Annotated in this window: 204 protein-coding genes, 1 tRNA gene, 3 rRNA genes and 16 pseudogenes (2 of these 224 only partly in view); 144 read left to right on the forward strand and 80 right to left on the reverse strand. The window is 70.6% G+C overall.

Features of this window, described 5'->3' with window-relative positions; genetic code table 11:
• Nucleotides 1-1,035: the 5' portion of a hypothetical protein gene (locus tag M2266_RS19160; RefSeq protein WP_277439287.1), read on the reverse strand. The gene continues 84 nt to the left of window position 1, outside the view; only the first 1,035 of its 1,119 coding nucleotides appear in the window; the start codon lies at nt 1,033-1,035; its stop codon lies beyond the left edge, outside the window.
• 1 nt (nt 1,036) lies between these two features.
• Nucleotides 1,037-1,720 carry a hypothetical protein gene (locus tag M2266_RS19165; protein ID WP_277439288.1) on the reverse strand — a complete coding sequence of 228 codons (684 nt, stop codon included), beginning with the start codon at nt 1,718-1,720 and terminating at the stop codon, nt 1,037-1,039.
• A gap of 65 nt (nt 1,721-1,785) precedes the next feature.
• Here M2266_RS19165 and M2266_RS19170 point away from each other — a divergent pair, with 65 nt between their 5' ends.
• A complete protein-coding gene (locus M2266_RS19170) occupies nt 1,786-2,475 on the forward strand; it encodes a hypothetical protein (protein ID WP_277439289.1) in 690 nt (229 codons plus the stop codon).
• Nucleotides 2,476-2,491: 16 nt separating this feature from the next.
• Here M2266_RS19170 and M2266_RS19175 read toward each other — a convergent pair whose 3' ends face one another.
• The 7 genes from M2266_RS19175 to M2266_RS19205 form a co-directional block, all read right to left on the reverse strand.
• Nucleotides 2,492-2,869 (reverse strand): hypothetical protein, encoded by a 378-nt coding sequence (locus M2266_RS19175; RefSeq protein ID WP_277441266.1) that lies wholly within the window; start codon nt 2,867-2,869, stop codon nt 2,492-2,494.
• Nucleotides 2,866-3,174 carry a hypothetical protein gene (locus tag M2266_RS19180; RefSeq protein WP_277439290.1) on the reverse strand — a complete coding sequence of 103 codons (309 nt, stop codon included), beginning with the start codon at nt 3,172-3,174 and terminating at the stop codon, nt 2,866-2,868. Before M2266_RS19180 ends, M2266_RS19175 begins: the two co-directional genes overlap by 4 nt.
• A gap of 111 nt (nt 3,175-3,285) precedes the next feature.
• Nucleotides 3,286-3,855 (reverse strand): phage tail protein, encoded by a 570-nt coding sequence (locus tag M2266_RS19185; protein ID WP_277439291.1) that lies wholly within the window; start codon nt 3,853-3,855, stop codon nt 3,286-3,288.
• A 75-nt stretch (nt 3,856-3,930) separates the two neighbouring features.
• On the reverse strand, nt 3,931-4,332 hold the full coding sequence (locus M2266_RS19190; RefSeq protein WP_277439292.1) for a hypothetical protein: 402 nt from the start codon (nt 4,330-4,332) through the stop codon (nt 3,931-3,933).
• Nucleotides 4,333-4,633: 301 nt separating this feature from the next.
• Nucleotides 4,634-4,837, reverse strand: a complete 204-nt coding sequence (locus M2266_RS19195; protein WP_277439293.1) for a hypothetical protein — start codon at nt 4,835-4,837, stop codon at nt 4,634-4,636.
• Nucleotides 4,834-5,394: a hypothetical protein gene (locus M2266_RS19200; RefSeq protein ID WP_277439294.1), complete on the reverse strand. Its 561-nt coding sequence runs from the start codon at nt 5,392-5,394 to the stop codon at nt 4,834-4,836. The genes M2266_RS19195 and M2266_RS19200 overlap by 4 nt, the downstream gene beginning before the upstream one ends.
• A complete protein-coding gene (locus M2266_RS19205; RefSeq protein WP_346780949.1) occupies nt 5,391-5,693 on the reverse strand; it encodes a WhiB family transcriptional regulator in 303 nt (100 codons plus the stop codon). The genes M2266_RS19200 and M2266_RS19205 overlap by 4 nt, the downstream gene beginning before the upstream one ends.
• Nucleotides 5,694-6,072: 379 nt before the next feature.
• Here M2266_RS19205 and M2266_RS19210 point away from each other — a divergent pair, with 379 nt between their 5' ends.
• The 3 genes from M2266_RS19210 (at nt 6,073) to M2266_RS19220 (ending at nt 7,539) form a co-directional block, all read left to right on the forward strand.
• On the forward strand, nt 6,073-6,492 hold the full coding sequence (locus M2266_RS19210) for a helix-turn-helix transcriptional regulator (protein WP_277441268.1): 420 nt from the start codon (nt 6,073-6,075) through the stop codon (nt 6,490-6,492).
• A gap of 42 nt (nt 6,493-6,534) precedes the next feature.
• Nucleotides 6,535-6,906 carry a hypothetical protein gene (locus tag M2266_RS19215; RefSeq protein ID WP_277439295.1) on the forward strand — a complete coding sequence of 124 codons (372 nt, stop codon included), beginning with the start codon at nt 6,535-6,537 and terminating at the stop codon, nt 6,904-6,906.
• 117 nt (nt 6,907-7,023) lie between these two features.
• Nucleotides 7,024-7,539: an FBP domain-containing protein gene (locus M2266_RS19220; RefSeq protein ID WP_277439296.1), complete on the forward strand. Its 516-nt coding sequence runs from the start codon at nt 7,024-7,026 to the stop codon at nt 7,537-7,539.
• Here M2266_RS19220 and M2266_RS19225 read toward each other — a convergent pair.
• A complete protein-coding gene (locus tag M2266_RS19225; protein ID WP_277439297.1) occupies nt 7,536-7,988 on the reverse strand; it encodes an ATP-binding protein in 453 nt (150 codons plus the stop codon). The genes M2266_RS19220 and M2266_RS19225 overlap by 4 nt on opposite strands.
• Nucleotides 7,989-8,219: 231 nt before the next feature.
• On the opposite strand from M2266_RS19225, the gene M2266_RS19230 reads away from it, so the two are divergent.
• Both M2266_RS19230 and M2266_RS19235 read left to right on the forward strand, forming a co-directional pair.
• The gene (locus tag M2266_RS19230) at nt 8,220-9,101 is read left to right on the forward strand and encodes a helix-turn-helix transcriptional regulator (RefSeq protein ID WP_277439298.1); all 882 of its coding nucleotides are present in this window, start codon (nt 8,220-8,222) and stop codon (nt 9,099-9,101) included.
• A gap of 11 nt (nt 9,102-9,112) precedes the next feature.
• Nucleotides 9,113-9,310: a DUF397 domain-containing protein gene (locus M2266_RS19235; RefSeq protein WP_277439299.1), complete on the forward strand. Its 198-nt coding sequence runs from the start codon at nt 9,113-9,115 to the stop codon at nt 9,308-9,310.
• 33 nt (nt 9,311-9,343) lie between these two features.
• Here M2266_RS19235 and M2266_RS19240 read toward each other — a convergent pair whose 3' ends face one another.
• Complete coding sequence (locus M2266_RS19240; protein WP_277439300.1) at nt 9,344-9,748, reverse strand: TIGR03618 family F420-dependent PPOX class oxidoreductase; 405 nt, start codon at nt 9,746-9,748, stop codon at nt 9,344-9,346.
• 80 nt (nt 9,749-9,828) lie between these two features.
• Here M2266_RS19240 and clpB point away from each other — a divergent pair, with 80 nt between their 5' ends.
• Nucleotides 9,829-12,432, forward strand: a complete 2,604-nt coding sequence (gene clpB / locus M2266_RS19245) for an ATP-dependent chaperone ClpB (protein ID WP_277441269.1) — start codon at nt 9,829-9,831, stop codon at nt 12,430-12,432.
• Nucleotides 12,433-12,525: 93 nt separating this feature from the next.
• The gene (locus M2266_RS19250; protein WP_277439301.1) at nt 12,526-13,077 is read left to right on the forward strand and encodes a YbjN domain-containing protein; all 552 of its coding nucleotides are present in this window, start codon (nt 12,526-12,528) and stop codon (nt 13,075-13,077) included.
• A gap of 21 nt (nt 13,078-13,098) precedes the next feature.
• Here M2266_RS19250 and M2266_RS19255 read toward each other — a convergent pair whose 3' ends face one another.
• Complete coding sequence (locus M2266_RS19255; RefSeq protein ID WP_277439302.1) at nt 13,099-14,313, reverse strand: hypothetical protein; 1,215 nt, start codon at nt 14,311-14,313, stop codon at nt 13,099-13,101.
• A 280-nt stretch (nt 14,314-14,593) separates the two neighbouring features.
• Here M2266_RS19255 and M2266_RS19260 point away from each other — a divergent pair, with 280 nt between their 5' ends.
• From M2266_RS19260 to M2266_RS19340, 18 genes are all read left to right on the forward strand, one after another.
• Nucleotides 14,594-15,361, forward strand: coding sequence for a hypothetical protein (locus M2266_RS19260; protein WP_277439303.1), 768 nt, complete (start codon nt 14,594-14,596; stop codon nt 15,359-15,361).
• A 105-nt stretch (nt 15,362-15,466) separates the two neighbouring features.
• Complete coding sequence (locus M2266_RS19265) at nt 15,467-16,180, forward strand: GAF and ANTAR domain-containing protein (protein WP_277439304.1); 714 nt, start codon at nt 15,467-15,469, stop codon at nt 16,178-16,180.
• 93 nt (nt 16,181-16,273) lie between these two features.
• A complete protein-coding gene (locus M2266_RS32380; protein WP_346780909.1) occupies nt 16,274-16,729 on the forward strand; it encodes an aminotransferase class I/II-fold pyridoxal phosphate-dependent enzyme in 456 nt (151 codons plus the stop codon).
• Nucleotides 16,726-17,442, forward strand: coding sequence for an aminotransferase class I/II-fold pyridoxal phosphate-dependent enzyme (locus tag M2266_RS32385; protein WP_346780910.1), 717 nt, complete (start codon nt 16,726-16,728; stop codon nt 17,440-17,442). Before M2266_RS32380 ends, M2266_RS32385 begins: the two co-directional genes overlap by 4 nt.
• A gap of 120 nt (nt 17,443-17,562) precedes the next feature.
• A complete protein-coding gene (locus M2266_RS19275) occupies nt 17,563-17,874 on the forward strand; it encodes a hypothetical protein (protein ID WP_277439305.1) in 312 nt (103 codons plus the stop codon).
• Between the two features lie 266 nt (nt 17,875-18,140).
• Nucleotides 18,141-18,662: a DUF2617 family protein gene (locus tag M2266_RS19280; protein WP_277439306.1), complete on the forward strand. Its 522-nt coding sequence runs from the start codon at nt 18,141-18,143 to the stop codon at nt 18,660-18,662.
• A 212-nt stretch (nt 18,663-18,874) separates the two neighbouring features.
• Nucleotides 18,875-20,464 (forward strand): polyamine aminopropyltransferase, encoded by a 1,590-nt coding sequence (locus tag M2266_RS19285; RefSeq protein ID WP_277439307.1) that lies wholly within the window; start codon nt 18,875-18,877, stop codon nt 20,462-20,464.
• A gap of 195 nt (nt 20,465-20,659) precedes the next feature.
• Nucleotides 20,660-21,466 (forward strand): SRPBCC domain-containing protein, encoded by an 807-nt coding sequence (locus M2266_RS19290; protein WP_277439308.1) that lies wholly within the window; start codon nt 20,660-20,662, stop codon nt 21,464-21,466.
• Nucleotides 21,467-21,517: 51 nt separating this feature from the next.
• A complete protein-coding gene (locus M2266_RS19295) occupies nt 21,518-22,315 on the forward strand; it encodes an aldose 1-epimerase (protein ID WP_277439309.1) in 798 nt (265 codons plus the stop codon).
• Between the two features lie 60 nt (nt 22,316-22,375).
• Nucleotides 22,376-22,915, forward strand: a complete 540-nt coding sequence (pyrE, locus tag M2266_RS19300; RefSeq protein WP_138357064.1) for an orotate phosphoribosyltransferase — start codon at nt 22,376-22,378, stop codon at nt 22,913-22,915.
• Between the two features lie 215 nt (nt 22,916-23,130).
• Nucleotides 23,131-24,153, forward strand: coding sequence for a class II fructose-bisphosphate aldolase (gene fbaA / locus M2266_RS19305; RefSeq protein ID WP_277439310.1), 1,023 nt, complete (start codon nt 23,131-23,133; stop codon nt 24,151-24,153).
• Between the two features lie 119 nt (nt 24,154-24,272).
• Nucleotides 24,273-24,686: a DUF3151 domain-containing protein gene (locus M2266_RS19310; protein ID WP_277439311.1), complete on the forward strand. Its 414-nt coding sequence runs from the start codon at nt 24,273-24,275 to the stop codon at nt 24,684-24,686.
• Nucleotides 24,687-25,132: 446 nt separating this feature from the next.
• Nucleotides 25,133-25,939, forward strand: coding sequence for a DUF3152 domain-containing protein (locus tag M2266_RS19315; RefSeq protein WP_277439312.1), 807 nt, complete (start codon nt 25,133-25,135; stop codon nt 25,937-25,939).
• Nucleotides 25,940-26,020: 81 nt separating this feature from the next.
• Nucleotides 26,021-26,878 (forward strand): tryptophan 2,3-dioxygenase family protein, encoded by an 858-nt coding sequence (locus M2266_RS19320; RefSeq protein WP_277439313.1) that lies wholly within the window; start codon nt 26,021-26,023, stop codon nt 26,876-26,878.
• Complete coding sequence (gene kynU / locus M2266_RS19325) at nt 26,871-28,181, forward strand: kynureninase (RefSeq protein WP_277439314.1); 1,311 nt, start codon at nt 26,871-26,873, stop codon at nt 28,179-28,181. The genes M2266_RS19320 and kynU overlap by 8 nt, the downstream gene beginning before the upstream one ends.
• Nucleotides 28,182-28,184: 3 nt before the next feature.
• Complete coding sequence (locus M2266_RS19330) at nt 28,185-29,159, forward strand: alpha/beta hydrolase (RefSeq protein ID WP_277439315.1); 975 nt, start codon at nt 28,185-28,187, stop codon at nt 29,157-29,159.
• A gap of 121 nt (nt 29,160-29,280) precedes the next feature.
• A complete protein-coding gene (locus M2266_RS19335) occupies nt 29,281-30,699 on the forward strand; it encodes a histidine kinase (protein ID WP_277439316.1) in 1,419 nt (472 codons plus the stop codon).
• Nucleotides 30,696-31,355, forward strand: coding sequence for a response regulator transcription factor (locus tag M2266_RS19340; RefSeq protein WP_277439317.1), 660 nt, complete (start codon nt 30,696-30,698; stop codon nt 31,353-31,355). Before M2266_RS19335 ends, M2266_RS19340 begins: the two co-directional genes overlap by 4 nt.
• A 138-nt stretch (nt 31,356-31,493) precedes the next feature.
• Here M2266_RS19340 and M2266_RS19345 read toward each other — a convergent pair whose 3' ends face one another.
• Nucleotides 31,494-32,168 (reverse strand): Crp/Fnr family transcriptional regulator, encoded by a 675-nt coding sequence (locus tag M2266_RS19345; RefSeq protein WP_138357072.1) that lies wholly within the window; start codon nt 32,166-32,168, stop codon nt 31,494-31,496.
• A gap of 254 nt (nt 32,169-32,422) precedes the next feature.
• Here M2266_RS19345 and nth point away from each other — a divergent pair, with 254 nt between their 5' ends.
• From nth to M2266_RS19360, 3 genes are all read left to right on the forward strand, one after another.
• The gene (nth, locus tag M2266_RS19350; protein WP_346780911.1) at nt 32,423-33,256 is read left to right on the forward strand and encodes an endonuclease III; all 834 of its coding nucleotides are present in this window, start codon (nt 32,423-32,425) and stop codon (nt 33,254-33,256) included.
• A complete protein-coding gene (locus tag M2266_RS19355; protein WP_277439319.1) occupies nt 33,253-33,930 on the forward strand; it encodes a CoA pyrophosphatase in 678 nt (225 codons plus the stop codon). The genes nth and M2266_RS19355 overlap by 4 nt, the downstream gene beginning before the upstream one ends.
• 106 nt (nt 33,931-34,036) lie before the next feature.
• A complete protein-coding gene (locus M2266_RS19360; protein WP_277439320.1) occupies nt 34,037-35,236 on the forward strand; it encodes a MarP family serine protease in 1,200 nt (399 codons plus the stop codon).
• 185 nt (nt 35,237-35,421) lie between these two features.
• Here M2266_RS19360 and M2266_RS19365 read toward each other — a convergent pair whose 3' ends face one another.
• The 6 genes from M2266_RS19365 to M2266_RS19390 all read right to left on the reverse strand — a co-directional run bounded on the left by M2266_RS19365 (nt 35,422) and on the right by M2266_RS19390 (nt 43,161).
• Nucleotides 35,422-35,604 (reverse strand): hypothetical protein, encoded by a 183-nt coding sequence (locus M2266_RS19365; protein WP_269268931.1) that lies wholly within the window; start codon nt 35,602-35,604, stop codon nt 35,422-35,424.
• Nucleotides 35,605-35,751: 147 nt separating this feature from the next.
• Nucleotides 35,752-36,675: an alpha/beta hydrolase gene (locus M2266_RS19370; protein ID WP_277439321.1), complete on the reverse strand. Its 924-nt coding sequence runs from the start codon at nt 36,673-36,675 to the stop codon at nt 35,752-35,754.
• A gap of 13 nt (nt 36,676-36,688) precedes the next feature.
• Nucleotides 36,689-37,138 carry a phage holin family protein gene (locus tag M2266_RS19375; protein ID WP_277439322.1) on the reverse strand — a complete coding sequence of 150 codons (450 nt, stop codon included), beginning with the start codon at nt 37,136-37,138 and terminating at the stop codon, nt 36,689-36,691.
• Nucleotides 37,139-37,207: 69 nt separating this feature from the next.
• Nucleotides 37,208-38,557, reverse strand: a complete 1,350-nt coding sequence (gene nhaA, locus M2266_RS19380) for a Na+/H+ antiporter NhaA (protein ID WP_277441270.1) — start codon at nt 38,555-38,557, stop codon at nt 37,208-37,210.
• Nucleotides 38,558-38,876: 319 nt separating this feature from the next.
• The gene (acs, locus tag M2266_RS19385) at nt 38,877-40,835 is read right to left on the reverse strand and encodes an acetate--CoA ligase (RefSeq protein WP_277439323.1); all 1,959 of its coding nucleotides are present in this window, start codon (nt 40,833-40,835) and stop codon (nt 38,877-38,879) included.
• Between the two features lie 172 nt (nt 40,836-41,007).
• On the reverse strand, nt 41,008-43,161 hold the full coding sequence (locus tag M2266_RS19390) for a SulP family inorganic anion transporter (protein WP_277439324.1): 2,154 nt from the start codon (nt 43,159-43,161) through the stop codon (nt 41,008-41,010).
• 305 nt (nt 43,162-43,466) lie between these two features.
• On the opposite strand from M2266_RS19390, the pseudogene M2266_RS19395 reads away from it, so the two are divergent.
• A pseudogene (locus tag M2266_RS19395) lies at nt 43,467-44,696 on the forward strand (hypothetical protein); the annotation flags it as partial.
• Nucleotides 44,697-44,764: 68 nt separating this feature from the next.
• On the opposite strand, the gene M2266_RS19400 reads toward M2266_RS19395, so the two are convergent.
• Nucleotides 44,765-45,769, reverse strand: a complete 1,005-nt coding sequence (locus M2266_RS19400; protein WP_346780912.1) for an ATP-binding protein — start codon at nt 45,767-45,769, stop codon at nt 44,765-44,767.
• A 106-nt stretch (nt 45,770-45,875) separates the two neighbouring features.
• Between M2266_RS19400 and M2266_RS19405 the strand changes: the two genes are divergently transcribed.
• Nucleotides 45,876-46,697 carry an oxidoreductase gene (locus M2266_RS19405; protein WP_277439326.1) on the forward strand — a complete coding sequence of 274 codons (822 nt, stop codon included), beginning with the start codon at nt 45,876-45,878 and terminating at the stop codon, nt 46,695-46,697.
• Nucleotides 46,698-47,000: 303 nt separating this feature from the next.
• Here the strand turns inward: M2266_RS19405 and M2266_RS19410 are convergent, their stop codons facing one another.
• A complete protein-coding gene (locus M2266_RS19410; protein ID WP_277439327.1) occupies nt 47,001-47,834 on the reverse strand; it encodes an HAD family hydrolase in 834 nt (277 codons plus the stop codon).
• Between the two features lie 450 nt (nt 47,835-48,284).
• On the opposite strand from M2266_RS19410, the gene ssd reads away from it, so the two are divergent.
• From ssd to M2266_RS19445, 7 genes and pseudogenes are all read left to right on the forward strand, one after another.
• The gene (ssd, locus tag M2266_RS19415) at nt 48,285-49,394 is read left to right on the forward strand and encodes a septum site-determining protein Ssd (RefSeq protein ID WP_277439328.1); all 1,110 of its coding nucleotides are present in this window, start codon (nt 48,285-48,287) and stop codon (nt 49,392-49,394) included.
• Nucleotides 49,391-50,566 (forward strand): TadA family conjugal transfer-associated ATPase, encoded by a 1,176-nt coding sequence (locus M2266_RS19420; RefSeq protein WP_277439329.1) that lies wholly within the window; start codon nt 49,391-49,393, stop codon nt 50,564-50,566. Before ssd ends, M2266_RS19420 begins: the two co-directional genes overlap by 4 nt.
• Nucleotides 50,563-51,489 (forward strand): type II secretion system F family protein, encoded by a 927-nt coding sequence (locus M2266_RS19425; protein WP_277439330.1) that lies wholly within the window; start codon nt 50,563-50,565, stop codon nt 51,487-51,489. Before M2266_RS19420 ends, M2266_RS19425 begins: the two co-directional genes overlap by 4 nt.
• Complete coding sequence (locus M2266_RS19430; protein WP_277439331.1) at nt 51,486-52,280, forward strand: type II secretion system F family protein; 795 nt, start codon at nt 51,486-51,488, stop codon at nt 52,278-52,280. Before M2266_RS19425 ends, M2266_RS19430 begins: the two co-directional genes overlap by 4 nt.
• Nucleotides 52,281-52,338: 58 nt before the next feature.
• Nucleotides 52,339-52,536 (forward strand): DUF4244 domain-containing protein, encoded by a 198-nt coding sequence (locus M2266_RS19435; protein ID WP_277439332.1) that lies wholly within the window; start codon nt 52,339-52,341, stop codon nt 52,534-52,536.
• 64 nt (nt 52,537-52,600) lie between these two features.
• Complete coding sequence (locus tag M2266_RS19440; RefSeq protein ID WP_277439333.1) at nt 52,601-52,936, forward strand: TadE family type IV pilus minor pilin; 336 nt, start codon at nt 52,601-52,603, stop codon at nt 52,934-52,936.
• A pseudogene (locus M2266_RS19445) lies at nt 52,933-53,265 on the forward strand (Rv3654c family TadE-like protein); the annotation flags it as partial. The gene M2266_RS19440 and the pseudogene M2266_RS19445, both read left to right, overlap by 4 nt.
• 8 nt (nt 53,266-53,273) lie before the next feature.
• Here the strand turns inward: M2266_RS19445 and M2266_RS19450 are convergent.
• A pseudogene (locus M2266_RS19450) lies at nt 53,274-55,725 on the reverse strand (DEAD/DEAH box helicase).
• Between the two features lie 163 nt (nt 55,726-55,888).
• Here M2266_RS19450 and bldG point away from each other — a divergent pair.
• From bldG to M2266_RS19475, 5 genes and pseudogenes are all read left to right on the forward strand, one after another.
• Nucleotides 55,889-56,230: an anti-sigma factor antagonist BldG gene (bldG, locus tag M2266_RS19455; protein WP_138357092.1), complete on the forward strand. Its 342-nt coding sequence runs from the start codon at nt 55,889-55,891 to the stop codon at nt 56,228-56,230.
• An 89-nt stretch (nt 56,231-56,319) separates the two neighbouring features.
• A complete protein-coding gene (locus M2266_RS19460; RefSeq protein ID WP_277439334.1) occupies nt 56,320-56,751 on the forward strand; it encodes an ATP-binding protein in 432 nt (143 codons plus the stop codon).
• A 460-nt stretch (nt 56,752-57,211) separates the two neighbouring features.
• Nucleotides 57,212-59,608, forward strand: coding sequence for a sodium-translocating pyrophosphatase (locus M2266_RS19465; RefSeq protein ID WP_277439335.1), 2,397 nt, complete (start codon nt 57,212-57,214; stop codon nt 59,606-59,608).
• A gap of 193 nt (nt 59,609-59,801) precedes the next feature.
• A complete protein-coding gene (locus tag M2266_RS19470; RefSeq protein ID WP_277439336.1) occupies nt 59,802-60,359 on the forward strand; it encodes a small secreted protein in 558 nt (185 codons plus the stop codon).
• A 190-nt stretch (nt 60,360-60,549) separates the two neighbouring features.
• A pseudogene (locus M2266_RS19475) lies at nt 60,550-62,080 on the forward strand (methyltransferase).
• A gap of 104 nt (nt 62,081-62,184) precedes the next feature.
• On the opposite strand, the gene M2266_RS19480 reads toward M2266_RS19475, so the two are convergent.
• From M2266_RS19480 to M2266_RS19490, 3 genes are all read right to left on the reverse strand, one after another.
• Entirely contained in the window at nt 62,185-62,448 is a 264-nt protein-coding gene (locus tag M2266_RS19480; protein ID WP_277439337.1) for a TM2 domain-containing protein, read from the reverse strand.
• Between the two features lie 143 nt (nt 62,449-62,591).
• Entirely contained in the window at nt 62,592-63,002 is a 411-nt protein-coding gene (locus M2266_RS19485) for a DUF2752 domain-containing protein (protein WP_277439338.1), read from the reverse strand.
• Nucleotides 62,995-63,444, reverse strand: a complete 450-nt coding sequence (locus M2266_RS19490) for a TM2 domain-containing protein (protein WP_277439339.1) — start codon at nt 63,442-63,444, stop codon at nt 62,995-62,997. The genes M2266_RS19485 and M2266_RS19490 overlap by 8 nt, the downstream gene beginning before the upstream one ends.
• A 116-nt stretch (nt 63,445-63,560) precedes the next feature.
• On the opposite strand from M2266_RS19490, the gene M2266_RS19495 reads away from it, so the two are divergent.
• From M2266_RS19495 to M2266_RS19535, 9 genes and pseudogenes are all read left to right on the forward strand, one after another.
• Nucleotides 63,561-64,559, forward strand: a complete 999-nt coding sequence (locus M2266_RS19495; protein WP_277439340.1) for a helix-turn-helix domain-containing protein — start codon at nt 63,561-63,563, stop codon at nt 64,557-64,559.
• Between the two features lie 71 nt (nt 64,560-64,630).
• Complete coding sequence (locus M2266_RS19500; protein ID WP_277439341.1) at nt 64,631-65,677, forward strand: ABC transporter ATP-binding protein; 1,047 nt, start codon at nt 64,631-64,633, stop codon at nt 65,675-65,677.
• Nucleotides 65,677-66,459: an ABC transporter permease gene (locus M2266_RS19505; RefSeq protein ID WP_277441271.1), complete on the forward strand. Its 783-nt coding sequence runs from the start codon at nt 65,677-65,679 to the stop codon at nt 66,457-66,459. Before M2266_RS19500 ends, M2266_RS19505 begins: the two co-directional genes overlap by 1 nt.
• A gap of 10 nt (nt 66,460-66,469) precedes the next feature.
• A complete protein-coding gene (locus tag M2266_RS19510; RefSeq protein ID WP_277439342.1) occupies nt 66,470-67,267 on the forward strand; it encodes an ABC transporter permease in 798 nt (265 codons plus the stop codon).
• A 115-nt stretch (nt 67,268-67,382) separates the two neighbouring features.
• Entirely contained in the window at nt 67,383-67,577 is a 195-nt protein-coding gene (locus M2266_RS19515; RefSeq protein ID WP_277439343.1) for a hypothetical protein, read from the forward strand.
• Nucleotides 67,578-67,749: 172 nt separating this feature from the next.
• On the forward strand, nt 67,750-70,584 hold the full coding sequence (gene topA, locus M2266_RS19520) for a type I DNA topoisomerase (protein WP_277439344.1): 2,835 nt from the start codon (nt 67,750-67,752) through the stop codon (nt 70,582-70,584).
• Nucleotides 70,585-70,674: 90 nt separating this feature from the next.
• A pseudogene (tmk, locus tag M2266_RS19525) lies at nt 70,675-73,828 on the forward strand (dTMP kinase).
• Nucleotides 73,829-74,206: 378 nt separating this feature from the next.
• Nucleotides 74,207-77,503: a BTAD domain-containing putative transcriptional regulator gene (locus M2266_RS19530; protein WP_277439345.1), complete on the forward strand. Its 3,297-nt coding sequence runs from the start codon at nt 74,207-74,209 to the stop codon at nt 77,501-77,503.
• A 56-nt stretch (nt 77,504-77,559) separates the two neighbouring features.
• Nucleotides 77,560-78,291 (forward strand): DsbA family oxidoreductase, encoded by a 732-nt coding sequence (locus tag M2266_RS19535; protein ID WP_277439346.1) that lies wholly within the window; start codon nt 77,560-77,562, stop codon nt 78,289-78,291.
• A gap of 30 nt (nt 78,292-78,321) precedes the next feature.
• Here the strand turns inward: M2266_RS19535 and M2266_RS19540 are convergent, their stop codons facing one another.
• Nucleotides 78,322-80,109, reverse strand: a complete 1,788-nt coding sequence (locus M2266_RS19540; protein ID WP_277441272.1) for a sigma-70 family RNA polymerase sigma factor — start codon at nt 80,107-80,109, stop codon at nt 78,322-78,324.
• A gap of 179 nt (nt 80,110-80,288) precedes the next feature.
• The gene (locus M2266_RS19545; RefSeq protein WP_277439347.1) at nt 80,289-81,245 is read right to left on the reverse strand and encodes a helix-turn-helix domain-containing protein; all 957 of its coding nucleotides are present in this window, start codon (nt 81,243-81,245) and stop codon (nt 80,289-80,291) included.
• 293 nt (nt 81,246-81,538) lie between these two features.
• On the opposite strand from M2266_RS19545, the gene M2266_RS19550 reads away from it, so the two are divergent.
• Together M2266_RS19550 and M2266_RS19555 are read left to right on the forward strand one after the other, a co-directional pair.
• Complete coding sequence (locus M2266_RS19550; RefSeq protein ID WP_277439348.1) at nt 81,539-82,909, forward strand: NAD(P)/FAD-dependent oxidoreductase; 1,371 nt, start codon at nt 81,539-81,541, stop codon at nt 82,907-82,909.
• A 192-nt stretch (nt 82,910-83,101) separates the two neighbouring features.
• On the forward strand, nt 83,102-84,856 hold the full coding sequence (locus M2266_RS19555; protein WP_277439349.1) for a SpoIIE family protein phosphatase: 1,755 nt from the start codon (nt 83,102-83,104) through the stop codon (nt 84,854-84,856).
• 79 nt (nt 84,857-84,935) lie between these two features.
• Here M2266_RS19555 and M2266_RS19560 read toward each other — a convergent pair whose 3' ends face one another.
• Nucleotides 84,936-86,255 carry an MFS transporter gene (locus M2266_RS19560; protein ID WP_277441273.1) on the reverse strand — a complete coding sequence of 440 codons (1,320 nt, stop codon included), beginning with the start codon at nt 86,253-86,255 and terminating at the stop codon, nt 84,936-84,938.
• Nucleotides 86,256-86,369: 114 nt separating this feature from the next.
• Here M2266_RS19560 and M2266_RS19565 point away from each other — a divergent pair, with 114 nt between their 5' ends.
• From M2266_RS19565 to M2266_RS19585, 5 genes are all read left to right on the forward strand, one after another.
• Complete coding sequence (locus M2266_RS19565; protein ID WP_277439350.1) at nt 86,370-86,930, forward strand: MarR family transcriptional regulator; 561 nt, start codon at nt 86,370-86,372, stop codon at nt 86,928-86,930.
• A gap of 658 nt (nt 86,931-87,588) precedes the next feature.
• A 16S ribosomal RNA gene (locus M2266_RS19570) occupies nt 87,589-89,111 on the forward strand.
• Nucleotides 89,112-89,403: 292 nt separating this feature from the next.
• A 23S ribosomal RNA gene (locus M2266_RS19575) occupies nt 89,404-92,528 on the forward strand.
• 78 nt (nt 92,529-92,606) lie between these two features.
• Nucleotides 92,607-92,723, forward strand: a 5S ribosomal RNA gene (rrf, locus tag M2266_RS19580).
• Together the 16S, 23S and 5S rRNA genes form the textbook arrangement of a ribosomal RNA operon.
• A gap of 91 nt (nt 92,724-92,814) precedes the next feature.
• The gene (locus tag M2266_RS19585; protein ID WP_277439351.1) at nt 92,815-93,324 is read left to right on the forward strand and encodes a GNAT family N-acetyltransferase; all 510 of its coding nucleotides are present in this window, start codon (nt 92,815-92,817) and stop codon (nt 93,322-93,324) included.
• Between the two features lie 19 nt (nt 93,325-93,343).
• On the opposite strand, the gene M2266_RS19590 is transcribed toward M2266_RS19585, so the two are convergent.
• A complete protein-coding gene (locus M2266_RS19590; protein WP_277439352.1) occupies nt 93,344-94,348 on the reverse strand; it encodes a hydroxyacid dehydrogenase in 1,005 nt (334 codons plus the stop codon).
• Nucleotides 94,349-94,672: 324 nt separating this feature from the next.
• Here M2266_RS19590 and M2266_RS19595 point away from each other — a divergent pair, with 324 nt between their 5' ends.
• Complete coding sequence (locus M2266_RS19595) at nt 94,673-95,755, forward strand: LacI family DNA-binding transcriptional regulator (RefSeq protein WP_277439353.1); 1,083 nt, start codon at nt 94,673-94,675, stop codon at nt 95,753-95,755.
• Between the two features lie 70 nt (nt 95,756-95,825).
• On the opposite strand, the pseudogene M2266_RS19600 reads toward M2266_RS19595, so the two are convergent.
• The 6 genes and pseudogenes from M2266_RS19600 to M2266_RS19625 all read right to left on the reverse strand — a co-directional run bounded on the left by M2266_RS19600 (nt 95,826) and on the right by M2266_RS19625 (nt 103,012).
• Nucleotides 95,826-97,416: pseudogene (locus tag M2266_RS19600) on the reverse strand (type IV secretory system conjugative DNA transfer family protein).
• A gap of 94 nt (nt 97,417-97,510) precedes the next feature.
• Nucleotides 97,511-98,902, reverse strand: a complete 1,392-nt coding sequence (locus tag M2266_RS19605; protein ID WP_277441274.1) for an ATP-binding protein — start codon at nt 98,900-98,902, stop codon at nt 97,511-97,513.
• A gap of 19 nt (nt 98,903-98,921) precedes the next feature.
• Nucleotides 98,922-100,466 carry an SCO6880 family protein gene (locus M2266_RS19610; RefSeq protein ID WP_277439354.1) on the reverse strand — a complete coding sequence of 515 codons (1,545 nt, stop codon included), beginning with the start codon at nt 100,464-100,466 and terminating at the stop codon, nt 98,922-98,924.
• The gene (locus M2266_RS19615) at nt 100,463-101,809 is read right to left on the reverse strand and encodes a hypothetical protein (RefSeq protein WP_277439355.1); all 1,347 of its coding nucleotides are present in this window, start codon (nt 101,807-101,809) and stop codon (nt 100,463-100,465) included. Before M2266_RS19615 ends, M2266_RS19610 begins: the two co-directional genes overlap by 4 nt.
• The gene (locus tag M2266_RS19620) at nt 101,799-102,623 is read right to left on the reverse strand and encodes a hypothetical protein (protein ID WP_277439356.1); all 825 of its coding nucleotides are present in this window, start codon (nt 102,621-102,623) and stop codon (nt 101,799-101,801) included. Before M2266_RS19620 ends, M2266_RS19615 begins: the two co-directional genes overlap by 11 nt.
• Nucleotides 102,624-102,703: 80 nt before the next feature.
• A complete protein-coding gene (locus M2266_RS19625) occupies nt 102,704-103,012 on the reverse strand; it encodes a hypothetical protein (protein WP_138358463.1) in 309 nt (102 codons plus the stop codon).
• A 319-nt stretch (nt 103,013-103,331) separates the two neighbouring features.
• On the opposite strand from M2266_RS19625, the gene M2266_RS19630 reads away from it, so the two are divergent.
• Both M2266_RS19630 and M2266_RS19635 read left to right on the forward strand, forming a co-directional pair.
• Nucleotides 103,332-104,339, forward strand: coding sequence for a bifunctional lytic transglycosylase/C40 family peptidase (locus M2266_RS19630; RefSeq protein WP_277439357.1), 1,008 nt, complete (start codon nt 103,332-103,334; stop codon nt 104,337-104,339).
• Between the two features lie 185 nt (nt 104,340-104,524).
• Nucleotides 104,525-105,199 carry a phosphatase PAP2 family protein gene (locus tag M2266_RS19635; protein WP_277439358.1) on the forward strand — a complete coding sequence of 225 codons (675 nt, stop codon included), beginning with the start codon at nt 104,525-104,527 and terminating at the stop codon, nt 105,197-105,199.
• Nucleotides 105,200-105,299: 100 nt separating this feature from the next.
• Here M2266_RS19635 and M2266_RS19640 read toward each other — a convergent pair whose 3' ends face one another.
• Nucleotides 105,300-106,850, reverse strand: a complete 1,551-nt coding sequence (locus tag M2266_RS19640) for an FAD-binding oxidoreductase (protein ID WP_277439359.1) — start codon at nt 106,848-106,850, stop codon at nt 105,300-105,302.
• Nucleotides 106,851-106,977: 127 nt separating this feature from the next.
• Nucleotides 106,978-107,139 (reverse strand): hypothetical protein, encoded by a 162-nt coding sequence (locus M2266_RS19645; RefSeq protein ID WP_277441432.1) that lies wholly within the window; start codon nt 107,137-107,139, stop codon nt 106,978-106,980.
• 205 nt (nt 107,140-107,344) lie between these two features.
• Between M2266_RS19645 and M2266_RS19650 the strand changes: the two are divergent.
• Together M2266_RS19650 and M2266_RS19655 are read left to right on the forward strand one after the other, a co-directional pair.
• A pseudogene (locus tag M2266_RS19650) lies at nt 107,345-108,052 on the forward strand (hypothetical protein); the annotation flags it as partial.
• Nucleotides 108,053-108,402: 350 nt separating this feature from the next.
• Nucleotides 108,403-108,603, forward strand: a complete 201-nt coding sequence (locus M2266_RS19655) for a hypothetical protein (RefSeq protein WP_277439360.1) — start codon at nt 108,403-108,405, stop codon at nt 108,601-108,603.
• 25 nt (nt 108,604-108,628) lie between these two features.
• Here the strand turns inward: M2266_RS19655 and M2266_RS19660 are convergent, their stop codons facing one another.
• Nucleotides 108,629-109,009, reverse strand: a complete 381-nt coding sequence (locus M2266_RS19660) for a metal-sensitive transcriptional regulator (protein ID WP_277439361.1) — start codon at nt 109,007-109,009, stop codon at nt 108,629-108,631.
• Nucleotides 109,010-109,270: 261 nt separating this feature from the next.
• Between M2266_RS19660 and M2266_RS19665 the strand changes: the two are divergent.
• Both M2266_RS19665 and M2266_RS19670 read left to right on the forward strand, forming a co-directional pair.
• A pseudogene (locus M2266_RS19665) lies at nt 109,271-109,850 on the forward strand (DUF47 family protein).
• Nucleotides 109,851-109,856: 6 nt separating this feature from the next.
• Nucleotides 109,857-110,849: an inorganic phosphate transporter gene (locus tag M2266_RS19670; RefSeq protein WP_277439362.1), complete on the forward strand. Its 993-nt coding sequence runs from the start codon at nt 109,857-109,859 to the stop codon at nt 110,847-110,849.
• A 107-nt stretch (nt 110,850-110,956) separates the two neighbouring features.
• Here M2266_RS19670 and pstB read toward each other — a convergent pair whose 3' ends face one another.
• The 9 genes and pseudogenes from pstB to M2266_RS19715 form a co-directional block, all read right to left on the reverse strand.
• Nucleotides 110,957-111,733, reverse strand: coding sequence for a phosphate ABC transporter ATP-binding protein PstB (gene pstB / locus M2266_RS19675; RefSeq protein ID WP_277441275.1), 777 nt, complete (start codon nt 111,731-111,733; stop codon nt 110,957-110,959).
• Nucleotides 111,734-111,771: 38 nt separating this feature from the next.
• Nucleotides 111,772-112,845 carry a phosphate ABC transporter permease PstA gene (gene pstA / locus M2266_RS19680; protein WP_277439363.1) on the reverse strand — a complete coding sequence of 358 codons (1,074 nt, stop codon included), beginning with the start codon at nt 112,843-112,845 and terminating at the stop codon, nt 111,772-111,774.
• Entirely contained in the window at nt 112,842-113,825 is a 984-nt protein-coding gene (gene pstC / locus M2266_RS19685; RefSeq protein ID WP_277439364.1) for a phosphate ABC transporter permease subunit PstC, read from the reverse strand. Before pstC ends, pstA begins: the two co-directional genes overlap by 4 nt.
• Before the next feature lie 99 nt (nt 113,826-113,924).
• Nucleotides 113,925-115,053 (reverse strand): annotated as a pseudogene (pstS, locus tag M2266_RS19690) (phosphate ABC transporter substrate-binding protein PstS).
• Between the two features lie 314 nt (nt 115,054-115,367).
• Nucleotides 115,368-115,811 carry an NUDIX hydrolase gene (locus tag M2266_RS19695; protein ID WP_277439365.1) on the reverse strand — a complete coding sequence of 148 codons (444 nt, stop codon included), beginning with the start codon at nt 115,809-115,811 and terminating at the stop codon, nt 115,368-115,370.
• A 6-nt stretch (nt 115,812-115,817) separates the two neighbouring features.
• Nucleotides 115,818-117,045: pseudogene (locus M2266_RS19700) on the reverse strand (CHAD domain-containing protein).
• On the reverse strand, nt 116,987-119,374 hold the full coding sequence (locus tag M2266_RS19705) for an RNA degradosome polyphosphate kinase (RefSeq protein ID WP_277439366.1): 2,388 nt from the start codon (nt 119,372-119,374) through the stop codon (nt 116,987-116,989). The pseudogene M2266_RS19700 and the gene M2266_RS19705 overlap by 59 nt, the downstream one beginning before the upstream one ends.
• Before the next feature lie 170 nt (nt 119,375-119,544).
• The gene (gene mshD / locus M2266_RS19710; protein ID WP_277439367.1) at nt 119,545-120,474 is read right to left on the reverse strand and encodes a mycothiol synthase; all 930 of its coding nucleotides are present in this window, start codon (nt 120,472-120,474) and stop codon (nt 119,545-119,547) included.
• A gap of 10 nt (nt 120,475-120,484) precedes the next feature.
• Entirely contained in the window at nt 120,485-121,765 is a 1,281-nt protein-coding gene (locus tag M2266_RS19715; protein WP_277439368.1) for an MFS transporter, read from the reverse strand.
• A 243-nt stretch (nt 121,766-122,008) separates the two neighbouring features.
• On the opposite strand from M2266_RS19715, the gene M2266_RS19720 reads away from it, so the two are divergent.
• Nucleotides 122,009-123,787, forward strand: a complete 1,779-nt coding sequence (locus M2266_RS19720) for a bifunctional metallophosphatase/5'-nucleotidase (protein ID WP_277439369.1) — start codon at nt 122,009-122,011, stop codon at nt 123,785-123,787.
• Nucleotides 123,788-123,835: 48 nt separating this feature from the next.
• On the opposite strand, the gene M2266_RS19725 is transcribed toward M2266_RS19720, so the two are convergent.
• From M2266_RS19725 to M2266_RS19750, 6 genes are all read right to left on the reverse strand, one after another.
• Nucleotides 123,836-125,245, reverse strand: coding sequence for a HAMP domain-containing sensor histidine kinase (locus M2266_RS19725; protein WP_277439370.1), 1,410 nt, complete (start codon nt 125,243-125,245; stop codon nt 123,836-123,838).
• Complete coding sequence (locus M2266_RS19730; protein WP_277439371.1) at nt 125,242-125,976, reverse strand: response regulator transcription factor; 735 nt, start codon at nt 125,974-125,976, stop codon at nt 125,242-125,244. The genes M2266_RS19725 and M2266_RS19730 overlap by 4 nt, the downstream gene beginning before the upstream one ends.
• 44 nt (nt 125,977-126,020) lie before the next feature.
• Entirely contained in the window at nt 126,021-126,263 is a 243-nt protein-coding gene (locus tag M2266_RS19735; protein WP_277439372.1) for a hypothetical protein, read from the reverse strand.
• A 64-nt stretch (nt 126,264-126,327) separates the two neighbouring features.
• Nucleotides 126,328-127,452 (reverse strand): trypsin-like peptidase domain-containing protein, encoded by a 1,125-nt coding sequence (locus tag M2266_RS19740; RefSeq protein WP_277439373.1) that lies wholly within the window; start codon nt 127,450-127,452, stop codon nt 126,328-126,330.
• Nucleotides 127,453-127,564: 112 nt separating this feature from the next.
• Complete coding sequence (locus tag M2266_RS19745; RefSeq protein WP_138354047.1) at nt 127,565-128,587, reverse strand: LacI family DNA-binding transcriptional regulator; 1,023 nt, start codon at nt 128,585-128,587, stop codon at nt 127,565-127,567.
• 32 nt (nt 128,588-128,619) lie between these two features.
• Nucleotides 128,620-129,399 (reverse strand): response regulator transcription factor, encoded by a 780-nt coding sequence (locus tag M2266_RS19750; RefSeq protein ID WP_277439374.1) that lies wholly within the window; start codon nt 129,397-129,399, stop codon nt 128,620-128,622.
• A gap of 206 nt (nt 129,400-129,605) precedes the next feature.
• Between M2266_RS19750 and M2266_RS19755 the strand changes: the two genes are divergently transcribed.
• The 7 genes from M2266_RS19755 (at nt 129,606) to M2266_RS19785 (ending at nt 134,990) form a co-directional block, all read left to right on the forward strand.
• Nucleotides 129,606-130,481 (forward strand): alpha/beta hydrolase, encoded by an 876-nt coding sequence (locus M2266_RS19755; protein ID WP_277439375.1) that lies wholly within the window; start codon nt 129,606-129,608, stop codon nt 130,479-130,481.
• Between the two features lie 120 nt (nt 130,482-130,601).
• A complete protein-coding gene (locus M2266_RS19760) occupies nt 130,602-130,895 on the forward strand; it encodes a MoaD/ThiS family protein (RefSeq protein WP_277439376.1) in 294 nt (97 codons plus the stop codon).
• A 1-nt stretch (nt 130,896) separates the two neighbouring features.
• Nucleotides 130,897-132,129: a hypothetical protein gene (locus M2266_RS19765; protein WP_277439377.1), complete on the forward strand. Its 1,233-nt coding sequence runs from the start codon at nt 130,897-130,899 to the stop codon at nt 132,127-132,129.
• A gap of 136 nt (nt 132,130-132,265) precedes the next feature.
• Nucleotides 132,266-132,979, forward strand: a complete 714-nt coding sequence (locus M2266_RS19770; RefSeq protein ID WP_277439378.1) for a DUF2993 domain-containing protein — start codon at nt 132,266-132,268, stop codon at nt 132,977-132,979.
• Between the two features lie 391 nt (nt 132,980-133,370).
• Entirely contained in the window at nt 133,371-134,210 is an 840-nt protein-coding gene (locus M2266_RS19775; protein ID WP_277439379.1) for a sulfurtransferase, read from the forward strand.
• A 45-nt stretch (nt 134,211-134,255) separates the two neighbouring features.
• A complete protein-coding gene (locus tag M2266_RS19780) occupies nt 134,256-134,546 on the forward strand; it encodes a DUF1416 domain-containing protein (RefSeq protein ID WP_138354054.1) in 291 nt (96 codons plus the stop codon).
• 123 nt (nt 134,547-134,669) lie between these two features.
• Entirely contained in the window at nt 134,670-134,990 is a 321-nt protein-coding gene (locus M2266_RS19785; protein WP_277439380.1) for a DUF3099 domain-containing protein, read from the forward strand.
• Between the two features lie 50 nt (nt 134,991-135,040).
• Here M2266_RS19785 and M2266_RS19790 read toward each other — a convergent pair whose 3' ends face one another.
• Complete coding sequence (locus tag M2266_RS19790; RefSeq protein WP_277439381.1) at nt 135,041-135,403, reverse strand: DsrE family protein; 363 nt, start codon at nt 135,401-135,403, stop codon at nt 135,041-135,043.
• 183 nt (nt 135,404-135,586) lie between these two features.
• On the opposite strand from M2266_RS19790, the gene M2266_RS19795 reads away from it, so the two are divergent.
• The 7 genes from M2266_RS19795 (at nt 135,587) to M2266_RS19825 (ending at nt 141,601) form a co-directional block, all read left to right on the forward strand.
• The gene (locus tag M2266_RS19795) at nt 135,587-136,327 is read left to right on the forward strand and encodes a hypothetical protein (RefSeq protein ID WP_277439382.1); all 741 of its coding nucleotides are present in this window, start codon (nt 135,587-135,589) and stop codon (nt 136,325-136,327) included.
• Nucleotides 136,328-136,434: 107 nt separating this feature from the next.
• A complete protein-coding gene (locus tag M2266_RS19800; protein ID WP_277439383.1) occupies nt 136,435-137,232 on the forward strand; it encodes a hypothetical protein in 798 nt (265 codons plus the stop codon).
• 185 nt (nt 137,233-137,417) lie between these two features.
• Complete coding sequence (locus M2266_RS19805) at nt 137,418-138,191, forward strand: hypothetical protein (RefSeq protein ID WP_277439384.1); 774 nt, start codon at nt 137,418-137,420, stop codon at nt 138,189-138,191.
• Nucleotides 138,188-139,165: a hypothetical protein gene (locus M2266_RS19810; protein ID WP_277439385.1), complete on the forward strand. Its 978-nt coding sequence runs from the start codon at nt 138,188-138,190 to the stop codon at nt 139,163-139,165. Before M2266_RS19805 ends, M2266_RS19810 begins: the two co-directional genes overlap by 4 nt.
• A 327-nt stretch (nt 139,166-139,492) precedes the next feature.
• The gene (locus tag M2266_RS19815; RefSeq protein ID WP_277439386.1) at nt 139,493-140,056 is read left to right on the forward strand and encodes an FABP family protein; all 564 of its coding nucleotides are present in this window, start codon (nt 139,493-139,495) and stop codon (nt 140,054-140,056) included.
• Nucleotides 140,057-140,175: 119 nt separating this feature from the next.
• Complete coding sequence (locus tag M2266_RS19820) at nt 140,176-140,613, forward strand: transcriptional repressor (RefSeq protein ID WP_277439387.1); 438 nt, start codon at nt 140,176-140,178, stop codon at nt 140,611-140,613.
• 10 nt (nt 140,614-140,623) lie between these two features.
• Nucleotides 140,624-141,601 carry a glycine cleavage T C-terminal barrel domain-containing protein gene (locus tag M2266_RS19825; protein WP_277439388.1) on the forward strand — a complete coding sequence of 326 codons (978 nt, stop codon included), beginning with the start codon at nt 140,624-140,626 and terminating at the stop codon, nt 141,599-141,601.
• 23 nt (nt 141,602-141,624) lie between these two features.
• On the opposite strand, the gene dtd is transcribed toward M2266_RS19825, so the two are convergent.
• Nucleotides 141,625-142,050, reverse strand: coding sequence for a D-aminoacyl-tRNA deacylase (dtd, locus tag M2266_RS19830; protein WP_277439389.1), 426 nt, complete (start codon nt 142,048-142,050; stop codon nt 141,625-141,627).
• A 280-nt stretch (nt 142,051-142,330) separates the two neighbouring features.
• Here dtd and M2266_RS19835 point away from each other — a divergent pair, with 280 nt between their 5' ends.
• Both M2266_RS19835 and M2266_RS19840 read left to right on the forward strand, forming a co-directional pair.
• Complete coding sequence (locus M2266_RS19835; RefSeq protein ID WP_277439390.1) at nt 142,331-142,882, forward strand: ABC transporter substrate-binding protein; 552 nt, start codon at nt 142,331-142,333, stop codon at nt 142,880-142,882.
• A gap of 154 nt (nt 142,883-143,036) precedes the next feature.
• Nucleotides 143,037-144,281: a GNAT family N-acetyltransferase gene (locus M2266_RS19840; RefSeq protein ID WP_277439391.1), complete on the forward strand. Its 1,245-nt coding sequence runs from the start codon at nt 143,037-143,039 to the stop codon at nt 144,279-144,281.
• Nucleotides 144,282-144,309: 28 nt separating this feature from the next.
• Here the strand turns inward: M2266_RS19840 and M2266_RS19845 are convergent, their stop codons facing one another.
• Nucleotides 144,310-144,468: a hypothetical protein gene (locus tag M2266_RS19845; RefSeq protein ID WP_277439392.1), complete on the reverse strand. Its 159-nt coding sequence runs from the start codon at nt 144,466-144,468 to the stop codon at nt 144,310-144,312.
• 239 nt (nt 144,469-144,707) lie between these two features.
• Between M2266_RS19845 and M2266_RS19850 the strand changes: the two genes are divergently transcribed.
• The 3 genes from M2266_RS19850 to M2266_RS19860 all read left to right on the forward strand — a co-directional run bounded on the left by M2266_RS19850 (nt 144,708) and on the right by M2266_RS19860 (nt 147,551).
• Nucleotides 144,708-145,607: a GntR family transcriptional regulator gene (locus M2266_RS19850; protein WP_277439393.1), complete on the forward strand. Its 900-nt coding sequence runs from the start codon at nt 144,708-144,710 to the stop codon at nt 145,605-145,607.
• Nucleotides 145,604-146,323 carry an HAD family hydrolase gene (locus M2266_RS19855; RefSeq protein ID WP_277439394.1) on the forward strand — a complete coding sequence of 240 codons (720 nt, stop codon included), beginning with the start codon at nt 145,604-145,606 and terminating at the stop codon, nt 146,321-146,323. The genes M2266_RS19850 and M2266_RS19855 overlap by 4 nt, the downstream gene beginning before the upstream one ends.
• Nucleotides 146,324-146,432: 109 nt before the next feature.
• A complete protein-coding gene (locus tag M2266_RS19860) occupies nt 146,433-147,551 on the forward strand; it encodes a phosphotransferase (protein ID WP_277439395.1) in 1,119 nt (372 codons plus the stop codon).
• Here M2266_RS19860 and M2266_RS19865 read toward each other — a convergent pair.
• Nucleotides 147,511-147,934: pseudogene (locus tag M2266_RS19865) on the reverse strand (GNAT family N-acetyltransferase). The gene M2266_RS19860 and the pseudogene M2266_RS19865 overlap by 41 nt on opposite strands.
• A gap of 126 nt (nt 147,935-148,060) precedes the next feature.
• Here M2266_RS19865 and M2266_RS19870 point away from each other — a divergent pair.
• Nucleotides 148,061-148,975, forward strand: coding sequence for a dihydrodipicolinate synthase family protein (locus tag M2266_RS19870; RefSeq protein WP_277439396.1), 915 nt, complete (start codon nt 148,061-148,063; stop codon nt 148,973-148,975).
• Nucleotides 148,972-150,006 carry an aspartate-semialdehyde dehydrogenase gene (locus M2266_RS19875; RefSeq protein WP_277439397.1) on the forward strand — a complete coding sequence of 345 codons (1,035 nt, stop codon included), beginning with the start codon at nt 148,972-148,974 and terminating at the stop codon, nt 150,004-150,006. The genes M2266_RS19870 and M2266_RS19875 overlap by 4 nt, the downstream gene beginning before the upstream one ends.
• A gap of 54 nt (nt 150,007-150,060) precedes the next feature.
• On the opposite strand, the gene M2266_RS19880 is transcribed toward M2266_RS19875, so the two are convergent.
• Both M2266_RS19880 and soxR read right to left on the reverse strand, forming a co-directional pair.
• Nucleotides 150,061-150,615, reverse strand: coding sequence for a DinB family protein (locus tag M2266_RS19880; protein ID WP_277439398.1), 555 nt, complete (start codon nt 150,613-150,615; stop codon nt 150,061-150,063).
• 193 nt (nt 150,616-150,808) lie between these two features.
• A pseudogene (gene soxR / locus M2266_RS19885) lies at nt 150,809-151,258 on the reverse strand (redox-sensitive transcriptional activator SoxR); the annotation flags it as partial.
• Between the two features lie 181 nt (nt 151,259-151,439).
• Between soxR and M2266_RS19890 the strand changes: the two are divergent.
• The 5 genes and pseudogenes from M2266_RS19890 to M2266_RS19910 all read left to right on the forward strand — a co-directional run bounded on the left by M2266_RS19890 (nt 151,440) and on the right by M2266_RS19910 (nt 154,841).
• Complete coding sequence (locus tag M2266_RS19890) at nt 151,440-151,793, forward strand: YciI family protein (RefSeq protein ID WP_277439399.1); 354 nt, start codon at nt 151,440-151,442, stop codon at nt 151,791-151,793.
• A gap of 133 nt (nt 151,794-151,926) precedes the next feature.
• Nucleotides 151,927-153,228: an RNA polymerase sigma factor gene (locus M2266_RS19895; RefSeq protein ID WP_277439400.1), complete on the forward strand. Its 1,302-nt coding sequence runs from the start codon at nt 151,927-151,929 to the stop codon at nt 153,226-153,228.
• 56 nt (nt 153,229-153,284) lie between these two features.
• Nucleotides 153,285-153,707, forward strand: coding sequence for a helix-turn-helix transcriptional regulator (locus tag M2266_RS19900; protein ID WP_277439401.1), 423 nt, complete (start codon nt 153,285-153,287; stop codon nt 153,705-153,707).
• A 99-nt stretch (nt 153,708-153,806) separates the two neighbouring features.
• Nucleotides 153,807-154,374: pseudogene (locus tag M2266_RS19905) on the forward strand (hypothetical protein).
• Between the two features lie 137 nt (nt 154,375-154,511).
• Nucleotides 154,512-154,841, forward strand: coding sequence for a DUF2516 family protein (locus M2266_RS19910; RefSeq protein WP_277441276.1), 330 nt, complete (start codon nt 154,512-154,514; stop codon nt 154,839-154,841).
• 16 nt (nt 154,842-154,857) lie between these two features.
• Here the strand turns inward: M2266_RS19910 and M2266_RS19915 are convergent, their stop codons facing one another.
• The 3 genes from M2266_RS19915 to M2266_RS19925 form a co-directional block, all read right to left on the reverse strand.
• Nucleotides 154,858-156,141, reverse strand: coding sequence for a fused response regulator/phosphatase (locus M2266_RS19915; RefSeq protein ID WP_277439402.1), 1,284 nt, complete (start codon nt 156,139-156,141; stop codon nt 154,858-154,860).
• A 279-nt stretch (nt 156,142-156,420) separates the two neighbouring features.
• Complete coding sequence (locus M2266_RS19920; protein WP_277439403.1) at nt 156,421-157,470, reverse strand: NlpC/P60 family protein; 1,050 nt, start codon at nt 157,468-157,470, stop codon at nt 156,421-156,423.
• A 233-nt stretch (nt 157,471-157,703) separates the two neighbouring features.
• Nucleotides 157,704-158,501 (reverse strand): class I SAM-dependent methyltransferase, encoded by a 798-nt coding sequence (locus tag M2266_RS19925; RefSeq protein ID WP_277439404.1) that lies wholly within the window; start codon nt 158,499-158,501, stop codon nt 157,704-157,706.
• Nucleotides 158,502-158,656: 155 nt separating this feature from the next.
• On the opposite strand from M2266_RS19925, the gene mshA reads away from it, so the two are divergent.
• From mshA to M2266_RS19940, 3 genes are all read left to right on the forward strand, one after another.
• Entirely contained in the window at nt 158,657-160,009 is a 1,353-nt protein-coding gene (gene mshA / locus M2266_RS19930) for a D-inositol-3-phosphate glycosyltransferase (protein WP_277439405.1), read from the forward strand.
• Entirely contained in the window at nt 160,002-160,583 is a 582-nt protein-coding gene (locus tag M2266_RS19935; protein WP_277439406.1) for a YbjN domain-containing protein, read from the forward strand. Before mshA ends, M2266_RS19935 begins: the two co-directional genes overlap by 8 nt.
• Nucleotides 160,584-160,744: 161 nt before the next feature.
• Entirely contained in the window at nt 160,745-162,460 is a 1,716-nt protein-coding gene (locus M2266_RS19940) for a glycosyl hydrolase family 28-related protein (RefSeq protein WP_277439407.1), read from the forward strand.
• On the opposite strand, the gene M2266_RS19945 is transcribed toward M2266_RS19940, so the two are convergent.
• Nucleotides 162,444-163,724, reverse strand: coding sequence for an MFS transporter (locus tag M2266_RS19945; protein ID WP_277439408.1), 1,281 nt, complete (start codon nt 163,722-163,724; stop codon nt 162,444-162,446). The two genes, M2266_RS19940 and M2266_RS19945, sit on opposite strands and share 17 nt — an antisense overlap.
• A gap of 124 nt (nt 163,725-163,848) precedes the next feature.
• Between M2266_RS19945 and M2266_RS19950 the strand changes: the two genes are divergently transcribed.
• Nucleotides 163,849-164,607, forward strand: a complete 759-nt coding sequence (locus tag M2266_RS19950; protein WP_277439409.1) for a phosphoglyceromutase — start codon at nt 163,849-163,851, stop codon at nt 164,605-164,607.
• 400 nt (nt 164,608-165,007) lie between these two features.
• On the opposite strand, the gene phoU is transcribed toward M2266_RS19950, so the two are convergent.
• Nucleotides 165,008-165,688 (reverse strand): phosphate signaling complex protein PhoU, encoded by a 681-nt coding sequence (phoU, locus tag M2266_RS19955; protein ID WP_277439410.1) that lies wholly within the window; start codon nt 165,686-165,688, stop codon nt 165,008-165,010.
• A 182-nt stretch (nt 165,689-165,870) separates the two neighbouring features.
• Between phoU and M2266_RS19960 the strand changes: the two genes are divergently transcribed.
• Together M2266_RS19960 and M2266_RS19965 are read left to right on the forward strand one after the other, a co-directional pair.
• On the forward strand, nt 165,871-167,160 hold the full coding sequence (locus M2266_RS19960; RefSeq protein ID WP_277439411.1) for an ATP-binding protein: 1,290 nt from the start codon (nt 165,871-165,873) through the stop codon (nt 167,158-167,160).
• A complete protein-coding gene (locus M2266_RS19965; protein WP_277439412.1) occupies nt 167,157-167,837 on the forward strand; it encodes a response regulator transcription factor in 681 nt (226 codons plus the stop codon). Before M2266_RS19960 ends, M2266_RS19965 begins: the two co-directional genes overlap by 4 nt.
• 88 nt (nt 167,838-167,925) lie before the next feature.
• On the opposite strand, the gene M2266_RS19970 is transcribed toward M2266_RS19965, so the two are convergent.
• On the reverse strand, nt 167,926-168,558 hold the full coding sequence (locus tag M2266_RS19970; protein ID WP_277439413.1) for a DUF461 domain-containing protein: 633 nt from the start codon (nt 168,556-168,558) through the stop codon (nt 167,926-167,928).
• 542 nt (nt 168,559-169,100) lie between these two features.
• Between M2266_RS19970 and M2266_RS19975 the strand changes: the two genes are divergently transcribed.
• The 6 genes from M2266_RS19975 (at nt 169,101) to M2266_RS20000 (ending at nt 175,548) form a co-directional block, all read left to right on the forward strand.
• Nucleotides 169,101-169,583: a CarD family transcriptional regulator gene (locus tag M2266_RS19975; RefSeq protein ID WP_033174074.1), complete on the forward strand. Its 483-nt coding sequence runs from the start codon at nt 169,101-169,103 to the stop codon at nt 169,581-169,583.
• A 231-nt stretch (nt 169,584-169,814) separates the two neighbouring features.
• Complete coding sequence (gene ispD, locus M2266_RS19980; protein ID WP_277441277.1) at nt 169,815-170,528, forward strand: 2-C-methyl-D-erythritol 4-phosphate cytidylyltransferase; 714 nt, start codon at nt 169,815-169,817, stop codon at nt 170,526-170,528.
• Nucleotides 170,518-171,033, forward strand: a complete 516-nt coding sequence (ispF, locus tag M2266_RS19985; RefSeq protein ID WP_277439414.1) for a 2-C-methyl-D-erythritol 2,4-cyclodiphosphate synthase — start codon at nt 170,518-170,520, stop codon at nt 171,031-171,033. Before ispD ends, ispF begins: the two co-directional genes overlap by 11 nt.
• Before the next feature lie 201 nt (nt 171,034-171,234).
• Nucleotides 171,235-172,629: a cysteine--tRNA ligase gene (gene cysS, locus M2266_RS19990; protein ID WP_277439415.1), complete on the forward strand. Its 1,395-nt coding sequence runs from the start codon at nt 171,235-171,237 to the stop codon at nt 172,627-172,629.
• An 84-nt stretch (nt 172,630-172,713) separates the two neighbouring features.
• Nucleotides 172,714-173,670: a 23S rRNA (guanosine(2251)-2'-O)-methyltransferase RlmB gene (rlmB, locus tag M2266_RS19995; protein WP_277439416.1), complete on the forward strand. Its 957-nt coding sequence runs from the start codon at nt 172,714-172,716 to the stop codon at nt 173,668-173,670.
• Between the two features lie 327 nt (nt 173,671-173,997).
• A complete protein-coding gene (locus M2266_RS20000) occupies nt 173,998-175,548 on the forward strand; it encodes a DoxX family membrane protein (RefSeq protein ID WP_277439417.1) in 1,551 nt (516 codons plus the stop codon).
• Nucleotides 175,549-175,754: 206 nt separating this feature from the next.
• On the opposite strand, the gene M2266_RS20005 is transcribed toward M2266_RS20000, so the two are convergent.
• The 3 genes from M2266_RS20005 to ugpC form a co-directional block, all read right to left on the reverse strand.
• Nucleotides 175,755-176,480, reverse strand: a complete 726-nt coding sequence (locus tag M2266_RS20005) for a nucleotidyltransferase family protein (protein WP_277439418.1) — start codon at nt 176,478-176,480, stop codon at nt 175,755-175,757.
• A 70-nt stretch (nt 176,481-176,550) separates the two neighbouring features.
• Nucleotides 176,551-176,964, reverse strand: coding sequence for a hypothetical protein (locus M2266_RS20010; RefSeq protein ID WP_277439419.1), 414 nt, complete (start codon nt 176,962-176,964; stop codon nt 176,551-176,553).
• Nucleotides 176,965-177,175: 211 nt separating this feature from the next.
• Nucleotides 177,176-178,294: a sn-glycerol-3-phosphate ABC transporter ATP-binding protein UgpC gene (gene ugpC / locus M2266_RS20015; RefSeq protein ID WP_277439420.1), complete on the reverse strand. Its 1,119-nt coding sequence runs from the start codon at nt 178,292-178,294 to the stop codon at nt 177,176-177,178.
• Nucleotides 178,295-178,496: 202 nt separating this feature from the next.
• On the opposite strand from ugpC, the gene M2266_RS20020 reads away from it, so the two are divergent.
• The 17 genes and pseudogenes from M2266_RS20020 to M2266_RS20100 all read left to right on the forward strand — a co-directional run bounded on the left by M2266_RS20020 (nt 178,497) and on the right by M2266_RS20100 (nt 200,211).
• Nucleotides 178,497-178,570: transfer RNA gene (locus tag M2266_RS20020), tRNA-Thr, on the forward strand.
• 1,290 nt (nt 178,571-179,860) lie between these two features.
• Complete coding sequence (locus M2266_RS20025; RefSeq protein ID WP_277439421.1) at nt 179,861-180,727, forward strand: immunity 49 family protein; 867 nt, start codon at nt 179,861-179,863, stop codon at nt 180,725-180,727.
• Nucleotides 180,728-181,464: 737 nt separating this feature from the next.
• Nucleotides 181,465-181,797, forward strand: a complete 333-nt coding sequence (locus M2266_RS20030; RefSeq protein ID WP_164296119.1) for a hypothetical protein — start codon at nt 181,465-181,467, stop codon at nt 181,795-181,797.
• Between the two features lie 205 nt (nt 181,798-182,002).
• The gene (locus tag M2266_RS20035; protein WP_277439422.1) at nt 182,003-182,311 is read left to right on the forward strand and encodes a pore-forming ESAT-6 family protein; all 309 of its coding nucleotides are present in this window, start codon (nt 182,003-182,005) and stop codon (nt 182,309-182,311) included.
• Between the two features lie 82 nt (nt 182,312-182,393).
• Entirely contained in the window at nt 182,394-182,783 is a 390-nt protein-coding gene (locus tag M2266_RS20040; RefSeq protein WP_277439423.1) for a DUF6507 family protein, read from the forward strand.
• Entirely contained in the window at nt 182,780-185,173 is a 2,394-nt protein-coding gene (locus M2266_RS20045) for a hypothetical protein (RefSeq protein ID WP_277439424.1), read from the forward strand. Before M2266_RS20040 ends, M2266_RS20045 begins: the two co-directional genes overlap by 4 nt.
• 12 nt (nt 185,174-185,185) lie before the next feature.
• Complete coding sequence (locus M2266_RS20050) at nt 185,186-186,046, forward strand: immunity 49 family protein (RefSeq protein ID WP_277439425.1); 861 nt, start codon at nt 185,186-185,188, stop codon at nt 186,044-186,046.
• 40 nt (nt 186,047-186,086) lie between these two features.
• On the forward strand, nt 186,087-186,380 hold the full coding sequence (locus tag M2266_RS20055; RefSeq protein ID WP_277439426.1) for a hypothetical protein: 294 nt from the start codon (nt 186,087-186,089) through the stop codon (nt 186,378-186,380).
• Between the two features lie 13 nt (nt 186,381-186,393).
• Nucleotides 186,394-187,758, forward strand: a complete 1,365-nt coding sequence (gene eccD / locus M2266_RS20060; RefSeq protein ID WP_277439427.1) for a type VII secretion integral membrane protein EccD — start codon at nt 186,394-186,396, stop codon at nt 187,756-187,758.
• A 269-nt stretch (nt 187,759-188,027) separates the two neighbouring features.
• Nucleotides 188,028-188,951: a type VII secretion protein gene (locus M2266_RS20065; RefSeq protein ID WP_346780913.1), complete on the forward strand. Its 924-nt coding sequence runs from the start codon at nt 188,028-188,030 to the stop codon at nt 188,949-188,951.
• Complete coding sequence (eccCb, locus tag M2266_RS20070; protein ID WP_277439429.1) at nt 188,948-193,045, forward strand: type VII secretion protein EccCb; 4,098 nt, start codon at nt 188,948-188,950, stop codon at nt 193,043-193,045. The genes M2266_RS20065 and eccCb overlap by 4 nt, the downstream gene beginning before the upstream one ends.
• A complete protein-coding gene (locus M2266_RS20075) occupies nt 193,042-194,466 on the forward strand; it encodes a DUF6177 family protein (protein WP_277439430.1) in 1,425 nt (474 codons plus the stop codon). Before eccCb ends, M2266_RS20075 begins: the two co-directional genes overlap by 4 nt.
• Before the next feature lie 238 nt (nt 194,467-194,704).
• Nucleotides 194,705-194,923, forward strand: a pseudogene (locus M2266_RS20080) (integrase core domain-containing protein); the annotation flags it as partial.
• 87 nt (nt 194,924-195,010) lie between these two features.
• Nucleotides 195,011-195,736, forward strand: a complete 726-nt coding sequence (locus M2266_RS20085; RefSeq protein ID WP_277439431.1) for a hypothetical protein — start codon at nt 195,011-195,013, stop codon at nt 195,734-195,736.
• A 161-nt stretch (nt 195,737-195,897) separates the two neighbouring features.
• Nucleotides 195,898-196,680, forward strand: coding sequence for an immunity 49 family protein (locus tag M2266_RS20090; RefSeq protein ID WP_277439432.1), 783 nt, complete (start codon nt 195,898-195,900; stop codon nt 196,678-196,680).
• 481 nt (nt 196,681-197,161) lie between these two features.
• Entirely contained in the window at nt 197,162-197,962 is an 801-nt protein-coding gene (locus M2266_RS20095; protein ID WP_277439433.1) for a hypothetical protein, read from the forward strand.
• Between the two features lie 113 nt (nt 197,963-198,075).
• The gene (locus tag M2266_RS20100; RefSeq protein ID WP_277439434.1) at nt 198,076-200,211 is read left to right on the forward strand and encodes a hypothetical protein; all 2,136 of its coding nucleotides are present in this window, start codon (nt 198,076-198,078) and stop codon (nt 200,209-200,211) included.
• On the opposite strand, the gene M2266_RS20105 is transcribed toward M2266_RS20100, so the two are convergent.
• Complete coding sequence (locus M2266_RS20105) at nt 200,165-200,971, reverse strand: hypothetical protein (protein ID WP_277439435.1); 807 nt, start codon at nt 200,969-200,971, stop codon at nt 200,165-200,167. The genes M2266_RS20100 and M2266_RS20105 overlap by 47 nt on opposite strands.
• A 271-nt stretch (nt 200,972-201,242) precedes the next feature.
• Between M2266_RS20105 and M2266_RS20110 the strand changes: the two genes are divergently transcribed.
• The 5 genes from M2266_RS20110 (at nt 201,243) to M2266_RS20130 (ending at nt 205,486) form a co-directional block, all read left to right on the forward strand.
• Nucleotides 201,243-201,917 (forward strand): hypothetical protein, encoded by a 675-nt coding sequence (locus tag M2266_RS20110; RefSeq protein ID WP_277439436.1) that lies wholly within the window; start codon nt 201,243-201,245, stop codon nt 201,915-201,917.
• Between the two features lie 61 nt (nt 201,918-201,978).
• Nucleotides 201,979-202,656: a VWA domain-containing protein gene (locus M2266_RS20115; protein WP_277439437.1), complete on the forward strand. Its 678-nt coding sequence runs from the start codon at nt 201,979-201,981 to the stop codon at nt 202,654-202,656.
• Between the two features lie 271 nt (nt 202,657-202,927).
• Nucleotides 202,928-203,794 carry a protein phosphatase 2C domain-containing protein gene (locus M2266_RS20120; RefSeq protein WP_277439438.1) on the forward strand — a complete coding sequence of 289 codons (867 nt, stop codon included), beginning with the start codon at nt 202,928-202,930 and terminating at the stop codon, nt 203,792-203,794.
• Nucleotides 203,791-204,936, forward strand: coding sequence for a hypothetical protein (locus M2266_RS20125; protein ID WP_277439439.1), 1,146 nt, complete (start codon nt 203,791-203,793; stop codon nt 204,934-204,936). The genes M2266_RS20120 and M2266_RS20125 overlap by 4 nt, the downstream gene beginning before the upstream one ends.
• The gene (locus M2266_RS20130; RefSeq protein WP_277439440.1) at nt 204,881-205,486 is read left to right on the forward strand and encodes a hypothetical protein; all 606 of its coding nucleotides are present in this window, start codon (nt 204,881-204,883) and stop codon (nt 205,484-205,486) included. The genes M2266_RS20125 and M2266_RS20130 overlap by 56 nt, the downstream gene beginning before the upstream one ends.
• Here the strand turns inward: M2266_RS20130 and M2266_RS20135 are convergent.
• The 6 genes from M2266_RS20135 to M2266_RS20160 all read right to left on the reverse strand — a co-directional run bounded on the left by M2266_RS20135 (nt 205,465) and on the right by M2266_RS20160 (nt 209,610).
• Nucleotides 205,465-206,277, reverse strand: a complete 813-nt coding sequence (locus tag M2266_RS20135; protein WP_277439441.1) for a Crp/Fnr family transcriptional regulator — start codon at nt 206,275-206,277, stop codon at nt 205,465-205,467. The genes M2266_RS20130 and M2266_RS20135 overlap by 22 nt on opposite strands.
• A 2-nt stretch (nt 206,278-206,279) precedes the next feature.
• The gene (locus tag M2266_RS20140; RefSeq protein ID WP_277439442.1) at nt 206,280-206,777 is read right to left on the reverse strand and encodes a Pycsar system effector family protein; all 498 of its coding nucleotides are present in this window, start codon (nt 206,775-206,777) and stop codon (nt 206,280-206,282) included.
• A 201-nt stretch (nt 206,778-206,978) separates the two neighbouring features.
• Nucleotides 206,979-207,434, reverse strand: a complete 456-nt coding sequence (locus M2266_RS20145; protein ID WP_269271953.1) for a TerB family tellurite resistance protein — start codon at nt 207,432-207,434, stop codon at nt 206,979-206,981.
• A 91-nt stretch (nt 207,435-207,525) separates the two neighbouring features.
• The gene (locus M2266_RS20150) at nt 207,526-208,515 is read right to left on the reverse strand and encodes a zinc-binding dehydrogenase (RefSeq protein WP_277439443.1); all 990 of its coding nucleotides are present in this window, start codon (nt 208,513-208,515) and stop codon (nt 207,526-207,528) included.
• Nucleotides 208,516-208,640: 125 nt separating this feature from the next.
• Nucleotides 208,641-209,054 (reverse strand): SHOCT domain-containing protein, encoded by a 414-nt coding sequence (locus M2266_RS20155; RefSeq protein WP_277439444.1) that lies wholly within the window; start codon nt 209,052-209,054, stop codon nt 208,641-208,643.
• Nucleotides 209,055-209,121: 67 nt separating this feature from the next.
• On the reverse strand, nt 209,122-209,610 hold the full coding sequence (locus M2266_RS20160) for a hypothetical protein (protein WP_277441278.1): 489 nt from the start codon (nt 209,608-209,610) through the stop codon (nt 209,122-209,124).
• A 48-nt stretch (nt 209,611-209,658) separates the two neighbouring features.
• Here M2266_RS20160 and M2266_RS20165 point away from each other — a divergent pair.
• Nucleotides 209,659-209,757 (forward strand): annotated as a pseudogene (locus M2266_RS20165) (heme-binding protein); the annotation flags it as partial.
• Between the two features lie 84 nt (nt 209,758-209,841).
• On the opposite strand, the gene M2266_RS20170 reads toward M2266_RS20165, so the two are convergent.
• Nucleotides 209,842-210,417, reverse strand: coding sequence for a TerD family protein (locus tag M2266_RS20170; RefSeq protein WP_277439445.1), 576 nt, complete (start codon nt 210,415-210,417; stop codon nt 209,842-209,844).
• A gap of 175 nt (nt 210,418-210,592) precedes the next feature.
• Between M2266_RS20170 and arfB the strand changes: the two genes are divergently transcribed.
• The gene (arfB, locus tag M2266_RS20175) at nt 210,593-211,021 is read left to right on the forward strand and encodes an alternative ribosome rescue aminoacyl-tRNA hydrolase ArfB (protein ID WP_277439446.1); all 429 of its coding nucleotides are present in this window, start codon (nt 210,593-210,595) and stop codon (nt 211,019-211,021) included.
• 22 nt (nt 211,022-211,043) lie between these two features.
• On the opposite strand, the gene M2266_RS20180 is transcribed toward arfB, so the two are convergent.
• Nucleotides 211,044-211,547, reverse strand: a complete 504-nt coding sequence (locus M2266_RS20180; protein ID WP_277439447.1) for a flavin reductase family protein — start codon at nt 211,545-211,547, stop codon at nt 211,044-211,046.
• Nucleotides 211,548-211,876: 329 nt separating this feature from the next.
• On the opposite strand from M2266_RS20180, the gene cdgB reads away from it, so the two are divergent.
• The 3 genes from cdgB (at nt 211,877) to M2266_RS20195 (ending at nt 215,758) form a co-directional block, all read left to right on the forward strand.
• Entirely contained in the window at nt 211,877-213,508 is a 1,632-nt protein-coding gene (gene cdgB / locus M2266_RS20185; protein ID WP_277439448.1) for a diguanylate cyclase CdgB, read from the forward strand.
• A gap of 241 nt (nt 213,509-213,749) precedes the next feature.
• Nucleotides 213,750-214,952, forward strand: coding sequence for a sensor histidine kinase (locus M2266_RS20190; protein WP_277439449.1), 1,203 nt, complete (start codon nt 213,750-213,752; stop codon nt 214,950-214,952).
• Nucleotides 214,953-215,065: 113 nt separating this feature from the next.
• Nucleotides 215,066-215,758, forward strand: a complete 693-nt coding sequence (locus M2266_RS20195) for a response regulator transcription factor (RefSeq protein ID WP_277439450.1) — start codon at nt 215,066-215,068, stop codon at nt 215,756-215,758.
• Between the two features lie 45 nt (nt 215,759-215,803).
• Here M2266_RS20195 and M2266_RS20200 read toward each other — a convergent pair whose 3' ends face one another.
• Nucleotides 215,804-216,121 (reverse strand): helix-turn-helix domain-containing protein, encoded by a 318-nt coding sequence (locus M2266_RS20200; RefSeq protein WP_277439451.1) that lies wholly within the window; start codon nt 216,119-216,121, stop codon nt 215,804-215,806.
• A gap of 104 nt (nt 216,122-216,225) precedes the next feature.
• Here M2266_RS20200 and M2266_RS20205 point away from each other — a divergent pair, with 104 nt between their 5' ends.
• Nucleotides 216,226-217,206: a zinc-binding dehydrogenase gene (locus M2266_RS20205; protein ID WP_277439452.1), complete on the forward strand. Its 981-nt coding sequence runs from the start codon at nt 216,226-216,228 to the stop codon at nt 217,204-217,206.
• Between the two features lie 23 nt (nt 217,207-217,229).
• On the opposite strand, the pseudogene M2266_RS20210 reads toward M2266_RS20205, so the two are convergent.
• A pseudogene (locus tag M2266_RS20210) lies at nt 217,230-218,367 on the reverse strand (beta-eliminating lyase-related protein).
• Nucleotides 218,368-218,524: 157 nt separating this feature from the next.
• On the opposite strand from M2266_RS20210, the gene M2266_RS20215 reads away from it, so the two are divergent.
• The 10 genes from M2266_RS20215 (at nt 218,525) to M2266_RS20260 (ending at nt 226,660) form a co-directional block, all read left to right on the forward strand.
• Entirely contained in the window at nt 218,525-219,451 is a 927-nt protein-coding gene (locus M2266_RS20215; protein WP_277439453.1) for a DUF2520 domain-containing protein, read from the forward strand.
• Complete coding sequence (gene panC, locus M2266_RS20220; RefSeq protein WP_277439454.1) at nt 219,448-220,311, forward strand: pantoate--beta-alanine ligase; 864 nt, start codon at nt 219,448-219,450, stop codon at nt 220,309-220,311. Before M2266_RS20215 ends, panC begins: the two co-directional genes overlap by 4 nt.
• A complete protein-coding gene (locus M2266_RS20225; RefSeq protein ID WP_277439455.1) occupies nt 220,308-222,083 on the forward strand; it encodes an L-aspartate oxidase in 1,776 nt (591 codons plus the stop codon). The genes panC and M2266_RS20225 overlap by 4 nt, the downstream gene beginning before the upstream one ends.
• Complete coding sequence (gene nadC / locus M2266_RS20230; RefSeq protein WP_277439456.1) at nt 222,080-223,117, forward strand: carboxylating nicotinate-nucleotide diphosphorylase; 1,038 nt, start codon at nt 222,080-222,082, stop codon at nt 223,115-223,117. Before M2266_RS20225 ends, nadC begins: the two co-directional genes overlap by 4 nt.
• Nucleotides 223,118-223,125: 8 nt before the next feature.
• Complete coding sequence (locus M2266_RS20235; protein ID WP_277439457.1) at nt 223,126-223,923, forward strand: type III pantothenate kinase; 798 nt, start codon at nt 223,126-223,128, stop codon at nt 223,921-223,923.
• A gap of 378 nt (nt 223,924-224,301) precedes the next feature.
• Nucleotides 224,302-225,042 (forward strand): hypothetical protein, encoded by a 741-nt coding sequence (locus M2266_RS20240; RefSeq protein WP_277439458.1) that lies wholly within the window; start codon nt 224,302-224,304, stop codon nt 225,040-225,042.
• A 14-nt stretch (nt 225,043-225,056) separates the two neighbouring features.
• Entirely contained in the window at nt 225,057-225,236 is a 180-nt protein-coding gene (locus M2266_RS20245) for a hypothetical protein (RefSeq protein WP_277439459.1), read from the forward strand.
• Nucleotides 225,237-225,275: 39 nt separating this feature from the next.
• Nucleotides 225,276-225,671, forward strand: a complete 396-nt coding sequence (locus M2266_RS20250; RefSeq protein WP_277439460.1) for a BlaI/MecI/CopY family transcriptional regulator — start codon at nt 225,276-225,278, stop codon at nt 225,669-225,671.
• A gap of 9 nt (nt 225,672-225,680) precedes the next feature.
• Nucleotides 225,681-226,199, forward strand: a complete 519-nt coding sequence (locus M2266_RS20255) for an amino-acid N-acetyltransferase (RefSeq protein ID WP_277439461.1) — start codon at nt 225,681-225,683, stop codon at nt 226,197-226,199.
• Nucleotides 226,200-226,321: 122 nt separating this feature from the next.
• On the forward strand, nt 226,322-226,660 hold the full coding sequence (locus M2266_RS20260) for an Lsr2 family protein (protein WP_277439462.1): 339 nt from the start codon (nt 226,322-226,324) through the stop codon (nt 226,658-226,660).
• Here the strand turns inward: M2266_RS20260 and M2266_RS20265 are convergent.
• The gene (locus M2266_RS20265) at nt 226,591-227,175 is read right to left on the reverse strand and encodes an SCO3374 family protein (protein WP_277439463.1); all 585 of its coding nucleotides are present in this window, start codon (nt 227,173-227,175) and stop codon (nt 226,591-226,593) included. The two genes, M2266_RS20260 and M2266_RS20265, sit on opposite strands and share 70 nt — an antisense overlap.
• 429 nt (nt 227,176-227,604) lie before the next feature.
• Here M2266_RS20265 and M2266_RS20270 point away from each other — a divergent pair, with 429 nt between their 5' ends.
• Nucleotides 227,605-228,740, forward strand: partial view of an ATP-dependent Clp protease ATP-binding subunit gene (locus tag M2266_RS20270; protein WP_277439464.1) — the beginning only. Its footprint extends 1,396 nt past the window's final position; only the first 1,136 of its 2,532 coding nucleotides appear in the window; the start codon lies at nt 227,605-227,607; the stop codon falls past the right edge of the window.

Genomic DNA, 228,740 nt, shown 5'->3' on the forward strand with positions numbered 1-228,740 from the left:
GGCCAGCCGCTCCACGGCCTGCGCGAGCCGGTGCATCGCGGCCGCCCCGGCCGGCGATCCCTGCCCCAGCACCCGCTCCAACTTGCTGAGTGGGATGACGGCCTCGGCCTCCCCGGCCTCGCCGAGCAGCGCCAGCCGGCCGCCGGCGCGTGGCTGGACGACACCGCCGTCGGCGAGCTGCGGGATCTGGGGAATCTGGGGGATGTGCACCCCGAAGTGCTTGCCGCCGTAGTGCGGCACCCAGTCGGGAACGGTGAAGCTGATTCCGTTGAGGGCGCCGATCATGCCGTTCAGCATGTTGATCAGCGAGCGCGGCAGGAACGTGTACGCGTTCGCCAGGCCCTTGATCAGCGGCACCAGGAAGTCCTTGGCGCTCGACGCGCCGGACTTGATCCCCTTCCAGGCGAGCGCCATGCCCTTCTTGAGCAGGGCGGTGACCTTGTCCATGTTGATGAACTGCGTGATCAGCGGCGCCAGCAACGTCATGACCAGCCCGAACGGGCTCGCCGCCATGGTCAGGTTGAGCCCCTTCTGCGCGAGGCTCGCCCCCTTGAGCCCCTTCCCGAGCCCACCCATGGCCTTCCCGGTCCCGTCGGCGCCCTTACCGGCCTTGCCGACCGACTTCTCGACGGCGTCGGCCTGCGACCGCACATCCTTGAGCGCCGCGTGCGACCCGCCCGCGGCGGTCTTCAGCCGGTCCAGCGAGGCCTTGAGCTTGTCCGCCCCGCCCTTGGCCTTCCCGAGGGAGCTGTCGGTGGTGGTGAGTGTGGTTTTGAGCTGGTTGAGCCCGGAACCGCCCTGGGTGGCGGAGGTCCGCAACTTTCCGAGGGAGGTACTGAGACGGTCGCCGCCGTCCTTCATGCGGAGCAGGGCGGGATTGGCCTGCGTGGCCGCGACCTTGGCCTGGTTGGTCCCGGTGCCGGCCTGACCGGCAGCGGACCTTATGCGCTGTAGAGCGGCTGAGAGCTGCCCGGCGGCGGAACCCAGTCTGCGAAACGAAGCGGTCGAATTATTCAGTGACGTTATCAATGTCATGTCAGACGCTACCCAATGATTTGATGAGCTCGTCAACAGCGCCACGCAGCAATTTCACGTCGCCGGCGACGCCTCGTACGGTAGGGCTTGCCGTATCAATGCCCCGGACGGCATTCTTCCGTTGCTTATCGGTTCCTGCTGCGAGCCGGTTTTTTGGGTCATCCTGTGCTCGCTTGAGAGACTCGGCCGAGTTCTTCAGAGCCGTCTGCAGCTTTTCGATACTGTTTCCGTGGGTCGTGACGGTCTCGCTGATCTTATCGAATCTTTCCTCGGCTCCCAAAGAGTACTTTTCTGCGGCAGCCTTTGCCTTTGCTATCACCTTCTCTTTCTCGGAGCGCATCTTGTTTTCGAGATCTTTTACGCGATCGGTGATGAATTTGGGCCATGGCCTCGCCGCGCCGAGAACGGAGAGGCCCTTCTCGTCGACTTTTATGATACTGGGGTCGACTTTGAGAAATTGTCCAGTGAGGACGACGCCGACGAGCATGTAGCGGACGCTTTTGATCTTCTCCTTCAGGGATTCAAGCGTCGAATTGACGACCTGAAGGTCGGAGACGGTTTGCTTGTTGGACACGTCCAGGTTGACAACCCACGTGGTGAGCGTGCCCAGCGAATTTTTTATCGTGCTGATTCCTGTTTCTGCAGCTTTGAGGTCTCTATCTACTTCTGGCAGACTTCGTGTCATTTGTAACAGACTCCAATTTTGCCGATGGCTCCTGATGGTCGGCGATCGGGCGCTAGCATTTGGCCATGGATCATGTGAAGCGCGTCAGGAGAGTGATCCGGCGATCTGCGCCCGGCATGGAGGGAGCGCGTGTCATATTCATCTCCCCTGCTGGGGGTTTCTTTAACGGGAAGTATTCGACCGGATATCTCGTCAAACGTGCTGCAGCCATTTCGGAAGCGCTGACGCCGGGCGCGGGACTTGAAGTCGTATATTACGGCGGCACGGCTGCTGACATTGTACGAACCCCGGTGGTCCACCTCGAACAAGTGGATCAGTGGATTTCCGAGTGGGCGACCCTCCCAAATAGCGGGCATGTGCTGGGTCCGCGGCGCCCGTCAAGTAAAATAGAGGAAATCCTCGACCGGGGCGACTCGAGGGCGGGTAGCGACATGGTATCTGCCGTATCCTTTGTGGGAAATACATTCCCCGGCGACCGGAAGGCGCAGCTCGTGATATTTCGCATGGCTGCACTCGGCACGAAGGAAGCAATCAGGAAAATTGCCGAAGGTTCACCGACGAATACATTCTGGCAATGCTTCTCCGACGCGGACGATGCGGGCTCTGAATGGTCGGAGCGGTCCGCCCGGCGAGGGGGGTTGCTGCCGAACCTCTGGTACTACTCCGGCGAGTACTGGAGCTATCGGGCCATCACGCTGGGTTTCCGTCGGTGGGCTGCCAAGGGCCCCGTGGACAATGTGCGGTTTCCCCGTTGAGGAAGGGTGCGGTGAGTCAGCCGAAGAAGCGGGCGAGGGCGGCCGGGCTCGGGTTCTCGGGTCCGCTCTCGTCCGGTACCGCAGGCTGTGCTCCGCCGGGGCGCGGGACCGGCTTCGGGAACTCCAGCGGATCCGTGTCCTCGTCGCGGTTGACGGTGGCGAACATCCAGTTGGACTCGGCGAGATGGTCGACCGCGGCAGCCAGCAGGTAGTCCGTCACCGACCAGTCGGCGGCTTCGCCGTGGAGTTCGCGGAGGGTGGCGCTGTCGCGGGGGAGGTGCGCGACCAGCACCGAAAGGCGGCGGCTGGAGAGCCGGCCGCGGTGCCAGTCGAGGAGGTCGAGGCCGTAATGGCGGAGGAGATCCGCCTCGAGGGCCTCGGCGTGTTCGTCTATGAACTCGCCGAGGCTGAGCCTTCCCCCAGGCCGAGCCCGGTCTCCTGGCCGTACGCCTCCAGGATTGCGCCGACGTCCTGCATCGTGACCTCGTGCTGGTCGAAGCGGTCGAACTGAGCGCTGCCGAGCAGGAGCTGGAGCAGGCCGTCGATGTCGCTGTCGTCGAGGTCGCGCAGCTTGCGGGCGGTGGAGCGGTTCAGTTCGGTGGGGAGTTCGAAGGTGTCGCCGTTGAGCTCGAAGGTCCAGGCGCGGCCGAGGGCTTCGAGGCGCTGGGCGCGGGCGGCGTTGACGTTGAAACCGGCCATGGTGCTCTCCAGTCGGGAGGACGCGGAAGGTGGGGAAGGTAGGGAGGGGCGGGCGCGGGCGGCCCGGCGCCGCCTGTGCGGTGCCGGGCCACCCGTGACCTAGGAGACGGATCAGACGTAGGCCGGGTCCTTCATCAGGATCGTGGCCAGCGGCTTGACGTCGTCCAGCGCCAGCGCCGTGAAGGTGACGCCGAGCTTGACCGCGCCGGCTCGGGTCATGGAGAGTTCCTCGGTCTCGGTGACCTGGCCGCGCGGGATGTAGAAGCGGTACGTGGCCGCCGTCCCGTCGGTGAACTCGATGCCCAGGGCGCGCTCGTCCTGCTTCGGAGTGGTGGACAGGTCGTACTTGAACTGCCCGGCCGGCGTCCCGGCGACCACCGCGTCACCGCCCATGAAGAACGGGAACGTGTCCTTGTTCAGCTGGAGCAGCTGGAACTTCACGGTCAGGTCGCGGTCGGCGTAGATGAAGCGCGCCGGGCTCACCGACTGCCAGGTCTCCACCGGGTCGAGCTTGTCCTTCTTGTTGAACTTGATGCCGTCCGTGGTGGTGTAGCCGAGGTCGCGCCACTTCGTGGCGTCCCAGGCGGCGACGGTGTCGACCGGACCGGCGGTGCCGAGCGGGGCGACGAGGATCCTGCCGGTGCCCGCTACGCGGATCTCGGCGCCGTTGTTGCCTGCCATCAGAACTCCTTGGGATATGACGAAGGCCCTGCCGTCCGGCAGGGCCCGATCAGGGGGTGGTGCGGTGGGAAGCGACTACGCGGGACGTATGGAAAGCCGCACCGTGGACAGGTAGCGGTTGCCGTTCGGCCGGTTGTAGTCAGGCAGCCAGCGCGGGCCGTCCGCCTCCGCGAGGTCGGCCACGAAAGCGCCGCCGTAGGAGGTGCCGACCACTTCGAGGAGCGCGGCCCGTGCGCTCAGGGCGACGGAGTGTGCCGTCGTCTTGTCCGGGCCGTAGACCTCGAGGTCGACCAGCGGGCGGTCCAGGTGCAGGTCGTCGGCCCACGCGCCACCGGTGCGGGAGACGAGGACGGCCTTCTGGGTGCCGTCGAAGCCGGCCGGCGGCCGGTTGTCGACGACGACCCCGGCCAACTCGGCACGGTTCTTGAGGTGATCGACGACGAGCCGTTCGACGTCGGGGAACACGATGGTGCTCACATGGATACTCCGTTCCGAAGCGAAGGCCGGAGGGGCCGGCGGCGCGGCTGCGACCCAGGGGGAGAACTGGACCGCGCCGCCGGCCGGTCGCCCGGAGTCCGGGGGGCGGAGTCCGGGCAACACAAAGCGGCAGGTTCGCCACCCGGTTCCCCGGGCGCAACTCTGCCGCTGCGCCAAGTGTGATCGAGCCTCGCGGATCCCGCAACTCGCTTTTCCGGCACGCTCGTTCGTGGCGGGCATACGACTGCCCCGCCGCGGACGGGACGCGGCGGGGCAGTCGTGTTCGGGGAGGGCCGGGGGGTCAGCCGGGCTCGTTGTCCGGGCGCGTCCGGCCGGCCCTGCGCGTCCGGCGCTCGGCAGCGAAGACGTCCTCCAGCCGGAAGAGCTGTGCCCGTCCTTGCTTGCCGGCCGGCACGAGGTACCGGAGCTGGACCCACTTACGGATGGTCGCCTGGCTGACGGAGACTTCGGCCGACGCGAGGTCGGCGGTGATCAGGGACGTCATCGGACGGCCTCCACCGGGAGGTCGGTGGCGTTCCAGCCGTGCCGGAACGCCGGGGTGTCGCCGCACGGGCAGGCGTCGTCCGGGCAGCGGCACCCCGGGTTCGCGCACAGCACCGTGCCCCGCTCGGGAAACGCGCGCAGCGACACCGAGTCGCAGAACGGGCAGCGGCCGGGGATCCGCACGATCTGCTCCGGATCCCCGAGCGCCCGGGCACAGCGCCGCGCCATCCGCCGCGCCTCCTCCAGCACGTGGGCGGAGAGGACCGGGTCCTGGTCGATACGGTCGCGGAGTCCGGCGATGCGCCGGAGCCGGTCCGGTACGGAGACCGATCGTGCGGGCCGCAGTCCGAGCCGTTCGCGGACGGCCTCCTCCAGCTCACAGACGCCGTCCGCGATGTCGCGGATGGTGTCGGAGATGAAGATCCTCATCGGAGCGGTTCCGCCTCCCGACGGGGCGGAGCCGCGCGGCCCGGTACGCCGCTGCGCGCTCGGCACCAACTCTTCGATCAGAGCGGGGTATTGGCGGATCAGGGACTCCACCCAGACGTCGGCGCTCACCACGACTCCTCAAGATCGGTTATCGCGTACGCATCGGTGGTGCGGGGCTGCCGCACCTCGCGTCCGTTACGCCACAACCGGCCACCGCTCACGCCGTCGAACCAGCTGTGCGCGGGGTCGACGACGGTTTCGCACTCCTGCCGGATCGGGCACTGATTGCAGGCGCGCAACACATCGGTAGCTTCGGAGCGTCGTAGGGCGAATACGGATTGTGGTGGAAGATTCAGACAGGCGGCGGACAGCCGCCAGTCGGCAGCTTCCTCACTTATGGGAAGAACCGGGGCTGAGGTGGGGTTTATCGGCGTACGCGGTCTTGTTCACAAGTAACCCTTCCCGACGATCTCGAACGCAAGTTCGAAAATAGCGGACGTGGATGCAGGATTGCTTGTTGCGAGCCCGCGCGCAAGTGAATGACCATGGTTGCCTCCCCATTCGGCCAATGAACCGTGAGATCCGGCCACTCGGGATCGATGAAGTCCGGTGGACCGCCACAAGACCGTGCGACCTCGCACACCTAACGTGCGCGTGCGCGCGATAACCTGCCGGTGCGATCGAGGGGAGAACACCGACATGGGGTCCACTGCGCGGACCGGCGGCGTGCGCCAGGCAGACGCGCCTGCCCGCACCGAATCACGGGCTTCCGGCCTGGAAGAATTCGCCGCCTGGATAGAAGAGATCATGCGCTCGCGCGGCTACGACATCGACAGTCCGCGCGGCGGCGGCAAGTCCAAACTCGCCGATGACGCGGGAGTGCACCGGGCGGCGGTCAGCAGGCTGCTCCAGCGGCAGAGCATGCCCGACCTCGACACGATGCGCAGGCTCTCCGCGGTGCTGCGGGTGCCGCTGCGGGACGTGCTCATCCGCTCGGGGAAGCTCTCCGAGACCGATCTGCCGATATATCCCGTCCCGGGCGACGCCGGGTACGGGACGGCTGCCGCGCCGGGGGACGGGCCGGGAGACGAGTCGGGCGCCGATCAGTGGCCCAGGCTCTCCCCGGAGGAGGCTGCACGCAGAATGGGGGTGCCTGCCGCGTTGCAGGAGATGTTCGTCAAGGTAGCCCGGCAGTTCCTTCCAGTGGCTGAACCAGGGGAGACCTGAGTCGACGGTTCTCGGGGGAGAACCGGGGTGAGAGGTGGGGGAATGGGCCGGCCCGGGGACGAACCCGAGCATCCGCAGGACGAGGTGTCCCTGGCGCTGGGCCGACTGCTCGTCGAACTGGGGGAGAAGATCCAGAGCGCCGGCGTGGACGGGGTCCAAATCCTCGCCGTGGCGGAGATCGAAGCGCGTGACCTCAGCTGGTTCCGCGCCGGCTGGGACGAGCACGCCCGCAGCATCGACGGAGACCCCGGCGAACGGCCGGAGGCGGCGAAGCCGCCGGATCCGGAGCTGAAACTGCTGCGCTTTCCCGAGTCGAGCCCCCATCCGCTCCCCATCGTCGGAGCGGACGGGGCTCCCGCCCGGCAACTGATGCCGCACCGCCCCCGCCCCCGCCCACGGCGGCGGGATGAGTAGTCCGCCGATCCGGTTCAGGTCCCTGACGGATCCGGTGCGGGTCCCTGTCGGGCCGGCCGGGGCCAGGGGCGAATATCCGGACGACACGTCCGGACCCGGCTGTTAGCGTCGGTCCTCATGGAACCGCTCGTCGAACAGCAGATCCGTGCCTCCTTCGTGAACTGTTCCAAGGGAGAAGCACGTCGCCTCAACCTGCCCCGGGACTTCGCCGACCTGCCGTGGGCAGACCTCGACTTCCTGGGCTGGCGCGACCCCGGAGCCCCGGACCGCGGCTACCTGGTGGCGGTCCACGAGGGCGGGCTCACGGGGATCACCCTGCGCAGCGCGGGCGGCGCCCGTCGCAACATGCTGCGCACCAGCCTCTGCTCGGTCTGCGTCACCAGCCACGCGAGCGGCGGCGTGGACCTCCTCGTCGCCCCGAAGGCCGGCCCCGAGGGCCGCAACGGCAACACCATCGGCACGTACATCTGCGCCGACCTGGCCTGTTCGCTCTACGTGCGCGGGAAGAAGAAGTCCGCGCTGGCCCAGCGGTTCGAGGAGACCCTCACCCTGGAGGAGCAGATCGCCAGGACGGTCCGGAACCTGGACGTCTTCCTGACGAAGGTCGTGGCGGACGGCGAAGCCGCCGCCTAAAGGGTGTTGTAGGGCCAGGCGGGACTTTTCGCAACACGGCCTAGCCCTCGTCCAGTTCGAACCACACCCCCTTCCCGGGCCCCGACCCGTGCGCGCACACCCCCCACGCCGTCGCGCAGGCGTTGAGCAGCGGCAGCCCGCGCCCGCGGTTCTTCGTCGCCCGCGGGCCGGGAGCGCGGTTCCGGCATCCCCGGCGCATCATCGGTGACCAGCACCCGCAGCGCGCCGGGCATCGAGCACTCGGCGAAGAGGGTGAGCCGGTTCTGCGTGCCGGAGCGACGGCAGGCGTTGACGGCGTTGGTGACCACTTCGGATGTCAGCAGCAGCGCGATCTCCGCGAGCGACGAGGTGTCCGAGGCGGCGAGCAGCGTCCGTACGCCCTCGCGGGCGGAGCGGACCCATACGGGGTCGGGTGGGAAGACGAGCGAGAAGTCGGTTCCATTCGGCATGGGTTCGCGCTTCCGTGGGGGCGCTGTCTCGCGGTGGCATGGCCGGGGCCAGATCCGTCGAGCCCGGTGTGCTGACGCTTCCAGCGGGTGGGTGGCTTCCCATGACGCTAGGGAACGGTCTTCTGTAGTTGCAACCGTTTCCGCATATTCCCACTCGGCCGGGTGACGGGCGAACAACACTGTGGACCAAGGGATTTGATCACGGCAGACTCCGGGCCAAGGAGGTCCCACATGCCACCCAGGAGTGTTCCCAGCGAGCGTCAGCGCCGACTGGGCGCGGAACTGCGCAAGCTGCGCAACCGGGCCGGGCTGTCGGGAGACCAGGCCGGGGCCCTGCTCGACGCGGACCGCACCCGTATCAGCAACATCGAGGCGGGCCGCATCGACGTGTCCCGCAACCGCTTGTACCTGCTGCTGCGCGAGTACGGATGCCCGAGGGGGCCGCTGTTCGACGGGCTCATGGAGATGGCCCAGGAGCGCGGGAAGGGCTGGTGGGACGAGTACTGCGACGTGATGGGACGCGACGCCCTCGATCTGGCGGAGCTGGAGTCCCGGTCGACCGCCGTACGCGTGCACGAACCGCTGTTCATCCCGGGGATGCTGCAGACGGAGGACTACGCCCGTGAGGCGATCGCCGCCGTCGGCCGGGACACCGAACGGCGCGAGCGGTACGTGCAGTTCCGGATGGCCAGGCAGCAGGCGCTCACCGGCGAGCGGCCGGCCGCTTACCACGCGGTGCTCTACGAGGCGGCGCTCCGGGTCGAGGTCGGCAGCGTGCAGATCATGCGCAAGCAGCTGCTCCGGCTGATCGAGGTCGCCCGGCTCCCGAACGTCACCCTCCAGATCTTCCCGTTCGAACACGGGCCGTACTCTGCTTTCGGCCGTCCTTTCCTCCTATTTCAGGCCGCCACACCCGAGCTGAGCACGGTGTATGTCGAGCATCCGCAGAGCGCATCGTTTGTGGGGGATGGCGGCCAAGTCGACGAATACGGCAGGATGTTCGAGAGATTGGCGGAGTTGGCCCTGCCTCCTGTAGATCCGGAGGCGGCGCCGGAGTCCCACGAAGGACGGGACTCCCTCAGCTTGATCCAGCACGTGATGTACAACCTGTGAAGGGGAGCAACATGTCCCACCTCGAATGGCAGAAGTCCACGTTCAGTACCGGTGAGCAGGGCGAATGCATCGAGGTGGCGAACGGCTCCGAGAGACTCGTCCATCTCCGCGAGAGCGACGACCCGCACACGGTCGTCACCACCACCCCCCGCGCGCTCCGCGCACTCCTCCGCGCCGCGAAGGCCGGAGCCCTCGACCACCTCTCCTGACCGACGGGGCCGGGCTCCGTCGGGCCGACGGGGTCAGGCCCTGCCCATCGCGCGGGTCAGCGCGATCTCGATGACGACGCGGTCAGGGTTGAAGGCGGGCGTCCGCGTGTAGCGCTCGGCGTAGCGGCGGACGGCGTCGGCGACGCGTTCGGGATCCGTACTGATGGTCGCGATGCCCTCCAGGGTGGCCCAGCGCCCCCTGTCGACCTGGCATGCCGCCACCCGGGCCCCGCCGGGACCCGCCGCCAGGATGTTCGCGACCTTGCGGCTCGCCTTGTTGGTGATGACGCGGGCGAGACCGGCCTCGGGGTCGTAGGTCACGCCGACCGCGACGACGTGCGGGCTGCCGTCGGGCCGTGGTGTCGTGAGGGTGCACAGGTGGTACTCGCGCCAGAAGGACAGGTACGCGGATTCGGGGTTGCGTAGGTCTCGGGCCATGGGAATGGACGGTACCCTTCCGGGGTTGAGTGCCTTAGACTCAACTTGAATGAGCGATCGAACAGGAGGTTCAGGTGGCCGTGGAAGCGGAGCTGACCAACAAGAGCCGGGAAGCGCTGAACACCGCGAACGCGGACGCGGTGTCCGCGGGCAACCCGGACCTCACCCCCGCACATCTGCTGCGCGCCCTGCTGGGCGGGCCCGACAACGAGAACATCGTGGACCTGCTGGCGGCGGTCGGCGCCGACGCCCGGGAGCTGTGCGCGGACGCCGATCGCGTGGTCGCCGCGCTCCCTGTCGTCCAGGGCGCCACGGTCGCGCCCCCGCAGGCCAACCGCGAGCTGCTGGCCGTCGTCGCGGACGCGTCGCAGCGCGCGAAGGACCTCGGGGACGACTACATCTCGACCGAGCACCTGCTCATCGGCATCGCCGTCAAGGGCGGCCGCTCCAGCGAACTGCTCTCGCAGCGGGGCGTCACGGCCAAGAAGCTGCTGGACGCCTTCGAGTCCGCCCGGGGAGGACAACGCGTGACCAGCCAGGATCCCGAGGGCACCTACAAGGCGCTCGAGAAGTACGGCACCGACTTCACCGCCGCCGCCCGCGAGGGCAAGCTCGACCCGGTCATCGGCCGGGACCAGGAGATCCGCCGGGTGGTCCAGGTGCTGTCCCGCCGCACCAAGAACAACCCGGTGCTGATCGGCGAGCCGGGCGTGGGCAAGACCGCCGTCGTCGAGGGCCTCGCCCAGCGCATCGTCAAGGGCGACGTGCCCGAGTCGCTGCGCAACAAGCGGCTGGTCTCGCTCGACCTCGGCGCGATGGTCGCGGGCGCCAAGTACCGCGGCGAGTTCGAGGAACGGCTCAAGGCGGTGCTCTCCGAGATCAAGGAGAGCGACGGCCGGGTCATCACCTTCATCGACGAGCTGCACACGGTCGTCGGCGCGGGCGCCGGCGGCGACTCGGCCATGGACGCGGGCAACATGCTCAAGCCGATGCTGGCCCGCGGTGAGCTGCGGATGGTCGGCGCCACCACGCTCGACGAGTACCGCGAGCGCATCGAGAAGGACCCCGCGCTGGAGCGCCGCTTCCAGCAGGTGCTGGTGGCCGAGCCGTCTGTCGAGGACACCATCGCGATCCTGCGCGGCCTCAAGGGCCGGTACGAGGCGCACCACAAGGTGCAGATCGCGGACTCGGCGCTGGTGGCCGCCGCCACCCTGTCCAACCGGTACATCACCTCCCGGTTCCTGCCGGACAAGGCCATCGACCTGGTCGACGAGGCCGCGTCCCGGCTCCGGATGGAGATCGACTCCTCGCCCGTGGCCATCGACGAGCTGCAGCGCTCCGTCGACCGGCTGCGCATGGAGGAGATGGCGCTCAAGAACGAGACCGACCCCGCCTCCGTCCAGCGGCTGGAGAAGCTGCGCAAGGACCTCGCCGACAAGGAGGAGGAGCTGCGCGGCCTGACCGCTCGCTGGGAGAAGGAGAAGGAGGGCCTCAACCGCGTCGGCGCCATCAAGGAGAGCCTGGACGAGGTGAACACCGACATCGAGCGCGCCCAGCGGGACGGTGACTTCGAGGCCGCGTCCAAGCTGCTCTACGGCGAGAAGCCGCGGCTGGAGGCCGAGCTGGCCGAGGCCACCGAGGCCGAGGCGGCCGCCGCCAAGGACACCATGGTCAAGGACGAGGTCGGCCCCGACGACATCGCCGACGTCGTCGGCGCCTGGACCGGCATCCCGGCCGGCCGGCTGCTGGAGGGCGAGACCCAGAAGCTGCTGCGGATGGAGGACGAGCTGGGCCGCCGGCTCATCGGCCAGACCGAGGCCGTCCGCTCCGTCTCCGACGCCGTGCGCCGCTCGCGCTCCGGCATCGCCGACCCCGACCGGCCCACCGGATCGTTCCTCTTCCTCGGCCCCACCGGCGTCGGCAAGACCGAGCTGGCCAAGGCGCTCGCCGACTTCCTCTTCGACGACGAGCGCGCCATGGTCCGCATCGACATGAGCGAGTACGGCGAGAAGCACTCCGTCGCCCGCCTCGTCGGCGCCCCACCCGGCTACGTCGGCTACGAGGAGGGCGGCCAGCTCACCGAGGCCGTCCGGCGGCGCCCGTACAGCGTGGTGCTGCTGGACGAGGTCGAGAAGGCGCACCACGACGTCTTCGACGTGCTGCTGCAGGTGCTCGACGACGGACGGCTCACGGACGGCCAGGGCCGTACCGTCGACTTCCGCAACGCGATCCTGATCCTGACGTCGAACCTCGGCAGCCAGTACCTGGTCGATCCGGTGCTGGGGGACGCCGAGAAGAAGGAGAGCGTCCTGGAGACCGTACGGATGTCCTTCAAGCCGGAGTTCCTGAACCGGCTCGACGACATCGTGGTCTTCAGCGCGCTGTCCAAGGGCGAGCTGCGGCACATCGCCCGGCTGCAGACCGACCGGCTCGCCGAGCGCCTGCGCGAGCGCCGGCTGGTCCTGGACGTCACCGACACGGCCCTGGACTGGCTCGCCGAGGAGGGCAACGACCCCGCCTACGGCGCGCGGCCGCTGCGCCGCCTCGTGCAGACCGCGATCGGCGACCCGCTGGCCCGCGCGATCCTTTCGGGCGAGGTCGCCGACGGCGACACCGTCCGGGTCGACCGGGTGGGCGAGGGCCTGATCGTGGGCCCGGCGCCGTCCCTGTCCAAGGCGGTCTGACTCCGCAACCCCCGGCGTGGATCCGCCGGGGGTTGCCAGACCCCTCGGCGCATGGGGGAGGATGGAAGGAATCCGTACGAAGGGAACTCCACGGTGAGCATCGATCCGTCCTCGATTCCGAATTTCGGGGGCCAGCCGGACCCCGAGCAGAACGGCCCCGCTGCCGGCGCGGTCATCCCCGACCAGGACCTGGTCAAGCAGCTGCTCGAACAGATGGAGCTGAAGTTCGTCGTCGACGACGAGGGTGACCTCGCGGCGCCGTGGGAGGAATTCCGCGCGTACTTCATGTTCCGTGGCGAGGAGGACCAGCAGATCTTCGCGGTCCGGACCTTCTACGACCGGCCGTACACCGTCGATGACAAGCCGCAGCTGCACGAGGTCATCGACGACTGGAACCGCCGCACCCTGTGGCCGAAGGTCTACACGCACACGCACGACGACGGCTCCGTCCGCCTCATCGGCGAGGCGCAGATGCTGATCGGCCTGGGCGTCAACCTGGAGCACTTCGTCTCCAGCACGGTCAGCTGGGTACGCGCCTCGATCGAGTTCGACAAGTGGGTCGTGGAGACCCTCGGACTGGAGAAGGACGTGGACGCCGACGGCGGCCCCAAGGGCGACGAAGGCACCGACGGCGACAACGCCTGACGCCTCGGTCCCCCGCGGGGATCAGACCGGCGCGGAGACGACCGTCAGCAGGTACGTCCCGTAGAAGAACGAGAGCCCGGCCAGCGCGGCCACCGCTACGGCGGCGGTGCGCGGCCGGGCTTTCGCCAGTGCCAGGGCGGCCGGGATCAGCAGCGGGAAGGCCGGCAGCAGGAAGCGCGGCTTGGATCCGAAGAAGTGCGAGCCGCCCAACGCGATGATCACGAGTACGACCGAGTAGACCGCCAGCGGCAGCGGGACACGGTCCAGCAGCGTCAGGGCGAGCAGCAGCAGCGCGGCCGCGATGATCGCGACGACCACGTAGCTCATGAGCCGGTCGCTGCCGAGGATCAGGTGCCTGGTGTACTCCAGGGAGCTGCGGCCGAAGTCGAACCGCGAGCCCCAGCGGCCCTGCACGTCGAAGTACCCGAGCGGTCGGCCCGTCTGCAGCCCCACCCAGCCGACGTATCCGCACCAGCCCAGCGGCGCGACCAGCGCGGCCGCCCAGGCCGCGCGGTCCTGCGGCAGCCCGGCCCGGCGGCGAGCCCAGGCGTCGGCGGCGACGGTGACGGCGACGGCCGCGGCCACCGCGATGCCGTTCGGGCGGGCCAGCCCGGCGAGCAGCGCCGGCACACCCGAGAGGAGCCACCGCCGGGTGAGCAGCGCGTAGAGCGCCCAGGCGGCGCAGGCGGTCAGCAGCGATTCGGTGTACGCCATCGTCAGCACGACGGAGTGCGGCAGCAGCCCCCACAGCAGCACCAGGGCGATCCCGGCCCGGCGGCCGTGCAGGTGCTCGCCGATCGCGTAGATCCCCCACACGGCCAGGGCGGCGGCGCTCCAGGCGATGAGCAGCGCCGTGTTGATCCGGCCGAAGGGCAGGACGGCGTCGCCGGCCCTGATCAGCGCCGGGTAGAGCGGGAAGAACGCCAGGTCGCTGTAGCTCATGCCCGGTGTGCCGGTGGACGGGAAGAACGTTCCGTAGCCCCATTCGGCGATCCGCTCGTACCAGCGCGCGTCCCAGCTCTGCCCGAAGAGGCTGCGCGGGTGCAGCCCGACCCGCAGCGCCCACGCCGTCACCAGCACGCCGCCGACCAGCCGGCCGGCGGCGAAGAGGATCAGCGCGGGGGCGGCCCGGCGCAGGGAGCCGTGCCGGGCGGGCGCGCGACCGGGCACCGGGTCGCGCTCGGCGTGCGACCCGGTGGTTCGGGGGCTGGACGGGACCGGCTCGGCCGTGTGCACCGTACCGCTCCTTTCGGCCCGGTCGGGGCGCCGTCGGGTCCGCCCGGCTCCGCTCGGAGCGGCGGGTATGACGGTACGACTATGCGTGCTTATGTGCCGATCATCCTGCTCGCAACGTGCTGCCGGGCGTACGCGGAGTAGCAATCACCCGCTCGGCGGAGACCCTTGCCCGGCCCGGGGGGCGGGAGCATCCTGGAATCGAACGGTGTCGCAAGAGGGCTTCGGCAGAACACCGTTGGGCGCGGACACCGCAGCGTCAGCCTGTCAGGGGAAGCGCGAGATGGTGGATACCAAGGTCACTGAACTGATCCGGGTCCTGGTCCTGAGTGGCGGTCAGGGACCACCGCGGGACTGGGCCAGGGTCTGCGCGCAGGTGCTCGACGTGGACGGCATCGCGATCTCGGTGGCCTCGGAGGGCACGGAGCTGCTGTGGTTCAGCGACGCGGAGAGCGCACGGCTGGACGATCTGCAGTTCACGCTCGGCGAAGGACCCAGCGTGGAGGCGGCAAGGGACGGCTCGCTGAACCTGGAGTCCAATCTGGAGCGTGCGTTCGGGGAGCGCTGGCCCGCCTTCGTCCCCGCCGCGGTCGACTCGGGGGTGCTGGCGGTCTTCGCCTTCCCGCTGCGGCTCGGGGCGATCTGCTTCGGCGCGATGACCGGCCACCGGCACCGGCCGGGGCCGCTGGGCGAGCAGGCCGTCGCGGACGCGCTGACCATCGCCGACGCGATGGCCGTCTACCTGCTGGCGCTGGGGCCGCGCGAGACGGGCCCCGCCGTCCTCGCCACCGGGACGGGGACCGGGCACCCGGCCGGCAGGGAGAGCGCCGGCGACAACGGGACCCGTGGTTTCGGAACCGGGTTTCTGACCGGGTTCGGGGGACCTGCACCGCGCGGAGGTGCACCAGGCGGCCGGGATCAGCAGCGTCCGGCTGGACGTGCCGCTGCCGGAGGCACTGGTGCGGTTACGCGCCTACGCGTACGCCGAGGGGCGGCCCATCCTCGACGTGGCCCGCGACATCATCAGCAACCGTCTGTACCTGCCCCGTGATCCGGAGGCGCCGTGACGGACGGGGACCGGACCAGGACCGACCGGGGCGAGGCCGTGCAGCGCGCGACCCCGGGACCACATGCGGCGGCAGGGAGGAAGGCGGGCATGGACCGGGAACAACGACTGGCCGACGTCTTCGTCGAGCTGGCGGACACGCTGATCGACGACTTCGACATCATCGACTTCCTCCATCAGCTGTCCATTCGGTGCGTGGAGCTGCTGGAGGTGTCGGCCGCCGCGATCATGCTCGCGCTGCCCGGCGCCAACCTCCAGCCGGCCGCCACCTCCGACAACCGGGCCGAGGTCTCCGACCTGCTGGCGCTGAACCAGCGCGAGGGCCCGGCGCTGGACTGCTACCGCACCGGGGCGCCGGTCGGGCCGTTCGACGTCGCCCGCTCCACGCCGCAGTGGCCGGCCTTCGCGGGCCAGGCGCGCCGGGCCGGGTTCGGCGTGGTCTGCGCGCTGCCGATGCGGCTGCGCCGCGAGGTGATCGGCTCGCTGCTCCTGCTGCGCACCGGCGCGGCGCCGCTGAGCGGCGCCGACGTCCGGCTGGCACAGGCGCTGGCGGACGCCGCCACGATCGGCATCCTGCACCAGCAGACGCTGCGCCGGCACGCGGCGCTCACCACCCAGCTGCACACCGCCCTGCACAGCAGGATCGCGATCGAACAGGCCAAGGGCGTGCTGGCCGCCCGCTGGGGCACCACGGTGGACGAGGCGTTCCACGCGATGCGCCGCCACGCCCGCGCCAAGCGCCGGCTGCTCAGCGATGTCGCGCACGACATCGTCATCGGCGGGTTCCAGCCCGAACGCGTCTAGTAGTCCCCCTGCGGACCGTCCACCGCCGCCTATCGTGAGCCTTCTGTCGCGGGCTCGCATGGGCTCGCGTGGGCTCAGGGAAGTGGGGAACGCATGGGTGAGTGGAGTCCGGCCGCGCGGGCGCGGGGCGTCGGAACGTCGATCTTCACCGAGATGACGGAGCTGGCCAGGAGGACCGGGGCCGTCAACCTGGGACAGGGAGTGCCGGAGCTGGACAGCCCCTCGACGCTGCTCAAGGACGTGGCGGAGGCCGTGCTCGCGGGCAGCAACCAGTACCCGCCCGCCACCGGCTTCCCGGCGCTGCGCACCGCCGTCGCCGAACACCAGTTGCGGCGCTACGGGCTCGACTACCGGCCGGACGGCGAGGTGCTGGTCACCACCGGTGCCACCGAGGCCATCGCGGCGGCGCTGCTCGCGCTCTGCGACCCCGGTGACGAGATCCTGGCCTTCGATCCCTGCTACGACGCCTATCCCGCCGCTGCCCGGCTCAGCGGCGCCACCCTGGTCGGCGCGTCCCGCTGGAGGCCGACGGCGACGGCTTCGTCATGAACGCCGACGCGCTGCGCGCCGCCGTGACGCCCAGGACCCGGGTCCTGGTGCTCAACACCCCGCACAATCCGGTGGGCAAGGTGTTCACGGCCGCGGAGCTGGACGAGATCGCGGACGTCTGCCGGGAGCACTCGCTCACCGTGGTGACCGACGAGGTGTACGAGCACCTCGTCTACGACGGGACCCCGCACCGGACGATCGCGGCGCTGCCCGGCATGCGGGAGCGGACGCTGGTCATCTCCTCGGCGGGCAAGACCTTCAACGTCACCGGCTGGAAGGTCGGCTGGATCTGCGGTCCGGCCCCGCTCGTCGCCGCGGTCGGATCCGTCAAGCAGTTCCTCACCTACGCCTCCGGCACTCCGTACCAGGAGGCGCTGGCCCGGATGCTCGGCTCCGTCGAGGAGTGGGCGGCGGAGCTGCGCGACACCCTGCGCGCCAACCGCGACCTGCTGAGCGACGGCCTGAAGCAGGCCGGGTTGCGCCCGTACCGCGCGGAGGCCGGGTACTTCCTCCAGGCGGACGTACGGCCCTGGGGTTATGCGGACGGGGTGGCGTTCTGCCGGGAACTGCCGGACCGGGCGGGCGTCGTCGCGATTCCGACGTCGGCTTTCTACCAGGGGCAGGACGCTCCTTCGTGGCTTGTTCGATTTTCCTTCTGCAAGCGCGAGGAATCGGTGCGCGCCGCGGTGGATCAACTGGTCCGGGCGCGCTGAGTTCACGGTAATAGGGTCCGAACCTCTGGACTTCCTCAACTCTGCTTTCGGGGGGATTCGGCTGGGGCATCACCGTCGCACGAAGAAGTTCACAGCTCACGAAGACGGGGGGCGGGGAAGATGAGTGCATTCCTCGTTGGTCTCACACTGGTCGTCATCATCGCCGTGGCGCTGGGCGTGAGCGCCCGGCAGCAATCGGTGAACCGGCGCAAGGCCCGGGGGCGCGGCCGGAGTCGGGTGAACGCGGCGGCCGGCGGCAGCACCAGCTGGTGGGCGTCCGGGGACTCGGGCGACGGCGGCCACCACGGCGGGGGCGGTCACCACGGCGGAGGTGGTCACGACGGCGGGGGCGGCCACCACTCCTGCGGCGGCGGGCATTCCTGCGGCGGGGGCTCGTCCTGCGGGGGTGGCGGGGGCTGCGGAAGCAGCTGATCGGAATTGCGTGTGGCCCCTGGCCATTCGCATATGCGCCCGGCGGAACCGTCACCCGTCGGGCGCTGTTGTGGTGAACACCTGAACCGTTACGCGCTCTTGGGGATGTAAAGCGCCCGTAGTTGGGTAAAACGCTGGGGGCACCCCGCGTTTCATGATTCCGTATCTACCGGACCCCACGTGGGCACGAGCCGACGTATGTTCCCGCCAGAACCCCGCTGGTGCGAGTCGGCCCACCATCCACTGCGTGCTTGCGGAGCCGACCCATGCTCACCACTCTCCATACCGCTTACACCGATACCCGTGCCGGAGACCTGGCCTGGTGTTTGGGCAAGGAAGCGCTACCCGCGCTCGCCCTGCTCGACCTCCGGCTCAGCGGCGCGGACCAGCCCCCGGTACAGGTGCAGATGCGTCTGCTCGGCGCCTCCCACCAGGTACTCATCGACTCCGAGGACGGCGGTTGTTCGGAAACCGTCGCCTGCATCCCGGGAAGTCAGACTCCACTCCCTTTCGGTGTCGCCAAACGGATCGGCACCTGGGACTACGAATTCGCCGCACGGGTCGAGACGTTGTCGCGTGGCTCCTTCGCGGGCCGGGCTCAGGAACTGCTCGCACTCGTCGCGGACCATCCGCACGGCCTCGCGGGAACGTTTCCCGGAGATCCGCACGCTTTCACCGCGATGCTCGTCCAGTGCGGCGAGGGCAGCGTCCGGTGGCGCACCTGGCACGCGTATCCGCAGGAAGGGCGGTTGGTGGCGACAAGGTCGCGCATCAGTGCCCTTCCGTAGCCGGGCGGCGGGGGCGCGGGGAGCGGGGCGGCGAGCGGCCGGCGCGCGCCAGTCCGCGTCCCACGGAACGGAGTGCGCTTCGGCGGTCACGCTCGGAGCGCGCCGTTACGAGCCCTGGTGGTACGCGAGGCGCCCCCACGAGGCATCAAGTGCCGTGAAATGCACCCCTGTGGGTGACAATTGCGACCGCAACCCTGACATAGCGTTCATTCATGATCGACCAGACAAGTCGCCAGTCCGCCGTGCGGCTCCCCGTACCGGTCGGCCCGGCCCGTGCGCTGGTCCTCGCCGCCGTCTTCGTCTGCGCCGCCTGCGGGCTCGTCTACGAACTCGAACTCGTCGCCCTGGCCTCGTATCTCGTCGGTGACTCCGTCACCCAGGCCTCCGTCATCCTGTCGGTGATGGTCTTCGCCATGGGCGTCGGCTCCGTGCTCGCGAAGCACATACGGTGCGTCGCGGCCGTCGGCTTCGCGGCGGTGGAGGCGGCTCTCGCGCTGGTGGGCGGCCTCTCGGTGATGGCGCTGTACGCGTGCTTCGCATGGTTCGGGATGGCGCGTCCGGCGGTGATCGTCTGCGCGTTCGTCATCGGTGTGCTGATCGGCGCCGAGATCCCGCTGCTCATGACGCTCATCCAGCGGATCCGTCGGCAGGATGCCGGCGGCGCCGTCGCCGACCTGTTCGCCGCGGACTACGTCGGCGCGCTGTTCGGCGGACTCGCCTTCCCTTTCCTGCTGTTGCCGACGTTCGGGCAGCTCACCGGCGCGCTGGTCACCGGCGCGGTGAACGCGGTCGGGGGCGCCGCGATGGTGCTGTGGCTGTTCCGCGGCGACCTGACCCCGCGCGCCCGCAACCAGCTGCTCGTCGCCAACCTCGGCGTGCTGGCGGTGCTCGGCGCCGCCGCTCTGGCGGCAGGACCGTTCGAACAGGCCGCGCGGCGCGCGGTGTACGGCGGTGACGTGCGCGTCGCCGAGCAGACCGACGTGCAGGAGATCGTCCTCACCGGCGGCTCGGGCGCCCCCGTCCAGCTCTTCTTCGACGGGCGCCTACGGGTCTGCGGAGCCGACGAGTACCGCTACCACGAGGCGCTGGTGCACCCGGCGATGGCCGGCCGGCACTCCCGCGTCCTCATCCTCGGCGGCGGCGACGGCCTCGCGCTGCGCGAGGTGCTCCGGTACCCGGACGTCACGTCGGTGACCGTCGTCGACCTGGACGGCGAGCTGGTCCGGCTCGCCCGCACCGACACCGACCTCGTCGCGCTCAACCGGCACGCCTACGCGGACCCGCGGGTCCGCACCGTCACCGCCGACGCCTTCGACTGGCTGCGGGCCGACCGCCCGGGGCCGTACGACGTGATCCTCGCCGATCTGCCCGACCCGGGGATCTCGCGCAGCGCGAAGCTCTACTCCGAGGAGTTCTACGGTCTGGCCGGCCGCGCGCTGGCCCGGGACGGGCGGCTCGCCGTCCACGCGGGCTCCCCGAGCGCGTCCCCGCACGCCTACTGGACGATCGACGCGACGGTGCGGGCCACGGGGCTGCGCACCGTGCCGTACCTGACCGGCGGCCGGGACTGCGGGCCCCCGTCGGGACCCGACCGCTGGTCCGGCCGGGCCGACGCCGGCCCCACCGACTGGGGCTTCGTGCTGGCCTCGCGCGCGGGCCCCGAGCTGCGCCTCTCGTCGGACGCGCCACCGCTGCGTTCGCTGTCGCCGGCGATCCTGTGGTCACTGGGGGAGGCGGCCAGGGTCTCCCGCGAGGACGGGCTCCCGCCCTCCACGCTGATGCGACCGCGGGTGGGCGGATGACCGGCGTGACCGCCTCGCGTCCGGCCGCGTCGGCGGTTCTGCCTCCGGGGCACGGGAGATCTGCCTCCGGGGCCCGGAAGGTTCCGCTTCCGTGCCCGGAACCGCGGTGCGGTCCGGGACCCGGCGCGGCCCGGTGACCATGCCGGGAGGTGCGACACGGTGCCCAGTGCGGCCGAGGGTCGGTAGGCTCCCCGCATGGAGCATGAGGTGTTCGTTCCGGTCCTGGCGGAAACCATTCGGCAGGCACTCGCCGACCCGGCGCGCGTCGTGGCGAGCCTGCCCGGCTGGCAGGCCGACCCCGGCGGCGACGTTCTCACCGGCCGGCTGCGGGTGCGCGTCGGCGGTTCGACGATCACTTACCGCGGCTCGCTCCGCGTCACCGAGCGCGAGGGCGGCTTCTCCGTCGAGGGCGAGGGCGTCGAGGCCCGTGGCACCGGCACCGTGAAGTTCACTCTCGGCGTGCTCGTCGAGGAGGCCGACCAGGCCGTTCCCGGCACGATGTTCTCCTTCAACGGCAGCACGACGGCCGAGGGGCGGCTCGCCACGTTCGATGACGGCGCCCGTGAGTCCGCGGCCCGCCGGCTCCTCGACCGCTTCACCGCGGAACTGACGGCCGGACTCCCGGCACTGCCCGAGGAACCCGATGTCGTCGACGGCCTCGACGGCGCCGACGAGGGCGGGGAGTCGGAGGCGGCCGAGGAGATCGCGCTGGTCGAGGTGGAGCTGACCGACGAGGACGTGGAGGTCGACGTGGAGGTCCCGGAGACCGCCGCGGAGCTCGACGACCTCGAACCTCCGGCCGAGGCGGCGCACGCCCGCCGCACCATGATCGGCCGCAGCGCGGAGGAGGTCGACCACGCACCGCCGCGCGGCCGTTACGCCCCCGCGCCCTCCGCCGCGACCACCTCCACCACCGCGACCCTGCGCTGGGCGGCGCCCGCCGCCGCGGTTCTGGTGGCCTCCGCCGTCGTCGTGGGCCGGGTCCTGCGGCGCCGCCGGTAGCGGGCGGGGGCGGGGCGCCCGCGATCGCGGGGCAGGCCCTACGCTCACAGGGTGACGACTGGGAAGAAACTGACGGCGGGCGACGCCGAACTGACCGTGGTGCCGCAGGACGGCTGCCGGATCGCCTCGCTGACGGTCGGCGGGACCGAACTGCTGCGCCAGGGCGACCGGTACGGCGCGTTCATCATGGTGCCGTGGTGCGGCAGGACCGAGAACGGCCGGTTCCGCAACGGCGGAGTCGTCCACCAACTGCCGGTGGACGCGGCCCCGCACGCGATCCACGGCACCGGTCGCCACACCGCGTGGCGCGAGGCGCGGGGCGGTACGGACGTGGCGGCGTCCTACTACTTCGACCTGGCGGACCCCTGGCCGTACCGCGGCCGCGTCACGCAGACGCTCGAACTGGGTGAGAACGAGCTGCGGATGACCCTGTCGGTGGAGGCGTCCGACGACTCCTTCCCGGCCCAGGCCGGCTGGCACCCCTGGTTCCTGCGCAACCTCGGACAGGGCGGCCGCGACGTCGAGGTGGAGTTCAGCCCCGCGTGGCAGGAGGAGCGCGGTGACGACCACCTGCCGACGGGCAAGCGCGTCGAGCCGAAGCCCGCGCCGTGGGACGACTGCTTCGGCATGCCGGACGGCGTGGACGTGGCGCTGACCTGGCCGGGAGAGCTGCGGGTGCGGGTGACCAGTCCGACCGAGTGGGTCGTGGTCTACGACGAGCAGCCCGAGGCCGTGTGCGTCGAACCGCAGTCCGGGCCGCCGAACGGTCTCAACACGCTGCCGCGCCTCGTCACCCCGATCGATCCGCTGGAGATCACGACGGTCTGGTCCTGGGAGCGGCTGGGCTGACCGGTCGGTCGACCGGCTCGGATTCCGCCCGAGCCCGTGGCGGCGGCTAATCTCGACGCCATGAGTGACGTGCGCGAAGCCCTGCTGCAGCAGATCAAGGACAAGGCCGTGGTCCACGGCAAGGTGACCCTCTCCTCCGGGCTGGAGGCCGACTTCTACGTCGACCTCCGCCGGATCACCCTGGACGGCGAGGCGGCGCCGCTGACCGGCCAGGTGATGCTCGACCTGACCAAGGACCTCGACTTCGACGCCGTCGGCGGCCTGACGCTCGGCGCCGACCCCGTGGCGGGCTCGATGCTGCACGCGGCGGCCGCGCGCGGCCGCCGACTCGACGCCTTCGTCGTCCGCAAGGCGACCAAGGCGCACGGTATGCAGCGCCGGATCGAGGGCACCGAGGTCAAGGGCCGCCGCGTCCTGGTCGTCGAGGACACCTCGACCACCGGCGGCTCCCCGCTGACCGCCGTCGAAGCGGTGCGCGAGGCCGGCGGCGAGGTCGTCGCCGTCGCCGTCATCGTGGAGCGCGGCGCCGCGCCGGCGATCGAGGCGGCGGGACTGCCGTATCTGGCCGCCTACTCGCTGGCCGATCTCGACCTCGGCTGAGCTCCGCAGCTCCCGGTGGCTCCCAGCCGCTCCCGGCCAGACGGGCTTGACCTGCGGTTTTTCCGGCCCCCTGGAGGTTCCACGTGGAACCTCCAGGGGGTCTTCGCATGCGAGGTGCGCACCGAGGTGGTGTTCGAGCGGGTCTCTGGGAGGATGGTGCCGACAACGGCGTCGGACCGCAGTTTCAGGACCCGCACATCACGAGGAGCGGACAAATGCCCATCGCAACCCCCGAGGTCTACAACGAGATGCTCGACCGGGCGAAGGCAGGCAAGTTCGCCTACCCGGCCATCAACGTGACCTCGTCGCAGACGCTGCATGCCGCGCTGCGCGGGCTGGCCGAGGCGGAGAGCGACGGCATCATCCAGATCTCCACCGGTGGCGCGGAGTTCCTGGGCGGCCAGTACAGCAAGGACATGGTCACCGGCGCGGTCGCGCTGGCGGAGTTCGCACACATCGTCGCCGAGAAGTACCCGGTCACGGTCGCGCTGCACACCGACCACTGCCCGAAGGACAAGCTGGACGCGTATGTCCGCCCGCTGCTGAAGATCTCGCGGGACCGCGTCGCCGCGGGCCGCCTGCCGCTCTTCCAGTCGCACATGTGGGACGGCTCGGCGGAGAACCTCAACGACAACCTCGCCATCGCGCAGGAGCTGCTCGCCGAGGCCGTCAAGGCCAACATCATCCTCGAGGTGGAGATCACCCCGACCGGTGGCGAGGAGGACGGTGTCTCGCACGAGATCAACGACTCCCTCTACACCACCCCGGACGACGCGTTCCGCACCGTCGAGGCCCTCGGCCTGGGTGAGAAGGGCCGCTACCTGCTGGCCGCGTCCTTCGGAAACGTGCACGGCGTCTACAAGCCGGGCAACGTCGTCCTTCGCCCGGAGATCCTCAAGGAGCTCCAGGTGGCGGTCGCCGAGAAGCACGGCAAGGCCAACGCCTTCGACTTCGTCTTCCACGGCGGTTCCGGCTCGACGATCGAGGAGATCAACGAGGCCTTGGAGAACGGCGTCGTCAAGATGAACATCGACACCGACCTGCAGTACGCCTTCACCCGCCCGGTCGCCGACCACATGCTCCGCAACTACGACGGTGTCCTGAAGGTCGACGGCGAGGTCGGCAACAAGAAGGTCTACGACCCCCGCGTCTGGGGCAAGTCCGCCGAGGCCGGTATGGCCGCGCGCGTCGTCGTGGCCGCCGAGAACCTGCGGTCCGCGGGCAACAAGATCAAGTAACCGGTGGTGAGCAGCGGCGCTTCGCAGTGAGCCGCCGCGCCGCTCCGTAGAGGCCCCCCGAGCCCGCCGTTCCGGCCCGGGGGGCCTCTTGCCGTCCGGGACAGGGCAGACTGGAAACCATGGCCATTCACAAAGACCTCCTCGGGGGCCCGCCCCCGACCCATCTGCCCGACGACCCGGAGCCGCGCGAGCTGCTCGCCTCCGGCACCGCCCCTTCAGAGGTGGCCGCCAAGTACCCCGCGTCCTCTCTGGTCTGGGCCCGGCTCGCCGACGACGCCTTCGAAGGGGGCCGGGTCGTCGAGTCCTACGCCTACGCCCGCACGGGTTACCACCGGGGCCTGGACGCGCTGCGCCGGGCCGGCTGGAAGGGCCACGGCCCGGTGCCGTTCGAGCACGAGCCGAACCGCGGTTTCCTGCGCGCGCTGCACGCCCTCGCCCGCGCCGCGCAGGCGATCGGCGAGCAGGAGGAGTACGAGCGCTGCTCGTCCTTCCTCCGCGACAGCTCGCCCACCGCGGCCGACACACTCAGCTGATCCGCCGAGTTGATCCGCCGAGTTGATCCGCCGAGTTGATCCGCCGAGCTGATCCGTTGAGTTGAGCCGCTGAGTCGAGCCGCTCAGCCGGCAGAACGCGCGCGGCGACTCGCGACGGGTCTCACGACGGAACTCGCCCGCGTCACCGACGTGTTGGGCAGATCCCGCCTCTACCGCCGGTCGTCGATTGCCCCCGAAACAGCGCAGAGACAGACAAAAATTCATGCGGTTTGGCGTTGGACCGAACCCATGTGTGATTGTGAGCGTCATTGTCTGTGAGCACCGTGGGAGCAGTCGGCGGCCGGGAGGCAGCCACTCCGGTGGCGCCTTCAGGGGGAGCTTTGACCCATCACCCACCGGTGGCCGGCGGTGACCGACAGCGCGGTCCCAGTCCACGGGGACGTCGGAGCGAGGCCGCGCGGCGGCGGCGCCGTGCCCAGCGGCGCGTGCGGCTGCTGCTGACCTTCACCGCACTGGCCGTGCTGGTCGGCGGTGCCGCCGCGTGGTGGAGCGGCGGTTCCCACGACGCGGTGGACGCTTCCGCCACGGCCTCGCCGCCCGGCTCGTCCTCCCCGGCGCCCGCCGTGTCCGAGGACGTGTCGCCGAGCACGGGGTCCAAGACCCCCACGACACCCGCGTCGCCCAGCTCGACGAAGGGCACGGACAAGCAGGCCTCCGTGCCGAAGTCGGGGCCCGGAACCTTCAAGGCGGGCAAGGGCAAGGGCAGCGGCTCCACGGTCGGCAAGGGCACCATCCTCACCTACCGGGTCCAGGTGGAGGACGGCATCCAGATCTCCGCCGACCAGGCGGTGGACGAGGTGGCGAAGATCCTCGCGGACCCCCGCAGCTGGACCCGCGACGGCAAGCACGGCTTCCGCCAGGTGTCGTCCGGCACCGCGGACCTCGTCATCCGGATAGCGACCCCGGACACCGCGGACTCGCTCTGCCTGGCGGCCATCCACATGGACACCGGGAACGAGCTGAACTGCGAGGTCCCCGGCGGCGTCGTGGTGAACCTGCGGCGGTGGATCCTGGGCTCGCCGACGTTCACCGGCCCCATATCCGACTACCGTGCCCTGATCATCAACCATGAGGTCGGCCACAGCCTCGGCCACGGCCATGAGGGCTGCCCCGGTCCCGGCAAGCTCGCGCCCGCGATGATGCAGCAGATCAAGGGCCTCAACGGCTGCAAACCGAACGCCTGGCCGTACGACCGTCAGGGGCACTACATCAGCGGCCCGTCCGTCACCTGAGCCCTTGCCGAATCACCGCCCTCGACAGATGATCTCGGCGTGGCCCGGCGACCCCGGGCCGAGATCCTGAAGGGAACGGATATGTCCGAAACACCAGCCGAGGGTCCGGAGACCCCGAACCTCGACTTCCAGGGCACCACCCCTTACGAGGACTACGTTCAGGCGGATGTCCTCACCCATCTTCAGCACACCCTCTCCGACGATCCCGGCGAGATGGTCTTCCTGGTCGCCACCCAGGTCATGGAGCTGTGGTTCACCGTCCTCGTTCACGAGTGGCACACCGCGGGGCAGGCGCTCCGCGAGGACGACATCCCGACGGCCATGGCGGCCCTCAAGCGCAGCACCTACGAGCTCGAGTCGCTCAACGCCTCCTGGAAGCCGCTCGCGCACCTCACCCCCGGTCAGTTCAACTCCTACCGCAGCGCTCTGGGGGAGGGCTCCGGATTCCAGTCGGCGATGTACCGGCGGCTGGAGTTCCTGCTCGGCGACAAGTCGGCGTCCATGCTCGTCCCGCACCGCGGCTCGCCGCGGGTGTACGCCGAGCTGGAGAAGGCCCTGCACGAGCCGAGCCTCTACGACGAGGTGCTCGGCCTGCTGCAGCGGCGCGGCCACGACATCCCCGCCAAGCTCCTCGAACGCGACCTCTCGCTGCGCTACGAGCCCGACCCGGCCGTCGAGCGGGCCTGGCAGCGGATCTACTCCGCCTCCGGGACCACTGGCGAATCCGCTGCCGGTGACGCCGACCTGCTGCGGCTGGGCGAGGCGCTGACCGAGGTCGCCGAGCTGGTCTGGCGCTGGCGCAACGACCACCTGGTGGCGACCCGGCGCGCGATGGGCGCCAAGACGGGCACCGGCGGCTCCGCGGGCGTGGCGTGGCTGGAGAAACGTGCCGCCAAGAACGTCTTCCCCGAGCTTTGGACGGCGCGCAGCCATGTCTGACGACGCGCTGCGGGAGAGGGCCGAGCTGCGGGAGAGGGCCGGGCGGCTCGACGCCGCCGACGGGCTCGCGAAGATCCGGGACCGGTTCACCCTCGACGAGACCGTCTACCTGGACGGCAACTCCCTGGGCGCCCTCCCGACCACGGTCGCGCCGCGGCTGCGCGACGTGATCGAGCGCGAATGGGGCAGTCTGCGCATCCGCTCCTGGGACGAGAGCGGCTGGTGGACGGCGCCCGAGCGGATCGGGGACCGCATAGGCGCGCTGATAGGCGCGGCTCCCGGCCAGGTCGTCGCCGGCGACTCCACCAGCGTCAACGTCTTCAAAGCGGTCGTGGCCGCGGTCCGGATGGCGGGGGAGGACCGCACCGAGATCCTCGTGGACGCCGCGACCTTCCCGACCGACGGCTACCTCGCCGAGTCGGCGGCGAGGATGACCGGCCGTACCGTCCGGGCCGTCGAAGCCGGGGCCATGGCGGACGCCATGGGCGACCGCACCGCCGTCGTCCTCGTCAACCACGTCGACTACCGGACCGGGCGGCTGCACGACCTGCCCGGTACGACGGCCGCCGCCCACGCGGCGGGCGCCCTGGTCGTCTGGGACCTGTGCCACAGCGCGGGCGCGCTGCCGGTCGACCTCGACGCGCACGGGGTGGACCTCGCCGTCGGCTGCTCGTACAAGTACCTCAACGGCGGCCCCGGCGCGCCCGCGTATCTGTACGTACGGCGCGATCTGCAGCCGCGCTTCGACTCGCCGCTGCCGGGCTGGAACTCGCACGCCGACCCCTTCGGCATGAGCTCCGACTACAGCCCCGCGGAAGGCTCCGTCCGCGGCCGCGTCGGCACCCCGGACATCCTGTCGCTGCTCGCCCTCGACGCTGCGCTCGACGTCTGGGACGGTGTCGCCATCGCGGACGTACGGGCCAAGAGCCTGGAGCTGACGGACTTCTTCCTCGCATGCGTCGAGCGGTACGTGCCGTCCGGCCGGGTCTCGTCCGTCACGCCCGCCGCGCACGAACAGCGCGGCAGCCAGGTCGCGCTGCGCTGCGACGACGCGGGCGAGGTCATGCGCCGGTTGACCGCCCGCGGCGTCGTGGGCGACTACCGGCGCCCCGACGTCCTGCGCTTCGGCTTCACCCCGCTCTACACGCGGTTCGCCGACGCGGAGCAGGCCGCCCGGGTCCTCGCCGACGTGCTCCGCGAGGTTGACGAGGAAGCCGGAGCGAAGCCCGGCGCGGAGACCGGGGGAGCCGACGGCGAAGCCGGCGCACCGTCCGGCCACGAAACCGGTGAAGGGAACCGATAACCGATGCCCGCCTCCACGCCCGAGCACGCCACCCCCCGCGCGCCGTCCCCGGCCGGCCTCCGCCGGGCGGAGGCCGCCGCTCAGCGTGCGGAGGCGGAGGAGGCGTCGGCCTTCGCGCACCCGGCCGTCCCCCCGGACGCGACCGCGGCCTACGGCGAACTTCCCGACCAGATCGCCGACTTCTACCGGCCGCGGTCGGCACCCGGGATTCCGGTGCGGCCCGCGCCGCTCGTCATCGTCCTGCACGGCGGTGCCTGGCGCGCCCGCTACGACCGCGAGCACATCTCGCCGTTCGCCGCCCACCTCGCCGGCCGCGGCTTCGCCGTGGCGTCGGTGGAGTACCGGCGCGGCGGCGAGGAACCGCCGGCCGGCGGCGACGGCAGCGCCCACCCACGCGAGGACACCCCTCCCGCGGGCCGCTGGCCGGACACCCTCGACGACGTCGCCGCCGCCGTGGACGCCCTGCCCGCGCTCGCGGTGCGGACGCTGGGCGCGGACACCGTGGACCCCCGGCGCGTCGTCCTCACCGGGCACAGCGCGGGCGGCCACCTGGCGCTGTGGGCCGCCGCCCGCAACGTCCTTCCATCCGATTCCCCCTGGCATCGCCCCTCGCCTCCCCCGTTGCGCGGAGTCGTCGCCCTCGCGCCGGTCGCGGACTTCGCGTCCGCGATCCGGCTGCGGGTGTGCTCCGACGCCGTCGTGCAGTTCCTCGGCGGACCCGAGCACGTCACGGCGCGGCTGCCCCACGCCGATCCCGCCGTGCTGCTGCCCACCGGTATCGCTACAACCATCGTGCAGGGCACCACTGACAACGTGGTTCCGCCGCAGGTCGCGAGGGCTTTCGCGGACGCCGCGGCACTGGCGGGCGAGGAGGTCGTCGAGGCGGTGTTGGACGGCGTCGGACACTTCCCGCTGATCGACCCGGCCGCCGCCGCGTGCGCCGTCGTCGTCGAGGAGATCGCGCAACTCGCCTGGTAGCCGGCGGTGCCGGGGCCGCCTCGGCGGCCCTCCGGCGGACCCGTGTAGTCCTTGAGACGGACGCCCGGAGATCGGCTGCGGTGTGGACGACGCGCCCGCGGCGGCTGCCTAGTGTGTGAACGTGACCGACACCGACCAGACCACGCTGCGGACCGAGCTCCGTATAGCCCGGAGCGCGCTGAAGGGGCTGCGTGACGACCTGGTCACCGACGCCTTCGCCTTCCGGCCGATGCCGCCGCGCTCCATCGGCGGCCCGATCGTGCGCCGACTCCCCGAGCGGCTCCGCGAGTCCGCGCGCTGGCTGCCGCACGCCCGCCTGGCGGCCTTCGCCTGCTTCCTCATGCTGGTGGGCTACCTGCACGAGAGCGACGGGGGCGGGGCGGCACTGGCCACCGCCCTCCTCACCGGGATTCCGCTCGTGACCGTGCTCTTCCGGCCGATCGGCGGCTGGTGGCTGTCGTTCGGCGCCGCCTTCCTCTCCGGTGCAGCGGCCGGTGAGTTCTCGCAGTGGCCGTGGTCGGCCACCGGATTCGTCTCCCACCTGGTGGTGATGGCGGTCGTCGCGAAGCGCACCCGGCCGCGGGTGGCCGCGGAGATGTGGCTGCTGACGGTGCTCCTGGGCGCCGTGTTCGCGTTCACGACACCCGAGCGGGCCTCGGACTCCTTCGCCATGGCGCTCGCGTCGTTCTTCGTGCTGCTCGTCGTGGTGCTGGCCAAGGGCTGGCGCGAGACGCAGGCGAAGGTCGACGAGCAGGTGGCGGTCACCGAGGTCGAGCGCTCGCGCCGGACCGTCCTGGAGGAGCGCACGACGATCGCCCGCGAGCTGCACGACGTCGTCGCGCACCACATGTCCGTCATCGCGATCCAGGCGGAGGCGGCGCCCTACCGCGTCGACGACCCGCCGGCCGAACTGACCCGCAGCTTCGCGATCATCCGGGAGAACGCGGTGGCCGCCCTCACGGAGCTGCGCCGCGTCCTGGGCGTCGTACGGGCCGACGATCCCGACGCCTTCGCCGACAGCGCCCCCGAGGCGCCGCAGCCCACCCTCGCCAACCTCGACTCGCTCCTGGCGAACGTCAGGGACACGGGCGCGGACGTCGACAAGGTGGTGACGGGCGCCGTCCGGACGCTGCCGCAGGGCGTGGAGCTCTCCGCGTACCGGATCGTCCAGGAGGGGCTCAGCAACGCGCTGCGGCACGCTCCGGGCGCCGCCACCCGCGTCGAGATCGGCTATGTCCTCGGCGGCCTCGGCCTGCGGGTCGTCAACGGCCCGGCCACCGGGGAGGTCCGGCCGTCCCACGGAGCGGGCCATGGGGTGCTGGGCATGCGGGAAAGGGTGTCGATGCTGGGCGGCGAGATGACGGCGGAGCCCACCGCCGAAGGCGGCTACGAGGTGACGGTCTTCATCCCGGTGGCCGCGGACCCGAAACCGGAACCGGCGAACCGGAAGCCGGAACCGCCCGAACCCCAGCCGGGACCGAAACAGGAGCCGCAGCGGAAGCCGTGGCCGCTGGTCAAGTCCACCGGGGAACCCGCATGACGATCCGGGTGCTGATCGTCGACGACCAGATGATGGTCCGGGAAGGCTTCTCCGTCCTGCTCAACGCGCAGCCCGACATCGAGGTCGTGGGCGAGGCGGTGGACGGCAGGGAGGCCATCGCCCAGGTGGCCGCGCTCCGCCCCGACGTCGTCCTGATGGACATCCGGATGCCCGAGGTCAACGGCCTGGAGGCGACCCGCGAGATCGTCGCCGCCGACGCGGACGCCAAGGTCCTCGTCCTGACCACCTTCGATCTGGACGAGTACGTCTACCAGGCGCTGCGCGCCGGAGCCAGTGGCTTCCTGCTCAAGGACGCCTCGGCGCGGCAGCTGGGGGACGCCGTACGGATCGTGGCCGCCGGCGAGGCGCTGCTCGCCCCGGCCGTCACCAAGCGGTTGATCGCCGAGTTCTCCCGGCTCGGTACGCCCAGGCCGCCGGCCCAGGACCGCGTCGGCGATCTCACCGACCGCGAGACGGAGGTCCTCGTCCTGGTCGCCCAGGGCCGGTCGAACGCCGAGATCGCCTCGCACCTCGTCGTCGCCGAGTCCACGGTCAAGACCCACGTCAGCCGGGTCCTGGTCAAGCTCGGACTCCGGGACCGCACTCAGGCGGCTGTCTTCGCCTACGAGGCCCGTCTGGTGACCCCGGGGGGCTGACAGGCGGAATGGGCGCCTCCGCGGGCCATGGGCCCGGCAGAGGGCGCTCCAGGCGCCCTCAGGACGTACCGAAGGCCCCGCCCCCCGTGAGGGGCGGGGCCTTCGGTATGCGGTGGGACGGCGGAGGGACCGGGTCCGTCAGCGGCTGCGCTTGGCGAGCCGCTCGACGTCGAGCAGGATCACCGCACGCGCCTCCAGACGGAGCCAGCCGCGGCCGGCGAAGTCGGCGAGCGCCTTGTTGACGGTCTCGCGCGAGGCGCCGACGAGCTGGGCCAGCTCCTCCTGCGTGAGGTCGTGCACCACGTGGATGCCCTCTTCGGACTGCACGCCGAAGCGGCGCGACAGGTCGAGGAGCGCCTTCGCGACACGGCCGGGCACGTCCGAGAAGACCAGGTCGGACATGACGTCGTTGGTGCGCCGCAGCCGACGCGCGACAGCGCGCAGCAGCGCGGTCGCGACCTCGGGCCGGGCGTTCAGCCAGGGCTGCAGGTCGCCGTGGCCCAGGGCGAGGAGCTTGAGCTCCGTCAGCGCCGTGGCCGTGGCGGTCCGGGGGCCGGGATCGAAGAGCGACAGCTCGCCGATCAGCTCGCCGGGGCCGATGACGGCGAGCATGTTCTCGCGGCCGTCGGGGGAGGTGCGGTGCAGCTTCACCTTGCCCTCGGTGACGACGTAGAGCCGGTCCCCGGGGTCTCCCTCGTGGAACAGCGCGTCGCCACGCGCGAGCGTGACCTCGGTCATCGAGGCGCGCAGTTCAGCGGCCTGCTCATCATCGAGCGCCGCAAAAAGCGCCGCGCGCCGCAGAACGTCGTCCACGAGCTCTCTCCTTGTCGACATCGCCGGATGATCCCCCGTGATGCCCGCTGGCAAAACAGTGCGATCAATCACAAGTCTGTCTTATGTATCGCCGAGCACGTGCCCCGGGGGTCCGATTGGGGGTCGGTTCCTGGTGGCCACGGCCGGATGTCGGTGCCGAGGCTTAGGCTGGCCGGGTGTCTGATACGCCGAGTTCGCAGAATAAACGGCAGGGTGTGACGGCCAAGCGAGTGACCCGAACCCCTGATTCCGCTGTGAGCGAACAAGCTTCGCTCAAGCCCGCCAAAAAGCCGGAATCGAGAATCGCACTGGTCCGCCGGGCGCGGCGGATCAACCGCGAGCTCGCCGAGCTCTACCCCTACGCCCACCCCGAACTCGACTTCGAGAACCCGTTCCAGCTGCTCGTCGCGACGGTCCTGTCCGCCCAGACCACCGACCTGCGGGTGAACCAGACGACCCCCGCGCTCTTCGTCGCCTATCCGACGCCCGAGGACATGGCGGCGGCCGAGCCGGAGCGGCTGGAGGAGCTGATCCGGCCCACCGGGTTCTTCCGCGCCAAGGCGAAGTCGCTGCTGGGACTGTCGGCGGCGCTGCGCGACCGGTACGACGGCGAGGTGCCGGGCCGGCTGCAGGACCTGGTCACGCTGCCGGGAGTGGGCCGCAAGACGGCGAACGTCGTCCTGGGGAACGCGTTCGGGGTCCCCGGCATCACCGTCGACACCCACTTCGGCCGGCTGTCGCGCCGCTTCGGCTGGACCGCGTCCGAGGACCCGGAGAAGGTCGAGCAGGAGGTCGGCGAGCTCTTCCCGAAGAGCGAGTGGACGATGCTGTCGCACCGGGTGGTCTTCCACGGCCGCCGTACCTGCCACTCCCGCAGACCCGCCTGCGGCGCCTGCCCGATCGCCCCGCTCTGCCCGTCGTACGGCGAGGGTGAGACGGATCCGGAGAAGGCGAAGAAGCTGCTGAAGTACGAGCTGGGCGGTGCCCCCGGGCAGCGTCTGCGGCCGCCGGCCGACTACCCGGGCGAACCGGCGCCGCCCCTGGGCGCCCCGGCCGCCGCCACCGACACGACGCAGGGGAGCGCATGACGACGACGCGGGGCGGCGAGGCGGCCGTGTCGATCCAAGGGCTGCCCCAGTGGCTGCAGCCGGTGGCCCGTGCCGCGGGAGACGTGCTCCCCGAGCAGCTCAGCCGGTTTCTGCCGCCCCCGTCCGGCCGGGGCCGGCAGTCGGCCGTGCTGATCCTCTTCGGCGAGGGCGAGCACGGTCGCGACCTGCTGCTGATGGAGCGGGCGAGCTCGCTGAGGTCGCACGCGGGCCAGCCGTCGTTCCCCGGCGGCGCCCTCGACCCCGAGGACGGCGATCCCGAGGGCGACGGCCCGCTGCGCGCGGCCCTGCGCGAGGCGGAGGAGGAGACCGGTCTCGACCCGTCCGGGGTGCAGATCTTCGGTGTGCTGCCGCGGTTGTACATCCCGGTCAGTGAATTCGTCGTCACGCCGGTGCTCGGCTGGTGGCGCACTCCCAGCCCGGTCGGCGCCGTCGACCAGGCCGAGACCGCCCGGGTCTTCCGGGTCCCCGTCGCTGATCTCGCCGACCCCGCGAACCGGGCGACGATGACGCATCCCAGCGGCTTCCGCGGCCCGGCGTTCCTGGTCGAGGGCGCGGTGGTCTGGGGGTTCACAGCCGGTCTGATCGACAGGATTCTGCACTTCGCGGGCTGGGAGGAGCCCTGGGACCGGGGCAGGACGGTGCCGCTCGCATAGAACGGCATGAGACCGTGTGCTCGTGCTGTGTCTTCCCGGGGGGCAGCCCCGGGAGTCCCGGCCGTTGCCCCGGTCGAGCTGGACCGTCCTCGCGAGGTCAACCTAGATGAACGTGCTGGACTTGTTGCTGTTGCTCGCCGCCGTGTGGTTCGCCGTGGTCGGGTACCGCCAGGGATTCGTCGTCGGCGTCATGTCGGTGATCGGTTTCCTGGGCGGCGGTCTGGCAGCCGTCTACCTGCTCCCCATGATCTGGGACAAGGTCACCGACGACTCCTCGCCCGGGTCCGTGGCCGTGGTGATCGCCGTCGTCGTGGTGATCGTCTGCGCCTCGGTCGGCCAGGCGTGCACCACCCATCTGGGCAACAAACTGCGCACCCGCATCACGTGGTCCCCGGCCCGCGCGCTGGACGCGGGCGGCGGCGTGCTCGTCAACGTCGCCGCGATGCTCCTCGTCGCCTGGCTGATCGGCTCCGCGCTCGCCACCACGGCCCTGCCGACGATAGGGCGCGAGGTGCGCTCCTCGAAGGTGCTGCTCGGCGTCTCCCGCGTCATCCCGCAGCAGGCGGACAACTGGTTCACCGACTTCAGCTCCACGCTCGCGCAGAACGGCCTCCCGCAGGTCTTCAGCCCCTTCGGCAGCGAACCGATCACCTCGGTGCCCGAGCCGGACCCCAGGCTCGCGAGCAGCGCGGTCGTCAACCAGGCCCGCCGGAGCATCGTGAAGGTCGTCGGCACCGCGCCCAGCTGCGGCAAGGTGCTGGAGGGCACCGGCTTCGTCTTCGCCAAGGACCGGGTGATGACCAACGCCCACGTCGTCGGCGGGGTCAGCGAGCCCACCGTGCAGATCGGCGGCGAGGGCCGGCTCTACGATGCCCGCGTCGTCCTCTACGACTGGCAGCGCGACATCGCCGTCCTGGAGGTGCCCGCGCTCGACGCGCCCGCGCTGAACTTCACGACGGGCGACGCGCACAGCCGCGACGACGCGATCGTGGCGGGCTTCCCGGAGAACGGCGGCTTCGACGTCCGGGCCGCCCGGGTGCGCGGGCGCATCCAGGCGAACGGTCCGGACATCTACCACCGGGGCACCGTGCACCGCGACGTGTACTCGCTGTTCACGAAGGTGCGCCAGGGCAACTCCGGTGGGCCGCTGCTCACCCCGGACGGCAGGGTGGCAGGCGTCATCTTCGCCAAGTCCCTCGACGACGCGGACACCGGCTACGCGCTGACCGCGGACGAGATCCGTGACGACATCACCGCCGGCCGCACGGCCGACCGCCAGGTCGACAGCCAGGGCTGCGCCCTCTAGTGCTCTGGCCGGAAAGGTTCACCGGTTCGCGACGCCCGGCACGGCACTTCTCCCCCAGCTACCGCTGGGGGTGCCCCCAGTTGTCGGAGTCGTCCGAGTACGCCCGGTACGAGGACGACCCTCCGCCTTGCGACGCACCGCACCTGACGCCGCGCGCTGATCCACCAGGGATTACGGGACAGCCCTTAGTCGCTGCGGGGATGCCGCAGGCGCGCGCCCACCCAGCGGGCGCGCCGCTGCAGAATGCGCGGGATACCGATCTGGTGCTCCCCCTCGGGGAGTACGGCCGCAGGCGTCGCGCGGTTGACAGCTGCGACGAAGGTGCGGCGGTTGCGTTCTACATCACGGTAGTCGTGCGTCCAACCCATACGGAGCTACGTGCCCGCGCCTCAAGGTCGGTAATCGTGCGGCGCTCTGCCAATTGGCCTATGCGTCCGGCATTTGGCTGATCGTCAGACAGTCGTACCGGAGTGTCCATCGCGCTGACGGACCGTCCGACCACCGGGCGACCCCTGCTACCGGTCCGGCTCGGGGTCCTTCAGCCAGTTGATCAGCTCGGTCGAGAACGCGACGGGGTCCTCCTCGTGCGGGAAGTGCCCCAGTCCGTCGAAGAGCCGCCAGCGGTACGGCGCCTCCACGTACTCACCGCTGCCCGCCGCGCTGTGGATGCGCACGGCGGAGTCCAGCGAGCCGTGCAGGTGCAGCGTCGGGACCCGCACCGGACGCTTCATGCGCCGGTTGAACTGGATGCCGTCGGGGCGGGCCATCGAGCGGACCATCCAGCGGTACGGCTCCACGGCGCAGTGCGCCGTGGAGGGGATCTGCATCGCCCGCCGGTAGACGTCGACCGTCTCCTCGTCCGGTAGCAGCGGCCCCGACCAGTCCCGGATCAGCCGTCCGACCATCGCGGACTCGTCCGCGACCAGCTGCCGCTCCGGCAGCCACGGCCGCTGGAAACCCCAGATATAGGAGCCGGCCGCGCTCTGCTTCATGTCGGTGAGCATCGCCGTGCGCCAGCGCCGGGGGTGCGGCATCGAGCAGACCGCCAGCCGGCGCACCAGCTTCGGCCGCATCACCGCCGCGGTCCAGGCCAGGTAGCCGCCGATGTCGTGGCCGACCAGGGCGGCGTCCGGCTCACCGAGCGAGCGGATCACCCCGGTCACGTCCAGCGCGAGGTTGGCGGGGTCGTAGCCGCGCGGCGTGCGGTCACTGCCGCCGACCCCGCGCAGGTCCATCGCGACCGCGCGGAACCCCGCGTCGGCGAGCGCCGTCAGCTGGTGCCGCCAACTCCACCAGAACTGCGGGAAGCCGTGCAGCAGCAGCACCAGCGGGCCGTCGCCGGCCTCGGCGATGTGGAATCGCGCGCCGTTCGCGGCGACATCCCGGTGCGTCCAGGGCCCCTCGAGCCGTGCGACCGAGGAATGAGCAGCGACCGTCATGGAGCTGAGCGTGTCACACCTTGAGGTCCTCCGTGCCACCGGACTCCAGGGGGCGCGGATGCGGCTTGACGCTCTGGAGTACGGCTGCCGTCTGCTTGGCCGAGGCGATGCTGCGCTCCGGCTTCTTGACCTTCTTGAACTTCGCGCGCGCGAACACCCCGAGGATGAGGGCGATCACCACGTACGCGCCGCCGACGATCAGGAACGACCACGCCAGGCCCAGCCCGAGGGCGTGGATGCCGTACGCCGCCGCCATGCTGAACATCGGCAGCGCGAAGAACGCCAGGACCGCGGCCCCCGCGATCGCGCCGCTCCCAAGGCCGACCTTCTTGACGTCCTCCCGCAGCTCTGCCTTGGCGAGGGCGATCTCGTCGTGCACCAGGGCGGACATCTCCGCCGTGGCGGAGGCGAACAGCTGCCCGAGACTGCGGCTCGCGCCCTCGGTCTGCTCCACTGCGCTCATCGCATCCTCCGTCGGTATCCGTCATGCCCGGCTACCTGGTGGTAGGGACTGTTACCCACAGATCATGCCTCAGTCCCCGTCGCCCGCGCCTTCGACCCGGGCCAGTTCGGCGAGCCTGCGGTGTTCGACGGCCCTCCGCTCCAGGATCTCCGCCATCCGCAGGTGGTATTCCGGCTTGTCCTGCTCGTAGATGTCCGGGATGCCGTCCCCGTCCTCGTCGCGCTCCTCCTCGTCGCACATCGCCCGGTACTTGTTGTTGCGGAGCCGGAGCAGGACGCCCGCGATGACGGCCGCGATCAGGGAGCCGATCAGGACGGCGGCCTTGACCTCGTCGGCCAGCGCGGGGTCCTCGTCGAAGGCGAGTTCGCCGATCAGCAGCGACACGGTGAAGCCGATCCCGGCCAGCGAGGCGACGGCGAGCACGTCCGGCCATCTGAGGTCCGGATTGAGCTCCGCACGGGTGAACCGGGCCGCGAGCCAGGTGCCCCCGAACACACCGACGGTCTTGCCCGCGACCAGGCCGAGGACGACGCCGAGCGTCTCGGGCTGCGAGAAGACGTCGGCGAAAGCGCTGCCCGAGACGGCGACGCCCGCCGAGAACAGCGCGAACAGCGGTACCGCCAGGCCGGCGGAGACGGGGCGTACGAGGTGCTCGACGTGCTCGCCGGGGGAGTGCGTTTCGCCGTCCCGGCGGGAGCAGCGCAGCATCAGCCCCATGGCGACGCCCGCGATCGTGGCGTGCACGCCGCTGTTGTACATCAGCCCCCAGATGGCCAGGGCCAGCGGCAGATAGATGTACCAACCGCGCACTTCCGCGCGGAGCAGCAGCCAGAACAGCAGCAGTCCGAGCGCCGCGCAGCCGAGGGCCACGAAGTTGATCGACGAGGTGAAGAAGACCGCGATGATCAGGATCGCGAAGAGGTCGTCGACGACGGCGAGCGTCAGCAGGAAGGCGCGCAGCGCGGACGGCAGCGACGTGCCGATGACCGCGAGGACGGCCAGCGCGAACGCGATGTCGGTGGCGGTCGGGACCGCCCAGCCGTCCAGCGCGCCGCCGCCGACGGTGTTGACCACCAGGTAGACGAGGGCGGGCACGGCCATGCCGCACAGGGCGGCGATGACCGGGAGCGCCGCCGCGGACGGCGTCCGCAGCTCGCCGGCGACCAGCTCGCGCTTGAGCTCGATCCCGGCGACGAAGAAGAAGACGGCGAGCAGGCCGTCGGCCGCCCAGTGCTGCACCGACAGGTCCAGCCCGAGGGAGGACGGGCCGAAGTGGAACTCCCTGACCGTCTCGTAGGTCTCGTGCGCGGGGGTGTTGGCCCAGATCAGCGCGGCGACCGCGGCCAAGAGCAACAGGAGGCCGCCGACGGTCTCGGTGCGCAGTGCGTCGGCGACGAAGGTCCGCTCGGGGAGGGACAGCCGTCCGAGGAAGGACCGCCCGGTCGCGGGTCGCTCGGATACGGGCCGCCCGGTCGCGGGGCGCTCGGGTGCGGGTCGCTCGGTCACGAGTGGAAGGCCTCCGGTCGGTTGGTCGTCCACTGGACGTGACTGACTCCGTTGCCGACCAGACTTCCCGGCGCACCTTTTGTACTGTCGCGTCACTGTCGTGTCACTGACGCGGGGACCAGCCTATCGGCTCGTGCGCCGGGGCATCCGGTGTTCTACACATTAAGGGCAAAAGGGGCTCCCGGCATGACGCCGGAAGCCCCTCTTCGAGCCATCGGTGGCTCCCGCTCGGTCAGTCCTCGCTGCTCGCGCCCGGCAGGTTGGTCTGGATCAGGTCCATCACCGAGGAGTCGGTGAGGGTGGTGACGTCGCCGAGTTCCCTGTTCTCCGCGACGTCGCGGAGGAGTCGGCGCATGATCTTGCCGGAGCGGGTTTTGGGGAGTTCGCTGACGATGAGGATGCGCTTGGGCTTGGCGATGGGGCCGAGGGTTTTGCCGACGTGGTCGCGCAGCTCGGCGACGAGGGTGTCGGAGTCGGTGGCGGTGCCGCGCAGGATGACGAACGCAACGATGGCCTGGCCGGTGGTGGCGTCGGCGGCGCCGACGACGGCGGACTCGGCGACCTTGGGGTGCGAGACGAGTGCGGACTCGACCTCGGTGGTGGAGATGTTGTGGCCGGAGACCAGCATGACGTCGTCGACTCGGCCCAGCAGCCAGATGTCGCCGTCGTCGTCCTTCTTGGCGCCGTCACCGGCGAAGTAGCGGCCGGGGAAGCGGGACCAGTAGGTGTCGATGTAGCGCTGGTCGTCGCCCCAGATGGTGCGCAGCATCGAGGGCCAGGGCTCGGTGAGTACCAGGTAGCCGCCGGAGCCGTCGGGGACCTCGTTGGCCTCGTCGTCCACGACGGTGGCGGCGATGCCGGGCAGGGCGCGCTGGGCGGAGCCGGGTTTGGTGGTGGTGGCGCCGGGCAATGGGCTGATCATCATCGCGCCGGTCTCGGTCTGCCACCAGGTGTCCACGATCGGGCAGCGGTTCGCGCCGATGTGCTCGCGGTACCACATCCACGCTTCGGGGTTGATCGGCTCACCCACACTGCCCAGCACCCGCAGCGAGGACAGGTCGAACTTGGCGGGGATGTCGTCGCCCCACTTCATGAACGTGCGGATCGCGGTCGGCGCGGTGTAGAGGATCGTGACGCCGTACTTTTGGATGATCTCCCAGAAGCGGCCCTGATGGGGGGTGTCGGGGGTGCCTTCGTAGATGACCTGGGTGGCGCCGTTGGCGAGCGGCCCGTAGACGATGTAGGAGTGGCCGGTGACCCAGCCGATGTCGGCGGTGCACCAGTAGACGTCCGACTCGGGCTTGAGGTCGAACACCGCGTGGTGGGTGTAGGCGGTCTGGGTGAGGTAGCCGCCCGAGGTGTGCAGGATGCCCTTGGGCTTGCCCGTGGTGCCGCTGGTGTAGAGGATGAACAGCGGGTGCTCGGCGTCGAAGGCCTGCGGGGTGTGCTCGGGCGACTGACGGGTGACGATGTCGTGCCACCACACGTCACGACCTTCGGTGAACGCCGTCTCCTGGCCGGTGCGGCGCACCACCAGCACGTGCTCGACGGTCGGGCACTTGGCGACGGCTTCGTCGATGGCGGGCTTGAGCGCGGAGGGCTTGCCGCGCCGGTAACCGCCGTCGGACGTGATGACGAGCTTGGCGTCGGCGTCCTGGATACGGGAGGCGACCGCGTCGGCGGAGAACCCGCCGAAGACCACGGAGTGCGCGGCGCCGACCCGGGCGCAGGCCAGCATCGCGATCACGGCTTCGGGAATCATCGGCAGGTACACCGCGACCCGGTCACCGGCCGCCACTCCCAGCTCCAGCAGCGCGTTCGCGGCCCGGCTGACCTCGTCCTTGAGCTCCGCGTAGGTCAGGCTGCGGCTGTCACCGGGCTCGCCCTCGAAGTGAATCGCGACCCGGTCGCCGCGGCCGGCTTCGACGTGCCGGTCGACGCAGTTGTACGCCACGTTCAGCTTGCCGTCGGCGAACCACTTCGCGAACGGCGGGTTCGACCAGTCCAGCGTCTGGGTCGGCTCGACCTCCCAGCTCAGCCGGCGCGCCTGCTCGGCCCAGAAGGCCGGGCGGTCGGACTCGGCCCGCGCGTACGCCTCTGCGGTGACGTTGGCGGACGCGGCCAGCTCGGCCGGCGGAGCGAAGCGCCGCTCCTCCTTCAACAGATTGGCCAGGCTCTCGTTGCTGCTCACGCCAACTCCTTGTCAGACTGTCCCAGATGTCCCGGCCATAGCTCATCAGGCCGCGGGCGCGATGACAAGAGTCGCAGGATAATTGGTTTAGACCTGTAGCGTGAGCGGCCCGGATGGAGGCCGTGCGGCGTGGCGTCCTCACGCTGCCGTGCCGCACAGCCCCCGGCCCGTGTCAGACCGCGTCCAGCACCTCCGGGTGCACCGCCGAGAACGCTCCCGTGGCGTGGTCCAGGACGTACGCCTGGGCCTCGGCGACATGGAAGTACATGCCCTGGAGCTGTAGTTTCCCCTCCGCGTAGCGGCGAGCCACGCACGGGTGGTCCAGCAGGTGCTCCAGCTGCTGCACCACGTTGGCCAGGCTCAGCCGCTCCAGGTCGTCGGTCGGCGCCCGGTCCGTCAGTCCGGGGCCCCCGCGCGCCAGCCGCTCCAGGCTCGGCCGCCCGTGCCGCAGCCAGCGGGCCAGCGGGGTCTGGGCGCCGGGCGGGTGGTCGCTGCCGAGCAGCGCCTGCATGGCGCCGCAGCCGGAGTGCCCGCAGACCGTGATACTGCCGACCTGCAGTACGTCCACCGCGTACTCGACGGCCGCGGCCACCGAGTCGCAGGAACCGTCGGAACCGGGCGGCGGCATCAGATTCCCGATGTTGCGCACGGTGAAGAGGTCACCGGGCCCGCTTGAGGTGATCATGCTGGTCACCAGCCGGGAGTCCGCGCAGGTCAGGAAGAGCTGGGTGGGCCGCTGGCCCTCCCTCGCCAACCGCGCCAGCTCGTCGCGCACCAGGGGCGCGGTGTGGCGCTGGAAGTTGCTGACGCCCCCGATCAGCTGGCTGCCCGCGGGCGCCGTTACGGTGGCGGGGCTCGGCCGGGTGCAGTGGTGGTTGCGCCACGGCGTCCAGGGCCGGCAGGCGTGCGCGCTCCCCGGCTCGCTGACCGTCCGTCCGGTGCGGTCGGCGAGAACGGCGCTGCCGCCGCGGGCACGGTGCCGGGCGCACCACGACTGCAGGGCCTCGTACGCCGCATGGTCCATGAACGAACCGTCCAGTTCCACGACGGCGTGCGCCCCGTCCGGCACCTGGGCGAAGGCCCGGGTGAGCCGGGGCACCGCGAGGAACGTCAACTGGCCGTGGGCGCGAACCCGGTAGCCGTCCGCTTCCTCGAGGACGGTGATGCGGGTGCGGGTGAGGCGGCGCAGCGAGGTGAAGGCCGCTACCGCGATGCCGGCCACCACGCCCTCCAGAACGCCGAGGAGCACGACCCCGCCGATGGTGGCCACGTACACCGGGAACTCCCGGTGCCGCCGCACGTGTTTGATGTGGGCGAAACTCACCATTTTCACGCCGACGAGCAGCACCAGGACGGCGAGGGCGGCGAGCGGGATCAGGTCCAGCACGCCGGCCAGCAGGCCGGCGCACAGCACCACCCACACTCCGTGCAGGACGGTGGACCAGCGCGTCACGGCGCCGGCTCGGATGTTCGCCGAGCTGCGCATCGCCCCGCCGGCCACCGGCAGGCCGCCGAGCAGCCCGGAGACCACGTTCGACGCGCCCTGGCCGAGCAGCTCGCGGTCGAGACGCGCGGGTCTGGCCCGCCGGTCCGGGTTCTCGGACTGCATCTTGTCGAGCGCGACCGCGGACAACAGCGATTCCATGCTCGCGACGAGGGTGACGGTGACGACCGCGGCGAGCAGGCCTGGCCACGGCCCCTCCGGGAGCCGGGGCGGCCCCGGAGTGCCCCATGAGGGCAGATCCACACGCGGCACGGTCAGCGCGAGACCCGCGGCCGTGGCGGCGGCGACCGCCGCCAGCGCCGCCGGGACCGCACGCAGCGCGCGCAGGGCTCTGTTCGTGGAGTTCCTGCCGGGCAGCCGGGGCCAGCCGACGAGGACGACGGCGGTGAGTGCGCCGATCCCCAGCGTGGCCGGGCTGGTGGCCGCCAACTGCCGTGGCAGCGCGCCGAGGTTGGCCAGGGCGGACCCCTGAGCGGTGCCGCCGAGGATGACGTGCAACTGCCCGACGGCGATGGACACCCCGATCCCGGCGAGCATGCCGTGCACGATGGCAGGGCTGACCACGAGCGCCGCCCGTGCCACTCGCAGGGCACCGAGGGCGGCCTGCGCGAGGCCGGCGAGCACGGTGATGGCGCAGGTGGTGCGCCACCCGTAGCGCTGGACGAGTTCGGCGATGACGACCACGAGGCTGGTGGCAGCCCCGCTGACCTGCAACGGGGCCCCGCCGAGCAGCCCGGCGACGATACCGCCGACGGCTGCGGCGACGAGGCCGGACTGGAGGGGCGCACCGGTGGTGAGGGCGATGCCGAGCGACAGCGGCACGGCGATCAGAAAGACAGTGATCGAGGGCGGACAGATCGGACCTGTGAGGCGTCTGCATGGTTCCCGTCTCCTTCAGGGCGGCGGGACGTGGTAACCGTACGTAACTGTATGGCTACGCTCAAGGGTCGGTAAAAGGAGAGTAATGCGGATATACGGATCGGTGAAGTCCGTAGATCCACTAGGGCGGAGATTTGCTCCTATCGAGTGAATCGAGAAGGTATTTGGCCGGTCGTGCTGACCAAATCGCGCGAACATGTCAGTTTTTGCTATCAAATCCCTGCTCGCCCCGTTGGATCGAGGTTCGTATGCATTTCCTGCGGAAGACCGCGGCCCTGGCCGCCGTAACCGCGCTGGTATTCGGCGCGGTGGCTTGTTCCGGCGGTTCGAGCGGGTCGGGAGGAACGGGGCAGAGCAGTCGGCAGCACGACGGTCCCGCCGCCGCCGTGCAGAGACCGCCGGCACGGGTGATGAAGCTGATCGGCGACGGCTCCACCGCCGAGACCGGGGCGCAACCCGGCCAGCCGAGGTTCCAGCGGCTCGCGCCGGGCGAGAAGCCGCCGCAGTTCGTCGTCTTCTCCTGGGACGGCGCGGGAGAGGACAGCCAGAAGCTGTTCTCGCACTTCCGCGAGGTCGGCAAGGCGAACAAGGCGGCCATGACGTACTTCCTCAGCGGCGTCTACCTGCTGCCCGGGGACCGCAAGGAGGTCTACGACCCGCCGCGGCACCCGCGCGGCGCCTCCGACATCGGCTTCACCGACCGCAAGGAGATGACCGACACGCTGGAGCAGATCCGGCTGGCGTGGCAGGACGGCAGCGAGATCGGCACCCACTTCAACGGCCACTTCTGCGGGCCGAACGGCGGGGTCGGCACCTGGTCGTCCGAGGAGTGGAAGAGCGAGATCGAACAGGCCGAGGGCTTCGTCAAGAACTGGCGGACGAACAGCGGCCTCACCCAATTGGCGCCGCTGCCGTTCGACTACAGCAAGGAGCTGGTCGGCGGCCGCGCCCCCTGCCTGGAGGGCCAGCGGAACCTGATCCCGGCCGCCAAGGAGATGGGCTTCCGCTACGACGCCAGCTCGGTGGGCGGGCGGCAGGTCTGGCCGTCGCAGATCGACGGCGTCTGGGACTTCCCGCTGCAGGAGGTCCCGGTCCCCGGCCGCGCCTTCGAGACGCTGTCCATGGACTACAACTTCCTCGCCAACCAGTCCGGCACCACCAAGGGCGACCCGTCGATGCGCGAGTACTGGGGCCACCAGATGGAGAGCGGCCTGGCCGCCGCCTTCAACCGCGCCTACTCGGGCAACCGGGCGCCGATGTTCGTCGGCAACCACTTCGAGTCCTGGAACGGCGGCGTCTACATGAAGGCCGTCGAGTCCACGATCAGGTCGGTGTGCCGCAAGGACGGCGTGCGGTGCGTGTCGTTCAAGCAGATGGCGGACTGGATGGACGCGCAGGATCCGGCGGTGCTGGCGAAGCTGCGCAAGCTGGACGTCGGGCAGGCGCCGAAGGAAGGCTGGCCGGCCTTCCTCGCGGCACCCGCGGTCTCCGGGGGCCTCGGCGCCCGGACGGTCGGCGCCGGCTGCGAACGGCCCCGGGTCGAACGTCAGCTAGCCGACAGTGCGACGGCCGCGTCCATCGACCCGGCCTCACCGAGCACGAAGCCGGGGTCGACCTGGGATGCCAGGTCGGCGCCCGTCTTCGCGTTGCCCCAGCTCTCCGCGTTCTTCAGATGGAAGTGCACCATCTGGCGGGTGTAGCGGTCCCAGTCGCGCGCCTCGTACGAGGCGTCGGCCGTCTCGTGCATGGTCCGCAGCGCGTGGCGGTTGGCCTCCTCCAGCAACTCGAAGCTCGGCGGACGGCCCTTCTCCATCGCGCGCACCCATTCCGAGTGGCCGACGGTGGCCAGCAGGTCGTCCCCGGTCTCGTCGCGCAGGAACGCCAGGTCGTCGGCGCCCTGCACCTTGTTGCCGATGACGCGCAGCGCGACGCCGAAGTCCCGGGCGTACTCCTTGTACTGCCGGTAGACGGCGACGCCCTTACGGGTCGGCTCGGCGACCAGGAACGTCATGTCGAACCGGGTGAACATCCCGGAGGCGAACGAGTCGCTGCCCGCCGTCATGTCCACCACGACGTACTCGTCGCGGCCGTCGGTCAGGTGGTTCAGGCACAGCTCCACCGCTCCCACCTTGGAGTGGTAGCAGGCGACACCCAGGTCGGACTCGTTGAAGGGGCCGGTCGCCATCAACCGCACCCGCGCTCCGGCGTCCAGGGGGACGGTGCGGGCGCACGCGGCGTAGATCGGGTTCTCCTCCACCACCCGCAGCAGCCGCGAGCCGCTGCCCGGCGGAGTCGTCTTGATCATGGTCTCGGCTGAGGCGATCCGCGGGTTGGCACCCCGCAGGTACTCCTTGATCTCCGGCAGGTGGGCGCCCATCGCGGGGAACGCGGCGGCCTCCTCCTCGTCCAGGCCGAGGGCCGGTCCGAGGTGCTGGTTGATGTCCGCGTCGACGGCGACGACGGGCACACGGACGTCCGCGAGGTGGCGGATGAACAGGGAGGACAGCGTGGTCTTGCCGCTGCCGCCCTTTCCAACGAAAGCGATCTTCATGTTCGCCAAGAGTAGTCGAACATTTACGTGCAGTGACGATTTGGAGTGGGGAAGGCCACTCGATCGGGGTCTCTTGGCGCGTTCTGCTGTGCGTAGGGTCGTACTCATGGGTACGAACGCTGATCCGCTCGCCATCCTCGGTTCCCTGCCCGGCGTGTCCGACGCGGTGGACTCCGTACGGCAGTCCGTGGACAAGGTCTACGGCCACCGGGTGATGCGCCGCCGGTCCGAAGAGGTGACGTCCGAGGCGGCGCTGCGCGGAGCGCGCGGTTCCGCCGCACTGGCCGGTGCGGACTGGCCGCTGGAGGAGATGCGGCGGCGGAGCGACTTCTCCGCCGACCCCGAGGCGCGCACGGTGGGCGCGGCCCTGCGACTGACCGCCGAGGCCGGACAGCTGCTCAGCGTCTGGCGCCGGTCGCCGGTGCAGGCGCTGGCCCGGCTGCACCTGGTGGCGGCAGGCGGCGCCGCGCCGGACGACACGGTGGGCAGGCCGCGGCTGGCCGGCGAACCGGCCGAAGAGCCGCTGGTGGAACTTCCGCTTCCGGGCTCGGAAGAGGTGGCCGCCCGGCTCGACGGCCTGGCCGGACTGCTGCGCGCGGGGAGCGAGGCGCCCGCGCTGGTCGTCGGCGCGGTGGTGCACGGCGAGCTGCTGTCGCTGCGGCCCTTCGGCTCGTTCAACGGGCCGGTCGCGCGGGCGGCGGAGCGGATCGTGCTGATCGGCAGTGGACTCGACCCCAAGTCGATCTGTCCCGCCGAGGTGGGCCACGCCGAACTCGGGCGAGCCGACTACCTCAAGGCGTTGGAGGGCTACGCGTCCGGTACGCCCGAGGGTATGGCCGCGTGGATCGGGCACTGCGGGAAGGCGCTGGAACTCGGCGTGCGCGAGAGCGTCGCGGTGTGCGAGGCGCTGCAGCGCGGAGCGGCTTGACCCCTTGCGGAAAGGGTTGCGGCGGCACCCTGGGGGTGCCGCCGCCGGCATGTCCGTCGCGTTACCATGCGTGCTCGATTTTTTGCCGATCAGGTCAGGACTTTGCCCGTCACCTGGTACGGCTGGCCCGGTTAGCGGGTCGGCTGCGCGTGGGTGCCCGACTTCCATGCTTGGGTCCGTGGGGCCGAATACTCTGCGGTCTTCCTCTCGGAAATCCGTGGTCTCGCGGGCCTCTGAGTCCTTTCTACCGCTGCCACGGCTGAAGTGGAAGCCCTGAGCGCAGTTCTTTACTTTTGCGTCCAATCAGGACAAAAGTGACGGACGGCGTCGGCGGGCCGCGTACCAGACCAGTCCGGCGGTGGCCGCGGCCGCTCCGACCGCCGCCGCGGCGAGGACCGGACGGGGTGGCATCGACAGCGACGGGATCCGCTGGTTGAGCCGGACCGGCCGGTTGAAGGTGAGGATCGGCCACTCCTTGCCGGTCGCCTCCTTGCGCAGTCCGCGGTCCGGGTTCACCGCGTACGGGTGGCCGACGACCTCCAGCATGGGGATGTCGGTCACCGAGTCGCTGTACGCGTACGACCGTTCCAGGTCGTATCCCTCGGCCTCGGCGAGTTTCAGAATGGCCTCGGCCTTGGCCGGCCCGTAGACGTAGTGCTCGATCACTCCCGTGTAGCAGCCCTCCTCGGCGACCATCTGGGTGGCGATCACATGGTCGGCGCCGAGCATCCGGCCGATGGGTTCGACGACCTCGGCTCCCGAAGCGCTCACGATGACCACGTCGCGGCCGGCGGCGTGGTGCTCCTCGATGAGGGAGGCGGCCTCGTCGTAGATGATCGGGTCGATGAGGTCGTGCAGGGTCTCGGCCACGATTTCCCTGACCTGCTGCACGTTCCAGCCGCGGCACAGCTCGGAGAGGTACTTGCGCATCCCCTCCATCTGGTCGTGGTCGGCGCCGCCCACGAGGTACACGAACTGGGCGTAGGCGGTGCGCAGCACGGCCCGTCGATTGATCAGGCCGCCCTGGTAGAAGGATCTGCTGAAGGCGAGGGTGCTCGACTTGGCGATCACGGTCTTGTCGAGGTCGAAGAATGCTGCGGTGCGCGGGGACAGGTGGTTTTCCACGAGCACGAGCATAAGCAACCACCATTCGGCGTAAGCTGAGGCGCGTGGGTTTGCCTGAGAAGGCTGTCGGGTACACCATGGAAGTCACGGATCGTTCGCGACCGTGCTAACCCGGTCTGGCTCCTCCCCCCCCGAGTCGGACTGTGGGGACGACCCCCGCTCTCCCCCCCGGCGGGGGTCGTCGCATGTCCGCATGTCTTTTCGGACCGACGTCCCGGTAGCTCCTCTTCCTTTTATGCGGTAGCTCTCACTCCCCTTGCGCTGCCTGTATCCGGTATGACGTGTCACGTTCCGTAATCGTTGCGCTTTGGTGGCGAACTCACCCGTTCGGGTGACGGAGTTATCCACAATCGCCGAGTTATCCACCGGAACCGACCAAGATCATCCGATTCTCCGAAACGGCCGGACTCTGTTCGCAGGCGATGCACACCGTGCACGCGGAACGAACGAGGGGACAGGGCCGTGACTGAATCCATCACACCCGACCGGAGCCCGGCGGCCGCAGAGGATCCGGGCGGACCGCTGATCGTCACTCAGGACGAGGCACTGCTCGACGACCTGCTGCGGCTGTGCGCGGCCGCGGGCGCCGAGCCCGAAGTGGCCTTCGGGGCCCCGCCGCGTGCCGGCAGCTGGGAATCCGCACCGCTGGTGCTCGTCGGCTCCGACGACACCTCCCGGCTGCGCGGCGCCGTCCGGCGCAAAGGCGTGCTGCTCGTCGGCCGGGATCTGGACGACCAGGACGTATGGCGCAGAGCCGTCGACATCGGGGCCGACCACGTCCTTTTCCTTCCGGACGCCGAGTCGTGGCTGGTCGACCGGATCGCCGACGTGGCCGAGGGAGTCACCGAGCCGGCCCTGACCATCGGCGTGGTGGGCGGCCGCGGCGGCGCCGGAGCCAGCACGCTGGCGTGCGCCCTCGCGGTGACCGCGGCCCGCGACGGCCGCCGCGCGATGCTCATCGACGGCGACCCCCTCGGAGGGGGCCTCGACATCCTGCTCGGCGCCGAACGCGCCGGCGGACTGCGCTGGCCCGACCTCGCCGACTCCCGGGGGCGCGTCAACAGCGGAGCGCTGGAGGAGTCGCTACCGCGGCTGAACGCGCTGAGTGTCCTCAGCTGGGACCGCAGCGACTCCGTGGTCATCCCGCCACAGGCCATGAGGTCGGTGCTGGGCGCCGCCCGGCGCCGCGGCGGAGTCGTCGTCGTGGACCTGCCCCGGCGGATCGACGAGGCCGTCGCCGAGTCGTTGGCCCAGATCGACGTCGGGCTCCTGGTCGTCCCGGCCGAGTTGCGGGCGGTGGCCGCGGCCACCCGGGTCGCCTCGGCGGTCAGCATGGTCCTCAAGGACCTGCGAGTGGTCGCCCGTGGACCCTTCGCCTCAGGACTCGGCGACGAGGAGATCGCCCGGCTCATCGGCTTGCGATTGGCGGGCGAACTGCCGTCGGAACCAGGCCTGGTGGAGGCGCGGGACGGCTGCCGCCCGCCGGGCGCGAGCGGGCGCGGGCCGCTGGCCCGCTTCTGCTCCGCCTTCCTGGCCCAGGCCCTGCCCAGCGGCGGGAGCGTGCCGGTATGAGCGCGGACCGCGCGGAACCGAGGGCGGCGCTCCTGGACGCCGTCCGACTCCGCCTCGCGGAGTACAGCGGGGACCCCACGCCCAGCAGGGTCGCGGCAGCGCTGCGCGCCGAAGGACGGCTGCTGGGTGACACCGAAGTGCTCGGCGTCGTCACCGCGCTGCGCTCCGAGATGGTCGGCGCGGGACCGCTGGAGCCGCTGCTCGCGGATCCCGACGTCACCGACGTGCTCGTCAACGGGCCGGAGGAGGTGTGGGTCGACCGCGGACGCGGCCTGGAGCGCAGCGATGTCGGCTTCGCCGATGCCGCCGCCGTCCGCAGGCTCGCCCAGCGGCTCGCGACCACCGCCGGCCGGCGGCTGGACGACGCCCGGCCCTGGGTCGACGCCCGGCTACCGGATGGCACCCGGCTGCACGCCGTGCTGCCGCCCGTCGTCGTCGGCTCGCCGTGCCTGTCGCTGCGTGTGGTGCGGGCCCGTGCCTTTGCCCTGGACGAGCTCATCGCCGCCGGCACCATGGACGCCGAGACCGCCGGGCTGCTCCGGGCCGTCCTCGACGCCAGGCTCTCCTTCATGATCAGCGGTGGCACCGGCACCGGGAAGACCACCCTGCTCAGCTGCCTGCTGGGCCTGGTGGAACCGGATCTGCGCATCGTGCTCGCGGAGGACTCCGCGGAACTGCGGCCCGACCACCCGCACGTCGTCCGTCTGGAGACCCGCCCGGCCAATCAGGAGGGCGCCGGTCTGGTGGAGCTGCGGGACCTGGTGCGCCAGGCCCTGCGGATGCGCCCGGACCGACTGGTGGTCGGCGAGGTCCGCGGTCCGGAGGTCACCGAGCTGCTCGCCGCTCTCAACACGGGTCACGAGGGAGGTGCTTGCACGGTGCACGCCAACGCTGCCTGCGACGTGCCGGCCCGGCTGGAGGCGCTCGGCTCGACCGCCGGACTCGACCGGGCCGCCCTGCACAGCCAGTTGGCGGCGGCGCTGTCCGTCGTCGTCCATCTGGCCAGGGACCGCTCGGGACTGCGCCGGGTCGCCGAGATCCATGTGCTGGAACGCGGCCCCGACGGGTTGGTGGTGACCGTCCCGGCCGTGGTGTGCGGCCCGCACGGCGCCGGGGAACGGGGCCCGGGTTGGGACCGGCTGGCGGCCCTGTGCGAGCGGGGCGCGTCATGAGGGCCGGGGTGGTGCCGGTGGCCCTGTGGGCGGCCGTGCTCTGCGCCGGGGCCGCCGGGTGGCTGATGTACGGCAGGGACGCCGTCCTGCGCCGGGCCCGGCTCCTGCTGGCCGGCGGTCATCGGCCGGGCACCGCGTGGACGTGGGGGCCCGGGATGTGGCAGGGGCCGACGGCCCGCGGGCAGGCGCTGCTCACGTCGTTGCGCGAGCGGCTCGGGTGGCGGCTCGGACGAGAACTCCTCTGCCTGCCGGGCGGACTGGTGCTCGCTCTGCCGGCGCACTCGGTGCTGCCCGCGCTGGCAGGAGCGGCCGCTGTCCCGCTGGTCGGCCGCCAGTTGCGGGAGCGGGCGCGGCGCGCGGCGGTGGAGCGCCGCGTGACAGCCGTCGGCACCCTCTGCGGGACGGTCGCCGGTGATCTGCGGGCCGGAAGGCCGCCGCACACCGCGCTGGCGGGCGCGATCGAGGACGACGGCTGGCCGGACGCCCCCGAACTGGTCGACGCGGCGCGGCTGCTGCTGGCCGCCGCCCGGTTCGGCGGGGACGTGCCGGAGGCACTGCGGGCCGCGGCGCGCCAGGAGGGGGCCGAGGGGCTGGCGGCTGTCGCCGCCTGCTGGCAGGTCGCCGTCGACGGCGGTGCGGGGTTGGCCGCGGGCCTGGACCGGATCGCGGGCGCTCTGCGCGCCGAACGCGATCAGCGGGACGATCTGCGCGCCCAACTGGCCGGTCCCCGCTCGACCGCGCTGATGCTGGCCCTGCTCCCGGTGTTCGGCGTGGTGCTGGGCGCGGGCCTCGGGGCGGATCCGGTGGGGACGTTGCTGGGCACCTCGACGGGGCTGGCCTGCCTGCTGGCGGGCGGCTTGCTGGAGTGGGCGGGGCTCGCCTGGACCGGACGCATCGTGCGATCCGCCGAGGAGTCCTGGTGAACGGCGACGGTGTCCACAGCCTGGGGACAGCCGTCTCGGTCACCGCCGCCGTCCTGTGTGTCGTGGTGACGGTGATCGAGACCCGGCGGGAGCGCGCCGCGCTCGGCAGACTCCGGTTGCTGTTCGGGGTGCGGGTCGCCAAGAGCCCCGGAGCCGCCTGGTGGACGCGAGGGCCCGCGCTGCGCACCTGGGGTCCGGTGGCGGCGGTGGCGCTCGGCGCGGCCGTGTTCGTCGGAGGTGTCCCCGGGTGTGTGACCGGTCTGCTCGCGGCGTACGGGATACGGCACTGGCAGCGTCGGTCACGGGCGGCCGGCGGTCACCGCCGCGACCGGGACGCCACGCGTCAACTGCCGCTCTGCGCAGACCTGATGGCCGCCTGCCTGGCGGCGGGCGCCCGGCCGGGCGACGCGGCACAAGCGGTCGGCCGCTCACTGGGCGGGCCACTGGGCGACGGACTCATACGCGTCGCGGCCGAGATCCGCCTGGGCGGCGACCCCGAGCGGTGCTGGGAACGGTTCGGCCGGCTGCCCGCGGCGAAGGGGCTCGCCCGCTGCCTGGCACGCGCCTCGCACAGCGGCGTGGCGCCGGTCGACGAGGTGGCACGCCTGGCCGCCGACTACCGCGCGGCACGCGGCCGTTCGGCGCTCGCCAGGGCCCGGCGCGCGGGAGTGCTGGCCACGGCCCCGCTCGGCCTGTGTTTTCTGCCGGCCTTCCTGCTCGTCGGAGTGATTCCGGTGGTGCTGGGGCTGGCGGAGGGGATCCTCGCCGGCGGCTCCGGTCAGGGCCCGTGAGAGCGCGGCACACGAACGTCGGTCAACGCATATCGATGCAGGTGCAAGGGGGAACATCATGATGGTCCGGATGCTTCGCGCGACGGCCGGACGGCTTCGGTCGACCGCGGACGCGGGAATGACCACGGCGGAATACGCCGTCGGCACGCTGGCGGCCTGCGGGTTCGCCGCCGTGCTCTACAAGATCGTGACCAGCGGCGCGGTGAAGTCGGCGCTCAGCGGCCTGATCGAGAGGGCGCTCGATGTGTCCTTCTGAGGGGTCGCCCGCAGGATCGTCCGAGCGGCCTTCGCAACCGCCCTCCCGGGCACCGTCAAGGAGAGTGCGGCGGGGCGAGCGGGGGTTCGTCACCGCCGAGGCCGCCGTAGCCCTACCGGTCATGGTGCTCTTCACCACGGCGCTGCTGGGTGGGTTGATGGCCGCGGCGAAACAGATCCAGTGCGTGGATGCCGCGCGGGCGGGCGCACGGGCCGCGGCCCGGTCCGAGCCGGAGGCCGCCGCCCTGGCGGCGGCCCGATCCGCCGCCCCGCGGGGGGCCGCGGTGTCGCTGGCCCGCGACGGGGAGCTGATCCGGGTGCGGGTCACCGCCCGGGCACCCGTGCTGGAGGTTTTGCTGCACGCCGAAGCGGCGGCGCTCGCCGAGGACACGGTCCGGTGAGCGGCCGGGGACGGCGCGGGGACCGGGGCTCGGCGACGGTCTGGGCCGCGCTGCTGATAGGGGTGCTGTGCCTGGCGTTCGGCGCGGTCCTGGCCATGGGCCAGGCGGTTCTCGCCCGCCACCGGGCGGGCGGCGCGGCGGACCTGGCGGCCCTGGCCGCGGCCGACCACGCGATGGACGGCTCGGACGCAGCCTGCGCACGGGCGGCCCGGACGGCGGCGGCCCAGGGCGCCCGGCTCGTCCGGTGCGCGGTCACGGGCGGGACGGCCGACGTCACCGCCGCCGTCGGCCGGGCCCGGGTCCGCTCCCGCGCGGGTCCGGCCTCCCCGGCCGACGCTCACCCTTCGGTCGGGGCCGGGCCTGCTTCCGGATCCGTTGGCGTCGGCTCCGGGGCGACACGCCCGGCGGCGATCCGTTCGGCATCCGATTCCGGGACCGTTTCGCGGGCCAGCAGGCAGTCCAGGAGGCGGACGGCGGCGCGTTTGTCCAGGGGCTCGTTGCCGTTGCCGCATTTGGGGGACTGGACGCAGGAGGGGCAGCCGAACGCGCACTCGCAGGAGGCGATGGCCTCCCGCGTGGCGGTGAGCCAGCCGCGGGCCGTGTGGAAGGCGCGTTCGGCGAAGCCCGCCCCGCCCGGGTGCCCGTCGTAGACGAAGACGGTGGGCAGGCCGGTGTCGGCGTGCAGAGGGATCGAGACGCCGCCGATGTCCCACCGGTCGCAGGTGGCGAAGAGCGGGAGGAGGCCGATGGAGGCGTGTTCCGCGGCGTGCAGGGCGCCGGGGAGTTCCTCGGGGTGGATCCGGGCGGCCTCCAACTGGTCCTCGGTGACCGTCCACCACACCGCGCGGGTGCGCAGTGAGCGCGGTGGGAGGTCGAGTTTGGTCTCGCCGAGCACCTCCCCGGTGATCAGCCGGCGACGCAGGAAGGACACGACCTGATGGGTGACCTCGACCGATCCGAAGTGGACGCGGGCAGCGCCCCAGGACTCCTCCAGGTCGGTGGAGAGGACGGAGACGGAGGTGTTCTCCCGGGCGATCGTCGAGTAGTCGGGGTCGGCCTCCCCGACCAGCGCCACGGCGTCGTCGAGGTCAAGGCGCTCGACCAGGTACGTCCGACCCTGGTGGAGGTGGACCGCGCCGTCGTGGACCGAGGCGTGGGCGGAGGCGTCGTCGACGGTGCCGAGCAGCCGCCCGGTGGCGGACTCGACGATCTGGACGGCCTTGCCGCCGGCGCCCCGGATGTCGGTGAGGTCCGCGGCGCGCTCCCGGCGGGTCCAGAAGTAGCCGCCGGCCCGGCGCCGCAGCAGGCCGCGGCGTTCGAGCTGGGGGAGCAGGGCGCCGGCCTCGGGTCCGAAGAGCGTCAGATCGTCGTCGGTGAGCGGGAGTTCGGCGGCGGCCGCGCACAGATGGGGGGCGAGGACGTAGGGGTTGTCGGGGTCCAGCACCGTGGACTCCACCGGGCGCTGGAAGATCGCTTCGGGGTGGTGGACGAGATAGGTGTCGAGCGGGTCGTCACGGCCCACGAGGATGGCGAGCGCGCCCTGTCCCGCGCGCCCGGCGCGGCCCGCCTGCTGCCACATGGAGGCGCGGGTTCCGGGATAGCCGGCGAGCAGGACGGCGTCGAGCCCGGAGACGTCGACGCCCAGTTCCAGGGCGGAGGTGGAGGCCAGACCGAGGAGCCGGCCCGAGTGCAGGTCGCGTTCGAGGGCGCGGCGCTCCTCGGCGAGGTAACCGCCGCGGTAGGCGGCGACCCCGCGCGGGCAGCGACGGGTCGACGGCCGCCAGCTTCTCCTGCGCGATCAGCGCGATCAGCTCCGCGGCACGGCGGGACCGGACGAAGGCGACGGTGCGGGTGCCCTGGACGACGAGGTCGGTGAGGAGGTCGGCGCACTCGGCGGTGGCGGTGCGGCGGACGGGCGCGCCGTGCTCGCCGCTCAGCTCGGTCATCGGCGGTTCCCAGAGGGCGAAGGCCAGTTCACCGCGGGGGGAGGCGTCGTCGGTGACCTCGACGACCTGGACACCGGTGAGACGGCCGGCGGCCGCCGCGGGGTCGGCGGCGGTGGCCGAGGCGAGCACGAAGACCGGATCGGCTCCGTAGTGGGCGCACAGCCGGCGCAGGCGCCGCAGCACCTGGGCGACGTGCGAGCCGAAGACACCCCGGTAGGTGTGGCACTCGTCGATGACGACGTACCGCAGCCGGCGCAGGTAGGAGGCCCAGCGGGCGTGGGCGGGGAGGATGCCGCGGTGCAGCATGTCGGGGTTGGTCAGGACGTACGTGGCGTACTGCCGGACCCACTCGCGTTCCTCGAACGGAGTATCGCCGTCGTAGAGCGCGGGACGGATCGCGGAACCGAGCGGCCGGGCGAGCGCGGCGACCGCTCGCCGCTGATCCGCTGCGAGGGCCTTGGTGGGCGCCAGATAGAGCGCGGTGGCTCCGCGGCCGTTCGGAGCCTCCGAGCCGTCCAGGAGGGCGCTGAGGACCGGGGCGAGGTAGGCGAGGGACTTGCCGGAGGCGGTTCCGGTGGCGACGACCACCGACTGGCCGCGCATCGCGTGGCCGGCGGTGAGCGCCTGGTGCTCCCAGGGGCGCTCGATACCGGCCGTCCGGATGGCGTTCAGCACCTCCGGACGGATCTGATCAGGCCAATCGGCATGGCGACCCGCCCGCGGGGGCAAGTGCTCCGTATGGGTGATGCGTGCGGCTCGGCCTGCCCCCGTGGCGAGCCGCTCGAGAACGGTGCGGGGGGACGGGCGGCCGTGCGCCGACTGCGGAAGTTGATCCTTAGCCATCGGCACTCAGTGTGTCACCGGCATGACGGACAATCGCAGGAAGGCGTCGTGCCGGTCGGCTGTGAAGTGATTGAATGCCATCGCGGCTGCCGATCCGTACCCTCCCTTTCGACGGGGAGGTTCCCGGGGGCGACGCCGCTCGATGCAAGGTGCTGGAGGATCCGTGGACCTGTCCCTGTCGACTCGAACCGTTGGCGACCGTACGGTCGTCGAGGTCGGCGGCGAGATTGATGTGTACACCGCGCCCAAGCTGCGTGAGCAGCTGGTAGAGCTGGTGAACGACGGCAGTTATCACCTGGTTGTGGACATGGAGGGAGTCGACTTCCTCGACTCCACCGGTCTGGGTGTGCTGGTCGGCGGTCTCAAGCGGGTGCGTGCTCACGAAGGCTCGCTGCGTCTGGTGTGCAACCAGGAGCGCATTCTTAAGATTTTTCGGATTACCGGCCTGACCAAGGTGTTCCCGATCCACACCTCGGTCGACGAGGCTGTCGCGGCGAACGACTGACTCATCCCGATCGTCGCAGGACGGGGGTACCGGGCGGTTTCGTCGCCCGGTCCCCTGTGATGCCCACCCATAGGAGCGAGGGGGAGGCCATGCCCACCGTAGAACTGCTCTTCAGCGCTCAGCCCGAGCACGTGCGCACCGCACGGCTCGTAGCGGCTGCGGTAGCGCGCCGGGCGGGGGTGGACGAGGCAGTCCTTGACGAGGTGCGGCTTGCCGTGGGCGAGGCGTGCAGCCGAGCTGTCGGTCTGCACCTGAGCAACGGCGTGGACCGGCCCGTGCGGGTCCTGCTGACCGAGGAGGAGAAGAAGTTCTCCATCGAGGTCGGCGACGAGGCACCGGGTGCGCCGGCGGGCTCCGTCCCGTCGGCCCGGGCCTCGGGTACCGACGACTCCGACGAGGAGTCAGAGATGGGCCTGGCCGTCATCAGCGGCCTGGTTGACGACGTCGAGGTCACCGTGGGCGAGCACGGCGGAATCATCCGCATGAGCTGGCCGACGGCACCCGTCGTCGTACTTCCCTAAGGGCTGTCCCGCCGAACCCGCACCATGCCCGCGGCGCCCGCCCCCGCCGCACCCGCGCACCCGCACCGCGCGTGACACCCGAACGGCCCAACCTCGACGGGTGAACGGGTGAAACACGCGGCCCGCGCCGCGGTGCCCGGCGGGCTGCCCTGACGCCGTTACCCGACGCCGCTGCCCTGACTCCGCTCTCGCGTGATGTCGCGCGGCCTCCGTGCCCCTGCGCGTGCCCGCACGCCCCTGCGCACCGCCTTCGCCGCGCCCGATTCTTCACCGCATTCGGTGGTTTACGCGCCCGCGGGGAATTCCGGCTTCCCCGACACAGGCGAATTCTGATCCCGCGCACTGTTTTGATCTAGTCCCGCTCCCTACAATCCGTGCATCTTTGCTCAGCTCGCTGAGCGTCGCGGCTGTGGGAGTCGCAGGAGCCGCGCGCCCATGCGCCAAACGTCAAGGAGGACGAATGGCGGGGCCACTTACCCCTCACACGCACGACATCGCTCAGGCACTGGCCGCCGGGCCGGTACTGACCGACGGCAACCGGAATCTCGTACTGATCATCGTGGTCGTCGCACTGGCGGCACTGGCGCTCGCCGGAGTGCTGGTACGTCAAGTGCTCTCGGCGGACGAGGGCACCGACAGCATGAAGCGCATCGCCGCTGCCGTGCAGGAAGGCGCGAACGCCTATCTCGCACGGCAGTTCCGCACTTTGGGGATCTTCGCCGTAGTGGCGTTCTTCCTGCTCATGCTGTTGCCCTCGGACAACACTTCGCAGCGAATCGGCCGTTCGGTGTTCTTCCTCGTGGGCGCCGTATTCTCGGCGGTCACCGGTTATGTCGGCATGTGGCTGGCGGTGCGCGCGAATGTGCGCGTGGCCGCGGCCGCCCGGTCGGCCACGCCCGCGGCCGGAGAGCCGAAAGCGGATCTGACCGATGTCTCGCACCGCGCGATGAAGATCGCTTTCCGCACCGGTGGTGTGGTCGGCATGTTCACGGTGGGCCTCGGCCTGCTGGGAGCCTCGGTCGTCGTGCTCGTCTACAAGGCCGACGCGCCCAAGGTGCTGGAGGGCTTCGGCTTCGGCGCGGCCCTGCTCGCGATGTTCATGCGTGTCGGCGGCGGCATCTTCACCAAGGCCGCCGACGTGGGCGCCGACCTGGTCGGCAAGGTCGAGAAGGGCATCCCCGAGGACGACCCGCGCAACGCCGCGACCATCGCGGACAACGTGGGCGACAACGTCGGTGACTGCGCCGGAATGGCCGCCGACCTCTTCGAGTCCTACGCCGTCACCCTGGTGGCCGCACTCATCCTGGGCAAAGTGACGTTCGGCGACGCCGGGCTGGCCTTCCCGCTGCTCATCCCCGCGATCGGCGTGCTCACCGCGATGGTCGGCATCTTCGCGGTCGCGCCGCGCCGCTCCGACCGCAGCGGGATGACCGCCATCAACCGCGGTTTCTTCATCTCCGCCGTCATCTCCATGGTGCTGGTCGCCGTGGCGGTCTACCTCTATCTGCCGGCCACCTACGCTGAGCTGAAGGGCGTCCCGGCCGACATCGCCGGCCATTCGGGTGACCCGCGCGTCCTCGCGCTCGTCGCGGTCGCCATCGGCATCGTGCTCGCCGCGCTCATCCAGCAGCTCACCGGCTACTTCACCGAGACCAGCCGGCGTCCCGTCCAGGACATCGGCAAGTCCTCGCTGACCGGCGCGGCCACTGTGGTCCTCGCCGGGATCGCCATCGGCCTGGAGTCGGCGGTCTACTCGGCGGTGCTGATCGGGCTGTCGGTCTACGGGGCGTTCCTGCTCGGCGGCACCTCGGTGTGGCTCGCGCTGTTCGCGGTCGCCCTGGCGGGCACCGGCCTGCTCACCACCGTCGGCGTGATCGTGGCCATGGACACCTTCGGCCCGGTCTCCGACAACGCCCAGGGCATCGCCGAGATGTCCGGGGACGTGCACGGCGAGGGCGCCCAGGTGCTCACCGACCTGGACGCGGTCGGCAACACCACCAAGGCCATCACCAAGGGCATCGCCATCGCCACGGCGGTGCTCGCCGCCACCGCGCTCTTCGGCGCGTTCAAGGAGGCGATCGACACCGCCGTCACGGGCGCCCATATCTCCGAGTCGGACATGCGGTGGCTCAGCCTCGACATCTCGCAGCCGAACAACCTGTTCGGACTGCTGCTCGGCGCGGCCGTCGTGTTCCTCTTCTCCGGCCTCGCCATCAACGCCGTCTCGCGCTCGGCGGGCTCGGTCGTCTACGAGGTGCGGCGGCAGTTCCGCGAGCACCCCGGGATCATGGACGGCACGGAGCTGCCGGAGTACGGCAAGGTCGTCGACATCTGCACCAAGGACGCGCTGCGCGAGCTGACCACCCCCGGTCTGCTCGCCGTGCTCGCGCCCATCGCGGTCGGCTTCTCCCTCGGCGTCGGATCGCTCGCCTCGTACCTGGCCGGCGCGATCGGCACCGGCACCCTGATGGCGGTGTTCCTGGCCAACTCCGGCGGCGCCTGGGACAACGCCAAGAAGCTGGTCGAAGACGGCAACCACGGCGGCAAGGGCAGCGAGGCCCACGCCGCGACCGTCATCGGTGACACGGTCGGCGACCCGTTCAAGGACACCGCGGGCCCGGCGATCAACCCGCTGCTCAAGGTCATGAACCTGGTGGCACTGCTGATCGCCCCCGCGGTGGTGAAGTTCTCGTACGGCGACGACGCGAACCTCGGGGTCCGCATCGCGGTCGCGGTGATCGCGATTGTGATCATCGTCGGCGCGGTCTACAACTCCAAGCGGCGCGGCATCGCGATGGGGGACGGCAACAACGCCTCGACGCCGGAACGCTCGGCCGATCCGGCATCGGTCTCCTGACCGACGCCTCGTCAGAACGGCGGCGGGCGGCACCTTTCGGGTGCCGCCCGCCGCCGTGCGCGAGAGCGCCGATACCGCCCGTTCCTTGGTGCAAATGGCTTGATCAGCGGACGAATCTCCCTTCGGACTCGTGGTCGACACCCGTATGGCGTGTAAGTTCCGGGGCCGTAGAGCCATGGAAGGGACACAACCGGTGAAGAAGAAGCTCGTGGGCGCGCTGTCCGGCGCCGCTCTGCTCCTGGCCTTGACGGGATGCGGCAGCGACGACTCGAACGACAAGCTGGACGCCTGGGCGAAGACCGTCTGCGACCAGGCCTCGGCACAGACCAAGCAGATCAACGACGCCAACACGGCCATCACGAAGGTCGACAAGAACGGCAAGCCGGCGGACGTGAAGGCGGCGGACTCGGAGGCCTTCCAACAGATCTCCGAGGCGTACAAGTCGCTCGCGGACATCGTGAGCAAGGCCGGGGCGCCGCCGATCGACAACGGGGCGGCGCAGCAGAAGGACACCGTCGCCGACCTGGCCAAGGCGTCCGCCGCCTACGCCGCGGTGAAAACCAAGGTCGACGGCCTCGACACGGCCGATCAGGGCAAGTTCGCCGACGGTCTCACCGCCGCCTCGGAGCAGGCGGACACGGCGAACAAGACCGCCGAGTCGGCGCTCAACACCCTGCGCAAGGGCGAGGTCGGCAAGGCGATGGCCAACCAGACCGGCTGCAAGACCCCGGCCGCACCATCCGCGTCCTGAAGTCCGTCCTGAAGCGTCCGGGACCTGAAGCGTCCGGGACCTGAAGCGTCCGGGACCTGAACCGGCCGCGGACCGGGGTACGCCTCCGGCGGCCCCCGGTCCGCGGCCGGCCCACCCGATCCGACGATCCGACACGGCCCGGCGCCCTTCCGGGGGCGCCGGGCCGCGCTCGTTCCGCGACAATGGAGGCGTGAGTACCCCGCCCCTCTCCAGCGCCCCGCCCCTCCCCGCCCCGGACCACGCGGAACAGCTGCGTGACGCCCTGCGGGCCGCCGCCTTCACGGCCGACGGCTGTCTCGATCTGCTCGGCGCCACCGCGTACGCGGCCCTGTCCAGGGCCGAGACCGTGCCCGCGCTGCGCGCCACGCGCGGCGGCAGCCCGCTGGAGTCGCTGGTGCGGCTCTTCCTGCTGCAGCGGCCGGTGCCCCACGAGCGGCTGCGCGCCGCCCTGCCCGTCGACGAGTGCCTCGCCGACGGCTGGCTGGTCAGGGACGGCGACGAGCTGCGCGCCACCGTCGACGTACGGCCGTACGCGGGCGACGGCGGCGAGGACTGGTGGATCGTGTCGGACCTCGGCTGCGCCGTCGGCGGCGCCGGCGGCATCGGCACGGCGCCCGGCGTGGACCGGGCGGAGCTGGTGCTGGGCGTCGGAGGGGCCTCCACGACGCTCGCGGGGCTCACCGTCCGCGACCCCGCCGGCTCCGCGCTCGACCTGGGCACCGGCTCCGGCGTCCAGGCGCTGCACGCCTCCCGGCACGCCACCCGCGTCACCGCGACCGACGTGAACGCGCGTGCCCTGCACTTCACGCGCCTCACCCTCGCGCTCTCCGGCGTGCCGGAGGCCGATCTGCGGCAGGGCAGCCTCTTCGACCCGGTCGGCGAGGACCGCTACGACCTGATCGTGTCCAACCCGCCGTTCGTCATCTCCCCGGCGGGCCGCTTCACGTACCGCGACGGCGGCATGCGGGGCGACGATCTCTGCCGCACCCTCGTCCAACAGTCCGCCGCGCACCTCAACGACGGTGGCTACTGCCAGCTCCTCGCCAACTGGCAGCACACCGACGGCGAGGACTGGCGGGAGCGGCTGGCCGGCTGGGTGCCGCGCGGCTGCGACGCCTGGATCGTGCAGCGCGAGGTCCAGGACGTGACCCAGTACGCCGAGTTGTGGCTGCGTGACGGCGGCGACCACCGCGACGACCCCGAGCGGTACGCCGCCCGCTACGACGCCTGGCTCGACGAGTTCGAGCAGCGCAAGGTCAAGGGCATCGGCTTCGGCTGGATCACCCTGCGCAAGTCGGGATCCGACCGGCCGGCGATCACCGCCGAGGGAATGGCCGCACCCGGTGGAGCAGCCGCTGGGGGCGCACATCAAGGACTGGTTCGGCCGCCAGGACTTCCTGCGCACGCACGACGACGCCGCTCTGCTGGAGGCGCGCTTCCGGCTCGCCGACGAGGTGGTGCAGGAGCAGGTGGGCCTGCCGGGCGCCGAGGACCCGGAGCACGTGGTGCTGCGCGCCAACCGCGGGATGCGGCGCGCCACCAAGGTCGACACGGTCGGCGCGGGCTTCGCGGGCGTGTGTGACGGGACGCTGCCGGCCGGCCGGATCCTCGACGCCATCGCGCAGTTGCTGGGGGAGGACCCGGTGATACTGCGCGACCGCACGCCGGACGCGATCCGGCTCCTCGTCGAGCAGGCCTTCCTCGACCCGGTACGGGACTGAGCCGTCCGGATGCGCCGACGCCCGGGCGCACCGACGTCCCGACGCACGGCGGCCCGCTCCCGTGCGGAGAACGGGAGCGGGCCGAGGCAGGGCGTTGAGCGGGATCAGCCCTGCAGGACACGACCGTTGGAGTCGGTCCGGTCCTTGCTGGTGAAGAAGATGATGGCGTCGATGAACGACCAGATGCCGCAGCCGCCGAGGGTGAAGAGCTGGCCGAGGGCCATGCCCGTGTGACCCGTGTAGAAACGTCCGATGCCGAGGGAGCCGAGGAAGAGCTGCAGCAGGCCCGCGGTGATCTTGGACTTGTCCGACAGCGGACGGCCCTGGGGGTCGTAACCGAACGGTGCGTCGGGCGTGGGCGTGGCCATGGATGGCTCCTTGCTTAGGGGACGAGACACCTGGGACGTGCTTAGGTGCTCCGCCCCCCGATGCGTGGCCTGATCCTGGCAGCAACGCCTACCAAGAGTCACATCATTCGGCCGGACTTCATGAAAACGTGATCAGATGCGCGCTAATTGATATTGCGCAGGACACCCCAGAGCAACGCCGCGCCGATGAGGACCGCCTGGTACCGGCCCGGGACAACCGGCCGGTACACCCGGCCGCGCAGGCCCTCCGCCAGCCAACGGCCGTAGAGGAAAAGGCCCATGGGCGCGAAGAGGAACAGGGCGGCGTTGTCGTGGAACGCGCCGGGCAAATCACCGTGCATCAGGTCATAGACCATGCGCGTCGCGCCGCATCCGGGACAGAGCAGCCCCGTCGCCCAGTTGAACGGGCAGCGCGGCAAGAGGTGCCCCGGCTCGTGCGGGTTGGTGGTCCACAGGTAACCGGCGCCCGCGAGGAGCGCGAGCGGGACCGCGGCCGGGTGCGAGACGAGACGTCGCACCCGGCCGGCGGGCGGTCGCAGGCGGGTTTCAGCCACGCAGAACGCGACCCTGGGCGTCGGTGTTGTTGTTGCCGGTCAGCAGGATGATGCCGTCGATCAGCGACCAGATGCCGCAGCCGCCGAGGGTGAAGAGCTGGCCGAGCGCCATGCCGATGTGGCCGGTGTAGAACCGGCCCACGCCGAAGCCGCCCAGGAACAGCGAGAGCAGCCCCGCCGTCACCTTCGACTTGTCGGAGTACGGGCGGCCGTAGGGGTCGTAGCCGTAGGGCGCGGCCGGGTCGCCGGTGTACGCGCCGGGCTGCGCGTAACCGGGCTGCATGCCCGGCTGCTGCGGGTAGCCGTAGCCGGGCTGGCCGCCGGCCGGCTGGCCGTACGGGTTCTGCGGGGGCTGCTGCGGCTGGCCGTACTGCGGGTAGCCGTATGCCGCGCCCGGCTGCTGCGGGTCCTGCGGCTGGCCGTACGGGTTCTGGTCGGACATGGCGGGTGGCTCCCCCTGCTGAGTAACGTCGGGCGTCGGACACATCGGTTGCGGTCGACGCCGCACATCTTTCCAGCTCGCCCGAGTGCTCGTCCCGCCCGGGGCAGAATGCGGGGGTGATCCGCATAGAACTCGACGAGGCGTCGCTCGGACGCACGCGCATCGCCATGAGTCCGCTGTGGGACGCGTTCTGCAGCCTGCACCTGGCGAAGCCGGACCGGCAACCCTCCTGGCCGTACCGGAAATGGGTCGGCCGGGCCCGGCACGTACTGGCGGCCGACCACCGGACGTGGCCGCTGCGCGCCCTGCTGGAGGGCCCGCTGAACTTCCCCGACTTCATGCTGCCGCGGCCGCTCGGCACCACCGCGATCGAGGCCGAGCTGGACGTCCTGCGGGCCACCGCACCGGAGACGGTGAAGCAGCAGATCGCCGAGCACTTCCCCGACGGGCCGCCCGAGCTGTACCGCCCGTACCGTGACGATCCGAGGCGCGCCTGCGGCGAACTCGCCGACGCCTACGCCGCCTACTGGCAGGCCGTCCTCGAACCGCACTGGCCGGTCATGCGCCGGCTGGTCGAGGACGAGGTCCTCATCCGGGCCCGGACGTTCGCCACCGAAGGCGTCGACGCGCTCTTCGCCGGCCTGGAGGCCCGCGCCCGGTGGAACCCGCCGATCCTGGAGCTGACCAAGCACATCGAGGCCGACTACCGGGCGGGGGAGCGCAGCCTGCTGCTGGTGCCGCTGGTCTTCGCCGAGGGCTGCCGGCTGTACTCCACCGACGACCCGGGCGTCATGGCCGTCTCCTTCCAGGCCCGCGGCGCCGGTGCGCTGCGCGACGAGCCGGAGGAACGTGCCGATGACCGGCTCGGCATGCTGCTCGGGCGCGGCCGGGCCACCGTGCTGCGGGAGCTGGCCGCGCCGCTCACCACGGCCGGCCTCGCCGACCGGCTGGCGTTGGCGCCCTCGACGGTCTCGGAGCACCTGTCCGTGCTCGCCGAGGCCGACGTCGTCAGCCGGCACCGGGTCGGCCGCAACGTCTACTACCAGCTCACGGACACCGGCCGGGCGCTGCTCGCGCTGCTCAGCGGGGAGAACGTGCTGAGAGCCGTCGTGTGAGCGCGGGGGCGACGATTCGGGGGCCACCGAATCAGTCGCCGGCGGCCACCGCGCTTCGTAGCGTCGCCCGCATGCTGGCAATCGACGCGCACGAACTGCGGCGCACCTACCGTTCCCGCACCGGATGGCTGCGCCCGCGCACCACCGAGACCGAGGCCGTCCGCGGTGTCACCTTCCAGGTGCGGCGCGGCGAGCTGTTCGGGCTGCTCGGCCCCAACGGCGCGGGCAAGACCACCACCATCAAGATGCTCAACACGCTGCTGCTGCCCACCGGCGGCGCGGCCCGTGTCCTGGGCCACGACGTCGCCACCGACCCCGTCGCGGTGCGCCGCCGGATCGGCTACGTCTTCGGCGGCGACCGGGGCCTGTACGAGCGGCTCTCCGCATACGACAACCTCCGCTACTTCGCCGAGCTGTACGGCGTCGAACCCCGTGAGCAGAAGCGCCGGATCGCCGAACTCCTCGACCTCACCGGCCTCACCGACCGGAAGCGCGAACGCGTCGAGGGTTACTCGCGCGGCATGCGCCAGCGGCTGCACATCGCGCGCGGACTGCTGCACCGGCCCGAGGTGCTGTTCCTCGATGAGCCGTCGATCGGTGTCGACCCGGTCGCCGCCCGCGAGCTGCGCCGCACCGTCGCGGACCTGCGGGCCGGCGGCACGACCGTGCTGCTCACCACCCATTACATGGCGGAGGCGGACGAGTTGTGCGACCGCATCGCCGTCATCGCCGGCGGTGAGATCCGCGCGCTCGACACCCCGGACCGGCTGAAGGCGCGCGTCCAGGAGCGCGCGGTCACCGAGATCGAGGCGTACGGGGCGGCCGAGACGCATCTGGCGGCGATCCGGGCGCTGCCGGGCGTACGCGGCGTCGCGGTCGAGGACCGCGGCCACGTCCAGGTGCTGACCGTCCAGGCGGAGCGGGACGCCGATCTGCACGGGCCCGTGCTCGGGGCCCTCGACGGTGTCCGCCTCGGCCGGATCAGCGACCGCGAACCCACCCTGGAGGACGCCTATGTGGCGATCGTGGAAGCTGCTCAAGACGTTGCCGGTGCTGCCGGTGTCGCCGGTGTCGCCGGTGCTGCCGGTGTTGCCGGTGTTTCCCAGGTGGTCGCGTGATGCGCGCGACGCGCAGGGCGCTGCGCCTCATCGCGGTCGGCGTCCGCACGCACGTCTCCTACATGTCGCGCTCCCCGCTGGAGATCACCTTCGCCGTCATCGTCCCGATCGTCTACGCGACGCTGGCCGTCTACCTCTTCCGGGCCGCGGACCACCCCGACCGGCTGCTGGAAGCGTCCGTCGGCGCCGGCCTGATGGGGATCTGGTCGTCGGTGCTGTTCGGCTCGGGAGGGGCGGTGCAGAACCAGCGCTGGCTCGGCACGCTGGAGACCCTGGTGGCCGCGCCCGCGCCGCTCGGCCTGATCCTCCTGCCGATCACGCTGGCCACCGCCGTCGTCGGCACGTACGCGATGGGCGCGACCCTGCTGTGGGGCACCCTGCTCTACGGGGTGCCGCTGACCTTCGCGCACCCGCTGCTCTTCCTCGTCGCGGTCCCGGTGTGCGTGCTGTCGCTGGGCATGATGGGGATGCTGCTGGCCTCGACGTTCGTGCTGCTGCGCAACGCGAACGCGCTGGCCAACCCGCTCGACCACCCCGTCTGGATGCTCTCCGGGATGCTCGTGCCGATCACCGTCCTGCCCACCTGGACCCGTCCGCTGTCCTGGGCACTGCCCACCACCTGGGGCGCACGCGCCGTGCACGCCGCGACCGCCGGGGGCGAGGTCGTCACGCCGATGCTCACCGGACTCGGCGTCGGCGCGCTCTGGCTGCTGACGGCCCTGCTCACTCTCACCCGCGTCGAACGCCGCGCCCGCGCGGCGGCCACCCTCGCCCTCACGTAAGGAGCCGACCATGCGTCACCTCACCCGCACCGCACGCCTCGTCGTGGTCGGCGGCACCCTCTCCTACCGGGCGCTGTTCAACTGGACCTCGCCCGCGATGTTCATCGGCACCCTGCTCGCCGGGCCGCTGTTCCAGCTGGTCTTCTTCACCTTCCTGGGCCGTCAGCTCGCCGTCGCCGACGACCGCTTCTACATCCTCGGCAACGCGGTGCTGGCCTCGTCCACCGCCTGCGTCTACGGCGGCACCATGGCCGTCGCGAACGAACGCCGCTACGGCACGCTCGGCGCGGTGCTGCTCAGCCCGCGCAGCAGGACCGCCCTGTGGACCGGCCGTGCGCTGCCCTACGTCGTCAACGGTCTGTTCGTCACGGCCTTCACCCTCGTGGCGGGAACGCTGCTGCTGGGGCTGCGGATCCCGGCCGCCGCCCTGCCCGGGCTCGCCGCTGCGATCGCGGCCGCCGCCCTGTCGTGCTCGGCCTTCGGGATCACCCTGGGCGCGCTCGGGCTGCGCTTCCGGGACGTCTTCCTCGTGTCGAACGTCGCGAGCGCCGTCCTGCTCCTGCTCACCGGCGCGAACGTGCCGCGCGGGACGCTGCCCGCCTGGATGCGGACCGCCGGCGACCTGCTGCCGCTGACCCACGCGACCGGGGCCGCCCGCACGCTCGCCGCCGGAGGCGCCTGGCGGTCGGCGCTGCCCGGTGTCGGGGCGGAGCTGGTGGTGGCCGCCGGGTACACGGTGCTGGCCGTCGTCCTGCTGCGGATCTTCGAGCGCGGCAGTCGCAAACGAGCCACGCTGGATGTGATGTAGCGCTCGGTTGACGGTCTCCATTCACCCGGGGTTCGCCCGGACGCCGTACGGGGGTGCGAGTCTCCGGCACGAGCCGCGACAGGCCGTGGGGCAGGTCACGTAGAAGGGGACGGTCATGGAGAGCACACCCGCGCTGTTCGCCGGAACGGTCTTCGCCCTGTTCGGGGTGGCGCTCCTGGTCTGGGCGGGAGCGCGCACGGCGGGACGGGCGCCGGTGACCCAGGGCGACAGCCCGGCGGGGGCCGTTCTGACCGTTCTTTTCGGAGCGGTCTCGCTGCTCACCGGCGTCTGGTGTCTCGTACAGGTATAAGCGCATGTCACGCGGCCTGGAAACGGACAGAGCGGTCGGGCCGTGCGGCAGGGATGACGGTTGTCGGGTTACCGTTCGAGTGGCGTTGCGGACTTTTCGCGTTTGACATGGGACCGGGATGTACGGTCACACTCCGCAGCGAACCCCCTTCGACCCGGAGAGAAGAGCGAAGTTGTCCCCGACCCGCGAGACCGCAAAGAGCGGCCGCCGACTCGTCATCGTCGAGTCGCCTGCCAAGGCGAAGACGATCAAGAGCTACCTCGGCCCGGGCTACGTGGTCGAGGCCAGCGTCGGGCACATCCGCGACCTCCCCAACGGGGCCGCCGAAGTGCCGGCGGAGTTCAAGGGCCAGCCGTGGGCGCGCCTCGGCGTCAACGTCGACAGCGACTTCGAGCCGATCTACGTCGTCAACGCCGATAAGAAGGCGCAGGTCAAGAAGCTCAAGGACCTGCTCAAGGAGTCCGACGAACTCTTCCTCGCCACCGATGAGGACCGCGAGGGCGAGGCCATCGCCTGGCACCTGCAGGAAGTCCTCAAGCCCAAGGTCCCGGTCCGCCGGATGGTCTTCCACGAGATCACCAAGGAAGCCATCCAGGCCGCGGTCGCGAACCCGCGCGAGCTGAACAAGCCGCTCGTCGACGCCCAGGAGACCCGCCGCATCCTCGACCGCCTCTACGGCTACGAGGTCTCGCCGGTCCTGTGGAAGAAGGTCATGCCGCGCCTGTCGGCCGGCCGTGTCCAGTCCGTCGCCACCCGGCTCGTCGTCGAGCGCGAACGCGAGCGCATCGCGTTCCGCACCGCCGAGTACTGGGACCTCAGCGGCACCTTCGCCACCGGCCGCACGGGTGACGCCTCCGACCCGTCGACCGTCTCGGCCCGTCTGACCAGCGTCGACGGCCGCCGTATCGCTCAGGGCCGCGACTTCGACGCGTCGACCGGGCGACTCAAGGACAACGCGACCGTCCTCCACCTGGACGAGGCGAACGCCCGCGCGCTGGCCGCCTCGCTCGCGGACAGCGCCTTCGCCGTCCGCAGCGTCGAGTCCAAGCCGTACCGCCGTTCGCCGTACGCCCCCTTCCGCACCACGACTCTGCAGCAGGAGTCCTCGCGCAAGCTGGGCTTCGGCGCCAAGGTGACGATGCAGGTGGCGCAGAAGCTGTACGAGAACGGCTTCATCACCTATATGCGTACGGACTCCACGACGCTGTCGGAGACCGCGATCAAGGCCGCCCGCGCGCAGGTCACCCAGCTCTACGGAGCCGAGTACCTCCCGGAGAAGCCGCGTGTCTACACCGGCAAGGTGAAGAACGCGCAGGAGGCGCACGAGGCGATCCGCCCCTCCGGCGACCGCTTCCGCACCCCCGCGGAGACCGGCCTGACCGGCGACCAGTTCCGGCTCTACGAGCTGATCTGGATGCGTACGGTCGCGTCCCAGATGAAGGACGCGGTCGGCAACTCTGTCACCGTCAAGATCGGTGGCACGTCGAGCGACGGCCGCGCGGCGGAGTTCTCCGCCTCCGGCAAGATCATCACGTTCCACGGCTTCATGAAGGCCTACGTCGAGGGCGCGGACGACCCGAACGCCGAGCTCGACGACCGTGAGCGGCGGCTGCCGCAGGTCAGCGAGGGCGACGGGCTGACCGCCGAAGAGCTCACCGTCGACGGCCACGCCACCAAGCCGCCGGCCCGCTACACCGAGGCCTCGCTGATCAAGGAGCTCGAAGAGCGCGAGATCGGCCGCCCGTCGACGTACGCGTCGATCATCGGCACGATCCTGGACCGCGGCTACGTCTTCAAGAAGGGCACGGCCCTCGTGCCGTCCTTCCTCTCCTTCGCCGTGGTCAACCTGCTGGAGAAGCACTTCGGCAGGCTCGTCGACTACGACTTCACCGCCTCCATGGAGGAGGACCTCGACCGCATCGCCCGCGGTGAGGCCCAGGCCGTGCCGTGGCTGCGGCACTTCTACTTCGGCGGCGACGACACCGCGGCCAAGGCCTCGGCGGCCGACGCCGGCAACGGCGACGGCGACCACCTCGGCGGCCTCAAGGAGCTCGTCGAGGACCTCGGCGCCATCGACGCCCGGGAGATCTCCTCCTTCCCCATCGGTGAGGGCATCGTGCTGCGGGTCGGCCGCTACGGCCCGTACATCGAGCGGGGCGAGAAGGGCGAGGAGAACCACCAGCGCGCCGACGTCCACGAGGAGCTGCCGCCGGACGAGCTGTCCGTCGCGTACGCCGAGGAGCTGTTCGCCAAGCCGAGCGGCGACTTCGAGCTGGGTACCGACCCCGAGACGGGGCGCCCGATCATCGCCCGCGACGGCCGCTACGGCCCGTACGTCACCGAGGTCCTGCCGGAGGACACCCCGAAGACCGGCAAGAACGCGATCAAGCCGCGTACCGCGTCGCTCTTCAAGTCCATGCAGCTCGACACGGTGACGCTCGCCGACGCGCTCAAGCTGATGTCGCTGCCGCGCGTCGTCGGCACGGACGCCGAGGGCGTCGAGATCACCGCGCAGAACGGCCGCTACGGCCCGTACCTGAAGAAGGGCACCGACTCGCGCTCCCTGGAGACCGAGGACCAGCTCTTCGACATCACCCTCGACGAGGCGCTGGCGATCTACGCGCAGCCCAAGCAGCGCGGCCGCGCCGCCGCCAAGCCGCCGCTCAAGGAGCTGGGCACCGACCCGGTCAGCGAGCGCCCGGTCGTCGTCAAGGACGGCCGCTTCGGCCCGTACGTCACCGACGGCGAGACGAACGCGACCCTGCGGACCGACGACGACGTCGAGACCATCACGCCGGAGCGCGGCTACGAGCTGCTCGCCGAGAAGCGTGCCAAGGGCCCGGCGAAGAAGAAGACCGCGAAGAAGGCTCCGGCGAAGAAGGCCCCCGCCAAGAAGGCCGCGGCGAAGAAGACCACCACCACGGCCGCCAAGAAGACCGCGACGAAGAAGACCACGGCCAAGAAGGCACCGGCGAAGAAGACCACGGCGGCGCAGACCACCGAATAACCCCGCCGTCTTTCGGACGCCTCCATGACCCTCCGCCCATTTGTTCGGGCGGGGGGTCATGGATTTCCGTGCTCCGGATAGGCTGTCCGAATGACGCGAATCGAGCGGCCAAGGGACGTGACCGACGCTTTCGCCGGAGACCTCGCGGCGGACTCGCGCGAGCGGGCGGTCGGTGCCCTGCTGAAGATCCCGCAGTTGCGGAAGCTGTGGAGTGCCCAGCTCACGGGCGGCATCGCCGACCGGCTCGGCATGCTGGTACTGATCTGGCTCACGGTGCAGGCCGCCGTGCTCGACGGGTCGTTCGGCGGCGGCTACCGGGGCGCGTCCTTCGCGGTCGCCGCGGTGCTCGGCGTCCGGTTGGTGTCCACCCTGCTCTTCGGCGCCGTGCTGCTCGGCCCGCTGTCGGCGCTCACCGCGACCGCCGGCGCCCTGGACCGCCGCTGGACCATGATCGGCGCGGACGGGGTACGGCTGGCGCTGTTCATCGTCGCTCCCCTGTGGATCACCTGGGTCCCGTCCTCCGCCGTCGTCTGGCTGCTCGTCACCGCCTTCGTGGTCGGGATCGCCGAACGCCTGTGGACGGTCGCCAAGGACGGCGCGGCCCCCGGGCTGCTCCCGGTCCCGACCCCCGGCGACACGGCCGTGCGGCCCGCCCCCGACCACCTGGCGACGTTGCACCGCCTCGACCTGCGCACCGGCTTCGTCGCCCTGCCGATCGCCGCGGCCGCGCTCCTCGTCGTGACCCTGCTGAACAGCCTGCTCGCCCTCGGCGTGGACTGGTTCGACCTCCACCAGGTCGCGCTCTCCTCCTACGTCGCCGCCGGGCTGTTCTCCGCGTCCATCGCCGTCCTGTACTTCCTGGAACTGCCCGACAGCACGACCGTCCGCCCGCACTCCCCGCTCGAAGGCCTCCGGCTCCCCAAGGGACCGGACGGCTCGGAGCGCGGCCGCACGGGGGCCCTCCCGCTCCTCGTCCTGGCCACCGCGGGCGTGGCCGGCTCGATCGCCGCCGCCGTCGCGCTGGCGGTGCTGCACGCACTCGACCTCGGCTTCGGCCCGGTCGGCTTCGGGCTCCTCGTGCTGGCACTGACCGCGGGCACGGTCCTGGGCATCCGGGTCGGACCGCGCATCCTGCCGGCCCTGTCGCGCCGCCGGCTGCTGGCCATCGCCATCGCCGTCACCGGCCTCGCGCTGCTGCTCACCGGCCTGGTCCCCGACCAGACCACCGTCCTGCTGCTGGCAGGCCTCGCCGGCACGGCCGCCGGCGTCACCGCCAACACCGGTCACCTGCTCATCGAGCAGGAGGCCGAGGAGCAGCGCCGCGCGCGCACCACCGACCACCTGCACGCCGTCGTCCGCGTCGCGGTGGCCGTCGCCGCCATCGGCGCCCCGGTGCTCGCCGGACTCATCGGCCCGCACCGCCTCGCCAACGGCCACTTCACCTTCCAGCACGGCGGCGCCGCCTACACGCTCATGCTGATCGGCGCCCTTCTGCTGCCGGTCGCCGCGCTCGTGCTGGGCAAGACCGACGACCGCCAGGGCGTGCCGCTCCGCCGCGACCTGCGCGAGGCGCTGCGCGGCGGCGAGCCCGCCGCGGCGCCCCACCCCACCGGCTTCTTCATCGCCATAGAGGGCGGTGACGGCGCCGGGAAGTCCACCCAGGTCGAGGCGCTCTCCGAGTGGATCCGCGCGAAGGGCCACGAGGTCGTCGTCACCCGCGAACCGGGCGCGACCGCCGTCGGCAAGCGCCTGCGCTCGATCCTGCTGGACGTATCGTCCGCCGGGCTGTCCCACCGGGCCGAGGCGCTGCTGTACGCCGCCGACCGCGCGGAGCACGTCGACTCCGTCGTCCGTCCCGCCCTGGAACGCGGCGCCGTCGTGGTCTCCGACCGCTACATCGACTCGTCCGTCGCTTACCAGGGCGCGGGCCGCGACCTGGCACCCACGGAGATCGCCCGCATCTCGCGCTGGGCCACCGCGGGACTCGTCCCGAACCTGACGGTGCTCCTGGATGTCTCGCCCGAGGCCGCCCGCGAGCGCTTCACCGAGGCTCCCGACCGGCTCGAGTCCGAGCCGGCCGAATTCCACCAGCGGGTCCGTGCCGGTTTCCTGACCCTCGCCGCGGCCGACCCGTCCCGCTACCTCGTCATCGACGCGTCCCAGGAGCCCGAGGCGGTCACCACCGTCGTACGGCACCGCCTCGACCAGGCACTGCCGCTCTCCCAGCAGGAGATCGAGGCCCGCGAGGAGGCCCGCCGGCAGGCCGAGGAGGCCGCCCGCATCCGCGCCGAGGAAGAGGCTGCCCGGCTCGCCGAGGAAGCCCGCCTCGAAGCGGAACGCCAGGCGCAGCTCGCCCGCCTCCGCGAGGAGGAGGCCGAGCGGCAGCGTCTCGCCGAGGAGGCCGCCCGCCAGGAAGCCGCCGAGCAGGAGGCCGAGGCGGCCCGCCTGCGCGCCGAGGAAGCGGCTCGCCTCGCCGAGGAGGAACGGCTCCGGCTCGCCGCCGAAGCGGCCGCCCGTGCCGCGGAGCAGGACCGGCTGCGCCGCCAGGCCGAGGAGGAGTCCCGGCTCCGCGCCGAGGCCGAGGCCCGCCGCCTGGAGAAGCAGCGCAAGGCCGAGGACGCCCTGCGCCGTGCCGAAGAGGCCCGAGCGGCCGCAGCCGCGGCGGCTGCGGCGGCTGCCGCAGCCGGCAACACGACGCAGACCCTGCAGACGCCGAAGCCGGCCCCCCAAGGCCCCGGACGCCGAAACCACCGTCCTCCCGACGGTCCCCAAGCCTCCGGCCTCGGCCGCGGAGGAGACGGCGGTCCTGCCGCCGGTCCGGCCTGCGGCCGCGAAGAAGCCGGCAGCCCCGGCCGATGAGACGGCGGTCCTGCCCGCGGTCCCGGCCTCGGCCGCGGACGAGACAGCCGTCCTGCCGCCGGTCCGGCCTGCGGCCGCGAAGAAGCCGGCAGCCCCGGCCGATGAGACGGCGGTCCTGCCGCCGGTTCGCCCCGAGCCCACCGCCCGGGACAGCAGCCCGACCGACCGCGTCCCGCCGTCCTTCTTCCGCCCGGAGACCCCGGACAACGAGCGCACCCGCGAACTCCCCGCCATCAACCCCGACGCGGCCCCGCCGTCCCGCCGCCCCCGCTCCGACTGGGCCGAGGAAACCCCCCTGGACGACCTCCCCACCCTGGCGGACGAACTCCTGGGCTCCCACAACGACGAGGACGAGGGTCCGAAGGGCCCGAAGCGGCGCCGGTAGGGGGCCCGGCGGGCGGGAGCGGCGCGCGACGCTGGGCGGGGGCCCGACACTTCAAGGAGCCCGCGCCTGCGGGCGCGCTGCCCGTGCCGGCACGGGTCCGGGCACGGCCCGGCGCGCCTTGCCCCGCCCGCCCTCGCCGCCTACCGGCGGGTGCGAGCCCCCCGCGGTGCCGGGCGCGAACACGTCAGCCTTCAGGAGAGCACCTGCGCGGGACGTCCAGGACCGCGAGGTGGGGATGGCGCTCACGGGATGCCGCTCACGGGATGCCGCTCACCCCCGCCGCCCCGGAGGGCCCGGGCGCCGGAGCCCCCACCGGCCGGTAGTTGGAACGAATCCGGGTTCCGACAGGCCACGGCATCCGCGTGGCGACCCGGCAGAATGGACCCCGTGCGGTACCTGATCCTCGGCACCACCGAAGCGCGCGATTCCGCCGGCGTCCCCGTCCCCCTCGGCGGCAGCCGGCTCCGAGCGCTGCTCGCCGCTCTGGCGCTGCACGCCGACCGCCCCGTCTCCGCCGAGGCGCTCATCGCGGAGGTCTGGGGTCCGGACGCCGACCTCCCGCACGACGCGAGCGGCGCGCTGCAAGCGCTCGTCTCCCGCCTGCGGCGCGCCCTGGGCAAGGACGTCGTCACCTCCGGTCCGGGCGGCTACCGCCTCCTCACCGGTCCCGGCGACGTGGACCTCCACGTCTTCGAGCGGCTCGCCGCGGACGGGGCCGCCGTCCTCGACGCGGGCGACCCGGAAGCAGCCGCGGGCATCCTGCGCGAAGCGCTCGCGCTCTGGCGCGGCCCGGCGTACGCGGATCTGCCGGACCGGACGTCGGCGGCGGCCCGCCCCGAGGCGCTGCGGCTCACCGCGCTGCACCGCAGGATCGACGCGGACCTGGCGTGCGGCCGCGCGGCCGAGTCGCTCCCCCAGCTGCGGGAGCTGGTCGCGGACCACCCGCTGGACGAGCCGTTCCACGTGCAGCTGATCCGCGCGCTGCGCGCCGCGCACCGCTCCGCGGACGCGCTCATGGCGTACGAACAGGCCCGCAGAACGCTCGCGGACCGGCTGGGTGCGGACCCGGGCCCGGAACTGCGCGCGCTCCACGCCCAACTGCTCAGCGCGCAGGACCCGCCCGAGCCGAAGAGCACGCGCGCGCCGCAGGGCAACCTCCGCCCCAGACTCACCAGCTTCGTCGGCCGCGAGGCCGAACTCCGCGAGATCCGCGCCGATGTGGCGCGGTCGCGCCTGGTGACGCTCACCGGACCCGGCGGCTCGGGCAAGACCCGGCTCTCCGAGGAGGCGGGCGCGGCGCTGGCCGGTTCCGGCTACCCGGACGGGGTCTGGATCGCGGAACTGGCTCCGCTCGAGCACCCCGAAGCGGTCCCGCAGGCGGTCCTGAGCGCCCTCGGCCGCCGGGACACGACGATCTTCGGCGTGGCCCGCGAGGGCATCAAGGGTTCGGGTGGCGGCACGGGCGCCGACGCAGGCGATCCGACCGCGCGCCTGCTGGAGCACTGCGCCCACCGCCGGCTGCTGCTCGTGCTGGACAACTGCGAGCATGTGATCGGCGCCGCCGCCGAGTTGGCGGCCGAGCTGCTCGGCGCCTGCCCCGGCGTCACGGTGCTGGCGACGAGCAGGGAGCCGCTGGGAGTACCGGGCGAGACGGTGCGCCCGGTGGAGCCGCTGTCGCCGACGACCGCGCACCGGCTGTTCGCCGAGCGCGCCGCGGCCGTCCGCCCGGGGTTCGACACGGAGCAGGACGTGGCGGCCGTCGACGAGATCTGCCGCCGGCTGGACGGTCTGCCGCTGGCGATCGAACTTGCCGCGGCGCGGCTGCGCATGCTGTCCCCGCGCCAGATCGCCGATCGCCTGGACAACCGGTTCCGCCTGCTCACCAGCGGCAGCCGCACGCTCCTGCCCCGTCAACAGACGCTGCGGGCGGTCGTCGACTGGAGCTGGGACCTGCTGTCGGAGAAGGAGCACGCGGCGCTGCGCAGCCTGAGCGTCTTCGCGGGCGGCTGGACGCTGGCCGCCGCGGAGGCGGTGGTCGGCGGGGACGACGTCATCGAGCTGATCGGTCAGCTGGTCGACAAGTCCCTGGTGGTCGCGACACAGCCGGGCAAGCGCCAGGAGAACGGCGCGGAGAGCCGGGACATCCGCCCCGAGGACGGCGTCCGCTACCGCTTCCTGGAGACGATCCACGAGTACGCGGCGGAACGCGCCCGGGAGCGTCCGCGTGAGCTGGCGGAGGCCGCCCGCCGCCACACCGGCTACTTCCGGCGGTTCGTGGGCACCGCCGATCCGCAGTTGCGGACCGCCCGCCAACTGGTGTGGCTGCGCCGGGTGGAGGCCGAGCTGGACAACATCCGCGCGGCGCTGCAGCGGGCGATCACGGCGGGCGACGAGGCGGACGCGCTGCCCCTGGCCGTGGACATGGGCTGGTTCTGGTGGTTGCGCAACTACCGGGAGGAGGGCGCGGGCTGGCTGACGCGGGTCACCGGGATGAGTGAACCGGGCGAACGGGACGGCCCGTACTTCTGGGCGCGGATGGACGCCCGGCTGCTGCTGTTCTTCGTGAGTACGGACCACGCTTCGGAGGAGTTCCTGAGCGCCCCTCCGGTGCAGGAAGCGGCCGCTCTGGTCGCCGCGACGTACCAGGACGCGAAGCAGGCCTCGGCCCGCTTCCCGGGCCTGCTGTGGCCGATCGCGAGCTACGTCGGCGGCGGGCACACGGCGATCCGCGAGTGCACGGACGTGGTGGTCCGCAACTGCCGTGCGCACGGCGACGACTGGGCCCTCGCGGCCGCGCTGATGTTCCGTACGCACGTCACCATCGACCTGCCGGGCGGACTGGCCCGCGCGACCGACGACTGGAACGAGCTGACGGATCTCAGCGGCCGCGTCGGTGACCGCTGGATGCTCGCGCAGGTGCACGGCGCGCGCGCCGAGATGGAGGTCATGCGGGGCGAGTACGCGGCGGCCCGCGCGGACTTCGAGGCGGCCCTCCGGCTGGGCGAGGAGCTGGGCGCCATCGCCGAGGGGCCGTTCCTCGTCGGAAGGATGGCCGAGCTGGCCATCCGTTCGGGTGATGACGCGGAGGCCGAGAAACTCTGCCGCCGGGCCGAGGAGGGGGCGGAGCGGTTCGGGGTGATGGACGCCAGGAACTACGTCCGTGCGCTGTCCGCCTATCTGTCGCTGCGCCGCGGTGATGTGCGGCGGGCCCGTGAGCTGTGCGTGCTGGCCCGCGACCAGGCGAGCCAGGGCACTCCGCCGCCGGTATTCGGGGTGGTCCTGGCCGGTCTGTTCGCCCGCATCGCGGCCGCGGAGGGCGATCTGCGGGACGCGCTGGCCCGTACCGCGGGCGCTGTGCGGCTGGGGGTCGAATCGGGCTGCACGGAATCGATGGTCGCGGGCCTGCTGGAGTACGGGGCCGAGCTACTCGTCGTGCTGGGCGAGCCACGGGCCGCCGCGCGGCTGCAGGGGGCGTCGTCGGCGCTGCGCGGGCCGCTGCTGCCGCGCACGGTGCCCGAGACGGTGAGCTTCCGCGAGGCGGAGGCGGGCGCCCGTGCCGCGCTGGGGGAGGCCGGGTACGAGGCCGCGCGCGCGGACGGCGAGACGCTGGACCTGAGGGCCGCGGCGGACTCGCTCGAGGCCTCCGTACTGGTGCCCACCCCTGCCGGGGAATAGCTCCGAACTTCTGACGGTTGCCGAATATTGATCATTCAAGCAATTTGGGAGCGTCCGTGAAGGTCGAGATCTACAGCGACATCGCCTGCCCGTGGTGCCACGTCGGCAAGGCGCGCTTCGAGCGCGCCCTCGCCGCCTTCCCGGGGGCCGGGTCCGTCGAGGTGGTCTACCGGCCGTTCCAGCTCGACCCGTCCGCCCCCGAGACCCCGCAGCCGCACCGCGCGGTGCTGGCGGCCAAGTACGGGCCCCAGGCCCTCGCCATGGACGAGAAGATCACCCGGCTCGGCGCGGCGGAAGGCCTGACCTTCGACTTCGACACCGTCGTCGAGAACAACTCACTGCTCGCCCACCGCCTGCTGCGCTTCGTCCTCGACACCTACGGCCACGCCGCGCAGGCGCGCCTCAAGGGCCGGCTCCTGGACGCCCACTTCGGCGAGGGTCTGGACATCGGCGACCGCGAGCGCCTCGCCGACGCCGCCGTCGCGGTCGGCCTGGACCGGGAGCCCGTCGCCGCGTTCCTGGCGGGCGACGACCTGGTCGACGAGGTGACCGGAGAGATCGATGAGGCCCGGCGGCTCGGCATCACGGCCGTCCCGACCTTCGTCTTCGAGGGCAAGTGGATGGTCCAGGGCGGCCAGGAGACGTCCACGTTCCTCCGCGCCCTGGAACAGGTCGCGAAGGAGACCGAAACGGTGCTCGAGGCGGACGCGGACGGCGGCGCGTGCGCCGACGGGGCCTGCGAGGTCCCGTCGAACGACCAGGTCCCGTCGGACGACCACGCGCACTGAGCCGTAGCGGGATACGACAGGGTCGGCCGCTTACCGGCAGCTGATTCTGGACCGCGCCCAGTCCGCCATGTTCACGAACGGGAAGCGGTCGGCGGACTCGACGACCAGCCGGATCGTCTGCTGCCCGGCGATGTCGACGCTCACCGGCACCGCCGGGTCGCCCCCGCGCACCACCTCCGACCGCCACAGCCGCCCGCTGTCCCCGTAGACGGAGAAGCGGACCGCGCCGAGCCCCAGCGCCAGGTCGTCCACACCGGCCAGCGCGTCGTACGTGGTGCAGCCGCGGTTGAGGTCGATGAGCACGGACGACGGGGACCCCACGGTGATGCCGTGCTCGTACCGCTCACCCCCGACGCTCAGGCCCCAGCGGTCCCAGACCCAGCTGCTGCGCCCGAGCCGGACGGTCGGTTTGGTGTCGTCACCGCCCCCGCTCCACCCCAGCTGGTTGACCTGGAAGACCGTGGGAGCGGGGGGCGGGGAAGGCGTGGGTGTCGGCTCGGCCGGCGGGGTGGGGGTGACGGTGGGAGTGGGCTCCGGAGCGGGTGTCGGCGTGGGGGAGGGGGTCACTTCCGGCTGCGGTCGCGTGATGTCGACGGCGGGTTCGGGAGTCGGCTTCGGCGCCGGCGGCACCGCGGTGGCCCGCGGCGGTTCCGGGCTCGGCTTCGGCTTCGGCTTCGGGCGCGGAGCCGGCGACACCGCCGGCGTGCTGACGGGCGCCACCACCGCCGGCCTGGCCTGCGGCTTCTGCTGGGGCGCGCCATGGCCGGTGTTCAGCGCGGCGAACGCGATACCGGCGGCCGCGACCACCACGACCGCCGCGATACCGGCCTTCACGGGCGCGCCGAGCCCCTCGGCCGCGGCGCCTCCGGCGGCACCCGTGCCCGCACCGCCACTGGACGCGGCTCCCGAGGCGGCCGCCGCGGCGCCTCCGGCGGCACTCGCCACTCCGACGCCCGCGGCGATGCCGGCCACCTTGGCCGCGTACGCGGCGGCGAACCAGCCGATGACCGCGACCGGCAGCAGGCCCTTGAGCGCCGAGTTGACGTCGGCCAGCTCCAGCGCCGCCGCCCGGCACCGTTCGCACTCCTTGAGGTGCTTGCTCAACTCCCGGTCAGCCCGCATCCGCAGACCGCCGCGCGCATGCGCGCCGAGCCGGTCGGCGTACCGTGCGCAACTGCTCCCGGTGGTCAGCGCTGTGCTGACGTGCGCCTGCAGATAGGCCTGCCGCAGGCCTTCACGGGCCCGGTGCGCCAGTACCGCCGTCGCGTTGGCCGTCAGGCCGAGCAGCGGCGCGATCTCGCTCGGCGACTCCTCCTCGACGGCGGTGTGCCACAGCACCGTCTGCCACCGTTCGGGCAGCGTACGGAAGGCCTGGATGGCCAGTGACTGCTCGGCCCCGCGCATGGCGCGGACGTCAGCGCCCAGGTCCAGCGAGTCCTCGCTCGCGGACGAGCCCGCCGCCGTCACCGCGAACACCGCGAAGTCTTCGACGAGTTGCTCGCGCCGGGCCGTGCTGCCCCAGGACGCGGCGACGCGCCGGACCGTCGTCAACAGGTAGGCGCGCACCGCCGAGTCCGGACCGCTGCCGCCGCGCACCGCCTGGAGCGTGCGCGCGAAGACCTCGCCGGTCAGGTCCTCCGCGGTGTGCGCGTCCCGGCAGCAGCTGCGGGCGTACCTGCGTACCGCGTCGGCGTGCCGGCGGTACAGCTCCTCGTAGGCGCTGTCATCACCGCCGCGTACCCGGGCGACCAGTTCGGCGTCCGAAAGCGGTACTTGGGACTCCGGTTCACGTTGCTCGGGAACCCGGCGCGATGGCAGTCCGCCGTCCGCTTCCGCACTCGCAGAAGCGCTCGACTCGCCGTTTGCCTCGTCCACCGCGCCAGGGTGTCACACCTGGTGCATCCCGCAATATGCCGCGTGACGGAACCACTCGTCCGGGGAACCTTCGCTCACCGGTCCCACCGGTCCTCCCCCTCTGATCGACCGTCCCGCCCGGCCTACTCGACCGGGGCGGTGCTCCAACTGAGCGCGGACGGAGCCGAAACGGCCTCCGCGGCCGCGGCCGCCGGCCGCGAGCGCAGACCGTCCAGCAGTATGTCCAGCAGCCGTGCCGAGGCCGCCGCCTGCTGTGCCGGGTCGGGCAGCGAGGGCGCCGGGGTGGCTATCACCAGCAGCACGTCGGCCACCGAGACATCACCCCGCAGTTCGCCCGCCGCACGCGCCCGGTCGACGAGCTGGCCGACGACGTCCAGCAGCGCGGGGATCCCGGCGTCGTCCGGAACCGCGGCACCCTCGGGAGCCGCGGCATCGCGCACCGGAGCCGGGTCGGCCGACGCGTCGGCCGCCGGCACCACTGCCGGACCGGCCGCCGGCACCGCCGGACCCGTGACGCCGGTCGACAGCTCGCCCGGCTCCGCCGCCACGCTCAGCGGCGCCCGCTGCTGCGGAACCCGCGCCGCCTCCTCCGACGGCCCGGCGTGCGCGGGCAGTCCGGAGAGCGCGGAAACGGTCCCCTCGACGGCGAAGCCCGTGCCACCGGATCCGCCGGACGAGCCGGTCCTGACCCGCAGCACCTGCGGCGGCAGCAGCCGCCCGGCGCCCGAGGCCACCGACGTGCGCAGGAAGCGCGCGAGCGCCGACCACGCCTCGTTCTCCTGCCCCAGAGCGGTCTTCGCCTGCTCGGTCAGCCGGGAGGTCTCCTCCTCGGCGATCCGCCGCACCAGTACGTCCTTGCTCGGGAACCGCCGGTACACGGTGCCGACGCCGACGCGCGCACGGCGTGCCACGTCCTCCATCGGCGCCCCGTAGCCCAGCTCCCCGAACACCTCACGCGCGGCCCTCAGCACATGTTCCAGATTGCGCTGGGCGTCCACCCGCAGCGGGGTCGCGCGGCTGCTGCCGCCGTTACCCTCCGCGCCTGCCGCTACCGTCCATTGAGAGTCCTGAATGTGCATATGTGTATCCCCCGGTTATGACGTCTCCCCCCGGAGACTCCCCACCCGTAATGATCATCGGCGCACGACGAACGCACCCCGATGGACTACGAACATAGTTGAGCCCAGGTCAAGAAAGAAGGGGGTCCGTTCCGCCCGGCGCGTCCCCGATCGGAGTAGCGGGCCCGGGTGTTCTTCTTTCACCGGCTTTGCCCGGTCAACGACACATCCCTGACCTGCCGGATCCGCGTAAAAGTGAATCACTGCGGTTCGCCCTGTGGACAAACGTCCGTCATCCATTGCGTCATGGAGCAATGACGGAGTCGGCAGCCCAGTCAAGAGCCAGCACCAGCCCGCGCATTCTCGTGATCGGCGGAGGATACGTCGGTATGTACACCGCCCTGCGCCTGCAGCGGAAGCTGCGGCACGGCGAGGCGGAAGTGATCGTCGTCGACCCGCAGCCCTATATGACCTACCAGCCCTTCCTCCCCGAGGCGGCCGCCGGGTCGATCTCGCCCCGGCACGTCGTGGTCCCGCTGCGCCGGGTGCTGAGCGGGTGCCGGCTGGTGGTGGGCGAGGCGACGCACATCGACCACGCGAAGCGCGTCGCGACCGTGGCGACCCTGGCCACCGAGGAGGAGGGCGGCGCGGCGATCGAGATCGCGTACGACCACCTCGTCCTGGCCCCGGGCTCGGTCTCGCGCACGCTGCCCATCCCGGGCCTCGCCGAGTTCGCCATCGGCTTCAAGACCGTCGAGGAGGCCATCGGCCTGCGCAACCACGTCCTGGAGCAGCTCGACATCGCCTCCTCGACCCGTGATGTCGAGGTGCGGGACGCCGCGCTCACCTTCGTCTTCGTCGGCGGCGGCTACGCGGGCGTCGAGGCGCTCGCCGAGCTGGAGGACATGGCCCGCTACGCGTCGCGGTACTACCACAACGTGCGTCCGGAGGACATGAAATGGGTGCTGGTCGAGGCCACTGAGAAGATCCTCCCCGAGGTCGGTGAGGAGATGGGCAAGTACGCCATCCGGGAACTGCGCGCCCGCAACATCGACCTGCGGCTCGGCACCCGGCTGGACTCGTGCGAGAAGCGGGTGGCGGTCCTGTCCGACGGCACGCGCCTGCCCACCCGCACCGTCGTCTGGACCGCGGGCGTCAAGCCGCACCCGATCCTGGCCGCCACCGATCTGCCGCTGAACGGGCGCGGCCGGCTCAAGGGCACCGCGACGCTCATGATCGACGGGGTCGAGAACGCCTGGGCGGCGGGCGACGCCGCGGCCATTCCGGACCTGACGGCGGACGAACCGGGCAAGGAGTGCGCCCCCAACGCCCAGCACGCCGTCCGGCAGACCAAGGTGCTCGCCGAGAACATCCTCGCTTCGCTGCGCGGAGAGCCGCTGAAGGAGTACCGCCACAAGTACGTCGGATCGGTGGCCTCCCTGGGCCTGCACAAGGGCGTCGCCCACGTCTACGGGCGCAAGCTCAAGGGGTATCCCGCCTGGTTCATGCACCGGGCGTACCACCTCAGCCGGGTGCCCACTTTCAACCGCAAGGCGCGGGTGCTCGCCGAGTGGACACTGTCCGGTCTGTTCAAGAGGGAAATCGTTTCGCTGGGCTCCCTGGAGCACCCGCGCGCCGAGTTCGAACTGGCCGCGGGAGGGCCGCCCAAACCGGACGCGCCCTGAGCCACGCGATTCCGTCCGGGCCTCGGGTCGGCCACACTGGGCGTGTGACCATGTGTGCGCCAGCACCTGCAAAGAGTGACAAATACGAGGAATCGGACGTTTGCTGAATTCTCCCGGGGAGCGACCCCCCGTACCCCCGCGCAGAGCCAGGCGGTCCGGGCTGCCCCACGCGACGCCACGAGGTGGAGCCCGGTGAACCTCACCCGCTGGAGCGCCCGGCTGCCCGGCACGCAGCGCCGCACCGCGGCCGCCCGCCCGCCCGACGCCGTGACCGGCGCGCCGACGGCAGGCGGAGGCGTGCCCGCGGCCCGCGCCGAGCACCCGGAAGCCCCGGCGTACGCCGTCGACGCGCTCTCCGTCCACGACGTCCTCAGCCAGGTCCCGGCGCTGATCGCCATCACCTACGGCGCCGCGCACCGCATCGCGTACGTCAACGAGGCGTACGCGGACGTCTTCGGCCCGCGCAGCACGGGTGAGCCCGCCAGGGAAGGACTCCCCGAGCTCGACGAGCTCGGACTGCTCCCGCTCATGGACCAGGTGCACCGCAGCGGCACGCCCCGCACCGTCAAGGCGCGCAAGGTCACCCTCCCCGACCGGGACCGCTACTTCACCTTCACCTGCACGCCGGTACGCACCGGCGCGCACCACGACGGCGCACCGGCCGCCCAGGGCCCCGCAGGGGCGGCGGCCGGGCGCGGCGGCCCCGGCACCTCGCACGGCTCGCACCACGGCCCGCAGGACGCCACCCAGGCCGAGCGCGGCGTCCTCGTCTTCGCCGCCGACGTCACGGACCAGGTGCAGGCGGCCGAGCGCCTCCGGGAGAGTGAACGCCGGCTGCACGCCACCGCCGTCACCCTCCAGCGCAGCCTGCTCCCGCAGGAGCTGGAACAGCCCGACGACCTGCGGGTCGCCGCCACGTACCAGCCGGGCGGCACGGACGCCGCCGTCGGCGGCGACTGGTACGACGTGATCACCCTCGGCGCCGGCCGCACCGCCCTCGTCATCGGCGACGTGATGGGCCGCGGCGTGCGTGCGGCCGCCGTGATGGGTCAGCTCCGTACCGCGGTCCGCGCGTACGCCCGGCTCGACCTCCCGCCGCACGAGGTCATCCAGCTGCTCGACGGCCTGGCCTCCGAGATCGATGCCACCCAGATCGCCACCTGCGTCTACGCGGTCCACGACCCCAGCGAGGGCCGGCTCTCGTACGCCACCGCGGGCCATCTGCCGATCCTCGTCCGCGACCCCGACGGCCGGGTGCACCGCACCGACGAGCCGAACGGGCCGCCCCTGGGCACCGGAGGCTGGGTGCACAGCTCCGGATCCATCCCGCTCGGCCCCGGCTCCATGGCGGTGCTCTACACCGACGGCCTGGTCGAGCGGCGCGGCGAGGACATCGACGTCGGCATCGACTCCCTGATGAACGCCTTCGCCGGCGCGACCGGCACCCCGCAGGTCATCTGCGACCGGCTGCTGCGCGCCCTGGGCGTGACCTCGGAGCACGACGACGACGTCGCCGTCCTCGTCCTGCAGTACCCGGACCACACCGGCGCCGACGCCGAACTCTTCCGCAACGCCTCGCTCGACCTCCTCGGCGGCATCGAGGCGGCGCCGCGCGCCCGCGCGTTCGCCACCGGCGTCCTGTCCAGCTGGCGGTTCCCCGCCGAGCTGCGCGACCTCGGCGTCCTCGCGGCCAGTGAGCTGGTCGCCAACTCGCTGCAGCACGGCACCCCGCCGATGAGGCTCCGGCTGCGCCGTACCGACCGCCGGCTGATCATCGAGGTCACCGACGGCGACGACCACCTGCCGCGCCGCCGCCGCGCGGAGCCCGCCGACGAGGCGGGCCGCGGCATCTCGATCATCGCCACGATCGCCTCCAGCTGGGGCTCCCGCCGGACGCCCGGCGGCGGCAAGGCCGTCTGGTGCGAGTTCGCCCTCCCGCGCATCTGAGACCCGACTCCGGAACGACGGCTGCCCCGGCCGGGTGGCCGGGGCAGCGCGTACGGTTCATCGGTCTTCCGGAGGCTGGTCAGCCCCCGACGGCGGCTTCCACCGGGAGGTTGCCCACGAGCGGGCGCTCGACCGTCAGCGGCTCGCGCGGCTCGCGCGGTGCCGGCACGACGGCGTGCGGATTGTCCTGGGCGGGGGTCAGCCCGCGGCCCATCCGGAGCGCCAGGAACGTGATGCCGAGTGAGAACGCGATCAGCATGCCGATGTAGGCGCTCCACATCCCGGCGCCGGCCATCACGCCGCCCGCGGCGGGCCCGATCGCGAGTGCGAGCTGCTTCACGAGTGCGAACGCCGAGTTGTACTGCCCGATCATCCGCGCCGGCGCCAGGTCGGCGACGAGCGGGGCGACGGTCGGCGACAGCATCGCCTCACCGAGCCCGAACAGCGCGTACGTGGAGATCAGCGTCACCGTCGCGACCGCCTGGCTCCCGTGGATGAGACCGGAGACACCGGCCGCGACCCAGGCGACCGACCAGATCAGCCCGACCGCGGCGATCACCCGGCTGCGCCGCCGCCGCTCGACCGTCTTCAGGACCAGGAACTGCGCCGCCACGATGACGGCCGTGTTCGCCGCGAGGGCGATGCCGAGCGTCGAGGGTTGGACATGGGTGACCTCGGTCGCGAACGCCGCGAGGCCCGACTCGAACTGTCCGTAGCAGGCGAAGAACATCACGCCGCCGAGCACGCAGAGCTGGACCATGGAACGGTCCTTGAGCAGCGACCGCCACCCGCCCGGGGCCTTGTCCGACGGCGCGCACTCGATCCGCGACGTCCGGGGCAGCCGCACGGTGCAGACCACCGCGCCGAGCACCAGGAACATCACGGCCTCGATTGAGAAGAGCAGCGTGAAGCTGCCCGGCCGGGAGGTGTCGACCATCAGGCCGCCGATGAGACCGCCGATGCCCAGTCCGAGGTTGGCCAGGAAGAACTGCGTCGCGAAGGCCCGCGAGCGGGTCCTCGTGGTGGAGCACCACACGATGAGCGTCGCGAGCGACGGCGAGATGATCGCGACGCCCGCGCCCATGACGGCCGACGCCGCGACCACGGTGACCGCGGTCGAGGCGAGCCCGAACCCCATCGCGCCGACGGCGGCGAGCACCGCACCGGTCATGGCCACGGGCAGCGGACCCCGCTGGTCGATGGCCCGGCCGGTGAACGGCAGCACGCAGAGCGCGGCCACGGCATAGGCGGCCAGCACCACCCCGGCCGTCGTCGCACCGAGGTCCCGTACCTGCGCCACATAAATGAACAGATACGGGACCGTGAAGCCGTTGCCGAACGCGCTCAGCGCGTTGCCCAGCTGGATCCGGCGCAGAGCCGCGCCCATCTCGGTGGTCACACTCACCTACCTAGGTTGTCGTTGAGTCCTGAAGACTTCAGAGTTAAAGTTAGAAGCTAAAGAGTACACAGAGAAGGGCTTTAGCGCCAAGCGGTTACGTGCCATACTCGGCGCATGCCAGCAGCAGACGGCCCCGCGAGTCCCCCGCAAGAGCTGGACCTCGACGAACAGATCGCGGCGTACCAGCGCGAGTTCCCCGAGGTGGACCCCCAGGTCGAGAAGGTGGTCACGGCCCTGGGCCGGCTCAACCGCCGGATGAACGTCGGCTACGGCCGACACCTCTCGGCGCTCGGCATCAGCAACGCCGAGTGGGAGGTCCTCAAAGCGCTCGTGGTGGTCGGCAAGCCCTACCGCCTCGGCCCCGGCGACCTGGCCAAGCGGCTCGGCCTCACCCCGGCCGCCATGACCCACCGCATCGACCGCATGGTCACGGAGGGCCTGGTCACCCGGGACCGCGACGAGACGAACCGGGTACGGGTCATCGTCGAGCTGACGGACGACGGCCGCGGCAAGTGGCTGGAGACCATGCGCATGGCCGCCGCCTTCGAGGCCGACCTGCTCCAGGACCTCTCCACGGACGAGCGAGCCCTGCTGGGCGAAGTGCTCCAGCGCCTGCTGCGCCGCGTGGAGGTCGCACAGCCGGACGCCGGCGGGCGGCTCGAAGACCTCGACTGAGGGGCCGCGCCGGTGCCGATGGCGGGGGTTGACACCCGCTGGACCGGTGCGTAGTGTTCTCCGAGTTGCCCGCCGGTGAACGCCGACGCGAGTCGGTCCCGAGGCAGCCACTCCGATCACCACAACCACTCGAACGAACGACGTGTTGTCGTTTTGTTTTCGTGCGCGTTTTCGGAATGGGAACGGAAAGCGGCCGATTTGGATCGGAAGCCGGAGTTCCGCTAAAGTTTCACTCGTCGGAAGGGCCTAACGGCCCGGATGGCAAGCCCCGCTGACTGGGGGTCAGGCCCGAAAGGTTCTGATAGAGTCGGAATCGCCGGAAAGCGCGAAAGCGAACAAGGCGAAACCCGCTGACTGGGAATCGGACACGAAAGCGTCTGATAGAGTCGGAAACACGAAGGGAAGCCCGGAGGGCGCCGGAGACGGCACCAAAGGAAGCGTCCGTTCCTTGAGAACTCAACAGCGTGCCAAAAGTCAACGCCAGACTTAAAACACCCCGGGCGGAACCCATACGGGTTTCGTTTGGTGGTTCCTTTGAAAAAGTCCTTCCGCCCTCCGGTCCTTCGGGACGGGAACTGGCGGGAGGCAATTACACAGCGAGGACGCTGTGCACCACGGGCCTTATTCCGGCCGGTGGTGCCGCTCTTGCGTGGAGACATTCACGGAGAGTTTGATCCTGGCTCAGGACGAACGCTGGCGGCGTGCTTAACACATGCAAGTCGAACGATGAAGCCTTCGGGTGGATTAGTGGCGAACGGGTGAGTAACACGTGGGCAATCTGCCCTTCACTCTGGGACAAGCCCTGGAAACGGGGTCTAATACCGGATAACACTTACCTCCTCCTGGGGGTGGGTTAAAAGCTCCGGCGGTGAAGGATGAGCCCGCGGCCTATCAGCTTGTTGGTGGGGTAATGGCCTACCAAGGCGACGACGGGTAGCCGGCCTGAGAGGGCGACCGGCCACACTGGGACTGAGACACGGCCCAGACTCCTACGGGAGGCAGCAGTGGGGAATATTGCACAATGGGCGAAAGCCTGATGCAGCGACGCCGCGTGAGGGATGACGGCCTTCGGGTTGTAAACCTCTTTCAGCAGGGAAGAAGCGCAAGTGACGGTACCTGCAGAAGAAGCACCGGCTAACTACGTGCCAGCAGCCGCGGTAATACGTAGGGTGCGAGCGTTGTCCGGAATTATTGGGCGTAAAGAGCTCGTAGGCGGTCTGTCACGTCGGATGTGAAAGCCCGGGGCTTAACCCCGGGTCTGCATTCGATACGGGCAGACTAGAGTGTGGTAGGGGAGATCGGAATTCCTGGTGTAGCGGTGAAATGCGCAGATATCAGGAGGAACACCGGTGGCGAAGGCGGATCTCTGGGCCATTACTGACGCTGAGGAGCGAAAGCGTGGGGAGCGAACAGGATTAGATACCCTGGTAGTCCACGCCGTAAACGTTGGGAACTAGGTGTTGGCGACATTCCACGTCGTCGGTGCCGCAGCTAACGCATTAAGTTCCCCGCCTGGGGAGTACGGCCGCAAGGCTAAAACTCAAAGGAATTGACGGGGGCCCGCACAAGCAGCGGAGCATGTGGCTTAATTCGACGCAACGCGAAGAACCTTACCAAGGCTTGACATACACCGGAAAGCCGTAGAGATACGGCCCCCCTTGTGGTCGGTGTACAGGTGGTGCATGGCTGTCGTCAGCTCGTGTCGTGAGATGTTGGGTTAAGTCCCGCAACGAGCGCAACCCCTGTTCTGTGTTGCCAGCATGCCCTTCGGGGTGATGGGGACTCACAGGAGACCGCCGGGGTCAACTCGGAGGAAGGTGGGGACGACGTCAAGTCATCATGCCCCTTATGTCTTGGGCTGCACACGTGCTACAATGGTCGGTACAATGAGCTGCGATACCGCAAGGTGGAGCGAATCTCAAAAAGCCGGCCTCAGTTCGGATTGGGGTCTGCAACTCGACCCCATGAAGTCGGAGTTGCTAGTAATCGCAGATCAGCATTGCTGCGGTGAATACGTTCCCGGGCCTTGTACACACCGCCCGTCACGTCACGAAAGTCGGTAACACCCGAAGCCGATGGCCCAACCCGCAAGGGAGGGAGTCGTCGAAGGTGGGACTGGCGATTGGGACGAAGTCGTAACAAGGTAGCCGTACCGGAAGGTGCGGCTGGATCACCTCCTTTCTAAGGAGCATTCTGGCTGCGATAGCAGTCCAGGGCCATTACGCCGGCATACGTTCGGCGGTGGTTGCTCATGGGTGGAACGTTGACTATTCGGCACACTGGGAATCCGGAAGCAAGTACTGCTTCGGCGTGGAAAGCGTCTGGATTGCTGGTGGGTCGGGCACGCTGTTGGGTCCTGAGGGAACGAAAGTCCCCTCTCGACGCCGGCCTCATGAACCTTTGGACTTGTTCCGGAGTGGAGTGGGGGAGGGTTCGTTGCTTGAGAACTACATAGTGGACGCGAGCATCTGTAAGGCAAGTTTTTAAGGGCGCACGGTGGATGCCTTGGCACCAGGAACCGATGAAGGACGCGAGAGGCCGCGATAGGCCCCGGGGAGCTGTCAACTGAGCTGTGATCCGGGGGTGTCCGAATGGGGAAACCCGGCAGTCGTCATGGGCTGTCACCCATACCTGAACACATAGGGTATGTGGAGGGAACGCGGGGAAGTGAAACATCTCAGTACCCGCAGGAAGAGAAAACAACCGTGATTCCGGGAGTAGTGGCGAGCGAAACCGGATGAGGCCAAACCGTATGCGTGTGATACCCGGCAGGGGTTGCGCATGCGGGGTTGTGGGATCGTACTTCAGCAGTCTGCCGACTGTTGGGCGAGTCAGAAACCGTATGGATAGGCGAAGGACATGCGAAAGGTCCGGCGTAGAGGGTAAGACCCCCGTAGCTGAAATCTGTACGGCTTGCTTGTACGACACCCAAGTAGCACGGGGCCCGAGAAATCCCGTGTGAATCTGGCGGGACCACCCGCTAAGCCTAAATATTCCCTGGTGACCGATAGCGGATAGTACCGTGAGGGAATGGTGAAAAGTACCGCGGGAGCGGAGTGAAATAGTACCTGAAACCGTGTGCCTACAAGCCGTGGGAGCGTCGGATCACATGCTTGCATGTGATCTCGTGACTGCGTGCCTTTTGAAGAATGAGCCTGCGAGTTTGCGGTGTGTGGCGAGGTTAACCCGTGTGGGGTAGCCGTAGCGAAAGCGAGTCCGAATAGGGCGGTTGAGTCGCGCGCCCAAGACCCGAAGCGGAGTGATCTAGCCATGGGCAGGTTGAAGCGGAGGTAAGACTTCGTGGAGGACCGAACCCACCAGGGTTGAAAACCTGGGGGATGACCTGTGGTTAGGGGTGAAAGGCCAATCAAACTCCGTGATAGCTGGTTCTCCCCGAAATGCATTTAGGTGCAGCGTCGCGTGTTTCTTGCCGGAGGTAGAGCACTGGATAGGCGATGGGCCCTACCGGGTTACTGACCTTAGCCAAACTCCGAATGCCGGTAAGTGAGAGCGCGGCAGTGAGACTGTGGGGGATAAGCTCCATGGTCGAGAGGGAAACAGCCCAGAGCATCGACTAAGGCCCCTAAGCGTACGCTAAGTGGGAAAGGATGTGGAGTCGCAGAGACAACCAGGAGGTTGGCTTAGAAGCAGCCATCCTTGAAAGAGTGCGTAATAGCTCACTGGTCAAGTGATTCCGCGCCGACAATGTAGCGGGGCTCAAGCGTACCGCCGAAGTCGTGTCATTCCCGTGTGAAGCCCTAACGGGTGCGGGGATGGGTAGGGGAGCGTCGTGTGCCGGGTGAAGCGGCGGCGGAAGCCAGTCGTGGACGGTACACGAGTGAGAATGCAGGCATGAGTAGCGATACACACGTGGGAAACGTGTGCGCCGATTGACTAAGGGTTCCTGGGTCAAGCTGATCTGCCCAGGGTAAGTCGGGACCTAAGGCGAGGCCGACAGGCGTAGTCGATGGACAACCGGTTGATATTCCGGTACCCGCTTTGAAACGCCCAGTATCGAACCCTCTGATGCTAAGGCCGTGAAGCCGTCCTGGAGCCTTCGGGCAAAGGGGAGTGGTGGAGCCGCCGGTCCAAGGTGGTAGTAGGTAAGCGATGGGGTGACGCAGGAAGGTAGTCCAGCCCGGGCGGTGGTTGTCCCGGGGTAAGGGTGTAGGGCGTGTGATAGGCAAATCCGTCACACATGAAGTCTGAGACCTGATGCCGAGCCGATTGTGGTGAAGTGGATGATCCTATGCTGTCGAGAAAAGCCTCTAGCGAGTTTCATGGCGGCCCGTACCCTAAACCGACTCAGGTGGTCAGGTAGAGAATACCGAGGCGTTCGGGTGAACTATGGTTAAGGAACTCGGCAAAATGCCCCCGTAACTTCGGGAGAAGGGGGGCCACAACTGGTGAGGGAACTTGCTTCCTGAGCTGGGGGTGGCCGCAGAGACCAGCGAGAAGCGACTGTTTACTAAAAACACAGGTCCGTGCGAAGCCGTAAGGCGATGTATACGGACTGACGCCTGCCCGGTGCTGGAACGTTAAGGGGACCGGTTAGTCACATTTCGGTGTGGCGAAGCTGAGAACTTAAGCGCCAGTAAACGGCGGTGGTAACTATAACCATCCTAAGGTAGCGAAATTCCTTGTCGGGTAAGTTCCGACCTGCACGAATGGCGTAACGACTTCTCGACTGTCTCAACCATAGGCCCGGTGAAATTGCACTACGAGTAAAGATGCTCGTTTCGCGCAGCAGGACGGAAAGACCCCGGGACCTTTACTATAGCTTGATATTGGTGTTCGGTTCGGCTTGTGTAGGATAGGTGGGAGACTGTGAAGTCATGGCGCCAGCCATGGTGGAGTCGTCGTTGAAATACCACTCTGGTCGTGCTGGATGTCTAACCTCGGTCCGTGATCCGGATCAGGGACAGTGTCTGGTGGGTAGTTTAACTGGGGCGGTTGCCTCCTAAAGAGTAACGGAGGCGCCCAAAGGTTCCCTCAGCCTGGTTGGCAATCAGGTGTTGAGTGTAAGTGCACAAGGGAGCTTGACTGTGAGACTGACGGGTCGAGCAGGGACGAAAGTCGGGACTAGTGATCCGGCGGTGGCTTGTGGAAGCGCCGTCGCTCAACGGATAAAAGGTACCCCGGGGATAACAGGCTGATCTTCCCCAAGAGTCCATATCGACGGGATGGTTTGGCACCTCGATGTCGGCTCGTCGCATCCTGGGGCTGGAGTCGGTCCCAAGGGTTGGGCTGTTCGCCCATTAAAGCGGTACGCGAGCTGGGTTTAGAACGTCGTGAGACAGTTCGGTCCCTATCCGCTGCGCGCGTAGGAATATTGAGAAGGGCTGTCCCTAGTACGAGAGGACCGGGACGGACGAACCTCTGGTGTGCCAGTTGTCCTGCCAAGGGCATGGCTGGTTGGCTACGTTCGGAAAGGATAACCGCTGAAAGCATCTAAGCGGGAAGCCTGCTTCGAGATGAGTATTCCCACCCCCTTTGAGGGGTTAAGGCTCCCAGTAGACGACTGGGTTGATAGGCCAGATGTGGAAGCCCGGTAACGGGTGGAGCTGACTGGTACTAATAGGCCGAGGGCTTGTCTAACTATTTTTGCTTCGCGTCCACTGTGTAGTTCTGAAGTAACGAACCGTGATGATACCCGGTTGGTTAACTTCATAGTGTTTCGGTGGTCATAGCGTTAGGGAAACGCCCGGTTACATTCCGAACCCGGAAGCTAAGCCTTTCAGCGCCGATGGTACTGCAGGGGGGACCCTGTGGGAGAGTAGGACGCCGCCGAACAATCATTAAGCCTCAGGCCTGGGATCTCTGATCCCGGGCCTGAGGTTTTTTTACGTTGCGATGCTGCCCGCACGGCTGACACGATCGCCCTATGGAATACGAGATACGAGCCACCGAGCCGCACGAGTGGGAGCGGCGCAAGCAGTTGAGGCTGACGGCGCTCCTGGACCCGGCGAGCAGCGTGGCCTTCGACAACACCTACGAGACGGAAGCGGCGTTCCCCGAGGAGACGTGGCAGCGCAGAGGAACCACCCCCGGCTTCGTGGCCGTCAACGCGGCCGGCGAGTGGGTGGGATCCGTCACCGTGCTGGTCGAGGTGGGCGCCGCGTTCCCCGTTCCGCAGACGCACATCGTCGGCGTCTACATGGCGCCGGAGGGGCGCGGAAACGGGCTCTCCGCCCGGATGCTGCAGGCTGCGATCGACTGGTCCTGGGAGCTGCCGGAAAAGATCGGCCGGGTTCGGCTGTGGGTGCACGAGGACAATGCGCGGGCGCAGGCCTTCTATACGCGACTGGGGTTCACCAGGACCGGCGAAACGATGACGTTCCCGCTCGACGAGTCGCAGACCGAGTATGAGATGGAGCTCCCGCGGTCCGTCTGACCCCCCAGGCCATGGCACCTCAAGCGATCCGCTCCAGGTCGGCCGCGCTGACCTCACCCAGCAGGCGCTCGCCCCGCGTCCAGCGCCGCACCTCGTCCACCGCATAGGCGCCGAGCCGTCGGACCTCACGGCCTTGGCAGCCGGCGATGTGTGGGGTGACCAGGACGTTCGGGAGGTGGAACAGCGGGTGCCCGTGAGGGAGCGGCTCGGGCTCCGACACGTCGAGGTAGGCGTCGAGGCGGCCGGTGGAGCACTCCCGGAGCAGGGCGTCCGTGTCGATGAGCCGGCCCCGGGCGGTGTTGATGAGCGCGGCGCCGTCGCGGAGTAGGGCCAGCCGTCGGGTGTCGAGCAGATGGTGCGTCTCGGGCAGGTCAGGGGCGTGCACGGTGACGACGTCGGAGGACCGACACAGCTCGTCCAACTCCACGAGCTGTACGCCGAGTTCGGCGGCCGTCGCCGGGGAGACGTAGGGGTCGGCGAGCAGAACGCGGTAGCCGGCGCTCGCGGACGTGAGGCGGCCGATGACCCCCCGCCCGATGCGCGATGCCCCGATGACGCCGATGGTCGCACCGTCGCCCCCCTGCCGCTCGCCGAAGCCGGGCAGTTCGCCACGGGTGTACTGGGCGGCCGTGCTGAGAGTGCGGCGGACGGCCAGCACGATGGTGGCCAGGGTGAAGTCGATGACGGGGCCCGCGTTGGCGTCCGCCGCGGACGAGACGGAGATCCCGCGCTGCCACACGGCCGGGTGCACATGGTGCTTGACGGAGCCGGCGGCGTGGATGACGGCGCCCAACCGGGGCGCGGTGGCAAGGATGTCCGGGCCGATGAGGGGACAGCCCCAGCCGGTGATGAGCAGGTCCGCGTCGTGGAGGGCCGTACGGGCGGCCGGTGCGTCGAAGCCACTGGTGAGGGCGTTGGGATGGAGTCGTACACAGCTCTCGAGCCGGGCCCGCAGGTCCGCGGGGAGCACCGCGTCGACCACGTCCGCGCGCATGGCCAGGACTGCGGTCGGTCGGTCCGTCATGAGAACTCCACGATGTAAGCGGTTACCAAACGTTGAGCGGAGGCTAGGGTCACCCGGCTTCCGGGTCAAGAACAACACCGGCTCAAGTGCCGTACGCCACGGGCAACCGGTTCATTTCCTTCAACCTCGACAGGACCGCGCCTGAGCCGAGCTCTGGGGGCGGGAGGACGCTTTGGGGTGCGCGGGCTGCCGGGCGTGGCACGGCTACGCTGAGCGGCAGCGCGGGGCGAGGTGTGCGGGGCGCCGGTCGGCCGGTCGGGCGCCCGCAGTCGGTACCGGCGGCCGGCCCGGAAGCGCACGGAATCGGACGGCGGGCATGCGGGCATGACGGAAGTAGCAGCACGGGGCGGCGGGCAGCGCCGGGTGACCATTCGCGACGTCGCCGGGCGGGCGGGCGTGTCGGTCGCGACCGTCTCGCGGGTCCTTGCCGGGAACTACCCGACCTCCCCCGCGGCGCGCGCGAAGGTGCTGCGCGCCGTGAAGGACCTGGACTACGTCATCGACGCGCGGGCGCGCGCGCTGGCGGGCACCGGCCCGAAGACCGTCGCGGTCATCGTGCAGGCCGTCGACAGCCCGTTCTACGCCGAGGTCGCGCAGGGCGTCGAGCAGGAGGCCGCGGCCCGCGGTCGGCTGTGCCTGGTCTGCAGCCACGGCGGGGACGTCGCACGGGAGCTGGCTCTCGTGCAGATGATGCGCGAGCAGCGGGCCGAGGTGGTGGTGCTGGTCGGCGGCGCCGTCGAGGACGAGCCGTACCGGGCCCGGCTGAACGAGTACGCGCACGCGCTCTCCGCCGCCGGGTCGCGGCTGGTGCTCTGCGGCCGTCCGGCTCCGACGCCCGACATGCCGGTGCTCGTCGTCGAGTACGACAACGAGGCGGGTGCGTACGCGGTCACCAGCCACCTGCTGTCGGCCGGGCACCGGCGGATCCTGTTCCTCGGCCGGATCCCCGGCCACAGCACCTTCGAGCCGCGCCTCTCCGGGTACCGCCGCGCGCTCGCGGACCACGGTCTGGACCCGGAGCCGGCGCAGGTCTCCGGAGCGGGTCTCGGCCGGGACAACGCCTACGCGGCGGTGCGGTCCATGATCGCGGCGTCCGGCGGCAGGCCCGCGTTCACGGCGGTCTTCGCGGGCGACGACCTGGTCGCGGCGGGCGCGATGTCCGCGCTGCGCGACGCCGGGCTGCGGACACCCGAGGACGTCTCCGTCGTCGGGTACAACAACGAGCACTTCGCGCAGGACCTCAACCCGCCCCTGACGACCGTGCACATCCCCTCGTACGAGCTGGGGCGGGAGGCGGTCAGGATCGCGCTGTCGGAGGACGTGTCGGGCGGGCCCGCACAGCGCCGCCATCTGCTGGGTACGCACATCGTGGTGCGCGATTCGGTGAGCCGGGCGCCGCGGGACTGATCGCCCGTACGACCCAGCGACCCAGCGACCCAACGACCCAGCGACCCAACGACTTGACGGCCGCAACGCTTCAGCCGAGCTGAACCGCGTCCGGGATTTCGTCGGAGACCGAGCCGAGCGGGTCGCCCAACGTGAGGCGTACGTCCGCCTGTTGCCACAGCGCGGTCCGCCAGCGGTCCCTGGCCTGCTCCGGCGAACGGAACACCGCGAGCACCGGGAGCCCTTCGGCCTGCCCGGTGGCCAGCAACTCGGGCAGCTCGGGGAGCGGAGCCAGCGCCGCGATGTCGTCGAGCACCAGCGTGATTGGTGGGTCGAGCCGACCGGCAGATGACCTCGCAGCCATGGACCGGCCGTGCTCGACCACGCTCGATACGAGTGCGGTCAGCAGTGGCATCGCACCCGGGCGGGCTCGGGGATCCTCGATCGCCTCACCCACCACGTAAAGCGTTCCCCTCTCCGAGACGAACGACTCCCAATCCGGTGCTCCGGCTCGACCGGGATTGCAGGCGTCCCTGATATGGATCGAGTTGAGACACTCCAGCCCCCGGTGTATCAACGCTTGCGCGGCGTCGCGGCGTTCGGGGTGGGCGTGCAGCACCGACTCCAGCTCGCCGCTCCAGCCGGGCGCGGCGGTCCGCGCCGTGCGCAGGATCCGTACCGCCTCGCCGCCGGCGGCGCCGCCGGCCGCCCAGCGGTGCACCTGACGGAACGGCAGGCCTTCGACGGCCGCCGCGTGCAACCAGCAGCGCAGCAGGGTCTCCGCCGCCGCGAACGTCAGGGAGTCCAGGCTGCTCGTCGGCCGCAGCGGTGCGAGGAGCGCGGCGGCGCGGGTCGCCGCCTTCGGCGCGTCCTCACAGCCGGTGTGCGGGGCCCAGCGCAGCCGCCCCGGGAGATCGATCAGGTGGGCGGGGTCGTAGACGGAGACCGGGGCCGAACTTGCCGCGTTCGCCGACCGTCCTGCGGTACGTCTCGGCGTCGGCGGTCGTGACGATCACCGCGCCGGCGGCGTTCAGGATCGCGGGCTCCACGGCGCGCTTGGCCTTGTCACCGCGCGGCGCGGCGAACAGGACGTACGTACGACTCAGTTCACCGCCGGCCAGCGGGTCGGCGAGTGCGGGTGGTGCGGGCGGCGCGATGGCCGGCACTTGGTGCGCCGTCGGCACGCCCGGTGGTTCCGGCGCGAGCTGGGGGGCCGGCGCGGGGACGGACGCGACCGGCTGCGCCTCGTACGCCGTCGGTACGGGTAGTGCGGGCGCCGGCGCCGGTGGGGACAGGGGTGCCGGCGCGGGTGCCGACGGCCCTGGCCGGGGGACGGCGCCGACGTCGTCCTGAGCATGAGCGTCGTGGGCTTCGTGGGCTTCCTGGGCTTCCTGGGCGGCGCGGCGGTTGGCGCGCACCACTCGGTAGCGGGTGAGGACGCCGATGAGAAAGACCGTCAGGACGAAGAGGACCATCAACTGGCCGATGAAGATGCCCCAGAAGAGCCCGGAGCCCGGGAGTTCGAGCGGCGGGGACTCGGGCCAGGCGCCGGGGATGTCGTGCGGGTCGCCCATCAGGTGGCGCATGGCCAGCGGGGTGCGGGTGAAGTGCACCGCGGCCGGCCAGCTGCCGTGGGCGAAGAGCCCCGCGATGCCGGTGGCCGTCCAGACCATGATGGTCATGCCCAGCAGGAAGCCCAGGATCCCGAGGATCAGTCCGTCGGGGACACCGCCCTCCGTCCGCCGCTCCGTGGTCCCGCGTCGCTCCGCCGCCACCTCAGGCCACCGCGTCGTCGGCCAACTGCTTTGCGAGGGCGATCTCCGCGTCGGCCACCGCCTCCGCCTCGACCGCGGCCGCGTGCTCGACGGACGACTGCGTCATCGCGCTGTCCGTGAAGACCAGGGGGCGCTCGGCCTCGGTGATCAGGTGTTTGACGACCTGGACGTTGCCGTTGACGTCCCAGACCGCGATACCCGGGGTGAGCGTCGGGATGATCTCGACCGCCCACCGGGGCAGCCCGAGGACCAGGCCCGTCGCGCGTGCCTCGTCGGCCTTCTGGGCGTAGATCGTGCGCGTGGAGGCCATTTTCAGGATCGCGGCGGCCTCTTTGGCCGCGGCGCCGTCCACGACGTCCGACAGGTGGTGGACGACCGCGACGAAGGACAGGCCGAGGCGGCGGCCGAACTTCAGCAGCCGCTGGAAGAGCTGGGCCACGAACGGGCTGTTGATGATGTGCCAGGCCTCTTCGACGAGGAAGACGCGCTTGACCCGGTCGGGCCGGATCCAGGTGTGCTCCAGCCACACGCCGACGATGGCCATCAGGATGGGCATGGCGATCGAGTTGCGGTCGATGTGGGAGAGGTCGAAGACGATCAGTGGCGCGTCCAGGTCGATGCCGTTGGTCGTCGGGCCGTCGAACATGCCGCGCAGGTCGCCGTCGACCAGCCGGTCCAGCACGAGGGCCACGTCCAGGCCCCATGCCCGGACGTCGTCGACATCGACGTTCATCGCCTCGGCGGAGTCCGGCATGGGATGTCGGAGCCGCTCGACGATGTCGGTGAGGATCGGCTGCCGGTCGGTGGTGGTCTCCGTGACGTACGCGTGGGCGACCTTGAGGGCGAAGCCGGACCGCTCGTCCAGGCCGCGCCCCATCGCGACCTCGATGATCGTGCGGAGCAGCGCGAGCTGCCCGGTCGCGGCGATCGCCGGGTCGAGCGGGTTGAGCTTGATGCCGCCGTTGAGCGCGGCCATCGGGTCCAGCCGGATGGGGGTTATTCCGAGCGCCTTGGCGATCAGGTTCCACTCGCCGACGCCGTCCTCGCCCTGAGCGTCGAGGACGACGACCTGGCGGTCGCGGAAGCGCAGCTGACGCAGCACGTACGTCTTCTCCAGCGCGGACTTGCCGTTGCCGGACTCGCCGAGCACCAGCCAGTGCGGGGCGGGCAGCTGCTGGCCGTAGAGCTGGAAGGGGTCGTAGATGTAGCCCTTGCCGGAGTACACCTCGCGGCCGATGATCACGCCGGAGTCGCCGAGTCCGGGGGCGGCGGTGGGCAGGTATACGGCCTGCGCCTGCCCGGTGGAGGTGCGGACGGGCAGCCGCGTCGACTCCACCTTCCCGAACAGGAAGCCGGTGAACGCGTCGGTGAGCGCGGCGAGGGGGTCCAGCATGGGCATGGTGGGCCTCCTGTTAGCGGCGGATACCGGTCGCGAACGGCAGCGTGTTCACGAACGCACGGTGGTGCTCACGGTCGCACCACTCCAACTTCAGATACGACTTACCCGCGGACGCGCGGATCGTACGCTTGTCCCGGGCAAGTGCTTCCGGCGATCGGGAGCTTACGGTGATGTAACCGACGAGATTCACTCCGGCGGCGCCGCTGGCGAGGTCTTCACCCCGCTGGTCGACGCGGCCGTGGTGGGCGACGTCGCGGGGGTCGATCACCCGGTTCATCTTGGCGGCGCGGCTGGCGTCCGCGTCGTCGTTCGTCTTCTCGGTCAGCATCCGCTCGATGGCGACGTCGGTCGGCTCCAGGTCCATGCAGACCGCGACCGTGCGGATCACGTCCGGGGTGTGGACGAGCAGCGGGGCGAGGAAGTTGACGCCGACCGGCGTCATCGGCCATTCCTTCACCCAGGCGGTGGAGTGGTGCCAGGGTGCGCGGGTGGCCGACTCACGGGTTTTGGCCTGGAGGTACGTCGGCTCGGTCGCGTCCAGCTCGGCGGGCCAGGCGTTGCGCCGGGTCATCGCCTGGATGTGGTCGATGGGGTGGTCCGGGTCGTACATGGAGTGGACGAGGGACGACAGCCGGGCCTGGCCGAGCGGCTGGCGGACCCGGATGTCCGCCTCGGCGAGCCGGGCGCAGATGTCGGTCAGCTCGCGGGCCATGACGGCGGCCAGGCCGGCGTCCTTGTCGATCTCGGAGCGGCGGGTGACGGTGGCACGGGCCAGCGCGTGGCCCTCGGCGGCCAGCTCGCGGGTGAAGTGCATACAGGCGACGAGATAGGCGCGGTGCTGCTCCGAGGAGGTCGACACCATCGACTGCAGCTGTTCGTAGGAGTCCACGAGCCACGCCTCGGCCCGCGGGTCGCCGCGCAGCGAGACGTCCTTCGCGTGCGCGTCCGGGTCGGCGGGCAGCGTGCGGGCGAGCATCTGGAGGCGGGTGACGTACCCGTCGCCGTTGGCCACGTGCTTGAGCAGCGTGCCGAACCGCTCCACCAGGGCTTCCTGGTCCTCGCTGTCCCGCAGCCCGACGCCGGGGCCCTCGATCTCGATCGCGGCGGTCACGGTCCTGCGGTCGATGTGCAGCAGCACGGCGATCTCGTCGGGGCCGAAGGGGGCCGACAGCCAGTTGATCCGGCCGATGCCGGGCGGCGGCCCGATCTCGACCTCACGGCCGTCGAGCCCGATACCGGCCTCGGAGGCCGCGGACCGGTACGCGGGGGTGCGGCGCAGCGTACGGCGGTAGGTGCGGTTGATCTCGAACCAGCGGTAGAACGTCCGCCGCCGGTACGGCATGTAGACGGCGGCGAACGCCAGCAGCGGCCACCCGATGAGCGTCAGGATGCGCAACGGAAGTATCGGGACCAGCAGGCCGCACATCATGCCCAGGAACGCGCCGACGACGATCAGCGCGATCTCCCCGGTCTCCCGGTTCTTGCCGACGATCGCGTTCGGACGGGCCTTGCCGATCAGATACGTGCGGCGCGGCTGGGTGAAGGGCTGGGACGTCACCGGCTATCACCTCCGTGCTTGTTTCCGTTGCCGTTGCTGTTGTTCCCGCGATTCGCCGTGGTGCGGGGCGCGGGCGCCGCCGGAACTCCGTTCGAACCGCCGCCACCGCCTCCGCCGCCGGTCCGGCCGGGGTTGCCGTTGCGGCTGCCGTGCGCCGCCACGCCGCCGGACACCGGGTTGGACGGCTGCGCACCCCCGCTGGTTGCCTGTTCCTGCGGTCCGCCGCGCGCGCTGTGCGTCTTGATGCCCTGCTTCACCAGCGCGGCGGGCGAGGAGATCACGGCCGCGGCCTGGGCGCCGCCGGCTTCCTTGCGGTTGTTCTTCAGGCTCACGACGTCGTCGCCGAAGCCCGGGACGAAGCGGTAGATCATGAAGCTGGCGAAGATGGCCAGCAGGATGATCGCCAGTCCCGAGACGACGGCGGAGAACGAGTTCGGCCCGTCGGACGCGCTCAGCGCCCCCGCCAGGCCCAGCACGATCACGATCACCGGTTTGACGAGGATGACGGCGATCATGATGCCCGCCCAGCGGCGGACGTGGCCCCACATGTTCTTGTCGACCAGCCCGGAGTACACAGCGGTCCCGAGCAGCGCGCCGACGTAGAGCAGCGCCGCCCTGATCACCAGCTCCAGCCACAGCACGCCGGCGGCCAGCACCGACACCATGGACACGACGATCAGCATGATCGGGCCGCCGCCGATGTCCTGGCCCTTGGCGAGGGCCGCGGAGAAGTTACCGAAGAACGTGTTGGTGTTCGAGGACGTGCCGGCCGCGATCACGTCCGTCACGGCGTCCGTCGCCGACACCACCGTGTACAGCACCAGCGGCGTGAACGCCGAGGCCAGCACCGTCAACCACAGGAACCCGACGGCCTCCGTCAACGCTTCCGTCAGCGGCACGCCGCGCACGGCCCGCTTGGCGACGGCCAGCAGCCACAGGACGAGCGTCAGGATCGTGGAGGCGGCGAAGACGACGGCGTACTGGCGCAGGAAGGTGGTGTTGGTGAAGTCCACCTGCGTGGTGGACGTGATCGCCTTGGAGAGCTTGGTGATCACCCAGGAGGCGGCGTCGGCACAGCCCTTCGCGAGGGCGCTCAGGGGGTCGAGGGTGTCGGGGAGGGGGTTGGAGGGCCCTCCACCGCCGCCTTTGCCTTTCTCGCAGTACTCCTTGGCAGGTCCCGAGATGAGCGCACAGGGATCACTGCTGGTTGAGGGAGTCGGCGTCGGGGTGGGAGTCGGCGTGGGCGCCGCGGCGGCACGGGTCGCGAGGAGAACGGCGGCAGTCTGGACACCCGCAACGACTCCTGCGACGGACAGGGCACGTAGACGTCGGCTACCGCGCATACGTGAACCCTCCGAAACCCTTGACCGCGTCCGCGATCTCGCCGGCACCGGAGACGGGATTGTCGCCGCTGACCGGGGTCGGACCCTTCTTCTGTCCTGTGTCCAGGACCTTCCAGTCGGAACCGTTCCACTTCAGCGTGAAGGTGACGGTGAACCAGTTGTTGGTCACCGGCTTGGTCGAGGCGTTGCCCGCCAGGCCGAACATCCCGGCGCACCAGACGGAGACCCCGGCCGTTTCACCGTCGAACTTGTCGATCTTCGCTCCGGCCGGGAGGGTGCGGTTGACGAAGGTCAGGCCGGCCGGCGCGGCACCGTCCACGGTCAGCCCGATGCCGGCCAGGAAGGCCTTCGAATAGTTGGCGTCGAAGCCCGCCTGCATCTTGGCGACCGTGCTCGTGTCCGCGATCGCGTTGATGATCGCGTGGCGGCGGTCCGTGTTGAACATCCCGTCACCCCCCAGCGCCACCGCGAAGTTCGCCGCCGCCGACTGCGCCCCCTGCTCCGTCTTCGCGTAGCCCGACGGGATGCCCGCGTTGTCGCCTGTGGCCGGCTTTTCGCCGGTGGGGGCGGTGGGGTTCGCGTTCGTGCCCTTGGCGCCGCCGGCCGTGGCACCGTTGGAGGCGGTGTTGTCATTGCCGCGGTTGGCGAGGACGATCACGGCGACGAGGAGGACGACGACGCCGAGGACCGTCACCAGGGCCCGGCTCGGCTTGGTGCGGCGTGGCGCGGCGCCGTACCCGCCGTGCCCTTCGGGCATGCGGGTGCGTGTCGGTGGGCCGTCCTGGCCGGTATCGCTGCTGGGGTGAGTGGGCATCAGCACGCAGCCTCGGGTGGGGGAGGGGGCCTGGGACGGGCTCCCGGGGACATGGGACAGGCTGGCTCTGGGCTGGGCGACTACACGGCCATGCCGTAGACGATGGTGAACAGCGTGCCGAGGGATCCGATGATGAACACGCCGGTGAGGCCGGCGATGATCAGACCCTTGCCCTGTTCGGCGCTGAAGGTGTCGCGGAGGGCTGTCGCGCCGATCCGCTGTTTGGCCGCGCCCCAGATCGCGATGGCGAGGCAGAGCAGGATCGCTACCGCCATGACCACTTCGATCATCACGCGTGCTTCGTTCCCCAGGGACCCGAAGGGCCCCCAGTTGGGGGCGATGCCACCGATGATGGTGTTGATGTCGCCCTTTGTGGCTGCCAGGAACATATGGAACTCACCACCCCGCTCGATCAGTTGGAGCCCTCGCCGGGGCGCAAGGGTCCAGGGTCTATCTTGGCCGATGTGTCAACCGGATCTTGTCGACTCGGCGACTTTTTCGACGATCCCCCGTGTGATCCGGACCGCAGCGTCCAGAATGTTGCACGGACCGGTGTTCGATGGGACGTAGACGACTACTCTGTGTATCACGAGCATCACCGTAGGGCAACGATTGGAACGAAGGCGCGAACCAATGCTGCGGAAAGACTGGCTCACCGTCACCATCGGTGCCCTGCAGCCCTGGAATCACTCCTGAGAGGCTCGTCTGATGGCGAAGAAGGTCTGGCTCACCGTCACACTCGGCTTCGGGCTGTGCCTTTCGTTCATGGCGCTGCTGGTGATCGGTACGTTTTCGGCCGCCGCCGGGCTGGCCGGCGGGAGCGGCGGGTCGGTCACGCTCGCCAAGGGCACGGTGCCGGCGATGTACCAGTCGATCGTCCAGAAGTGGGGCAACCTCTGCCCGGAGATCAACCCGGCGCTGCTGGCCGCACAGCTGTACCAGGAGAGCGGCTGGGATCCGCGGGCGCAGAGCGCGGCCGCCGCGCAGGGCATCGCGCAGTTCATCCCGGGCACCTGGGCGTCGCACGGGGTGGACGGGAACGGCGACGGGAAGCGGGACGTGTGGGACCCGCAGGACGCGATCCCGTCGGCCGCCTCGTACGACTGCGAGTTGGCCGGGTACGTGAAGGACGTGCCGGGGGACCGGAGCGACAACATGCTCGCGGCGTACAACGCGGGCGCCTACGCGGTGATCCACGCGGGCGGGATCCCGCCGTACCGCGAGACGCAGAACTACGTGAAGACGATCAGGACGCTGGAGAAGAGCTTCGCCGCGCCGGTGGGCCGCGTGGCGCCCTCGCAGCAGGCCGCGGCGGCGATCTACTACGCGCAGGGCAAGCTCGGCACGCCGTACCTGTGGGGTGGCAACGGGACGGCAGACCAGGGCGGCAGGTTCGACTGCTCGGGGCTGACGAAGGCGGCCTACGAATCGGTGGGCATCGAGCTGCCGCGGGTGGCCAACGACCAGTGGAACGCGGGGCCGCACCCGAAGCGGGACGAACTGCTCCCGGGCGATCTGGTCTTCTTCGCCACCGACCTCAACGATCCCCGGTCCATCCACCACGTCGGTCTGTACGTCGGGGGTGGGTACATGATCAACGCCCCGTACACCGGGGCGGTCATCCGCTTCGACAAGATCGACACACCGGATCTCATCGGTGGGACCCGGGTGACGAAGGACGGTGCGCAGGCGCTGCCGACCACCGGTTCCGCGTGAGGCTATGGCCTGGGGATGAGCTTCTGATCTCTCTTGGGTAACTTCCTGGTGATCATCCGGTAGAGACCGGAACGCTACGTACCGTGTCCGCCGTTGCACAGGGACAATGGCGCGTAGAAACGGCGTTCATGGCCTGGAGGCCAGCAGCGGGGCCGGAGTATGGATCAGGTAAGGGGCACCACCACATGGCAGAGCACGCGACCGACGGCTCCAACCCCGACCTGGGCCTGCTGCGCGACATCAACGGCCTCGCCAAGGACTCGCCGCACTGGGTCGACCGCGCCGTGGAGTTCGTCGGCGAGTACGGACTGATCGTGCTCATGTTGCTGCTGGCCGGCTGGTGCTGGTGGCGTGTCGCGCGCCGCAGCGACCAGGCGCCAGCCGCCGTCGCGGGGGTGCTGTGGTCCGGCCTGGCGGCCGGCATCGCCCTCCTGCTGAACATCCCGGTGCGCGGCCTCGTGGAGCGCCCCAGACCCTTCGTGGACCACGAGGGGCTGGACGTCCTCGTCAAGGGCAAGACCGACTTCTCGTTCGTGAGCGATCACGCGACGCTCACGATGGCCATGGCCGTCGGGCTGTTCATGGTCAGCCGCAAGGTGGGGATCGTCGCCATACTGATCGCGCTCGCCGAGGGCTTCTGCCGCGTCTTCATGGGTGTGCACTACCCGACCGACGTGATCGGCGGCTTCGCCCTCGGTACGGCCACGGCGCTGCTGCTCGCCCCGCTCGCGATGGCGCTGCTGACGCCCGTCACGGCGGCGATGGGCCGCTCCAGGATGCGCGGCCTCGTCCGGTCCCCCGCGCGGCGCGGTGAGGCCTACCCGCTGCCCACGGCGTACGACAAGGACCTCGCGGCCTGAGCCCCGGAGAGCGGCAAAGGCCCTGCGGCCTGAGCCCCGGAGAGCGGCCAAGGCCCCGCGGCCTGGGCCCCGGTTCGACCAGCAGAATCCCGCTGTGGACCTACAGGGCCTGCGGGAAGTCGAAGAGCCTGTCCGGGTCGTACTTCTTCTTCAACTCCGTCAGACGGGCGGCGGCGGGGCCGTAGTAGGCCTGGCGCCAGTCCTTCAGCGCCGGGTCGGCGTAGTTCTGGTAGGCCGAGCCGGAGGCGTAGCGGCGCATCGCCGTGTGCAGCGTGTCCAGCCAGCTCGTCCGGCTGAGGCCGTCGGAGGCTATGTACTGCGCCAGGAAACGTGAACGGCGGTGCACGAACGCCGTCGCGCCGGGGTCGACCCGGTTGACGGCGCCGCCCAGGGCGGTCAGCGCCACGCTGCCGTCGCCCCCGCCCGGGAGTGAGCCCAGCCGTTCGACCTGTCCGAGCAGGGCCTGGACGCCCGCGGGCGACAGCGAGTGGTCGTAGAAGTCGGAGCGGGCGGTGTACGTCTCGCGCCGCAGTTTGCCCTTGGGCGGCAGATGGCACTCCGCGACGGCCAGGCCCGAGCAGCCGGCGTACGAGAACATCGCGTCCAGGTACGGGTGCGGTTGCGTCGCGAAGGAGGGCGAGCCGCCTCCCACGCTCCCGGCGAGCCGGTCGAAGGCATTGGCGAGGTCGGTCTGCGAGCCGGTCGACAAGGTGGCCAGGGAGACCTTGGGCGAGCCGCCCGCCGGCCCTTCCAGATGCAGCGCCGACCAGATGTGGTCCGGCTGGTCGGGTCCCCACTCCTGCCAGGCGCGGACGACGGCCGCCGCCCGGCTCCACGGCCAGCCGGCGTATCCGGTCACGACGGAGGGCGCGGGGTGGGTGGCGAAGCGCAGCTCGGTGACGACGCCGAAGTTGCCGCAACCGGCGCCGCGCAGCGCCCAGAAGAGGTCGGGGTTGGTGGTCGCGTCGCAGTCGAGCTGCTTGCCGTCGGCCGTGATGACGGTGGCGCCGGTGAGGCTGTCGCAGGTCAGTCCGTACGAGCGGCTGAGTACGCCGTGGCCGCCGCCGAGGGTGAGGCCGGAGACGCCGACCGTGGGGCAGGAGCCGGCGGGAACGGTTCTGCCGTGCTCACCGAGCCGGGAGTACACGTCGATGAGCTTCGCGCCGGCGCCGATCGTGGCGGCCGTGCCGCTGGTGGATATCGCGTTGAGCCGGGACACGTCCAGGACGAGATGGTCCTGGCCGCCGCTGGACCAGCCTCCGTACGAATGGCCGCCGCTCCTGATCGACAGCTTGACCGACCGGGAACGCCGCGCGAAGTCCAGGCACTCGCGGATGTCGTCCGGGCCCGAGGCGTAGGCGACGGCGGCGGGGCGCAGTCCGTCGAAGCGGGTGTTGTAGAGGCGGCGGGACGTGTCGTACGCGCTGTCGTCCGGGCGGATCAGCGCGCCGCCCAGGCCCTTGGCCAGGGCCGGCCAGTCCGGCGGTGCACTGGGCGTCGGCGAACTGCTCGTACCCGTCGGGGCGGTGGGGGCCGGGGGGCGGGTGGTGCTCGTCGGCTTCGCATCGCTGCCGTCCGCCGCACTGCAGGCGGCCAGCCACGTCGACGCGGCGACGCCGGTCCCGGCGCGCAGCGCATCTCGTCGGTTCACGGCCGCGGCCTCCTGCCCGGGGCCCGCCGGTCGGCGGGCGACTGCCCACCCTCCTACCCGGCGCCGGTCGAACGCAAGGGGCCGCCGGTGCCGGACGGCCATGAGTGACGTACGAGGGGGAGGTGTCTCAGCTGCCCGTATGGGCCTCGGCGTCCCGGCGGGCGCGGTCGCGGGCGCGGCGGGCGGGGCCCTTCCAGCCGCAGGAGCAGTGGGCGGCGGCGAAGGAGCCCTTGTCGGTGACCATGGTGCGGTGGGTTCCGGACGGGGCGGCGTCGGACTGGATGAGCACACGACCACGGTACGGGACACGGGCGGGCCGTGGAGGGCCTGCTTCCGTGCGCTCGCGGCTGGTTGCCGCTCCGCACACGCTCCGCGCGCACTCCGGCGCGACCGGCGGATTGACCCCGCGTTCGGTCGTGCCGCCGTTACGGGGGCGGGCGGCCCGTCGTTAGACGGACGAGGCCGGTGGCGGGATACCCAGGGGGTAGCGGGCGATGGTGATGCGACGCAGGCGCTTGGTGACGGCCGTCGCCGCGGCGGGGTTGGTGTGCGGGGTGACGGTGCTGGCGGGCTGTGCCGGGGCCGGTGCGGCCGCCGACGGGGCGGGGGCGGATCCCGGCGACGTGGTGCGCCGGTCGGCCGACGCCCTGATCAGGGCGGGGAGTTCGAAGGTCGGCACGTCGATGGAGATGGCGAGCGGCGGAACCCGCGTGGTGATCACCGGGACCGGCGGGTTCGACTACGGCAAGGGCAGCGGCGAGCTGCGGGTCTCCCTCCCCAAGGACGCGGCCGGGTCCGAGGAGCACCGTCCGGTCACCGAGCTGATGACGCCGGGGGCGCTCTACATGAAGGACCGCGGCGCCGGCGTGCCCGCCGACAAGTGGGTGCGGGTGGACACCACGCGGCTGTCCGACGGCAACCTCGTGACCGGCGGCGCGACCGATCCGCTGGCGGCGGCCGAACTCCTGCGCGGGGCGCAGACGGTGGAGTTGGTCGGCGAGGAGGAGTTCCACGGGGTGGAGGTGCGGCACTTCCGGGGTGTGACGGACATCGCCCGCGCGGCCCGGGCCCGCGGGGCCTCGCCCGCCACGCGGCAGCCGCTCGCGGCGGCGGCCAGGGGCTTCTCCGTGACGCGGGTGCCGTTCGACGTGTATCTCGACGCGGAGGGGCGGCCGCGCAAGGTCAGCCAGCGCTTCACGTTCAGCGGTACGGCGGGCGGCGGCCCGAATGGTTCGCGCAGCGGTTCGAGCGGCGCTCCGAGTGCTCCGCATGCTTCCGGCGGCGCGTCCGCCGCACCCGGCGACGTGACAGTGACGTCCACCACGGTGTTCGACGGGTTTTGGTACGCCGGTGACCGTTGTCCTGCCCAGATCGGCCGATATCTATAACGGGAAGATCGTTACTGCACCGCCGCAATGACGGCGGGTGAAATGGTCCTTCCGTGCCATGCGCGGAGGGTGTGCGGGTGCCTACTCTGACCAATGGCCGATGAAACCGGCCACTGCTCGAGGACGAGGAGGTGGTGCACGTGGCTTTGTCTCGCGAAACGCACATGTCTACGCATAACGGGCCGAGTCAGGACTTCGTGGCCCTCGCGGAGATCGAGCTGTGCGGTGAGCTGATGATCGCGGCCTCCGCCGCCGGCGAGGAGCGGTTGAGCTTCGCCCGGATCGACGAGGTGCTCGAAGTGGACCGGGCGACGGAGCTCCCGTCGGTGCGCATTCCCGCACAGGCATCCCGCCGCCCCAACTGAACCACCGGCCCGGCCGTCGGCCCGGTCAAGTACGCAGCAGCCGGGCTATGGCCGCGGTCGCCTCGGCGACCTTGTCGTCGATCCCGGGCCCGCCCTCGGCGGCCGCCGCGGCGACGCAGTGCCGCAGGTGCTCCTCCAGCAGTTGCAGGGCGAAGGACTGCAGGCCCTTCGTGCTGGCCGAGACCTGCGTGAGGACGTCGATGCAGTAGATGTCCTCCTCCACCATGCGCTGCAGCCCGCGGATCTGGCCCTCGATCCGGCGCAGGCGCTTGAGGTGGGCGTCCTTGTGATTGCTGTAGCCGTGCGGGCCAGGCGGGCTGTGCGGTGCCGTGGCGTCCGGCCCGGTTTCCGCGGCCCCGTCGGCCCGGTCGATCCCGTCGGCCTGGTCGGTCTCGGTGGTCGTCATCCCATTCTCCCTGCCCGAAAATACCCCTGGTGGGTATATCTTACCGATCGGCGCCATATGTGGGCACCTCGCGGTGCTCACCCGCGGGTACCGACCCCGGTCGGGGGCAGTCTGTCCGATGGGCGACACTGGGTGACGCCCATTAGCCGTGGCCGGATGATGCGCCTAGCATCAACGAGACCTGACGAGACCGAATCCGATGCACCCCGAGGACCTCACGTGCGCTTTCGTCTGACCCCCAGGGAGACGAGCTTCTATGACATGTTCGCCGCATCCGCGGACAACATCGTCACAGGTTCGAAGCTCCTCATGGAACTGCTCGGGGCCGATTCGGCCACGCGTATCGAGATCGCCGAACGGATGCGGGCGGCGGAGCACGCAGGGGACGACGCGACGCACGCGATCTTCCACCAGCTGAACTCCTCCTTCATCACGCCCTTCGACCGTGAGGACATCTACAACCTCGCGTCGTGTCTCGACGACATCATGGATTACATGGAAGAGGCCGTCGACCTGGTCGTTCTCTACCAGGTGGACGAATTGCCGAAGGGTGTCGAGCAGCAGATCGAGGTGCTGGCGCGGGCAGCGGTGCTGACCGCCGAGGCGATGCCGAACCTGCGGACGATGTCCAACCTCACCGAGTACTGGATCGAGATCAACCGGCTGGAGAACCAGGGCGGATCAGGTCCACCGCAAGCTGCTCGCACACCTGTTCAACGGCAAGTACGACGCCATGGACGTGCTCAAACTGAAGCAGATCGTGGACGTACTGGAAGAGGCCGCGGACGCGTTCGAGCATGTCGCGAACACCGTGGAGACCATTGCGGTCAAGGAGTCCTGACCTTCTGTGGACACCTTTGCACTGATCGTGACCATTGGCGTCGCGCTCGGATTCACGTATACGAACGGGTTTCACGACTCGGCGAACGCCATCGCCACGTCGGTCTCCACGCGCGCGCTGACGCCCAAGGCGGCGCTCGCCATGGCCGCGGTCATGAACCTCGCCGGCGCCTTCCTGGGCAGCGGTGTGGCCAAGACGGTCAGCAAGGGGCTCATCGAGACGCCGCACGGACGGGCCGGGATGGGCATCCTGTTCGCGGCCCTGGTGGGCGCGATCGTATGGAACCTGGTGACGTGGTACTTCGGGCTACCGTCGAGTTCCAGCCACGCGCTGTTCGGTGGAATGGTCGGGGCGGCCCTCGCGGGCGGGACCACCGTCTACTGGTCGGGCGTCCTCGACAAGGTCGTCATCCCGATGTTCCTGTCGCCGATGGTCGGCCTGGTGGTCGGTTATCTGGTGATGCTCGCCATCTTGTGGATGTTCCGCAAATCCAACCCGCACAAGGCCAAGCGCGGCTTCCGGATCGCGCAGACGGTCTCGGCGGCGGCGATGGCGCTGGGCCACGGTCTGCAGGACGCGCAGAAGACGATGGGCATCGTCGTGATGGCGCTGACCATCGCCGACGTGAACGACGGCGACTCGATCCCGATCTGGGTGAAGTTCGCGTGCGCGGCCATGCTGTCGCTCGGCACCTACGCCGGTGGTTGGCGGATCATGCGGACGCTGGGGCGCCGCATCATCGAGCTGGACCCGCCGCAGGGCTTCGCCGCCGAGACGACCGCCGCCTCGATCCTCTACACGACCTCGTACGTCTTCCAGGCCCCGGTCTCGACGACGCACGTGATCACCTCGGCGATCATGGGTGTCGGCGCGACCAAGCGGGTCAAGGCCGTGCGCTGGGGTGTTGCCAAGAACATCGTGGCCGGTTGGTTCATCACGATGCCGGCGGCCGCGATCGTCGCCGCGGTCAGCTACTGGATCGTCGCGCTGGTCTTCTGACCTGACGTGTGCGCAACGGAAAATGGGCCCGCCCCCCTCACGGGGGCGGGCCCTTCGCCTTGCGGTGGCACCGCCATGCAGCACCGCAAAGCGGGTCGTGTACCGGCCTAGCCGAAGCGGCCGGAGATGTAGTCCTCGGTGGCCTGGACCGACGGGTTGGAGAAGATCCGCTCGGTGTCGTCCAGCTCGATGAGCTTGCCGGGCTGGCCGATGGCCGAGAGGTTGAAGAACGCGGTGCGGTCCGAGACGCGCGCCGCCTGCTGCATGTTGTGCGTCACGATCACGATCGTGAAGCGCGCCTTCAGCTCCCCGATCAGGTCCTCGATCGCGAGGGTGGAGATCGGGTCGAGCGCCGAGCAGGGCTCGTCCATCAGCAGGACCTGCGGCTCGACCGCGATGGCGCGGGCGATGCAGAGCCGCTGCTGCTGACCGCCGGACAGGCCGGAGCCGGGCTTGTTCAGCCGGTCCTTGACCTCGTTCCAGAGGTTGGCGCCCTTGAGGGACTTCTCGACGACGTTCTCCAGCTCGTTCTTGCGTCGCATGCCGTTGAGCCGGAGGCCGGCCGCCACGTTGTCGAAGATCGACATGGTGGGGAACGGGTTCGGGCGCTGGAAGACCATGCCGACGGTGCGGCGGACCGACACCGGGTCGACGCCCGAGCCGTACAGGTTCTCGTCGTCCAGCAGGACCTTGCCCTCGACACGGCCGCCGGGGGTGACCTCGTGCATCCGGTTCAAGGTGCGCAGGAAGGTGGACTTGCCGCAGCCGGACGGGCCGATGAAGGCCGTCACGGAGCGGGGCTCGACGGTCATCGAGATGTCGTCGATCGCCTTGTGGTTGCTGTAGTAAGCGGAGAGGCCGCTCACGTCGATGCGCTTGGCCATGGTGGGGCTCACAATCAGAGGTCGCTGGGTTGGTCGCGTCAGCGACCGGTCTTGGGGGCCTTCCAGCGGGCGATGCCGCGAGCCACCATGTTCAGGATCATGACGAAGGCGATCAGCACCAGGGCCGCGGCCCAGGCCCGGTCGTACGACGCGTCGTTGCCGTTCTGGAACTGCTCGAAGACGTAGTACGACAGGGAGGACTGGCCACCCTCGAAGGGGTTGTTGTTGATGACCTGGCTGCCGAAGACCAGCAGCATGATCGGCGCGGTCTCGCCGGTGATGCGGGCGATGGCCAGCATGATGCCGGTCGTGATGCCGCCGATGGCCGTGGGCAGGACCACCTTGAGGATGGTGCGCCACTTCGGGACGCCCAGCGCGAGGGACGCCTCGCGCAGCTCGTTCGGGACGAGCTTGAGCATCTCCTCGGTCGAGCGGACCACGACCGGCAGCATCAGGATCGTCAGGGCCAGCGAGCCGGCGAAGCCGGACGGGCCGTTGCCCAGCATCAGGACCCAGACCGTCAGGATGAACAGGCCGGCGACGATCGACGGGATGCCGGTCATGACGTCCACGAAGAACGTGACGGCCTTGGCGAGCTTGCCCTTGCCGTACTCGACAAGGTAGATCGCCGTCAGCAGACCGAGCGGCGCGGCGATCACCGTCGCGATGCCGACCTGCTCGAGGGTGCCGATGATCGCGTGGTAGATGCCGCCGCCGGGCTGGATCGTGATGACCCCGCCCATCGAGTGGCCGAGGAAGTCGCCGCTCAGGACCTTGAGGCCCTTGGAGACCGTCGTCGCGATCAGCGAGTACAGCGGCACGATGGCCACGATGAAGCAGGCCCAGACCAGACTGGTGACGACCCGGTCCTTGGCCTGCCGGCGGCCCTCGACGGCCGTGGTCACCACGTAGGTGCCGGCCACGAAGAGCAGCAGCGAGATCAGGCCCCACTGGACCCGGCTCTCCAGCCCGGCCGCCAGGCCGATGCCGATGCCGAGCACGATCGCGGCGGCGGCGATGCCGGCCGGCGCCCAGCGGGGCATCCGGCGCTGCGCCAGGCGCGGGGTCGCCGGCGCCGTGGCGGCCGGCTTGTCGGTGATGGCTTGGCTCATGCGTTGGCCCCCGAGTACTCCTTGCGGCGGGCGATGATCAGGCGGGCCGCGCCGTTCACCAGCAGCGTGATGACGAACAGGACGAGGCCGGAGGCGATCAGCGCGTCACGTCCGAACGGTGACGCCTCGCCGAACTTGGCGGCGATGTTCTGCGCGAAGGTCCCGCCGACCGGGTCGAGGAGCTTGGCGGACAGCACCGGGGAGGCCGACAGGACCGTGGCCACGGCCATCGTCTCGCCCAGCGCGCGACCGAGGCCGAGCATCGAGGCGCTGATGATTCCGGAGCGGGCGAACGGCAGCACCGACATCCGGATGACTTCCCAGCGGGTCGCGCCGAGCGCGAGCGCCGCTTCCTCGTGCATCTTCGGCACCTGCCGGAAGACTTCACGGCTGACGTTGGTGATGATCGGCAGGATCATGATCGCCAGGAGGATACCGACGGTGAAGAGCGAACGGGCCGCGCCCTCCGGGTCGGTCTTGTCGAAGATCCCGGTCCAGCCGAGGTACGTGTCGAGCCAGAGGTTCAGGCCCTTCATGTGCGGCACGAGGTAGATCGCGCCCCACAGGCCGTAGATGATGCTCGGGATCGCGGCGAGCAGGTCGACGACGTAGGCGAGCGGGGTGGCCAGCCGGCGCGGCGCGTAGTGCGAGATGAAGAGCGCGATGCCGACCGCGACCGGGACGGCGAGGGCCATCGCGATCACGGAGCTGACGACCGTGCCGTAGATCAGGACGCCGATGCCGAAGACCGGCGGGGTCGCGTTGGCGTCCCATTCGAAGCTGGTGAAGAAGTTCGCGTGGTCCTGGGAGATGGCGTGCGACGCGCGGATCGTGAGGAAGACCGCGATCGAGGCCATGACGACCAGGAGGAGGATGCCGGAGCCGCGGGAGAGGCCGCTGAACACGCGGTCCCCGATGCGGGTGACGGAACCCTGGGAGACGGGGGGAGGCAGTGCGCTGTCTGTCGGTGTTATGTCCATGAGGTTCTCCGGTCTGGGTGGGGGATGGCTCCCCCGGCGGCGGTGCACCGGAATGTGCGGCCGGTCCCGTCCCGGGCGGGACGGGACCGGCCGCGCGTATTAGGAGAGGGTCGCGATCTGGGCGCGGACCTTGGTGGCGATCTCCGTCGGCAGCGGCGCGTAGCCGATGGCGGAGAGGCCCTTCTGGCCGTCCTCGCTCGCGATGTAGGTGAGGAAGGACTTCGTCAGCTCGAGCGTCTCGGCCTTGTTGCCCTTGTCGCAGGCGATCTCGTACGTGACGAGGGCCAGCGGGTAGGCGCCCTCGGCCTTCGTGTCGTAGGCCAGCTTCAGCGCCAGGTCGGTGCCGGTGCCGGTGACCTTGGGCCTCGGCGATGGCCTTGGAGGCGTTCTCCGAGGAGGCGGCGACGGGGGCGGAGGCGCCGGTGGCGAGCTTCACCGTCTGCAGGTTGTTCGCGGTGGCGAACGACAGCTCGAAGTAGCCGATGGTGCCCTCGGCCTGCTTCACGTTGGAGGCGATGTCGGCGGAGCCGGGGGCCGACTGGCCGCCCTTGCCCTTCCAGGCCTTCGCGTGCTCGTAGGGCCACTCGGCCTTGGCCGTCGCGTTGAAGTACTTGGTCAGGTTGTCCGTGGTGCCCGAGTCGGTCGAGCGGTGGAACGCCTGGATGTTGGTGCTGGGGAGCTTGGCGGTCGGGTTGAGCTTCTTGATCGCCTCGTCGTCCCACTTGGTGATCGTCGAGTTGAAGATCTTCGCGAGGGTCGGCGCGTCCAGGACCAGGTTGTCGATGCCCGGCAGGTGGTAGCCGATCGCGATCGGGCCGCCGACCATCGGCAGGTCGATGCCCTGGCCGCCCTTGCAGATGGTCTTCGAGGCGGTGACCTCTTCGGGCTTCAGCGGCGAGTCGGAGCCCGCGATGCTGACGCCGCCCTGGTTGAAGGCGGTGACGCCCTCACCCGAGGAGGAGCTCTTGTAGTTGATGTTCGTGCCGGAGCACGCCTGCATGTAGTTCTTGACCCAGACGTCCATCGCGTTCTTCTGCGCGCTGGAGCCGGAGGCGAGCAGCTGCCCCGACTTCGCGCACGCGATGGAGCTCTTCGCGGCGTCCGTCGTCTTGGCACCGTCGGTCGAGGCGTTGTCGTCGGAACCACAGGCGGTCAGGACCAACGCGCTGGAAACCGCGACCGCGCCGACGGTCAGGGCGCGCAGTCCGCTGTTACGGAAAAGCTTCACCTTCTGTGTTCCTTCCAGGAGCCCGCCGGTGGACGGCGAAGCAGAGGTATGGAGGTCTGCATCCACCCGGCACAGCGTGGTGCTCACCGGTAAGGCCGAAATTAGGCATACGAAGTGAATCGACCGACGGGAGAGGATGAACGCAAGGTGAACCTCGTCTATCAGTGCGGGGCGGGCTGTCGCGAGCGCCGCTCCGTGGGGCGCGAGGGGGCCGTGGGGCGGGGATTCCGAGCGCGCCGGAGCGCGGCCCGGCGGGTCGGAGCGCGGGCCAGGCGGGTCGGAGTACGGGCCAGGCGGGACTTTCGCAATACCCGTTAGCGGCGGTGGGCGGCACCGGGGTGCACGGCGCGTAGCAGGGCGTCCACGAGCGGGCGGTCGTGCTCGTACGTGAGCCGGTCGCGGGCCGCCGCCGGCGGGAGCCAGATGAGCCGGTCGACCTCGTCGTTGACGGCGAAGGTGCCGCTGACGGCCTCGGCGGTCCAGTAGCGGACCTCCTTGGGGCGTCCTTCGACGACGTAGCGGGCGGTCGGCAGCGGCGTGCCGAGCACGCACTCCATGCCGGTCTCCTCCCGGACCTCCCGCAGCGCGGCGGCCGCCCAGTCCTCACCGCGCTTGAGCTTGCCCTTCGGGTGCGACCAGTCGTCGTACCTGGGTCGGCGGATCAGCGCGATCTCCAGGCCGTCGCCCTGGGGCGAACGGCGCCAGAGGACCGCGCCCGCGGCCAGGACGGGGGATCGCTCCCCCGGGGGACTCGGCATCGTGGATCACCTCGAACCGGGGACGGTGGCGGGAGTGGCGGTGGCGGCGGTCGGCAGGGTCGTGCGCTGCCAGAGGCGGGCGAAGGCGAAACGGGCCGCCTCGACCTCCTGGCGCTGGTCGGCGTGGAGCACGCCCAGCGCGTACGCGGTCGCCGGGGCGATCCGCGGGGTGCGGGCGGCGGTGGCCACGGCGTTGGCGGACTCGGCGGCCTCGCGGTGCCTTTCCAGTAGCCGGGCCGCGTCCTTGAGCCGGTCGCGCAGCCCCTCGCCGCCGGTGGCCGCGGTGTCCTCGGAGCCGTCCGTGCCCTCGAAGTACGGTTCGTCCGGCGGGCAGACCTCAGCGGCGTAGCGGCTCAGCCGCAGCAGGGTGCGGGCCCGGTGCCACGGTGTGTCCTGCAGGTCGCTGGTCAGCTCGGGGCCGAGTGCGGCGCGCACGGCGTCGGCGTTGTACGGGTGCCCGGCGCGCGCCAGCGGCAGCGCGGCCGCCGCCTCGGCGAGCCGGCGGTGCGCCGCCTCCGCGAGCGGGGGCAGCCGTACGGCGGCGGGGGCGTCGGCCGCCGCGGCCAGCGGCACGTCGGAGGCCAGTACGGCGACGGCGTCGGCCACCGCGTGGAACCGCGACGAGCCCAGCGCCTGCAGCGCGGCGGAGTGCGCCCGGGTGCGCGCCAGCGTCAGCTGCCGCTCCAGCAGCGCGCCCGCGCGGGGCCGCCCCGACGGCCAGCGGTCCCTGCGTGCCCGCGGTGGTCTCCGCGACCGGGACGGCGTCGTCCGGGTCCCCGCCGTCCGGCACCGGCCGGTCGGGGTGCGAAGCCAGCCGGTGCAGGGCGGAGAGCAGCCGGGCGAGCCGGGCGGCGTGCTGGTGCTCGTGGGCCAGGGCCGAGGAGAGCCAGCCGAGCTCGGTACGCAGCGGGTCGGCCCAGCCGGGGTCGGTGAGCGTGCCGTACGTGTGCAGGGTCGCCGCGATCCGGCGGGCGGACCGGCGCAGCAGCAGGCCTGCGGCGGCGCCCTCGTCGTCGGCCTGGGTGCTCTGGCCGAGGGCCCGCAGGAAGGTGGACGCCTGCTCGTGCAGGTAGCCGGAGACCACCTCCCCGGCGCTCAGCGCGCCGAGGGGGGCCGCCCCTGCCGGCTGCTCGTCGAGGACGACGGCCGGTGGGCCGGCCTGGGCGTACGCGGTGTCACGGTGTCGCTGGGCCACGCCGGCGCCTCCGGGCGTCGATGAGCATCTCCTGGACATTGCGCAGTTGCTGCCCGTCCGGGCCGCTGCTGTGCCGGGTCCAGTCCCCGTCCGCCGCGAGGTGCCAGGACGCGGTGTCGTCCGACATCCCGGTCTCCAACAGGCGGTTGAGGGTGGCGCGGTGGGCGGGGTCGGCGACCCTGACCAGCGCCTCGATGCGGCGGTCGAGGTTTCGGTGCATCATGTCGGCGCTGCCGAACCAGACTTCCGGTTCGCCACCGTTGCCGAAGGCGAACACCCTGGAGTGTTCGAGGAACCGCCCCAGGATGCTGCGGACCCGGATGTTCTCCGAGAGTCCGACGACCCCCGGCCGGACCGCGCAGATGCCGCGGACCCAGATGTCGACGGGTACGCCGGCCTGGGAGGCGCGGTAGAGGGCGTCGATGATCCCTTCGTCGACGATGGAGTTGAGCTTCATCCGGACGTACGCGGGGCGCCCGGCCCGGTGGTGGGCTATCTCCTCCAGGATCCTGGAGACCAGGCCGTCGCGGAGGTTGCGGGGCGCGACCAGCAGCCGGTTGTAGACGGCACGGCGCGAGTAGCCCGACAGCCGGTTGAACAGGTGCGAGAGGTCGGCGCCGACCTGCGGATCGGCGGTGAGCAGCCCCAGGTCCTCGTAGAGCCGGGCGGTCTTGGGGTGGTAGTTGCCCGTGCCGACATGGCTGTAGCGGCGCAGCGTGTCGCCCTCTTGGCGCACCACGAGCGACAGCTTGCAGTGCGTCTTCAGCCCCACCAGGCCGTAGACGACGTGGCAGCCGGCCTCCTCCAGCTTGCGGGCCCACTTGATGTTGGCCTGCTCGTCGAAGCGGGCCTTGATCTCGACGAGGACGAGGACCTGCTTGCCCGCCTCGGCGGCGTCGATGAGCGCGTCCACGATGGGGGAGTCGCCGGAGGTGCGGTAGAGCGTCTGCTTGATCGCCAGCACGTCCGGGTCGGCCGCCGCCTGGTCCAGGAACCTCTGGACGGAGGTCGAGAAGGAGTCGTACGGGTGGTGCAGCAGCACGTCGCGTTCGCGCAGCGCCGCGAAGATGTCGGGTGCGGAGGCCGATTCGACCTCGGCCAGGTCGCGGTGGGTGCCGGCGACGTACTTGGAGAACTTGAGCTCCGGCCGGTCGAGGCCCGCTATCGCGAACAGCCCGGTCAGGTCGAGCGGGCCGGGCAGCGGGTAGACCTCGGTGTGCTTCATCTTCAGCTCGTGCACGAGCAGGTCGAGCACCCGGGGGGCAATCGATTCTTCTACCTCGAGGCGCACCGGCGGCCCGAAGCGGCGCCGCATCAGCTCCCGTTCCAGCGCCTGGAGCAGGTTCTCGGTGTCGTCCTCCTCCACCTCCAGGTCCTCGTTGCGGGTGACCCGGAACATGTGGTGGTCCAGGACCTCCATGCCGGGGAAGAGCTCCTCCAGGTGCGCGGCGATGACGTCCTCCAGCGGGACGTAGCGCTGCGGGCTCGCCTCGAGGAAGCGGGAGAGGATCGGCGGCACCTTCACCCGGGCGAAGTGCTCGTGCCCGGAGACCGGGTTGCGCACGACGACGGCCAGGTTCAGGGACAGGCCGGAGATGTACGGGAACGGGTGCGCCGGGTCGACGGCCAGCGGGGTCAGCACGGGGAAGATCTGCTGCCGGAAGAGGGTGAACAGGCGCGCCTGCTCCTTCTCCGTGAGCTCCGCCCAGCGGATGACGTGGATGCCCTCGTCGGCCAGCTGCGGCGCGATGTCGTTCTGGAAGCAGGCCGCGTGCCGGGCCATGAGCTCCCGGGACCGGGTGAGGATCAGGTCCAGCACGTCGCGGGGCTGCAGGCCGGAGGCCGACCGGGTGGCGACACCGGTGGCCATGCGGCGCTTGAGACCGGCGACGCGGACCATGAAGAACTCGTCGAGGTTGCTGGCGAAGATGGCGAGGAAGTTAGCCCGTTCGAGGAGCGGCGTGGCCGGATCCTCGGCGAGTTCCAGCACGCGCTCGTTGAACGCGAGCCAGCTGCGCTCCCGGTCCAGGAACCGGCCCTGGGGGAGGTCGTCGCCGGCACCGCCCTCGGAGATGGAGCCGAGGACGGCCTCGACGTCGGAGACAAGCTGGGGGCGGAACGGTGTGGGGACCTTGGCCGCCCCATTCGGCTGACCGGGGACACCGGGTTGATTCATCGAGGCCATGGAGTACGAGCCCTCCTCCGGTTCCGGCACGTCGAACACGTCATACGGCCTGCCGGGTGCCCTCGGGGAGCGCCCTGGAGCCGTCCGTTCATTGTCCCGTGCCGAACGGGAAAGCGGCGGGTCGGGCGGTGGGGGGTGTGCTGACCTGGGGGGAGGGTCGGGAGAGCTGGCAGCGGGCTGCATTCCGTGATGTTCGCAAGCCTGTCTGAATCAGCGGTAACGAGAACATGACGGGCCGGAATGCGGGGGGCGACCCCGTGGTGCACAAAGTTGCATTACCGGCTCGGAACGATTCCGGTCCGGTGTCGGGCGGGCCGCCCGCCCTGTGGTGCGGTAGCTCGGGTTCCCGGTGTTCAGCTCTCCGTGCGGTACATCAGGTCGGTCTCGTGGGTCGTGAAGCCCAGCCGCTCGTAGACCGTGACGGCCGGGACGTTGTCCGCGTCCACGTAGAGCATCGCGGTGGGCAGCTCCTCGGCGTCGGCGAGGTGGCGCAGGCCGATCGCCGTGAGCGCCTTGCCCAGGCCGCTGCCCTGCTCGTCCGGGTGGACGCCGACGACGTACACCTCGCCGAGCCGCTCCTCCCGGTGCACCTTCGTCCAGTGGAAGCCGACGACGTCGCCCCCTCGGACGGCGAGGAAGAAGCCCGCCGGGTCGAACCACGGCTCGGCCTTGCGGTCGTCCAGGTCACGCTGGGTCAGCGAGCCCTGCTCGGGGTGGTGGGCGAACGCGGCGGCGTTCACCGCCAGCCAGGCGGCGTCGTCCTGCCCTGGGACGAAGGTCCGTACGGTGACGCCCGCGGGGACCACCGGCTCCGGCAGCGCGGGGCCGCCGTCGAGCGGCCGGCGCAGCTGTCGCAGCTCGCGGAAGAGGCTCAGGCCGAGCTGGACGGCCAGGTGGCGGGCTGCCGGGTGGCCGCCGTGCGCCCACACCCGCAGCCGCTTGCCGCTGGCGTCGAGCAGCGCGCGGCCGAGCGCCTCGCCGTGGCCGTGCGCGCGGCGGGGGGAGCTGATGAGGAACTCGGCGGCGGGCGGCTCGACCGGGTCGGTGTCCTCCAGCTGCCCGTAGCCGACGATCTCGTCCCCGACGTACAGCAGCAGGTGCCGCACGCCGGGGCGCGCGCCGCCGCGCAGGTTGAGGCGGCCCTGCTCGGAGACCGCCCACTGCCCGTCGCTCGCCGCCGCCTCGCCGAGCAGCGACAGGACGTCCCGCGCGGTGTCGGGCGCGAGCGCGTCCACGGTCTCGATGCGGCGGGTGGGCGGAGTGGGCTGCGCGGCGTCGGTCATGAACCCGAGCCTACGACCCGGCGATCGGTGATTCCGCCTCGATGGACCCCGTGAACCCCGCCGACTTCCGGGAGTCGGCGGGGCGCCGGTCCGGCGCGCCCGCCACCGGGTCGCGGGCGGGAACGAGGACGGCCGCGGCGCAGGCGGCCACCCCCGCCACGGCGAAGCCGGGCCAGTAGCCGGCGCCGGTGATCAGGGCGCCCATGACCGGCGGGACGAGAGCGGCCGTCAGGTTCTGGCCGGTGTTGTGGATGCCCAGCGCGCGACCGGACCAGGCGGGCCCGGCGCCCTCGGCGGTGGCGGTGAAGGACAGGCCGTTGGTGCTGGCCGTGATGCCGATGGCCAGGACCAGGGCGACGTCGGTGAGGGGGGACGGGAAGGCGGCCGTCAGCGCGGTCGCCCCGATGACCGCGGCGGTGATCAGGGCGAGCTGCCGCATCGGCCGCATCCGGCTGCCGACCCGGTCCGACCAGCGGCCCACGACGATCCGCGAGACCGCGCCCAGCCCCTGGCCCACCGCCACCAGCTGCCCGGCCGCGACCGGCGACCAGCCGCGCGCGTCGACCAGCAGCACCAGCGCGAAGGCGCCCGCCGTGAACTGCGGGACGACCAGCAGCGCGCCGGAACCGTGGACGCGCCACAGCACCTTCGAACCGCGGTACGGGTTGGCGGTGCGGACCGCCGTGCCCTTGACGGCTCGGGCCGGGTCGGCGGCGAACCCGGCGATCAGTACCGCGATCACCCCGCAGAGCACGGCGAGGAAGCCGATCGCGCCCCGCACCCCGTACGCGGCGGCGATCGGCGGCATGGTCAGCGCCGCCAGGGCCATGCCCAGCGGGGTGGAGGTCTGCCGGATGCCCATGGCCAGCCCGCGCTCCCGGACGGAGAACCAGCCCATCACCAGCCGGCCGCTCGCCGAGTAGACGGAGGCGGAGGCCGCCCCCGCCAGGACGAGGACCAGGCCGAACGCGGCCATGGAGTGGATCGTCGCGGCCATCCCGAGCAGTACGGCCGCCAGCCCCAGCCCCGAGGCGATGACCACGCGCTCGCCCCAGCGGTCGGCGGCCGCGCCCCAGGCGATCAGGGCCAGTACCAGCCCGGCCGTCGGGCAGGCGGCCAGCAGGCCGACCTGGGTGAGGGTGAGGTGCTCGGCGGAGCGCAACTCGTCGGCGAGGGACGGGATCGCGTAGACGAACGCGCAGGCCGAGGTCTGCGCGGCGGTTCCCAAGGCGAGCATCAGCCAGCGCAGGGGCGTCCGGGGCTGTGGGGGAGGGGAGTCGGGCGTCTGCATCGCTGGGTGCGCCTCCTCGGTCGGTGGTGCGCACAACTATGCCGCTGTTCTGCATGGTGAGACAGAGTGTTTCGAATCGTGGGACAGCGGATGGAGGATGTTTCGGGTGGACGCCGGAGTTCGGCGAGTCGATATCAGGTTTTAACCCTCGAACGCCTGTCGCGCTACGCGCGTTGACCCTAGGCTCCCCCCACATCGGCCACACCTGGACGGCTCTCCACCTTGAGGACGCAGAGGGAATTCATGTCTCTGGCACGTAGATTGACCGCCGCGGCCGCCGGGCTCGCGGCCATCGGCGCGCTCGCCGCCGCCGCTCCCGCGCACGCCGGCCACGGTCACGGCGGTGGCCACGCCAGCCGCACCGTGGACCTCCAGCTGCTCGCCCTGAACGACTTCCACGGGAACCTGGAGCCGCCCGCCGGTTCGTCCGGCCGCGTCACCGAACTCCAGGCCGACGGCACCACGAAGACCGTCGACGCGGGCGGCGTCGAGTACCTGGCGTCGAGCCTGCGCACCGCGCGCGCCGGCCACGACCGCTCGCTCACCGTCGCCGCGGGCGACCTCGTCGGAGCGAGCCCGCTGATATCCGGGCTCTTCCACGACGAGCCGAGCGTCGAGGCGATGAACAAGCTCGGCCTGGACGTCACCAGCGTCGGCAACCACGAGTTCGACGAGGGCAAGGCCGAACTGCTGCGCCTGCAGAACGGCGGGTGCCACCCGACCGACGGCTGTTACGAGAAGGGCCGGAAGTTCAAGGGCGCCGACTACTCGATCCTCTCGGCGAACGTCGTCAACGAGAAGACCGGCAAGCCGCTGCTCGCGCCCTACTCGATCCAGAACGTCAAGGGCGTGCGCGTCGGGTTCATCGGCGTCACGCTCAAGGGCACCCCGAACATCGTCTCCGCGGACGGCGTCAAGGGCCTCACGTTCCTCGACGAGGCCGAGACGATCAACAAGTACACCAAGGAACTGAAGCGCAAGGGCGTCAACGCAGTCGTCGCGCTCATCCACGAGGGCGGCCTCCCCGCCTCGCCCGCGTACAACTACAACTGCGACGCGGGCGGCGCCGGTTCCGGGCTGTCCGGGCCCATCGTCGACATCGCCAAGAAGACCTCGGCCGACGTGGACGCCCTCGTCACGGGCCACACCCACAACGCGTACGTCTGCACGATCCCGGACCCGGCCGGCAACCCGCGCCTGGTGACGAGCGCCTCCTCGTTCGGCCGGCTCTTCACCGAGCTGGACATGAAGTACGACCGGCGGACCCAGGACATCGTCCGCACGTCGGTCAAGGGCTCCAACCACGTCGTGAACCGCGTCCAGCCGAAGGCCGCCGACCTCACCCAGCTCGTCGACCACTGGCGCACGCTGGCCGCACCGGTCGCGAACCGCACCGTCGGCTACATCAGCGCGGACATCAAGGCGAACGACGCCGACGGCAACGAGTCGCCGCTCGGCGACGTCATCGCCGACGCGCAGCTCGCCTACGGCAAGACCCTCGACCCCAAGACGGCCATCGCCCTGATGAACCCCGGCGGCATCCGCACCGACCTCGTCTACGCGCCTTCCGGCAGCGAGGGCGCGGGCGTCGTCACCTACGGGGAGGGCTTCGCGGTCCAGCCGTTCAGCAACACGGTGAACCTCGCCGACCTCACCGGCGCGCAGGTCATCACCGCGCTGCAGCAGCAGGTCAGCGGCTCCAACCAGGCCTCGCCCAAGATCCTTCAGGTCTCGTCGGGGCTGACGTACACGCTCGACCTGACGAAGACCGGCGCCGACCGCGTGGTCGCGGGGACCGTCAAGCTGGGCGGGGTCGCGATCGACCCGGCCGCGACGTACCGCGTCGCGATGAACTCGTTCCTGGCGGGTGGCGGGGACGGGTTCGCCGCGCTCGGCTCGGGGGTCAACCGGGTCGTGGGCGGCGACGACCTGGCAGCTCTGAACGCCTACCTGACGGCGAACTCGTCGGCTGCCACCCCGCTGGCACCTCCGGCGGCTGACCGGATCACGGTCGTGAAGTAACCCCAGCCGGTCGCTGGGACGGGGGTCGGGGCTGCGGCCCCGACCCCCTTACGTTTCTGCCCGCGCCGCCACCGCGGGCGGCGCGGTGGGGGCGCCCGGGAGGCGGACGGTGGCCACGGTGCCCCCGCCGCCGGCCGGGCGCAGGCTCACCTCGCCGCCCGACTGCTGCACGGTGCGGGCCACGATCGACAGCCCCAGGCCGCTGCCGGGCAGGCTGCGGGCGGACGGTGAGCGCCAGAAGCGCTCGAAGACGTGCGGGAGTTCGTCCTCGGGGATGCCGGGGCCGTGGTCGCGGACCATCAGCACACCGTGCTCCAGACGTACTTCGACCGATCCCGCGGGCGGGCTGAACTTCACCGCGTTGTCCAGCAGGTTCACCACCGCGCGCTCCAGCGCGGCCGGCTCCGCCCGCACGTACCAGGGCGCCAGGTCGGCCCTGATCGTCAGATCGGGCCCGCGCAGCCTGGCCCGTTCGAGCGCGGCCTCCGCGACCTCGTGCAGGGCCACCACCTGCAGCGTCGGCGCCGCATCGGGGCGGGACAGCTCCTGCAGATCGCCGATCAGCGCCGCCAGCTCCGTCATCTGCGCCTTGACGCTCGCCAGCAGCGCCTTGCGGTCCGCCGGCGGAATCGGCCGCCCGGCGGCTTCGCTGCGCTCCAGCAGTTCGATGTTCGTGCGGAGGGATGTCAGCGGCGTGCGCAGCTCGTGCCCCGCATCCGCGATCAACTGCTGCTGCCGGTCCCGCGACGACGCCAGCGCGGCTGTCATCGCGTTGAAGGACTCGGAGAGCCGCGCGATCTCGTCCTCCCCCTCGACGGGGATCCGGACGCTGAGGTCCTCGGTCCGTGCGACGTGTTCCACGGTCTCGGTGAGCCGGTCGACCGGCTTCAGCCCGGCGCGGGCGATCAGCAGCCCGGCGCCGCCGGCGCCGACGACGCCGATCCCGGCGACCGCGAGGAGCACCCAGGCGAGGGTGGAGAGGGGGTCGTCGATCGTGCTCAACGGCTGGGCGATGGAGACGGCGATGCCGGTCGTCGTGCCAGGAGGGCCTTCGAGCGAGCGGGTGACGACCCGCATATCGGTCTGGCTGCTGTCAGCGGTCGTGGTGTTGTGCACCGCGTACCGCTGGGTGCCCTTCATCACCGCGAGGTCGCTCTCGTGCACGGTGAGCTTGGCCTTGCCGGGATACGTGCAGGTCTGCCCGTCGCCGTACACGATCTGGGTCGTGTACGGCGTGGGCTGCACGACACCCTCCGAGGGCGACGGCGACGTGCAGTCGCGGGCCAGCCGCCGCAAGTCGTTGATGTCCACCTTGGCCGAACGCAAGGTGGTGTCGAGCTGGTTCGTGAGCTGCTGTTTCGTGATCAGCCAGCACGACAGTGCGACCGCCGCCACCGCCACCGCCACCGCCGCGGCGGTGAGGATCGCCAGCCGCGAACGGAGTGGCAACCGTTTCATGACGTGCCACCGTCCGGCGCCCGCAGCGCGTAGCCGACGCCTCGGACGGTGTGGACCAGGCGGGGGAGACCGCCGATCTCGGTCTTGCGGCGGAGGTACATGACGTAGACGTCGAGGGAGTTGGAGGAGGGCTCGAAGTCGAAGCCCCAGACGGACTTGAGGATCTGCTCGCGGGTCAGGACCTGGCGCGGGTGGGCGAGGAACATCTCCAGGAGGGTGTATTCGGTGCGGGTGAGTTCGACGGGGTGGCCGGCGCGGGTGACCTCGCGGGTGGAGGTGTCCATGCGGAGGTCGGCGAAGGTGAGGGCGTGGTCCTCGTCGACGGCGGCCGACGCGGCGGCGTAGGAGCTGCGGCGCAGCAGGGCGCGCAGCCGGGCGAGGAGTTCGTCGAGTTCGAAGGGCTTGACGAGGTAGTCGTCGGCGCCCGCGTCGAGGCCGGTGACGCGGTCGCCGACGGTGTCGCGGGCGGTGAGCATCAGGATGGGCACGGTCACACCCGTGGCGCGCAGCCGGCGGGCGGTGGTGAGGCCGTCCATGCGGGGCATCAGGACGTCGAGGATGATCGCGTCCGGTCGGTAGCCGTCGACCTGGTCGAGGGCGGCCATGCCGTCGGCGGCGATGGCGGTGTCGTAGCCCTCGAAGGCGAGGCTGCGCTGCAGGGCTTCGCGTACGGCGGGCTCGTCGTCGACGATCAGAATGCGGTGGGTCTCGCCGTTCTCGCCGGGGCTCATGGGGGTCGCGACCTCGTTGCGGTGAAGGGGGGTGGTGACGGTTATCAGCCTCGCACGGTGGCGGGGCGGTGGCGTGCGGAGGCACGTCGGGCGGGGGCCGGGGTGGCGACCTCGGCGGCCCTGGGCGGCTGCGGGGCCGGGGCCATCGGCATCCCGAGCGGCAGGTCGAGGTCGGCGGGGCCGGTACGGACCGCGGGGTGGGCCGCGGGGTCACCGGCTCCCCAGGAGACGGCGGCGGCGAGGGCGTGCCGGGCGCGGTTGACGTGGACGGTGATGTTGCTGGTCATGGGTTGTGCCTCCCCTGAATCGGAACTCGGGCGCGGCCACGGGCCAGATGGGGCGGACCGCAGGTCAGCTCGTGCCGCCGTCGCGCAGTGAGCTGAGATCTGCCGTGACGGTGTTGATCGGGATGGAGAAGCCGAGGCCGACGCTGCCGGCGCTGCTGCCCGACGAGCCGGACGAAGCGGCCGAGTACATGGCGGAGTTGATGCCGATGATCTCGCCGTTCATGTTGATCAGCGCGCCGCCGGAGTTGCCGGGGTTCAGGGACGCGTCGGTCTGGATGGCCTGGTAGGTGGTCGTGGAGTTGCCGGTGTCGCCGTTGTACCGGTTGCCGCCGAACTCGAACGGCCACTGGCCGGAGCCGCCGTTGCCGCCCTGGCTCTGGCCCTGGCTCTCGTCGGTGGAGACGGTGACGTCGCGGTTGAGCGCGGAGACGATGCCGCTGGTGACGGTGCCGGTCAGGCCCTCGGGCGAGCCGATGGCCACGACCTGGTCGCCGACGGCGATGCCGTCGGAGTTGCCGAGTTTGGCGGCGGTGAGGCCGCCGGCGTTGTCGACCTTGATGAGCGCGAGGTCCTTCTTGGCGTCGGTGCCGACGACCTTCGCGGTGGCCGTCTTGCCGTTGCTGTAGGTGACCTTGATGCTGTTCGCGCCGGCGATGACGTGGTTGTTGGTGATGATCTCGCCGTCGCTGGTGATGATCACGCCTGCACCGGTCGACTGGCCGGCGTTGGAGGTGGCGCCGATCTCGACGATGCTCGGGCTGACGGCGGCGGCGACACCGGCCACGCCGGTCTTGCTGGAGCTGGCGTTGACGGCGGCCGCCGCGGTGCTGACGGAGGAGTGCGAGGTGGTGTTGCCGACGAGCGCCACCGTTCCGCCGCCGACGACGCCGGAGGCGATCGCCACCGCGGCGAACAGGGCGATCGGCTTGCGGACCTTGCGCCGCGAGGAGGGGACGGGGGAGGGGCCGGACGAGGGCTGTGCGCCGGGCGGCGGCGGGGGGTAGGTCCCGCCGTAACCGCCGCCCGCCTCGGCTGCCGGGGGTGCCTGGTGGGCCGCGTACGATCCGCTGGGCCACACGGTGACCCCGGAGGGGGTCGTCACGGGCTGCTCCGGCTCGTACGCCGGCGGGGGCGGGTAAGCCGCGTTCGGGTCGTAGTCGCTGTTGCCGCGGTGCGTGTGATCGGTCATGTCACTGACTTTGCGGCGGCAAGATGAGAGCTTGCTGAGCGCCCGCTGAGAAGCCCGGCAGAAGTAGGTATGACCGATATAAAGGGCAGGGGCCCCGGCCTTGAGCGGGGACCTACTGGCAGCCGCAGGAGGCCCGGACGACCAGCCGGGACGGGAACTGCCGCAGTCGGTCCCGGCGGGTGCCGTTGACGCGCAGCGAGTCGTCCAGGACGAGGTCCACGGCGGCGCGGGCCATCGCCTCGCGGTCCGAGGCGACCGTGGTGAGGGGCGGGTCGGTGAGGGCCGCTTCCTTCACGTCGTCGAAGCCGGCGACGGCCAGTCCGCCCGGCACGTCGATGCGCAGCTCGCGCGCCGCGCGCAGTACGCCGATCGCCTGGTCGTCGGTGGCGCAGAAGATGGCGGGCGGCCTGTCCGGACCCGCGAGCAGCCCGAGGGCGACCTGATAGGCGTCGTAGCGGTTGTAAGGGGCTTGGAAGAGCCGCCCCTCGATGGAGCGGCCCGACTCGCGCATCGCCCGCCGCCAGCCTTCGACGTGATCGGTGACGGGGTCGCCGAGGACCGGGGTCTTCTCGGTGCCGCCCAGGCACGCCACGTACTCGTGGCCGTGCTCCAGCAGGTGGCGGGTGGCGAGTTGCGCTCCGCCGATGTCGTCCGTGACGACCGCGTACTCGTCGATCGCCTCCGGCCGCTCGTGCAGCAGGACGATCCGGGCGTCCCACGCCTCTATCTCGGCGGCGGCATTGGCGCTCGGGCCCTGGCTGATCAGGATCAGCCCGGAGACCCGCATGCCGAGGAAGGCACGGAGGTAGTGGATCTCGCGGTCGTCCAGGTAGTCGGAGTTGCCGACCAGGACCATTTTTCCGCGGTCGGAGGCCGCCTGCTCGACCGCGTGCGCCATCTCGCCGAAGAACGGCTGACGAGCGTCCGGGACGATCAGGCCTATGAGGTCCGTACGGCGGCTGGCCATCGCCTGGGCCACACGGTCCGGGCGATAACCGAGCTGCGCGATGGCCGCCTGCACCCGCTCGCGGGTGGCCGGGGCGACCGGCCGGGGTCCGTTGTTGATGACATAGCTGACGACGGCGGTGGACGTACCCGCCAGCCTGGCCACATCGTCACGCGTCACCTTTGCCACGGGCCGCAGTCTACGCGGGTCCACCCCGTCCGTTACGCGGATCTGTCGGCGCTCGCACGCGCTCGGGCCTGAGCCTGGGCCTCGGCTTGCGCCTTTGCCTGGGCCTGCGCCTTCGCGGCTTCCTCGGCGGCCCGCTCCACCTTTTCCGGGGTGACGAAGCGGTAGCCGACGTTCCGGACCGTACCGATCAGGGACTCGTGCTCGGGGCCGAGCTTCGCGCGCAGCCGCCGGACGTGGACGTCGACCGTCCGGGTGCCGCCGAAGTAGTCGTAACCCCAGACCTCCTGCAGCAGCTGCGCGCGGGTGAAGACCCGGCCCGGGTGCTGCGCGAGGTACTTGATCAGCTCGAACTCCTTGAAGGTCAGGTCCAGGACCCGGCCCTTGAGTTTCGCGCTGTACGTCGCCTCGTCGACCGACAGGTCGCCGTTGCGGATCTCCATCGGGCTGTCGTCGGCGCCGATCTGCTGGCGGCCCATCGCGAGCCGCAGCCGCGCCTCGACCTCGGCGGGACCCGCCGTGTCGAGCAGGACGTCGTCGATGCCCCAGTCGGCGGTGACGGCGGCGAGGCCGCCCTCGGTGACGACCAGGACCAGCGGACAGCCGGGCCCCGTGGAGCGGAGCAGTTGGCACAGCGAGCGGACCTGGGGCAGGTCGCGGCGGCCGTCGATCAGGATGACGTCGGCGCCCGGGGTGTCCACCAGGGCGGGCCCCTCGGCCGGCGCCACGCGGACGCTGTGGAGCAGCAGCCCGAGCGCGGGAAGTACTTCGGTGGACGGCTGGAGGGCGTTCGTCAGGAGCAGGAGAGAACTCACCGGCTGCTCCTGACGGTCGTCCGGTACTGCTGCACGCTTTGCTTGCCCATTTGCGAACCCTCCTCGGTCCCTGCGAGGACGTACCTGGTGAAGCGGTGTCTCAAAAAGCGGCGTCTCAATAGGTGGTCAAAAAAGCTGGTCCAGAAAGCACGAAAGGACCCGGGGGCGACGCTGCCCGGATCCTCTTCCCCAGGAGAATAGCCCACATGGAGAGCGTCAGTGAGTCCCTGAACGGGCCTTTGTGTGTTTCATCGATCACTTCGGGTGCTCGGCGTGCGGTTCTGTTGACGGAGGACGGCGTACGAATCGAGGCCGAACACCGGCCGTCGGACGGCGGAACTTCCGGCACGGGGGATGGGCCGTACGGAGGCTGCGCGATCGTCGTCGCGCATGGCTTCACCGGGGCCCTGGAGCGGCCGGCGATCCGCCGGGCGGCCGAGGTGTTCGCCGAGTTCGCGGGCGTGATCACCTTCTCCTTCCGGGGCCACGGCGGCTCCGGCGGCCGGTCCACCGTCGGTGACCTGGAGGTTCTCGACCTCGACGCGGCCGTGGGGTGGGCGCGGCGCCTGGGGTACCGGCGGGTGGTCACGGTCGGGTTCTCGATGGGCGGCTCGGTCGTGCTCCGGCACGCGGCGCGGCCCGCGCAGGCGCCCGAGGGGCGCATGGGAGCACCGACCGGCGGATACCGGCTGGGCGGCGCCCCCGACGCGGTCGTCGCGGTGAGCGCGCCGGCGCGCTGGTACTACCGGGGGACGGCGCCGATGCGGCGGCTGCACTGGGTGGTCACCCGGCCGACCGGCCGGCTCGTCTCACGCCTCGGACTCGGCACCCGGATCCACCCGCACGAGTGGAACCCCGTTCCGCTCTCCCCGATCGAGTCCGCGGCGCTGATCGCCCCGACGCCGCTGCTGATCGTGCACGGCGACCGCGACGCGTACTTCCCGCTCGATCACCCCCACTCGCTGGCGGGCGCGGCCGGCGACGCGGCCGAGCTGTGGATCGAGCCCGGGTTCGGCCACGCGGAGAACGCGGCCGACGACGCTCTGCTGCGCCGGGTCGGGGCCTGGCTCGGCACGGTCTGACCGGACCCGCGCCGGGGCTCACGACCTGCCTTCCGGGCGGGTGTCATCATGGACGGCGGCTGTACCTCACAGGAGCCGCAGGGCTCCGTGAGACCGCGAAGACAACGACAAGGAACCGCTATGGCGGCAAGCGACATCCCGGTGAGGCCCGCCCCAGGCGCCGGCACGATCCGCTACTGGGCCGCGGCCAAGGCAGCGGCCGGCACGGCCGAGGAGCCCTACCGCGCCGCCACGCTGGCGGAGGCGCTCGCCGCCGCGCGCGAACGGCACGCGCGGCAGCCGGAGTTCGCCCGCGTGCTGCTGAGGTGCTCGTTCCTGGTCGACGGCGACCCCGTCGGGACCCGCGACCACGCGGGTGTGGCGCTGGCCGACGGCAGCACCGTCGAGGTCCTTCCGCCGTTTGCGGGTGGGTGACATGAGCTCCTCCGACTGGGACCAGAACCCGAACCCGAACCAGAATCAGCACCAGCACCCGAACCAGAACTACAACCCGGACGCGTACGACCCGTACGCGGGCGGGCAGCCGCAGGCGTACCCCGGGCCGATGCCGCCCGCGGAGCCGTGGCCGAACCACCAGCAGGGGCAGCAGTACGGGCAGCAGTACGGGGGCGGCTATGCCGCATCCGGATACGACGCTCCCGCGCAGCAGCCGTACGACGACCGGAACGGCGCCCAGCAGCCCCAGCAGCCCCAGTACGACCAGTACGGGCAGTACCCGTCGTACGACCCGGCGCCGCCCGAGGGGGACCACACCGCCGTGCTGCCCGCCATCGACGACTTCCCCTCCCAGCCCGCGCAGGCCGCCCAGCTCGCCCGGTCCGCCCAGGAACCGGCGCCGGAGCCGCCCACCGGCGGCAGGCGTGCCGCCCGCGGCCGGGCCGCGGTGCCGGCCGCCGGGCAGCGCACGGGTTCGCCGATCATCGCGCCCGGCATGCAGCCGGCCGCGCTGACCGCCGTCCTCGCCCTCCTGATCGCGGGCGCGGCCCTCGTCGGCCGTCCCGGGCTCGCGCTCGTGGTAGCGGTTCTGCAGGCCGTCACCGCCGCCGGCTGGTTCCGGCTGAACGGCATGTGGCCGGCCCGGCAGGGCATCGTGCTGGCCTTCCTCGCGGGCGTCACGGCGGACACCGCGCTGCTCCTGACCGACGGCGACGACGTTCCGGCCGTGGTCGTCGGGACGTTGGGGACGTGGCTGCTGCTGGTCCTCGTGCTGCAGATGCGCCACCGCGGGACGACCGACGAACGGCTGTCCTCGCTGACGGCCACCTCGGCGTCGACGCTGATGACCGTCCTGGCCACCGGCTTCCTCGCGGTCGCCTGGACACCCGGCGGCAGCGATCCCGTGGTGGTCGGCGCGGTGGCGGTCGCCGTCGCGACGCTCGCCCGTGCCCTGCCGCTGCCCGGCGCCGCCTCCGTCGTGGTGGCCCTGCTCGCCGCCGCGGGCAGCGGCATCGCCACCGGCCGGCTGACCGACCTCGGCACCCAGGGCGCGCTGCTGGGCCTGGCCGCCGGCGCCTGCGCCGTCATCGGCCTGCGCGTCGCCAGTTACGACTTCCCGTCTCGCTTCGTCCACTTCACCGCGGGCGTCGCGCTCCCCCTGACGGCCGCGGCGCCGGTCGTGTACGCACTGGGCCGGGTCCTCACGGGCTGAGGCGACGCCCCCGGAATCCGGGCCCCGGGTCCGGGCGGGCCGCTGTCACAACCTCTCGACAAACGACAGCGGTCCCCCCGGGCACCGGGGGAAGGCGGTTAGGGTCGATCGATCACGCCTGAACCGGGGGAGAGCAATGCGAGCCGCACGGATACTCCTGATCGTCCTGGTCGTGCTCGGCGGGCTGTTCGTCGCGGCCGACCGCATCGCCGTGTCGGTGGCCGAGGACAAGGCCGCCGAGCGCGCGCAGACGACGCAGGGGCTGAGCTCGAAGCCCGACATCTCCATCAAGGGCTTCCCGTTCCTGACGCAGGTCGCCTCGGACAAGCTGGACGATGTCAAGATCACCGCGCACGACATCCAGGCGGGCACCGGCGGCGAGCGGCTGCGGATCGACAGCTTCACCGCGGACCTGCGCGGCGTGAACCTCTCCGACAACTACCAGCGGGCGGTCGCCGACACGGCGGACGGCTCGGCGTTCATCACCTACGCGGACCTGACGGCCGCCGCGCCCCCGGGCGTGACGGTGGCGTACGGGGGCGCGGGTAAGGACGGCAAGGGCAAGGTCAAAGTGACCGGCAGCGTCACGGACGTGCCGTTGCTCGGGACGGTCAAGAAGAGCGTCACCAGCGTGGTCAGCGTCGAGAAGGGCAACACGGTGCGGTTGCACGCCGACATGATCCCGGGTGTCGACTCCATCCCCGGTCTCGACAAGCTGATCCGCAACAAGATCGACTTCACCCGGAGCCTGGCGGGACTGCCCGCCGGCATCACGGTCCAGTCGGTCGTCACGACCCCGAGCGGCATCTCGGTGGCGGCTTCCGGAACGAACGTCGTGCTCGCGGGCTGAGTTCTCGCGGGCTGAGACGGTGGCGTCCGCACCTCAGTCAGGAACATCGCCTGGAAGCCCGTCGGGCCCGCCGCACCAGGGCGGACCCCCTCTCCGTCCCAATATCCGGACAATCTTGTCTCGGTATATGACACGCTGGTGACACCCCCGGGGAGGTTTCCCTACGATCGGGGTCATGAAGCGACAGGCGGATCTCACGAAGCGGCGGGCAGTCGACCTGTGCCGCGTCGCCGCCAGTCTCTGTCGCATGCCATAGGGGCGGCAGCCTTCTACGTACCGGACCAGGCCCGACGGCCGTCCGTGTACGCCTGCCTCCCCGGCGTTCCTCGCACATTCTGCGCAATGCCGCGCCCCGTCTTGGCGCATCCGTACTGCCCCGGAGGAGAACAAAATGAGCCGCAGTGACGTCCTTGTGGACGCCGATTGGGTCCAGAACCACATCGACGACCCCAAGGTGGTGATCGTCGAGGTGGACGAGGACACCTCGGCCTACGAGAAGAACCACATCCGTAACGCCGTGCGCATCGACTGGAAGTCCGACCTGCAGGACCCGGTCCGCCGCGACTTCGTCGACCAGGCCGGCTTCGAGGCCCTGCTCTCGGCCAAGGGCATCGGCAACGACGACACCGTGGTTCTCTACGGCGGCAACAACAACTGGTTCGCCTCGTACGCGTACTGGTACTTCAAGCTCTACGGCCACGACAGCGTCAAGCTGCTCGACGGCGGTCGCAAGAAGTGGGAGCTCGACTCCCGCGACCTGGTCGCCGAGGTCCCCCAGCGGGCCACGACCACGTACAAGGCCAAGGAGCAGGACACCTCGATCCGCGCGTACCGTGACGACGCCGTCGCCGCGATCAACACCCTGAACCTGGTCGACGTCCGCTCGCCCGACGAGTTCTCGGGCAAGCTGCTCGCCCCGGCCCACCTCCCGCAGGAGCAGTCGCAGCGCCCGGGCCACATCCCGAGCGCCCGCAACATCCCGTGGTCGAAGAACGCCAACGACGACGGCACCTTCAAGTCCGACGAAGAGCTCACCAAGCTCTACCAGGACGAGAACGTCGACCTGGCGAAGGACACCATCGCGTACTGCCGCATCGGTGAGCGCTCCGCGCTCACCTGGTTCGTGCTGCACGAGCTGCTCGACCAGCCGAACGTCAAGAACTACGACGGCTCGTGGACCGAGTACGGCTCCCTCGTCGGCGTCCCGATCGAGCTCGGCGCCAACGCCTGAGTCCGGTTTCAGACCCGTTCAAGACCACCCCTCAAAGGATCAGACATGTGTGGAGCAAAGGCCGGCGGCCCGGACTTGGCAGGAGTTGACGTGGCGAGCGAGACGATCATTCAGGGTTCTGTGACCCGCGACGGCGAGCCCATCAGCGGCTACGTCCGTCTGCTCGACGGCGGCGGCGAGTTCACCGCGGAGGTCCCGACCTCGGCGACCGGACAGTTCCGTTTCTTCGCCGCCCCCGGTACCTGGACGCTGCGCGCCCTCGTCCCGGGCGCCACGGTGGACCGTACGGTCGTGGCCCAGCAGGGCGCGGCGGCCGACGTGGCCATCGCCGTCTGAATCCCGTCCTGACCGGTCGCCGTCGGGCCGTCTCCCGACGGTGACCGGACAGGGGAAGGGCCGCACCTGGAGGTGCGGCCCTTCGCGCTGTCCGGATGCGGGGTCCGGACGTACGGTGGATCTATGTACGCGCGCCGGCGTCGCCACTGGTACTTCGCCATGATGGGCAGCTGCATCCTGCTGTTCGTGCTGGCCTGGGCCGTGGTGCGGCTGTGGTCGGTGCCGGCGGCCGTGGCGATGTGCGTGGTCGCGATGGTGATCCCGCCGTTCGCCGCCATCGTGGGGAACCGTCGCGAGCCCGGCGACTTCTGGGACGACCCGGCCGACAGCTGGCTGGAGGACGAGCCCGCGGACGACTCCTGGATCCGTGACGAGGAGGCGGCGAGAGCGCGGGCGGCCGGGAAACGGCCGGACGCCGGGGGCTCCGACGGCCCCGCTCAGTAGGCGGGGGCAGCTCAGTAGACGGCACGGCCCCGCTCAGTAGACGGGGCAGCTCAGTAGACGAGCGCCTGGACGCCGTCGGCCATGGCCTCCTGCACGAAGACCTGGGCACCCGCGATGCGCACGCCCTCGAGGAGGTCCTTCTCCCCGATGTTCCGGCGGGCCGCGCACTGTGTGCACAGCGTGATGCCGCCGCCGGCGAGGATCCCGTCGATCAGATCCGGCAGCGGTGCGGCGTGCGGGAGTTCGAACTCCGCGGCGCGGCCGGGAAGCGCGAACCACGCGGACTCGCCGGTGAGCCACAGCGAGACCTCCACGCCGCTGGCCACCGCGACCGCCGCCACCGTGAACGCCTGCGAGCAGCGCTCGGGCGCGTCCGCGCCCGCTGTCACCTTGATCACGAGCTTCTTCGCCATGCGGCCAGGCTAGCGCTCCTCCGGTAAGCCACGTGTGTCACACCAGTCCCGCCTGTGTCTTACGTCACGGCAAAAGGATTGCGGGAACGACGTGTCGGCTGGACATAATGCGGTTCCACTCACAATGCGACACGCGTGCGAGTGCTGTGTTGTGTGTTGAGTTCGTGCCCGGGGGGGCTTCCTGTGGAACCTGTACGCCGTCGAGCCGCCGTCATCGCGGCATCGGCCGGAATCGGCATGCTCGCGCTGGTCGGTGTGACCGCCGGACTCGTGGTCGCGCTCGGCTCCTCGTCCGGCCATGCCGACGAGGCCGCTCCGACGTCCTCCGCATCGACCGCCCCGACGGCGAACTCGTCCGCCGGTGCCGCGACGAGCACCCCGAGCGCCGCTCCGTCGGCAGCTGCCACGTCCACCGTCAAGGGCCAGGTCAGCCAGGGCAGGCACGCCGGCGACCTGCGCTTCTTCCTGTTGGCTCCGCCGAAGGACGCCGAGGTCTACGGCGACGAGGCAGGCAGCCCGCTCACCGCCGCCGACCTCGCGAGCACCGCGTCCGACGAAGCCGCAGTGAAGCGCGCCCTGAACGACTACGGCTTCAAGTCCGGCGCCTACCGCACGTATCTCACCGCGGGCGGCGGCGCCGAGGTCACCGTCAAGCTCAGCCGGTTCGCGGATGCCGCTTCGGCCGCCGGGTACTACAACGCCCATTACTACGAGGGCGACAAGCTCACGTTGACCGGCGGCTACCCCGCTCGCGCCTACCACCTCAAGTCCGGCTCCGCGGAGAGCACGGACTCCCTGCTGGCCATCTCGTACCAGGGCGACGTGCACATCACCATCACGGTGACCGGCGGCACGAAAGCGGATCCGAAGCTGCTCCAGAGCTTGCTGGACGCGCAGTACCAGCGTCTCAAGAGCGGCCGCTGAGCCGGTCTTCTCCCGTCCTTCTCACTCCTTCCGGCATCACCCCTGTGGAGACCACCATGTCCGAAGACACCCCTGCGACGGCACCTGAGCCACCGCCAGAACCCCTGGTGGAGCCGGAGCCAGAGCCGGAGCCAGAGCCGGAGCCAGAGCCGGAGCCGGAGCCGGAGCCGGAGCCGGAACGCAAGCCGCGCCGTCGTGGCCGCACCACGCTGCTGATCGCCGCAGCGGCCGTCCTCGGCGTCCTCGCGGGCGCCGCCACCGGCTACAAGATCCAGCAAGACCGTCCGGAAACCCCGCTGCCGCCCTTCGCCCAGCCCCAACTGGTCCAGCCGACGGGCGCCGCGGCCCCCACCGCCCCGCCGGCGGCCGCCGACGACCACCTCGTGACGGTGGACGGCGACCTGCGCAAGCTGCTGCTGGAGCAGCCGAAGGGCGCGGAGGATTCGGACATCGAGGAGGGCGAGGACGGCTGGATGTCGCTCGCCGAGTACGCGGCCACCTTCAAAGAGCCGGCCCGCATGTTCCGGGATATGGGCGGGAACGACTTCCGGCGTGCCGCGGTCGCCTCTTGGAGCGAGGAAAACCACACCCGGACCCGCCTCCGGCTGCTGCAGTTCCGCGACCAGACGCTGTCGTACGCCGACGTCATGCTCGAGGACCAGAAGGAGTACATGGCGGACGAGGAATACGCGGGCAACGGCGGGACGGCGATCCCGGGCGACGCGGACGGCCGCGTCTGGGTCTACTCCAAGCACGGGACCAAGGAGGGCTACGAGCCCCTCTACAAGGCCCGCGGCGTCGCCCGGCGCGGTGACATCTTCATGGAGATCTGGATGTACTCCTCGTCTCCGATCAGCACGGCCACCATCCTGGATGTTTCCAAGCGGCAGTTGGAGCGACTGTGAGCGACGAGGAGAACCCCGTGGCTCCCGCGACGGAGCCGGAAGCGGCACCAGCCACGGAGCCCGAGGTGGCACCTGCCGCGGAGCCGGAAGTGGCACCTGCCACGGAGCCCGAGGTGGCATCTGCCACGGAGCCGGAAGTGGCTCCCGCGACGGAGCCCGCAGCGGCACTAGCCACGGAGCCCGAGGTGGCACTTGGACCCGAGCCGGAAGCAGCGCCCGCGCCCACGTCGCGCCGTGGTCTCGCGCTCGGCATCGCGGCCGCGCTGGTCGCGGTAGCGGCCGGCGGCGGTATCGGCTACGCCGTACTGCACCAGGACGACTCGGCGGACCGGAAGGCTGCCGACGCGCCGTGGAAGGCCCCGGCACCGGCCAAGACCGGCGAGTTCGGTGTCACGTCCGGTGGCAGCCACTACGGGCGCCTCGGCAAGTTGCTGCTCCCGATGCCCCAGGCCTACGAACCCGGCCCTGACGTCCGTGAGTTCGGCAACGACGTCGAGCTGGACGACAAGCAGGCGGCGTCGATGATGAAGGGCAGCGTCGCCCAACTGCCCAAGAAGCAGCGCAAGGCGGTCGAGAAGGCCATCGACGACCTGCATCTGCAGGGTGCGGGCATGCGCACGTACCGGTCGGGCGACGGTACCTACGTCGTCCAGATCCACATCGTGCAGATGAAGAACAAGCAGGCCGCGGCCGAGCGGACCCAGTACTTCGATGAGTTCACCAAGGCTCTGGGGGTCTTCCGCAACGGCCCGAAGATCGCGGGCCACGACAAGGCGCGCTGTGTGCTGCCGCCCACCGAACCCGGCGAGAAGCTCGATGAGATGACCTGCCAGGCCACCGAAGGCGACCTGCTGGTGACGATGGACGTGACCGGCTCCGTGCCGCTGCACAAAACCGAGGCGGCGGACCTGCTCAGGCAGCAGCTCGACCGCATCCAGGACCCGGGGGTGGCGGCATGACCGACCAGTCGATCGCGCCGCAGAACGTGGAGCCGCAGAACGTGGAGCCGCAGAACGTGGAGCCGCAGGACGTGGAGCCCGAGCCGCAAACCGAGCCGGCGCCCACGCCCGAGCCGGCGCCCACGCCCGAGCCGGCCGCCGAAGCCCTGCCGCCGGTACCGCCTCTCCCGGAAGGCCCTCCTCCGTCGGGCCCCCGGGCCGCCCCCGTGCTGCCGGTCGAACCGAAGAAGCCGCGTCGCGTGCTCCGTGCCGTCCTGCGGTGGACATCAGCGGTGCTGGTGTTCGGAGCGCTCGGTGGCGGCGTCGCGTACGGGGTCACCCAGCCCGAGCGGACGAAGATCCCCGGGCTGGAGACGCCGGACGACGGCCGCTGGACGTATCAGCCGCTCGCCCTGCCCAAGCTGCCCGCGGGCAAGCCCGCCGCACTGGACACCGCGCTCAACCCCGGCGGCCGTCACTACGCCGATGTGCGGTCGCTCCTGCTGCCGGTTCCCGAGGGTGCCAAGCCGGATCCGGCCTTCCCGGGGGAGAAGGGCTGGCTGCCCACCGACCGGTATCTGAAGATCTTCGGCACGAGCGGCGCGGAGCCGCAGGGCCGGTATCTGGTCAAGGAGGGGCTGCGCCACATCGCGGCCCGCGCCTGGACCATGCCGGACGGAACGCGCGCCGAGATCTACCTGCTGCAGTTCTCGACCCGGACCTATGTCGAGCGCTACCGCAACGAACTGAGCTACACCCGGCTGGACGGCGCACCCACGGTCGACGAGGAACTGAACCTGGACAACGGCGGAGCCCAGACCGGCGCCGTCGTGTACAAGTACGTGGAGTCGGGGCCCAGCGAAGCGGCCCAGCTGCGGTACGCGTACATCGAATCGGGCGACACCATCGGCCTCGTCGTGCTGTCCCACGCCGGCACGATGCCGGCCGTCCCGTTCCGGCAGACGATCGCGCTGCAGGCCCAGCTCCTCGGCTGAGCCGACGGCGCGGGCCCCCCGCCGGCTCTCGCCGCCCCCGGCCCCCAGCGGGGGCCATCCGGGCCCATCCGGGCCGGTCCGAGTTCGCCACGGCCACGGGGACGCACCTCACAGCGCCGTCCCCGTGGCCGCCGACTAGACTCGTCCCCGGTCCATAACCGCATGCCTGCCCGAGGAGCACACTCGTGCGTATTGAGTACATCTTCGACGCCTTGCTCGTCCTGGTCTGCCTCGGCGTCGCCGCGTTCTCCGTCTTCGCGGTGGCGAAGCTGTACCAGGGCCAGCGCTGACCTCGGCCGCACGGACAACGGAACAGGGCACCACACCATGATCGAGATCCCGTCCGACCTCCACCCCGACCTCGTCCCGCTCGTCTTCCTCCTCGGCAGGTGGGAGGGCGCGGGCGTGTACGACTTCCCCGGCTCCGAGAAGTGCAATTTCGGGCAGGAGGTGACGTTCAGCCACGACGGCCGCGCCTTCCTGGAGTACACCTCGCACACCTGGGTGCTGGACGCCGAGGGCAAGAAGCTGCGCCCGCTGGAGAGCGAGAGCGGATTCTGGCGGATCGACAAGGACCGCAAGGTCGATGTCACCGTCACCCGTGACGAGGGCGTCATCGAGATCTGGACCGGCGAGCTGGCCGACCAGAAGCCGCAGATCGACATCGTCACGGACGCTGTCGCGCGGCTGCCCGAGTCGCCGGAGTACTCCGGCGGCAAGCGGCTCTACGGCTACGTCAACAGCGACCTGATGTGGGTCGGCGAGAAGGCCACCCCCGCCGTGACGCTGCGCCCGTACATGTCCGCGCACCTGAAGAAGGTCGTGGACCCGCGGGAGTGGGCGAAGGACCTCAAGGACCTCCCCGACGACGGGATCGCGTTCTTCAAGTAAGCCGCCCGGGCTTCACGTAGGGCGCCCCGGTTTCAAGCGCGGCGCCCAGGCGGGGAGCCCGGACGTCGCGGGCCCGCGGGCAAGCGGTGTCCGGGGGCCGCGGCTCTACACTGGGGGCTGTGGTGACCACCGACTGGAAGAGCGATCTGCGGCAGCGCGGCTACCGGCTGACCCCGCAGCGGCAGCTTGTCCTGGAAGCCGTGGACGCTCTGGAGCACGCGACTCCGGACGAACTGCTCACCGAGGTGCGCAGGACCGCGTCCGGCATCAACATCTCCACCGTCTACCGGACGCTGGAGCTGCTGGAGGAGCTGGGCCTGGTCAGTCACGCCCACCTCGGGCACGGGGCCCCGACGTACCACCTCGCGGACCGGCACCACCACATGCACCTGGTGTGCCGGGACTGCGACTCCGTCATCGAGGCCGACGTGACGCTCGCCGCGCCGCTCACCCAGGGGCTGCGCGAGGCCTTCGGCTTCGAGACGGACATGAAGCACTTCGCGATCTTCGGCCGCTGCGCCGCGTGCACAGCGAAGGCTTCCGCCGCCGAGTCGTAGGCTTATCGCCATGACCGTCACGTCGAAGAGCCCCTTGCTGTCGCTTCCCGGTGCCGTCCCCGCGGAGGGGCCGGACGAAGGTGTCGCTGGACACTACGGCGACCTGTTCCGCGAACAGCGGGCACTGGCCGACGGGACGGGCTTCGTGGACCTCTCGCACCGCGGCGTCCTCACCGTCAGCGGCGAGGATCGGCTCGCCTGGCTGCACCTGCTGCTCACCCAGCACGTCGAGCAGCTGCCCGCCCACCAGGCCACCGAGGCGCTGGTTCTCACGGCGCACGGCCACATCGAGCACGCGCTCTACCTCGTGGACGACGGTACGACGACCTGGATCCACGTGGAGCCCGGTACGCAGGGCGCGCTGCTCGCGTACCTGGAGAGCATGAAGTTCTTCTACAAGGTCGAGGCGGTCGACGCCTCGGAGCAGTACGCGATCGTGTACCTGCCCGCAGGCGCCATCACGCCCGTCCCGGAGGGCTGGGCCGTCCGGGAGACCGCGCACGGCCGGGACGTCTTCGTGCCACGTGCCGAGCTGGAGTCCTTCGCGGCCGGCGCGGGACGGCCGATCGGGTCGCTGTCGCTGGAGGCGCTGCGGATCGAGGCGCACCGGCCGCGGCTGGGCCTGGAGACCGACCACCGCACCATTCCGCACGAGCTGGGCTGGCTGGAAACCGCCGTCCACCTGCAGAAGGGCTGCTACCGGGGCCAGGAGACGGTCGCCCGCGTGCACAACCTGGGCAAGCCCCCGCGGCGCCTGGTCTTCCTGCACCTGGACGGCAGCGAGGTGAAGCTCCCGCCGCACGGCTCACCGGTCCGCATCGCCTCCGAGGGCGCGGAGAGCCGGCAGGTCGGCTTCGTGACGTCCTCGGCGCGGCACTGGGAGCTGGGCCCGATCGCGCTGGCCCTCGTCAAGCGCAACACGGCGGTCGACGCGACGCTGCTGGCCGACACGACGGTCGCGTCGCAGGAGATCGTCGTCGCTCCTTGACGTCTCTCCGAACCGGTGCCGGATCAGATGTCGATGACCAGGGTGAACGGGCCGTCGTTCGTCAGTGCGACTTTCATGTCCGCGCCGAACCGGCCCGTTTCCACGTCCGCCCCCAGCTCGCGCAGCCGCTTCACGACCTCGTCGACGAGCGGCTCGGCGATCTCGCCGGGCGCGGCGGCGTTCCACGTGGGGCGCCGCCCCTTACGGGCGTCACCGTAAAGCGTGAACTGGCTGATGACGAGCAGCGGGCCGCCGATGTCCGAGCAGGACTTCTCGTCCGGCAGGATGCGCAGGCTCCACAGTTTGCGGGCGAGCTGCGCCGCCTTCTCCGGGGTGTCCTCGTGCGTCACCCCCACCAGAACGCACAATCCCGGGCCGGTGATCGACCCGACCGTCTCCCCGTCGACCACGACACTCGCTTCACTGACCCGTTGGGCAACCGCTCGCATACGGCCATTGTCGCGTGCATGTGCCAACACCACTCGCACGGGTGAGGAGGCGCACGCGACCGCAGGTCGTACGCCCGGTTGGGCGCCAAGCACGCCCGCCGTCGGGGCCGTTCGGGTGCAGAGTCGCTGCGGGGTGTCGGCAGGCAGTGGGACCATCGGAACCTGGGCGGCTTTCGGCCGCGACGAGGGGACGACAGGCATGACCACACCCGGCACTGGAGAGACATCCGGTACCACCGCACCGATCGCACCGACCGCCCCCATCGAGAAAGGCCATCACATGCTGAAGGCCGACGCGCTGGGGCCGCGGCCCCCGGGCCCGCGCAGCCCGCTCGCCGCGGACACCCCGGAGCCCGAGATGGGGGCGCTGGGCCTCGGCACGCTGCGCACCCTGCGACGTGACGCGCAGCAGGAGGAGGCGGACCTGTCGTATCTGCGCCGGCTGCTGCAGGGACGGATCGACATCCTGCGGGCGGAGCTCGGGCGCCGCACGGCGCCGGACGCCCCGCTGCTGGACCGGCTGCCGGAGATCCTGACCGACGCGCCATCGCGGCACCGCTCGTCCGCCCGGCACGTGACGCTGGGCACGCCGCTCACCGAGCGGGTGCGGCGGCTCGCCGAGGAGATGCTCTCCGAGGTCGAGCTGTCGGACCTCGACGCGCGCACCGACCAGGACCTGCACGAGGGGATGGGGCGCCTCGTCCGCCACGAGCAGCAGGTCTCCCGGCGCCGGCAGGCCCTCCAACGGACGGTCGACGGGTGCAGCGCGGAGATCACCCGCCGATACCGTGACGGAGAAGCCAGCGTGGACGACCTGCTCGCCGAGAGCTGAGCGCGGCGGGAGCGCCGGTGGGGCCCACCGGCCTCTCGGCCTCCCGGCCCTCCGATCTCGCCGCCGCGTCCCAGCCGTGCCGCCGCCTCCCAACCCGGCCGCCACCGCAGGAAATCCGGGTGCGTCCCGTCCCGCGGCCGCCTACGTTCGGAGGATGAGCCTCGACCTCCACACCCTCGACGAGTCCGACCTGCCGGAATGGCTCCGCGCGCTGAACAACGGGTTCCTGGCGCCGCCGGCGGTCTCCCCGGAGGAACTCGCGGCCCGCAAGCCGGGATTGGACCTGGACCGCACCCAGGGCGTGTTCGACGAGGGCCGCTGCGTGGCCACCTTCCGCAGCGCGCCGCGTGAGCTCACCGTGCCGGGCGGCGATCGGCTCGCCGCCTCCGCCGTCACCAACGTCACCGTCACCGCGACGCACCGCCGGCGCGGGCTGGCGACCCGCATGATGTCCCACGACCTGGCGGCGGCCAAGGAGCGCGGCGAGGCGGTGGCGATCCTCATCGCCGCCGAGTACCCGATCTACGGCCGCTACGGCTTCGGCCCCGCGACGTGGACCAACGAATGGGACGTCGACATCCCCCGGGCCGGTCTCGACCGCCGCTGGTCGGGTCCCGCCGAGGGCAGGATCGACCTGCTGACACCCGCGGAGATTCGCAAGATCGGCCCCGAACTCCACGAGCGCTTCCGGCGCCTTACGCCTGGCGCGATCGACCGCCCCGACCGCTGGTGGGACTTGGACACCGGGCAGCTGTCCTTCCCGTCCCGGCCCTGGAAGGAACCCTTCTACGCGGCCTACCGGAGCGACTCGGGCCAGGTCGACGGTCTGGCCTCGTACTTCGTCACGGAACACCGGTGGGCGAACAAGTTCCCGAAGATGACGTTGCGGACGAGCGGTCTGATCGCGGCCTCCCCGGCCGCGGAACGCGCGCTGTGGCGCTACCTTTTCTCCATCGACTGGGTCACCGAGCTGAAGTCCGGCTTCCGTGCCCCCGACGACGTCATGCCGCTGCTGCTCGGCGACCCGCGTGCCGCGAGGGTCGAGACGAACGCCGACTTCATGTGGCTCCGGATCCTCGACACCCCCCGCGCTCTGGCGGCCCGCACCTACACCGGCGCCGGTTCCCTCGTCCTGGACCTGCGCGACGCCGCCGGCCTGGCCGGCGGCCGCTTCCGCCTGGAGACGGACCCGGACGGCCGGGCCTCCTGCACCCCGACCGGGGACGCCCCGGACCTCTCCCTCGACATCGCGGACCTGGGAACGCTGTACCTCGGCGACGAGTCCGTCCAGCGCCTCGCCGTCCTGGGCCGCGTCACCGAGCACCGCCCCGGCGCCGTACCCCGCGCGGACACCCTCTTCCGCACCCCGCGCCGCCCCTGGAACCCGGACAGCTTCTGACGCCCGGGCTCCCCACTCCTGCCCGCCCCTACTGCGCCATCAGGATGGCGATCCCGGTGAGGGCGAGGCAGGTGTAGGTGGTGCCGCGGTCCTTACGGTCCAAGGCGATCAGTCCGAAGACGACCGCCCAGGCTGCGCCGTACCTCCACTGGACGAACTGCTCGAAAAGGAATCCGAGAACAGGCATGGCAGGTCCCTCCTTCGTGGCGCTGGGTGGTGACAGAAGGTGGGTGGTTGCGGTATGTCCCGTACGCCGTTGGACGGTTGATGACGCTTACCCCCGGTGCGTCAACTTCGATAACCCCTGGGTAAATCCTCGAAGTCGACTGAGCTGCTTCTCCTTCAAGGGTCTTCCCGGTTGAATGAGGTGAACAACCTAAGTCAGTCAACTTCCCTGGGTTGATTGAGAGTTGTAGCCTGGAACGTATGAGTCCGGGTAGCTCGGAGCAGAACGGCGCGGGGCCACCGTTTCGGCGCATCGCGCGGGAACTGCGTGCGGAGATGGACAGTGGCGTGCTGGCCGCGGGTGATCAGATCCCAACCCAAAAGGCTCTGAGCAGGCGCTTCAAGGTGTCCAGGGCCACAGTCCAGCGGGCACTGGACGAGCTTCGCAAAGACGCCTACATCGACTCGCAGCGCGGCCGGGGGTCGTACGTCCTACGCCCCTCGGCGGCGCCCGCGCACGCGGCGCCCTCGCATGCGGGTCCTGGGCCGGCGGGCGTCGAGCTGGCCGAGCATCTCGAAGCCGCGTTCCGCGTGCCCACGGTGACGCTGGACTCCTTCTCGCTCACCGCGGAGACGCTGAACTCGGCGATGCAGGGCCCGCTCCGGCTCATCCAGGCGGGAGAGCTCGAAGCCCCGGAGTCCGTGAAAGTGCGGCTGCTCCTGCCGTCTCCCGACGCGATGTTGGCCGTGCCGCGGCTGGCCGACGACCCGGAGGACCCGCGGCCGAGAGAAAGGCTGCGGCAGTTGGCGCAGAGCCACGCGCTCGGCCTGCAGAGCTCCGTCGGCCGACTGGCGGACCTGGGCCTCGGGACGGAGGTGTCCGTCGAGATCAAATCCGTGGCGGTCACACCAGTGAACAAGCTCTACCTGCTCAACGAGACGGAATCCCTGTTCGGCTACTACAAGGTTGTCCGGCGCACGGTGTCTTACCGCGGGGAGGACATGGACATCTACGACTTCCTGGGTCTCGGGGCCACACTCTTCCACCACTCCGCGAAGGCCGGCCCCGACCCGTACGGCGCCGAATTCGTGCGGCGCTCGCGGGATTGGTTCGAATCCGTCTGGTCAACCATCGCCGAGCCGTTGACACTTTTCGAGTGACCTCCCCACCGCCCTCCGCCACCTGTCGACGGACCCGTCGTGAACTCGTCGCCGCCGCGGAATGCGTGCTCTTCGACTTCGACGGTCCGCTGGCCGGCCTGTTCGGCCACTATCGGGCGCACGAAGTGGCTCGGGTACTGCGTCGCCGGCTCGACGAGTGGGGACTGACGCCCGCCTTAAAGGATCCGGACAACCCCCTCCAGGTGCTGCGGGACACCTCGAAGGCCTATCGGGGGACGGTGTGGAGCCACCAGGTGGCTGAACTGCAGCGCCTCCTCACCGCTGAGGAGGTGCGTGCGGCGGACTCGGCCGTGCCCACCGAGCACGCCTCTGAGTTGGTCTTCTGGCTCGTCGCCCGTGGGAGCAAGGTCGCTGTTACGACGAACAACTCCGTGGAGGCGGCGAACGTATACCTGGCCCGGATGGGGCTGAGCCCGTTCTTCGGCGCGCATGTCCATGGCAGGCCGGCCGATCCCGAGCTGTTGAAGCCCGATCCGTTCTGCCTGCGGGAGGCCTTGCGGACCACGGGGGCGCGGGCCGAGAACTGCCTGATGATCGGGGACTCCGGCGACGACTGCACCGCGGCTCGAGCGGCTGGTGTCACCTTCCTTGGCTACGCGAGGAACGAGGCGAAGCGGCTGGAGCTGGAGATCGCCGGCGCCGAACATATTACTGACGCACTCGTGCACCTCTTCGAAGAAGACCAACAAATGTAACCGTTCGGGTCTGCTCGATGAGGGGGCTTGCGTAATAGTCTCGACGCCACGCATGGGCTGTGGGGCACGGAGTGTGCGTCAGTAGTTCGAACTCACAGTCGGAGAATCCGTGGCCACGACGACAGCGACGAGGGTCGCGTCCCTGGAAGGAGTCAAGCGGGTCGAGGGCCCCTTCCCGGGCTACCACAACGTGACCTACGCGGTCAGGCTCGACGCCGGCTCCACGCTCGGCCTGAAATTCCGCCGGATGAAACTGCGGGAACCACGCCCTGGTGTCTTCTGGTTCGACCTGCGGGTGTTCCGTTCCGAGGACCAGCTGCTCCCGGCCCTTCAGGGCCGGATTCCGCGCATTCCGCTCGTCACGAAGATCGACGGGCATGCGTCCGCGATCTCGTTCATCGAAGGACGCACCCTGAGCAGTCTGCGGGGCGCGGGCGGCAGCAGGACGGTCAGCGCCGCCTTCCTCGACCAGATCGAGGAGCTCTTCCAACACCTCGCGGCCTTCGACGTCGTGGAACTGCCGCCACCGCAGCAACGGCAGCGTGTGTGCACCTGTGTGCTGAGCCGAGGCGACGGAAGCTCCACGGCGTTCCTCCGGGAGTTGGTGCACTTCACCCGGAAGCACGTCTACGCCCCGCACCGCAAGAACTTCTCCCGGCTGCTGAACGACCTTGACGTGCCGGTAGGCGTGCTGAGCACGTTCGAGCGGGGACTGCCGCAGCTGACTCCGCGCCCCAACCGGCTGCTCCACGGCGACCTGCACCGGCAGAACTTCATCGTCGATGACGACGGCGCACTGTGGACCATCGACTGGGAGCTGGCGCTCGTCGGCGATCCGCTTTACGACCTGGCGACCCATCTGCACCTCATGCGCTATCCACTGCCGCAGGAGCGCGAGGTCATCGAGCGCTGGAAGCGGGCGGTGGGCGAGGCGGCGGCCAAGGGGGCGGATGCGGACCTGCCGCACTACGTGGCCTACAAACGCATGCAATCCGTCTTCACGGATGTCATCCGTGGGGCGACAGGTCTGAACGCCGTACTCGACTACGCGCAACTGCGGCAGGTCGCCGCCTCTGTCTGGCGCACCCTTCGTGCCGCTCAGGAGCCACTGGGACTGGAGAAGGTGGTCTCCCGGGTGGTCGTGGAGGCCGCCTTCGAGGACTGGCACCGGCGCCACGCCGCTCCCGTCACTGCAGGCCGAGGGCCATCCACTTGGCCGGGTCGGTGAGGGGTTCGAAGCCCAGTTTGGCGTAGACGCCGTGGGCGTCCGCGGTGGCGAGGAGGATGCGGCGCAGGCCCTGCGGGGGCGAGGTGGTCGCGTACGGCGGTCACCAGGGCTATGCCGAGGCCCTTGCCGCGGGTGGCCGGGTCGACGTAGACGTCGCAGAGCCAGGCGAAGGTGGTGTGGTCGGTGACGACGCGGGCGTAGGCCAGTTGCTCGCCGGAAGCGGTGTCGTAGAGGCCGAAGTTGAGTGAGTTGGCGATCGCGCTGTCCTGCTTCTCGCGGGTCCTGCCCAGCGCCCAGTAGGCGTCGGTGGAGAGCCAGTGGTGGACGCGGGTGGCGTCCAGCCGGGCGGGGTCCGTCGAGATCTCATAGGTGTCGTCGTTCATGGCGCGAGGCTGTCAGGGGTGGGGCGGCGGCGTCGACCCGATATCGCGTTGTCATAGCGTTGCTTACCTGTCCGCGAAGAACAATTAACTGGACCTTGACTGTCGTGGTGCGGCACGCTCGTCGGCATGGATCTGGACCGGCCGCTCGGCGGCATTCACGTGCCTTTGATCACGCCCTTCGACAGCGACGGGACGGTGGCCGTCGCCGCGCTGGAGACTCTCGCGCACGACGTCCTCGACGCGGGCGCGACCGGACTCGTCGCCCTCGGGACCACCGCTGAGGCCGCCACCCTCGACGTACGGGAGCGGGCCGCCGTCACCGAGATCGTCGGCCGGGCCTGCCGGGAGCGCGGGGCATGGCTGACAGTGGGCGCCGGGTCGAACGACACCCGGCGGTCGGGGGAGGAGCTGAGCGCGCTCGCGGGTACCGGGGCGGCCGCGGCGCTCGTCCCCGTGCCGTATTTCACGCGGCCCTCCGAGGCCGGGGTGGTCGCGCACTTCGAGGCGCTGGCCGCGGACAGTCCGCTGCCGCTGATCATCTACAACATCCCGTATCGCACGGGGCAGACCCTCGGCATCGACGCGCTGCTGCGGCTGGCCGCCGTCCCGGGCGTGGTCGGGGTGAAGCACGCGGTCGGCGGGGTCGACCAGGACACGGTGGCGCTGCTCGGCGCCGATCCGCCCGGCTTCGCCGTCCTCGCGGGCGATGACGTCTTCGCCCCGGCGCTGCTCGCCCTCGGCGCGGCAGGTGCCGTGCTCGCCTCCGCGCATCTGGCGACCGAGCGCTGGGTGGAGTTCTCCAGAACCGGCGACCGGGCGCTGGGGCACCGGCTGGCGGCCCTCGCGGCGGCGCTGTTCGCCGAGCCGAACCCCACCGTCGTCAAGGCCGTGCTGCACGCCCACGGCCGCATCCCGGGACCCGGCGTACGGTTGCCGCTGCTGCCCGCCGCCGGCCCATCGCTTGAGACGGCCCTCCGGGCATGGGACGCGGCAGGGGATACTCGGGACCATTCGCACGCATTGATCGGAGAGGCGTCATGAGGATCGGAATCGTCGGAGCGACCGGCCAGGTGGGCGGAGTCATGCGCAAGGTGCTCGCCGAGCGCGCCTTCCCCGTGAAGGAGCTGAGGTTGTTCGCCTCGGCCCGTTCGGCCGGCAGCACACTGCCATGGCAGGACGGCGAGATCGTCATCGAGGATGCCGCCACGGCCGACTACTCCGGGCTGGACATCGTCCTGTTCTCGGCGGGCGGCGCCGCCTCCAGGGCGCTCGCGCCCAAGGTCGCCGCGGCGGGTGCGGTCGTCATCGACAACTCCTCCGCCTGGCGGCTGGACCCCGAGGTCCCGCTGGTGGTGTCCGAGGTCAACCCGCACGCCATTGCGGACCGCCCCAAGGGCATCATCGCCAACCCGAACTGCACGACGATGGCCGTCATGCCCGTCCTGCGCCCGCTGCACGACGAGGCAGGTCTGACCGCGCTGATCGCCACCACGTACCAGGCCGTCTCCGGCTCCGGCGTGGCCGGTGTCGCCGAGCTCGACGGCCAGATCGGCAAGATCGCCGACAAGGCCGCCGCGCTCGCCTTCGGCGGCGAGAACGTCGAACTGCCGGAGCCGGGCGTCTACGCCCGCCCGATCGCGTTCAACGTGCTGCCGCTGGCCGGCTCGATCGTCGACGACGGCAGCTTCGAGACCGACGAGGAGCAGAAGCTCCGCAACGAGAGCCGCAAGATCCTGGAGATCCCGGAGCTGAAGGTCTCGGGCACCTGCGTGCGCGTGCCGGTCTTCACCGGGCACTCGCTGCAGGTCAACGTGCGCTTCGAGCGTCCGATCAGCGTCGAGCGCGCCTACGAGCTGCTGGCCGCCGCCCCCGGCGTCGAGCGCTCCGAGATCCCCACCCCGCTGCAGGCGGCCGGTCAGGACCCGACCTTCGTCGGCCGGATCCGCCGGGACGAGACCGTGGACAACGGTCTCGCCCTCTTCTGTTCCAGCGACAACCTGCGCAAGGGCGCGGCCCTCAACGCCGTCCAGGTCGCGGAGCTGGTCGCGGCGGAACTGACCGCCGCACGCTGAACGCGGCCGCGTACGCGCCGGGGCCGGGCCCCGGCGCGTACGTGCTGATCGCCGTCAGAAGGCCTTGCCGGTCTCCTCGGCGATCAGCACGTACGACGTCTTCCCGTCCAGCGACTCGCGGATGATGTCCGCGTGTCCGGCGTGCCGGGCCGCCTCCTCGATGAGGTGCAGCAGTACCCAGCGGGCGTCGACCCGCATGCCGGCCGGGAACCACGGCGCCTCCGGCAGCGGCACGCTCCCCTCCAGGTCCGGCAGGCCGCGGATCGTCTCCTCGGTCGCCCGCGCCACGGCCGCGTACTCCTCCAGCACCCCGGCCACGGTCTCGTCGCCGGTCAGCTGGAAGTCCTGGTGCCAGTTCGACTCGTCGCGCTCGCGGGCGCCCGGCCGCCCCATCAGCGTGGTCTGGACCCAGTTGTCCTCACAGCTCGCCGCGTGCTTGATCAACCCGCCCAGCGACAGCTCGCTCGCGCTCGGCCGGGACGCCGCCTGCTCGTCGGTCAGCCCCAGGACGGCCCGGCGCAGGGCGCCGCGCTGTGCCTCCAGGAAGGCCAGCAGGGCATCCCGCTCGCTCCGCTCGCCGGTCTTCCCCGTGTGCACCAGTGTCGGCATGACGACCACCTCTCGTTCGGTCTCGATGCCTCGACTCTAGGAACCCATGCGGTCAGTTTCGGTCCGCAACGTCCGCGGTCTCCGCGGCCTCTGCGGCGTCCACAGCGTCCACAGCGTCCACAGCGTCTGCAACGTACGCGCAGTCCGCAACGTCCACAGCGCACGTGCCGTCCGCAACCGGGGGGCTGGAGCCCAGCAGCCGGCGCGGCCCCGGCCCCTGCTCGCCGAGGGCGTCGTGCGGATTGGCCAGGTGGCACGAGGCGATGGACAGGCAGCCGCAGCCGATGCAGTCGGTGAGGCGGTCCCGCAACTGCTCCAGTTGGGCGATACGGCTGTTCAGATCGTCCCGCCAGCACTCCGAGACCATCGCCCAGTCCGCCCGGTTCGGCGTACGCCCCTCCGGCAGCAGCCCGAGGACCTCGCGGATCCGCGCCAGCGGAATGCCGACCCGCTGTGAGATCCGGATGAAGGCGACCCTGCGCAGTGTGTCGCGGCTGTAGCGGCGCTGGTTCCCGGAGGTGCGCCGGCTGCGGATGAGCCCCTCGCGCTCGTAGAAGCGCAGCGCGGACGGCGGGACGCCGCTGCGGTCGGACAGTTCGCCGACGGTGGCTTCCTTGGCGTTCCAGGGGAGTTGGGCGGTCATGGCAGCCACAGTAGTGGCCGACCTGGTGGCCGACCTGAACCATCGTTCACGTACGGGATCCGGGGCCACTCGGGTACCGGAGAAAAAACTTTCGCGGACGTGTCGATCCCGGCGGCTCCCGTTCGACGCATCAGTAGAGCAGGGTTCGGATGGCAGAGAAGTACGAGAAGGAGCGATCGCGATGCGCTACATGATGATGCTGCGGGTCCAGGAGAACACCGACCTCGTCCCCGGTGAGCAGCTGATGGAGGACATGGGCAAGCTCATCGAGGAGATGACGAAGGCCGGCGTGCTCCTCGACACCGGCGGCCTGCGGCCGACCGCGGAAGGCACCCGCATCAGGCTCTCCGGCGGCAAGCTGAGCGTGACCGACGGGCCCTTCACCGAGGCGAAGGAAGTCATCGGCGGCTACGCGATGATCGAGGTGAAGAGCAAGGAGGAGGCGCTGGAATGGGCCTCGCGCTTCCTGCGGATCCACGGTGACGGCTGGGAGATCGAGTCGGAGATCCGGCAGATCGAGGGGATGAACGACTGAGCGGGGCACGAACGATTGCCCGGGGCGGGAATGTCTGACCGGGAGCGGGTACGACCGACCGCCCCGGGCGGCGCCCATCGCCCCTGACCGCGGGTTTGCCGTCGCGCGGACGGGGATGCTCTGATGGGTCGCCATGACGGTACCCAGCGGCCGCCCCGAGGCCCACCGCGCGATCGAGGCGGTGTGGCGGATCGAGTCGGCGCGGCTCATCGCCGGGCTCGTACGGCTCGTGCGCGACGTCGGCCTCGCCGAGGAGCTGGCGCAGGACGCCCTCGTCGCGGCGCTCGAGCAGTGGCCCGGGTCGGGCGTCCCGGAGAATCCGGGCGCCTGGCTCATGGCCACCGCGAAGCACCGCGCGATCGACCTCCTGCGCCGCAAGGAGCGTCTCGCCCGCAAGATCGACGTGCTCGGGCACGAGCTGGAGAACGCGGGGCACGGCCCGCCGGCCGATGCCGAGGCCGTCCTCGACGGTGACATCGAGGACGATCTGCTGCGGCTGGTCTTCATCGCCTGCCACCCGGTGCTCTCCACCGAGGCACGCGTCGCGCTCACGCTCCGGCTGCTGGGCGGTCTGAAGACCGAGGAGATCGCGCGCGCGTTCCTCGTCCCGGAGTCGACGGTCGCCCAGCGGATCGTGCGGGCCAAGAAGGCGCTCGCCGACGCCGGCGTCCCCTTCGAGGTGCCGGCCGGGCCCGAGCTGGCCGACCGGCTCTCGTCCGTCCTCGAGGTCATCTACCTGGTGTTCAACGAGGGGTACGCGGCGACCGCCGGCGATGACCTGATGCGCCCCGCGCTCTGCGCGGAGGCGCTGCGGCTGGGCCGCGTCCTGGCCGCGCTCATGCCGAAGGAGCCCGAGGCGCACGGCCTCGTCGCGCTGATGGAGATCCAGTCGTCACGTTCGGCGGCCAGGACGGGCCCGGCGGGCGAGCCGGTCCTGCTGCTCGACCAGGACCGCTCGCGCTGGGACCTGCTGCTCATCCGCCGCGGGTTCGCCGCGCTGGAGCGCGCGGCCGCGCTCGGCGGCCGGCCCGGCCCTTACGTGCTGCAGGGCGCGATCGCCGCGGGCCACGCCCGGGCCCGCACCGCGGAGGAGACCGACTGGCGGACGATCGCCGGGCTCTACGAACAGCTCGCCGCGCGCGCTCCGTCGCCCGTCGTGGAGCTGAACCGCGCGGTCGCGCTGGCCATGGCGTACGGGCCGGCCACCGGACTCGAGCTCGTCGACACGCTGACGTCCGAGCCGTCCCTGGCCGGCTACCACCTGCTGCCGACCGTCCGCGGCGATCTCCTCGCCCGGCTCGGCCGGTACGAAGAGGCCGGTCAGGAGTTCACCCGTGCCGCCTCCCTCACCCGCAACGCCCGCGAGCGCACCCTGTTGGAGCGGCGCGTCGCGGAGTGTGAACGGATCAGTGACGGCTCTCACACGCCCGATTGAGCCTTTTGCAAGCGATGTGCTTGCAATAGCTAGCATCGATGGTGCAGCATCGGGACATGGCTTCACTGAACGTCGGCAACGTCGGCGAGTACCTGCGGGAGCAGCGGCGCAACGCGCAGTTGTCGCTGCGGCAGCTCGCGGACGCCGCCGGGGTCTCGAACCCCTACCTCAGCCAGATCGAGCGCGGGCTGCGCAAGCCCAGCGCCGAGATCCTGCAGCAGCTCGCGAAGGCGCTGCGGATCTCCGCGGAAACCCTGTACGTCCAGGCCGGAATGCTCGAGGAGCGCGACCGGGACGAGCTGGAGGTGCACGCGGCGATCCTGGCCGATCCGACGATCAATGAGCGGCAGAAGCAGGTGCTGATCCAGATCTACGAGTCGTTCCGCAAGGAGAACGCCGTGGTGGAGGAGCCTGTACCCGTGGACCCGACGCCGGCGGACCCGGTGCGGCCGAAGACCGTTCGACCGGCGCGTTCGTAGCGCGCCCAGCACACCGTGCGCAGACCGCGCACGCAGGAATCGCACGCACTCACCGTATGCACGACCACGCGTCAACAACCCCCGTCCGGGAGGACCCTCATGGCGATCACCGATGACATCGTGAAGACGCTCAAGGACCCGACTCCGCTCTACGCGGTGGCCGGTACCGCCGACCTCGCCGCCGAGAAGCTGCAGCAGGTGCCCGCGCTGATCGAGCGGATCCGCGCCGAGGCCCCCGAGCGCTTCGAGAAGATCCGCAACACCGATCCGAAGGTGCTCCAGGACCGCGTCGCGGCGCAGGCCAAGGACGCCCAGACGAAGGTGACCGAGGCCCTCGGCTCCGTCGAACTGGACCTGAAGAAGATCGGCGAGTCCGTCCAGGACTTCGCGCTCCAGGGCGTCGGCCGGGCCGCCGAGGCCGCCGTGAAGGTCCAGGAGACCTACGGCACGCTGGCCGAGCGCGGCAAGGGCGCCGTCGGCGACCTGGCGCGGCGAGGTGGCCGACGAGATCGAGGAGATCGCCGTGGCGGTCGAGCCCGACCCGCGCCCGGCCGCCGCCGAGTCCACCTCCACCCCCACGGCGGACGCCTCGGTCTCCGCGCCGGCGAAGAAGCCCGTCGCGAAGAAGGCCCCCGCCAAGAAGCCGGCGGCCAAGCCGGCCGAGTAGTACGCGCCGCGCAACGGACGGGCCGGGCACGCGGGGCGTGCCCGGCCCGTTGTGCATGCGGTACCGATACGGTGGCGGCGACGGTTTCCCGGGCATCGGGCCGGCTCGGGCATACGGACGAAAAGGCGGTGGGCGACGTGTTGGTCACGGGGTTCTTCGGGGTGGTGGCCCTGGTGTCATGGGGGCTGTTCCTCTTCGCGCTCTTCGCGTTCATCGATGCCGCGGTGCGCCGCGAGGACGCCTACCGCGCGGCCGACAAGAAGACGAAGCTGTTCTGGCTGATCGTCCTCGGGCTGGCCGCGCTGGTGATGAAATTCTTCTCGATCTTCGACTTCCTGCCGGCCTTCGGCCTGGTCGCCGTGATCGTCTACATGGTCGACGTCCGTCCGGCCCTGAAGCAGATCTCCGGCGGCGGACGCCGCGGTGGCAGCAGCAGCGACGGCCCCTACGGACCGTTCCGCCGCTGAGCTCTGTCAGGGATCCTCAGCCGTCGGACCGCTGGAGCTGGGCCGGCAGGCCCGTGATCCGGGCCGGGGCGACGCGGTCGAGCAGCACGACGGCGACATCGTCCGTCAGCTCCCCGCCGTTCAGCTCGCGTGCCTCGGTGACGGCCGCGTCCAGCAGGTCCTCACCGCGCAGCCCGCCGGCCAGCTGGCGGGTGATCATTCGGACCATCCCGTCCTGGCCGAGCCGCTGCGTACCCTCGCCTATCCGGCCCTCGATCAGCCCGTCGGTGTAGAGCATCAGGCTCCAGGACGTGCCCAGTTCGACGTCGATCCGGCTCCACGCGGTCTGCTCCAGCAGTCCGAGCGCGGGGCCGCCCGCCTCGTACGGCAGGAGCCGCGGCACGCCGTCGGCGCCGGTCAGCAGCGGGGCCGGGTGCCCGGCCAGATACAGATCGGCGCTCACGCCGTTCGGCGCGATGTCCACCGTGCAGAGCGTCGCGAAGGTCTCGTCGTCGGCGCGCTCGTTCTCCAGGACCTTCTGCAGGGTGCTCAGCAGCAGGTCGCCACTGAGCCCGGCGAAGGTCAACGCCCGCCAGGCGATCCGCAGTTGCACACCGAGCGCGGCCGCGTCCGGGCCGTGCCCGCAGACGTCGCCGATCATCGCGTGCACCGTGCCGTCGGTCGTGCGCACGGTGTCGTAGAAGTCGCCGCCGAGCAGCGCGCGGCTGCGCCCCGGCCGGTACATCGCCGCGAACCGCAGATCCGCTCCCTCGAGCAGGGGGTTGGGCAGCAGTCCGCGTTCCAGCCGGGAGTTCTCCTGGGCGAGCAGCCGGGTCTCGGTGAGCTGGCGCTGCGCGAGGTCGGCGCGCTTGCGCTCCACGGCATAGCGGATCGCCCGGGTCAGGTGCGAGCCGTCGACCTCGTCGCGGGTGAGGTGATCCTGCGCGCCGATCCGTACCGCCTCACCGGCCTCGCCCGCGTCACCCCCGCCCTCGCCGGTCAAGACGAGGACGGCCGTGGTGGGTGCGATCAGCAGCAGCCGGCGCAGACTCTCCAGCCCGTCGCCGTCGAGCACCAGCAGGACGCAGTGCACGTCGTCGGTGAGCAGCCGCTCGGCCTCGGTGAGGTTGCGCGCCCGGCGGATGCGTACCCGGGTCCCGGCGCCGTCGAGCAGCTCGGGCGCGGTGAAGGTGCCCGCCGGGTCGTCGCCGATGACCAGCAGGGTCAGCGCGGACGCCGACGGATCCTGGCGCTGCCGGGGCAGCGGCAGGACGGCGCAGCCGTCCGCCTCACCGGCGTGCGGTACCCCTGTTGCGGTCATCGGACGGTTCCTTCCCTCCCCCCGAGGGTCATTGACAGGCGACCCTAGCGGCAGCGCGCGGTGTGGCGGGAGGCCACGACGTAAACCGCCTGTGTCATATGCGGCGGTCAGAGGGGGATTTCAGCTCCGATACGGCGATCCGGACATGACATACATCACCCGGCTTTCGCGGTTGACGCGCACTCTGTGCAACGCCCGGCAGGACGCCCTGTGCGATAAACGGCCACCCGGGGCCACCCGGGGGCTCGCGGGTGCGCTGCCGGCCGGGGGCCGCGCCGGTCACCCGGGACGGACCACGCCCAGGATCCGCATGGAGCCCGCCCCGGCCATGGTGACGTTCCTGCCGGGCCGTGGCGCGTGCACGATCGCGCCGTCCCCTACGTACAACCCCACGTGGCCGGCGTCGTCGAAGTAGATGACCAGGTCGCCGGGGCGCATCCGGTCGACCGGCACGTGCGGCAGCAGCCGCCACTGCTCCTGCGACGTCCGCGGGATGGTCCGGCCCGCCGCCGCCCACGCCTGCTGCGTCAGCCCGGAACAGTCGTACGCGGACGGTCCGCCCGCGCCCCACACGTAGGGCTTGCCGATCTGCGCCGCCGCGAACGCCACCGCCCGCCGGCCCTGCGCGCTCGCGTCGCCCGCCGCCCGGGGCAGTTGCGCCAGCTTCTTCGCCTCGTCGCTCCGGGTCCACGCCAGCTGCGCCTGGTACGCGGTCTCGTCCTCCAGCCGCTGCAACCGCAGTCGCTCCTGTTCCCGCAGCGAGGCGAGCAGCGCCTTCGCCTCGGCGAGCCGTGACTCGACCTGCGCCCTGGCGTCCGCGGACTTCTTCCGGGTCGCGACCAGCGCCTCCCACGCGGCGGTGGCCGCGTGCGCGTAGCCGTCCAACGCGGTCCGGGTGGAGGTGAGGTCCCGGATCGTGGCGTTCGCGGCGCGCGCCCCGCGCTGTGCCAGACTCGCGTCCGCCAAAAACGTGTCGGGGTCGGCGGAGAGCGCGAGCCGCACCTCGTCCGTCATCCCGCCGCCGCGGTACTGCGCCCGCGCCATCGCCCCGACCTGGTCCTTCAGCGTGGCCAGGCGCGTCTGGGCGGCGTCCAGCGAGATGGCGAGCGCGACCAGGTTCTTCTGCTGCGCGAGCACCTTCTCCTCGGCCGCGTTGAACGACTCGGTGGCCGCTTCCGCCTGGTGGTAGAGGGAGGCCACCTCGGCCTGCACCTGGGCGAGTGTCTTCGGCGGCTCGGCGTGCGCGGCCCCGGGCACCGCCAGCGTCGCTGCCGCGTAGAGCAGGGCCGTGCACACGACGGTCACGCCGCGCGATGGTTTCGCCGCCATCGTCACCACCTCGTATCTGACGGATCGTCACATGAGGGGGGATGGTGCCACGAGGTGCCGCAATGTGACAGGGGCAGCGGGGAATTGGCGTCCGGGGCGCGGGTGGGGTCGGTCGGTCCAGGGTCCCTCGGTCGGAGGTCCGTCGGTTTGGGGGGCCGTCGGTTTGGGGGGTCCCACGGTCGGGGGTCGGTCCGTCGGGAGTCCGTCCGTCGGGAAGTCTGCCGGACCTGGGCTCAGGAACCGCGCGGGGCCAGCGCCTCCCAGCGCACCGTGACCTCGCCCTGCCGCCAGCGGTCCGCGCGGTCCGTCACCGGCCAGCCGCCCTCCGCCAGGAGGCGCACGCTGCGGATCCACCGCTGCCGCGCGCCGAGCGACGCGAACGGCGCCGCCGTCGCCCACGCCCGGTCGAACTCCGTCAGGAACGCGTGCACCGGCTCACCGGGGACGTTCCGGTGGATCAGCGCCTTCGGCAGCCGCTCCGCCAGATCGGACGGCCGGTCCAGCGACCCCAGCCGCGTCGCGAACGTCACCGTGCGCGGGCCCTCGGGCCCGATCGCCACCCACACGTGCCGGCGGCCGATCTCGTCGCAGGTCCCCTCCACGAGCAGCCCGCCGGGCGCCAGCCGGGCCCGCAGCCGGTCCCAGACGGCCGGCACGTCGCCCTCGTCGTACTGCCGCAGCACGTTCGCCGCCCGGATCAGGACCGGCCGCCGGCCGGTTCCCCCCGGTAGCGCCACCTCGAACCCGCCGTGGGCGAACGTCAGCCCGTCCCGCCGGTACGGTTCCGCCGCCGCGACCCGCGCCGGGTCGATCTCCAGCCCGACCACCACGGCGTCCGGCCGGACCGTACGCAGCCGCCCCAGCAGCTCGACCGCCGTCCATGGCGCCGCCCCGTACCCCAGGTCCACTGCCACCGGGTCCGCCGCCCGCCGCAGCTCGGGCCCGAGCACGGACGCGATCCACCGGTCCATCCGGCGCAGCCGGTTCGGATTCGTGGTGCCACGGGTGATGGTCCCGACGGGTCTCGCCATGGTTCGACTTTAGGCGCCGGCTCTCGGGGGGCGGCCGCGGGCCAAGAGCCAACCGCCTCCCACCCCCGGCAAAAAGTTCGGTAAAACGGAAATGGGAATGGACGGTTCCGGCGTTCCACGGTTGAACGGATCCGTCCGGCCGAATGGAGAGCGGCGTGACCCAGCACATGGCACGGCTCGGTGCCCTGCGCGGCTACGCGCAATCGCGCCGACTGCGCCGGCCCGTCCACGGCCGCGGCGGCCCGCGCCGAGTGGCGATGCTGAGCGTGCACACCTCGCCCCTCGACCAGCCCGGCACCGGCGACGCCGGGGGCATGAACGTCTACATCGTGGAGCTGGCGAAGCGTCTCGCCGAGATCAACGTAGAGGTCGAGATCTTCACCCGCGCCACGACCGGCGCCCTGCCGCCCTCCGTCGAGCTCGCCCCGGGGGTCCTCGTCCGGCACATCGACGCGGGCCCCTACGAGGGGCTGGCCAAGGAGGAGCTGCCGGCCCAGCTCTGCGCCTTCACACACGGCGTGATGCGGGCCGAGGCGGGCCACCGCCCCGGCCACTACGACCTCGTCCATTCGCACTACTGGCTCTCCGGCCACGTCGGCTGGCTCGCGGCCGAGCGCTGGGGCGTCCCCCTGGTGCACGCCATGCACACCATGGCGAAGGTCAAGAACGCCGCGCTCGCCCAGGGCGACACGCCCGAGCCGGCCGCCCGCGTCATCGGCGAGACCCAGATCGTGGAGGCCGCCGACCGGCTGATCGCGAACACCGACGAGGAGGCGGACGAGCTCGCCCGCCACTACGGCGCGCAGCCCGCCAAGGTGGCCGTCGTCCACCCCGGCGTGAACCTGGACCGTTTCTCTCCTGCCGACGGCCGCGCCGCCGCCCGGGCCCGCCTCGGTCTGCCGCAGGGCGCCCTGATCCCGCTCTTCGCGGGCCGCATCCAGCCGCTCAAGGCCCCCGATGTGCTGCTCCGCGCCGTCGCGATCCTGCTGGACGAGGATCCCTCGCTGCGCGAACGGCTGGTCGTCCCGATCGTCGGCGGCCCCAGCGGCAGCGGCCTCAGCAAGCCGGAGCGGCTGCACAAGCTGGCCGCGCGGCTCGGCGTGGGCGACGTCGTACGGTTCCAGCCGCCGGTCGACCAGCAGCGGCTCGCGGACTGGTACCGGGCCGCGACGGTGCTGGTGATGCCCTCGTACAGCGAATCCTTCGGCCTGGTCGCGATCGAGGCGCAGGCCTGCGGCACGCCGGTGGTCGCCGCGGCCGTCGGCGGGCTGTCGGTGGCGGTCAGGGACGGCGAGACCGGCTTTCTGGTCCCCGGCCACGACCCGGTCGACTACGCGCGGGCGCTGCGCCGCTTCGTCGACCAGCCGCACCTCGGTGAGCAACTGGGGGAGGCCGCCGCGCGGCACGCCCAGGAGTTCGGCTGGGGGAGGGCGGCGGCGTCGACGGCCGACGTCTACTCCGCAGCGATGCAGGAACACCGCCGTCACCTACGATCGGTTCATGGCTGAGCACGGACAGACAGCAGGAGCGGGACAGGCCGGGCGGAGCGCGAGCGGCACGGCGCCCCACCCCGGCGAGCAGATCGCCCGCGACACGGTCGAGCAAGCGCTCGAGGAAGCCGGGCTGGAGTGGGAGAGCCCGCAGCCCGGCACGTACGTCGCCAAGATCCCCGGCACCCGCAAGCTCTCCACCACCTGCTCGCTGATCGTCGGCCGGCACACGCTCTCCCTCAACGCCTTCGTCGTCCGGCACCCCGACGAGAACCAGGAAGCGGTCTACCGCTGGCTGCTGGAGCGCAACCTCCGGCTGTACGGGGTGGGTTACGCGATCGACCGGCTCGGCGACGTCTACCTGACGGGCCGGATCCCGCTCGCCGCCGTGACCGCGGACGAGGTGGACCGGCTGCTCGGCGCGGTCCTGGAGAACGCGGACGGCTCCTTCAACACGCTCCTCGAACTCGGCTTCGCGGCCTCGATCCGCAAGGAGTACGCCTGGCGCGTCTCGCGCGGTGAGTCGACCCGAAACCTGGACGCGTTCACACATCTGACCGGAGCCGACAAGCCCGAATTGTCGGACGGCTGACCGCACATCCCTCGGTGGCTCGGGTCTCCGGGCAGCTCATTAACTCGTGACGGCTGCCGGCAGACTGATGCCGTCTGACCCCTTCCCGCCGCCCGCCGGGCCATGGCACCCTCATGCCGTCGCACATCTGAATAGTGTTCAGATACGTGAAAGGCGGGGTCATGACGATCAGTCGCAGGAGACTGCTCACGGGAGCCATCCAGGTCACCACGGCGGCGGTGGCCGCCACCGCGCTCGGCGGCCGCACCGCCTTCGCGGCAACGGCAACGGCAGCGGCAACGCCCACCGCGGAAACGGGGTCCACGGGCGTGCCGTCCCCCCTCTGGGCGGAGTTCAGGGCCACGCCCTACACCCACCCGCAGATCCCGAACGTCGCCCGTGCGGGCTACAACGGCGGCGAGCGGACGTTCCCCCGCCGCCCCGTACGCGCCAACGTGCTGCACTACGGCGCGAAGCCGGACGGCTCCGCCGACGCCGCGCCCGCCATCAACCGGGCCATCGCCGAGGTCGGCAGGCGCGGGGGCGGCACGGTCCTGCTGCCGCGCGGCACCTACCGGATCGACGACGTCATCCAGCTCGGCTACAGCGACGTCACCCTGCGCGGTGAGGGCAGTGGCGCCACGAAACTCTTCGCCACGCGCTCGCTCACCGAGATCATCGGCGCCTACGGCAGCCGGTACGGCGGCACCAAGTCGTCCTGGTCCTGGGCCGGCGGCCTGGTCTGGGTCTGCCCGCGCGAGCGCTACCGCACCCTGACCGACGCGATCAAGGCCAAGGCCTGGCCGTTCGAAGGCTGGACCGGCAACAAGCGCGACGAGTGGCAGACCCTCGCCACCATCACGGCCGTCGCGCAGCAGGGCGACTTCACCGTCACCGTCGACACCGCCTCCCACCTGCGCCGCGGCGACCGCGTCCTGCTCCAGCTCGCGGACGACGCCCAGCACAGCCTCCTCGACCACATGGCGGGCGACGTCGACGGCGCCGCGACCTACGACTGGTCCGACAAGACCAAGGTCCTGTCGTACGTCCCCTACGAATGGCCGGCCCGCGTCACCGGCATCCGCGGCCACCGCGTCACCCTCGACCGGCCGCTGCCGCTCGACACGCGCCTGGGCTGGGCCCCGAAGCTGACGTCGCTCGTCGACCCCGTGGTGAACTCCGGGGTCGAGGGCCTCACCATCGAGATGGTGGAGACCCCGCAGGCCCAGCACCTGCTCGACACCGGCTACAACGGCCTGGTCCTGCAGTGCGCCTGGGACTGCTGGGTGGACGACGTGCGCGCCGTCAACGTCGACAACGGGTTCCTGCTGGTCGCCGCCAAGGGCTCCACGCTGCGCCGCACCCGCGTGTCGGGACGCGGCAGCCACCACCCGTACTGCTGCCGCGAGGGCTCGCACGACAACCTGATCGAGGACTTCGCCATCGACCAGCGCACCGTGATCCCCGCCCCGGCCGGCACCCAGCTGCACGGCATCAACGTCGAGGGGCTGTCCAGCCACAACGTCTGGTCGCGCGGTCGGATGGACATGGGGACGTTCGACACCCACCGCGGACTGCCGTTCGCCAACGTCCGCACCGAGATCACCGTCTTCAACGACGGCTCGCACGGCGGGGACGCCAGCGCCGGACCGCTCTACGGCGCCCGCTTCACCCACTGGAACGTCACCGTCGCCAACGGCAGGGCGGGGTGTATCAAGATCGACGACGTGGCTCCGTACAGCGCCACGGCCGGCATCTCCGAGGTCACCGCGTTCGGCCAGATCGACGTACCGGACTTCACCGGCCCGCTCCACTCCCGACTGGAGTCCTACGGCACCCCGGCGATCACCCCGCCGAACCTCTACGAGGCCCAGCGCCGCCTCAACGGCTGCTCCTGACGGCAGCGGGGGATGCCGGTGCCGGCCCGGAAGCCGGCATCGGCACCTCTTCCCGCGCGACCGCCTCCAGCGCCTCGACCGTGTCCGACTCCACGGCCTTCACCGGACCCCGCGTCCGCAGCAGCGCCCAGTACCCGGCCGCCGTGACCGTGCCGACGACCGCGCAGGCGCCCCACGCCGCCTCGCCGCCCCAGCGGTCGAGCGCGAAGCCGCCCGCGAGGGGGCCGACGAAGGAGGCGGCCGACCAGGAGAGCGAGAACATGCCCTGGTAACGGCCGCGGGCCCGCGCCGGCGCCAGGTCGGAGACGATCGCCATCGAGGCGGGCGCGTGCACGATCTCGCCGAGCGTCCACACCGTGACGGTGAGCGCGTAGAAGCCGACCGTGCCGGCGAACGCGGTCAGACCGAAGCCCCAGCCCATCAGCAGGGCGCCGGCGGCGAGCAGCGAGGCCGGGCTGCGGCCGGTCATCATCCGCGTGACGGGGATCTGGAGCAGCACCACCAGCAACCCGTTGAGGCCGATGACCAGGCCGTACTGGCTCGCCGTGAACCCGGAGCGGCCCATGTCGACCGACAGGGTCGTGGCGCCCTGCTGGCCCACGGTCCCGAGCAGGAAGGTCAGTCCGACCAGCGCCATGAACCGCTGGTCGCGCAGCACCTGGCCGAGCCCGGCGGGCTCCTCGTCCACTTCCGGCACGGTGTCGGCGTCCGGCAGGGTCTCCTTGACCTTGAGGAAGACGACGATCGCGCAGAGCAGCGTCATCAGCGCGTCGCCGAGGAAGAGCCAGACGTACCCCTGGGCGGCGATGAGTCCGGCGACGCCCGCCGAGACGCCGAAGCCGATGTTGATCGCCCAGTAGTTGAGGGCGAAGGCCCGCACCCGGTCCTTGGGCGGCACGAGGTCGGCCAGCATCGCCTGGAGGGCCGGCCGGGAGGCGTTGCTGGTGACGCCGACGAGCCCGGCGACCACCGCGATCGCCACCGGGTGGGTGACGAAGCCGAGCAGGGCGGTGACCGCGGCCGTGCCGAGCTGGGCGACGAGCATGGTGGCGCGCCGCCCGACGCGGTCCGCGAGGACGCCGCCCACGACGGACGCGATCGAGCCGCCGAGCCCGTAAAGCGAGGCGACGAGGCCGGCGTACGACGCGGAGAAGCCGCGGTCGACGGTCAGGTAGAGCGCGAGGAAGGTGACGACGAAGCCGCCGAGCCGGTTGACCAGAGTGCTGGTCCACAGCCACCAGAACTGGCGCGGGAGTCCGGACATGGTCTCGTGCACAGCTCGTCTGACGTCCGGCACTCAGGCCCCCCGTGTAATGACTGAATACGACCTGCGTAGCTTACTGTGGACACATGGGCGGGCGCTACGGGATTTCGATTAGGCTCGGGCCATGGCTGCTGCGTACAAGCTGATCCTCCTCCGCCACGGCGAGAGCGAATGGAACGCGAAGAACCTGTTCACCGGCTGGGTGGACGTCAATCTGAACGAGAAGGGCGAGAAGGAGGCGGTGCGGGGCGGCGAGCTCCTCAAGGACGCCGGCCTGCTCCCCGACGTCGTGCACACCTCGCTGCAGAAGCGTGCGATCCGCACCGCGCAGCTCTCGCTCGAAGCCGCGGACCGGCACTGGATCCCGGTGCACCGCTCCTGGCGGCTGAACGAGCGGCACTACGGTGCGCTCCAGGGCAAGGACAAGGCGCAGACCCTCGCGGAGTTCGGCGAGGAGCAGTTCATGCTCTGGCGCCGCTCCTACGACACCCCGCCGCCGCCCCTCGAGGACGGCACGGAGTTCTCGCAGAGCGACGACCCGCGCTACGCCTCGATCCCGAGCGAGATCCGTCCCCGCACCGAGTGCCTCAAGGACGTCGTCGAGCGCATGCTGCCGTACTGGTACGACGGCATCGTCCCGGACCTGCTGGCCGGCCGCACGGTCCTGGTCGCCGCGCACGGCAACAGCCTGCGGGGCCTGGTCAAGCACCTCGACGGCATCTCCGACGCCGACATCTCCGGTCTGAACATCCCGACCGGCATCCCGCTCTCCTACGAGCTCGACGCCGACTTCCGCCCCCTGACCCCGGGCGGCACCTACCTCGACCCGGACGCCGCGAAGGCCGCCATCGAGGCCGTCAAGAATCAGGGCAAGAAGAAGTAGTCCGCAGGTCAGCGGCGTGACGAAGGGCCCCACCCGGGTGCGGGTGGGGCCCTTCCCGTTCGGTCAGGAGGTGCAGCCGCCGCATTGGCAGGCGCCGCCGGACTGGCATCCGCACCCGCAGCTCGATCCGCAGCCACACGCTCCGAGCACTGGCAGCCCTACGCGGGCGAGCTGCGGGGGTCGGTCGAGTGACGGCTGTTCCCTGGTGGTCGACGGGGTGGGGGAATCCTGCATGAGTACCCTCCTCGGCTGGGCCACCGCACGCAGTCGAAGCCGCCACGTGCGGGCGCATCGCCACCCATTGAACGCACCCGGGGCCGGGCGCATCAACGGCGCGCGGAGGCACGGCACGGCGCGAGGACCGGTCCTCGCCACGCCCGCCCGCGCCCCGCGGCAGCCGTCAGACCCCGTCCACCTGCGTCGGGGCCGGCGTCAGCTCGTCGGCGTGCTCGCCCGTGACCAGGTAGACGACGCGCTTGGCGACCGATACCGCGTGGTCGGCGAACCGCTCGTAGTAGCGGCCGCACAGGGTCACGTCGACCGCCGTTTCGATGCCGTGCTTCCAGCGGTCGTCCAGCAGGTGCTGGAAGAGCGTGCGGTGCAGCTCGTCCATGCGGTCGTCGTCCGCCTCGAGCTGCAGCGCGTCGTCGACGTCCTTGGTGACGATGACCTCGGCGGCCTTCGCCATCAGGCGCTGGGCGAGCTGGCCCATCTCCAGGATGGTGCTGTGCAGGTCGCGCGGTACGGCCGACTCGGGGAAGCGCAGCCGGGCCACCTTCGCGATGTGCCGGGCGAGGTCGCCCGACCGCTCGATGTCCGCGCTCATCCGCAGGCTGGTGACGACGATCCGCAGGTCGGTGGCGACCGGCTGCTGTCGGGCCAGCAGGGTGATCGCCCGTGCTTCGAGGTCGCGCTGGAGGGCGTCGACCTTCTCATCGGCCGCGATCACGCTCTCGGCGATGTTCAGGTCCGCGTCCAGCAGCGCGGTGGTGGCCCGTCCGATGGCGGATCCGACGAGCCGGGCCATCTCGACCAGCCCTTCACCGATCGAGTCGAGCTCCTCGTGGTATGCGTCCCGCATCGCTGTCCTTCCGTCCAAACAGAGGCGTCTCCTCCACGCTCCCACGCTGATGGTCGTACGCGTACCGCTCGAGCATCCCGAGTGAATCAGCGCCTACGTGAAGGTGAACTCTTGGCAACGGGCGTTCGAGAGGTAGCTCTCAAGGCTGTGGAGCACCCCTCGGAGCCGCCTAACCTGGGGGTATGGACGTGAACGCGGCAGTCGCCGCAGCCAGTGCGATAGCCGGTCTGTGTACCGGTGTGATCGCTGTGCTCGCGTTCCGCTGGAGTGAGCGGGAGCAAGCCCGCCCCACCCGCACGGCCCTGCGACCCGACGGCACCGGCGTACTGCCGCCCGGAGTGGACACCGTCCTCTCCGTACTGCGTTCGTCGGCGGTCGTCCTCGACGAGGGCGACACGGTGGTCAAGGCGAGTTCGGCGGCGTACGCCCTCGGACTCGTCCGCGGCGGCCGCCTGGCCGTCGACCAGATGCTGCAGATGGCCCGTGAGACCCGGCGGGACGGCGAGATACGCCAGGTCGAACTGGATCTGCCGAAGAGAGGCGCCGGTCGCGGCGAGGGCCTGGCGGTCTCCGCCAGAGTCGCCCCGCTCGGCTCCCGGCTGGTCCTCCTCCTCGTGGAGGACCTGACCGAGGCCCGCAAGATCGAGGCCGTACGCCGTGACTTCGTCGCGAACGTCAGCCATGAGCTCAAGACCCCCGTCGGCGCTCTGTCACTGCTCTCCGAAGCCGTGATGGACGCCTCCGACGACCCCGAGGCCGTCATCCGCTTCGCGGGGCGGATGCAGATCGAGGCGACCCGCCTCACCAGCCTCGTCCAGGAGATCATCGATCTCTCCCGGGTCCAGAACGACGACCCGCTGGACGACGCGGAACCGGTCGACGTCGACGATCTCGTCGCCGAGGCCATCGACCGCTGCCGCCACCAGGCGAACGCCAAACAGATCACCATGGCCACCGGCTCCGCCCCCGACCTGCACATCTGGGGCAACCGCGGCCAGCTCGCGGCAGCTCTCGGCAACCTCGTCGAGAACGCCGTCAACTACAGCCCGGCCCGCACCCGCGTGGGGATAGCCGGCCGCCGGATCGCCTCACCGGGCGGCGACCTCATCGAGATCTCGGTGACCGACGCCGGTATCGGCATCTCCGAGAAGGACCGGGACCGGATCTTCGAACGGTTCTACCGCGTCGACCCGGCGCGCTCCCGCGCCACCGGCGGCACGGGTCTCGGCCTGTCCATCGTCAAGCACGTGGCCGCCTCGCACGGCGGGGAGGTCACCGTGTGGAGCGCCGAGGGACAGGGCTCCACCTTCACCCTGCGGCTGCCCGAAGCCGGCATGGCGCGCGAACACGCGCTCCTCGGCACCGACGCGGAGGACCACGAGTCCGCCGCCGGCGGCCGCGGGACCGCCGGAGACCAGCAGTTCTACGAGAACTATTCCGATCACATTCCTGCCCCGGAGGTCCTTCCGTGACCCGTGTACTCGTCGTAGAGGACGAAGAGTCCTTCAGCGACGCGCTGTCGTACATGCTCCGCAAGGAGGGCTTCGAGGTCGCCATCGCCGCGACCGGGCCCGACGCGCTGGACGAGTTCGAACGCAACGGCGCCGACCTGGTACTGCTCGACCTCATGCTGCCGGGCCTGCCCGGCACCGAGGTCTGCCGCCAGCTCAGGCTCAAGTCCAATGTCCCGGTCATCATGGTGACCGCCAAGGACAGCGAGATCGACAAGGTCGTCGGCCTGGAAATAGGCGCGGACGACTACGTGACGAAGCCCTTCTCCTCCCGTGAGCTGGTGGCCCGCATCCGGGCCGTCCTGCGCCGCCGCGGCGAGCCGGAGGAGCTCTCCCCCGCCGCCCTGGAGGCGGGGCCGGTACGAATGGACGTCGACCGCCACGTGGTCACCGTCTCCGGCGCGAAGGTCGACCTCCCGCTCAAGGAGTTCGACCTGCTGGAGATGCTGCTGCGCAACGCCGGCCGCGTGCTGACCCGTATGCAGCTCATCGACCGGGTGTGGGGCGCCGACTACGTGGGCGACACCAAGACGCTGGACGTCCACGTCAAGCGGCTGCGCGCCAAGATCGAGCCCGACCCGGGCGCGCCGCGCTACCTCGTCACCGTGCGCGGCCTGGGCTACAAGTTCGAGCCGTAGCCGAGCCGGGGGCGCCTGCCTCCCTGAACAGCACGACGGGCCCGGCAGCACGCGCTGCCGGGCCCGTCGTCGTGCGCGAGGCGCGCGCTCAGCTCTTCTTGGGGGAGGGGGTGCCGGCCCCGGGGGTCGTTCCGGTGCCGGTCGGCGAGGGCGCTCCGCCGTCCTGCGGGGTGCCGGTGGCCTTCGGCGTGGTCTTGGCGGAGGGAGCGGCGGCCGGCGCGGGGGTGGCGCCGAACTTCTCGTAGTAGCCCGCGGCGGGCAGCACGTTCGCGTTGATGGCGACCTCGCCCGTCGCGCTGAACGTCAGCGCGACGCGCTGGAAGTCGCCGTCCTTGATCGCCTCGGTGCTGGTCGGGAGCGTCGCGGAGGCATTGCCCGCGCCGCCCAGCAGCACCGAGCCGTGGGACGGGACGGTGACGGTCTTGGCGCCCGCGGGGCCGGCCAGGGCCGCCGTCAGGGTGTCGCCGACCTTCAGCGACTGCAGCGTCTGGTCGGCGTTCCCGTTGTTGAAGATGCGGGCCGAGACCGACGCGGGGCCGGAACCGGCCTGCTGCGTCAGGATCACGGCGTTCTGCACCTGGATGTCGCCGACGGTGGTCGCGGCATTGTCGGGGCGCACCTCGTGCGTCTGCGCGTTGTTGCCGGCGCCGCAGGCGGCGAGCGGGGCAATCGAGAGCGCGAGGGCGGCGGCGAGGGCACCGCGTCGAAGGCTGCTGCTCACGGCGGCGGGGTCTCCTAGACAGTTAGGGAAGATCTTCCAGCGGCCTTACATTACTCAGCCTTCGTGCGACCTCCGCACCGGGCCGCCCCTCGGCGGGGCGGTGCCGTCCGAGTCTCACCCGACCGGGTGGCCGGGATTGCATTCCGGCATTCCGCCACGGGATTCCGGGCGGAGCGTGCAAGATCCATTTATCGTGCACCGATCGCGTCCGTTCCGCGACTTCTCCACGCCTTCTCCGTGACGCGGAAAAATTGGATCATCGCGGGAACGAGGTCCGAACGGAGTAGCGAAGATCCACTCTTCGGAGATGACAAATAGGGACGTAATCCCCCTTCCGTCGACGCGTCGTTGGGTGTAACGGGGGCGTTTCACCCCCGACGCATACCGGCTCCGACCTGCGAATACCCCTGCCAGGCAGGCCCCTCCAGCACGATCCGGTAGGGGTTGTCAAGCCCCGAGATATGCCCTGACCTGCGAAAACGCCATTCAGAAGAGGCCGTTCACGTGTTACCCTGGATAGCCACGGAAGGGGTACCTGTCACATGACGTTCAAGGTTGGCGACACCGTGGTCTATCCCCATCACGGGGCCGCGCTGATCGAGGCTATCGAAATTCGCCAGATCAAAGGCGTGGACAAGACCTACTTGGTGCTCAAGGTCGCCCAGGGCGACTTGACGGTACGCGTACCCGCGGACAATGCGGAGTTCGTCGGCGTGCGCGACGTGGTCGGTCAGGAGGGGCTGGACCGGGTCTTCGAGGTGCTTCGCGCGCCGTACACCGAAGAGCCGACCAACTGGTCCCGCCGCTACAAGGCAAATCTGGAGAAGCTCGCCTCCGGCGATGTCATCAAGGTCGCAGAGGTGGTCCGCGACCTGTGGCGTCGTGAGCGTGAGCGCGGGCTGTCCGCCGGCGAGAAGCGCATGCTCGCCAAGGCGCGGCAGATCCTGGTCAGCGAGCTCGCGCTCGCTGAGAACACCAACGAGGACAAGGCCGAGGCTCTGCTGGACGAGGTCCTCGCGTCCTGACGCGAGTTCTGCCGCGGTACCCGGTTCCGGCCGGGTGCTGCGGCATGCTTGCGTCCTGACGCGGTTCGACCGTTCTTCGGACTGCGTTCTTCAGTTCTGGCTCTGCGGTTCTGCTCGTTCCGCGGTTCTGCCCCGACGTCTCGGCGTGTACGACCCCGCGGGCTTCTCACGGAAGGGGCCCGCAGCGTCGCACGTTGAGCCAGTACCCACCTCGGCCAAGGACACAAACCTCTGAGTACCGCAGCTGTCATCCCCGCCGCCGGACGAGGCCTCCGGCTCGGCCCCGGCGCCCCCAAGGCGCTGCGCTCCCTCGGCGGCGTCCCGATGCTGGTGCACGCCGTGCGCGCCATGACCCGTTCCCCCGCGGTCTCGCTGGTCGTCGTGGTCGCGCCGTCCGACGGAGTGGCCGAGGTCCGGGCCCTGCTCGGTGGTCACGGACTGCCCGAGGACAAGGACCTGCGGATCGTCGCCGGCGGCGAGACCCGCCAGGAATCGGTCCGGCTCGGTCTGGCCGCGCTCCCCGAGGACGTCGACATCGTCCTGGTCCATGACGCCGCGCGCCCGCTGGTGCCCGTCGAGATCGTCGACGCGGTCGTCGCCGCCGTACGGGACGGGGCTCCGGCCGTCGTCCCCGGACTGCCGCTGGCCGACACCGTCAAGCAGATCGACCCCGCCACCAACGCCGTCACCGGCACGCCCGAGCGCGCCCTGCTGCGTGCCGTGCAGACCCCGCAGGGCTTCCGGCGGGACGTGCTGGCCACGGCGCACGCGACGGTGCCGGGCGACGGCGAGGGCGCCACCGACGACGCGGGCATGGTCGAGCGGACCGGCGTCCAGGTCGTGGTCGTACCCGGCCACGAAGAGGCCTTCAAGGTGACCAGGCCGCTGGACCTGGTGCTCGCCGAGGCCGTACTCGCCCGCAGGAGGGCCACCGATGACCTCTGACAGCCCTGGCCCGGTCCTGCCGCTCGTCGGCATCGGAACGGACGTGCACGCCTTCGAGGCCGGCCGCGAGCTGTGGTGTGCCGGCCTGCACTGGCCGGACGCCGGTGACGGCCTGGCCGGCGACTCGGACGCCGACGTCGCCGCGCACGCCGCCTGCGACGCCCTCTTCTCCGCGGCGGGAGTCGGCGACCTCGGCGCGCACTTCGGCACCGGCCGGCCCGAGTGGGCCGGAGCGTCCGGTGTCACGCTGCTCGCCGAAGCCGCCCGTATCGTCCGCGAGGCCGGCTTCGACATCGGCAACGTGGCGATCCAGGTGATCGGCGTCCGTCCGAAGATCGGCAAGCGCCGCGAGGAGGCCCAGAAGGCCCTCTCCGAGGCGGTCGGCGCCCGCGTCTCCGTCTCCGGCACGACCACCGACGGCCTCGGCCTCACCGGCCGTGGCGAGGGTTTGGCGGCCGTCGCGACGGCACTGGTGGTCCCGACGAGCCGGGGTCCGGCCGCCTGAAGCGGCCTCCAGTGGCCGGTGTCGGTCCCGATCCGGTCCCGTGTCGGTCCCGATCCGGTGGTCGGATGCGGGGTCCGACCAGGGCTTGAGCGGGTTACCCCGCAGGCAGGAGCCACGCCCGGAAGATCGTCCGGCCCGCTCCCCCCGGCAACCCGTGCGGAGCGCACCTGGCACGGCGTTTCGCCCACTACCCTTGTTGGCGTGACTATTCGCCTGTACGACACCAGCGCTCGGCAGATCCGTGATTTCAACCCGCTCACGCCGGGCTGTGTCTCGATCTACCTCTGTGGTGCCACCGTGCAGGCCGCCCCGCACATCGGCCACATCCGGTCGGGACTGAACTTCGACATCATGCAGCGGTGGTTCGCCTACCGCGGCTACGACGTCACCTTCATCCGGAACGTCACCGACATCGACGACAAGATCATCGCGAAGTCGGCCGAGCAGGACCGCCCGTGGTGGGCGATCGGGTACGAGAACGAGCGGGCCTTCAACAGCGGCTACGACGTGCTGGGCTGCCTGCCGCCCACCTACGAGCCGCGGGCGACCGGCCACATCCCCGAGATGGTCGAGATGATGCGCGAGCTCATCGACCGGGGCCACGCCTACGTCGCCGACGGCAACGTCTACTTCGACGTGCGCTCGTTCCCCGAGTACCTGTCGCTGTCCAACCAGGAGCTCGACAACCTGCGCCAGCCCAGCGGCGAGGGCGAGACCGGCAAGCGCGACCACCGCGACTTCGCCATGTGGAAGTCGGTCAAGCCGGGCGAGCCGTCCTGGGAGACCCCGTGGGGCCGCGGCCGTCCCGGCTGGCACCTGGAGTGCTCGGCGATGGCCCACAAGTACCTGGGCACCGCCTTCGACATCCACGGCGGCGGTATCGACCTGATCTTCCCGCACCACGAGAACGAGATCGCCCAGGCCAAGGCGTTCGGCGACGACTTCGCCGCCTACTGGGTGCACAACGCCTGGGTCACCATGAGCGGCGAGAAGATGAGCAAGTCGCTCGACAACTCGGTGCTCGTCTCCGACATGGTCCAGCGCTGGCGCCCGATCGTGCTGCGCTACTACCTCGGCACCCCGCACTACCGCTCGATGATCGAGTACAGCGAGGACGCGCTGCGCGAGGCGGAGTCCGCGTTCGCGCGCATCGAGGGCTTCGCGCAGCGGGTCGTCGAGAAGTGCGGTCCGGTCGCGCCGGCCGCCGAGGTGCCGATCTCCTTCGCCGAGGCGATGGATGACGACCTGGGCGTCCCGCAGGCGCTGGCCATCGTCCACACCTCCGTCCGGCAGGGCAATTCGGCCCTCACGGCGGACGACAAGGAAACCGCGGTCGCGCGTCTGGCCGAGGTCCGTGCGATGCTCGGTGTACTGGGACTGGACCCGCTCGACGAGCAGTGGGCCGGCGGCGGGCACGGTGACGACCTGCACGGTGTCGTGGACTCACTCGTCCGGCTGGTGCTGGAACAGCGGCAGGCGGCCCGGGAGCGTAAGGACTACGCGACCGCCGACGCCATCCGCGACCAGCTCCAGCAGTCGGGGCTGGACATCGAGGACACCGCGTCCGGACCCCGGTGGTCGCTCGGCTCGCGCTGAGCGCGTCACCGTGCGGCCCCGCCTGATCAGCCCAGCCCCCTATACGTCAGTACATTTTCAGCAGCGAAGAAGTGAGAGTGCCCCATGGCCGGGAACAGCCAGCGCAGGAACCGCCGTACCTCCAACAAGAAGGGCATGAAGGTCGGCACCGGCGGTCACCGGCGTAAGGCTCTGGAGGGCAAGGGCCCGACCCCGCCCGCCGCGGACCGCAAGGGCCACAAGAAGAACCGCGTCGCGAAGGCCGTTGCCAAGCGGACCGTGTCGTCGCAGTCGCGCCGCCCGTCGGGCCGTGGCGCGAAGTCCACGGCCGAGCTGGTCGTGGGCCGCAACTCGGTGGTCGAGGCGCTGCGCGCCGAGATCCCGGCGACCGCCGTCTACGTCCAGCAGTACATCGACACCGACGACCGCGTGCGCGAGGCCATCAAGCTCGCGACCGACCGCGGCGTCCCGCTGATGGAGGCCGCGCGCCCCGAGCTGGACCGGATGACGAACGGTCTGAACCACCAGGGCATGGTCCTGCAGATTCCGGCGTACGAGTACGCGCACCCGGAGGACCTGCTGGAGACCGCGGCCAACAGCCACGAGGCCCCGCTGATCATGGCGCTGGACGGCATCACCGACTCGCGGAACCTCGGTGCGATCGTCCGCTCCATGGCCGCGTTCGCCGGGCACGGCGTCGTCGTCCCCGAGCGCCGCGCGGCGGGCATGACCGCCGGTGCGTGGAAGACCTCCTCGGGTGCCGCCGCCCGCGTCCAGGTCGCCCGCGCCACCAACCTGACCCGGACGCTGGAGGCCTACCAGAAGGCCGGTCTGATCGTCGTCGGCCTGGCGGCCGACGGCGATGTGGACCTGCACGAGCTGGAGGCGCTGGCCGGCCCCGTCGTGATCGTCGCGGGTTCCGAGGGCAAGGGCCTGTCCCGCCTCGTCGGCGAGACCTGCGACTACCTGGTGCGCATCCCGATGCCGGGTGGCTCGGAGTCCCTCAACGCGGGCGTCGCCGCCGGCATCGTCCTGTACGAGGCGGCCCGCCGTCGCGCGTGAACCCTGACGCGCGACGCGTGACGCGCGACGCGCGCTGTGGGACACGTGACGCGCGCTGTGTGACGTTGACGTACGACGTTGACGCGTGATGACCCCCGTGGACCCGGACCGATCACCTCGTTCCGGGTCCACGATCTTTGCCGGGACAAATCCGCATCCTCCCCGGCCAGGGCCCCAATCCTGTTGATCTTGACGGGTCTCGGACATCCAACGTGGCGTCGGCAGTGTCCTAACCGTCCGTCACTCGGTTAGTGGAGTGTGGACACCAGAACACCCCGCACTCCTACGGGGGGTGGGACGCCCGGGTTCGACGAGCCTGCCCTGAGCATGCTCAAGGTTCCGAGCGACCCGGCCCAGGTCATCGTCAACCACGCGAGTTTCCGCGTCCGGCTCGGCGCGACCTCGGCCCGTGCCCTGAGCCTCGACGAGACCGCGCGGATCCCCGTCATTCCCAGCTCCGTCAAGCGACGGGCCGCACCGGTGGTGTGGTCCGGCAGGACCGAGCCCGGCGACCCGGCCGCCGGCCGGCTCCTGCAGGCGGTCCGCCACGCCGGCGCGGAGTCCGGCTCCGGACGCTCCGGCCCCGACACACCCGCCGGCTCGACGCAGCTGCTGCCGCGGATCGACGCGGCCGCGAGGACGACGCCCGGCGTCGTCGGCCCGCGCATGCCGGAACCCGAGCTGCTGCGCGGCGTCCGGCCGGCGCGCGGCGCCTTCGACGACAACGGTTACGACGGCTTTGACGACGAGTTCGGCGCCGGCCGCGGCAAGGGCCCGACGGCCGGATCCGACGAGCAGGCCGGGATCCGGCGCGGCCGCAATACCGAACCGGTCCGGCACGCCTGGTACCCCGGGCACCGGATGAACCTCGGCGTCGTCCTGCTCCCGCTGCGCGTCTTCCTCGGCCTCATCTCGGTCTACGCCGGCATGAGCAAGCTCTGCGACCCCGTGTACTTCGACGGCGGCGAGCGCGGCTCAATGGTCAAGTGGCTGACGTCGCTGCACCCTTGGGCCGCCGCGGCGCCGTTGCGCGACCTCGCGCTCACGCACCCCGTGGGCGCCGGGCTGACCATCGCCTTCCTGCAGGTGATCGTCGGCGTGCTCACGATCTGCGGGCTGTGGCAGCGGGTCGCCGCGTCCGTCGCCGCCGCCCTCTCCGTGGCGTTGCTGGTGACGGTGACCTGGCGCACGGTCCCGGTCTACGACGCGCCGGACTTCATCTACCTCGCCGCCTGGAGCCCGCTGGTCATCGCGGGCGCCCCCGTCTACTCCGTGGACGGCCGCCTCGCGGGCGAGGCATGGCGCCGGCTCGGGCCGCGCGCCGATCTGTGGGACCTGCGCAAGCGGGTGCTGCGCCGTGGCGTGGTGCTGGCCACGGTCTTCGTCGGCCTGACGCTGGTGTGCGGCTCGGTGCTGGGTGCCGCGGTGCGGTCGTCCAGCACGCACACGGACGCGCCGGCCCCGGAGCGCGTCCCCGTCAACAACCTGCCGGGCACCCCGCTGCCCGAGGTGTCGGGGACGGCCACGCCCGGCAAGCCCAAGCCGACCCCGAAGCCGTCGAAGTCCGCCGGTGCCAAGAAGAAGCCGTCGAAGTCGCCATCGGCGTCGCCGACCGGCACTCGCAGGAGCGGCGGCACGGGCAGCGGCAGCACGGGCAGCGGGAGCAGCAGCAGTGGCAAGCCGCGCGAGTCCTCATCGCGGCCGACGCAGTCCAGCACCCCGCACCAGACCCACCGTCCGACCACTGCGCCGACGACCAGCAGGGGCACCGTGCACGACCCGATCGGCGGCCTCCTGGGCAGCGGATCACCCGCCGGGTTGCTGCTCGGCCGGTCGGGGCCGTCCGGTGACGCCGGAGGCACCGGCGGAGCGGCCTGACGGGCTCGGCTCCCCGTACGACGTGGCGGTGGCCCGCACCCTTCGGGGGTGCGGGCCACCGCCACGTTCGCGGTCGGAGGGCGTGACGGGGCCTGTAGGGGCCGCGGAGGGCTGGAGGCGTCCTGGGTCCGGCGACGTACGTACGGAAGGCGCAGGACCCCGCCCAGGGATCCCGCAGACGTTCCGTCGGCTCCCGGCTCAGCGGCTCAACGCTGGAGAGCGGCCAGCTCCTTGGCGGCCTCGGTGAGGTCCTTCGCCGTGTCAATGGCCCGCCAGTACGCGCCGTGCGGGATCGGGAAGCCGGCGAGGCGGCGTTCGCGCGCGAGCCGGGGGAACGTGGTGCGCTCGTGGTCGCCCAGGGCCGGCAGCAGCCCGGCGAACTCCGGGTCGAAGACGTACACGCCCGCGTTGATCAGGAAGGGGGAGGGCGGGGACTCGATGAAGTCGAGGATCTGCCCGAACTCGTTGGTCTCCACGGCGCCCCACGGGATCCGGGGGCGGGCCAGCGCCAGCGTGGCGACCGCGGCGCGCTCGTGGTGGAACGCGGCCATCTCGCGCAGCGAGAAGCGGGTCCAGATGTCGCCGTTGGTGGCGTACCAGGGCTCGTCGGGGCGCGGGAGCGACGCGGCGGCGTACTTGAGCCCGCCGCCGCGGCCCAGCGGTTCCTTCTCGACGACGGTGGTGACGTTCAGCGGCAACCGGGCCGCGTCCAGCCACTCCTGGAGCACTTCGGCGAGGTGGCCGCACGAGACGACGGCGTCGGTGACGCCCTCGGCGGCCAGCCAGTCGAGCTGGTGGCCGATGATCGGTGTCCCGGTGCCCGGGATCTCGACCATCGGCTTGGGACGGTCGTCGGTGTAGGGCCGCAGTCGCGACCCCTGCCCTCCGGCGAGGAGGACGGCCTGGGTCACGGTGGGAGCGCCGTTCGTCATGCCCGGCACCCTACGGGACCCCGTTGTCGTGGTGACGGCGTCCCCGGGCGACGGGGGACGCCCCTCATGGTCAGTAGACGGACGCGACGCCGGTCGCGAACGAGGTGTCGCACACCGGACGCGAGAAGGACTGGGCGCGGACCGGACCGTACTTGGCGACGGCGGCGCGGCCGAGCGACCGGGCGATCGACGTGCAGTACTGCGCCAGCGACGGCCTGGTGGCCATCTCCGCCTGCAGGTCGGTCAGTACGACGCCCGCGGACTTGTGCTGGAGTTCGTCCAGCAGGCGGGTGCGCAGCATCTCCTGCGGCTCCTTCGAGGACGGAACGACCTCGGGTTTGTTGTGCGAGGCCGTGAGCACCTGGGCCTCGGAGGCGGAGGTCGCCCACGGGACGCGGGTGACGGCGAGGGTCCCGGACAGCACGAGGACGACCGGGAGTACGAGCGCGAATGTCTTGCCGATGCGGCGAGCTACCTGGTTCACGCTCGCGATCGTAGCGATGGGTGATGGAAGGGAGACATTCCGTCACCCTGCCGGGTGAGGGGAATCGCTGATACGGGTGCGGCCGGTTGACGAACAGGGTCGAAAGGACCGATCTGTACGGGTATTTGTCGACACCGCGACGCACAACGCGGAACGGCCGCCCACAGGTTGCGTGGACGGCCGTTCCGAACTGCTTATATGCCCGCTGGAATCAGTCGCTGAGGCGCGAGCCGGTGGAGGTCGAGAACACGTGGGCCTCGCCACCGCGCGGCACGACGTGCAGCACGGAGCCCTTGTCCGGGATCTCGCGGCCGCCGACCCGGATGACCAGGTCCTTGTGCTCGCCGTTGACCTCGGCGCTGCCGTAGACGAAGCCGTCCGCGCCCAGCTCCTCGACGACGTTGACCGTGACGGCCAGACCGGCCGGCTGGTCCTTCGACAGCGACTTGGCCTCGCCGTCCACGATGTCGAAGTGCTCCGGACGGACGCCGACGGTGACCGTGCGGTCGCCCTTGTCGGCGGCGGCCGCGATCGCGTCGCGCTCGACGGCGACGATCGAGTTGCCGAACTTCACGCCACCGTCCGTGATCGGGACCTCGACGAGGTTCATGGCCGGCGAGCCGATGAAGCCCGCGACGAACAGGTTCGCCGGGCGGTCGTACATGTTGCGGGGGGTGTCGACCTGCTGCAGCAACCCGTCCTTGAGGACGGCCACGCGGTCGCCCATCGTCATGGCCTCGACCTGGTCGTGGGTGACGTAGACCGTCGTGACGCCCAGCCGGCGCTGCAGGCTGGCGATCTGCGTACGGGTCTGCACACGGAGCTTGGCGTCGAGGTTCGACAGCGGCTCGTCCATGAGGAACACCTGCGGCTCGCGCACGATCGCGCGGCCCATCGCCACACGCTGGCGCTGGCCACCGGAGAGCGCCTTCGGCTTGCGCGCCAGGTAGTCGGTGAGGTCCAGGATCTTCGCGGCTTCCTCGACGCGCTTGCGGATCTCCGCCTTGTTCACGCCGGCGATCTTGAGCGCGAAGCCCATGTTGTCCGCGACGGTCATGTGCGGGTACAGCGCGTAGTTCTGGAACACCATCGCGATGTCCCGGTCCTTCGGCGGCAGGTGCGTGACGTCGCGCTCACCGATGCGGATCGCTCCGCCGTTGACGTCCTCGAGACCCGCGAGCATGCGCAGGGAGGTCGACTTCCCACAGCCGGACGGACCGACCAGAACCAGGAACTCGCCGTCCCCGACCTCGATCTCGAGGCCGTCCACCGCGGGCTTCTCCGAGCCCGGGTAGATGCGAGTCGCCTTGTCGAACGTGACAGTAGCCATAGCTGATGCGCCCTTCACCGGCAGGAACGTGCCGGACGATCCGAGTAAAGGAAAGATTGGTCTAGTCCGCAGAACGCGAACTGACCGTGACGCTACCCGCCGCCTGCCCCTTTGTCAGTAGCCCCAGGTCCCCGACTTTTCCGCTACCCCCGGCACCCCCGGCCTTGAGTACACTTCTCCTGGCCCCACCCACCGGGACCAGGCCCCCTTAGCTCAGCTGGCCAGAGCACCGCTCTTGTAAAGCGAAGGTCGTCGGTTCGAATCCGACAGGGGGCTCACCGCTTCACCTCGGATGAGCTGCAGGTTTGGCCTTCTGGGAGCTTCGCCAACGGCCTCGGACGACCCGTCCGGGGCCGCTTGCGTGAGCGATGCGTGAGCGGACGGCCCAACCTGCTCCTGGACTGAGTCGAACGGGGGAGCACCGTTCGGCCCGTTCGCCCTGCTCGCGCGGGGTACGAGGAGCGCGGCGCGCTCGGCGATGGCGCGGTCGAATTCCGGCAGCAGGCTGGTGTCTGTTGGCTACCGGCTCCCCGACCTGGACGACGCACTCACGCCCTCGCCCGCGGGCTCCCCGAGAACACCGTCCGGCTCATCGACCACGAGGGCAAGACGGTCTACCTCGACGCCGTCAAGGGCACGCTCTTCAACGAGTCCGGCAACGTCATACAACGCGCGGAGGACGTCAAGGTCGAGCCCTCCGCAGCTGAACGGGCCGCCCGGCAGAAACCCACTGCCGCACCGGGAGCCCGCGCTTGTCGGCGCGCATACCGGGGACAGCTCCATCGGAGCCAGGGGCGGGCACCTGCCGCCCGGCCGGGCTACGTATGACCCCGACCACGGAGCCAGGGCTGTCCACGGTGGGTCGGAAGACGGACGTGTTCCTCATCCGGCGACCGTTCATCCCGCGTCCGGGTCGGAAGCCGCGCATGCGCCGGTGCCTGCTGGATCGACGGCTGCTCATAGCGAACACCCCAGCGGCACCGGGGGGCCGGACCATGGCCATCATTCGAATGGATCGGGCGGCGAAGAGCCTGGCGACGGCCACGGCGCCGAGGAGACCTCACCCGACGACGAGGTGCTCCCCCTGCCGACAACGGGGAACCTGACCTTTCACGCCCAGCGCTGCTGCCGGGTCGGACGGATCTCACGCTCGATCAACTGCGCAAGCTGCGAGGACATGTCAATCGGTACACCGCGTCAGAGCGCTACACCCGGCAGCTCTACGGAGGTGCTCCTGAGCGCCACTACCCTGTTGCGCCGAACGACCACGTCGATGGATCCTGCCGACGTAGTCCACAAGGAGTTCAGCCAACTTCCGATCGAGATCATCCGGATGCTGGCCAGTGCTGAGCTGACGCTGCGACTGACCCGCCGAGTCTCCGAATAGTGACGGATCACGGCAGTCCGGGATGGTTCGCATCCAACACGAGCTGCGGACCATCCCGGCGACCGAGCCCCAGCGCTACGCCGACGCCGGTAACTGGCTGACGGAGCGAGCCCATAGCGTCGAAGGCGTACTTGGCCGTGGCCGCACCGAATGGGACATCTCGTCATGAGGAAGAATCAATGGCACCGAAAATTTCCCGCCCCGCGTACGACCCGGGCGAGAATTCCGCGCAGCGGCTGCAAAGGAGCTATGCGCGTGCGCTGAAGGAAATCGCGTGGCTCGAAGAGTCGCCGGAGATGTTCGGCCTGACATTCAGCAAGACCCTCAATACGGCCTTTGTCCACTGCCTCCACGATCCGACCGCGAACACGATCGGATCGTGGGAGGCCTGGGTCGCGGCCATGCAGACCGGATCTGCCCTGTTCGCGTCGGCGGGCGCGCCGGAGGGGACGACGGTCGAGTGCATGATCGCGCACAAGGTGCGGGCGATCCCGGCCTCCGGGACGCGGCACTTCGTACATGCCGCCACGTGGCTTGAGGCGTTCTGGCTCGCTGTCATCTGCCGTGATCAAGTCCGCATGTCCCAGCTCTGCAACGTCCCGATCGAGCAACTGCGGTCCTCGGGAGCGCAATTCGAGGAGTACATCTACCACTGGGTGGATGCCCTCCAGACATACTGGCTGGAACGCCCGGGCCTCGGCGAGAAGCTGGTGACGGCCTTCGACGGGACCTCCCCGGACACGCTCCAGTCCGTCGACCGCGAGCTGATGCTCAAGATCCTTTATCCGCCGCTTAACCTCTTCCACCGCTTCATCAGCCAGGATCCGGAGAAGTTCAACGACGCCCTCGTAGAAGCGATCGAACTGCACAAGGAGTACTGGACAGCCGACGAGGAACGCAGCGACGACCTCAGCGGTGCCGTCGCCCTTGCCCCGCTGGCCATCGCCTGCCTCGCCTACGACGCCGGACGTCCCATTGACGTCGAATCCGAGTATCTCCCCGCGAACCTCCTCGACCGCAGTTGGCTGGGCGAGTTCGAGACCTGAGCGCCCCAGGCCCCGCATCCGCCGCCTTGTCCGGCGGCCACCATGTCCACCTCACCAGGAGCACCGTGTCCTTCGCGCCCTCTCCTCCTCCCGCCGCGAGCCCGGCACAGCGGCCTTCGAAGTTCGGGCCGCCGGAGGGTCAACACCCCATCGACCCCGTTCTTGGGTATCCCCCCTATACGGGCACGCGCACTGGGTATCCGGCCTACCCCGGCGCCGGGTTCCAGCCAGGGGCGCTCGCGTCGGCGGATGTGGGGGCTCGCCACCACGCTGACCGCCACGGCCGGAGGGCTGGCCGTACTCGGCGCATGGACACTGGCTGACGCACATGCCTGGCCGGGTGGGCTACGGGTCGTCGGCCGGGATCGATGAACGCGAGGGCGAAGGCGCGCATGGTCTGGGCGGAGGCCGCCTCGCTGGCTGTCGCGATGCGACAGGGGGAGAGCGGGAACCACGCCGAAGCTCCGGAGGCCGCCTTCCCAGACCCCGCCGGCGAGGGCTTGGCCGGCTGGAAGACCGTGCTGTACGCCCTTCGAGAGCCGCATCTCCGCAGTGTTTGCGTCCTCAACGGCACCAGCCACCAAGCTAATTGGACAGGCCGATCCGGCTGATAGTGGTGTTGTGGTTGCCGTGGGTTGTCGATATACATGTACAGCGCATGATGGGATAGATGTGACTTAAGTGCACAGCGTGGTGGTTGAAGCGCTGGTGTACGCCGGATTGTTCGGGGTGGGTGCATGAAGTTCGACATGGGGTCTACGACGCTGTCGGGTCTCGGGAAGAGCACCGAGGGTTCCAGTACTGATCTGGGAACGCTGATCAAGCAGTTGATCGCGGCTGCGGATCCGCTGGAGGGGAAGTTCAACGGGGCAGGGAAGGCCGCGTTCGACTCCTTCAAGGTGCGCGCGGACGAGATCACAAATGCTCTGAACGGATCGCTGCAGTCGATCCTGGGTGGTCAGGCGGGCATGGATCTGGCGTTCGGAACCGGGGACCAGGAGCAGGAGGACAACGCCCAGAAGGGCATGTCCGGAGCCAACTTCGACGCTGCCCGGTTCTCCGGCCGCTAAGGGCTGTCCCGTAATCCCTGGCGGGCGCCCGACGACAGCTACGGCACCTCGCCGCGTTGTCGGAACGCCCGAATACATCCAGTATGCGGGCGCCCCTCCGCCGTGCGATGCACCGCATCTGACGCCGCACGCTGATCCACCAGGGATTACGGGACAGCCCCTAGACACGGTCGGGACAAACGGACAGAGGAACGGGGAATTTGCCATGGGGAATCAGGACCGGAACAGCTACGACACCGGGGCCTCGTCAGAGGTGCAGGGTGGGTTGCAAGGGATCATCGGCCAGCTGGAGCGCGTACTCCACGACCGGGATGCCGCAGTGAAGAGCGCGATGGCTGACTTCACCGCTGATGGTGTGTCGGATGAGTACCACGGCAAGGAAATCCGCTGGAACCGTGCCGCGAACGAGGTGCGCGACATCATCCGTCTCGTACGCACCACGTTGGAGCAGAACGACAGCACGGCGCAGTCGACGCTGACCAAGGCCAAGTCGGCTGTTGACAACATCGGCTGACGCCGAGCCCCGGCAGGACCGCGGGCTCTTGTCGAGGCGTTGACGATCGCGCCGGTACGGGGATCAAGAAGCGGGGGCTTTGGTGACGAGTTGGGATATCAGTACGTCCGGTGTGCAGGGCGTGCTGAACAAGGCGAAGACGGCGGCCGAAGGGCTGGCGAAGGCCGGCACGGAACTGGGGACGATCCTGCCGAGTGCCGCGAAGGCGGCGGGCACCATTTCGGGCCCCGTCTGCGGTGAAGCGCCGTCCGGACCGGTCGCGGCAGCTCTGGGAGAATTCCTGCAGGCACGGGAGCAGGACGTGATCTACGTGGCGGTACGGACCGCCAACTCGCTGAACGGGGCCGTCCTGGCGACCAATGCCTACAACCAGGGCAATCTCCAGATGGCCTCGGACGCACAGCATGCCGCGATCGCCGAGCCCACGCCCGAAATGCTCAACCCCGACAGAGCGCAGGGTGGTCACTCGTGAGTGACGACCTAATCAACCCAGCAGGTATACCCCAGTTCACCGGGAACCTGGAGAACCTGGAGACCGACGCGGCGGCCCTGGTCACCCAGGCGGGCCACTTCCGGTCCTCCGGCGCGTCGGTCAACTCCGAGTTCCAGGGGCTCTCCGCCTTCTACAAGGCGCCGGAGGCCGAGCAGCTGTTCGCCACGACGATCCCGGTCGCGACCAAGGCCGATGCCTTCGCGCGGGACCTGGAGAAGGTCGCCTCCGCCCTGCGCGACTACGGCGGCGAGGTCCGGCCCATCGTGGCGCGCCTGGAGAGCCTCACGCACTCAGCCTGGTCCTTCGTGCAGAGCATCGAGGACGACGGCGACTGGCGCGAGGACAAGAAGAAGGTCCAGCACAACAACGACCTGTGGCACGACGTCAACGCCACCCTGGACGCGTTCTGGGCGGCGGAACGGTCCTGCTACGGCAAGATCACCGGGCTGGTAGGTGGTGCCCCGCTCATCCCCGACGACGGTACCCACAAGCAGAACATGTACGGCTACAAGGCGGACGACCTCGACCACGCCGAGGAGACGGCCTGGGGATCGACCACCGACCGGGAGTACAGCGGTCTCGCGTGGTTGGGGCACCAGGTCAAGAGCTACGTCTGGGACGGCTTCGTCGTCGACGGCGTGTGGGGCACGGTCATGGGCCTCGGCACCCTCTTCGGCAAGGACGGCTGGGACGCGGCGGGCAAGGCGTGGACCGGTCTGGCGAAACTCGCCACCGGCCTGTCCATCATGATCACCCCCGTCGTCGGCACCATCTACATGGCCCTGCCCGACGACAAGTTGCCCGGCATCCTGCGCGACTCCCGTACCGCGGTGAAGCAGACCGGCAAGGCACTGATCGCCTACGACGAGTGGGGCAAGAACCCCGCCCGCGCGGCGGGCGCCGTCACCTTCAACGTCATCACCGCGATCTTCACCGACGGAGCGGGCAGCGCGGCCAAATCGGGGGCGGTCGCCAAAACCATCTCCGTGCTCGGGAAGACCGGCAGAGCGCTCGACCCGGTGACCTACGTCATCAAGGGCGGCAAGTTCGCCGTGGTCAAGGTCGGCGACATGCTGTCCGGCCTGAAGAACCTGCGGACCGGCGTCCTGCTCGACACCGCCGCCGGCGGCTACCGACTGCCCGACCTGGACGACGCCCTCGCACCCCCGCCTGTGGGTCTCCCCGAGAGCACCGTCCGGCTCATCGACCGCGAGGGCAGGACGGTCTACCTCGACCCCGCAGAGGGCACGCTATTCAACGAGTCCGGCAAGGTCATCCAACACGCCGACGACATCAGGCGCGAGCCCTCGGCGGCCGAGCTCGCCGAAGTTGAGCGCAACGAAGCCGAGCCCAACCCGTTGCCGCGGCGCGAGCCGGTTCTGGTGGGAGCACATGCGGGGGACGGTCCCGGCGGGGGCGGGGGCGGCGGGCATGGCACGGACTCAGGCGCCCCCCGATCTGAACAGCAGGGCGGCAACGGCTCGGACGGTACCGGGAACAACGGCCGTAGATCTGAAACCCCGGAAGAGTTTCAGGAGAGAGTCCGTCAACAGGTCTACCGTGCCAACAACGAACCGGGCTACTACGACAGGTACTACCGCTCCGGGACCGATGGCACACGTGTCAGTACCACGCTTAAGGATGAGAGCGGGTATCCGCCGCCACAACTGGTGAAGAAACCTGGCACAGATGAATTGATAGCGAAGTCGGACGAGCCTGATCCACTTCCCGAGAAATACCTGGGAGGGTCGAAGAATGAGATCCTTCCACCAGCCAAGAAGGATCTGAGAGAGCTTCGGGCTAAAGCACTGGAACGCCATAACGCAATCCAAGCGGATACATTGGCAAAGGAACGGCTCAAGGCGGCTAAAGCGATTCCGGACAACGCCCCCGGCATCAAGGCGGCGGAGGCCGCGCAATCCGTTACGGCGCGGAATATGACCAACGCCGCCCGGGAATACGGGGAGATGGTGGCGGAACGCCACGTCATCCCCGATCGGTATTCGAACGCAACAAGGGAACCGCTCGAGGGTCCCCGTAATGGAAACGATCAGTTTGACCAGGTCTGGCGCAGGGAGGACGGCGGCTATGTAGTGATAGAAGCGAAGAGCAGCGTGGATACGCCGCTGGGCTCGCGTAAGTTGCCGGATGGTACCCGGGTTTCGCAGGGTACCAGGGAATATTTTGACGACATTATTCGGAAGATGCACGCTCGAGGGAGGGCGGATCCTGGTGGCCCCGAGGCTACTCTTGCGAAAGCGCTCGAGGACGCCTTGGAGGATGGGAAGTTGGAGTACATACTGGTCAAGGGAAATCCCAACACCGGGACGTACACCGGCTACTCCGCGCAGGAGTTCGACATCGGGTGATGGGAGAACAATGTGACGACCAAGGTGGCTCGGCACGGCAGTCCGGGGCCTGACGACGAGGCATACGCGCGTGTGCTGGGCGAGGGCGTGGCCGACTCGGTGCGCAGGCTCGAACGGTCGCCGCGATCGTTCAACAGTGCGCTGGGAAAGTCTCTCCTGCACGTGCAGGCGCGCTGCGCGGTCAACCCGGACGGATCCGGAATTGACACGTGGGAAGCTGTGGTCACGGCGATGCAGGTGGGGTCCGCGCTCTTCGCTTCGGCCAGCGTGGCCGAGGGCACTGTCGAGTGCCGTATCGACCATGAAGTGCGGACCATTCCGGCGACCGGGCCGCAACCCAGTGCCATCGCGGGAAACTGGCTCACGGCCTTCTGGCTCGCTATCGTCTGCCGCGACCAGGAGCGTATGACGAAACTGTGCGAGGTGCCGCTTGATCTGCTGCGTGCCTCGGGTGCGGAGTACGACGAGTACGTATACCACTGGGTGGACGCTCTTCAGGCGTACTGGCTGGAGCGTCCGGGACTGATCGACAAGTTGGTCGCAGCAATCGAGGCCTCCTACCCCAACGTGGCTCGTATCGCTGACGAGGACCTGCTGCAGAAGATCCTTTATCAGCCCATCAATATGTTCCAGCAGTTCATACAGAAGGATCATGCGGGCTTCAACGAAGCACTCGTCGAGGCCCTGAACATGCACAAGGCTTACTGGACGGAGAGCGAGGAGCGCGCCGAAAGTATCGAGGGCGTTCTTGCTCTCGGGCCGCTCGCCATCGCCTGCATTGCTTATGACGCGGGATTCCCGATCGAGGTCGAGTCCGAATATATCCCCGGTGAGCTGCTCAATCGCGCCTGGCTTGGCGAGTTTCCCACGTGACGGAGACAGCGCGCGGCAGTGGAACGGATAGTGGGTAGCTGTGGCAGCGCAGGAGTACGACAGTCAGTTGCTGGAGTCGGTGTCGGTGCGGCGGCGGCGGCTTCGGGATGCTCTGTTGTTCGGGGGGCAGCGGCAGCGGCGGTCGGTTGATGAGCGGCTGGGGAAGGCGGCGGCCGGGATCGTGATCGTGGCGGTGCTCTGCGCGGGGTGTGTGGGCTGGTCCTTCGTCTCCCACCGGCTGCTGGACAAGCGCCCCAACGGGTCGTCCGTGCAGCCGTCTTCGCCGCCTTCGGCGCCTGCTGTGACGTCCCCCGTGCCTCCGTCGGCCCGATGATAGGTTCGAACGCGTGATATCTCCGGTGGCACTGAGCCGTACGGCACTGAGCCGGGTCACTCTGGTCGGCGAACGGCGACGGGTCGATCTCGTGCTGCCGTCCAGGGAGCCGATCGGTCTGCTGCTGAACGAGGTTCTGCGGCTGCTGGACGACAAGGCGGCCGATCGGCCGATGCTGCGTCATCTCGTGACGGCGGACGGCTGCGCGCTGGCGCATGACAGCACGTTGGAGTCGGCCGGGGTGCCGGACGGTGCGGTGTTGCGGCTGGTGCGGGTGGAGGATGCTCCGTCGGCGCCCGTGGTGCACGACGTCACCGACGAGGCCGCCGACGATCTGGACGTCCGGGCGTGGCGATGGGCTCCTCCGGCGCGCCGGGCGGTCGCCGGAGCGAGCACGGTGGTGTGGGCGCTGGCGGCCGGAATTCTGGCGCGGCAGGAACTGTCGCTCACTGCCGTCGGGAGCGCCTTGCTGGTCGTCGCCGCCCTGGTGGCGGTCGCCGGGGCCCTGCTCTGGCGCGTGGCCAAGCGCGGGCTCGCCACCACGCTGACCGCCACGGCCGGAGCGCTGGGGACACTCGGCGCGTGGACGCTGGCCGACGCGCATGCCTGGTCGGGCGAAGTGCGTTTGGGCGCGGTGGCGGTGGCGGTCGTGGTGGCCCTGGTGCTGCTCGGTGCTTTCTCGCCCCTCGGACGAAGCGGGATGGTCGGCGCGGGCGCCGTGGCCGGCTGCGCGGTCTGCTGGCAGCTCGCCGTCCAGTCGCAGGCAGGCTCCGGCGGCGTGGTGGGGCAGGCCCGCGCCGGGGGACTGCTGGCGATCGTCTCGGTGGTGGCGCTGGGGGTGCTGCCGCGCCTCGCGTTGATGGCCTCGGGCCTGTCGGGCCTCGACGACCGCCGCTCTGCGGGGACTTCGGTGAGCCGGTATCAGGTGACGACCGCGTTGGCGGTCACCCACCGCGGGCTCGCTCTCGCCACCGGCGTCGTGGCGGTGTCCGGTGCCGCGGCCGGGATTCTGGTGCTGCGGACGCCTACGGTGTGGACCGTGCCGCTCGCGGCGGTCGTCGCCGTGGTGCTGGCCCTGAGGGCGCGGGCGTATCCGCTGATCGTCGAGGTGGTGGCGCTGCTGGCGGCCGCCGCGGTGGTGGCCGCACGGCTGGCCTGGGTGTGGCTGGACCTGTCCGGCACGGCCGGGCCGCTGGCCCTGGTGGCGTCGCTGGCCCTGATCCCCCTGGCAGTGCTGGCGATTCAGCCCGCCGAGCACGTTCGGGTGCGGTTGCGGCGCTTCGGGGACACCCTGGAGTCCGTCGGGGTGATTGCGTTGTTCCCGCTGGTGGTGGGGATGTTCGGCGTGTACGGGCACCTGCTCGGCACTTTCGCGTGAGGGTGCAGGCACGGGACATGTCTCAGGGTGACTGGCAGCATGACGTGTTGCGGGAGTTGCGGCAGTCTTCACCAGAAGCACCGAGGGACCCGACCGACCCGATCAGACCGGCGGACCCGCCCGCCCCGCCCGCCCCCGCCACGACACCGGCGGCGACGCTCGGCGCTCAACCGGTTCCCCCATCGAGTGACGCCCCGCTCCCGACGAGTCCGGTCCCCCCGAACCCGCCACCCCCCGTGGTCCGCCCGGCCCGGACCTCGCGGCTGCCCATGGTCACGCCCGAGTCCGTCCCCACCGTCGATCCCCGGCTGGCCCTCGCCATGGGGACCCCGCTCCGTGGGGACTCGATGGCCCGGCGCACGGGACGCTCCCTGCGCAAGCTCACCGCGTCGGCCGCGCGGGAGGTGGCCGAGGAATCACGGGTTGCCCGGGAGCTGCAACAGCCTGTGACGACGGGACGGGTCATCGCTGTGACCTCGATCCGTGGCGGCGCGGGAAAGACCACGGCAGCCGCCTTGCTGGCCCGGACGTTCAACCACTACCGGCACGATCCGGTGCTCGCGCTGGAGGCCGACGCCGTGCTCGGCACCCTGCCGGTACGCCTGGGGGCGCAGTCGGTGCGGTGGTCCTGCGCGGAACTGGCGCACCTGCTCACGCCGTCGATGCAGCTGACCGACATCACGGGCTATCTGGTGCCGCTGACGGACGGTGGATGGCTGCTCCCCGCGAGCCAGGGAGGAGTAGGAGCACCGCTGGATGTACGGACGTACCGGACGGTTTCGCTCGCGCTCCGGCGGTACTTCGCGGTGACGGTGGTGGACTGCGAGACCCTGCCGGGCGAGGTGGCACGTACCGCGATGGACACCGCCCACGCCCGCGTCGTGGTCGCCCCGATGACCGCGGAGGGCGTCAACGGAACGCGTGTCGTACTCGACTGGCTGGCCCGGCTGCCGGACTCGGCGCTCGCCACCACCGTGGTCGCCCTGACCGCGAACTCGCCCGATCCCGTGCTCGACCTGAAGGCCGCCGCCGCGCATCTGCGCGAGACAGGAGTCACCGTGGTGTCGCTTCCCTACGACCGGCATCTGGCCGGTGGGGGACCCATCCGGACCGCTCTGCTCGGTGACGCCACCCGGCGGGCCGCCACCCTCCTGGCGGCTGAGGCCATGGAACGGGCGGTACGAGCGCGATGACCGTGTCGCTGATCCACCGGCCGGCGCGCTCCACCCGGCCGCTCGATCCCGTGACCCCCCGGACGATCGAGCCGCCGCCGAATCTGCCCGAGGGCAAGACCGGTACGGCCGCCACTGCTCTGCTGCCGATGGCCGGCGTGATGAGTTCGGTCGTGATGATGACCGTCATCCGCAACAGTCAGTTCGCCGGTCTGGGCGCCATCGTGCTGGTCGTCGCCCTGGTGGGCGCGGTCGCGCTCTTCATGTCGCAACGGGGCAAGGCGCAGCGGACCCGTCGCACACAGCGTGAACGGTATCTGGAGTATCTGGAGGAGCTGCGCGACCAGCTCGGCAGGGCGGAACGGGAACAGCGCCGGTCGGCCAGAGTGCTCAGTCCGCCGCCGCCGGCGCTGTACGACCTGGTGAACGACCCGGCCCGGCTGTGGGAACGACGTCGCACGGACGCGGACTTCCTCCGGATCCGCCTGGGCACCGGAGACGTACCGGTGCAGGAGTTGGCCATCGGGGAGAACTCCGCCGGGAGCGTTCTGACTCCGCCCGATCCGTTCATGCTCAACGAAGCACGGGCCCTGGTCACGCGGTTCGGGACGGCGGCGGACTTCCCGCTGACGCTGCCGCTGGACCGCGCGGGGAACGTCAGTGTCGTCGGGGACCGCGAAGGTGTCCTGCAGGTTGCGCGGGCCCTGCTGATCGCCGCCGCGGTCGCGCACGCCCCCGACGATGTGGCCTTCGCGTTCGGGATACCCGGCGAGCGGCTGGCGGAGTGGGAGTGGGTCAAGTGGCTGCCCCACGTGCTGGACGCGCAGGAGCTCGACGGGCCGGTCGCCGCTCGGCGGATCGCGCCGAGCCTGCCGCAGCTGGCCCGGCTGCTCGGTTCCGACCTGCGGCAGCGGGCATCCTTCGCGGCGGAGGTGCGCCGCGGCCTGTCCGACAGGAACGCGCTGCAGCTCGCCGGCCGGCTCCTGGTGCTCAGTGACGAGCACGGCGCGACCGCCGCCGAACTGCCGCGCCCGGACACCGCTGTACCGCTGGCGGACATGGGTGTGACCGTGCTGCACCTGCTTTCGGACCAGGTGCACGAGCCGGACGAGGTGACCGTCCGGATCACCGTCGACGGTGATCAGATACTGATCGAGGATCTGCGCGCGCAGTACGTCCGGGCCGTGCACGGCACGTCGGACGCCGTGAGCACCCCCGGATGCGAGGGGATCGCGCGGCTGCTGGCACCCTTGCGGTTGTCGGCCGAGTCGTTGGCGGAGGGGACCCCGGTCTCCGGCGCGGTGGACTTCGCCGACCTGCTGGGTGTCACCGATCCGGCGGATCTCGACCTCGGGGCACTGTGGCCACCACGCGGAGAGCGGGCGTTCCTGCGCGTGCCGATCGGGGTGGACGACCGCCACCAGCCGGTGCTGCTCGACCTGAAGGAGTCCTCCGAGCTCGGCATGGGACCGCACGGGCTGTGTGTGGGTGCCACCGGATCCGGCAAGAGCGAACTGCTGCGAACGCTCGTGCTCGCCCTGGTCGTCTCCCATCCGCCGGAGGATCTGGCGATGGTGCTGGTCGACTACAAGGGCGGTGCGACGTTCGCCCCGTTCGCGGATCTGCCGCACGTCGCCGGTGTGATCACGAACCTGGAGAACCAGGCCGGTCTCGTCGAGCGGGTGCACACCAGCCTCGCGGGCGAGGTCAAGCGCCGTCAGCAGGTCCTCAAGGAAGCAGGGAACGTCGCCGACATCGGCCACTACGCCGCGCTGCGCACCAAGCGTCCGGACCTTGAACCGCTCCCTCATCTGTTCGTCGTCATCGACGAGTTCGGGGAACTCCTCACCGCGAAACCCGACTTCATCGACCTGTTTCTCTCCATAGGACGCATCGGCCGCTCCATCGGCGTGCACTTGCTGCTGTCCAGCCAGCGCATCGAGGCCGGCAGGCTCAAGGGGCTGGAGACTTATCTGTCCTACCGGCTGGGCCTGCGCACCTTCTCCGCCGACGAGTCGCGCACCGTACTGGACACGACGGACGCCTTCCACCTGCCGCCCCTGCCGGGCTTCGGCTTCCTGAAGGTCGACACCTCGACGTACGAGCGTTTCAAGGCCGGATTCGTCTCCGGTGCCTTCCGCGGGGCGGCTCCGGACCAGTCGGCCGACGAAACGCCGATGGTCTGGCCCTATCCCGCCTTCAATGCCCTTTCCGTGGCAGCGGATACCGGCGCGGACGCGGTGAACGGGGCCGAGCCCACGATGCGGGAGCGGGAGACCGGCCCAACCGTCATGTCGGTGATCGTCGACCAACTCCGCGGCGCTGCACGGCCCGTACGCCGGGTATGGCTTCCCCCACTGCCCGACCTGCTCACTCTCGACGGCGCCGCAGGACCCGTCCAGGTCTCCGAACGCGGACTCCACCTCGCTCAGCGCCCCGGCCCGATGCAGGTTCCGCTCGGTCTGCTCGACGACCCCGCCCGGCAGTGGCAGGGGCCATGGACCCTCGACCTCACGGTCGCGGGTGGGCACACGGCGGTCATCGGCGGGCCCCAGTCCGGGAAGACGACGCTGCTGCGCACCCTCGCGCTGTCACTGGCCATGACCCACACCCCGTACGAGGTCGCCCTCTACGGACTCGATCTGGCCGGCGGCGGCCTGGGCACGCTGGCGGGACTGCCGCACGTCGGCGGTATCGCCGGGCGGGCCGATCATGAGCGTGCCGCGCGGACCGTCGCCGAGGTCCGTGCCATGCTCGCCGCCCGCGAGGAACTCTTCCGTGAGCAAGGCATCGACTCCATCGACGAGCTCCGGAACCTGCGCGGCCGAGGCCGGTTGCCGGAGCTCGGATCGACCGACATCGTGCTGATCGTCGACGGGTTCGGCGCCTTGCGCGACGAGTTCGCCGCCCTCGACGACGCCGTCGCCGACCTGCTCAAACGAGGCAGCGGCTACGGCATCCACGTGATCGCGGGCATGCTGCGCTGGAACGATGTGCGGATCGCCACCCAGTCGATGTTCGGCACCCAGCTTGAACTGCGGCTCAACGACCCGAGCGACTCCTCGATCGATCGCAAGCTCTCCGAGACCCTCGGTACCGACGCTCCGGGGCGGGTCCTCACCCAGGGCAAGCTCTTCGCACAGGCCGCGCTGCCCCGCATCGACGGCGTTCCCGGCACCGATCTGGGGGCGGCGCTGGAGGACGCGGTCCGGAGCGTCCGTGCCAACTGGCACGGTGAAACCGCCCCGCCCGTACGGGTGCTGCCGGCCCGCCTGCCCGCCGCGGACCTTCCGCCCCTGGCCGCCGAGCCGGCGAGAGTTTCCATCGGCGTCGGCCAAGAGGGTCTCGAACCTGTCCTGCTGGATCTGTTCGCGCACGACCAGCACCTGCTGGTCCTGGGGGACACCGAGTGCGGCAAGACCAACCTGCTGAAGCTCCTCGCCCAGCAGCTCATCGCCCGGTACGGAGACGAGGAACTGGTCTTCGCGGTCTTCGATCCACGCCGCGGCCTGCGCGGCGTCATCCCCGAGCCGTACCGGGGCGGCTACGCCCACAACGCGAGGGTCAGCGCCGGCCTCGCCGCCGGAATCGCCACCGAGCTGGAGAAACGCCTGCCTGCGGAGGGCGTCGACCACGACGCGCTGCCGGATGGCGCCGCCTTCACCGGCCCGCGCATCGTCATCCTCGTCGACGACTACGACATCCTGACCACCGCGGGCCAGCAGCCGCTGGCCCCGTTCCTGCCGTATGTGTCCTCCGCCCAGGACATCGGGCTGCATTTCGTCGTCGCCCGCCGCGTCGCCGGGTCCTCGCGGGCGCTGTACGAGCCGTTCCTGACCACCCTGCGCGAAAGCGGGACGGCGGCGCTCGTCATGACGGGGGACCGTACCGAAGGGCAGCTCTTCCCCGGTCTGTACGCCTCCCAGCAGCCACCCGGACGAGGGACTCTGGTCCGCCGGGGCCGGCCCCACCAGCTGATCCAGACGGCCATCGCGCCCAGTGCCCCCGCGCCCGAACCGGCCACCGAGTCCGTGCCCGCCCAGAGCACTGACTCCGTGCACACGGCGCACACACCGACCGCGGCCACGGCGGAGAATCCGGGGAACAGCACATGACCAAGGACGTCATCGCCCTCACCCCGAAAATGCCTGATGTAGGGGCACTTCTGGCCGGTTTGTACGCGGGCGGACCGGAACTGCGGGTGGACTCCGCCAACGACGGCGCTGTCATCCAGTTGCGAGGGCGGGACGGGCGTCCCCTGGTATCCGTGGAAGCGCCTCTCCTCGTCCAGGTACCGGGCGAAGCCGAGCGTCTCCTCGGCCGCGAGACGGCACTCCCACAGATCCCGTTCTGGTGGACGGAGGCACGCGCCTCCACGGCTGTTCCCGAGGCCAAACGGCTCGCCGGCGCGGTCGCGGGCAGGCTCGCGCTCCTGCTCGGCGGCGTGACCTGGCCGCCGGCGGCCGGCACCGTCGGAGTCGTCGGCCTCGCCGATTCACCGGCAACCGACATAGACGTGCATCCGGCGCCCATCGACGCGCAACCCGCCGTGGACGTTCTCACCGACACGACCGCGGTGATCCTGGCCGACCGGCCGGTGGTCGCCCTGACGGCCTGGCTCTCCGACATCCTGCGGACGACCGCGGAAAGCGGACACGCACTGCAGATCGTCACCCCGCCGCACGTACGTCTCAGCCTGCCGCTGCGCGCCGCCCTCACCGGTGTTCCCAACCGCTGGGTGGTCCAGGATCCCGACTGCGGCTACTACGACGGCCTCTCCGGCGCCGTACTGCACTGGACGAACGGCACCTTCACCGCGGCACGCGCCGACACCGGCGAGACACCGGTGGCCGAAGCCTTCACCGCCGCTGCTGCCGGCCCTGTGGAATCACGCCAGCTCGTCGTGGCCTTCCGTACCGTGCACCGGCCGCACGAGAGACTCGTACTCGGCCGGTCCCTGGAAACCGCCTGGCGAACACTCACCGGCGGGCCTCCCGCCGGCTGGGGTACGGCCGAACCGATCAACCTCCCCTGGTCGAAGCGGCAGTTGACGGACTTGGCCCGTGACCGTGCGCCCCAGCCCACCCAGCTGTTCGTCGTCGGTGACCCCGACCGCCCCGCCCTCGCGAGTCAGCGCGTCACCCGCACCGCGAACGGCATCCAGGAAGACATCACGCTCACCCTCGGCTATGGCCCGGACGAAGCTCCGCCGCTCGACGCGATAGAACCCCTCGCGGCGACCCTCGTCGCCGAGCACGGACTCGGCTCCATGCTCGCCTCCCTCCGCCGCGCCCGGACCGACCTCTCCGTCCCCCCGCACTTCGAGGCCCCGCCCGTCCCGATCTCCTTCACCCTGGGAGCCACCGATGTACGCGACATCGGCCTCACCCACGCCCGCCGCCCGCCCCTGGACCTGTGCCCCGTCCAACTCGGCCCCTCCGCCGCCCCCGCGCTCCATTACCCGCTGGGCGACGGCACCGACGCCCAGGCCTGGGACACACTCCAACGGCTCACACAGCACCTCGGAAGGGCATAGGGGGAACCAGCCCCGCCTGTGTTCCGCACGCCATTTGCGTGAGCGATGCGTGAGCGGACGGCCCAACCGGTTCCTGGACTGAGTCGGACGGGGGACTCAACCGCCTGGCCTGGCTGGACCGACCCACCGGCACCGCCATCCGCCGCCCCGGATCGAACGCGTCCTTACCGACAACGCCTGGGCCTACCGCAAAGGCCTGGCCTGGAAAAGGGTCCTGGCCGACCTCGGCGCGAGCGGCAAGCTCACCCGCGCCTACCGCCCGCAGAGCAACGGCAAGGTCGAACGCTTCAACAGCCCTCTCCTCGAGGAATGGGCCTACCTCCGCCCCTACACCAGCACCGCCGAACGGACCGAAGCACTGGCAGACTTCCTCCACACCTACAACCACCACCGCTGCCACACCGCACTCGACGGCAAACCACCCATCAGCCGGGTCAACAACGCTACGGGTCAATACACCCAGGCCATCGCCGGCCCGGTCTCCGATCGTGCGGCCACCCCGAACTTCGGTTCACACAGCGGGCGTTCGCCCTACTCTGGCGGCATGGCGAACCGTGAAGGCGTCCGCCTCGATCTCGACGGCATTCTGCGTCAGTTGGAGGCCAATGGCTTCGATGGTGTCCGGGTGGAGTTCGCTCCGGACGACGGTGGCGCCGCAGCGGTTCTCGATGTGGTGCGTCAGGGCATGTGGGCGGCCAATGAGGCGGCCAATGAGGCTGCGCCGGACTCCATCTGGGCGTCCGCGCCGAAGCCCCAGCGAAAGCCTGAGCTAAATAGTCAACGATTCAAGAAGGGCGACTCGATGGCGCGGAAGGGCGATATCATGAATGCGGGTCCGAGTCCTGGGCAGTGGGGTGAGGCGAGCCGTCTCAACGCTCTCGAAATCGCCAACATGCTCGGGGTCTCCCTCGAAGCTTATAACAGCGATCCCATCGCTTTGGTCCCGGCGCTGCAGAACTATGTATCCCGGCTTCCCCTCGATCAGTTCGAGACGTCGGACTGGGTGACGCTGCACAGTGACTTGACGGCTTGTCTCGCTGATATTCTCACCCGCCGGCACGATGTAACTTGGCAGGCGGTGGGGACTCCGGGTGGACCCGGCGGTATTCGATACGTTGTCGAGGCTCAAGGCCTCGACGGAAATATCTATCGAATGGATCCTGCCGACGTAGTCCACAAGGAGTTCAGCCAACTTCCGATCGAGATCATCCGGATGCTGGCCGGCGCTGAACTGACGCTGCGACTGACCCGCCGGGTCCCCGAAGGGTGACAGGCGAACCCCCCGAATGGTTCCGCCCGTAGTGGTGTCACGCTGGAATTTATCGAGACCTGGTTGGACGGCGGCAAGTGGTCACGCGCATTCCCCGCCACGGCTTCCGCACGGACAATGCGGCCGAAGCCATGGCACCCATCATCAAAGGAACCCATCAAGTGCTCGCCGAGCTCGAGACGTCGGAGGACTACCGCCACGACGCCCTGAGCGGCACGCTGATCACGGCCAAGTGGTACTGCGCGACGGATCCCGCTGTGCAGAAGTTCCAGACCTGGGAGGCCTGGGTCACGGCCATGCAGGTCGGTTCCGCGCTGTTCGCGTCGGGCACGGCGGCCGAGGGCCCTGTGCCGTGTCGTATCGGGATCGACGGCGAGGTGAAGAACTTGCCCGCGACCGGACCGCAGGACTATCTGCACGCGGGAAACTGGCTCACGGCCTTCTATCTGGCGGCCATCTGCCGGGAGAACGACCGGTCCGACCAGCTGGCCCGGGTGCCCATCTCCATTCTCCGTGAGTCCGGCGCGGAGTTCGACGAGTACATCTACGCGTGGGTGGAAACGCTGCAGAACGCCTGGTTCGGTCGGCGGGAAACCTGGGACACGCTGGTCACCGCGGTCAACGGCACCAACCCTGAGGCCCCGCACATCGCCGACGCGGAGCTGATGCTGAAGATCCTGTACCCACCGCTGGAGATTTTTCATCGCTACCAGCGCCAGGAGTCCGAGCAGTTCAACGCGGCGCTGACTGATGCTCTCACCTGGCACAAGGAGTACTGGACGGCGAACGAGGCACGCTCCCTGAGTGGCGAGGGACTGGTCGCCCTCGCCCCACTCGCCATCGCGTGTATGGCCCGCGACGCTGACATCCCCGTCGAGGTCGAGTCCGAGTACCTGCCGAAGGCGCTCCTGGAGTTCACCTGGGCAGGGGAGATCGACACCTGAGCCCCGACCAGTCGCCACCCCGAGTCGGCGAGGTTCCGACGTGAACGCGCAACGAGTACGGCCAGAAAGTGTTGGCAGGTAGCTGTGGGAGCGCAGGGCTACGACAGTCAGTTGCCGGAGTCGGAGTCGGAGTCGGGGTCGGAGTCGGTGTCGGTGCGGCGCCGGCGGCTTCGGGATGCCCTGTTGTTCGGGGGGCAGCGGCAACGGCGGTCGGTTGATGGGCGGCTGGGGAAAGCGGCAGCCCATGCCTCGCGGCACTGACCACCCGGAACAGCACCGCGCGGCACGATCAGTCACTCACGAGCACGATCCCAGCGGCGCTTTGAGGTGCGTAGCGGCCGCCGTGCGATCTGACACGTTGCTTCAGCCACCACCCAGAACCCGGGCTGAGCCGTTGTGCGCCATATGGCGTAGACGGACGCGGAGCCGTGCCGTAGGACATGAGAAACCGGGAAGCGACCGGTTCTGTGAGAGGGGCTCGATGACATCCGAAGCGCTGCACTACTGGATCCTGGTCCTGGACTTGGAGAGTTTCAGCACGAGGTCCGACCCCATCCAGCGGTCCATGCGCGACGCTATGTACAAGGTGGTGGAGAGCGCTTTCGCGCAGGCGGGCATCGACCGTGCGGTGGTCGTTGCCGAGGATCGCGGGGATGGCATTCTGATGTTGGTGCCGCCCACGATCTCGCCGGTACGGTTGGCGGGGCCGTTGGTGCGGGCGTTGGATGACGGGCTGCGAGAGATGGCTCAGGTCTTCAGCTCGGCACACTCCCTGCGTATGCGACTCGCCCTCCACCAGGGGCTGGCCGCGAAGGACCGGCACGGGTGGTCCGGCGACGCGGTGAACATGGCGTGCCGCCTGGTGGACGCGCAGCCGCTGCGGGACGTGCTGGATGCCGCGGAATCCGCTCATCTGGCGTTCATCGTCTCGGGGCAGGTCTACGACGGCGTGGTCCGCCATGCCCATCGGGGAATCGACCCCGCCGCGTATCTCCCGCTGCAGTTCACCACCAAGCACGGTGAGGTGGTGGAGGGCTGGATCACTGTGCCGGGGTTCAGCGCGCCTCCGGGACTGCCGCCGCGGCCGCAGGCTGCGGCAGAGCCGAAGTCGGCTCCGCTGTCGCCTTCCGCGGCCGCCGGCGGCATCGAGCCGGATGCGGGAGATGGCGCCCGCGCTCGAGACGGCGCGGTCGGCGGGAGCGCCATTCAGGTTGGTGTCGTTCACGGCGACGTCGTCGGCCGCGACAAGGTCGTTCACCAGCAAGGACCGGTCCGCTGGTGAACCAGCCCATACCGCCGGGGGGCGCGGGGGGAGGAGCTGCCGGTTCGGGAGCGGTTGGGGGAGCTTCCGAACCGGCACCGGCCACGGCCCCGCCTGCGGGCGGGGCCGATGGCGTGCCTGGAGGGGGTAGCCCGGAAGCGGCGTCGGACTCCGGCCACGGCCCCGACCCCGCGGGGCACGGCGACGACCGGATCGGCACGGGTGGCGATGACGCCGCCACCGGCCGCTTCGGAGCCGGATCCCAGCGCCACGGCCACCTGCGCAACGCCTTCGCCAACGTGGACGGCGACGCTGTCGGCCGCGACAAGTACGTCTTCCTGCTCGGTGGGGCGCGTGAACGGCTACGGCCGTTGTCGCCGGTGCTGCGCGAACGAATTCAGAACGCGTACGAGGAGGCACCGGAGTACGACGAGGCGCGCGTGGCGCTGGCCAAGCAGAGCATCGCCGTCCTGCGCGGAGCCGACGGCCTCGGCAAGGCCGCCACCGCCGTGCGGCTCCTACTGCCCTGCCGCGGGCCGGTCTACCACCTCGACAGCGGCGTGGACTTCGCGTCACTGGCCGACCGGCTGGACACCTCCGCATCCGACGGTTCCGGCATGGGCATCGAATCCGGCGCCGGCTTCCTGCTGGACCGGCCGGCGGACGCGGCGAATCTGCGCGGCGAGATATTCGACCGGTTGCAGACGGCCCTGCTGGGCGCGAACGCCGTCATGGTCGTCACTGTCGCCGATACCGACGTGGCGGACAGCGAGCTGCTGACCGGAGTGGTGGACCTGACCCGGCCACCGGTGCTCCGCGGCATCGTCAGACGCTATCTCCGCTGGCGGTTCGGCGTGCGGGAGGCGGAGCGGATGCTCGCCGACGCCGATGTCGAGGCATTGCTCGCCGAGCACCTGGACGCCAACGCGACCTGCGGCAGCGCTGCGGACCTCGCCACCGCGCTGCATGACGAGTACCAGTCCGGCGAGCCTGACCTGGGCCGGGTCCGTGACCGGATGGCTCGGAAGGGCGTCGAGACCTTCGCGATCTGGGCCGACGGCCTGACGGAGCCCTTCATCCGCTGCTTCTCGCTGGCGCTGGCCGTACTCAACGGCCTGCCGCAGGAGGACATCACCGACGCCGCGCGCATGCTGGAACGCCGGCTGGACGCGGTTCGCGTTCCGGCCGGGTCGCAGGATCCTGCGGTCCGCTACAAGCCATTGCCCGCACACGACCCGCTGGCTCTGCCGATGCGGAAGTTACTGGCCCGGCTGCGTGCCCGTCGGGTGGACGCGCCCGGTACCGGACGCTGCTTGGAGTACCAGGATCCGGACTACCCGCGGCAGGTGCTCGCGCATGCCTGGTCGGAATACCCGATCCAGGAGCTGCTGCTGGAGTGGCTGGGCGAGTTGGTCACGGACCGTTCCGACGAGGTGCGGGTGTACGCGGCGGTGGCTCTCGGCGGACTGCTGCCGACGGCGTTTGCGTACCTGAGCCGGCGCGTGTTGGCCGGTTGGGCGTTCCATCAGGACGAGCGGTTCCGTGAGGCGGTCGCCTGCGCGCTGTCGATCGGAGTCGGCGATGCGGAACTACGCCCCCAGATCGACATGTTGGTCGCCGAATGGTTCGCCGACCGGAACCGTCCGCTCGGCCAGGCCACGGCCGCACGGGTGTACGGCCTGCTGCCGGCCTCCGGTGACGCGGGGCAGAACATCATGCGGTTGGCCCGGCTGTCGGCCGTGGACAGCATCAAGGTCGCGGTGGCCATCGGCAACGGCTACACCGACCTGCTGGCGGACGACTACACACTGGCACCTCTGGTACTGGGTGCGCTGCGGACCGGCCTGCTGCCGCCGCAGACCCGGCCCACTTGCCTCTTGGCTTTCCTGATCATGGCGACCGGTCTCGCCATCGACGGCACCCAACCGGAATTCGACGGCTACGACGGATGGCCCGCGCTGCTCTTCCTGAGCGAACTCCGGCCCGAGGTGCGCGATCCGTTGGTGCTGCTGTGGCGTGAGGCGCTGGGTCAGCCCTTCTCCCACCGGCAGGCACAACTGACGCTGCGGAACTGGGCGGCGCTCGCCGAGACGGACTCCCGACTGCGGGACACCTTTCTGGACATGGTGGGTGCCCTGGTGCACGACGATGCCCGCTCGGGCCGCATCATCCGCCGGTACGCCGCTGAATGGACGGATCGTGACGAACTCGCCCCGCTGCCGCTCACCGCGTGGGCCGTGAACAGAGTGCTCGACCGAGAGAAGGTATGACATGGCTGCGACGTTGCCTCTGATCACCAGCGTGGACTCGTTGCCGAGCGATCAGCACAAGGACTGGTGGGACCGGCACCGTAACGTGGCGATCGTTCATATCGCCCCCGACGGCAAGCTCACCGTCGGCACGAGAGCCACCCCGAATTTCTGGGCCAAGGTGCTCGGCAGGAGCGGTACCCGGCTGGCGGTCGACCTCGGCGACCATCGACGGCAGGCGGCGGTGCGCAGCACCCCGCTGCCGTGCAGCGACCAGGCGCACCGTTTCGAGGCCACGCTGGATGTGGGCTTCCGGGTCGAGGACCCGGAGCAGGTGGTGCGCCGCAGTATTCCCGACGCGTTGCCCATTGTGTACGGACACGTCGTCCACCTTCTGCGCACCACCGCGCGCCGCTTCGCGATCGATGAAGCCGACCGGGCGGAGGACGAGGTGAACAGGGCGTTCCAGCAGCCGGTCCGGCTTCCTGAGGGTCTGACGATCTACTTGTGCCGGGTGCACATCGAGCCGGACGACGACGCGAGGCAGTACGTCAAGGCGCTGACCCGGGCGCGCCGGGACGGGACTCTGGGGCAGCGGCAACACGAGAAGCGGGTGGCGGAGGTCACGTCGGACGAGGCCGTCGAGAACCTCAGGCTCACCGGAGAACTGGATCGCGAGAAGCGCCGTGGTGCTGCCCTGGCCGGGATGAGCTGGGACGTCGAGGGGCTCATCCGGCAGCATCTGGTCAAGCATCCCGAGGACACCGAGCGTGCGCTGCAACTGCGCCTCGAATGGGAGAGCACTCAGGCCATGCGCTGGGAGCTGGGCACTCAGCGCAGCGACGAGATGTTCAAGTTCATGGTCGAGAAGGATTTCTTCCGTGCTCCGGACCTGATGTCGTCCTACGGCGGTCCGGCGGTGGGCGCGCTCCCGATGTACGGCCCGCAGGTCGGGGGGCCGCCATCGCCCGCCGTGGGGCCGGCCCCCACCGCCCCGGTGATGTGGGGCGGCGCGGCCGCGGTCGCCGGCCCGGCATCACGGGCGCCGGCCGATGCGGCCCCCGGCCGGCGCCGGGGCGACGATGCCGGTCTACGTGGTGCTCGATGCCTCGCAGTCGGCCGCGACGTTCACCGCGGGTTTCAACGACGCGCTGCGTTCGCTGCATACCGCACTGACCCAGAGCCCCGACGTGGCGGCAGGCCTGCGGCTGTCCGTGATCGGCTTCGCCGAACGCCCGGACATGAGGATGCCCTTGACGCGGGTCGACTGGGGCACGGATGTGCCCCATCTGTCGGCCGGCGGCGGTCTGCACCTTGCCGCGGCCTTCGACGGGCTGCTCGACCTGCTGCCCGGAGATGTCGACCGGCTCAAGCACGGCGGTGGCCGGGTCCACCGTCCCGTGGTGTTCCTGGTGACCACCGCCCCGCCACAGGACAACGTGAAATGGCCCGCGGCCCGGGAGAGCCTCGCGGCACACCGTTACGCCCCCACCATCGTCGCCTGCGGTCTGGGCGCAGCAGAGTCCCGCGGTGTGCTGCGGATCGCCTCCAGTCCTGAACTGGCCTTCATCGCGGACCCCGCGGTTCCGGCGGCGGACCAGACGGCCCTGTTCTCCGCTTTGCTGCAGAACACCTTGTTGCATCTGGGCCGTGGCGTGCTCGCCGGGCGCCCGGACCTGATCGCCGAGTGTCCGAAGGGGTTGCTGCCCGCCGCGACGGTGGGGTGAACCATGACAGATCCCGCAATCGCACAGTCCAACAGCCACCCACGGAAGAAGGAACACCGCAGTGTCCGATAACCGCGGCTCTCTATTGCCGGTCTACGTACTAGCCGACGAGTCCGGGTCGATGACCAAACACCTCGGCGAGCTGAATCAGGGGCTTCAGTCGCTGCACAGCGCCCTGCTGGGCGAACCGATGGCGGCGGCGAAAGTGCGCTTCTCGGTCCTGGGCTTCTCCGACGACGTCGTGACGCGGGTGGAACTCGCCGATCTGCGCCGGGAGGCCCAGCTGCCCGAGCTGGTTACGCGGGGCACCACCAGTTACGAAGCGGTGTTCACCGCGCTGCTGAACCGGCTGCCGCATGACATCAACCGGTTGAAGTCCGAGGGGTACAAAGTTCACCGCCCAGCGGTGTTCTTCCTCAGCGATGGCATGCCCAATTCCGGCGAGGACTGGAAGACCCCGCACCGGCGACTGACCGATCGGGGCGTGACGCCCGCGGCGCCGAACGTCATTGCCTGTGGAATCGGCCACGCCGCCCCGGCGACGATGCTGGAGGTCGCAACGAAGCAGGAGTTCGCCCTGGTGGCAGTGGCAGGCGCCGATCTCGGAACGGCCATTTCCTCCTTCTTCCTAGCCCTCACCCAGAGCATGGTGGAGTCCGGCCGCAGCTTGGCGAACGGCAACGCCGAGTTGATCGTCACGAAGCCCGAGGGTTTCATCATGGCCATTGACGAGGTCTGACGTGGACAGGTTGCATTCCGCCGGTCGGTCGGGCGAGGACGCCGGGATCGACGACTACGTACGATCGGACGGGTGGCGCGGGGACTTCGACCAGCCTCCTGCGCCGCTATTTCATCCGCCGCCCGAACCTACATCCGGCGCCCATCCCGGCGTCGCGCACCCGGCCGCGGCACCGCCCTCCGCCAGGCCGCCGGCCGCAGCCTTTCCCGCCCCGCCGCCCGCGCCCGCTCGGCCCGAACCGTACTCACCTGCGGACTGGGAGGCGATCACCGTGGGGGAGCCGGGGTACCGCTTCGAACCCAGGCCGCCCACGGCGCCGTCGTACCGCCCGGACACCGTCTATGACGGGTGGTCCACGGACCTGGTGTCGGTGCGCCTGGCGTCCGTGCGCGGGTACGCCCACCGTTACGCGGGCAGGCCACGCGAGGACGATGTGGTGGTCTCCGTGCACGAGCCCACCCAGAGTGTGGTGTTCGCCGTCGCCGACGGCGTGTCGTCGGCCGAGCAGTCCTCGATCGGCTCAGCGCTGGCGTGCCGGGGGGCCGTCAGCAACCTGCTGCAGCAACTGGACTCAGGGACCCCCACCGTGGACTGGCCCCAAGTGGTGCGGTCGGCCGCCTGGCAACTCGTCGCGCGGGCGGCAGCCGGACGGGAGCCCGAAGGGGCCTACAGCGAAGAGGCCGAGCGCAAGTACGCGACGACCCTGGTGGCCGGTGTCGTACGGATCGGCGAATCCGGAGTACCGGAGGTCAGCCTCGTCCAGGTTGGTGACTCCGGCGCATGGTTGCTCGACGGGGGCGGAGGCGGCTATCGGCGTCTCCTGACGACGAAGGACTCGAACGGAGCCGAGGTGCTGTCATCGGTGGTGACGCCGCTGCCCCGTGTTCCTTCGCCCCTCCCGGTCCAGCGGACGGTACTCGGTCCCGCATCCGTGCTCCTCGTCGGCACCGACGGTTTCGGGGACGCGCTGGGCGACGGCACGGGTGCCGTCGGGGAACTATTCCACCGGTATCTGCGCACTCCGCTACCCGCTCGCGGGCTCGCCCACCTGCTGGACTTCTCCCGGGAGACCTTCGACGACGACCGCACGCTGCTCGCCATCTGGCCGAGGCACCTGCTGCGGGAGGCCCGGAGGTGACCGGGCGTGCTCCGCACGTCGACCTGGACTCGCTCGTCAAGGAGCGGCACCTCGGCAAGGGCGGCCAGGGAGAGGTATGGGCTATCAAAGAAAGGAAGATCAACAAAGAGTGGCCGATCGCCTACAAGGAGTACTCGGATTTCTCGCTGCGCGAAGCCGACTTCGCGGCGCTGGAGGCGATGGTCGAGTTCATTCCGTCGCTCGACGCGGCCGTGGGCCGCTGGCTGGCGGAGCGTAGTGCGTGGCCTGTAGCGATCGTCGATCACGCGGGACGGTCCCGCGGATTCCTGATGCGTCAGGTGCCGGACGACTTCACGACCGAGTTGGCCACCGCTCCGGGGCGGCAGCGGATCGCCGATTTCCAGTTCCTGCTGAACGATCAGCAGTACATCGAGCGGATCGGGATCACGATCAGCGACCGGCAGCGCCTACTGCTGCTCAAGGACCTGGCGGATCTGCTCGCTCGACTGCACAAGCTCGACGTTGCTGTTGGGGACCTGTCGGCCAAGAATCTCCTCTTCACCCTGGCCCCGCGTCCGGCTTGCTTCTTCATCGACTGCGATGCCATGCGACTGCGGGGGCGCAGTGTGCTGGATCAGGCGGAGACCCCGGGCTGGAAGGTCCCGGACGGGGAACCGCTGGCGACCGCGGAAGGCGACCGATACAAGTTCACCTTGCTGGCGATCCGGCTCTTCCTCGGCGAGCAGGAGGGCACCGGGACTGCTCAACTGGCCCAGGTGTCGAACGAACTGGCTGTACTGGCCGGCTCGGGCCTCTCGGCGGACCCCAAGGACCGGCCCAGCATGCAGGACTGGGGTGGGGCACTGGAACGGGCGATCGCTGACCCGCAACGGGATCGGCCGCCCCGCAGAATTTCGGCGCCCCCCGCCGACCGCCCCCGCGCAGGCATCGCCGACCGCGCCGGGGGGACCGCCCTTCTCGCCCGCTCCGCCGCACGCGTCGCCTCCACCGCGAGTGCAGTACATGCCGCAGACCGCGGGCCCTGCCAGGACCGGTCAGTGGCCGATGCCACAGCAGCCCGGGGGTTCGATATCGCCGGCGAGGGGAGCCGCCATCGCGGCGGCGGTGCTCGCGACCCTGCTCTTCATCGGCTTCGGCACCCATCTCGTCGGCTCCGGTGACGGTTCGGCGCCCACCGGCAGCGAGGCGGCTTCCACCGACACAGGCGGATTGGGCGGCGACGGGCAGACCCCGGCGGACGGCACCGGCACCGGCTCGGCGGCCCGTGACCAAGCCGCCGCGGTGGACGCGTTGCTGCAGGAGAATGCAGGCACGCGCAGCGGAGTCGGAGCCGCGGTCGCGTCCGTGCAGCACTGCGACACGCTGTCCAACGACGCCGACGTCTTCTCGCACGCGGCCACTGCTCGCCGGGATCTGCTGGCCCGGCTGGACCATCTGAACGTCGACGGTCTGTCCGGCGGTGACCAGGCACTCACCGATCTGCGGACCGCCTGGTCGGCATCCGCGGAGGCCGACGACGCTTATCGTCAATGGGCCGAGAGCCTGAACTCGGGGGATTGCTCGCCGGACAACACGGGGAACGCGCCAGAATTCCAGGACGCTGCCGAGGCGAGCGGCCGGGCCACCGAGGCGAAGAAGAAGTTCGTCGGGGAGTGGAATGACATCGCGGACCGGTACGGGCTGACCCGTTACTCATGGGACAACGTGTGAGGCGACTGCTCGGCGCTGCTGCGCCTCGGTGCATGGCGCTCCCCGCGCGGCGCGATCCAGCCCGGCACCGCACCAGGGTCCTCGGCTCGGTGGCGCAGCGCGTGCAGCCCGGCCAACTCCAGCGCTTGGCGCCCGGTGGTGAGCAGCTTCTCTCGGCGCCACTCCTCCAGGATCCGGCTGATCGTTCGGCGCGAGCTGACCACCAGGCCGGCCAGGTCGTCCTGCGACAACGGCAGGTCGATCCGCACCGAGCCGTCGGTGGTACGCCTGCCGTAGCGCTCCCCGAGGTCCAGAACCAGGGCGGCCAACCGCGCTTCGACCGGCACCGAGCCGATCGCGGCCCGGTGCCGGTCGGCCTCGCGTAATCGGCGTGACAGCACCTGCTGCACCGCCGCCGCCATCGTGGGCTGCGACCAGAGGAGAGCCGTGAAGCGACTGGCGGGGACGACCAGTGCCTCCGTGTCCATCAGGGCGTAGATCGATGCCGAGCGAGGCTGCCGGTCCAGGCCTGCCTGCTCGCCGAGCAGGTCACCGCCGTTACGCAGCGCCAGCACGACCTGATAGCCCGTCCCTGACTCGGCGTATACCTTCACACAGCCGGTGCGCAGGACAAGGACGTGATCGGAGAACTCGTCCTGTCTCAGCAGGTGCGATCTTGCGGAGTACTTGTGTACGTGGCCTGCGGACGTGAGGCGGTCCCGGGCGGTCCCATCGAGGAGGGACCAGAACGTCTCCCCCTCGGGCCGCCGTTCGTTCAGCGACGCGTGCTCATGGTCATGGTCATGATTCATGGTCAACCGGCCACCACGGCCAGAGTGAGCAGGACCAGACCGGTCACCGCGAGGATCAGCGACTGCCGTACCCGGCAGTGCTTGACCCAGGCGATGTCGCTCATGGCCACGAGCTGGCCGGTCAGCGCCGGCAACGGATCCGCCGTGGTGAGCCGTTCGGCCAGGTCCTGCGGCGCCCAGAGACGCAAATGGCCGTAGAACAGGTAGTCATCCAGTCCTGGAGTGCCGTTCTGCCGTGTCCCCGTCCGCGGTAACACCACGGCGACGGCAGCGAAAGCGGCAAGTACCAACATCCCCGCACCGACCCACAGGGCACCCTGCGCCCACGCCGCGGAGATCCCGCCGAATCCGTGACTGGTACCTGCCGAGGCGCCGACCCCCGCGAGTAAGGCCGATTCAATGGTCAGAGCGAATGACGCCTTTGCGTCGATCCGACCGGTCCAGTCGGCAAGTGAGGCGTGTAATCGCCATGCCGTCGCTACTGCGTCGTCGTGCGCCATCGCAGACCTCTTCCCCCACCGCGCCGCGAACGGACAGGTCACATCGTAGTCGTGGCAGCAGTACCAGATATGAGGAATGCACGGTTCAGGCGCAGGGGCCTGCCTGGAGGGTCGCAGGCCGAGGCCACCGCCGAGGGAAATTTCGGCGGCGGCCTGATGGTCCGAACGACTGGCTGGAAGCCGGTCTGAACTTCTGGGGGTTTAGAGGTCGAACTCCTTGGGGTCGATGCCCACCGCGAAGCAGGCCTCGCGCACGACGCCCTGCTCGGTCTTGTCGAAGTCGCCGTCGGCGCCGCCGATGACGATGCCGATCTGGATGACGGCGCGGGCCTCGGTCGGCTTCTTCTGGACCTTGCCGATCTCCTGCAGGATTCCGACCTTGCCGAAGTCGAAGTCGGCGGTCAGCTTGCCCAGGTAGTCGTTGAACCGGCGCTGCAGGTCCTCGGCCGGGAAGTTCTGCAGGACGTCGTTGCCCGCGATCAGCGACGCCACGCGCTGACGCTCGGACGGGTCGATCTGACCGTCGGCGGCGGCGACCAGTGCGCACATCGCCATGCTCGCGTCGCGGAACGCCCCGCTCTTGAGGTCGTTCTTCTTGGCGGTGAGCTGGGTCTGCATGGTCTGCGCGGACTCCTTGAAGCGGTTCCACAGGGCCATGGTGGTGTCTCCTCGACGCGTTGTGACGTGGATCTCGTGGATCTCATCGATCTCGTCCAGGGAACTCCCCGGGGGGCCCATCCAGTTCCCGCTACGGCACCAGGATGACCTTGCCCATCGTGGCGCGCGACTCCAGCGCCCGGTGTGCGGCGGCGGCCTCCGCCAGCGGAAACCGCTGCACAGCCGGTACCAGGCGGCCCGCCGCGGCCTCCGCGAGGGCCGCCTCCTCCAGGGCGCGCAGGCCCTCGGGGCCGCCGATCGCCTTCATCATCGCCGGGCCGACGACGGTCTGCGACGTGATCCCGCGCGTGGCCAGTTCCTCCTCGCCGAGTGCCAGTGGACCGCCGCCGGACCAGCCGTAGACGAGGTGCTTGCCGCCCTTGCCGAGCAGGTCGACGGCGGCGCGGCCGTACGGGCCGCTGACGGCGTCGAAGACGACGGTCGCGGACCGGCCGCCGAGGGCGGTGCGTACCTGGTCGGTCCAGTCGTCGGCGTTGTAGTCGACGGCCACGTCCGCGCCCAGGTCGCGCACCCGCTCGACCTTGGCGGGGCCGCCCGCCGCTCCGACGACGGTCGCGCCGACGTTCCCGGCGTGCTGGACGAGCAGCGTGCCGATGCCGCCGGCCGCGGCGGTGACGATCACCACGTCCTGGTCGGTCAGGTCGGCGAACCGCAGGATGCCGAGGGTGGTGCGGCCGGTGCCGATCATGGCGATGGCCTGGGCGAAGTCCAGGTTCTCCGGCAATTCGTGCAGTTTTCCCGCGTCGGTGACGGCGGTTTCGGCGTAACCGCCGGGCACCATGCCCAAGTGGGCGGCGACGCGGCGGCCGAGCCAGCGCGGGTCGGTGCCCTCGCCGAGGGCGTCGACGGTGCCGGCGACCTCGCGGCCCGGGATCGTCGGCAGTTCCGGCAGCGGGTACGGGCTCTTCGGGTCGCCCTGGCGGAAGACCGTGTCGATCATGTGGACCCCGGCCGCGCCGACGGCGATCCGCACCTGCCCGGACCCCGGCACCGGGGTCCCGGCCTGTTCGTACGTCAGGTTCTCCGCGGGGCCGAAGGCGTGCAGACGGACGGCGCGCATGGCGTTTCTCCGGATCTCTCTGGCGGTGTGGCGCCTGGTGGCGTCGCACCGCTCATCCTTCGACGTGAACCTAGGTTCAGGTCAAGGCAGGAGACCCGGAGAAGGGGACGCCCACGGAGCTCGCGTCACGACCTGGCCAGGATCTTCTCCTTGGCCCGGGTGTACTCCGCCTCGGTGAGATCGCCGCGGCTCTTCATCTCGGACAATTTGTGGAGCTGGTCCACGCTGTTGTCCGAGGCGTTCGTGCCGGTCTCCGGCCCCGCCGCTTCGCGCACGTACTGCTTGAAGGCGTTCTGCTGCGCCTCCGCCTGCCTGGCCTCACGTTGGCTCATGCCGGTGCCGCGCACGATGACGTAGGCCAGCACGCCCACGAACGGCAGCAGGATGACCAGGATCATCCAACCGGCCTTGGCCCATCCGCTGAGGTCGTGGTCGCGGAACAGGTCACCGATGATCCGGAACAGCAGGAAGAACCAGAGCACCCAGCAGAAGATCAGGAGCATCGTCCAGAACAGGTCGAGCATCGGGTAGTTGTCCATGACTGCAGGAGAACCCCTGGGCAGAGCCGACGCATCCGGAGTTGCTCCGAACGGGTGACACGATCGGTCACACGCGCGGGTAGCGGGCCCGCAGGTCCCACACGGCCGGGTTCTCACCGAGGCCGTCGTGCATGTCCGTCAGGTCCGCGATCAGGTCGTGCAGGAAGTCGCGCGCCTCGCGGCGGAACGTCGTGTGGTGCAGGGACAGCGGCGGCTCGTCCTCGGCCCAGTCGGCGACGACGTCCACGTAGCCGAAACGCCGCGCGAAGCGGAGCCGGTCCGAGGACTCGGTGAAGTCGAACTCGGCGTACTGCGTGCGCGAGGCACGGCTGCCGCGCGGGTCCTCGTCCAACCGCTCGACGATGTCGCACATCGCCCACGCGAAGTCGAGCACCGGCACCCATCCCCAGGCTGTGGACAGTTCGCGCTCGTCCTTCGCGAGGTACACGTCGCCGCAGAACAGGTCGTGGCGCAGGGAGTGGACGGTCGCGGTGCGGTAGTCCGTCTGCGGGGGGTCGGGGAAGCGGCGAGAGAGGGCGTAGCCGAGGTCGATCACACGGTCGATCGTCCCACGGGGCACGAGCGCTCCCCGCATCGTCGGGTCATCGTCACCCTGCGCGGCGACGGTGCCGGTCCGCAGTCCTCCGAGTCAGCCGAGCGCAAGGCGTACACCGCGGTCTCCTGGAACGCCCCCGCCTCGGAAAGTGACGTCGGGGGCCCGAAGCGGCAGGGCGGACGTCGACGGCCCCCGGATCGGGAGCGATCCGGGGGCCGTCGGGAGGCGGTGTCAGAGGTTGACGCCGAAGTCCGTGGCGATACCCACGAGGCCGGAGGCGTAGCCCTGGCCCACCGCGCGGAACTTCCACTCCGCGCCGTTGCGGTACAGCTCGCCGAAGACCATCGCGGTCTCGGTGGCCGAGTCCTCGCTCAGGTCGTAACGGGCGATCTCCGCCTCGCCGGCCTGGTTGACGATGCGGATGTACGCGTTGCGGACCTGGCCGAAGTTCTGGCTGCGGGTCTCGGCGTCGTAGATCGAGACCGGGAAGACGATCTTGTCGATGTCGGCCGGGAGCGCCGCCAGGTTGACCTTGATCTGCTCGTCGTCGCCCTCGCCCTCACCGGTCTTGTTGTCGCCGGTGTGGACGATCGACTGGTCCGGCGTCGCCTTGTTGTTGAAGAAGACGAAGTGGCCGTCCGAGTAGACCTTGCCGGTGGCGTTCACGGCGATGGCGCTCGCGTCGAGGTCGAAGTCGGTACCGGTAGTGGTACGGACGTCCCAGCCGAGGCCGACCGTGACAGCCGTCAGGCCCGGCGCCTCTTTGGTCAGCGAGACGTTGCCGCCCTTGGACAGGCTTACAGCCATTGGGAGTCCCCTCCATGGAGATGGGTTGTTGCCGACGAAGCTACCGTCACCCGTCACAACGCCGTCAGAGGACGGTCTGGTTCCCTTCGAAGGATTCCGGATCGGCCGCGGCGGCTCGAACAGCAGGGGGAAAACCCTGTGACGGGAGCCGCCGGAACGCGGGATCATAGGACGCATGTCCGGTCCCCTTGTCATTCGCGGCTCCGTCTCCGTCCCGGAGGCCGAGCTCCTGTGGCGTTTCTCCAGGTCCTCGGGGCCGGGCGGGCAGCACGTGAACACCAGCGACAGCCAGGTCGAGCTGCGCTTCGACCTCGCCGGCACGGAGTGCCTGCCGGAGGTCTGGAAGGACCGGGCGCTGGAGCGCCTCGCGGGCAAGCTCGTCTCCGGGGTCCTGACGGTCAAGGCCTCCGAGCACCGCTCGCAGTGGCGCAACCGCGAGACGGCGCTCGCCCGGCTGGCGTCGGTGCTGGCGACGGCCACCGCCCCGCCGCCCAAACCGCGCCGGCCGACGAAGATCCCGCGCGGTATCAACGAGCGGCGGCTGCGGCACAAGAAGCAGCGCGGCGAGACCAAGCGCGGCCGCGACGGGCGGACCTGGGACTGATCCCGGCGGTTCGAGGGGCGGGCTATTCGAGCTGCCGGTAGCGGCCCTTGAAGTAGACGAGGGGTGAGCCGTCGGCGCTCGGCGTCTTCGCGGCGAGCACCCGTCCGATGACGAGGGTGTGGTCCCCGGCCGTGACCCGCTGTTCCGTCTCGCACTCCAGCACCGAGAGCGCCCCGCCGAGTATCGGGGCACCGGACCTGGGGCCCCGGTAGTAGGACACGTCCTCGAAGAGCAGCCGGTCGCTGATCCGTCCGCGCATCGCGAAGCGCCCCGCGATGTGCCGCTGGCTCTCGCTGAGCACGGACGCCGCCCACAGCGGCTGCCGCTCCAGCAGATCGTCCATTCGCGAGTCCGCGCGGACGCTCACCAGTACCATCGGCGGTTCGAGCGAGACGGACAGGAACGCGGTGGCCGTCATGCCGACGTCCTCGCCCCTGGGCCCGTCCTCCGGGTCGTGGGCGGTGACGAGGACGACGCCGGCCGCGAGGCGGGCCATCGCGGCACGGAAGTCGTCGGGGTGGGCCATGATCCCAGGATGGGGGACAGCGGATGTCTGAAGCACATCAAGGACGGTACGTCCCTGCCTCGGCCCGGCGCATCGGGCCACAGGACCAGACCTCTGCGGGCGGGACCTAGGCGGGGTCCTAGGCGGGTCCTAGGCCGGTACTGGTCGAAGCCTCGGCCCAAAGCCATACGCTCCGTGGTCAAGCCGGGACAAACTCCTGTGACTTGAGTCACAAGGGGCAGGAATTGTTGACCCTGTGTACCGGCCGAACTGCTCGCTGTGATTCAGTTGCCGTGGCAATCGGACGACAAGAAATCCCAGGAGTTGCTGTCGAGGGCTCGGAGAGAGGCATGGACACCGAGTCGGAGCCGTATGTCCGTCTCGCGACCCTGCGTCAGCTGCACCAGGTCGTAGCAGACCTCAATACGGCACGAAGTCTCGCCGACACTCTGCAGGCCGTGGCCGACGGGGTGGTCAACGGGCTGGGCTATGAACTCTGCGCCGTGAACCTGGTGCGACCCGACGGCGACCTGGTCGTCGCCGCCTTCGCCGGAAGTGTCGCCGCCGAGTCCCTGCTCGCCGGCCGCGTCGGATCGCGCGCCTCATGGGAGCGCCGGCTGAACATGGGTGAGCGCTGGGGGATGCTGCGGTTCATACCGCACACCGAGGGCTGGGTCCTGGTCGACGACGACGTTCCGCAGTGGCACACCGACGGGCCGCCGCCCCGCTTCCCCGACGAGTGGCACCCCAACGACCGGCTCTACGCCCCCATGTACGCGTCCGCGAACATCGGCGGCGAGCTGATCGGCGTCATCTCCGTCGACAAGCCCACCAACGGTCGGCACCCGGGCCCGTGGGGGTGCGAGGCGCTGCAGATGTACGCCTTCCAGGCCGCCATCGCCATCAGCAACGCCCGGCTGCGGGCCAACATGCAGCGGGCGCTGGTCCGGCTGGAGCGCGACCAGCAGGCGCTGCGCGCCAGCGAGGAGAGCTTCCGGCAGGCGTTCGAGTACGCGCCCAGCGGTATGGCCATCGCCGAGATGGGCGGCGACCAGCACGGCAAGCTGCTGCGTGCCAACGACGCGCTGTGCCGGCTGCTGGGCCGCCCCGCCTCCGTGATGCGCCGCTACTCCTTCTCCGACCTCGTCCACCCCGAGGACGTCGGCCTGTTGCTGCGGACCTCCGCCGAGGGCGGCCGGGCCGAACTGCGCCTGGCTCGCCGCGACGGCAGCTACGTGTGGGTCTCGCTGCGCAATTCCGTCGTCGCGGACACGGCGGACGGACCGCGCTTCCTGCTGACCCACGTCGAGGACATCGAGGAGCGCAAGGGCCGCGAGATGCAACTCGCCCACCGCGCCAGCCACGACTCGCTCACCGGGCTGCCGAACAGCGCGGAACTGCGCGCCAGGCTCTCCAGTCGCCTCTGTCAACGCCCCGACGACGCGGTGTCCGACGCCGCACCCGACGAGTTCGCGTTCAGCTACGGCTTCGGCCCCGACGACATGGCCAGCCCGATGGGGGCGGTCGGCGGGTACGACCTGCACACCCACACCATCGCGCCGGACGAGAGCGTCGACTCCGGCAGCAAGGGCCTGGCCGTGCTCTTCTGCGACCTGGACGGCTTCAAGTCGATCAACGACCGGTTCGGCCACCACACGGGGGACGCCGTCCTCATCGAGGTCGCCCGCCGGCTGGCCAGTGTGGTCCGCGACGGCGACACCGTGGCCCGTCTCGGCGGCGACGAGTTCGTCGTCCTCGCCGACGGCCTGGGCCCCGCCGACGCGCAGGACCTATCCGTGCGGCTGCGCAACGCGATCATCCCGCCCATCCGGGTCGACGGGCGGGCGGTGCGCGTCGGCGCCAGCTTCGGTATCGGCTGGGCGGGCTGCGGCATGACGGCCGACGAGATCCTGCACTCCGCGGATCAGCGGATGTACATCGAGAAGCGCTCGCGCACGCGCAACCACCGCCGCGCGGGCTGACCCACTGATCCGCTGACCCACTGACCCACTGACCCACTGACCCACTGACCCCCTGATCCGCTGACCGCTGACCGGACCCCCAGTGCCCACTGAGGGGCGATACCGGGGCGGAACGGGACCAAAGCCGGGACGGAACGGGATCAATGCCGGGTTCACGGCGGTTCCCTCCACCTTGCGGAGTACGCGAGATCGATCTGGCGGTTGACCCCGGACAGCCGTTCCCCTGCATACGCTGGGTAATGTGCAGCGCCTCTACTCCTTCCTCCGCAGACACCCCACCGGGGTCGACAGCTTCTGGGCTCTCGTCCTGCTCGGGTTCAGCGCGCTGTGGGTGATGGAGGACAGCCAGCCGTCGCCGTTCTCGCGGATGGCCGCGATCCCGATCTGCTTCGGACTGAGCGCCGTCGTCGCGCTGCGCCGCCGCTCGCCGGAGAAGACGCTGCTGCTGGTCATCGCCCTCGGCATCGCCCAGATCCTGCTGGACGTCCGGGTCAATCCCGGCGACTTCGCCATGCTGGTCGCGGTCTACACCGTCGCCGCCAACGGCAGCCGCTGGGCTTCGCGGCTCGCGCTCATCGGCGGTCTGAGCGCCTCGCCGATCTCCAGCCTGCGCTGGCCGGACGACAACCCGTATTCCAGCATCTGGGTCGGCATAGCCCAAGTGATCTTCGTGTCCGTCCCGTTCGCGCTCGCCTGGGTCATCGGCGACAGCCTCCGCACCCGCCGTGCCTACTACCTCCAGCTGGAGGAGCGCGCCGCCCGGCTGCAGCGGGAGCGCGAGGCGCAGTCCAAGGCCGCGGTCGCCGCCGAGCGGGCCCGTATCGCCCGTGAACTGCACGACGTGGTGGCGCACAACGTGTCGGTGATGGTGGTGCAGGCGGATGGCGCCGCCTATGTGCTGGACGCTTCGCCGGAGCAGGCCAAGCAGGCGCTGGCGACGATCTCCAGCACCGGCCGCCAGGCGCTCGCCGAGATGCGCCGGCTGCTCGGGCTGCTGCGGGCGGGCGATGACAGCGGCGGCGAGTACGTGCCGCAGCCCGGGGTCGACCAACTGTCCGAACTCGTCGAGCAGGTGCGGGGCGCCGGCCTGCCCGTGCGCTTCGAGGTGACGGGGGAGGCCCGTCCGCTCTCCAGCGGCGTGGAACTGACCGCGTACCGCATCGTCCAGGAGGCGCTGACGAACACCCGCAAGCACGGCGGCATCGACGCGACCGCCACCGTCCAGCTCGCCTTCGCGGACGCCGAACTGGACCTGCTCATCGAGGACGACGGGCGGGGCGCGCAGCACGAGTTGTACGAGGACGGCGGGCGGGACGGCCTCGGGCAGGGCCTGATCGGGATGCGTGAGCGCATCGGCATGATCGGCGGCACGCTGGAGGCCGGGCCGCGGCCCGGCGGCGGCTTCCGGATCAGCGCCGTGCTGCCCCTCAAGACAGGCCGTTGACGCCCCGGCCCGCGCGAATCCGCCGACGTCCGGAACGCCCCGACGTCCGGAACACCCCGACTTCCAGAACCCCCCGACTTCCAGCAGAACCAGCAGAAGAGGACCAGAACACGATGGCGATCCGCGTGATGCTCGTCGATGACCAGGTGCTGTTGCGCACCGGTTTCCGCATGGTGCTGCAGGCCCAGCCCGACATGGAGGTCGTCGCGGAGGCGGGCGACGGCGCGCAGGCGGTCGAGGTGCTGCGCTCCACCAAGGTGGACGTGGTGCTGATGGACGTCCGTATGCCGCGACTCGACGGCGTCGAGGCGACCCGGCGGATCTGCGGCAGCCCGGACCGCAAGCCGGACGACGGCGGTCCGCGGGTGCTGATCCTCACCACCTTCGACCTGGACGAGTACGCCTTCTCGGCGCTCAAGGCGGGAGCCAGCGGCTTCCTGCTCAAGGACGTGCCGCCGGACGAGTTGCTGGCCGCGATCCGTTCCGTGCACAGCGGGGACGCGGTCGTCGCGCCGAGCACCACCCGCCGTCTGCTGGACCGCTTCACGCCGATGCTGCCCAGCTCGGGCGCGCCGGACAACACCGCGGTGAACCGGCTGACCGAGCGCGAGCGCGAGGTGCTGCTGCTCGTCGCCCAGGGGCTGTCGAACGGTGAGATCGCGCGGAAGCTGGTGCTCTCAGAGGCGACGGTGAAGACGCACGTCGGCCGGATCCTCACCAAGCTCGACCTGCGCGACCGCGTCCAGGCGGTGGTGCTGGCCTACGAGACGGGTCTGGTGCGGGCCGGCTCCGGCGGCGGCCGATAGTCCTCGCCGACGCAGCGAGGCGCCGTCAGTGCTCGTCAGCGCTGGTCAGTGCTCGTCGCGCAGGACCAGGTCCAGCAGGCCCGGGAAGCGCTGGTCGAACTCGGCGCGGCGCAGCCGGTTGACGCGCCGGGGTCCCTGGTCGCGCTGCTCGATCAGCCCGGCCACGCGCAGCACCGCGAAGTGGTGGCTGAGCGCGGCCTTGCCGACGGGCACGTCGAAGGTGCCGCAGGACCGCTCCCAGTCGCCCGCTCCGGCGAGTTCGCGCACGAGCTGGAGGCGGACGGGATCGGCGAGGGCGGCGAGGGCCGTCAGGACGGGTACGTCGTCCGGGTGGGTGTGCTCGGGTGCTGCCCTGTGACCCATCGGGTGTCCTCTTGCTCGTCCTGTCACCCTTGCGGAGTGTTCGATGAAAACCATACACTCCAAGTGTTCGCTTTTCATTGAACAGCTTGCGAGGGGTGGCCGTCATGCGCGCAATCGAATTCGGGGAGTTCGGCGGACCCGAGGTCCTGCGGATCACCGAGGCTCCGGTCCCGGAGCCCGGTCCCGGTGAGGTGACCATCGACGTGGCCTACACCGGCGTGAACTTCGCCGACACCCAGGCCCGTTCCGTCGGTTACCGCGTACCGGACCTGCCCTTCCGCCCCGGCCTGGAGGTGTCCGGCCGGATCCGCGCCGTCGGCGCGGGCGTCGAGGGCCTGGCCGTCGGTCAGCAGATCGCCGCGCTGACCCCGCACAGCGGCTACGCGGAGGTCGTCACGGCCCCCGCCGCCACCGTCTTCGCGCTCCCCGGCGGTGTGTCCCTGCGGGTCGGCGCCACCCTGCCGACCGTCCTGCCTACCGTCCAGGGCCTGGTGCACGAGATCGGCCGGCTGCGTGCCGGCGAGACCGTGCTGGTCCAGGGCGCGGCCGGCGGGGTCGGCACGGTCGCCGGGCAGGTCGCCCGGCTCGGCGGGGCGGGCGCCGTCTACGGCGTCGTGTCGCGGCCGGAGAAGGTCGAGGAGGCGCTCAAGTACGGCTACGACGAGGTGTTCGTCGGGGACGACTTCGCCGCGGGGGTTCAGCGGGCCACCGGCGGCCGGGGGGTGGATCTCGCGCTCGACCCGGTCGGCGGCGACACGCTCCGCCGCAGCCTCGACTCCCTCGCGCTCTTCGGCCGGCTGGTCTCCTTCGGCAACGCCGGAGGCGGCGCCCCCTGGCAGGTCGGCCAGCCCGAGCTGTACCCGCGCGGGCTGTCGGTGGCCGGCTTCTCGATCCTCACCCTCGCCGAGAACGACCCGCAGACGCTGCGCGCGATCGCCGACAGGTCCTTCCGGCTCGTCGCCGGCGGCGAGGTCGAGCTGCCGATCACCGCCGAGTTCCCGCTGGAGGAGGCGGCCGAGGCGCACCGCCTCATGGACACCCGCGCCACCACCGGCAAGCTGCTGCTGCGCGTCGCCGGGGAGTGACGCCGTAGGCGCCGGCGGTGCGCTCAGTCCTGGGGCAGCAGCTCCACGAACGCGCGCACCGCCGCCGCGACGTCGTCCACCGTCCACTCCAGCGCGGACGCGGCCACCGTCACCTCGGTCACCGACATCCCCGGCACCTCGCTGTCGAACCATTTGCCGAACACGACGGACTTCGTCTCCAGCGCCTGGCGCAGCCCGGCCGCGTCCAGCACCGAGGCCGGAAACGGCAGCCACACCTGGAACTGGTGGGTGAACGGCACCGGCGGGTTGATCCGGAAGAACGGCACCGCGCCCTCGAGCCCGTCCCGCAGCCCCTCCACGACGTCCTTCGCGTGTGCCACGTACGAGGGCAGTCGCGGCAGCTCGTTGTCCAGTCCGGCCAGCGCCGCGAGCACCGTCGGGAACTGCGTGAACGCCAGGCCGCCGTACCGGTGCCGCCAGGCCTTGGCCTCCGCGATCAGGTCGGCCGGGCCGGGCGAGCACGGCGCCCGAGATGCCGTCGAGCGACTTGTAGAACGACACGTAGACGCTGTCCGCGAGGCCCGAGATCTCGGCAAGGGAGCGTCCGAAGTGCGGCGCGCACTCCCACAGCCGGGCCCCGTCGAAGTGCACGACGGCATCCCGGTCGCGCGCCGCCGCCACCGTCGCGGTCAGCTCCTCCCAGGTGGGCAGCTGGAAGCCCGCGTCGCGCAGCGGCAGCTCCAGCATCAGCGTGCCGAACGGCTCGTCGCAGTCCCGGATCTCCTGCGCGCTCGGCAGCCGGGGCGCGGTCGTCGGATGGATCGGGCGCAGCCCGCTCACCATCGAGAAGGCGTCGCGCTCGTGGACCTCCGGGTGGGCCAGCGGGTGCAGGGCGACCGCCGGGTTGCCCGTCCGGCCGGCCCAGCACCGCAGGGCCACCTGCTGCGCCATCGTCCCGGTGGGGAAGAACGCCGCGGCCTCCAGGCCCAGCAGCTCCGCCACCCGCTGCTCCAGCACGGCGACGATGCCGTCGCCGTACATGTCCGGCGGAACGTCCAGGTCGTGCGCGGCCGCGCCCTCGGCCACCAGGCGCTCCAGCCGCTCACGCATCAGCGGGCGCTTGCCGCTGGACAGCACCCGGTCACATGCCCGCACAGCTGCCAGGCGCGTGGTCTTCTCGTCGTCGATCGGATAGCCCATGACACCGATCCTGCCCCACGGTCCCCGCTTCTGCCGAGGGGGTTCGCCGACCACCGGGGGTCCATCCCATGGACCCCCAGGGACGCCGGGGCGCATTCGCGTAGCATTGACGAGAACTCCGGTACCGCTCAGGACTGGAAGGGAAGGCCAGCGCAGCGTGAACGCATCGCACACCTCGGGCCCCACGCCCTCAGAAGCGGAGGCGCGCCCCGCCCGCCTCACCGTCGGCGTCGTCGGCGCCGGCCGGGTCGGACCGGCGCTCGCCGCCGCCCTCAAGCTCGCGGGCCACCGGCCGGTCGCCGCCTCGGGGGTGTCGGAACTCTCCCGCCGCCGCGCGGCGGCCCTGCTGCCCGACGTGCCGCTGGTCGAGCCGGAGGAAGTGCTCGCGCGCGCGGACCTCGTCCTGTTGACGGTCCCCGACGACGCGCTGCCCGGCCTGGTCGCCGGTCTCGCCGAGACCGGCGCCGTACGCCCGGGGCAGTTGATCGTGCACACCTCGGGCCGCTACGGCACGGGCGTGCTCGAACCGGCGCTGCGGGCCGGCGCCCTGCCGCTCGCCCTGCACCCCGCGATGACGTTCACCGGCACCGCCGTGGACGTGCAGCGGCTGGCCGGCTGCTCCTTCGGCGTCACCGCTCCCGGGCAGCTGCGGATGGCCGCCGAGGCGCTCGTCATCGAGATGGGCGGCGAGCCCGAGTGGATCGACGAGGAGGCCCGCCCGCTGTACCACGCGGGCCTCGCGATCGGTGCGAACCACCTGGTCACGCTGGTCGCCCAGGCCATGGAGCTGCTGAGCGCGGCCGGTGTCGCGGAGCCGGGCCGGATGCTCGGCCCGCTGCTCGGCGCGGCCCTCGACAACGCCCTGCGGGCCGGCGACGGCGCCCTCACCGGCCCGGTCGCGCGCGGCGACGCGGGCACGGTCACCGCCCATCTGGCGGAGCTGCGCAAGCACTCCCCGCAGGCCGTCGCCTCCTACCTGGCGATGGCGCGGGCCACCGCGGATCGCGCGATCGCCAACGGAATGCTCAAGCCGGAACTCGCCGAGGCACTGCTCGAAGTCCTCGCGGACGGGGGACCCCGATGACCACGCACCTGCTGGAGACGGCCGCGGAGCTGCGAGCCGCCACCCGGGCCGGCCGCAAGCGCGCCGTGGTGATGACGATGGGCGCGCTGCACGAGGGGCACGCGACGCTCATCCGCACCGCCCGCGCGCACGTGGGGGCGGACGGCGAGGTGGTCGTCACCGTCTTCGTCAACCCGCTGCAGTTCGGCCCCGGCGAGGACCTGGACCGCTATCCGCGCACCCTGGACGCCGATGTGAAGATCGCGGACGGGGCCGGCGCCGATATCGTCCTCGCGCCCTCCGTCGACGAGGTCTACCCCGGCGGCGCGCCGCAGGTGCGGATCACGGCGGGACCGATGGGGGAGCGCTACGAGGGCGCCTCCCGTCCCGGCCACTTCGACGGCATGCTCACCGTCGTCGCGAAGCTGCTCCACCTCACCGCCCCCGACGTCGCGTTCTTCGGGCAGAAGGATGCCCAGCAGCTCGCGCTGATCCGCCGGATGGCGACGGACCTGAACTTCCCGGCGGAGATCGTCGGCGTTCCCACCGTCCGGGAGGGCGACGGACTGGCGCTGTCCAGCCGCAACCGGTACCTCTCGGCCGCCGACCGCCCGGCGGCGCTCACGCTGTCCCACGCGCTGTTCGCCGGCCGGGACGCGGTCCAGGCGGGCCCCGACGCCGTACGAGCGGCGGCGCGCAAGGTGCTGGAGGAGGCGGGGGACGGCGGCCCGGCCGTCGACTACCTGGCCCTCGTGGACCCCGCGGACTTCACGGAGGCGCCGCCCGGCCACACAGGCCCGGCGATCCTCGCGGTCGCCGCGAAGGTCGGCACGACCCGTCTGATCGACAACATCCCCCTGGAATTCGGAGCCACGCGATGAACGGAACCGGCATACGGCTGGCCGCCCCCGCCCCCGGCTGGGCGATCACCGCCGACGTGATCGTCGTCGGATCCGGCGTCGCCGGCCTGACGACCGCGCTGCGCTGCGCCGCCGCCGGCGCGAAGGTCGTCGTCGTGACGAAGGCGCAGATGGACAACGGCTCCACGCGCTGGGCGCAGGGCGGCATCGCCGCGGCGCTCGGCGAAGGGGACACCCCGGAGCAGCACCTGGACGACACCCTGGTCGCCGGCGTCGGGCTGTGTGACGAGCCGGCCGTGCGGGCGCTGGTCACCGAGGGCCCGGGCGCGGTGCGCCGGCTCATCTCCACCGGCGCCCGGTTCGACACGTCGAACGAGACCGGCGAGATCCTGCTGACCCGCGAGGGCGGCCACCACCGCCGCCGGATCGCGCACGCGGGCGGCGACGCGACGGGCGCGGAGATCTCCCGCGCGCTGGTGGACGCGGTCCGTGACGCGGGCATCGAGACCGTGGAGAACGCGCTCGTCCTGGACCTGCTCACCGACGAGGCCGGCCGTACCGCGGGCGTCACGTTGCACGTGATGGGCGAGGGCCAGCGCGACGGCGTCGGCGCCGTGCACGCCAAGGCCGTGGTGCTCGCGACCGGCGGCATGGGCCAGGTGTTCTCCGCGACGACGAACCCGGCGGTGTCGACCGGCGACGGCGTGGCGCTCGCGCTGCGGGCCGGCGCCGAGGTCAGCGACCTGGAGTTCGTGCAGTTCCACCCGACCGTGCTGTGGCTGGGCCCGGACGCCGAGGGCCAGCAGCCGCTGGTGTCCGAGGCGGTCCGCGGCGAGGGCGCGTACCTGGTCGACGCCGAGGGCGTCCGGTTCATGACCGGTCAGCACGAGCTGGCGGAGCTGGCGCCGCGCGACATCGTCGCCAAGGGCATCACGCGGCGCATGCAGGAGACCGGCGCCGAGCACATGTTCCTGGACGCCCGGCACTTCGGCGCCACGATGTGGGCCGAGCGCTTCCCGACGATCCTCGCCGCCTGCCGTTCGCACGGCATCGACCCGGTCACCGAGCCGATCCCGGTCGCCCCCGCGGCCCACTACGCGTCCGGCGGCGTCCGGACGGACCTGCGGGGCCGGACGACCGTGCCGGGCCTGTACGCGTGCGGTGAGGTCGCCTGCACGGGGGTGCACGGCGCCAATCGGCTCGCCTCCAACTCGCTGCTGGAGGGCCTGGTCTTCGCCGAGCGCATCGCGGCCGACATCATCGCCGACCCGACCGCGCCGGGCGTCCCCGTCGTCCCCGCACCGGCCCGCACCCCGCTGCTGGCCTCCGAGACCCGCTTCGAGATCCAGCGGATCATGACGGCGGGCGCGGGCGTCCTGCGCAGCGCCGCCAGCCTGGCGGGCGCGGCCACCGCGCTGGAAGGCATCCACACCGCTTCCGTCGACGACCTGGAGCGCGACGGCAAGACCGCCGAGCCCTGCGTCGAGACGTGGGAGGCGTCCAATCTGAGCCTGGTGGCCCGGGTCCTGGTCGCGGCGGCCCGCCGCCGGGAGGAGACTCGTGGCTGCCACTGGCGCGAGGACCGGCCGGACCGGGACGATGACCGGTGGCGCCGGCACCTGATCGTCCGCCTGACGCCCCATGGCACGTTGGCCGTGCACACCACCGACACGGCGGACTTCCCGCCGGTGCGCAGCGATGCGGCACCGTCGGACGGCCTGCCGGTGAACCCGCCGGTGACCGCAGAAACCCCGCGGGGGACGACCCTCGCAGCCCTCAAGGAGCCCTCGTGAGTACCCCGGACCGCCCTCAGCCCGTCCTCCTCCCGCTGCCGCAGTTCGGCCTGCCCACCAGCCAGTCCGGCGAGGAGGCGGGCGGCTGCGGCGACGCGTGCGGCTGCGGCGGGGACGAGGAGATCTACGAGCACGACCCGCTGCAGTGCGGTCTGGACGCCGACCTGGCGCAGCTGCTGGTCGACGCGGGCCTCGACCCCGTGCAGGTCGAGGACATCGCGCACATCGCGATCGAGGAGGACCTCGACCAGGGCGTGGACGTCACCACCGTCGCGACCGTCCCCGAGGACGCCTTCGCCACCGGTGACTTCACCGCCCGCGAGGCCGGCACCGTCGCGGGCCTGCGGATCGCCGAGGCGGTCCTCTCCGTCGTCTGCACGGACGAGTTCGAGGTCGAGCGGCACGTCGAGGACGGCGACCGCGTCGAGCCCGGCCAGGTGCTGCTGACGGTCCGCACCCGCACCCGCGACCTGCTGACGGGCGAGCGCAGCGCGCTCAACCTGCTGTGCCGGCTGTCCGGCATCGCCACCGCGACCCGCGCCTGGTCGGACGTGCTGGAGGGCACCAAGGCCGAGGTCCGCGACACCCGCAAGACCACGCCGGGGCTGCGTGCCCTGGAGAAGTACGCGGTCCGCTGCGGCGGCGGCGTCAACCACCGGATGTCGCTGTCGGACGCGGCGCTGGTCAAGGACAACCACGTGATCGCGGCCGGCGGTGTCGCGCAGGCCTTCAAGCTGGTCCGCGACGAGTTCCCCGAGCTGGCCATCGAGGTCGAGGTCGACACCATGGACCAGGTGCGTGAGGTCCTCGCGGCGGGCGCCGACCTGATCCTGCTCGACAACTTCACCCCGGAGCAGACGGCCGAGGCAGTCGCGTACGTCGCGGGCCGCGCCGTCCTGGAGTCCTCGGGCCGGCTCTCCCTCGACACCGCCCGCGCCTACGCCGAGACCGGAGTGGACTACCTGGCGGTGGGCGCGCTCACGCACTCCTCGCCGATCCTGGACATCGGGCTCGACCTGCGCACGGAGGCCTGAGTCCCGTCATGCTCCTCACCATCGACGTCGGCAACACGCACACCGTCCTGGGCCTCTTCGACGCGGAGGAGATCGTCGAGCACTGGCGCATCTCCACCGACGCGCGCCGGACCGCCGACGAGTGGGCGGTCCTGCTGCAGGGCCTGATGGGCATGCACCCGCTGCTCGGCATGGAGCTGGGTGACGGCATCGACGGCATCGCGATCTGCTCGACGGTGCCGGCGGTCCTGCACGAGCTGCGGGAGGTGACCAGGCGCTACTACGGGGACGTCCCGTCGGTCCTGGTCGAGCCGGGCATCAAGACCGGTGTGCCGATCCTGGTGGACCACCCGAAGGAGGTCGGTTCCGACCGGATCGTCAACTCCCTCGCCGCCATGCACCTGTACAACGGCCCGTGCATCGTCGTGGACTTCGGTACGGCGACGACCTTCGACGCGGTCTCCGTGCGCGGTGAGTACATGGGGGGCGCCATCGCCCCCGGCATCGAGATCTCGGTGGACGCCCTCGGGGTGCGCGGCGCGCAGCTGCGCAAGATCGAGCTGGCCCGCCCGCGCAGCGTCATCGGCAAGAACACCATCGAGGCGATGCAGTCCGGCATCCTGTACGGCTTCGCCGGGCAGGTCGACGGGGTCGCGGAGCGCATGGCCCGCGAACTCGCCGACGACCCGGACGACGTCACGGTGATCGCCACCGGCGGCCTCGCCCCGCTCGTCCTCGGCGAGGCGTCCATCATCGACGTGCACGAGCCGTGGCTGACCCTCATCGGGCTGCGCCTGGTCTACGAGCGGAACGTCTCGACGAGCTAGGTCGTGTCTGACACATACCGGCGTCCGCCCGGAGGGCGGGGCCCGGGGCGTCTGGTGCGTGCGATCGCACGGCGGAGGGTCGCCCCTGTACTGGACGTACCGGGGCGGGCCCGACAACTGGGGCCCTCCCAGCGGTAGCTGGGGGAGAGCGCGCGTGCCAGGCGTCCCGGGCCAGGCGGGATGTGTCAGACACGGCCTAGTGCTGCGGCACGCCGTCGCCGAGCCGACCCGCGACACGCCGGTACCGGGATCCAGTTCGGTCAGTACGGAGGGCTGGATCCCCCGCCGGGTCCCGTACCGGATTCAGTGTCGGATCCCGGCCTGAATCCCGCCATGTCGTTACGGGAATTTTGTCCGTTTAGCACTTAAAGTCGTCGCATGCCCACGCCACACGGCTCCCGGGGCGGCATGGCGTTCAGCGCGGACGAACTGCGTGTGTTCCGGCGCGCCCTCGCAGCGGCCCTCCGACCCGCCACCACGACACCCGTCCCCGACGACCTCCAGGAGTACCTCCGGCTCGCCGAGGCCCTGGACGAAGCGGTCAACGAGGGCGGACGGCTCCGGACGTTCCTCCTCGCCGAACTGGCCCGCTACCGGGAGGCACTCCCGGGCGGCGCCGCGGGCTACCTCGCGCGGCTGCGGGACGCCCTCGACACCGGCTACCTGCCGGGCCCCGACGACCTCGCCGCGCTGCGGCGGCTGCGCGGCCACCCCTGCGGCGCGGTCGAGCACCGCCGCCGCACCGTGCTGCTGCGGCGCTGCGAGGACCTGGCCGAAAACGATCTACGAGCCCGCCTGGAGGCCCACATGCCCACGTCGCGCCGACGCTCCACGATCGCCGACCGCGGACACCTGCTCTCGCTGCCCGGCGGCCGCAGGGAATCGCCCGCGCCGGCCGTCCTGGTCGGCTCCGTGCCGCTGGGGGCGGACACGCCGGGCGGTTCCGCCGACAAGCCCGCGAAGCCCGCACGGCCCTCCCAGGTGCCCGCTCCGGCCCCCGCGCCGGCCAGGGGCCCCGCGGCCCCCGATCCCGGCCGCCGGGTGCCCACGCCCGCCGAGGTGTTCCCGCCGGGACACCGCGGCACGCCGCCCCCGGACGAGGAACACCGCACGGCCTGACTACGCTGGACGGCATGGACTACGTATCCGCGCTCGTGCCGCCGTTCGTGATGGCGGTCTTCTTCATCGGCCTCGTCGTGACGATCATCAGGAACCAGGGCGGGGCCAACAAGGCCAAGGAGGACGCGGCGGTCGACGCCGCGTTCGCCAACGCCGAGGCCGTCCGGCAGGCCGGAACCGACGAGGTGCGCTAAATAAGCGGCATTTCCGGCAAATGTCACTAGTATTCGAGAGTGCCCCGTCCATTGGGAGACCTCGAAGACGCAGTGATGACCAGGGTGTGGCAGTGGAATCGCCCGGTCACCGTTCGCGAAGTGCTCGAAGACCTGCAGCAGGACCGTTCCATCGCGTACACGACGGTCATGACCGTAATGGACAACCTGCATCAGAAGGGCTGGCTGCGCCGTGAGGCGGAAGGCCGCGCCTATCGCTATGAAGCGGTTTCTACGAGAGCCGCTTACTCGGCCGCACTGATGAACGAAGCATGGGCGGCGAGCGACAACCCGGCCGCCGCCCTCGTGCACTTCTTCGGCATGATGTCGCCGGAACAGCGGGAAGCACTCAGGGACGCAATGCGCGTGGTCCGCTCGGTGGACCCCTCTGCCGCTCCCGAGCCCGACGAACGATAGCGTCCGGCCATGCCCTTCGTATCAAATGACGTCACCATCCGCCGGGCCAGGACCAGTGATGTGTCGGCTGTCCGTGGTCTGCTGGACTCATATGTCCGCGACCGCATCCTGCTGGACAAGCCCACGGTGACTCTTTATGAGGACATCCAGGAGTTCTGGGTGGCCGAACGCGACGAGGACGCCGCCGTCGTGGCCTGCGGCGCACTTCACGTGATGTGGGAGGACCTCGCCGAGGTCCGCACGCTGGCGGTTCATCCCGGTCAGCGCGGGAAGGGCGTAGGACATCAGGTACTGGCCAAGCTCTTGCAGACCGCGCGTTGGCTCGGAGTCCGCAGGATTTTCTGTCTCACCTTCGAAGTCGACTTCTTCGCGAAGCACGGCTTCGTCCAGATCGGCGAGACGCCGGTGGACGGTGATGTCTTCGGCGAGCTGCTGCGTTCCAATGACGAGGGAGTGGCCGAGTTCCTCGACCTGGAGCGGGTGAAACCGAACACCTTGGGCAACAGCCGCATGCTGCTGCAACTCTGAGGGTCCCGGTATGTCCGGTACGCGCACCGGGTTCCTGTACCGCATCGCGCAAGGGGTTTGTGTTTTTCCCTAAAAGGCGCTTTGCTTTTACCGTTAATCCGTTTTCGATGAAAGGGAAGCCGGTGGCACAGAAGGTTCAGGTCCTTCTTGTTGACGACCTCGACGGCGGCGAGGCGGATGAGACCGTCACGTTCGCACTCGATGGAGTGACGTACGAGATCGACCTCACCACTGCCAATGCGGACAAGCTTCGCGGGCTGCTCACCCCGTACCTGGACAGCGGTCGCAGGACCGGTGGACGGGTCGGCCGCGGCCGCGGAACCAAGGTCGTGCGCGGCGGTTCTGCGAGCCAGGACACCGCGAAGATTCGCGCGTGGGCCAAGGACAAGGGCTATGAGGTCAATGACCGCGGCCGCGTTCCCGCGTCCATTCGCGAGGCGTACGAGAAGGAACACGGCTGATTCTCCAGCAGCCGGAGCCGGTGGCAGGCCGTCGCGAGAGCGGAGACCAGCGCCACCAGGCCGATGGGCTCCCCCGCGCCATCGGTACCGGCGGCACGGCCCGTGAAACACATCGCGGGCAACGTGGGTTCCACCTCGCAGCCCGGTTGGGGAGGCCGCAGCCAGACCGGAGCCGTCCGGTCGTAGGCGGCCTCCCGGCGTCCCCATTCGGGGTGGGCCGGCGCCCGCATCAGATCACCCCCGCCCAGGGCGGTCAGATCGAGCGGGATCCCGCCCCATTCCAGCCATTCCAGCAGCCCCGGCAGCTCTTCCGCCGTACCCGCCGCCACCAGCAGCAGGACCTGCCGTCCGTCCAGCGCGACGGGGCCCAGCTCACCCGGCCGCGGGAAGCGTGTCAGCGCGGCGAAGCCCACTTTGGCGGGAACGCGCAGCGCGTCGAAGCGCGCACCGGTGACCAGGTGCGGAGGCGTCGTACCGGCGATCGGCCAACCCAGCTCGTGCTCGTACCAGCCCATGCCCTATGCAACTCCCCACGAGCGCGGGGGTTACGAGCGGTGGCGGTTCGGACACACTCCGTACCCGTCGCGGGTGATCGATGCGGGGCCGATGAGCGCAAGGTTGTTCGCCCGTAGCGCACCCGATGTCCGCGCGCCGCATGGAATGTCGGTGTCGGCGGGTAAGAAAGACCTAGTGGGACGGGGCGACGGCCGCGGTGGACAGGCGCGCGTTCGCCATCGGCGTACTCGATAAAGGTCTATTCACCTGGCCTGCGGGAACATCGTCTCGCACCATCAGGTTGGAGCTGTTGTCGGCTGCGTGGGACTAAAGGGCCCAGGTGGGTGTCTACGGTTGAAGTGAGCTGCCCCGCTGTCGGGACTAGCATGCGGAAGGACAGGGAGGGGACCGCCCCCTAACTGCCCGACCGCTCTGAGGAGCGATTAACGATGTTCGAGAGGTTCACCGACCGCGCGCGGCGGGTTGTCGTCCTGGCTCAGGAAGAAGCCCGGATGCTCAACCACAACTACATCGGCACCGAGCACATCCTCCTGGGCCTGATCCATGAGGGTGAGGGTGTCGCCGCTAAGGCCCTGGAGAGCCTCGGGATTTCGCTCGAGGCGGTCCGCCAGCAGGTGGAGGAGATCATCGGTCAGGGCCAGCAGGCCCCGTCCGGGCACATCCCCTTCACCCCCCGTGCCAAGAAGGTCCTGGAGCTGTCGCTCCGCGAGGCCCTTCAGCTCGGACACAACTACATCGGGACCGAGCACATCCTGCTCGGCCTCATCCGCGAGGGCGAGGGCGTCGCCGCCCAGGTCCTCGTGAAGCTCGGCGCCGACCTGAACCGGGTCCGGCAGCAGGTCATCCAGCTGCTGTCCGGCTACTCGGGCGGCGGCAAGGAGTCGGCGGGCGCCGGCGGCCCGGCCGAGGGCACCCCCTCGACCTCGCTGGTCCTCGACCAGTTCGGCCGCAACCTGACGCAGGCCGCTCGTGAGACCAAGCTCGACCCGGTCATCGGGCGCGAGAAGGAGATCGAGCGGGTCATGCAGGTGCTGTCCCGCCGCACCAAGAACAACCCCGTCCTCATCGGCGAGCCCGGCGTCGGCAAGACCGCCGTCGTCGAGGGCCTCGCCCAGGCGATCGTCAAGGGAGAGGTTCCCGAGACGCTCAAGGACAAGCAGCTCTACACCCTGGACCTCGGCGCCCTCGTCGCCGGTTCCCGGTACCGCGGTGACTTCGAGGAGCGCCTGAAGAAGGTCCTCAAGGAGATCCGCACCCGCGGCGACATCATCCTGTTCATCGACGAGCTCCACACCCTGGTGGGTGCGGGTGCCGCCGAGGGCGCGATCGACGCCGCCTCGATCCTCAAGCCGATGCTGGCGCGAGGCGAGCTGCAGACCATCGGTGCCACGACGCTCGACGAGTACCGCAAGCACCTGGAGAAGGACGCCGCTCTCGAGCGCCGCTTCCAGCCCATCCAGGTCGCCGAGCCGTCGCTGCCCCACACCATCGAGATCCTCAAGGGTCTGCGCGACCGGTACGAGGCACACCACCGTGTGTCGATCACCGACGCCGCCCTGGTCGC

The organism is Streptomyces sp. SPB162 (genome assembly GCF_029504575.1).
Taxonomy (GTDB): Bacteria; Actinomycetota; Actinomycetes; order Streptomycetales; family Streptomycetaceae; genus Actinacidiphila.

What these genes read in the sequence shown, in the direction of transcription:
- M2266_RS19165 (WP_277439288.1), bottom strand. Translation starts at nt 1,720, where the DNA reads ATGACACGAAGTCTGCCAGAAGTAGATAGAGACCTCAAAGCTGCAGAA.
- M2266_RS19170 (WP_277439289.1), top strand. Translation starts at nt 1,786, where the DNA reads ATGGATCATGTGAAGCGCGTCAGGAGAGTGATCCGGCGATCTGCGCCC.
- M2266_RS19180 (WP_277439290.1), bottom strand. Translation starts at nt 3,174, where the DNA reads ATGGCCGGTTTCAACGTCAACGCCGCCCGCGCCCAGCGCCTCGAAGCC.
- M2266_RS19185 (WP_277439291.1), bottom strand. Translation starts at nt 3,855, where the DNA reads ATGGCAGGCAACAACGGCGCCGAGATCCGCGTAGCGGGCACCGGCAGG.
- M2266_RS19195 (WP_277439293.1), bottom strand. Translation starts at nt 4,837, where the DNA reads ATGACGTCCCTGATCACCGCCGACCTCGCGTCGGCCGAAGTCTCCGTC.
- M2266_RS19210 (WP_277441268.1), top strand. Translation starts at nt 6,073, where the DNA reads ATGCGCTCGCGCGGCTACGACATCGACAGTCCGCGCGGCGGCGGCAAG.
- M2266_RS19215 (WP_277439295.1), top strand. Translation starts at nt 6,535, where the DNA reads ATGGGCCGGCCCGGGGACGAACCCGAGCATCCGCAGGACGAGGTGTCC.
- M2266_RS19220 (WP_277439296.1), top strand. Translation starts at nt 7,024, where the DNA reads ATGGAACCGCTCGTCGAACAGCAGATCCGTGCCTCCTTCGTGAACTGT.
- M2266_RS19225 (WP_277439297.1), bottom strand. Translation starts at nt 7,988, where the DNA reads ATGCCGAATGGAACCGACTTCTCGCTCGTCTTCCCACCCGACCCCGTA.
- M2266_RS19230 (WP_277439298.1), top strand. Translation starts at nt 8,220, where the DNA reads ATGCCACCCAGGAGTGTTCCCAGCGAGCGTCAGCGCCGACTGGGCGCG.
- M2266_RS19235 (WP_277439299.1), top strand. Translation starts at nt 9,113, where the DNA reads ATGTCCCACCTCGAATGGCAGAAGTCCACGTTCAGTACCGGTGAGCAG.
- M2266_RS19240 (WP_277439300.1), bottom strand. Translation starts at nt 9,748, where the DNA reads ATGGCCCGAGACCTACGCAACCCCGAATCCGCGTACCTGTCCTTCTGG.
- M2266_RS19260 (WP_277439303.1), top strand. Translation starts at nt 14,594, where the DNA reads ATGGTGGATACCAAGGTCACTGAACTGATCCGGGTCCTGGTCCTGAGT.
- M2266_RS19265 (WP_277439304.1), top strand. Translation starts at nt 15,467, where the DNA reads ATGGACCGGGAACAACGACTGGCCGACGTCTTCGTCGAGCTGGCGGAC.
- M2266_RS32380 (WP_346780909.1), top strand. Translation starts at nt 16,274, where the DNA reads ATGGGTGAGTGGAGTCCGGCCGCGCGGGCGCGGGGCGTCGGAACGTCG.
- M2266_RS32385 (WP_346780910.1), top strand. Translation starts at nt 16,726, where the DNA reads ATGAACGCCGACGCGCTGCGCGCCGCCGTGACGCCCAGGACCCGGGTC.
- M2266_RS19275 (WP_277439305.1), top strand. Translation starts at nt 17,563, where the DNA reads ATGAGTGCATTCCTCGTTGGTCTCACACTGGTCGTCATCATCGCCGTG.
- M2266_RS19280 (WP_277439306.1), top strand. Translation starts at nt 18,141, where the DNA reads ATGCTCACCACTCTCCATACCGCTTACACCGATACCCGTGCCGGAGAC.
- M2266_RS19285 (WP_277439307.1), top strand. Translation starts at nt 18,875, where the DNA reads ATGATCGACCAGACAAGTCGCCAGTCCGCCGTGCGGCTCCCCGTACCG.
- M2266_RS19290 (WP_277439308.1), top strand. Translation starts at nt 20,660, where the DNA reads ATGGAGCATGAGGTGTTCGTTCCGGTCCTGGCGGAAACCATTCGGCAG.
- pyrE (WP_138357064.1), top strand. Translation starts at nt 22,376, where the DNA reads ATGAGTGACGTGCGCGAAGCCCTGCTGCAGCAGATCAAGGACAAGGCC.
- fbaA (WP_277439310.1), top strand. Translation starts at nt 23,131, where the DNA reads ATGCCCATCGCAACCCCCGAGGTCTACAACGAGATGCTCGACCGGGCG.
- M2266_RS19310 (WP_277439311.1), top strand. Translation starts at nt 24,273, where the DNA reads ATGGCCATTCACAAAGACCTCCTCGGGGGCCCGCCCCCGACCCATCTG.
- M2266_RS19320 (WP_277439313.1), top strand. Translation starts at nt 26,021, where the DNA reads ATGTCCGAAACACCAGCCGAGGGTCCGGAGACCCCGAACCTCGACTTC.
- kynU (WP_277439314.1), top strand. Translation starts at nt 26,871, where the DNA reads ATGTCTGACGACGCGCTGCGGGAGAGGGCCGAGCTGCGGGAGAGGGCC.
- M2266_RS19330 (WP_277439315.1), top strand. Translation starts at nt 28,185, where the DNA reads ATGCCCGCCTCCACGCCCGAGCACGCCACCCCCCGCGCGCCGTCCCCG.
- M2266_RS19340 (WP_277439317.1), top strand. Translation starts at nt 30,696, where the DNA reads ATGACGATCCGGGTGCTGATCGTCGACGACCAGATGATGGTCCGGGAA.
- M2266_RS19355 (WP_277439319.1), top strand. Translation starts at nt 33,253, where the DNA reads ATGACGACGACGCGGGGCGGCGAGGCGGCCGTGTCGATCCAAGGGCTG.
- M2266_RS19360 (WP_277439320.1), top strand. Translation starts at nt 34,037, where the DNA reads ATGAACGTGCTGGACTTGTTGCTGTTGCTCGCCGCCGTGTGGTTCGCC.
- M2266_RS19365 (WP_269268931.1), bottom strand. Translation starts at nt 35,604, where the DNA reads ATGGGTTGGACGCACGACTACCGTGATGTAGAACGCAACCGCCGCACC.
- M2266_RS19370 (WP_277439321.1), bottom strand. Translation starts at nt 36,675, where the DNA reads ATGACGGTCGCTGCTCATTCCTCGGTCGCACGGCTCGAGGGGCCCTGG.
- M2266_RS19375 (WP_277439322.1), bottom strand. Translation starts at nt 37,138, where the DNA reads ATGAGCGCAGTGGAGCAGACCGAGGGCGCGAGCCGCAGTCTCGGGCAG.
- M2266_RS19400 (WP_346780912.1), bottom strand. Translation starts at nt 45,769, where the DNA reads ATGAAGATCGCTTTCGTTGGAAAGGGCGGCAGCGGCAAGACCACGCTG.
- M2266_RS19405 (WP_277439326.1), top strand. Translation starts at nt 45,876, where the DNA reads ATGGGTACGAACGCTGATCCGCTCGCCATCCTCGGTTCCCTGCCCGGC.
- M2266_RS19410 (WP_277439327.1), bottom strand. Translation starts at nt 47,834, where the DNA reads ATGCTCGTGCTCGTGGAAAACCACCTGTCCCCGCGCACCGCAGCATTC.
- M2266_RS19420 (WP_277439329.1), top strand. Translation starts at nt 49,391, where the DNA reads ATGAGCGCGGACCGCGCGGAACCGAGGGCGGCGCTCCTGGACGCCGTC.
- M2266_RS19425 (WP_277439330.1), top strand. Translation starts at nt 50,563, where the DNA reads ATGAGGGCCGGGGTGGTGCCGGTGGCCCTGTGGGCGGCCGTGCTCTGC.
- M2266_RS19435 (WP_277439332.1), top strand. Translation starts at nt 52,339, where the DNA reads ATGATGGTCCGGATGCTTCGCGCGACGGCCGGACGGCTTCGGTCGACC.
- M2266_RS19460 (WP_277439334.1), top strand. Translation starts at nt 56,320, where the DNA reads ATGCCCACCGTAGAACTGCTCTTCAGCGCTCAGCCCGAGCACGTGCGC.
- M2266_RS19465 (WP_277439335.1), top strand. Translation starts at nt 57,212, where the DNA reads ATGGCGGGGCCACTTACCCCTCACACGCACGACATCGCTCAGGCACTG.
- M2266_RS19480 (WP_277439337.1), bottom strand. Translation starts at nt 62,448, where the DNA reads ATGGCCACGCCCACGCCCGACGCACCGTTCGGTTACGACCCCCAGGGC.
- M2266_RS19490 (WP_277439339.1), bottom strand. Translation starts at nt 63,444, where the DNA reads ATGTCCGACCAGAACCCGTACGGCCAGCCGCAGGACCCGCAGCAGCCG.
- M2266_RS19500 (WP_277439341.1), top strand. Translation starts at nt 64,631, where the DNA reads ATGCTGGCAATCGACGCGCACGAACTGCGGCGCACCTACCGTTCCCGC.
- M2266_RS19505 (WP_277441271.1), top strand. Translation starts at nt 65,677, where the DNA reads ATGCGCGCGACGCGCAGGGCGCTGCGCCTCATCGCGGTCGGCGTCCGC.
- M2266_RS19510 (WP_277439342.1), top strand. Translation starts at nt 66,470, where the DNA reads ATGCGTCACCTCACCCGCACCGCACGCCTCGTCGTGGTCGGCGGCACC.
- M2266_RS19515 (WP_277439343.1), top strand. Translation starts at nt 67,383, where the DNA reads ATGGAGAGCACACCCGCGCTGTTCGCCGGAACGGTCTTCGCCCTGTTC.
- M2266_RS19530 (WP_277439345.1), top strand. Translation starts at nt 74,207, where the DNA reads ATGGACCCCGTGCGGTACCTGATCCTCGGCACCACCGAAGCGCGCGAT.
- M2266_RS19545 (WP_277439347.1), bottom strand. Translation starts at nt 81,245, where the DNA reads ATGCACATTCAGGACTCTCAATGGACGGTAGCGGCAGGCGCGGAGGGT.
- M2266_RS19550 (WP_277439348.1), top strand. Translation starts at nt 81,539, where the DNA reads ATGACGGAGTCGGCAGCCCAGTCAAGAGCCAGCACCAGCCCGCGCATT.
- M2266_RS19565 (WP_277439350.1), top strand. Translation starts at nt 86,370, where the DNA reads ATGCCAGCAGCAGACGGCCCCGCGAGTCCCCCGCAAGAGCTGGACCTC.
- M2266_RS19585 (WP_277439351.1), top strand. Translation starts at nt 92,815, where the DNA reads ATGGAATACGAGATACGAGCCACCGAGCCGCACGAGTGGGAGCGGCGC.
- M2266_RS19590 (WP_277439352.1), bottom strand. Translation starts at nt 94,348, where the DNA reads ATGACGGACCGACCGACCGCAGTCCTGGCCATGCGCGCGGACGTGGTC.
- M2266_RS19595 (WP_277439353.1), top strand. Translation starts at nt 94,673, where the DNA reads ATGACGGAAGTAGCAGCACGGGGCGGCGGGCAGCGCCGGGTGACCATT.
- M2266_RS19605 (WP_277441274.1), bottom strand. Translation starts at nt 98,902, where the DNA reads ATGCTGGACCCCCTCGCCGCGCTCACCGACGCGTTCACCGGCTTCCTG.
- M2266_RS19615 (WP_277439355.1), bottom strand. Translation starts at nt 101,809, where the DNA reads ATGCGCGGTAGCCGACGTCTACGTGCCCTGTCCGTCGCAGGAGTCGTT.
- M2266_RS19620 (WP_277439356.1), bottom strand. Translation starts at nt 102,623, where the DNA reads ATGCCCACTCACCCCAGCAGCGATACCGGCCAGGACGGCCCACCGACA.
- M2266_RS19625 (WP_138358463.1), bottom strand. Translation starts at nt 103,012, where the DNA reads ATGTTCCTGGCAGCCACAAAGGGCGACATCAACACCATCATCGGTGGC.
- M2266_RS19630 (WP_277439357.1), top strand. Translation starts at nt 103,332, where the DNA reads ATGGCGAAGAAGGTCTGGCTCACCGTCACACTCGGCTTCGGGCTGTGC.
- M2266_RS19635 (WP_277439358.1), top strand. Translation starts at nt 104,525, where the DNA reads ATGGCAGAGCACGCGACCGACGGCTCCAACCCCGACCTGGGCCTGCTG.
- M2266_RS19655 (WP_277439360.1), top strand. Translation starts at nt 108,403, where the DNA reads ATGTCTACGCATAACGGGCCGAGTCAGGACTTCGTGGCCCTCGCGGAG.
- M2266_RS19660 (WP_277439361.1), bottom strand. Translation starts at nt 109,009, where the DNA reads ATGACGACCACCGAGACCGACCAGGCCGACGGGATCGACCGGGCCGAC.
- pstB (WP_277441275.1), bottom strand. Translation starts at nt 111,733, where the DNA reads ATGGCCAAGCGCATCGACGTGAGCGGCCTCTCCGCTTACTACAGCAAC.
- pstA (WP_277439363.1), bottom strand. Translation starts at nt 112,845, where the DNA reads ATGAGCCAAGCCATCACCGACAAGCCGGCCGCCACGGCGCCGGCGACC.
- pstC (WP_277439364.1), bottom strand. Translation starts at nt 113,825, where the DNA reads ATGGACATAACACCGACAGACAGCGCACTGCCTCCCCCCGTCTCCCAG.
- M2266_RS19695 (WP_277439365.1), bottom strand. Translation starts at nt 115,811, where the DNA reads ATGCCGAGTCCCCCGGGGGAGCGATCCCCCGTCCTGGCCGCGGGCGCG.
- M2266_RS19705 (WP_277439366.1), bottom strand. Translation starts at nt 119,374, where the DNA reads ATGCAGCCCGCTGCCAGCTCTCCCGACCCTCCCCCCAGGTCAGCACAC.
- mshD (WP_277439367.1), bottom strand. Translation starts at nt 120,474, where the DNA reads ATGACCGACGCCGCGCAGCCCACTCCGCCCACCCGCCGCATCGAGACC.
- M2266_RS19715 (WP_277439368.1), bottom strand. Translation starts at nt 121,765, where the DNA reads ATGCAGACGCCCGACTCCCCTCCCCCACAGCCCCGGACGCCCCTGCGC.
- M2266_RS19720 (WP_277439369.1), top strand. Translation starts at nt 122,009, where the DNA reads ATGTCTCTGGCACGTAGATTGACCGCCGCGGCCGCCGGGCTCGCGGCC.
- M2266_RS19725 (WP_277439370.1), bottom strand. Translation starts at nt 125,245, where the DNA reads ATGAAACGGTTGCCACTCCGTTCGCGGCTGGCGATCCTCACCGCCGCG.
- M2266_RS19730 (WP_277439371.1), bottom strand. Translation starts at nt 125,976, where the DNA reads ATGAGCCCCGGCGAGAACGGCGAGACCCACCGCATTCTGATCGTCGAC.
- M2266_RS19735 (WP_277439372.1), bottom strand. Translation starts at nt 126,263, where the DNA reads ATGACCAGCAACATCACCGTCCACGTCAACCGCGCCCGGCACGCCCTC.
- M2266_RS19740 (WP_277439373.1), bottom strand. Translation starts at nt 127,452, where the DNA reads ATGACCGATCACACGCACCGCGGCAACAGCGACTACGACCCGAACGCG.
- M2266_RS19755 (WP_277439375.1), top strand. Translation starts at nt 129,606, where the DNA reads ATGGAGAGCGTCAGTGAGTCCCTGAACGGGCCTTTGTGTGTTTCATCG.
- M2266_RS19760 (WP_277439376.1), top strand. Translation starts at nt 130,602, where the DNA reads ATGGCGGCAAGCGACATCCCGGTGAGGCCCGCCCCAGGCGCCGGCACG.
- M2266_RS19765 (WP_277439377.1), top strand. Translation starts at nt 130,897, where the DNA reads ATGAGCTCCTCCGACTGGGACCAGAACCCGAACCCGAACCAGAATCAG.
- M2266_RS19770 (WP_277439378.1), top strand. Translation starts at nt 132,266, where the DNA reads ATGCGAGCCGCACGGATACTCCTGATCGTCCTGGTCGTGCTCGGCGGG.
- M2266_RS19775 (WP_277439379.1), top strand. Translation starts at nt 133,371, where the DNA reads ATGAGCCGCAGTGACGTCCTTGTGGACGCCGATTGGGTCCAGAACCAC.
- M2266_RS19780 (WP_138354054.1), top strand. Translation starts at nt 134,256, where the DNA reads ATGTGTGGAGCAAAGGCCGGCGGCCCGGACTTGGCAGGAGTTGACGTG.
- M2266_RS19785 (WP_277439380.1), top strand. Translation starts at nt 134,670, where the DNA reads ATGTACGCGCGCCGGCGTCGCCACTGGTACTTCGCCATGATGGGCAGC.
- M2266_RS19790 (WP_277439381.1), bottom strand. Translation starts at nt 135,403, where the DNA reads ATGGCGAAGAAGCTCGTGATCAAGGTGACAGCGGGCGCGGACGCGCCC.
- M2266_RS19810 (WP_277439385.1), top strand. Translation starts at nt 138,188, where the DNA reads ATGACCGACCAGTCGATCGCGCCGCAGAACGTGGAGCCGCAGAACGTG.
- M2266_RS19815 (WP_277439386.1), top strand. Translation starts at nt 139,493, where the DNA reads ATGATCGAGATCCCGTCCGACCTCCACCCCGACCTCGTCCCGCTCGTC.
- M2266_RS19825 (WP_277439388.1), top strand. Translation starts at nt 140,624, where the DNA reads ATGACCGTCACGTCGAAGAGCCCCTTGCTGTCGCTTCCCGGTGCCGTC.
- dtd (WP_277439389.1), bottom strand. Translation starts at nt 142,050, where the DNA reads ATGCGAGCGGTTGCCCAACGGGTCAGTGAAGCGAGTGTCGTGGTCGAC.
- M2266_RS19835 (WP_277439390.1), top strand. Translation starts at nt 142,331, where the DNA reads ATGCTGAAGGCCGACGCGCTGGGGCCGCGGCCCCCGGGCCCGCGCAGC.
- M2266_RS19840 (WP_277439391.1), top strand. Translation starts at nt 143,037, where the DNA reads ATGAGCCTCGACCTCCACACCCTCGACGAGTCCGACCTGCCGGAATGG.
- M2266_RS19845 (WP_277439392.1), bottom strand. Translation starts at nt 144,468, where the DNA reads ATGCCTGTTCTCGGATTCCTTTTCGAGCAGTTCGTCCAGTGGAGGTAC.
- M2266_RS19850 (WP_277439393.1), top strand. Translation starts at nt 144,708, where the DNA reads ATGAGTCCGGGTAGCTCGGAGCAGAACGGCGCGGGGCCACCGTTTCGG.
- M2266_RS19870 (WP_277439396.1), top strand. Translation starts at nt 148,061, where the DNA reads ATGGATCTGGACCGGCCGCTCGGCGGCATTCACGTGCCTTTGATCACG.
- M2266_RS19875 (WP_277439397.1), top strand. Translation starts at nt 148,972, where the DNA reads ATGAGGATCGGAATCGTCGGAGCGACCGGCCAGGTGGGCGGAGTCATG.
- M2266_RS19880 (WP_277439398.1), bottom strand. Translation starts at nt 150,615, where the DNA reads ATGCCGACACTGGTGCACACGGGGAAGACCGGCGAGCGGAGCGAGCGG.
- M2266_RS19890 (WP_277439399.1), top strand. Translation starts at nt 151,440, where the DNA reads ATGCGCTACATGATGATGCTGCGGGTCCAGGAGAACACCGACCTCGTC.
- M2266_RS19895 (WP_277439400.1), top strand. Translation starts at nt 151,927, where the DNA reads ATGACGGTACCCAGCGGCCGCCCCGAGGCCCACCGCGCGATCGAGGCG.
- M2266_RS19900 (WP_277439401.1), top strand. Translation starts at nt 153,285, where the DNA reads ATGGCTTCACTGAACGTCGGCAACGTCGGCGAGTACCTGCGGGAGCAG.
- M2266_RS19915 (WP_277439402.1), bottom strand. Translation starts at nt 156,141, where the DNA reads ATGACCGCAACAGGGGTACCGCACGCCGGTGAGGCGGACGGCTGCGCC.
- M2266_RS19920 (WP_277439403.1), bottom strand. Translation starts at nt 157,470, where the DNA reads ATGGCGGCGAAACCATCGCGCGGCGTGACCGTCGTGTGCACGGCCCTG.
- M2266_RS19925 (WP_277439404.1), bottom strand. Translation starts at nt 158,501, where the DNA reads ATGGCGAGACCCGTCGGGACCATCACCCGTGGCACCACGAATCCGAAC.
- M2266_RS19935 (WP_277439406.1), top strand. Translation starts at nt 160,002, where the DNA reads ATGGCTGAGCACGGACAGACAGCAGGAGCGGGACAGGCCGGGCGGAGC.
- M2266_RS19940 (WP_277439407.1), top strand. Translation starts at nt 160,745, where the DNA reads ATGACGATCAGTCGCAGGAGACTGCTCACGGGAGCCATCCAGGTCACC.
- M2266_RS19945 (WP_277439408.1), bottom strand. Translation starts at nt 163,724, where the DNA reads ATGTCCGGACTCCCGCGCCAGTTCTGGTGGCTGTGGACCAGCACTCTG.
- M2266_RS19950 (WP_277439409.1), top strand. Translation starts at nt 163,849, where the DNA reads ATGGCTGCTGCGTACAAGCTGATCCTCCTCCGCCACGGCGAGAGCGAA.
- phoU (WP_277439410.1), bottom strand. Translation starts at nt 165,688, where the DNA reads ATGCGGGACGCATACCACGAGGAGCTCGACTCGATCGGTGAAGGGCTG.
- M2266_RS19960 (WP_277439411.1), top strand. Translation starts at nt 165,871, where the DNA reads ATGGACGTGAACGCGGCAGTCGCCGCAGCCAGTGCGATAGCCGGTCTG.
- M2266_RS19975 (WP_033174074.1), top strand. Translation starts at nt 169,101, where the DNA reads ATGACGTTCAAGGTTGGCGACACCGTGGTCTATCCCCATCACGGGGCC.
- ispF (WP_277439414.1), top strand. Translation starts at nt 170,518, where the DNA reads ATGACCTCTGACAGCCCTGGCCCGGTCCTGCCGCTCGTCGGCATCGGA.
- rlmB (WP_277439416.1), top strand. Translation starts at nt 172,714, where the DNA reads ATGGCCGGGAACAGCCAGCGCAGGAACCGCCGTACCTCCAACAAGAAG.
- M2266_RS20000 (WP_277439417.1), top strand. Translation starts at nt 173,998, where the DNA reads ATGCTCAAGGTTCCGAGCGACCCGGCCCAGGTCATCGTCAACCACGCG.
- M2266_RS20005 (WP_277439418.1), bottom strand. Translation starts at nt 176,480, where the DNA reads ATGACGAACGGCGCTCCCACCGTGACCCAGGCCGTCCTCCTCGCCGGA.
- ugpC (WP_277439420.1), bottom strand. Translation starts at nt 178,294, where the DNA reads ATGGCTACTGTCACGTTCGACAAGGCGACTCGCATCTACCCGGGCTCG.
- M2266_RS20025 (WP_277439421.1), top strand. Translation starts at nt 179,861, where the DNA reads ATGGCACCGAAAATTTCCCGCCCCGCGTACGACCCGGGCGAGAATTCC.
- M2266_RS20030 (WP_164296119.1), top strand. Translation starts at nt 181,465, where the DNA reads ATGAAGTTCGACATGGGGTCTACGACGCTGTCGGGTCTCGGGAAGAGC.
- M2266_RS20035 (WP_277439422.1), top strand. Translation starts at nt 182,003, where the DNA reads ATGGGGAATCAGGACCGGAACAGCTACGACACCGGGGCCTCGTCAGAG.
- M2266_RS20065 (WP_346780913.1), top strand. Translation starts at nt 188,028, where the DNA reads ATGGTCACGCCCGAGTCCGTCCCCACCGTCGATCCCCGGCTGGCCCTC.
- eccCb (WP_277439429.1), top strand. Translation starts at nt 188,948, where the DNA reads ATGACCGTGTCGCTGATCCACCGGCCGGCGCGCTCCACCCGGCCGCTC.
- M2266_RS20075 (WP_277439430.1), top strand. Translation starts at nt 193,042, where the DNA reads ATGACCAAGGACGTCATCGCCCTCACCCCGAAAATGCCTGATGTAGGG.
- M2266_RS20085 (WP_277439431.1), top strand. Translation starts at nt 195,011, where the DNA reads ATGGCGAACCGTGAAGGCGTCCGCCTCGATCTCGACGGCATTCTGCGT.
- M2266_RS20095 (WP_277439433.1), top strand. Translation starts at nt 197,162, where the DNA reads ATGACATCCGAAGCGCTGCACTACTGGATCCTGGTCCTGGACTTGGAG.
- M2266_RS20110 (WP_277439436.1), top strand. Translation starts at nt 201,243, where the DNA reads ATGCGGCCCCCGGCCGGCGCCGGGGCGACGATGCCGGTCTACGTGGTG.
- M2266_RS20135 (WP_277439441.1), bottom strand. Translation starts at nt 206,277, where the DNA reads ATGAATCATGACCATGACCATGAGCACGCGTCGCTGAACGAACGGCGG.
- M2266_RS20140 (WP_277439442.1), bottom strand. Translation starts at nt 206,777, where the DNA reads ATGGCGCACGACGACGCAGTAGCGACGGCATGGCGATTACACGCCTCA.
- M2266_RS20145 (WP_269271953.1), bottom strand. Translation starts at nt 207,434, where the DNA reads ATGGCCCTGTGGAACCGCTTCAAGGAGTCCGCGCAGACCATGCAGACC.
- M2266_RS20150 (WP_277439443.1), bottom strand. Translation starts at nt 208,515, where the DNA reads ATGCGCGCCGTCCGTCTGCACGCCTTCGGCCCCGCGGAGAACCTGACG.
- M2266_RS20155 (WP_277439444.1), bottom strand. Translation starts at nt 209,054, where the DNA reads ATGGACAACTACCCGATGCTCGACCTGTTCTGGACGATGCTCCTGATC.
- M2266_RS20170 (WP_277439445.1), bottom strand. Translation starts at nt 210,417, where the DNA reads ATGGCTGTAAGCCTGTCCAAGGGCGGCAACGTCTCGCTGACCAAAGAG.
- arfB (WP_277439446.1), top strand. Translation starts at nt 210,593, where the DNA reads ATGTCCGGTCCCCTTGTCATTCGCGGCTCCGTCTCCGTCCCGGAGGCC.
- M2266_RS20180 (WP_277439447.1), bottom strand. Translation starts at nt 211,547, where the DNA reads ATGGCCCACCCCGACGACTTCCGTGCCGCGATGGCCCGCCTCGCGGCC.
- cdgB (WP_277439448.1), top strand. Translation starts at nt 211,877, where the DNA reads ATGGACACCGAGTCGGAGCCGTATGTCCGTCTCGCGACCCTGCGTCAG.
- M2266_RS20195 (WP_277439450.1), top strand. Translation starts at nt 215,066, where the DNA reads ATGGCGATCCGCGTGATGCTCGTCGATGACCAGGTGCTGTTGCGCACC.
- M2266_RS20200 (WP_277439451.1), bottom strand. Translation starts at nt 216,121, where the DNA reads ATGGGTCACAGGGCAGCACCCGAGCACACCCACCCGGACGACGTACCC.
- M2266_RS20205 (WP_277439452.1), top strand. Translation starts at nt 216,226, where the DNA reads ATGCGCGCAATCGAATTCGGGGAGTTCGGCGGACCCGAGGTCCTGCGG.
- panC (WP_277439454.1), top strand. Translation starts at nt 219,448, where the DNA reads ATGACCACGCACCTGCTGGAGACGGCCGCGGAGCTGCGAGCCGCCACC.
- M2266_RS20225 (WP_277439455.1), top strand. Translation starts at nt 220,308, where the DNA reads ATGAACGGAACCGGCATACGGCTGGCCGCCCCCGCCCCCGGCTGGGCG.
- M2266_RS20235 (WP_277439457.1), top strand. Translation starts at nt 223,126, where the DNA reads ATGCTCCTCACCATCGACGTCGGCAACACGCACACCGTCCTGGGCCTC.
- M2266_RS20240 (WP_277439458.1), top strand. Translation starts at nt 224,302, where the DNA reads ATGCCCACGCCACACGGCTCCCGGGGCGGCATGGCGTTCAGCGCGGAC.
- M2266_RS20245 (WP_277439459.1), top strand. Translation starts at nt 225,057, where the DNA reads ATGGACTACGTATCCGCGCTCGTGCCGCCGTTCGTGATGGCGGTCTTC.
- M2266_RS20255 (WP_277439461.1), top strand. Translation starts at nt 225,681, where the DNA reads ATGCCCTTCGTATCAAATGACGTCACCATCCGCCGGGCCAGGACCAGT.
- M2266_RS20265 (WP_277439463.1), bottom strand. Translation starts at nt 227,175, where the DNA reads ATGGGCTGGTACGAGCACGAGCTGGGTTGGCCGATCGCCGGTACGACG.